This window comes from Mycobacterium sp. C31M, assembly GCF_053345865.1.
Window position 1 is genome coordinate 1 of sequence record NZ_JBKFAX010000009.1, and the last position, 225,825, is coordinate 225,825.

Here is a 225,825-nt window from a genome sequence, read left to right on the forward strand (position 1 = left end):
GGTTACACCGATGCCCCGACTCTGGCTCTGGGTTGCGGACCGGACAACCTGCTGGCCGAACTGGGCTGGACCACCAAGATCGACCCCACCACCGGCCGCACCCACTGGTACCCACCACCACTCATGGACACCGGACAAGACACCATCAACCACCACTTCCACCCCGAAGAACTCCTCGGGAAGTTCCCTGGCGGACACGATGACGCCAAAGAACCACCCGGACCGCCGAACGAATAGCGGTGGTCCGGGTGCACAATGACGCTCAATGGACGTCTTCTGGGATTGGATGTGGAGCAGACACGCCAACGTCCTGACTTGGTACATCCGGCCGCTGTGCCTGTTGCCGCTGGCCTGGTTCGCCTACCGGCGTAGCGGCTGGGGGATCGCGGCGGCGCTGGTCGCGCTGGAGGTGTCCAGCATGGCGTGGTTCCCCGCTCCGGCGGCCCGACCCGAAGGTGCTGGAGTTTCTGGCATTCGAGCAAGACTGGCTGAGCGGCGACTGGACAGCAGGCAAGGTGGTGATGACGCTGCTGGTGCCGTTGGCGCTGACCGCTTACTGTGCCGCCTTCTGGCACAGATCACTGGTGTGGGGACTGGTGGTGCTCAACGTAATGGCCTTCGCGAAGTTGGCCGGGGGCGTGCTCGCCGGATCGGGCACCTGCTGGGCGATGATCGTGCCCGCATTGGGGGGGCTGGTCATCGGCGATCTGGTGATCGTTGCGACGCTGCTCTGGAACCGGCGTCGAACTCGGCGATTTGTGGAGTCTTTGCCGGAATGAGTCCGGGAAAGACTCCCAAATCGCGGCGGATCAGCCCGCCTTGAGCCGGATCTTGAACCGCACGAGGGTCAGGTAAGCGACGCTCAGCCCGGCCAGCAGGGCCATGTCGAACCACCAAGCCGACGCGGTGTGCTCCCAGTGTGAGTCCTTCGGAGTCAACGGGCCGGGCACCAGGTGGGTCAGATCCACCGTCGAGGCCGAGGCCGCGAAACCCCAACGGGCGGGGGTGAACCAGGACAACTGGTCGAGCACCAGACGGTCGGTCACCGGGATCATGCCGCCGGAGAACACCAGCTGGCTCATCACCGCGACGACCAGCAGCGGCATGATCTGCTCACTGGACTTCGCAAGCGCCGACAGCAGCAGGCCCAGCATCGCCGAGGCAACCGTCGTCGCGGCCATCACCACGAACAACTCCGCCGTCGGCGGCAGGAAGGACACCGATCCCTGTGTCGGACCGCCCTTACCGAGCACCGCGATCGCCGTGACGATCGACGACTGGATGATCGCAAACACCGCGTAGATGCACACCTTGGCCATCAGATACGCCGTCGTCGACAGCCCGACGGCCTGTTCGCGGCGGAAGATGGCCCGCTCACCGATCAGGTCGCGCACCGTCAACGCGGTACCCATGAAGATGGCACCGACGTTGAGCAGCACCAGGATCTGGCCGGGCTCGTTGGGTGCGTCGCCCATCGGGTCGGGGATACCGAAGCCGACGGTGCCGGGCACCGACAGCGACAGCACACCCATGATGAACGGCAGCATCGCCAGGAAGGCGAAGTAGCCGCGATCGGAGACGATCAGTCGCATCTGCCGGCGCGCGATGGTGGAGAACTGCCTGCGCACACTGGTTTTCGCGGGCTTGCCCAGATCCCCGGGTTTCTCCGAGGCCTTGGCCTGCGGTGCGGGCCCGGTGCGGGCCAGGTAATTCTGATGCGAGGTGTCGGGATCGCCGGCGACCGAGGAGAAGATGTCGGCCCAGTTGGTGGTCCCCAGCTCGGGGCCGATCTGGCTCGGCGGACCGTAGAACGCGGTCTTGCCGCCCGGCGCCAGCAGCAGCACCTGATCGCACACGTCCAGGTAGGTCAGCGAGTGCGTCACCACCAGCACCACGCGGCCGGCATCGGCCAGCTGGCGCAACATCGTCATGACCTGACGGTCCAGCGCCGGGTCCAGACCCGAGGTGGGTTCGTCCAGGATCAGCAACGACGGGCCCGTGAGCAGCTCCAGGGCCACCGAGGCGCGTTTGCGCTGACCGCCGGAGAGCTTGTCGACCCGGGTCTCCAGGTGCTTGGTCATCTCGAGTTCCTCGAGCACCTGCATGACGACCCGCTCGCGGTCCTCTTTGGTGGTATCCGGCGGCAGCCGCAGTTCGGCGGCGTACATCAGCGCCTGCTTGACGGTCAGCTGACCGTGCACCACATCGTCCTGGGGCACCATGCCGATCCGGGAGCGCAGCGAGGCGTACTCGGCGTGGATGTCGTGACCCTCGAAGGTGACCGTGCCGCTGGTCGGGTGGGTCAGGCCGGCGACCTGCTTGGCGAAGGTGGACTTACCGGCACCGGACGGGCCGATGACCGCGGTCAGGGTGCCCGGCCGCGCGTCGATCGAGATGTTGTTGAGCAGCGTCTTGTTGCCCTCGATGGTCCATGTCAGGCCGCGGACCTCCAGACCACCGGTGCGGGTGGCGGCCTGGGTCTCCGAGCCGCGGACCAGGGTTCCGCCGGTGAACACCAGGTCGACGTTGCCGATGGTGACCACATCGCCCTCGCGCAGCACAGCGTCGTCGACTCGCTGGCCGTTGACGAAGGTGCCGTTGATGCTGCGGTTGTCGAGGATCTCGGTGCCGCCCGGCCCGGAGACCAGGGTGGCGTGATGACGCGAGGCCAGCACATCGGGGATGACGATGTCGTTGTCGGTGGCGCGACCGATCTTGATGCCGCCCGGCGGCACCTCCGCGGCCTTTCCGGGCCGCAGGATCTTGAGCATGCTCGTCGCCAGATTGTTCTCCGACGGACGGGACACCGCGGTCGGACCCATCTGGGTCTGCGCCGGGTCGGCAGGCGGGATGTAGGCCGGCTGCGAGCGCGACACCGGCTGCGGGGCGCTCTGGTAGGACTGCTGACCCGTCGGGTACGGCGGCTGACCGTACGGCTGGGTTCCGGTCGGGTAGTGCGGTTGCTGTTGCGGGCCGGACGGGTAGCGGGGCTGAGCCTGCGACGGACCGGTCGACCAGCCCGGCGGAGGAGGCGGAGCCTGCGGCGGTGCCGGCGGCTGGGTGGGCCAGGACGCACTCGGGCTGGGCCGCGGCGCGACCGGAACGGCCTGGGTCGGTGGTGGGGTGCCCACCGCGCCCTGGTGCCGACCGACCTCGAAGACCAGCTGCGGACCGTCCGGATTGCCGATGTTCAGGTGCTGGCCGTCGGCGATGTCCAGCGTCGGCATCCGTTGGCCGTTGACGTACATGCCGTTGAGGCTGCCGTTGTCGATGGCGATCCAGCGGCCCTGGTCGAAGCGCAGCACCAGGTGGGCGCGCGAGATCAACGGGTGGGCGATACGGACATCGGCACGCAGGTCGCGGCCGACGACGACGTCGTTACCTGCGGAGAAGGTGCGGGTCGATCCTTCGTACCGAACGGTCAGCGCGGGCGTTCCGGGGCGGCTCATCGCGTCCAACTGTATCGGGTGGCCGGTCAGGCCGGGATGTGCCACCTTGCGGTGTCAGTGATCTGTTGCAGCGCCGTGATCTGGCCGTCCCGGACAGAGATGACGTGGGCAAAGGCGGCGTGGACCGTCGATCGCTCATCGCGGGCGGTGCCCCGATAGGTCCCGAGCACCACGGCCACGTCGCCGTCGGGGCCTGCTGTCAGGAACTCCGACGGCACCACCTGCATCTCGTAGATCGCCGCGATCCGGGCCCACACGTCGAGGATCATCGCGTCACGCCCGCGGTGGGTACCACCCACATCGTGGGGCATCCCGGCACTCACCTCGCCCACGAAGTCGTCGGCGAGCAGTCCGGCGAGCGCCGCGCCGTCATTGTCGGCGAGTGCGCGGTAGAAGCGGTGGGCAACGGCGACAGGGTCCATGTATTAGAGATTAGTCTCTACTATAGGCTCGGGCAATGCCGCGGCCTGCTCGATACTCCGTCGATTCACTGCTGGACGCGGCGGCGGCACTGCTGGCTTCCGATGGCGCCGCGGCGGTCACGATGTCGGCCGTCGCCCGCGCCACCGGCGCGCCGAGTGGGTCCGTGTATCACCGGTTTCCGACGCGGGCCGCGCTGTGCGGCGCATTGTGGGTCCGCACCCAGGAGAGATTTCTCGCGGACTTGCTGCCGATCCTGACCGGGGATGCGGATCCGGCTCGCCGGTGTGTGGCCGGTGCGGTGCGCATCCTCGAGTGGTGTCGGCGGAACCCCATCGACGCGCAGGTCCTGTTGACCGGTCCGGCGGCCCTCGACATGGCGGATTGGCCCGAGTCATCGATGGTCCGACACACCAAGCTCCGGGACGGACTGCGTCAGGTGCTCGACGCCATCCCTGTGGACGCGGACCGGGTCCACGCCGCGCTGGTCGATGTACCCCACGCGATCGTCCGGCGGCATCTGATGGCCGGCCAGGTCATTCCCGACGGCGCCGACGCCATCGTTGCCGATTGCGCCCGCGCCCTCGTCGACGGCCGATCCTGAACGGTCAGATTGTCAGTACGTCCGGCGCGCCGGTGACCACGCAGTGGGTGTGGGAGTAGATGGTCGGCATGCACTTGTTGCAGTGCGTGCACAGCGACCGGACGCCCGCGTCGGCCTTGATCCGGTTGACCAGGTCGGGCTCGGCGAGCAGCGCGCGGCCCATCGCGACGAAATCGAAGCCCTCGGCCATCGCGGTGTCCATGGTCTCGCGGTTGGTGATCCCGCCCAGCAGGATCAGCGGCATCTGCAGCTCGGCACGGAACTGGCGGGCGTGGCGCAGCAGATAGGCCTCGCGGTAGGGGTACTCGCGCAGGAACTTCTTGCCGATCATCCGCATGCCCCAGCTGATCGGGGGTTTGAACGCACCGGCGAACTCCTTGAGCGGGGCATCCCCGTGGAACAGGTACATCGGGTTGACCAGGGAGCTACCCGCGGTCAGTTCGATCGCGTCCAGTCCGCCGTCTTCTTCGAGCCACTTGGCGGTCTGCAGGGATTCGTCGATCGGGATGCCGCCACGCACCCCGTCGGTCATGGTCAGTTTTGCGGTGACCGCGATCTGGCGGGCCCCATGGTTGTCGACGGCATCGCGCACCGCGCGCACCACCCCGCGGGCCACCTTGGCGCGGTTCTCCAGTGAGCCGCCGAATTCGTCGGTGCGCCGGTTGAGCATCGGGGACAGGAACGAGCTGGCCAGGTAGTTGTGGCCGAGGTGGACCTCGACGGCGTCGAAGCCGGCATCGATGGCCAGTCGGGCGGCGTTGGCGTGCGCGGCGATGACATCGCGGATGTCGTCCTTGGTGGCCTTGCGGGCGAAGCGCATCGACAGTGGGTTGAAGAACCGGATCGGCGCCAGCGCCGGTGCCTTGTTGGTACGGGCGTTGGCCACCGGTCCGGCATGGCCGATCTGGGCGCTGATCGCCGCACCCTCGCCGTGCACCGCGTCGGTGAGTCTGCGGAGCCCGGGGATGGCCTCCGGGCGCATCCAGATCTGCCAGCCGTCGGTGCGCCCGCCCGGCGCGACCGCGCAGTAGGCCACCGTCGTCATGCCGACCCCGCCGGCCGCGGGAAGCTGGTGGTACCTGATCAGATCATCGGTGACCAGCGCGTTCGGGCTGGCGGCCTCGAAGGTGGCGGCTTTGATGATGCGGTTACGCAGGGTCACCGGTCCGAGCTTGGCTTCGCCGAACACATCGGTGAACACTTTGGGCTGGGTGTTCATTCGGGTGAGCCTGCCACAATGTCTGTCGTGGCAGCGACGACATTGGACGGTAAGGCGACCCGCGACGAGATTCTCGAGGATCTCAAGGGCCGGGTGGCGAAACTGACGGCGGCGGGACGGACCCCCGGGCTGGGTACCATTCTGGTCGGCGACGATCCCGGATCGCAGGCCTATGTGCGCGGTAAGCACGCCGACTGCGCCAAGGTGGGCATCAACTCGATCCGCCGTGATCTGCCGGCCGATATCAGCCAGGCCACCCTGGACGAGACCATCGACGAGCTCAATGCCAACCCCGAGTGCACCGGGTACATCGTCCAGCTGCCGCTGCCCAAGCATCTGGACGAGAACGCGGCGCTGGAGCGCATCGACCCGGACAAGGACGCCGACGGTCTGCACCCGACCAACTTGGGCCGGCTGGTCTTAGGCAAGGAGGCCCCGCTGCCCTGCACCCCGCGCGGGATCGTGCACCTGTTGCGTCGCTTCGACGTCCCGATCGCCGGCGCGCACGTGGTGGTGATCGGCCGCGGTGTCACGGTGGGCCGGCCGCTCGGTCTGCTGCTCACTCGGCGTTCGGAGAACGCCACGGTGACGTTGTGCCACACCGGAACCCGTGATCTGCCGGAGCTGACGCGGCAGGCCGACATCATCGTCGCCGCAGTCGGTGTGCCGTACATGGTGACCGCGGACATGGTGAAACCCGGTGGCACCGTGGTCGATGTCGGTGTCAGCCGGGTGGAGGGCAGGCTGACCGGCGATGTGGCGCCCGACGTCTGGGATGTGGCCGGGCATGTGTCGCCGAACCCCGGTGGGGTGGGGCCGCTGACCCGGGCGTTTCTGCTGACGAATGTCGTGGAACGGGCGGAGCGTGACACCTAGAGAGTTCGCCCGCAAGATCTTTCACGGCCAGTGGCCGATCCTGGTGGTCGGGCTGATCTTCGTGGCGGCCTTCGGATTGGTGATCGCCGGTTACTGGCGCCGCGGCGCGTTGGTGATGGGAATCGCCGTCGGGGTGGCCGCCGCGCTGCGGTTGGCGCTGTCCGATGATCGGGCCGGGTTACTGGTGGTGCGCACGCGCGCAATCGATTTTGCGACGACGGCGAGTGTGAGCGCCGCGATGCTCTACATCGCGTGGACGATCGACCCGCTGGGGACCAGCTAGCTCCGGTCAGGCGTCGACGAGGGCGCGATCGTTGCCGGGGCCCGGGCGGCTGGTGCCGATCTGGGACACCGCTTCCGAAGCCTGCTCCGCGGTCAGCTGCCCGTTCTTGAACGCCAACCCGATCTCGGTGACCTCGACGATCTCGCCGATGCTCGTCAGCAACTTCTGGAAACGTGCGGCAATCATCGATTCACTCCTCTTTTTCACTAGGTGTCTGTAACCATTGAACCTCTTGACATGGTGTTTTTCTCCCTGGTGGGACGTTAAATTGGTCACCCGGCATGGCCGTGTGACCTACGTCGGCAAACTGGTCGACTGTGACCTGAATTGCACGGAGCTCAGGCGAGAGTGGCCCGGATGCCGACCGTGATGTACGGCAGTGCCAACCCGGAGCTGTTCACCAGTGCCGGGTGGGTGGCCAGCAATTCCCGTACGCGATCCAGCGTGCGGGTGCGCACCTCGGCCGGTGAGGTGATGCAGTAGCTGCGCGAGGCGACCAGATCGATCAGCGCCTGCGGGGTCAGATAACTGGTCCACTCGACGTGCTGGCGTTCGACATCGCCGAACGGCGCGGTCAGTTTCACCTCGTCGTTCAGCGGGTCGTGCTCGTGGCCGATGACGGCACCGAGATCCTTGACCCAGCCCAGTCTTTCGTCACGGGTGTTCCACACCAGCCCGAGTCGTCCGCCCGGGCGGAGCACCCGGGCGATCTCCTTGGCTGCTCGCTGCGGGTCGAACCAGTGCCAGGCCTGCGCCACCAGCACACAGTCGACGCTATCGTCGGGCAGTGGGATGTCCTCGGCGGTGCCCAGCAGCGCGGGCGTATCCGGCAGGGAGGATGACAGTACTTCCAGCATCTCCGGAATCGGGTCCACCGCAATGACATCCAGGCCGCGTTCGACCAATCGGACGGTCAGCTTGCCAGTGCCCGCACCCAGGTCGAGCACCGTGCTGGCTCCGGTGGGCAGCAGCCAGTTGATGGACTCCGGCGGGTAGGAGGGCCGCCCGCGCTCGTAGGCGGCCGCCTCCTCGCCGAACGACAGGGACCTCGGGTCTGTGCCGCTCACCGGTCCGCGATCTCCAGCGTCCGGCGGATCAGCGGATTGACCGCGTCGGTCTCGACCAGGAATCCGTCATGGCCGTATTCCGATTCGATGACCGCCAGTTCCGGGCAGCCGGGCAGCAGGTCGGCGAGTTCCTGTTGCTGGCGCAGTGGATACAGCCGGTCGGAGGTGATCCCGCCGACCACCACCGGCACCGGGCATCCGCGCAGCGCGGCCGCCACACCACCGCGACCGCGGCCGACATCGTGACTGCTCAACGCATCGGTCAGCGCGACATAGGTGCCCGCATCGAAGCGCGACACCAGCTTGCCGCCCTGGTGCTCGAGGTAGCTCTGCACGGCGTAGCGGCCACCGTTGGTGGGGTCCTCGTCGTCCTGGGCGTCGTTGGCGAACCGTGAATCCAGTTCTGCCTCACCGCGATAGGTCAGGTGTGCCACTCGGCGTGCGATCTCCAGGCCGGCCGCCGGGGAACGCCCGGTGCCGTAGTAGTCACCGTCCTGCCAGTCCGGGTCGGATTTGATCGCAGCCACCTGGGTGCTCTGGGTACCGATCTGGTCGGCGGTGGCGCGTGCGCCGACGGCCAGCACCAGGCCGGCTCGTACGGTGTCGGGATGCCCGACCAGCCATTCCAGCGCCCGGGCGCCACCCATCGAACCGCCGATCACCGCGGCGACGTTGCTGATGCCCAGCGCCGCCAGCGCGGCGAGATCCGCGTTCACCTGATCGCGGATGGTGATCGCCGGAAACCGTGAACCCCAGGGCTTTCCGTCGGGTGCCGGCGAACTCGGCCCGGTCGAACCGCGGCAACCACCGAGCGCGTTGGTGGCGATGGCGCACCAGCGGCCGGTGTCGATGGTCGCGCCGGGTCCGGCAACCCCGTCCCACCAGCCCGGTGTCGGATGGTCGGGTCCGGCGGGACCGGTGATGTGCGAGTCGCCGGTCAGCGCGTGCAGCACCATGACGACGTTGTCGCGTTCGGGGGACAGCTCGCCCCAACGCTGCACCGCGATGGACACGTTCTCCAGGACGACGCCGCTCTCCAGCGTCAGGGCGCCGATGTCGACGATCCCGATCTCGCCGTCAGCGGGCAGCGTCGAGGGCACATCGCTCAGTATGTCGAAAATGGTCACGTCGCCTCACACCGATGCGACGCTGTGTCCGGAGCCGGCGAAGACCCGTGCGGCGGCGAAACCCCGTTCCAGGTCGGCCAGGATGTCGTCGATGCCCTCGATACCGACGGCCAGGCGAACCAGGCCGGGGGTGACACCGGTGGTGAGCTGCTCCTCGGCCGTCAGCTGCTGATGGGTGGTCGAGGCAGGGTGGATCACCAGCGACCGCACATCACCGATGTTGGCGACGTGGCTGTGCAGGGTCAGCGCGTTGACGAAGGCCTTTCCGGCCTCGATGCCGCCGGCCAGTTCGAAGGCCAGCACCGCGCCGGTGCCCTTGGGCGCCAATTTGCGGCCCAACTCGTACCACGGTGAACTCGGCAGGCCTGCGTAGTTGACCGAGATGACCTCGTCTCGGGCCTCCAGGAACTCGGCGACGCGTTGTGCGTTGGCGACGTGCCGCTCCAGGCGCAGGCTGAGGGTTTCCAGGCCCTGCGCGATGAGGAAGGCGTTGAACGGTGCCGCCGCCGAGCCCAGGTCGCGCAGCAGTTGGACGCGGGCCTTCAGTGCGTAGGCGGGCGGGCCGAGCTCGGCGAACACCACGCCGTGGTAGCTCGGGTCGGGGGTGGTGAACCCGGGGTGGCGGCCCTGGGTCCAGTCGAAGGTTCCGCTGTCGACGATCACGCCGGCGATCGCGGAGCCGTGCCCGCCCAGGTATTTGGTCGCCGAGTGCACGACGATGTCGGCGCCGTGCGCGATCGGCTGGATCAGATACGGCGTGGCGATGGTGTTGTCCACGATCAGCGGGATGCCGTCGGCGTGCGCCACGGCCGCGACCGACGGAACGTCGAGCACGTCGATCTGCGGGTTGGAGATCGTCTCGGCGAAGAACGCCTTGGTGTTGGGTCGGATCGTCGCCCGCCAGGACTCCGGGTCGTCCGGGTTCTCGACGAAGGTGGTCTCGATGCCGAGCTTGGGCAGCGTGTAGTGCAGCAGGTTGTAGGTGCCGCCATACAGTCGAGGGCTGGACACGATGTGGTCCCCGGCGCCGGCCAGGTTCAGGATCGCGAACGTCTCGGCGGCCTGCCCCGAGGACAGGAACAACGCCGCGACACCGCCCTCAAGTGCGGCGATGCGCTGCTCGACGACATCGGTCGTGGGGTTCATGATCCGGGTGTAGATGTTGCCCGGCTCGGCCAGGCCGAACAGTGCCGCGGCGTGCTCGGTGTCGCGGAACGTGTACGACGTGGTCTGGTAGATCGGCAGTGCCCGCGCGTTGGTGGCGCTGTCGGGTGTCTGCCCGGCGTGGATCTGTTTGGTCTCGAACGACCAGTCTTCCTGTGGCGTGCTCATGGCGAACGACCCTCCATCTGTCTGGGGGTCCGATCAGACGGACCCGCGCTTGCCTTGCAGTCGCGTACGACTGCTCAACCTGGTCTTCACCCGGAGCACCCCACCGCGGTTGGAGGGTTGCCGGCCAGCAAGCCGGGGCTTGATGCTGGCGCTCATGACCGCCACAAAGCCTAGCTCACCTCATCGACCGAGTGCCACCTGGTTATCTGGGACAGGTAAAGACAAACCTACTGACCAGTAGTGAAGCTGACCCATCACGCGCACCTCGGCCCTTGTAGTGTTGCCGGTGAGGGCAGCCACCGACCGCCATCGATACGGTTGTGGATGTCCACTGGTGCGACCATTCGGCGCTGCCGGACACCCCCGGTAGGGCTGAATGTCGCTGCAACTGACCGACATTGAGGCCGGGAGAAGAAATTGAGCGCCGAGCAGCCGACCATCATCTATACGTTGACCGACGAGGCGCCGTTGCTGGCGACCTACGCCTTCCTTCCGATCCTTCGAACCTTCGCCGACGCCGCCGGGATCGACGTCAAGACGAGCGACATCTCGGTCGCCGCGCGCATCCTCGCCGAGTTCAGCGATCGCCTGACCGACGAGCAGAAGGTGCCCGACAATCTGTCCGACCTCGGCGAGCTGACCCAGGATCCGGGCGCCAACATCATCAAGCTGCCCAATATCAGCGCCTCGGTGCCGCAGCTACTGGCCGCCATCAAGGAGCTCAAGGAGAAGGGCTACGACCTGCCCGACTTCCCGGGCGACCCGAAGAACGACGAAGAAAAAGAGATCCGCCAGCGCTACGGGAAGTGCCTGGGCAGCGCGGTGAACCCGGTTCTGCGTGAGGGCAACTCGGACCGGCGTGCCCCCAACGCGGTCAAGGAGTATGCCCGCAAGCACCCGCACAGCATGGGCGTCTGGTCGCAGGCCTCGCGCACCCACGTGGCCACCATGAAAGGCGGCGACTTCTACCACGGTGAGAAGTCGCTGACGATCGACAAGGCGCGCACGGTGCGGATGGAACTGGTCACCGCCGCCGGTCCGACGATCGTGCTCAAGCCCGAGGTCAAGCTGGACGACGGCGATGTCATCGACAGCATGTACATGTCGAAGAAGGCGCTCATCGCGTTCTACGAGGAGCAGATCGAGGACGCCTACAAGACCGGCGTGATGTTCTCGCTGCACGTCAAGGCCACCATGATGAAGGTCAGCCACCCCATCGTTTTCGGGCACGCGGTCAAGGTCTTTTACAAGGACGCCTTCGCCAAGCACGAGAAGCTGTTCGACGAGCTGGGCGTCAACGTCAACAATGGCCTATCCGACCTGTACGACAAGATCGAGACGCTGCCGGCCTCGCAGCGCGAGGAGATCATCAACGATCTGCACGCCTGCCACGAGCACCGGCCGGAACTCGCGATGGTCGATTCCGCGAAGGGCATCTCCAACTTCCACTCGCCCAGCGATGTCATCGTCGACGCCTCGATGCCGGCCATGATCCGCCTCGGCGGCAAGATGTACGGTGCCGACGGCCGCACCAAGGACACCAAGGCCGTCAACCCGGAATCGACCTTCTCCCGGATGTACCAGGAGGTCATCAACTTCTGTAAGACCCATGGCAACTTCGACCCGACGACCATGGGCACCGTGCCCAACGTCGGGCTGATGGCACAGAAGGCCGAGGAGTACGGCAGCCACGACAAGACCTTCGAGATCCCCGAGGCCGGTTTCGCCCGGATTGTGGACAACGAATCCGGCGAGGTGCTGCTGAGCCAGAACGTCGAAGAGGGCGACATCTGGCGGATGCCGATCGTCAAGGACGCCCCGATCCGGGACTGGGTCAAGCTGGCCGTCACCCGGGCCCGGCTGTCCGGTATGCCGGTGGTGTTCTGGCTCGACGACGAACGTCCGCACGAGAACGAGTTGCGGGCCAAGGTCAAGACCTATCTGAAGGACCACGACACCGAGGGCCTGGAGATCACGATCCTGCCGCAGGTGTGGGCCATGCGGTACACGCTGGAGCGCGTCATCCGCGGCCAGGACACCATCGCCGCGACCGGCAACATCCTGCGCGACTACCTGACCGACCTGTTCCCGATTCTGGAGCTGGGTACCAGCGCCAAGATGCTCTCGGTCGTGCCGTTGATGGCCGGCGGCGGGCTGTACGAGACCGGCGCGGGTGGTTCGGCGCCCAAGCATGTCAGCCAGCTGGTCGAGGAGAACCACCTGCGCTGGGATTCCCTCGGTGAGTTCCTGGCCATCGGTGCCAGCCTGGAGGACCTGGGCAACAAGACCGACAACGCCAAGGCCAAGGTGCTGGCCGAGACGCTGGACACCGCGGTCGGAAAGCTGTTGGACGAGAACAAGTCTCCGTCGCGCAAGACCGGTGAGCTGGACAACCGCGGCAGCCAGTTCTACCTGTCGTTGTACTGGGCGCAGGCGCTGGCGGCGCAGAGCGAGGACAAGGAGTTGGCCGCGCACTTCGCGCCGCTGGCCAAGACGCTGGCCGAGAAGGAGAGCGCCATCGTCGGTGAGCTCAACGAGGTGCAGGGCGGCCACGTCGACATCGGTGGCTACTACTACCCGGACCCGGAGAAGACCGCCGCGGTGATGCGGCCGTCCAAGACGTTCAACGCGGTACTGGAGAGCGCGCGAAGCTGATTCTCGAAACTACGGTTTGTGGCGCTGATCGGCGTCGATCAGCGCCACAACCGTAGGCTCGGCGGGCTCAGAGCGCCGGTGCCCGACGCTCCGGTTCGGTGTGCTCGTCGACGAATCCGGCGATCAGTTCGGTGATCTGGCCGGGCGCCTCCAGCATCGGGATGTGCCCGAGGCCCGGTAGCCGGGTCACCTTCGCCTCGGTGGGCAGATGCTCGATGAAGTACTTCGTCCCGCGCGGACTGGGGAACACCCGGTCCTTCTCACACAGCACGAGATGTGTCGGTAGGTCGACGCTGGCGAGTTCCAGCAGGCCGGGCAGTCGCAGTGTCTTGATCAGCAGTTGGATATAGGCGGTGCAGTGCGTGGCATCGTCGACCAGGGCGACCAGGTCGGCGTGGGTGGGACCGTCGGCCGGCCCGCTGACCGGCAACGTGGCGATCCGTTTGCCGAACGGCAGATCCAGGATGCGCGGCCCGAGCAGTCGCGCGGCAACCAGTGCTGGGCCGCCTGCCAGGAATTTGAGCACCGTCTCGTACTTGGTGGGGGAGTGCTGGCCCCACCCGCCTGCCGGGGCGATCGCGGTCAGAGTGCGCGCCCGGCCGCGACGTTCCAGCTCGAAGGCCACCCAGCCGCCCAGCGAGTTGCCCACGATATGCGCTGTGTCCCAGCCGATCTGATCCATCCGGCGTTCGACATCGTCGACCAGTGCGGCGGTGTCGAGCAGCCAGGTGCCGGCCCGGGCGCCGCCGTGGTGGCCGACCATCGTCGGTGCGAGCACCTCGAAGCGCCCTTCCAAAGGGCCTGGGCCGGCGAGTTGATCGGCCACCGTGCGCCAGACGTTCTGTGAGCACAGGAACGGGTGCAGCAGCAGAATCGGCTCGCCCGATCCGCGGTGAATCGGTGCGCGTTGGTTCATAGCGCCCGACAGTATGGCGGTACCGGCGGTACCGCAAGATCCGGCGGGCAGGAGCGCAGCGACCGGGGGATGAGTAGACCTGTCGGGCATCTCGACTAAGGTCGGCGTCCGTGATCGTCACCACCGTCAACGCCAACGGCATCCGCGCCGCCGTCAAGCAGCGCTCGGAAACCAACCTGGGCCTGCTGCCCTGGCTCAAGGAGTCCACCGCCGACGTGATCTGTCTGCAGGAGACCCGTGCCGACGACGACCAGCTGGCCGACGCCCTGGCGCCGGCGCTGGCCGACGGTTGGCACCTGGCCTCGGCGCAGCCGCATGTGAAGGGCCGCAACGGGGTCGCCGTGCTGTCCCGCACGCCGTTCGACGAGGTCCGGATCGGCACCGGCGCCGAGGAATTCGCCACCCATGGCCGGTATATCGAGGTGGACACTGCCGGGGCGACCGTGGCCAGCGTCTACCTGCCCACCGGCGAGGCCGAGACCGACCGGCAACTGGAGAAGGAGCGGTTCATGTCCGCCGTCGAGGTGCGGATGGCGGATCTGCTGCTCGACGGCCGCGACGCCGTGCTGTGCGGGGACTGGAACATCGCGCATACCGAGAACGACATCAAGGCCTGGAAGGCCAACGTCAAGAAGGCGGGGTTCCTGCCGAGCGAGCGCCAGTGGCTGTCCGATCTGATGGCCACCGGCTGGGTTGACGTGGTGCGCCACCTGCATCCCGACGTGGCCGGGCCCTACAGCTGGTGGTCGTGGCGCGGTAAGGCTTTCGACAACGACGCCGGCTGGCGCATCGACTACCACCTGGCCAGCCCCCACTTGGCGAAGCGTGCGGTGTCCGCACGGGTGGAGCGGGCCGAGTTGTATGCGCTGCGCTGGTCCGATCACGCACCGGTGACCGTCGAGTTCTCCGCCTGAGTCCAGTCCGGGCGGCGGCCCAGATGTGCCAGTAGCCGATCGAAATCCGTTGTGCCGGAAGTAGTTACGACGTGCGCGAAGGGTGCGTCGGCCGTCTCGCGGATGCTGTCGTCGGGAATCGCCAGCACGATGGGCAGCGCCGCGGCCACGATCTCGTCGGCCGGCTGGAACGCCCACCCGAGGCTGACCGCGACATCCCAGCCGTGCACCACGTAGTCCACGAAGTGCATGGCCATCGCCACCGATCCGGGAACGACTGCGGCCGGCCCGAATTCGGGTAGGGCGCACGGTGCGTCGGCGATCCCGTCGGCGGCGAACGCGTCGAGTGCATCGCGGGCGGCGGCGCCGTAGGTCGCGACAGGGTCGGATCGCACTGCGGCGGCGACCGTCGCGGGATCCCAGATGTGGATATCGGCGCCGTTTCCGCGTGTGGCGGCGGCAAAGCCGTGGTGCTGGACGGTCATGTGGGCCAGCAGATCCGCCAGGGTCCAGTCGGCGCACGGGGTGGGGCGGTCGAGGGCGGCCGTGCGGACAGTGTCGACGACGGTGATCGAATGCAGGACGGCGGCGCGGTGCAGGGGAGCCAGATTATTAGTAAGCATGTGCATACGATATGTGTGAGCATATGATTGGGCAACGCTTAACATGTGCCGGTGCCACGACGCCGAGATCTGGCCGCCATGCTCGCCCCGTTACTGCGTGACCTGGCCGCCGCCGAAATGCCGGTGCTGGCCGCGCACGATCTGACGATGTGGGGTTATGTGGTGCTGTGCACGCTGGACGAGAATCCGGTGCGCACCCAGGCAGCCCTGGCCGAGGCCATCGGCGCCGACAAGACCCGCATCATCCGCACCCTCGACGAACTGCAGGTTCGGGGGCACATCGAACGCCGCGCCGACCCCGATGACCGCCGGGTGAGACTGTTGGCCATCACCGAGCGTGGACGCGAGGTCAAGGACGCCGCACAGGCCCAGATCCAGCGCGGCGAAGAACGCTGGCTCGGCACGCTCGGCGCCGAGGACCGTCGCGCATTCCTGCGTGCGCTCGACCTGCTGACCCACACCGAAACCGGATAGGCGAAAATCGAGGCATCATGAGCGCCCCCACCAAGAGCGTCGTCTTCTCCGGCGCGCAGCCCACCTCTGACTCCCTGCATCTCGGCAACGCCCTCGGTGCGGTGAACCAGTGGGTGAGCATGCAGCGCGATTACGACGCGTACTTCTGTGTCGTCGATCTGCACGCCATCACCGTCCCGCAGGATCCTGCCGTGCTGCGTAAGCGCACCCTGGTGACCGCCGCGCAGTACCTGGCGCTCGGCGTCGACCCGGCCCGGGCGACGGTGTTCGTGCAGAGCCATGTGCCCGCGCACACCCAACTGGCCTGGGTGCTGGGCTGTTTCGCGGGGTTCGGGCAGGCCTCGCGGATGACGCAGTTCAAGGACAAGTCGCAGAAGCAGGGCGCGGAGGCCACCACCGTCGGGCTGTTCACCTACCCGGTGCTGATGGCCGCCGACATCCTGCTCTATGACACCGATCTGGTACCGGTAGGCGAGGACCAGCGTCAACACCTCGAGCTGGCCCGCGACCTCGCCGAGCGCATCAACGCCCGGTTCCCGAAGACCTTCGTCGTCCCCGAGGCGACCATCCCCAAAGCCACCGCCAAGATCTTCGACCTGCAGGACCCGACGTCGAAGATGAGCAAGTCCGCGGCCACCGACAAGGGCCTGATCAGCCTGCTCGACGACCCGAAGAAGACGGCGAAGAAGATCCGCTCGGCGGTCACCGACAACGACGCCGAGGTCCGCTTCGACCCGGTGAACAAGCCGGGTGTGTCCAACCTGCTGACCATCCAGTCGGCGGTCACCGGCGCCGATATCGACACCCTGGTCGCCGGTTATGCCGGGCGGGGCTACGGCGATCTGAAGACCGAGACCGCCGACGCCGTCGTCGAGTTCGTCACCCCCATCAAGGCACGCGTCGACGAACTGCTCGACGACCCCGCCGAACTGCAGGCGGTGCTCGCCAAGGGTGCCGAGCGGGCCAATGGGGTGGCTTCAGCAACCGTGCAGCGGGTATATGACCGGATGGGATTTCTTGCTCCGACCACCTGACCCGAAGGGATGCCATGACTGAGGCCGACCCGGACAAACCCGGTGTAATGGACCGGTTGCGTAGCCGCTTCAAGTGGTTCAACCGCGTCATGTTGGCCCAGGAACGCTACAACGACTGCAAGGGCGACTTCTACGCCGCCGGCATCACCTACTTCACCATCTTCGCGCTGTTCCCGCTGCTGATGGTCGGCTTCTCGGTAGGCGGTTTCATCCTGGCGAATCAGCCCGAGCTGATGACCGAGGTCGAGGACAAGATCCGCTCGACGGTGTCCGGTGATCTCGGTTCGCAACTGGTGGAATTGATGGACTCGGCCATCGCCTCGCGCGGTACCGTCGGTGTGATCGGTCTGGCCACCGCCGCCTGGGCGGGCCTGGGTTGGATGAACAACCTGCGTGAGGCGCTCAGCCAGATGTGGGAGCAGCGGCACGAGCCGGCCGGCTTCGTCTCGACCAAGTTGTCGGACCTCGGTGCGCTGGTGTCGACGTTCGTGGCGCTGACGCTGACGATCGGCCTGACCGCGCTGAGCAAAGAGTCACCGATGACCACGGTGTTGGGCTGGCTCGGGCTGCGTGACGTGCCCGGGCTCGGCGTCGGGCTGCAGGTGGTGTCGTGGGTGGTGTCGATCCTGATCTCCTGGTTGTTCTTCACCTGGATCATCGCGCGGCTTCCGCGCGAATCGGTCAGCTTCCGCAGCTCGCTGCGGGCCGGGTTGATCGCGGCGATCGCGTTCGAGATCTTCAAGCAGGTGGCCTCGATCTACCTGCAGTCGGTGGTCACTGGACCGGCGGGCGCGACCTTCGGGCCGGTGCTGGGTCTGATGGTGTTCGCCTACATCACCTCGCGGCTGATCCTGTTCGCGACGGCCTGGGCAGCCACCGCCGCGGAGAACATGGCCGCGGTGCCGATCGACCCGCCGGAGCCGGTGCTGATCCGGCCCCGGGTCGAGATCCGCGAGGGTGTCGGATTGCCGGGCGCGGCAGCCGGTTTCGCAGCCGGCGCGCTCGGCGGGCTGGGGTTGGCCCGGCTGCTGCGCCGGGATCGTCAGTGACCGATCGACGCCTCCGGCGTCAGTGACCCGATCGACGCCTCCGGCGTCAGTGACCGATCAGCTTGAGGCCGACCACACACCCGATGATGCCGAAGATCAGCGCCACCTTGATCAATGTCGTACCCTCCGAACCGGTCAGCATCGCGTAGCCGACCGTGAGCGAGGCGCCGATGCCGACCCAGATGGCGTAACTGGTGCCGATCGGCAACGTCCGCATCGCGTAGGCCAGCCCGGCCATCGAGAGCACCAGTGCCACACCGAACACCGCCGACGGTGCAAGTTTGGAGAACCCCTCCGACTTGCCGAGTGCGGTCGCCCAGACCGCTTCCAGAACCCCGGAGATCACCAAGATCAACCAGGCCATGAGACACCTCCGCTGGCTGCCGTCTTGTCGCTGGCCGGGTACGGTGCCGTCTCGTCCGGTGTCACATGGTGACGTCTTCGACACCTAGCTTACTGGGGTAGCGTTCGGCCGGTGTCATTGGTCACCACGTGGTGCGAGTCGATGGGCTTACGCGCTCCGATAGTGAACGCGCCGATGGGCGGTGCGGCCGGCGGGCTGCTGGCCACGGCGGTCAGCGCGGCCGGCGGACTCGGCATGATCGGGATGGGCAGTGCCGGCACGGCTGACGCGCTGGCCGCCGAATTGCGGTTGGCGCAGGGCACGTTCGGGATCGGCCTGGTGCACTGGGTGATGACCGACCGGCCCGAGTTGCTCGACGTCGCACTGGACGCGCAACCGGCGCTGCTCTCGGTGAGTTTCGGATCGGATTTCGGGTGGGTGCAGCGCGCCCATGACGCCGGGGTGCTGGTGACCACACAGGTCGCCTCCGTCGACGCGGCATTGCGGGCCGTCGATGCCGGTGTGGACATCGTCGTGGCCCGCGGTGCCGAGGGCGGCGGTCACGGCGAACCCCTATTAGGCACTCTGCCGCTGCTGACCGGAGTGCTTGACGCCGTTGATGTTCCGGTGCTGGCCGCGGGTGGGATCAGCTCACCGCGCGGGCTGGCGGCGGTGCTGGCCGCGGGAGCGTCCGCGGCGTGGCTGGGGACGGTGTTCGCGACCTGCCCGCAGGCGCTGACGTCCGACGCGGCCCGTGCCGAGCTGCTGGCCGGCGCCGAGACCGAACTGACCTCGCGTTACGACCTGGAGGCCGGATACCGTTGGCCGACCGGCATTCCCGAGCGGGTGCTGCGCGGCTCACCGGTCAATGCCGGCCAAGGTGTCGGGCAGGTGCGCGAGTCGGTCGACGCGGGGGAGTTGGTGGCCGAGCTGTGCTCGGGTGCCGAAGAGCTGTTGAGTCGTCAGGCGCGCTGACGGTTCATCGAGCGGGCCACCATCATCAGTGCGAACACGATGATCGCGCCGACCAGTCCGACGCCGATACGCACCGGAAGCGCGTCGGCCGGCGGTAATGCGGTGGCGGCCACCGCGGTCGGGTCCGGTGCCGACTCGGGCTTCTGCGGAGCCACCGACGGATCGGGCTCGATCAGGGTGCCGACGTTGGTGCCCGGCGGCGTCGCGAAACCGTAGTCGAGCAGCCGGGCCGCCTGCTCCCACGGTGCGATCGGCACCCGGGTGCCCTTGAGCAGCACCGCGACCAGACGGCGGCCGTCACGTTCGGCGGCGCCGACGAAGGTCTGCCCGGCGTCATCGGTGTAACCGGTCTTACCGCCGAGTGCGCCGGGATAGTTGTGGAGCAGCTTGTTGTCGTTCTCCAGCTCGTAGGTCGGCCACGGATACTTCTCGCTACCAACGATTTTGGTGAACGTGTCGTTCTGCCAGGCGTAGCGGTAGAACAGTCCGACATCGTACGCCGAGGTGCTCATGCCCGGCCCGTCCAGGCCCGACGGGGTCGCCGCCCGGGTGTCGCGGGCGCCGAGCTTGCGGGCCAGTGCGTTGATCTTCTGCAGCGCAGTGTCCATCCCGCCCAACTGCATGGCCAGTGCATGCGCGGCATCGTTGCCGGACACCATCAACAGGCCGTGCAGCAGGTCGTTGATCGTGTAGCGCTCACCGATCTTCACCCCGACGCTGCTGCCCTCGGCGTGCTCGTCACCCTCGGTGCCGGTGACGGTGCGGTTGATGGGCAGTTCCTGGATGGACGCCATCGCGACGAGCACCTTGATGACACTGGCGGGCCGGTGCCGGCCGTGCGGGTCCTTGGCGGCGATGACCTCACCGGAATCGAGGTCGGCGATCAGCCAGGCCTCCGCCGAGACATCCCCGGGCACCGGCGCGGTGCCGGCCGCGGTGACGATGCCGCAGCCGCCGAGTTGATCGCCGCCCAGCGGTTTGGCGGGGATCGGCAGCGGCCCCGGCGTCGGGTCACCGGGCTTGGGCACCTCGGAGGCGTCCACGGCCGGAGGCGTCGTCTCGCGGTACGGGCACGGGTCCGGCGCTGGTTCGGCGCCCGCGATGGGGGCACCGACCAGGCCGGATCCGGTCAGCATCAGGGCCGCGGTGACCGCACAGGCCACTCGGCGCAACGAGAAGTGGGAAGCCATGATGAGTGCAGATTAGGAGACTGCAGCCCGATTTTCGGCTCGCCACGCTGTGGCTGGTGTGACTTATGTGAATGATGTGGTTTGACAGCAAACGACGGTGCAAGCAGATCGATATCCGGGGGCGGATATCGATCTGCTTGCACCGTCGAGGCAGATCAGTGACTACGGGCGACTCACATCCGGCGACCGGCCTCCGACAGCACGTTGTGCAGGATGTCGTAGATCGCGTCGAACTCGGCCTGCCCGCTGATCAGCGGGGGAGCCAACTGCACCACTGGGTCGCCACGGTCGTCGGCGCGGCAGTACAGGCCGGCCTCCCACAGCGCGGGTGTCAGGTACCCGCGCAGCAGCCGCTCGGACTCCTCGTCGTTGAACGTCTCCTTGGTGGCCTTGTCCTTGACCAACTCGATGCCGTAGAAGAAGCCCTCACCGCGGACGTCACCGACGATCGGCAGGTCGTAGAGCTTCTCCAGGGTCGACTTGAAGGCGGGCGCCATCGTCTTGACGTGGTCGTTGATGCCCTCGCGCTCGAAGATGTCCAGGTTGGCCAACGCGACCGCGGCCGACACCGGGTGCCCCCCGAAGGTGTAGCCGTGCCCGAACACGGTCTGGCCGTCGTCGAACGGCTCGAACAGCCGGTCGCTGGCGATCATTGCGCCCAACGGCGAGTAGCCCGAGGTCAAACCCTTTGCGCTGGTGATGATGTCGGGGACGTAACCGAAATCGTCGCAGGCGAACATCGAGCCGATCCGGCCGTATGCGCAAATCACCTCGTCGGAGACCAGCAGCACGTCGTACTCGTCGCAGATCTCGCGGACCCGCTCGAAGTATCCCGGCGGCGGCGGGAAGCAGCCGCCGGCGTTCTGCACCGGCTCCAGGAACACCGCGGCCACGGTGTCGGGGCCCTCGAATTCGATCGCCTCGGCGATCCGGTCCGCGCAGTAGCGGCCGAAGGCCTTCTCGTCGTGCGCGTAGGCCTCCGGCGCGCGGTAGAAGTTGGTGTTCGGTGCCCGGAAGCCACCCGGGGTCAGCGGTTCGAACGGTGCCTTGAACGCCGGGATGCCGGTGATGGCCAGTGCGCCCTGCGGGGTGCCGTGGTAGGCGATCGAACGCGAAACCACCTTGTGCTTACCGGGTTTGCCGGTGAGCTTGAAGAACTGCTTGGCCAGCTTCCAGGCCGACTCGACGGCCTCGCCGCCGCCGGTCGTGAAGAACACCCGATTCAGATCGCCGGGAGCGTAGTTGGCGACCCGCTCGGCCAGCTCGATCGCGGTGGGGGTGGCATAGGACCACAGCGGGAAGAAGGCCAGCTGCTCGGCCTGCTTGGCGGCGGCCTCGGCGAGTTCGGCGCGGCCATGGCCGACCTGGACCACGAACAGCCCGGACAGGCCGTCGATATAGCTGTTGCCCTGGTCGTCGAAGATCCGGGTGCCCTCGCCGCGGGTGATGATCGGCGGGGTGATTCCTGCGCCGTGGCGGGAGAAGTGTCCCCACAGGTGGCGGTTGGCCTTGGCGGCAAGGTCGCCAGAGGTGCTTGTACTTGTTTCGGTGATAGTCATCTAGTGCCCCAGTTGTATTGCTGTTTGACGAGTTTCAAATAGACCAACGTTTCGGTGGATATCACCCCTGGGACGGCACGGATCTTGGTGTTGAGCAGGTCGAGCAGGTCGCCGTCGTCCTCGCAGACGACCTCGACGATGGCGTCGAACGTGCCCGCGGTCAGAACGACATAGTCGACGGATTCGAGCTGGGCGAGTTTCTCGGCCACCTTGGTGGTGTCACCGGTGCAGCGGATGCCGATCATGGCCTGGCGGGCGAACCCGAGTTGCATCGGGTCGGTGACGGCGACGATCTGCATGACGCCGGCATCGACCATCCGCTGCACGCGCTGGCGCACCGCGGCCTCGGACAACCCGACCGCCTTGCCGATCCCGGCGTAGGACCGTCGGCCGTCCTGCTGCAGTTTCTCGATGATGGCCTTGGAGAGCTCGTCGAGCTGGAACGCGGCACCCGGGCGCGAATGATTGATTCGCAGTGACACAGCGGAGGCGCCGGGCTGGGAGTCCGGATTCGACATGCACACGATTGTGCACGGAATCCGTCGTTGTGGGCAACCATTTGTATGAAATCAGGCGTTCGTGATGCTGTGGATCGCCGGAATGCGTAGCCTGGACGACTGTGAGTTCTCAAAAACCGGCAATCGCCGGCAGTTGGATCAATGGTGCCCCAGTGACGACGGCAGGACCGGCTTTCGAGGTCATCAATCCCGCCACCGGCGGCGTTGCCGCGACATATGCGCTGGCCACCGTCGCCGATGTTGATGCCGCGGTGGCCGCCGCGCGTGCCGCGCAGCCCGCCTGGGCGGCCGCGCCGCCGGTGGAGCGCGCCGGCGTGCTGGCCAAACTGGCCGAGCTCATGGAGGCCGAGGCCGACACCTTCATCGCCGAGGAAGTGGCGCAGTGCGGCAAGCCGGTACGGCTGGCCACCGAGTTCGACGTGCCCGGCAGCATCGACAACATCGCCTTCTTCGCCGGAGCGGCCCGCCACCTGGAGGGCAAGGCGTCCGCCGAATACTCCGCGGACCACACGTCGGCCATCCGACGCGAGGCGGTCGGCATCGTCGCCACCATCACCCCGTGGAACTACCCGCTGCAGATGGCGGTGTGGAAGGTCATCCCGGCGTTGGCGGCCGGGTGCGCGGTGGTGATCAAGCCCGCCGAGATCACGCCGCTGACGACGTTGACGTTGGCCCGGATCGCCAAGCAGGCCGGCGTGCCCGACGGTGTGCTGAACGTGATCGGCGGTGCGGGTGCGGATGTCGGCACCGCGTTGGCCGGGCACCGTGACGTCGACGTCGTGACCTTCACCGGCTCGACCCCGGTGGGGCGCAAGGTGATGGCCGCGGCCGCCGTGCACGGCCACCGCACCCAGCTCGAACTCGGCGGCAAGGCACCGTTCGTGGTGTTCGACGACGCCGACCTGGACGCCGCCGTGTACGGGGCGGTCGCAGGGTCGCTCATCAACACGGGCCAGGACTGCACCGCGGCCACCCGGGCAATCGTTTCTACTGCTCTGTATGACGACTTCGTGGCCGGGGTCGGCGAGGTGATGAGCAAGATCGTCGTAGGCGACCCGCAGGACAAGGACACCGATCTGGGCCCGCTCATCTCGTTTGCGCACCGTGAGAAGGTCGCCGCGATGGTCTCCCGGGCGCCGGATCAGGGCGGCCGGATCGTCACCGGTGGCGTCGCGCCCGATCTGCCTGGAGCGTTCTACCGGCCGACGCTCATCGCCGATGTGTCGGAGTCCTCGGAGGTGTACCGCGACGAGATCTTCGGCCCGGTGCTGACGGTGCGGGCGTTCACCGATGACGACGACGCGCTACGCCAGGCCAACGACACCGACTACGGTCTGGCCGCCTCGGCGTGGACCCGGGATGTCTACCGGGCGCAGCGGGCGTCGCGGGAGATCCGGTCGGGCTGCGTGTGGATCAACGACCACATCCCGATCATCTCCGAGATGCCGCACGGTGGTGTCGGGGCATCCGGGTTCGGTAAGGACATGAGCCAGTACAGCTTTGAGGAGTACCTCACCATCAAGCACGTGATGAGCGATATCACCGGTGCCGCCGACAAGGAGTGGCACCGCACCATCTTCACCAAGCGGTAGCTGCGATCTGTGGAGTTGCCGTAGGAACCATTCCTACGGCAACTCCACAAATCGCTATTCGTCCTTGGGGATGACGATCACCGGCGCGTCGGTGCCGGCCAGGATGCGGGATGCGGTGGAGCCCAGGAAGATCCGCTTGGGTGCGGCAAACCGGCTGGAGCCGACGACCAGGATGTCGTCCTCGTCCCAGTTCAGCTTCTTCAACGCGGATTCCAGAGTCATCCCGTCGGCCACCAGCGACTCGATATCCGGTGAATCGGGCAGCGCATGGGCGGCCACACTCAGGTTCTGTTGTGCGGCGCTGACCTGCATGGCCCGCAGTTCCTTGAGATCCTCGGCCTCGGCCAGGTTTTCGGCGGATACCAGCGACACCATCCGGATCGGCAGGCTGGCGGCACTGGCCATGGTGATCGCGAACGGCAGCGGGTTGTCGTCACCGGCTCGGCTGGGCACGGCGGCGGTCACCGAGGCGATGGTCTCGGGCGCATCGTCGGCGTAGCCGCGCGGCGCGAGCGCCACCGGGATGGTCGAACTGTGCAGCAGCGCACTGGACACCGGGCCGATCACATGCCCACCGAAGAAGCCGTCCCGGGCACCGCCGACCACGATCAGGTCCGATTCGTGATCCTCGGCGAACTTCAACAGCTCCTCGGCAAACGACTCACCGACAAGGACACTGGCGCCGACGGACTTGGCGGTGCCGGTCAGCGTGGAGACCGCCTTGGCGATCCACTGCTTACCCTTCTCGATGAGCATCTCCTGGTACTGCGCACGACCGGGATGCCCGTCGGGCAGTTCCTCGCGGACCACCAACACCACGTCGACATCGGCATCGAAGGTGGCCGCCAGCGCGGCGGCCAGCGCGACGCCGTCGTCGCCGGTGGGAGTTGCCAGATAACCGACCGTCAGATGCATTGTGCTGCCTGCGCTTTCGTATCAGTACACATCGGGGACCTTGACCTCGGTATCGGCGTTGAGCGTCTCGCCGCGGAAGAATCGTTTGGTGCCGAAGGCGAAGCAGGCCAACATCAGCGGCACGCCGAGCACCAACATGCCGATGCCGAGCACGAACACACCGCCGATCGGGCCGAAGGCCGTGTAGCCGTAGTCGGGGGCGATCATGTCCTTGGCGCTGATGCCGAATGCGACGGCCATGAAGGTGCCGCCGAGCAGCGGGAAGATACCGCGGAAGAACAGGTTTCGCGCCGAGGTGAACAGCGTGCGGCGGAAGTACCAGACGCAGGCGAACGCGGTGATGCCGTAGTAGAAGGCGACCGCCAGGCCGAGTGAGGCGACCGAGTCGGCGAGGGCGTTCTCCGACAGGAACGTCAGCACCAGGTAGAAGAACAGGGCCATGGCGCCCATCACGATGGTGCCGAAGGCCGGCGTCATGTACTTGGGGTGCACGTTGGCGAACCGCTTGGGCAGCGCCTCGTAGACGGCCATCGACAGCGTGCCGCGCGCGGTGGGCAGGATGGTGGTCTGCGTCGAGGACAGGGCCGATACCGACACCGTGAGCAGCAGCAGCGACGCCAGGATGGGGCCGCCCACCGGTTCGCCCAGCACGGTCAGCACGTCATCGGTGTTGTTCGGGTTGTTCAGGCCGATGCCGACGACGCTGAACCCGGCGAACGACTGCACCGCATAGGCCACCAGCACGTAGGTGCACACCAGGATCAGCGTGGTGATGACGGCGGCGATCCCCGGGGTCTTGCCCGGATTCTTGGTCTCCTCGCCGACGGCCAGGCAGGCGTCCCAGCCCCAGTAGATGAAGACACACAGGATGATGGCCGCGGCGATCGAGGACATGTCCAACCCGGCCGGCCACAACCAGGACAGCTGGGGCGACACGGCCTGGGCGCCTGCGGTTCCGGAGAACACCCGCGTCAATGCCCAGATGCTTGCGATGATCAGCACGCTGAACTGGATGGCGATCAGGACATTCTGCATCCTCTCCGAGACGACCACACCGCGGGCACTGACGAGCGTCATGGCGACGATGAAGAACGAGCCCAGTGCCACCTTGGCGAACAGGTTCTCGGCCAGCGCGTCCTGCCCGAGAAACTTGAACAGGTAGATGGCCGCGATCTCGGCGACGTTGGCGAGCACGATGATCGCCGACACCGCCAGACCCCAGCCGCCTATCCAGCCGATCCACGGACCGAACGCTTTGGTGCCCCAGGTGAAGGTGGTCCCGCAGTCCGGGGTGTCGGCCGACAGCTCCTTGTAGGCGAAGGCCACCAGCAGCATGGGGATGAACGCCAGGACGAACATCGCCGGCGCCTTGTCGCCGACGTTGAGCACGACGTAACCCAGGGTGGCCGCCAGGCTGTAGGCCGGTGCGACCGCAGCCAGTCCGATGACCACATTCCCGACCAGGCCGAGCGCCCCCGCCTGCAGCCCCTTGTCGGTCGTCGCCGGGGCCGGTTGTTCCGCGATTGCCATGGGCAGGAATATACGGTTTTCGTCGTCTTGACGGATCGATACGACGAAAAGGTTTTCATTCGGGTAACAGGACAACGAAATCACTACATGCGGCAGCCTTCGCTGTCGGTCCTAGAATCGGCTCATGACGGTGAGCGCGTGGACCGACGAGTTCGAGGAACTGCGCCCGTACCTGCTGGCCGTCGGGTACCGACTCACCGGAACCTACGCCGACGCCGAGGACATCGTGCAGGATGCGTGGCTGCGGCGACACGGAACCGGCGAACAGATCGTCGACCTGCGGGCCTGGCTGACCACGGTGGTCAGCCGGCTGGGCCTGGACAAACTACGTTCAGCCGCTCACCGGCGGGAGACCTACGTCGGGGAGTGGCTGCCCGAACCGGTGGTGACCGGGCTGGCCGACGACGATCCGCTGGCCGCCGTGGTGGCGGCCGACGACGCCCGGTTCGCGGCCATGGTGGTGCTGGAGCGCCTCACCCCGGAGCAACGCGTCGCATTCGTGCTGCACGACGGTTTCGCGGTGCCGTTCGACGAGATCGCCGAGGTGCTCGGGATCAGTGCCGCGGCAGCCCGCCAGCACGCGTCGCGGGCCCGCCGCGCCGCCGCGTCCGCGCCACCCGCGGTGTCGGCCGACACCCATAACGAGGTGGCCGCTGCGCTGATGGCCGCGCTCGCGGCCGGTGACTTGGAGGCCGTGGTGGCACTGCTGCATCCCGACGTCACCTTCACCGGCGACTCCAACCGCCGCGCTCCTACGGCCGCCCGCGTCATCCACGGCCCGGACAAGGTGGCCCGTTTCCTGTTCGGCCTCGCCCAGCGATACGGGCCGAACTGGTTGGCCGGCAGTCAGCTGGTACTGATCAACGGTGAGCTCGGCACCTACACCCCGGGCGCCCCGGCCGGCGACGGCTACCCGGAACTGATGCCGCGGATCAGCGCGATGACCGTCACCGCCGGCTTGGTCAGTGCGGTGTGGGATATCGCCAACCCCGACAAGTTCACGGCGTCTCCGTTGTCGGATCAGCCCAAGGCACCCGACAGGCGTCCCCGGAGTTGAAGCCCTGCTCGGTGATGCCGAGCGCGGAGTACATCCGGGCCCGCATGTTCTCCACCCCGATCTGATAGGTCAGCTCGATGACACCGTCGTCGCCGAACCGCGCGCGCAGATCGGCGACCTGCTCGTCGGTGACGCTGTGCGGATCGGTGGTCATCGCGTCGGCGTAGCCGATGGCAGCGCGTTCGTCGGCGTCGAACAGCGGGGAGGTCGCGTAGTCGTCGATGTCTTTGAGCCGATCGACGTCCAGACCGTCCAGGCGCTGCAGCATCGAGCCGAAGTCCACACACCAGGAGCAGCCGATGGTGCGGGCGGTCCAGAAGACCGCGAGTTCGCGGACGCTGGCGGGCAGCTTCTTGGAGCCCGACTGCAGCAGCATCTCGTGCACGGCGTTGGCGGTCAGCAGCCGCGGGTGATGCGCGGCGACGGTGAACGGTTCGGGCACCTCGCCGAACTTGCGTTTGGCGAACCGGTACATGAGCCGGGTCAGCAGGCTCGCATCGGCGGGGGCCAGGGGAGAGATTCGTGTTGTCATATCTGTTGGACGAGGAAGCGCGGGAGAATGTGACAGCCGTTCTAGTTGGAACTCGCCACGGGCGGGTAAAGATGAGGCGTGAGTGGAATTCTGCCGAGCCGCGGCTCGGTCTTCGGTGCCCATCTGCGCTCGGCCGCCACCGTCTCGATACAGATCGTCGCGGTGGCCGCCGGGCTCTGGATCTTCTCCTGGGTGGTGGGCGAGGCGTGGGTGATCATCCTGCCCGTCGCGTTGGCGGTGGTGCTGTGCACCGTGCTGTGGCCGCCGGTGCGCTGGCTGCGCAGCAAGGGCATGCCGCCGGCCGCGGCCGCGCTGGAGATATTGCTGGTGGCGATCGGCGTCATCGCGGGTCTGATCGCAGCGGTCGCACCGGCGATTGTCGAGCAGTCCACCGAACTGGCCGAGCAGGCCACTGCGGGTGTGGTGCAGGTGCGCGACTGGCTCGGTGGCCCGCCGCTGAACATCGGTCAGGCACAACTCGATTCGGCCGTGACCGCGATCAACGACCAACTGAACACCAGCAGCGCGCAGATCGCGACCGGGGTGTTCACCGGCGTCGGTGCGGCGACGTCGGCGCTCATCACCGTGTTCACCACCGTCGTGGTGTTGTTCTTCCTGCTCAAGGACGGGCCGCGGTTCATTCCGTGGCTGCACCGCACCGTCGGGAAGCCGGCCGGGCCACATCTGGCCGAGGTCTTGGCGCGTATCTGGGCGACCCTGGGCGGGTTCATCCGCACCCAGGCGCTGGTGAGTTTCGTCGATGCGGTGCTGATCGGGATCGGGCTGGTGATCCTCGGGGTGCCGCTGGCCTACGCGCTGGCCATCATCACCTTCATCGGTGGCTTCGTGCCGATCGTCGGTGCGTTCGTCGCCGGTGGTCTGGCGGTGCTGATCGCGCTGGTGGCCAACGGGCCGATCAACGCGCTGCTGGTGCTGGCGGTCATCCTGGCGGTGCAGCAGTTGGAGGGCAATGTGCTGCAGCCGTGGCTGCAGTCCAAATCGATGAAGCTGCATGCGGTGATCGTGCTGCTCGCCGTGACACTGGGCGCCTCGACGTTCGGTGTGATCGGCGCGTTCCTCGCGGTGCCGGTCGCGGCCGCGGTGGCGGTGATCGTGCGCTACTACGACGAGCAGGTCGCCGAGCAGACGGGGGAGCGGCTGGCCGAACGCGAGCCGGAACCCGTTCCTGAGGCCGAATCTGACGAAGAGTCCAAACCCCAGAGCTGAAGCAGGGCCGAACGTTGGCTTGTGGGCTGAATCGAGGCGACTCTTGGTACAACCCAACGCTCGGCAAGAGCGGAACCGGATCACGCTGCGCTGCGTCTGAACCCACATGGTGTTCCTCGGCTCTGAGGCATTGGCCGCCGGCTCGGTGAACCGCTACCAGCTTCGAACTCACTTCGACCCGATCCACCGCGATGTCTACGCGCCGCGTGGTGCGGTGCTGACACCCGTCGACAGGCGAAGGCGGCCTGGTTGTGGTCGAGAAGGATCGGCATCTGCGCGGGCATGTCGGCAGCAGCGCTGCACGGCTCGAAGTGGATCTTGCGAGGCTTCCCGCCGAGCTCGATCAGCCGAGCCGGACTCACCCGTCAGGCATCGTCATTCACAGGCATCGTCCAGTTACGGCAGGTGCTGGAGCTGGCCGACCGCGGTGCGGAATCTCCCCAGGAGACGCGGCTGCGGCTGGTGTTGGCACAGGCCGGCATGCCGCCATCGCGCACCCAGATCGAGGTCTTCGACCACGGGATCCTCGTCGGACGACTCGATATGGGATGGCCGGAGTGGAAGGTCGGCGTGCAATACGACGGGGGCCAGCACTGGACCGATCCACGGCAGCGGACGTTGGATATCGACCAGGATGCGCGATATCGGGAACTCGGTTGGCGGCTCACCCGGGTGCGCGCCGATCTTGATACGGCCGGCGGGCCCGACGTGTTGCCCGATCTGAAGAAGGTGGCGAGATATCTCGACGATCTCGCCATCTAGTTCAGGCTCGGGAACTGTCACACCGATCGGCGACGGAAATAGGCCGCGATGAACGGGGCCATGGCCAGCACGACACACATCCGTACGATCTGGGCTGCCGCCACGAAGGTGACATCGGAGCCGGTCGAGGCCGCGGTGCCCATCACCGCGTAGATACCGCCCGGCGTCGTCGCCAGGTAGGCATCCAGTGGAGTGGCGTCGGTGGTGACCGCCAGCACCCAGCCCAGCCCGGCGCACGCCACCAGGGTCACGACGATGGTCAGCATCGCCACCGGAACCATCCGGCCGATCGATTTGAGGCTGGCCAATGTGAACTTCAGGCCGACCTGAACTCCGATCGCGAGATACCCCAGCCCGGCGATCACCATGGGTACCTGCGCCGTCGCGAAATACGGCACCAGCGTCAGCGGCGCCGCGAACAGCAAGGGCCCCAACAACGCCGGCGACGGCAGGTGCGCCAGCTTGCCCAGCACCAGCCCGCCGGCGACGGCCAGTGCGACGAACGGCAGATCCACCCGCCAGTCACCGGAGCCGCCGGTGAGATCGCCACCCTGATCCGAGGCGCCGAAGAACACCGTCACCACGACCGGCATGGTGAGCAACACGATCAACAAGCGCAGGTACTGAAGCACCGCGATCACCCGGGAATCGGCACCCAGGTCGTCGGCCATGGCGGTCAAACCGATTGCGCCACCGGCTATCGAGGAGAACACCGCGGTCGCCGGGGTCGCGCCCCGACGGATCAACAGGGTGCCGATCAGCACGCTGAGAATCAGGGTGAAGGCCGAGATGCCCAGCACGATGAACCAGCGCGCGCCCAGCCCGGCCAGCGTCCCCCATTCGATCGACGAACCGACGATCGTGCCCACCACGGCCTGCCCGCCCTGGAACCAGGAGCCGGGCAGCCGCAGCGGGGCACGAACGCGCGCCAGCGCGTAGATGAGCGCGCCGACCAACCCGCCGAACAGCAGCGGGGTGGGCAGCGCGATCAGGATGAAGCCGGCTGACACACCCGCCACGATGACGAGCAGCAGCAGCCAGCGGCCCACGGCGGACGCCATGGGCGCGGCTAACCGGCGACGGCGAAAAGGTCTTTCGCGCTGCCGATCTCATCCAGGCGCCAGGCCACATCCCACAGTCGGTCCGGGTCGTCCAGTCGACCGGCCAGCGTCACGACCTTGGTCCGCAACTCGTCATCGGTCATCGGAGCGGCCGTGCTGCCGGTGGCGTGCTCCACGGTGAGGTCGACGGTCCGGCCGTCGGTCAGGGTGGCGGTCATCCGGCAGGAATCGGCGGCCAATTCGGGGTTCGGGTGTACGGTGACCCGTCCGCGAACACCGGCGATCTCAGGATCCACCGCGGTGTCATCGCTGAACTCTGGCGGACCACCCGCACCGCGCACCAGCCCGACGGCAAAGCAGTGGTACACCGAGAACTTGCTGCGCAGCCCGTCCTCGGGTTCGGTGACGCCCATGACGTCGAGCACGCGCGGATGGACATGCAGGTCAACGGATTCCAGCTCGGCCGATGTGACTCCTGTGCCTCGCAGCCGGCGTCCGGCATCGATTACCGGATGGCTGACGATGCCGCAACTGTACGGCTTGAGGGCGTTGGATTCCACCAGCCAGCGGCAGCCGAGATCGGCCATCGGCGTCCAGTCCACCTCGGCGGCCATCAGCGCCGACATGCCGCGGCGCCCGGCCAGGGGCTCGACCGGACCGGTGAAACCCTGTTCGGCCAGCAGTGCGGCCTCCACACCGGTCGCCGCGGCCCGGCCAACCTGGAACGACTTGGTCATAGATCCCAGCTGTTCGGTGTGTCCAGCAGCCTGGGTCGCGGCGATCGCGATCGCGTTGGCGGTCTGGGCCGCATCGAGCCCCAACACCCGCGCCACCGCGCATGCCGCACCGACGGGACCGGTGGTGGCGGTAACGTGCCAGCCGCGGTCGAAGTGGCTGGGCCACAGGCTGTCTCCCAGCCGGCTCGCCACCTCGACACCGGCCACCACACCGGTCATCAGCGTCTCACCGTCGGCGCCGACGAGTTCGGCGGCGGCCAGTGCGGCGGGCACGATGGGCGCGCCCGGGTGCAGGATGCACGACAGGTAGGTGTCGTCGAAGTCCTCGGCGTGTGCGGTCAGCCCGTTGACCAGCGCAGCCCACGGCGCGGTCAGGGTCTCGGAGCGGCCGAGCACCTGCGCGCCGCCGTGTTGGCCCAGGTCGGCGGCGGCGGCCAGGACCGCCTCGGCGGCCGGGGCGTGCGCCGCTCCGACGGACAGCCCGATCACGTTGGCCGCGGTGCGCCGGGCGGCGACCCGGGCGGACTCCGGGACGTTGGACCAGTTCAATTCTGCGACAAAGGAACTGATCTTCTTGGTCAGGTCGGTGCTCATGCCTGGTTGCCTTTCGTGTCGGCGAGGGTGCGGAACCAGCCCTGGGCGCTGGGAACGGTGGCCACGCCGCGGGCGGCCTCGACGATCTCCTTCTCACGTCCGGGCAACGTGCGTTCCACCAGTGCGAGCACCTTGCGGTCGAGTTGATCGTCGGTCAGCGGCACCTCGAGGCTGCCGCGGGCATCACGCACGGTGACCTCCTCGGTGGCGCCGTCGGCGAGGGTTGCGGTGAGAAACGCTGTCGCCCTGGCCACGTCGGGATCAGGGTGCAGCGCCACCTTGGACCGCATCTGGACCAGCGGTGCCGAGCGCACGTTGGGGTCCTCGTACGATTTCAGATCGACCGGTCCCTGCAGCACACCGCTGGCGACCCCGTGGATGGTGGAGAACCGCGCCGCCAGCCCGTCGGACGGGTCGGGGTTACCGGTCAGCTCGACCACCAGCGGGTGGCAGCGCACGTCCACCCGCGTGACCTCGCGGCCACCGATCAGCTGGTGCAGTTCCTCGGCGGCCTCGATCGCCGGATGGCTGACGATGCCGCACGGATACGGCTTGTAGGTGTTGTCGAGCAGTTCCCAGCGTGTTCCCCAGTCGTCGAGCAGCTTGGACTCGTCGAGTTCTGGTGCCAGCACCCGGAAATAGCCGCGCGGGCCGTCCAGCGCAGTGGGGGAGGCGGTCAGGCCGTGTGCGGCGACGGTGGCCGCCACCAGTCCGTTGGCCGCCGCCTTGCCGGGGTGCAGCGGCTTGTTCATGGTGCCGAACCCCTCGCGGTGACCGATCGCCATGCTCGACGCCACACCGATGGCGCGGCCGGTGGTTTCGGCGTCCAGTCCCATCAACATGGCGGCGGCCATCGCCGCACCGATCGGGCCCACGGTGCCGGTGATGTGCCAGCCCGCGTCATAGTGCGACGGCGACATCGCGACCGCCACCCGCAGCTGCAGTTCGATGCCGACGGCGAAGGCGCGCAGCAATTCGTCGCCGGTGCGGTCGTGGCACCAACTGGCGCCGAGTGCGGCGCCCAGGGTGGCCGCGCCGGGGTGGACGACGGTGGCCAGATGCGTGTCGTCGAAATCGTCGAGATGCGCGGCAAATCCGGTGAGCAGTGCCGCCGATGGTGCATCGAAGGTATCCGAGCGGCCGGGAACGGGAACGTCTCCGGGCGCACCGGATCGGCGCATCCCCGCGGCCACGATGTCGGTCTCCGGGGTGGCGGCGGCACCGATGGTGGTGCCGACGACATTGAGCAGGCTGCGCACGGCTTCGGCCTGAACCTCGCCCTCGACCCGGTCGGCGACCGCCAGCGCCTGGGCGGCCAAATCGGTCAGATCGATCATCAAACGTCCTTTGCTGTCGGTGCGTTGTCGAAGAGTGCGGGCAGGTCTGCCCAGCGGGCGTTCAGTACGTCCTCGGCGCGGTCGCCCGCGCAGTTGCGTACCTTCTGCGCCAATTGATCTCGGGTCACCGGTCGCCCCGGTGCACCCGGCGGGATGTCGATCTCACCGGACCGGGTGGTGCCGTCGACGGTGGTCAGTTGCACCCGCACGGTGTCCTCCAGCAGGCCGTTGCCGCCGGGGGAGAGGTGGACCTGCACACTGCGGGTCAACCGGGCGACCTCGGGCCGGTGCACGGATTCGTCGGAGAAGCTGTCGAATCCGGCGAATCCGTCGGTGACACCCACGGCCAGCGCATGCTCCAGGCAGAACTTGGCCTCCAGCCCCGAGATGGGACGGTGATGCACCAGCGGTTGTACCGCGGACTCGGTGAGCCAGATGTCGATGCGCTCGACATCGGCGGAGGCCAGCCCGGCGGCGGTCTCGGCGGCGCAGGCGATGGGCCGTTGCAGCGCATAACAACACGGGTAGACCTTGACGGCGAGCCCACCGGGCACCATCTGGGCGTCCTCCAGCGCCAGATCGAAGGGCGGCTCGGACACCAGGTTCAGCCAGGCATCGATCACCCGCAGGTCCGCGCCCGCACCGGCGGCGGCCAGGGTGGCGGCGCGGATCCCTGCATCGACGGCCAGGCCCACCTGGATGGACTTGGCGTCACTGCCGAAGGCCCGTTGCACACCACCGGCGCTGGAGACCGCGAGGGCCATGGCGGTGGCCAGCCGGTCGGCGTCCAGTCCCATCGCGGTGCCCGCCACGGCGGCGGCCGCGACGGGGGCGGTGGTGGAGGTGGCATGCCAGCCCCGTGCGTAGTGCGACCAGCCGAGTGCGGTGCCCAGGCGGGCCATCACGCCGGCACCGGCCAGGTACGCCCGGGCATCACCGCCGGTCGCGGCGGCCGCCGGAACACACACCGTGCTGATGTGGGTGGTGGACGGCAGATGCAGGTCGTCATAGTCCACGACGTGTGCCTGGGCGGCCCAGCGGGCACCGGTGGGCAATCGGGCCACCAGTCTGGTCACCGGGTGATCGGCACCGGCGATCGCGACCGCCACGGTGTCGATCAATGCGGTCTGTGCCAGGTCGTGGTCGGCGGCTGTCGGCACCGCGTCGACGGCCCACTGCGCCAATGACACTGCGGCACTGTGCACGTCGGCCGACATCTCCAGGGTCATCGGCCGGCCCGCGCGTACACATCGGCGGACAGCATCGCGGTCACCTCGGTGATATCGGCACAGGTCTCCAGCGACCACAGGGTGTCCATCAGCCGGGCGGTGGCCTCGGCCCCCAACACCGGCTCCATCAGATCCACTGCCTTGGCGGTGATCTCGGCATCGCTCATCGGGTCGTCGACGGTGCCGCGAACGGCGCCGACGTAGCGCTGCCGGACCCGGCCGTCCTTGAGGGTGACGGTCACGTCGGCGGTACGCACACCGGCCTTGTCTGGGTCGGCGACGAGTTCGGTGACCGCACGCAGCGACGTGATCACCGGGTCGGACATCCGTGCGTCGTCGTGGGCCATGGCGAAGGTGAACGCACGATCCACCAGGGTGCCCGCCACCAGGTACTGGCAGCAGATATCGGGCATCGACCGGTTGTCCACCACGCGGCACAGGTCGTGCGGCAACACGATTCGGATGGCTGCCACCTCGGCCGGATCGATCGGTTCCTCTTCACTCAGCTCGAGCACGGCCTGGACTGCGGCCTGTGCCGGGGACCCGACCGCGAACTTCTTGATGTTGGTGTGCATGATCTCGTAGCGCTCACCCAGGCCGTCTGCCAGCTCGTCACGCCGGACATCGGTGGACAGCGCGTCCAGGAAGTTGGGTACCGCGCTGAACACGTCGGCCACGCCATCACAGCCCGACGCCACCATCGCCGCCGCCCGCACCCCGTTGGATGCGGGCATTCCCGCGAACACGAAGGCCTTCTCGACGTGATTGGGATCGCGAACCCAACTGGTCACACCCGCGGCGCTCTGCGCAGCGTACGACAGGGCGTGCCGTGCCTGTTCCTCGTCGAGGCCGTACAACACCGCAGCGCCGGCGGCGGCACCGAACAGGCCGCAGTAGGCGTGTGTGCTGCGGCCGCTGGATTCGGTGTTCAACACCGGCTTTCCGAGACCGAGTACGACCCGGGTCCCGACGTCGTACCCGGCGGCGACGGCCCGCAGGACCTGCTCACCGGTGCTGTGTTGCAGGTCGCCGACCGCCAGGACCGCAGGCACCACACCGCAGCCCGGATGACTGATGGACCGGGCGTGCGAGTCGTCGGTCTCGTCGGCGTGTGCCGACATCCCGTTGGCCAGTGCGGCGTTGACCGGGTCGGTCCGGCCGCCGCCGACGAGCACGCTGGCGCCGTCGGCGGCGGATCCCACATAGGCCAGACCGCGTTCTCCGGGCGGGAGTTTCGCACCCGACACCATCGCGGCGATGGTGTCGATGATGTGGTGTTTGGTCTTGTGGCTCACCTCCAGCGGCAGTGCCGTCCCCGCGGCGGAGCTCAGATGTTCGGCGAGCCGGCGCGTCTGCGCGCTGATCTCGGCAACCATGATGGTTCCTTTCTGCAAAAGTGTTGTGACGCAGGATCCTTGTGTCACATATAGGCGCCACCGTTGACGGACAGGACCTGCCCGGTGACATAACCGGCGTCCGGTCCGCAAAGGAATGACACGGCACCGGCGACGTCCTCGACGGTCCCGATCCGCCCGACCGGGTTACCCGACGTGCTGAGGTGCTGGTAATGCTGTTCGGCGACAACCGAATCGCCCAGACCAGGCCTGCGCTGGGTATCGATGTGCCCGGGCGAGATGGCATTCACCGTGACACCGGACCCATCCGCCTCGTGCGCACAGGCCTTGGTCAGACCGATGAGCCCGGACTTGGCCGATACCACCGGAGTTCGCCCCGAAGCCCCGGACTGCCCTGACATGCCCGCGACGTTGACGATGCGTCCCCAACCCCGATCCCGCATCCGCGGCAGTACCGCCCGGGTGGTGAGGAAGGCGCCGGTGAGAACGGTCGACAACACCGCGTCCCAGTTCTGCACCGTCATCGTCTCGATGGGCCCGTGTGCCCGGATACCGGCATTGTTGATCACGGCATCCACGCCGCCCCAGTTACTTTCGACCTCGGCGACCAGTCGGGAGACATCTGCTTCGGCGCCGATGTCGCCGGCGAACCAGCGGACCGACTCCGGCGCGTCCAGACTGTCGGCGGCTGCTGCCACCGCGTCGGCGTCACGCGCGGTGAGGCAGACGTTCCAGCCGTCGTGAAGTAGGCGGCGGGAGATGGCCAACCCGATATTGCGGCTGGCCCCCGTCACGATTGCGGCCCGCACCGGGCCTCCTCTCTAGTTGTGTTGGTCCACAGGTTCTTTGACGGCTTCGCGGTCACGGCGCTTGCTTCGGAGGTTGGAGAAGGCCATGAACGCCAGCGCCGCCACCAGCAGTGCCCACAGGATGTTGACCACCACGGAGCCGAAGAAGTAACCCGGGCCGTCGGCAAGCTGCAGGCTGCGCAGCAGATACTCCTCGGCCAGCGGCCCCAGGATGATCCCCAGAATGAGCGGGATCACCGGATAGCCGTTGAGCCGCAACAGCAGTCCCAGAACACCGAAGAACAGGGCCAGGCCGACATCGAAGATCGAGTTACGGATCGCGTAGACGCCGACCATCGACATGAACAGCACCGTCGGCACCAGGAAGGACAGCGGCACCTTGGTGACGGAGGCCAGCGGGCCGGCCAGCAGCACGCCCAGCGGCAGGATCAGGATGCTGGCCGCGATAAGGGCCAGCGCCACGGCATACACCTCACCGCTGTTCTCCTGCAGCACCCGCGGACCGGGCTGGATGCCCTGCAGGTAGAACGCTGCCAGCACGACGGCCATGGTCGCGCTGCCGGGTATGCCGAGGGTGAACGTGGGGATCAGGCTGGCGCTGGCGACGGCATTGTCACAGGCCTCCGAGGCGATGATGCCCTTGTGGCTGCCCTTGCCGAACTCCTCGGGAGTCTTGGAGCGGCGCTTCTCGAAGGAGTAGCTGATGAAGTTCGCCACGGCCGCACCGAGTCCCGGGATGATGCCGAGCACGATGCCGACGGTGCTGGCGCGTCCCACGGCGCCCGGTTGCTTCAGCGTCGCCTTGACACCGTCGATCGCATCGCGGGTCTCCTTGCGCAATCCACCGGAGGTGACGGTCTGTTCCTTCTGGCGCTGCGCCATCAACTTCGAGCCCACCAGCATCAGCATCTCGGTGATGGCGAAGACGCCGATGAGGGCGGCCAGGAACGGAACACCGTCATAGAGCTGCAATTCGCCGAAGGTGAACCGTGTTTCGGCGGTGGAGGGGCTGACCCCGACGACGGCGATGAGCAGGCCGAGCAGGCCCACCATCAGGCCCTTGCGGGCCGATCCGCCCATCAGCGAGGACGCCACCACCAGACCCAGCACGATGATGGCGAACATCTCTCGGGCACCGAATTTCAGGGACAGTGCGCCGAGCGGCTGCAGCAGGAAGAGCACCACGAAACCGCTGATCACCCCGCCCAGCACCGAGGCCATCCGGGCGATGCCGATGGCCAGGCCGGCCTGGCCCTTCTTGGCCAGCGGATAACCGTCCAGCGCCGTGACGGCAGACCCGGCCTCGCCGGGCACGTTGAACAGGATCGCGGGCACGGCGCCGCCGAATTGTGCTCCGGCGTAGATGCTCACGATGAGTACCAGGGAGTTCTCCAGCGGCAGCGTGATGGCGAACGGCAGCAGCAGTGCCGCGGTGTTGGAGGTACTCAGGCCAGGCAGGACCCCGACGATGAAACCGACGGAGACGCCGACGACGAGCCACATCAGCGGTGCCGGTTGCATGAGCAGCGACAGACCTGCGGTGATGTTGTCCAGCATCAGAAACCTCGGGCCAGTGGTAGGGGGACACCGATCAGCATCGAGAACAGCACGTACCCGATGGCGATGACGACGACGGGATAAACGATGAGCGGCAACGGCTTTCGGATACCCATGATCCACAGACCGCCGATCAGCATGATTGCGGCGGCCGGATAGAAGCCGATCGGGTTCACCAGCCAGACCGTGACCGCGACCAGGGCCGCGAAGGCCACCACACGCCAGGCGACCAGGCGTCCGTATTCGGCATCGGGCTCCTCGTCACCGGTGTGCTCACGCAGGTCGGCGACGATGTTCCAGAGTCCGACGGCGATCAACAGCGCGGCCAGTGCCCGGGGGTAGCCCTTGTCGGCAGGGTTGAGATCGACCGACAGCATCCAGGTCAGACCGCCGACCAGGACCGCGATCAGGCCGGGCGCTGCGACCAGGGCCTTGCCGGCCGCAGCGTTGGGCGCCTGGGGCGCCGCCGCGGGCTCAGCCGGCGAAGGCATTCGGGTTCGCCTGCAGGAGTTCTTCGATCTCGGTCTGCGACTGCTGCGCCAGATCCTCGAGTTCTTCCGGCGTCAGGTAGGACACCTTGGACTGCTCGCCCAGCTTCTCCAGTGTCGCGAGGTACTCCTCGTTCTCCAGGGAGGCCTTCAATCCGTCGACCAGAGCCTGGTAGCGCTCGGGGTTGTTGTCCCGGCATTCGGTGGAGGCGAACATCACGTAGTTGGAGGCATTGGCGGGCAGGTCGACGCCAAGGGCCTCGTTGATCGGTGGGGCGTCGTTGGTGACCTCGGGCCACTTGTTCTCGGGCTGACTCACGGCGATGACACGCGAATCATCGGCAATGGCAAGGCTGTTGAACACGCCGGCGTGGGTGGCGTCCACCTCACCGCTGATCAGGGCGGTACGGGACGGGCCGCCACCGTCGTAGCCGATGATGTTGAGGTCGATGTCGAGATCGCGCTCCATCTGCAGTAGCGCGATGTAGTTGTTGCTCTGCAGATCCGAGACGCTGATCTTGATCTGGCCGGGACGGGCCTTGGCGTCGTCGACGAATTCCTGCACGTTCTGCCACGGAGCGTCGTTGCGGACCCGGATCACACCGGGTTCGATGCTGATGCCGCCGATCGGCGCGAAACTGGCCAGGTCGTAGTCGACGTCCTGGGTCATGTACGAGAACATCAGGTGCGGGATGCCGTGCGTGACGATGCTGGAGCAGTCTGCGCCGTTGGTCAGCATGGTCTGGGCGCCGATCGCGTACCCACCACCTTCGCGGTTCTCGACGACGGCGGTGGTTCCCAGCTCCTTGGCGAAGACGGGCTCCAATTGCCGTGTGGTGGTGTCGAAACCGCCGCCGGGCGCGCTCGAGACGATCCAGCGGATCTGGGTGCCCGCGAAATCGGTGCCGGCCTCGTCCGAGGCGCATCCGGACAATGTGAGGGCGACGGTCGCGGCGCCGGCGAACATCATGCGGGTGGTGTGACGTGTCATGGGTTTTCCGATCGTCTGTGATCTGAGTCATTGATCAGCATATGGCCGTACATTTGTAAGTCAAGTCCTCTGGCGAGATTTACTTGATTTCGTAACACTGCTGGTCAGGGCCAATAAATTGGGCGACGCACAGCACTGTCGGAGGTCACCAATTGGTACGGCCATAGTGGCGGACATCGTCACGGTCGCACAGAACCCCGCGCGGGCGGATTCGTCCCGGAGATGATCCGTGGCGAATTTTTCCCGTAGGGCGGGATGGTTATCCGTATAGCGGGAAGACTATGCCCGCGTGGAGAGGTGTGTCAACCGTCACTGCATGCCGAGAGACGACTGATTTGCCGTGCCGGGCGGCAGAAAGCCCAACTCGGCCGAGATATCCGCGGCGGCCGCCAGGATGGTGGGCAGGGCGCGGTACATCCAGTCCTCGGTCACCCGGATGGCGGGCCCGGTGACGCTCATGGCCGCGATGACGGCTCCGGTGTAGTCCCACAGCGGCACCGCGATCGACCGGATCCCGGCCACCCGCTCCTCGAACGAGAAGGTGTAGCCCTTCTGTCGCACCAGTTCGATCTGCCGGATCAGCTCGTCGCGGGTCACCACGGTGCTGTCGGTGATGCTCTCGAACGGCCCACTGAGCACCGCGGCGATGGTCTGTTCGTCGGAATAGGCCAGCAACAGCCGGCTCGGAGCACCCTGGTGCAGCGGGATGGACTGTCCCCATTCGGTGTAGGTCCGTCGCAGCGGTTGGGTGCTCTCCACCTGGTCGATCACGAAGCGTCCGCCGCCCTTGACCACGTGCAGGCCGACAGTTTCTCCGGTGGCGTCGCGCAGCCGGGTCATCACCGGGCGGGCCACCGCGGTCAGGTTGCCGGTATCGCGAGCGGCCGCCGCAAGCTGCAGGATCCGCGGTCCCAGGGCGTAGTTGGGGCCGACCTTGGTCACGAGTCCGTGGGTGCTCAGTGCCGCCAACACCCGGTGGGCGGTACTGGTGCTCAGCCCGGTGGCCCGTGCGACGTCACTGACGCCCAACCGCAACTGACCGCGGGTGAAGACATCCAGCACGGCCACCGCACGGTCGACCGCGGCGATCCCGCTCTGCGGGGCGAACAGGGAATCGTTGGATTCGCCCTGGTTCTCGTCTGCGTCCGGCACCGGAGTCCCCTCGGTCACGTGCGCGCGCGGCGCAGGCTGGATCGGTAGCTGTAGAGCGAGTTCACGAACCTGGACACCGCGAGTTCCACTGCCTCCCCGCTGATCGTTCGGTACATCCGGTCGATGCGCAGCATCGGCTCGCCGGGTTCGCAGTCGGTCGCGGCCGCCACCCTGGCGTCGGCCGACGCGACCGTGATGGTCTGGTCGGCGCCACCGATCGGCTCCTCCAAGACCGGATCGAGCAGCCCGATGATGGTGCGCGCGCTGCGCGCACCCCGTTGCACCTCGGGTGCGTCGGCGATCAGCGCTCCGACTTCGGTCGGCAGGTAGACGTCGGTGACGCAGAACGGCACGCCCAGGTGCAGCCGGCGGAACGACACCGTGGTGACGGCGTCATGGGCCAGGCCTAGGCGGCCGGCAGCCTCGATGTCGATGCGGCGGGCCAGCGGAGTCAGCACTTCCATCTCGGTGTCCACCGACAGGCTCATGAGATCCTCTACCGTGCCGAAGCGACGCAGGTACTGCGAACCGCCGCCGGCGGCGAACGAGCCGCGTCCCGGGGTGCGGGTGACCAGACCGTCGGATACCAGCTCCTGGTAGGCCCGGCGCACGGTCTGGCGACTGACGCCGTGCTGTTCGGCCAGTTCGGCCTCGGTGGGCAGGCGAACTTCGGCATCACGGGAGCGCAGGATCGTCTGGCGCAGCGACTCGGCGATGCGCTGATACGCCGGTCCGGTGCTCTGCTCCACCGTCATGCGGCCTCCCTTCGCGTCGCGCCGATCCGCATATGTACGCAAACATGCCGCCAAATGTCAATGTGCGCGCCTCGGCGCGTCACACCCTGTTATGCCAGCCAGAGCGGCACTCGGCGGTGCGCTCGTCACCGCTCACGGTACCGGAGCCGGGGGCATGGGTGATGATTTGTGCGTACATTTGTGGCGGGTCGCCGCCCGGCTCAGCGCTCCGCGGTGGCCAGGATCCGCCGGGCGCGTTCGACGACGGGAAGATCGACCATCCGGCCGTCGAGCGCCACGGCCGAGCCGTCGGAGGACTCAGCGGCAGCGACCACCTCGGTGGCCCACACGATCTCGGAATCGGTGGGGGCCGCCGCCCGGTGCACCGCGGCCACCTGGGCCGGGTGGATGCACAGTTTGGCGGTCATGCCCAGGCTGCGGGCGTACCGGAAATCGTCGACCACCGGCTCGGGATCGGTGAAGGTGGTGGTCACGCCGTCGATCGGCGGGGCAAGCCCGGCGGCCGCCGACGCCAGCACCAACAGGCTGCGGTGCAGCAGCAGTGCGTCGCGGTTCTCCGGATCGACACCGAGTTCGTTGCCCAGGTCGATACTGCCGAACGCCACCCGGGCCACGCCCGGCGCCGCGCAGAGCGCCGCCGCCCCCGCGATCCCGGCCGCCGTCTCGATCAGCGGCACCACCGGTGCGCCCGGTGCCGCGGCGGTGATCCGCTCGATCTGCTCGGCCGTTTCCGACTTGGCCGGCATCACCGGTACCCGGTATTGCGCGATGAGCGCGAGATCGTCGTCATACCAGGGAGTCTGGGCGGCGTTGATCCGTACCATCGCGGTGTTGCCCGCGGCCAGCCAGGACGCGGTCTGCTCGCGGGCGGTGACCTTGTCGTCGGCGCAGACCGCATCCTCGAGGTCGATGATCACGATATCGGGCTGTGCGGCAACGGCTTTGTCGAACCGTCGCGGCCGATTACCTGGCACGAACAGCAGTGAGCGGGCGGTGCGGACGGTCATAGATAACCGGCCGTGGCGGTGGCGTGCACGGTGCCGGCACCGGAGATGACCGACAGTTCCGCGGTGTCGCCGCCGGCGGCCGGGGTGCCCTGCGCCCGGATCGGGTCGCCGACGAACACCGGCTTGGACAGCCGGAAATCGAAGGACTGCAACGGTCGATCACTTTGTGTGCGGGCGAGTTCGGACATGTACAGCGCCAGCAACGGACCGTGCACCACCAGGCCTGGAAAGCCTTCGACGGTAGTGGTGTACTGCTGGTCGTAATGGATGCGGTGCGCATTCGCGGTGAGCGCGCTGAACCGGAAGAGCAGGGCCGGATGGGTCTTCGGTTCGGAGACCCACGGCGTGCGGGGTGCCTCAAGTGGATCGTCGACCTTGACGAACGGGGTCGCCGCTCCGGAATCGCTGCGGTACACCAGGTCCTGTTCTTCGGTCATGTGCACCCGGTCGTCCTGGCTGAACTCGTTGCGCACCGTGACGAACAGCAGTTCGCCGGTCTTACCCTGCTTGACCTTGGTGGTCACCACCTCTGATCGGCGGGTGGCCGACTGCCCCAGCCGCATGGGCTCGTGGATCTGCAGCCGCGCGCCGGCGAACATCCGGCGGCGGTGGGGGATCGGTGGCAGGAAGTGCCCGTCGCGCGGATGCCCATCAGCACCGAGGTCCGCGGTGGGCGGGAACTCGGTGAAGTAGAACCAGTGCCACATCGGCGGCAGCGGATCACCATCGGCGACGGTGATGTCCAGGTCCAGTGTCACCGCGAACCGTGCGGCGATGTCGGCATCAACAACCTCCGTGCTGGACAGCGGGGTCGGATTCCAGTCCTGGATGTACCGGTCGAGGGACATCTCAGCTCCTGCTCTCGGTGGTGTGGCCGAGTTCGGCCAGGATCGCGGTGGTGTGCTCACCCAGCGCCGGTACCGGGTCCATCCGGGGCTCGACCCCGAGGTCCAGCGGCGGCAGCAGCGCCCGGACCGGTCCGTTCTCGGTGTCCACCGAACGCCACCGGTCCCGGGCCGCCAATACGGGATGCTCCAGGAACTCGCCGACCGTGTTCACCCCGGCGAAGGCGATGCGTGCCTGCGTGAGGCGGGTTTCCAGGTCCTGGCTCGACAAGGCGCCGAACACCTCGGTGATCACAGCGTTGACCTCTGCCCGATGTGCCACCCGCAGCGTGCTGGAGCCGAACCTGGGATCCGAGGCCACCTCGGGTCGCTGCAACACGGTGGTGCAGAAGCGTGACCACTCCGGCTCGTTCTGGATCGCGATCAGGATGGTGTGCCCGTCCCCGGCGTCGAACGGCCCGTAGGGCGCGATGGTGGCGTGCTGGGCGCCGAACCGGCCGGGTTGGCGACCAGCCCCGGCCGTGAAATGGGCGGGCTGGCCCACCCATTCGGCCAGTGCCTCGAACAGCGACACCTCGATGGTGGCTCCCTCACCGGTCATCGATCGACGGTACAACGCCGCCAGCACGCCGCTGAACGCGTACATCCCCGCCGCGACATCGGCGATCGAGACACCCACCTTGGCCACCTCGTCGGGCGTCCCGGTCAACGACACGAGTCCGGTCTCGCACTGCACCAGCAGGTCGTAGGCCTTGCGGTCGGCCCACGGCCCGGTACTACCCCAACCGGTGACCGAGACGACGATCTTGCCGGGATCGCGTTCCCGGACGGCCTCGGCCGACAATCCCAGGCGCGCGGCCGCACCGGGACCCAGGTTCTGTACGATGACATCGGCCCGGTCGGCCAGGTCATGCAGAATCTGGTGTCCCTGTTCGGATTTGACGTCGATGGCGATGGATTCCTTGGACCGGTTGAGCCACACGAAGTAGCTAGACGAGCCGTTCACCGCGTCGTCGTAGCCGCGGGCGAAGTCACCGGAGTCCGGTCGTTCCACCTTGATGACCCGGGCCCCCATGTCGGCGAGTTGGCGGGTGGCGAACGGTGCGGCCACCGCATGTTCCAGCGACAGGACCGTGATTCCCTGCAGCGGTAACCTGTCGGGCATCACTGGTCCAGCCCGCCCCGCTTCACGAGTTGCTTGGCGATGACGCCACGCTGGATCTCGTTGGTGCCCTCGCCGACGATCATCAGCGGCGCGTCCCGGAAGTACCGTTCGACGTCGTACTCGGTGGAGTAGCCGTAACCGCCGTGCACCCGCACCGCGTCCAGAGCCACCTCCATGCCGACCTCGGAGGCGAACAGCTTGGCCATCCCGGCCTCCATGTCTACCCGCGCACCGGAGTCGAATTTCTCTGCGGCACTGTTCAACAGCGCGCGCGCCGCCGACAGCTTGGTGCCCATATCGGCGAGCATGTTGCCGACCGACTGGTGCTGCCAGATGGGTTTGCCGAAACTCTCCCGTTCCTGCGCGTAATGCAGGGCGTCCTCGAAGGCGGCGCGGGCGACACCGGTGGCGCGGGCGGCGACCTGCAGCCTGCCCACCTCCAGGCCTTTCATCATCTGGGCGAAACCGCTGCCCTCGGCGGCACCCAGCAGGGCGTCTGCGGGTACCCGGCAATCGCTGAAGTTCAGCTCGCAGCTCTCCACACCCTTGTAGCCGAGCTTGGGTAGGTCCTTGGACACCGTGAATCCGGGCACCTTCTCCACCAACAGGATCGACACACCCTTGTGCGCGGGTTGCGCGGCCGGGTCGGTCTTGCACATCAGTGCCACCAGTCCGGCGCGACGCGCGTTGGTGATCCAAGTCTTGCTGCCGTTGATGAGGTAGCCGTCGGAATCCTTGCGGGCGACGGTCCGCATGGCCTGCAGGTCCGATCCACCGCCGGGTTCGGTGAGCGCCATGGTGGTGCGGAGTTCGCCGGTGGCCATCCGGGGGAGGTAGCGCTGCTTCTGTTTCTCGGTGCCGAACATGACGATCAGCTTGGACACCACGGTGTGCCCGCCCATGGCGCCGGCCAGGCTCATCCAGCCGCGCGCGAGTTCCTCGGTGACAGCGACGTAGCAGGGCATCGACACCTGGCCGAAGCCATAGGGTTCCGGGATCGCCAGCCCGAAGATCCCGATCTCCTTCATCATCTCGATGAGGTCCTCGGGATAGGTGTTGGCGTGCTCGAGATCGCGCACCACCGGCTTCACCTGCTTCTCGACGAATTCGCGAACCGTATCGACAAGGGCCTTCTCTTCTGCCGACAGCGCCAATGCCGCCACCTCCATTCTCAATAGAAAATATTCTATGGAGATAGCGGGTCGGTGGCAAGGGTGATCGCTCGGCCAAATGGATGCCGAAACAAAAAGGTGGCGAGATCCCCGCAGAGATCTCGCCACCTTTCAGGCTGAAGCGACAGGCTAGCGCGCAAACATCAAGGCGCGCTTGACCTCTTGGATCGCCTGGGTCACCTGGATACCGCGCGGGCAGGCCTCGGTGCAGTTGAACGTGGTGCGGCAGCGCCACACCCCGTCGACCTCGTTGAGGATGTCGAGGCGCTCGGCGGCGCCCTCGTCACGCGAATCGAAGATGAACCGGTGTGCGTTGACGATCGCCGCCGGGCCGAAGTACGAACCCTCGCTCCAGTACACCGGGCAGCTGGTGGTGCAGCAGGCGCACAGGATGCACTTGGTGGTGTCGTCGAAGCGCGCCCGGTCGGTCGCACTCTGGATGCGCTCCTTGGTGGGTGCGTTGCCGCTGGTGATCAGGAACGGCTTGACCGCACGGTAGGCGTCGAAGAACGGCTCCATGTTCACGATCAGATCCTTCTCCACGGGCAGCCCGCGGATCGGTTCGATCGTGATCGTCAGCTGCTTGGATGCCTTCTTGGGCAGCAGATCACGCATCAGCACCTTGCAGGCCAGCCGGTTCACCCCGTTGATGCGCATGGCATCGGAACCGCACACGCCGTGCGCGCAGGACCGCCGGAAGGTCAGGGTGCCGTCCAGATACCACTTCACGTAGTGCAGCAGGTTGAGCAGCCGGTCGCTCGGCAGGCACGGAACCCGGAAGCTCTGGTAGCCGGCATCGTCGGGGGCGTCCGGGTTGAACCGGGCGATCTTCAGGGTGACCATGACCGCTCCGTCGGGCACCGGCGGCAGCTCCGGGTCGCCGGTCTCTGGCTTTTCGAGAACAGAAGTCATCTTGTCTCCTCGCGCAAGCGCTCGTCAGAAGTCATGGCCTAGTACTTCCGTTCCATCGGCTCGTACCGGGTCTGGACCACGGGCTTGTAGTCCAACCGGATATCGCTCAGAAGATCGGTGCCCTCTTTGTAGGCCATCGTGTGGCGCATGTAGTTGGTGTCGTCGCGGTTGGGGTAGTCCTCGCGGGCGTGCCCGCCGCGGGATTCCTTGCGGTTCAGCGCGCCGACGACGGTGACCTCGGCCAGCTCCAGCAGGAAGCCCAGCTCGATGGCCTCCAGCAGATCGCTGTTGTAGCGCTTGCCCTTGTCGTGCACCGTGATTCGCGAGTACCGCTCCTTCAGTGCATGGATGTCGGTGAGCGCCTGCTTGAGCGTCTCCTCGGTGCGGAACACCGCGGCGTTGTTGTCCATCGACTGCTGCAGCGCGGTGCGGATGTCGGCGACGCGCTCGTTGCCGTGCTCGCCGAGGATGTCGCCGACCCACTCGACCACCATGTTCGCCGGGTTCTCCGGCAGGTCCACGTGGTTGTGGTTGTTGGCGTACTCCGCGGCGGCGATGCCGGCACGGCGGCCGAACACGTTGATGTCCAGCAGCGAGTTGGTGCCCAGCCGGTTGGAACCGTGCACCGACACACACGCGCATTCACCGGCGGCGTAGAGACCAGGGATGATGTTGTTGTTGTCGCGCAGCACCTGACCGTTGACGTTGGTCGGGATACCGCCCATGACGTAGTGGCAGGTCGGGTACACCGGTACCAATTCGGTCACCGGGTCCACACCCAGGTAGGTGCGGGCGAACTCGGTGATGTCGGGCAGCTTGGCCTCCAGGACATCCTCGCCGAGGTGACGCACGTCGATGTAGACGTAGTCCTTGTTCGGTCCGGCGCCTCGGCCTTCGAGGACCTCGAGCACCATCGAGCGGGCGACGATGTCACGCGGCGCGAGGTCGACGATGGTGGGGGCGTAGCGCTCCATGAAGCGCTCGCCGTCGGCGTTGAGCAGACGGCCGCCCTCACCGCGCACGGCCTCGGAGATCAGGATGCCCAGACCGGCCAGACCTGTCGGGTGGAACTGGTGGAACTCCATGTCTTCCAAGGGAAGTCCCTTGCGGAAGATGATGCCCAGGCCGTCACCGGTCAGGGTGTGCGCGTTGGAGGTGGTCTTGTACATCCGCCCCGAGCCTCCGGTGGCGAAGACGATCGCCTTGGCGTGGAACACGTGGATGTCACCGGTGGCCAGTTCGTAGGCCACCACACCGGTGGCCACGGGGCCGCCCGGAGTCTCGGTGAGCACCACGTCCAGGGCGTAGAACTCGTTGAAGAACTGGACATCGTGTTTGACGCAGTTTTGGTAGAGCGTCTGCAGGATCATGTGGCCGGTGCGGTCGGCGGCGTAGCAGGCCCGGCGCACGGGCGCCTTGCCGTGGTCACGGGTGTGTCCGCCGAAGCGGCGCTGGTCGATGCGGCCCTCGGGGGTGCGGTTGAACGGCATCCCCATCTTCTCGAGGTCATAGACCGCGTCGATGGCTTCCTTGCACATGATCTCGACGGCATCCTGGTCGGCGAGGTAGTCGCCACCCTTGACGGTGTCGAAGGTGTGCCATTCCCAGTTGTCGTCCTCGACGTTGGCCAGCGCGGCGCACATGCCGCCCTGGGCGGCGCCGGTGTGGCTACGGGTCGGGTAGAGCTTGGTCAGCACGGCTGTACGGGCCCGGGGGCCGGCCTCGACGGCTGCGCGCATGCCCGCGCCGCCGGCGCCGACGATGACGACGTCGTAACGGTGTTCCTGAATCATGGGGATTCCCTTAGATGTTCGCGTCGAAGGTGACCAGCACGTAGCTACCCAGCACCAGGGTGAAACCGGTGGCCAGCAGCAGCAGCGAGTTGAGCCAGAACTTGGTGGTGTTCTTGCGGGCGTAGTCGCCGATGATGGTCCGCATACCGTTGGCGCCGTGGATCATCGCCAGCCACAGCAGGGACATGTCCCAGATCTGCCAGAACGGCGACGCCCAGCGCTCGGCCACATAGTTGAAGTCGATGCGGTACACGCCGTCCTGCCACATCAGCATGATGAACAGGTGGCCCAGCGCCAGGAAGACCAGCGCGACACCGGAGAAGCGCATGAACAGCCAGGCGTACTTCTCGAAGTACGGGATACCGCGCGGCTTCCGCGGGGCGCGGGGATGGTCCAGGCTTGCGGGCCGGTCGTGTTCCTTCTCCTGCACCGGGGCGATGCGCCCGTCCTTGTGGTGCGGAGTCCAAGTTTCCCCCGCCGACCCACCCGCTGCCGCGCTCACAGGAAACGCTCCGCCATGTGCATACCGATCACTCCCAGGGACGGGATCATCACGGCCAGCCACACGCCGGCGATGACCCACAACATCTTGCGCTGATATTTGGGGCCCTTGGCCCAGAAGTCGATCAGGATGACCCGGATGCCGTTCAGTGCGTGATACAGCACCGCGGCGACCAAACCGACCTCCATCAGACCGACGATCGGCGTCTTGTAGGTCTCGATGACCGCGTTGTAGGCCTCGGGGCTGACCCGGACCAGGGCGGTGTCGAGCACGTGCACGATCAGGAAAAAGAAAATGGTGGCACCGGTGATCCGGTGTAACACCCAGCTCCACATACCTGGGTCGCCGCGGTACAACGTGCGGCGGCGCGCCGGTTTTGATCGCGGTGCCGGGATATCGGATTCCGCGGTCGTGGCTGTGCTCATTGAGTCCTCCAACGCCTTCGGTGGACGCTCGGGGACAAGGCTGATTTCGTCCCCAAACCTCGGGGCGACTCTAAACCCATTTGGGGTGCCCGAAGAACTAGCGTGGGGGCGAAAGCGATGCTATTACGACCAAGTTAGGGTTACCTATCTTGGTTCCGCGCTTCGGAAGTGGAGTTTTCGGAATGCATTCAGACGATGGCGAACGGGCGCGTAACGATGGCTGAAATCGATTGGAATCGCTTGCGGGACATGGCAATTGACGTTTCCCGACGGGCCTACGCACGGTATTCGGGTTTTCCGGTCGGGGCGGCCGCAATAGCCGACGATGACCGAATCATCCTTGGATGCAATGTGGAGAATGTCTCATATGGCCTAGGTCTCTGTGCCGAGTGCGCTGTGGTCTGCGCCCTGCATTCCAGCGGCGGCGGACGCCTGGTGGCGCTCAGTTGTGTCGCCGCCGACGGGGCCCCGCTGATGCCCTGCGGCCGGTGCCGGCAGGTGCTCTTCGAGCACGGCGGGCCGGACCTGCTGATCGACCACCCCGATGGGCCGAAAAGGCTCGCTGAGCTGCTGCCGGACGCATTCGGGCCGGCTGATCTGGAGCGGGCGTGATGAGCCCGAAGCCGAGCGGGAATTTCGACGCCCCCACCGTCATCCGGACCAAACGCAACGGCGGCGTCCTCTCCGATGCCGCCATCGACTGGGTGATCGACGGCTACACCCACGGCCGGGTCGCGCCCGAGCAGATGTCGGCGCTGCTGATGGCGATCTTCCTGCGCGGTATGACGCCGGCCGAGATCACCCGCTGGACCGTGGCCATGATCAACTCCGGCGACCGCTTCGACTTCACCGATCTCGGTGTTCGGCTGGTGGACAAACACTCCACCGGCGGAGTCGGCGACAAGATCACCATCCCCCTGGTACCGGTGGTACTGGCTTGTGGCGCAGCCGTTCCGCAGGCGGCCGGGCGCGGGCTCGGCCACACCGGTGGCACCCTGGACAAGCTGGAATCGATCGCGGGGTTCAGTGCCGAACTGTCCAAGGCGCAGATCCGCAGCCAGCTCGCCGATGTGGGGGCCGCCGTCTTCGCCGCCGGCGATCTGGCCCCGGCCGACCGTTTGATCTACGCACTGCGCGATGTCACGGCCACCACGGAATCGCTGCCGCTGATCGCAAGCTCGGTGATGAGCAAGAAACTGGCCGAGGGAGCCCGGTCACTGGTGCTCGACGTCAAGGTCGGCAAGGGCGCCTTCCTCAAGACCGAGGCCGAGTCGCGGGAGCTGGCCGCGACCATGGTGGCCCTCGGCAACAACTCCGGGGTGCCGACGCGGGCCCTGCTGACCGATATGAACCGGCCGCTGGGCCGGGCGGTCGGCAATGCCGTCGAGGTGGCCGAGTCACTGGAGGTGCTCGCCGGCGGCGGGCCCGCGGACGTCGTCGAGCTGACGCTGGCGCTGGCCACCGAGATGCTCGACGCTGCCGGGGTCGACGGTGTCGACCCGGCGCAGACCCTGGTCGACGGCACTGCCATGGACCGGTTCCGGGCGCTGGTCGCGGCCCAGGGTGGCGACCTGTCGGTGCCGCTACCGATCGGTGCGCACACCGAGACGGTGACCGCTGCAACCGGCGGCGTGATGGGCGATATCGACGCCATGTCGGTGGCGATGACGGCCTGGCGTCTCGGCGCGGGCCGGGCCGAGCCCGGGCATCCGGTGCAGTTCGGCGCCGGGGTGCACATCCACCGTCGGCCCGGCGAGCCCGTCGCCGCAGGGGAGACGGTGTTCACGCTCTACACCGACACCCCGGAGCGGCTGGCCCCGGCGTTGGCCGAACTCGAGGGTGGCTGGACCGTCGGGCCCGAAGCCCCGGATATCGGACCGTTGATCATTGACCGGATCGGTGGGTGACGGGCACACGAACAACCGGTGCCGTTGCGTGTATCACCGAGCGCACCACGCCGCGGGCGAGCAATATGGGTAGATGAACACGCAGCTGACTCTGGATCTCATCCGACGGGCCCCCAAGGCGCTGCTGCACGACCATCTCGACGGCGGTCTGCGACCGTCGACGGTGCTGGAGCTGGCCGGTGAGACCGGCTACGACGGGTTACCGGCCACCGATGTCGACGAACTCGCCACGTTCTTCCGAACCGCCGCGCACAGCGGCTCGCTGGTCCGCTATCTGGAGCCGTTCGCGCACACCGTCGGCGTCATGCAGACCGCCGACGCGCTACACCGGGTCGCCTACGAGGCTGTGATGGACCTCGCCGAGGACAACGTCGTTTACGCCGAGATCCGGTTCGCACCCGAACTGCACATCGACCGCGGGCTGTCCCTGGACGCGGTGGTCGACGCGGTGATGGCCGGCTTCGCCGAGGGCGAGAAGGCCGCCGCTTCGGCAGGCCGCGTCATCGTGGTGCGCTGTCTGGTGACCGCGATGCGACACGCCGCGCGGTCGCGCGAGATCGCCGAGCTGGCCATCCGTTTCCGCGACCGTGGGGTGGTCGGCTTCGACATCGCCGGGGCCGAGGCCGGGTATCCGCCCAGCCGGCACCTGGATGCCTTCGAGCACATGCGAAGCAACAACGCGCGCTTCACGATTCACGCCGGAGAGGCGTTCGGCCTGCCGTCCATCCACGAGGCGATCGCGTTCTGTGGCGCCGACCGGCTCGGCCACGGAGTGCGCATCGTCGATGACATCTCCGTGCTCGACGACGGCTCGGTCAGCCTGGGCCGGCTGGCTTCGATATTGCGCGACAAACGAATTCCGCTGGAACTGTGCCCGAGCTCGAATGTGCAGACCGGGGCGGTGGACAGCATCGCCGAGCACCCGTTCGCCCTGCTGGCCCGGGCCCGGTTCCGGGTGACCGTCAACACCGACAACCGGCTGATGAGCGACACCACCATGAGCCAGGAGATGCTGCGGTTGGTCGAGGCTTTCGGCTACGGCTGGAGCGACCTGGAGCGGTTCACCATCAACGCGATCAAGTCGTCGTTTTTGCCCTTCGACGAGCGACTGGCGCTCATCGACGGTGTGATCAAGCCGCGCTACGCGGTCTTGATCGGCTGAATCACTCGGTGCGCAGCCGGGATTCGACGAGGCGCTCCAGTTCTTCCCACTGCTCGGCAGCCTCGGCTGCCGAGCCCTTGGGCTTGGCCGCCTTGGGGTCGAGGACCTTGGCGACGAAGGATCCGAGCGGCTGGTCGGCCGCCAGTGCCTTCTCGACGCTCGGGTCCTCGGCGTAATCGCCGACATCGCGCAGGAATTCCAGTGCCAGATCCAGCTGATCGCGGTCGACGGCGTCGGTGCCGTCGGCGATGTCATCGGCCAGCCCGGAGAGCACATAGATGTTCTCGTCGGTGACCTCGACCCGCAGCGAGCCGTCGGTGGCGGCGGTCCGGATGATCTCGAAGGAGCTGAAACCGGACAGATCGCTCTCGTGCTCGTCGGCCAGGTAGCGGGCCAACGCGCGCTCGGAGCTGAACACGCTGATGCGGCCGTTGCGGCCCAGGAACCGCGGATCGTCGCCGATGTAGCAGCGCAGCGTGTACAGCGTGCCGCTGTTGGTCATGACCCGGATCGGGTCGATGCCGACCTGGGTCCAGAAGTCCTCATCGCTGCCGAGGACCTGCCGCTCGGCCTCGGCCTCCAGCGCGTCTTCCTCTTCCTCGGTGTCGACCTCGCCCTCGATCAGCACCTCGTCGTCGTCCTCCTCGGCGACGGCCAGGTCGTCCTCTTCGGGCGCGGGCTCGGCCAGTTCGGCCTCGGCCTTGGCCGACTCGGCCGCATCGACCTCCGGTGTGCTGACCAACCCGTCGATGGCGTCGATGACACCGTCCCAGGCGCGGCCGATCACGGTCTCGATCTCCGACCACCGCTTACGGCCGGTGCGGCCCTCGAACGCGTCGATACCGCCGCCCAGGGTGCCCAGCACCGGGTTGCCGTTGAAGAACTTGGTGATGGTCGGCAGCTCGCACACATTGCCGATGGCCGAGACGATGGCCAGCGCGCCGTGCAGCGATGCCACCGCATCCGCGGTCGGCTTCTCGGCCACCAGTTCCGGCACCCCGACCAGGTCGTGCTGCTGATCCTCGGCCGGATCGAACCGGTGCGCGTTGGCCGTGCGGGCCTTCTCCCACGCGGGGTGGTCGGTCAGGTCGTTGTCGTCGTTCGTGCGCACGAACGCCGCCAGATCAGCCGCCGACTCGAAGGCGAAGATGTCCTCGTCCTTGCCGAGGAAGGCCTCCCACTCGTCGCCGGCATCGCGCCAGCGCGGAGCCCACAGGGTGTACAGGTCGCCATTGGTCAGTCCGAGCCGGACCGGCACGATGTCAGCCGCCATGGCGCATAGCCTAACCACCCAGCCTGGTCACACTGCGTGCCCGGCCCCGTCGCTACCGGGTATGCCCGGATACGGCCTCGCGGACCGTGCCGTCGGCACGGGCGGCCAACGCCCACCGGATCCGATCGGCAAGGCGCGGGATGGTCACCGAGCCGAGTTCCGCCGGGTCGACGAAGAGCAACGCACGAACTTCGTGATCCGGTGCGCGTAGGCCCGGTTCGTCGACGTCGAGCACGCCACCGTCATAGACGAACATGACAGAGTCGCCGAGTTCACCACCGTCATTGTGATGGTCGACCACCAGCAGTCGTCCGATGCCGAGCGCGTGCCCGAGTTCCTCACGGCACTCCCGAATGCAGGCGAGTGGGGCGGTCTCGCCCGCCTCGACCGCCCCACCGGGAATCTCGAGGTAGTCACGGTAGGTGGTGTCGACCATGAGGACACGGCCATCGGCGTGGGTGATCAGTGCACCGGCACCCTGCCGAACGCGGGCCAGTCGTGCGTAGTAACCGTCGGAGGGCTCACCGGTCGGAGACATTCCTCGATGAGGGCCCACAGGTCAGGCGGTCGGTCGCCAGAATCCCTGGAACCCCTGGCCGGCGTTGGTGGTTCGGATCGGAGAGAGTTGCACCGGGTCGCCGGCCTCGATCATCGTCCCGTTGCCGACGATCATCGCGACGTGACCGTCCCAGACGGCCAGGTCGCCGGGGCGCAACGAGCCCGCGTCGACCGCCGCACCGATGTCCTGCTCCTGCGCCAACCGGGGGATGGTCAGCCCGGCCTCGCGATAGGCCCACTGGGTCAGGCCACTGCAGTCCAGGCCGACCCCGGCGGTGGTTCCGCCCCACTGGTAGGGCACGCCGAGCTGGGTGAGCGCGTGGCGTACCGCACCGGCGGCCACCGCGTTCGGTGCCATGACGGCGGTGCCGTCGGGCAGCCGCACCGCCTCGCCCGCGCCGAACTGGGCGGCGTCGGGTGACTCGACCTCGCGGTGGTGGGCGGCCAGGACGGCGTCGGGTTGCCCCGCCCCGCCTGCCGCGCCGAAGGACGACAAGCCGGCCGGTGCGGACAGTGGCGGTGCCACCGACGCCACCGAGGCCGCCGGTGCCGCAGTGCCGAGCTGCCCGCGCAGCCCGTCCACCAATCCTCTGGCGGTGCTCTGGGCGTGCTGCGCCTCCTCGGTCAGTGCCTGTGCGGCGTCCGGCTGCTCAGCCAGCGCCTCGGCGCGCGCCTCGAACTCGGCGATGAGCCGTTCCAACTCGGTGCGCACCCGGTCGACGTGTCCGGTTGCGGTGTCCACGGACTCGGTGAGGGCGGCGACGCAGTCGGCCAGCTCGCGCAGTGCCGCCGCGAGCAGCCGCAGCCGACCGATTGCCGCGGTGGCAGCCGCTCCGGTCCACGACTGAGGCAGTCGGTCGGCGATACCGGCGACCGCATCGGCGGCCTCGATGAGCCGGCCGTGCAGCGCGATCAGATCGGCGCCCGCCTGCCCACCGGGGCCGAGTTGGGCGAGCAGGTGGTGCAACGGCGCACTCAGGACGGTCGACACGGTTCTACCGACCGAGCGCGCTGATCGACTGCTGCTCGGCCTCGACGTACCCGGTCGCCGAGCGCGCGGCGGTGCCCGCCGCACCACGCAGGTCGGCAGCGATGAGCGCCGCGAACTGTGCGGACTCAGCCAACGCCGCGCGGACCGCGGCGATGAAGTCGGCTCCGACGGGACCCAACGCCGTCGCCCCGGCGTGTGCCGCCGACGGCAGCGCGGCGGCGATCGCATCCAGGGTGGCCGACAAGGTCCTCAGGTCGGCGCCGGCGGCCCCGATGGCCGCGGTATCAGCGAACATGTCGTTATGACGCGCGCGGCGGCCATTCGGTTCCACCCAATTTCTCCAGACCCGCCGCACCCCGCCGGCACGGCGCCGCTCGACTAGTCTCTGCGCACATGGATCACATCGACGTCCATGTTGTCGATCACCCGCTGGCCGCCGCCCGACTGACCGCGCTGCGCGATGAACGCACCGACAATGCCGCGTTCCGCGCCGCCCTGCGCGACCTCACCTTGATGCTGGTCTACGAGGCCACCCGCGATGCCGCCACCGAGTCGATTCCCGTGCGCACCCCGCTGACCGACACCACCGGCAGTCGGTTGGCGAACCCGCCGCTGCTGGTGCCGGTGCTGCGGGCCGGGCTCGGCATGGTCGACCAGGCCCACGCGCTCATCCCGGAGGCCCAGGTCGGATTCGTCGGCATCGCCCGTAATGAGGAGACCCACCAGCCGACCCCCTACCTCGCCTCGCTACCCGACGATCTCAGTGGCCGTGCGGTCTTCGTTCTCGACCCGATGCTGGCCACCGGCGGTTCGATGGCCCACACCCTGGGTCTGCTGCACGAGCGCAATGCCGACGACATAACCGCCATCTGTGTCGTCTGCGCACCGGAGGGCATTGCCGCGCTGGAGGCGGCCGCCCCGGGAATCCGGTTGATCACCGCGGCCCTCGATGACGGGCTCAACGAAATCGCCTACATCGTGCCGGGATTGGGCGATGCGGGGGACCGCCAGTTCGGTCCCAGATAGCAGTTCGGGCCGTCGGCGCGGGGTGCGCGCGACGGCCCGAAGTGGGGTTGGTCAGCAGTAGTAGTAATCGGTGGTGCCGTCGTAGGCGAGGTCCCAGCAGACATCGGCGTGGGCGGGTCCGGCCACACCGAGGGCCGTGGCGCCGAGGGCGGCGGCCAGAACGGTGGTGCCGGCGGCGGTGGCGATGAGGGTGCGAATGCGAGTGATCATCTGATTTCTCCTTGGTCGGTGGTGCCTGTTGTTGACCAAAGAGTCGCGCACGAGACTTGGAAAGTTCTTGGTACGGGCTACCAGCGCCGGGCGGCGGTGACGAGCCGATCCGTCAGCGACTGCGCAGCGGCGCGGGCGGTGTCCAGATCATCGGTGGGTGGGCGTCGAACTTCGATATAGGACTTCAGTTTCGGCTCGGTTCCCGACGGTCGTATCACCACCCGCAGACCGTCACCGGACAGGATCAGCGCATCGGTGCGGTGCTGACCCCGACGCCGGTCGAGATCCTCAACGGTGACCGGGATGCCGGCCAGTTCGGCGGGCGGATCGGCCCGCAGCCGCGACATCGCCGCGGCCGCGTCGTCGACCCGTCGTGATACCGCCGTCGTGAGGTGGACGCCGTGGCGGCGGGCCAACTCGTCCAGCGCGTCGAGCAGCGTACGGCCCTGCCGGCGCAATGCGGCCACCAGATCGCACACGAGCACCGCGGCGCTGATGCCGTCCTTGTCGCGCACCGCCGTCGGGTCGACGCAGTGCCCGATGGCCTCCTCGTAGGCGTATATCAGTTCGGCGCCGACCAGCCCCTCGCCGGCGCGGGCCAGCCATTTGAAACCGGTGAGGGTTTCCGCGTACCGAGCACCGTGATCCGCGGCGATGGCCGCCAGCATCCGGGAGGACACCACGGTGCTCGCCACCAGTGCCGGGGCCGGATCGGACTGGGTGGACAGCAGGTAATCGCCGAGCAGCCAACCGGTTTCGTCACCGGTCAGCATGCGCCAACGTTGTCTCCCCCCGTCGCTCCGCTCGCCCCGGTTGCTGGTCGGGACCCCGACCGCACACCGGTCAGCGTCGGGATCCAGGGCGATGGCCACTTCGGCATCGACGTCGATGGCCAGTGCCTGCAGCAGATCGGTGGCGCCGGGCTCCTCGGGATTCGGGAAGGCGACGGTGGGGAAGTCCGGGTCCGGTGCGAACTGCCCGTCCACGACGTGGACATCGTCGACACCGGCCAACGCCAGTGCATCCAAGGCGAATTCGCCGCCGACACCGTGTAGCGGTGTCAACGCCACGCGTACCGGACCGGTCGACCGGCGCACCGAGGCCGCCCGCTCCAGGTAGGCCTCGATGACCTCGGCGCCGGTCGGTTCGACTGGCACCCGGGCGATCTCGTCGGCATGCGGTGCCCTGGTGATGGCCGCCTCGATGTCACGGTCGGTCGGCGAGACGATCTGCAGGCCGCCGTCGCCGAAGACCTTGTAGCCGTTGTCGGCGGCCGGGTTGTGTGACGCGGTGATCTGCACTCCGGCTGCCGCGCCCAGTCGGCGCACCGCAAAGGCCACCACCGGTGTCGGTGCCGGGGTGAACAGAAAAGTGACCGGAAAACCTTCGGCGGCAAGCACTTCGGCCGCGGCCGCGGCGAACTGTTCGGAGCCGTGTCGGGCGTCGCGGCCGACCACCACCGCCGAGCCGCCCAGACAGCGTTCCTTGAGCACCTGCGCCAGTGCCCAGGTGGCGCGCAGCACCACGGCCAGGTTCATGCCATCGGGTCCGCCGCGCAGCGGGCCGCGCAACCCCGCCGTGCCGAAGGTCAGCGGGTGGGCGAACCGGCGGGCGAGTTCGGCGTCATCGCAGGCGGCCAGTTCGGTGGCGGTGGCCGGGTCCGGGTCATGCGCGATCCAGTCCTGTGCCGCAGTCATGTGCCGATTGTGCCTGCTTCGGCATCGGCGAGCTTGCGTAGCACCGGCGCCACCAGCATCAGCAGGTCGAACTCCAGGTCGGTGAGGTTCTCGCGCATCGAATCGTGCAACCAGCTGTCCCGCTCGGCCCGGTCCGCCGCGAGCAGGTCGACGCCGGCCTCGGTGAGCTCGACGAGCTGGCGGCGGCGGTCGGTGTCATCGGTGCGCCGCGACGCCAGCCCGGCGGCGACCAGACCGTTGATGCTGTCGGTCAGTGACTGCACCCGGACATGCATGCGGGTCGACAGTTCTGCGGGCGTGGCGGCGCCGGTCCGGGTCACCTCGGCCAACACCTGCATCTGGCTCAGCGTCAGCGCATGGTCGGGCCGGTGCCTGCGCAGCTGGCGTGCGACAGCCATCACCGACTCCCGCAGCTCGGTGGCCGCCGGGATGGAAGAGTGTGTCATATACCAAGTTATACCTTGCTAATTTGACGAATTGTTGCATGTTGATACGATTCATACACAAGTCAGAACTTGTTAATTGAGGGGGGTGGCATGCGGTCCGCGGTGAAGTGGGTGGTGCTGGTCGCGATCAGCGCAGCCGTCGCGGCCGGATTCACCGCCCTCGGCGTCCCGTCGGCCGCCCTGTTCGCTGCACTCGTCGTCGGCATCTGTCTGGCGCTGGCGTCGTTCGCCCCCGCCGGGGTGCCGCGTCCCGCCGGAATGGCCGCGCAGGGCATCCTCGGCGTCTACATCGGGACCATGGTGTCCCCGGATGCCGTCGGTGCCCTCGGACCGCACTGGTCGATCGTGGTGGCCGTGGCAGTGGGGACCCTGGTGCTCAGCGTGCTGGCCGGCGCACTGCTCGGCCTGCGGCGTGATGTCACCGCGCTGACCGGTTCACTGGCGCTGACCGCCGGCGGAGCGTCCGGGCTGGTGGCGATCGCCCGCGAACTCGGCGGTGACGAACGCATGGTGTCGGTGGTGCAGTATCTGCGGGTCGGCCTGGTGACGGCGTCCATGCCGATCGTGGTGACGTTGATCTTCCATGCCGACCGGTCGCATCCGGGATCGGCGATCAGTCAAACACCCACGGCGCCCTGGTATCTGAGCGTGGCGATCATGGTGGCGCTGATCATCGTCGGAACCCTGCTCGGCAAGCTGGTCAGGCTGCCCGGCGCAGGTTTGCTCGGTCCACTGGCGTGCACGGTCGTCCTCGAGCTCACCGGGCACTCGTCGGGTTTGAGCGTCCCGGTGGTGTTGGTCTGGGCCGGCTATCTGTTGATCGGTTGGCAGGCCGGCCTGGCGTTCACGCGTGATTCACTGCGCTCGGTCGGCCGTGCGCTGCCCGCGGCGCTGACATTGATCGTGGTGCTGACGGTGGCCACCGCCGGACTCGGGGTGCTGCTGTCACATGTCACCGGCCTGAGCCTGCTGGAGGGATACCTGGCCACCAGCCCGGGTGGCGTTTATGCGGTGCTGGCCACTGCCGTCGAAACCGGGGCCAATGTCACCTTCATCATCGCCGCCCAGGTGGTGCGAATCCTGTTGATGCTCTTTGCGGCACCCTTCCTGGCCAAGGCGATGGCCGCCCTGAGCAGGCGCCGGTCGGCGCGTCGGGCCGATCGCGCTGCACCGGCAGCGCCTGCCACCCGGTAGATGATCGGCTGGGCGGCAACATCATTGGCCTTGAAGTTGGCCAGCACGAACCGCCGGAAACCGGGGTGCAAAAGCAGTGCCGGTAGGAAGGTGCGCAAGGTCGGCCAACTCGCGTGGTTGACGATCCGGTAGTCGGCCGGCTCGCCGGGTAGCGGGCGCAGCAGCGTCGAGTTCGGCAGCGCGGTGTGGCGCTGGAACCAGCCCGCGGTGTACTCCCAGACGGCATGCACGGTCTCGGTGTCGGCGCAGTGAAAGTAGTTGAACAGGAACCAGTCGGCACTGCGGTGGTCGACATCGGCGATCCGGGCGGCGTTCTCGGCGGCGAGATCATAGGCGTGCTCCCCGAGGACGGCGGTCAGCGCACGGTAATTCGCATCTGCGCGCACCGCGTCCACGTCCCGGATATCCCGGGTGCGGATCAGCACCACGACGTCATGGCGGGCCGGTCGGAGGCCGGCCCGCGCCAGCAGTTCGGCCCCCTCGCCCGGTGGTCGCAGCGCCCCGCGGAATACCACGGCCTCGACCACATCGGTGCGGGCGCCCAGCGCGTCGCACAGTGCGACCGCACGTGCCATCGCCGTCCTGCGGCGTCGCGACGGTAGCGGGAACGGCCCTACCCAGCGGCCGATTTCGGCCGCGACGACCAGAAACCCGCCCGGATCGGTGGTGGTGAGACCGACCGGGGTGGCCAACATGTCGTTGATGACCTTCATCGTGTCTCCGGACGCCGGTCCAGGCCGGAGAGGCGGTACGCCAACACATTGCGCACCGCGGGCAGTCGGCCGGCGACCCGCATGACGGCATTACGCAACGGCCGGCGCCGGGCGGACAGGGTGGCCATCTCGGTGAGCCGACCGGCCAGGGCGACGACCCGTTCGGCGGTCCGGCGGCGATCGGTCGCGTAATCGTCGAGCAGTGCCGGGGATTCGCCGTGCAGTACCCGCGACAGCGTCTCGGCGGCGGCGACCGCATCTTCGATGCCCAGGTTCATTCCCTGTCCACCGGCGGGCGAGTGCACATGGGCAGCATCACCGGCCAGCAGCACCCGGCCCTGCCGGAAGGTGTCGGCGAGGCGGTGGTGCACCCGGAAGCGGGAACCCCACACCACCTCCTCGACGACGGCCGGTCGCGCCTGCGGTCCACGCGCGTCGAGCAGTGCCTGGACGAACGCGACGTCGGGTGCGGCGGGTGCGTCGTCGACCGTCGCCACGATGCGATACCGGTTATCGGGCAGCGGGGCGAGCACCACCAGGCCGGCGGGGGAGAAGTACAGGATCACCTCATCGGCGGGCACACCGCCGGACAGGCGCACATCGGCGAGCACGAACGACTCGCCATAGGTGCTGCCGGCGAACGCGATGTCCGCCTGGTCGCGGACGGTGCTGTGCAGCCCGTCGGCGCCCAGGATGTACTGCGCTGCGATCTCGCGGCCGTCCGAGCAGGTGGCGACGATTCCGTCGGCGTCTTCGGTGAGGCGGGTCAGGGTGACCGGCCGCAGGACCTGCCCGCCGAGGTTCTCCAGCCGCTTGAGTAGCAGCGCCTCGGTGTCGGCCTGCGAGATCATCAAGGTGTACGGGTACGGAGTCGGGAGCCCGCGGAACGGCACCTCGACCAGCACGGTGTCCCGGTCGCGGATGGTGAAGGCCGGTGTGTGCACGCCGCGGGCCACCAGATCCGGGGTGACGCCGAAGCGCTCGAGTAGTTCCAGGGTGCGGGCATGCACGACGGCGGCGCGGGAGGTGTTGGCACCTTCGGCCTGGCTGTCGATCACCGTCACCCGATGGCCGCGCTGGGTGAGCACGATGGCGGCGGTCAGCCCGATCGGGCCGGCCCCGACGATCAGGACTTCTGTCATGACTCCTCCTATGTCAACAAACGTTGGCCAACAACTGTTGACCAACGGTAGGCTCGCGCCTGCGTCGTTGTCAACGGTTGTTGGCCTACGATCGTTGGCATGAGGCGACCGGCATCGGAGACCAAGGCGGTGATCCTGGCCGCGGCCCGGCAGCGCTTCGCCGCCGACGGCTACGAACGGGCCACCATCCGTGCGATCGCGGCCGACGCGGGCATCGATCCGGCCATGGTGATGCGCTACTACGGCAGCAAGGAGGGGTTGTTCGCCGCTGCCGCGGAGTTCGACCTCGAACTGCCGGATCTGACGCAGGTCCCGATCGACGATCTCGGTGCCGCACTGGCCGCACACTTCGTTCAGCGGTGGGAGCGTGACGACGCGCTGCTCATCCTACTACGTGCCGGCGTCACCAATCCTGCTGTGGCAGAACGGATGCGGACGATCTTCGCCGCGCAGCTGGCCCCGGTGATCGGCAAGGCCATCGATGATCCCGCACAGGCGCCGACGCGCGCGAGCCTGGCTGCGTCGCAGGTGTTGGGGATGGCGCTGTGCCGCTACGTGCTGGCCTTCCCGCCGCTGCAGCAGATGACCGGCGAGGAGATCGTCGCGTGGATCGGCCCGACGCTGCAGCGGTACCTGGTCGACAGGTGAACCTAGAGCCGCGCGATCACCGCGGCCAACAGGGTGCCCATCCGGGTCGCCGACCGCCGACCGGCCTCCAGCACCTCTTCGTGGTTGAGCGGCTGCCCGGTCATCCCCGCCGCCAGATTGGTGACCAGCGAGATTCCCAGCACCGCCGCGCCGGCCGCACGGGCGGCGATCGTCTCGTGCACCGTCGACATGCCCACCAGGTCCGCGCCGAGGGTGCGCAGCATCCGGATCTCGGCCGGGGTCTCGTAGTGCGGGCCGGGCAGCCCGGCGTACACCCCCTCGGTCAGCCCCGGATCGATCTCGCGGGCGACGGCGCGCAGTGCGGGCGAGTACGCGTCCACCAGATCGACGAACTGCGCGCCGACCAGGGGCGAACGTGCGGTCAGATTCAGATGGTCGGCGATCAATACCGGCTGCCCGACGGACATGTCGGAGCGCACGCCACCGGCGGCATTGGTGAGGATGACGGTGTCGGCGCCGGCGGCGCAGGCCGTGCGCACCGGGTGCACCACGTGGCGCAGGTTGTGTCCCTCATAGGCATGGATCCGGCCGACCAGCACCAACACCCGGTGGGCGCCGATGACGATCGAGTGCACCCGCCCGCTGTGCCCGGCCGCGGTCGGTGGGGTGAAGCCGGGCAGATCGGCCATCGGAATCGACGCCGTGGGCTCGCCGAGGGCTTCCAGCGCCGGGGCCCAACCCGACCCCAGGACGACGGCGACATCGTGGGTGCGTTCGCCGGTGAGTTCGCTGATGGCGCGGGCGGCGTGGTCGGCGGCCGACTGAGGATCTGACACGAGTGAGATACTGCCAGGATGTCCACGGTCACCGCGTCGTCGAGCGTCGAGGACGCCGTCAACCGCCGCAGTGGCGATCTGATCGCGCTGTCGCACGATATCCACGCCGAGCCCGAGCTGGCGTTCGCCGAGCACCGCAGCTGCGCCAAGACCCGAGCGCTGGTCGCCGAGCGTGGCTTCGAGGTGCACGAGGCCCCCGGTGGGCTGGACACCGCCTTCCGGGCCGAGTTCGGCAGTGGGCCGCTGGTCATCGGCGTTTGCGCCGAGTATGACGCGCTGCCCGAGATCGGGCATGCCTGTGGGCACAACATCATCGCCGCGTCCGCGGTGGGCACCGCGCTGGCGCTGGCCGACGTCGCCGACGATCTCGGCCTGACCGTCGTGCTGATCGGCACCCCGGCCGAGGAGGCCGGCGGCGGAAAGGTCTTGCTGCTCAACGCCGGAACCTTCGACGACATCGCCGCGGCGGTGATGCTGCATCCCGGGCCCGCCGATATCGCGGCGGCCCGTTCGCTCGCGCTGACAGAGGTGGCCGTCAAGTACACCGGCCGCGAATCGCATGCCGCCGTCGCGCCGTATCTCGGGGTGAACGCCGCCGACGCGGTGACGGTGACGCAGGTGGCGATCGGTCTGCTGCGTCAGCAGTTGGCGCCGGGGCAGATGATGCACGGCATCGTCACCGACGGCGGGCAGGCCACCAACGTCATCCCGGCCCATGCCGAACTGCGCTACACCATGCGGGCCACCGAGATGGCCTCGCTGCGCAAGCTGGAGGAGAAGATGGCGGGCTGTTTCGCGGCCGGCGCGATGGCCACCGGGGCCACGCACACCGTCACCGAGACCGCGCCGCCCTATGACGCGCTGGCCCCGGACCCGTTCCTGTCCGAGGTGTTCCGCGCCGAGATGCGGCGCGCCGGCCGGCATCCGCTGCCCGTCGAGTTGGAGGCCGCTTTGCCGCTGGGTAGCACCGATATGGGCAACGTCACCCAGCTGCTGCCGGGCATCCACCCGGTTGTCGGCATCGATGCCGGCGGTGCGTCACTGCACCAGCCCGAGTTCGCCGCCGCGGCGGCCGGACCGAGCGCGGACAAGGCCGTCATCGAGGGCGCGATCATGTTGGCGCGCACGGTGGTTGCGCTCGCCGAGGACGCCGGCGAGCGGGATCGCGTGCTGGCCGCGCGGGATCGGCGGGTGTCATGAGCCTGCGCGCACATACCGAGGCCTGGCTGGCCGCCCACCACGGCGAGTTGGTGGCCTGGCGCCGGCACATCCACGCGCACCCCGAACTGAGCCGTCAGGAGTTCGCGACCACCGAGTTCATCGCCGCCCGGCTGGCCGAGGCCGGCCTGAACCCGAAGGTCCTGCCCGGCGGGACCGGACTGACCTGCGATTTCGGCCCGGAGGACCGGCCGCGGGTCGCGCTGCGGGCCGATATCGATGCGTTGCCGATGGCCGAGCGCACCGGGCTGCCGTTCGCCTCGACGGTGCCCGGGGTGGCGCACGCCTGCGGGCACGATGCGCACACCAGCGTGCTGCTGGGTGCGGCGTTGGCGCTGGCCTCGGCGCCCGAACTGCCGGTCGGGGTGCGGCTGATCTTCCAGCCCGCCGAGGAGCTGATGCCCGGCGGCGCGCTGGATGCGGTGGCAGCCGGGGCGGTGACCGGGCTATCCCGGATCTTCGCGCTGCACTGCGATCCGCGCTTGGAGGTCGGCAAGGTCGCGGTGCGACTCGGGCCCATCACCTCAGCCGCCGACTCGATCGAGATCACCCTGCACTCGCCGGGCGGGCACACCTCGCGGCCGCATCTGACCGGGGATCTGGTGTACGCGCTGGGGTCGCTGATCACCGGTGTGCCCGGCGTGTTGTCGCGACGCATCGATCCCCGCAAGAGCACGGTGATGGTGTGGGGGGCGGTCAACGCCGGTGTCGCCGCCAATGCGATCCCGCAGACCGGCACTCTGGCCGGCACCATCCGCACCGCAAGCCGGGAGACCTGGCTGACCTTGGAAGCACTTGTCCGCGAGGTGGTTTCGTCGATCCTGGCGCCGCTGTCGGTGGAGCACAGCGTCAACTACCGCCGCGGCGTGCCGCCGGTGGTCAACGAGGAACACTCCACCCGGATCTTCACCCACGCCATCGAGGCACTCGGCCCCGATGCGCTTGCCGACACCCATCAGTCCGGTGGTGGGGAGGACTTCTCCTGGTACCTGGAGGAGGTGCCCGGCGCGATGGCCCGGCTGGGGGTGTGGTCCGGGCAGGGACCACAACTGGATCTGCACCAGCCGACGTTCGACCTGGACGAGCGCGCGCTCGCGGTCGGCGTTCGGACGATGGTCAACCTGGTGGAGTTGTCTGCCTGAAACACCCCCCCTGCGAGCGACCGTGTCTGTACGCGGACACGCTGTCGTGAGTGACATTTTGCGGTCGCTCAGCAGAAACAATTCATGCACAGACGCGGGTTCATCCACATATCGCGTGATGGGCGTGGCGGTTGGCGGTCGGCGGGGATGAACATCTGATGCATGGGCGCAGAGCTTGATGACCTGTTCGAACGTCAAGGTGGTGTCGCCACCAGTGCGCAAGTCCTGGGTCTGCTGACCCGGCGCGGACTCCAGACGGCGCTCGACTACGGGTCGATCGAACGGTTGTGGCACGGGGTGTACTGCCGTGCCGATCCAGATCGCAACACGATGCTGCGAGGGCTCGACTTATCCTGCCAGACAATGGTTCCCAGCTGTCTCGGTACGGCAGCAGCGGCCTTCGGATTCGATACCGAGGAGCCGCCCGACCTACATGTGCTCAGCCCCGTGGGATCGCGGCTCCGATCCGCCGAGGGATTGGTGGTGCACCGGCGCGACGGCGCACCCTTGGTCGAGGTGGCCGGCCGGCCGGCGACAGCACCCGCGTGGACGGCGGTGGAAGTGGCTCGTTCGCTGCGCCGCGGACGTGCCCTGGCCACGCTGGACGCTGCGTTGCGCAGCGGGCACTGCAACCGCGACGGGTTGCACCGAGCGGCGATGGACCAGGCCTGCCGCCGCGGCATCGTGGCGGTGCGCGAACTGATCCTGCTGGCCGATCCGCGCGCCGAGTCGCCGATGGAGAGCGAGGCAAGGTTGGTCATGCACGATGGTGGTCTACCGACCCCGCATCTGCAGTACGAGATCGTGGACGGCAACGGCGATCTCAGGCGGTTCGACTTCGCATGGCCGGAGGTCGGGGTGGCCGCGGAGTACGAGGGCGTCGACTATCACAGCGGAGTCGACGCGATGCGTCGCGATCGGCGGAAGCTGGCGGCGGTTCAGGACGTCGGCTGGGTCTCTGTGCCGATCCTGTTCGAAGACATCCGGCACCATCCGCGGGAGTTCGTGGCCAGAATGGAGCGTCAGCTTCAGCGCAGAACTGCCATGCGAGCGACCGCATAGTGTCACCACGCGCGGCGTGTCGGCGTACAGACACGGTCGCTCGCGGGAAAGGAGAGTCAGGGGCCGACGTTGCGGGCCGGCCGGGTCCGGATGTCGTGCACATACGCCTCGGGTGCGCCGGCGATCTCGGCGGCATCGGCCATCACGCCGAGATAGCGCGCCGAGGGCAGGCCGCCCTCCCAGGCGTCGACCACATACAGCCAGGCCAGTGTCGGATCCATCTCGGTGTCCGAGGACAGCCGGTGCACCCGGCAGCGGATCTTCTTGTGGAAGCCCAGCTCGGAGCCCTCCCACTGATCCAGATTGGCCTCGTCCTCAGTGGTCACGTCGTAGAGCACGACGAACACCTTCGACGATGGGTCCTCGACCAGGGTGGCCAATGAGCCTTCCCAGCTGTAGTCCTCGCCGCCGAAGGTCAGGCGCCACCCGTGCAGCCAGCCGGTGCCGGCCATCGGTGAATGGGGCGCCCGCTGCAGCATCTGTTCCGGATGCATGTTCGATCCGTAAGCGGCATAGAGCGGCACGGCGCCAACTCTATGCGGTCCGGTGGGCAGGAGCGCAGCGACCCGGGAAATGTTCGAGTGGGCTGCAGCGCAGCGACCCGGGGGATTCATGCCGCGGCCCCCGGACGGCTTCAGTAGGTTATGTCCGTGCCTACCAGGATCGTGATCATCGGCGGAGGACCGGCCGGCTACGAAGCTGCCCTGGTGGCGGCGGCCAGGGGACCGGAGGTTGTCCAGGTCACCGTCGTGGACAGCGACGGCGTCGGCGGGGCGTGTGTGCTGTTCGACTGTGTGCCGTCCAAGACGTTCATCGCCTCGACCGGTGTGCGCACCGAGCTGCGCCGCGCCAACGGCCTGGGATTCGACATCGCCATCGACGACGCCAAGATCTCGCTGGGCCAGATTCACAATCGGGTCAAGACGCTGGCCCGGTCACAGTCCGCCGATATCGGCGCCCAGCTGCTGCGCGACGGCGTCAACGTCGTGCAGGGCCGCGGCGAACTGGTCGACGACGTGCCCGGAATGGCCGCCCACCGGATCAAGGTGACCACCCCGGACGGCAAGGTCGGCGTCCTGAAGGCCGATGTCGTACTCATCGCGACCGGGGCGACCCCCCGCGTGCTGCCCAACGCCGTCCCTGATGGCGAACGCATCCTGAACTGGCGTCAGCTCTACGACCTGACCGAGCTGCCCGAGCATCTGGTGATCGTCGGATCCGGTGTCACCGGCGCCGAGTTCTGCAGCGCCTACACCGAGCTCGGCGTCAAGGTGACGGTGGTGGCCAGCCGAGACCTGATCCTGCCGCACGAGGACGCCGACGCCGCGGCCGTGCTGGAGGAGGCGTTCGCCGAACGCGGGGTGGAGCTGGTGAAGAACGCCCGCGCCGACTCGGTGACCCGCACCGACCGCGGTATCAAGGTGTCCATCGCCGACGGCCGCACCGTCGAGGGCAGCCACGCCCTGATGACCGTCGGTTCGGTGCCCAACACCTCCGGGCTGGGGCTGGACCGCGTCGGCATCGAACTGGGCCCCGGCAACTACCTGAAGGTGGACCGTGTCTCGCGCACCACCGCCCCCGGGATCTATGCCGCGGGCGACTGCACCGGCCTGTTGCCGCTGGCCTCGGTGGCCGCCATGCAGGGCCGCATCGCGATGTACCACGCCCTGGGCGAGGGGGTGTCGCCGATCCGGCTGCGCACGGTGGCCTCGGCGACCTTCACCCGGCCCGAGATCGCCGCTGTCGGGGTGCCGCAGACCTCGATCGACAGCGGCGCGGTGCCCGCCCGCACCCTGATGCTGCCGCTGACCACCAACGCCCGGGCCAAGATGTCGCTGCTGCGACGCGGTTTCGTCAAGATCTTCTGCCGACCGGCCACCGGCGTGGTGATCGGCGGAGTTGTGGTGGCACCGATCGCCTCCGAGCTGATCCTGCCGATCGCGCTGGCGGTGCAGAACAACCTGACGGTCACCGATCTGGCGCAGACGCTGTCGGTGTACCCGTCGCTGTCGGGGTCCATCGTCGAGGCCGCCCGCCGCCTGATGGCCCACGACGATCTGGACTAGCCAACCTCGACTCAGGGCCAGGTTCGCCTGCCGACGGGCCACACCGGCCGGTCCCGCGACGTAGGCTCGGGTACGTGACTGACCCGATTTCAGGCAATGGTCAAGCTCAACTCGGACCGGCCCAGCGCGCGGCAGCCTGGCAACGCCTGGGCAGCGAGCAATTCGACGTGGTGGTGATCGGCGGCGGTGTCGTCGGTGTCGGCGCGGCGCTGGACGCCGCCACCCGCGGCCTCAAGGTGGCGTTGGTGGAGGCGCGGGACTTCGCCTCGGGTACGTCGAGTCGCAGCTCGAAGATGTTCCACGGCGGGTTGCGCTATCTGGAGCAACTGGAGTTCGGTCTGGTGCGGGAGGCCTTACACGAACGCGAGCTCTCCCTGACCACGCTGGCACCGCATCTGGTCAAGCCGCTGCCATTCCTGTTCCCGCTCACCAAACGATTGTGGGAACGGCCCTACATCGCGGCAGGTATCTTCCTCTACGACCAGCTCGGCGGCGCGAAATCCGTTCCGGCGCAGAAACATCTGCTCAAGGCGGGGGCGCTGCGGCTGGCACCCGGCCTGAAGCGCAGCTCGTTGATCGGTGGTATCCGCTATTTCGACACCGTCGTCGACGACGCCCGGCACACCATGACGGTTGCCCGCACGGCCGCGCATTACGGCGCGGTGGTGCGGACCTCGACGCAGGTGGTGGCGCTGTTGCGGGAGGGCGACCGGGTCACCGGCGTGCGGGTGCGCGACTCCGAGGACGGGTCGACCACCGAGGTCCGCGGCCACGTCGTCGTCAACGCCACCGGGGTGTGGACCGACGAGATCCAGGCATTGTCCAAGGAACGCGGGCGATTTCGGGTTCGCGCCTCCAAAGGGGTGCACATCGTGGTGCCGCGCGACCGCATCGTCAGCGAGGTGGCGATCATCCTGCGCACCGAGAAGTCGGTGCTGTTCGTGATCCCGTGGGGCACCCACTGGATCATCGGCACCACCGATACCGACTGGAATCTCGATTTGGCCCACCCGGCGGCCACCAAGGCCGATATCGACTACATCCTCGGCCACGTCAACTCGGTGCTGGCCACCCCGTTGACCCATGACGATATCGACGGGGTCTATGCGGGTCTGCGTCCGCTGTTGGCCGGGGAGAACGAATCCACCTCGAAGCTGTCGCGCGAGCACGCCGTCGCGGTGCCCTCGCCCGGACTGGTGGCGATCGCCGGCGGCAAGTACACCACATACCGCGTGATGGGTGCCGACGCCATCGATGCCGCAGCCGAATTCGTGCCGACCCGGGTCGCGCCGTCGATCACCGAGAAGGTGCCACTGGTCGGTGCCGACGGCTACTTCGCGCTGGTGAACCAGACCGAGCATGTCGGCACGCACTACGGGTTGCACCCCTACCGGGTGCGCCATCTGCTGGACCGGTACGGCTCGCTGATCGGTGAGGTGCTCTCGCTCGCCGACGACAAACCCGAACTGCTGGAACCGATCACGGATGCGCCGGTGTACCTGAAGGTCGAAGCGGTCTACGCCGCAGCCGCCGAGGGGGCGCTGCACCTGGAGGACATCCTGGCCCGGCGCATGCGCATCTCGATCGAGTACCCGCACCGCGGCGTGGACTGCGCCCGCGAGGTCGCCGAAACCGTTGCCCCCGTGCTCGGTTGGAGTGCCGATGATGTCGACCGTGAGGTCGCGACCTACCTGGCCAGGGTCGAGGCGGAGGTGCGCTCGCAGACCCAACCCGACGACGAATCCGCCGACGCGTTGCGGGCGGCAGCGCCGGAGGCCCGCGCCGAGATCCTGGAACCGGTGCCGCTGAATTGATTGTGCCCGACGGCCCACCCAGTCACGCCGGTATCGGCCCGTCCCGGGTGCGGGTGCACGGCGGTCGGTTGGTCGACGAGTTCGAGCGGCGGTGGGGCGCCGGCGCGAAAGTGATTGCCGGGGAGGTCTTTTCGGCCGACGGGGTGCCCTTCGACGAGACGTCGGTGCTGGCGGCCGGTGCTTATGTCTATCTGTACCGCGAGCTGCCCGACGAGGTCCCGGTGCCGTTCGAGATGCCGGTGCTGTACCGCGACGACGACCTGCTGGTCGTCGACAAGCCACATTTCCTGGCCACCATGCCGCGCGGCGGGCACGTCGTGCAGACGGCGCTGGTGCGGTTGCGCCGCGATCTCGGACTGCCCGAGCTGAGCCCGGCGCACCGACTGGATCGCCTCACTGCCGGGGTGCTGCTGTTCACCGTGCGTCGTGAGGTGCGCGGGGCGTACCAGACCCTGTTCGCCGACGGCCGGGTGCACAAGAGCTATCTGGCCCGCGCCGGCGGCACCCCGACCGTGCTGCTGCCCACGGTGTTGCGCAGTCGCATCACCAAGGTCCGCGGTCGGCTGCAGGCGTTCGAGGAGCCCGGCGAGCCCAATGCCGAGACATTCGTCGAGAGTCTGGGCGACGGGCTGTATCGGCTGACTCCGCGGACGGGGCGCACCCATCAGCTACGGGTGCATCTGGCCTCGATCGGTATCCCGATCGACGACGACCCGCTCTACCCGGATGTGCTGGATATCGCGCCCGGCGATTTCACCCGTCCGTTGCGCCTGCTGGCGCACCGCCTGGAGTTCGCCGACCCGGTCACCGGGGCGCAACGAAGCTTCGTCAGCGATCGCGACCTGCTCAGCCCACCCTGCGGGTGAACTGCGCGATACCGCCGTAATGCGCAAGGTCGTGCGTCTGGGCCAACGGATTCTCGTCGAATAGGTACTCGACATAGAGCTTGTCTATTTTCTGCGCGACATCGACGGGAATGTTTCCGATGACGGCTGCTTCCAATCCTTCGATATCAATCTTCAGGATGTCTATTTGCCCGTGCTTTTCGATGACATCACGCAGAATCTGCTGCGAATTGACGCATGTTACGGTCAGGGAATTGCCGAGTTCGGCATTCACCCCGCCGTACCGGCCGGTCTCCTCGAAACCGAACTCGACCTCGCCGTCGGCCGCACCGACTGCGACCTCCTGCAGGGTGTAGCGATCTTCGAACGGCTTCAGATTCTCGCGCAGGCGCGTCACGTTACGAGGCAGCGGCTCGAACAGATAGGTGTGCGCCTGCGGGGTGCGGGACAGAAAGTAGGCGGCTGAAATGCCGATATTGGACCCGAAGTCGACGATCACGCGGTCGGTGGCGTCGGCCGCGTAATCGGAGCGACAGAAAATCTCGTTGACCGTCAGCAAGTCGTGCGAAGAATAAAGGCGTAGAGCCACCCAGCCTTGCGGGGTCTTCACCCGGACCGTGCTCGGGTAGGTCCCGGAGCCGGTGACGTACTGCTTGAAGATCGCGACCGGATGTTCGTAGACCCGCAGCATGTTGCGTGCGGCGGTGTAGTTCCGGCGGTGCAGCACTGATCCGGCAATTTTGCCGACGCCGCGCCCAGCGATCTGCATTACACCTCCAGTGTGACGGGCCGACCTTTCGGAGTGGATGCCCGGTTCTGAATGAGATTAGTCGTCGGCACAGCTATTCACAGCCCAGGGCGGCCGGATTGTTGCGCTCGCGTCCAAACTTCGGCGGCGTCCGCCCAGACAGCGGCATGCCGCCGATCCGCGGTTCGCCGCATGTCAGCGTGGCGATCTGGTCTACTACCGGCGTGGATCGCAGCGCGTTTGACCAACTGTTCGACATGTCGGATCGCACCGTGATTGTGACCGGCGGCACGCGTGGCATCGGGTTGGCGCTGGCTGAGGGTTTTGTGCTGGCCGGCGCCCGGGTTGTGGTGGCCAGCCGCAAACCGGACGCCTGCACCGCCGCGGCCGAGCATCTGCGGGCACTCGGCGGTCAGGCCATCGGCGTGCCGGCACACATGGGTGACGTCGACGATCTGGGTGCGCTGGTGGCAGCCACCGTGGCCGAGTTCGACGGTGTCGACGTGGTGGTCAACAACGCCGCCAACGCGCTGGCCCAGCCGCTCGGGCAGATGACCCCGGCGGCCTGGGAGAAGTCCTATGCGGTCAACCTGCAGGGCCCGGTGTTCCTGGTGCAGCACGCGCTGCCGTATCTGCGGCAGAGCCCGTCGGCGGCGGTGCTGAACATGGTGTCGGTCGGTGCGTTCAACTTCGCCCCGTCGCTGTCGATCTACGCATCGGGCAAGGCGGCGCTGATGTCGATGACGCGGTCGATGGCCGCCGAGTTGGCCCCGGTGGGCATCCGGGTCAACGCGATCGCCCCCGGTCCCGTCGACACCGACATGATGCGCAACAACCCGCAGGAGGCGATCGAGGCGATGACGAAGGGGACGCTGATGAAGCGGCTGGCGTCACCGGACGAGATGGTCGGCGCGGCGCTGCTGCTGTGTTCGCCGGCCGGTAGTTACATGACCGGGCAGGTCGTCATCGTCGACGGTGGCGGAACGGCGCGCTAGGACTTGCGGCGATTACCGAACGCCTCGGCGAAGGCCCGCATATCGCCGCTGCTGCCGGCCAGGATCTGGCTCCGGTTCTCGACGTGCAGGGCGGTTTCCAGACAACCCGCGTCGAGGTTGGCCCACAACACCTGTTTGGTGGACTCCAGGCCGAACTTGCCGTAGCCGCAGAGTGTTTCGGCGACCTCGAGGGATTCGGCGAGAGCGTCCGGCGCCACGCGTGAGACCATCCCCAGGCGCAGGGCTTCGTCGGCCTCGACTGTCCGGGCGGTGAGGATCAGATCGAACGCCGGGCCGGCGCCGATGATCCGCGGCAGCGTGTAGCTCACCCCGATATCGCAACCACCGATGCCGAGCTTGATGAACTGGGTGCAGAACCGCGCGGTGTCCGCGGCCACCCGGATATCGGCGGCCATCGCCAGCGCGAAACCGCCACCGTAGGCCGCACCGTTGACCGCCGCGATGACCGGTTGGCGAAGCCGGTGCAGCTTGACCGTCAGCCCGGCGATGCGCTCCTGCCAGCGCATACCCGCGCGCGGTTTCTCCAGCCCGGCTGAGGCCGGTGGTGGGGTGCTGTCGGTGAGGTCCAGTCCGGCGCAGAAGCCACGCCCGGCGCCGGTGAGCACCACCACCCGGCAGGTGGCGTCCTCGGCGATCGCATCCAGGGTGTGGTGCAGGTCCTCGACCAGATCCGGAGAGAGCGCGTTGAGCTTGGCGGGCCGGCTGAGGGTTAGGACGGCGATCTCGGGGCGCGGGTGGGTCAGCTCCAGGTTCGGCATGCACCGACATTAGGCGCTGCCATCGTGCCAGCCCCGGACCCCGATGGTGATCATCGACATCTGTTTGACGGCGATCTGTTTGATCTCGTCGAGGGCGGTCTGGTCGGCGGCGTCCTCGGCGAGTTCGGCGATGGAGAACATGGAGTTGACGAACAGGGCGGCAAGGACGTTGAGATCCTCGCTGCTCCAGTTTGTCATCCCGGGAAAACGAGCGAGGTCGATCGCGAGTTCGGATGTGAGCAAACGGAGTTCGGTGCGGATGGCGTACCGCAGGACCGACACCCCGCTGGCGCGTTCGCGGGTGATGAAACGCCAGTGTTCGCGGCGCTCGCTGATGCTGGCGATCAGGATCTCGGCGGAGGAGTCGATGACGTGGTTCGGATCGAGCTTGCCGGCGCGGGCCCCGCGCAGCATGTCGCGCAGCGACCGGAAGGATTCGTCGATGAGGACCAGGCCGAGGGCCTCCATGGATTCGAAATGCCGGTAGAACGCGGCCGGGACGATGCCGGCCTCGCGGGTCACCTCGCGCAGGCTCAGCGCGGTGAAACTGTCCTGTTCCAGCAGATGCAGGGCGGCGGCGACGATCGCCCGACGGGTGACCTCCTTGCGTTCATCCCGCGAGAGCGTGTCCTTGCCGGATCGGCTCCGACTGGATCGCCCGGAGCGACCCGACCGGGACCTGGGTACGTCGCTTTCCACAACCAACGAGCCTACAACTGCCTCGGATAGCTGATTCCACATCGATCAGTCCTCAAACGTTCGTGATTTGGGAGTACATCTGTTCACTGTGTAATGGCCATCACAAGCTGCGGATATTGGTTGACGAGACCGCCGGTACTGTTTAACAGTGTACATATGTTCACCGAAACCAAGACGCGCTCCTGGCGGGACCGGGTGCTCCGGTCGCCGCTTCTGGAGTTGCTCACCGGACCACACGGTGTCGATCGTTACACCGAGATCGTCGACCCGGTCTGGATTCGCGGGCAGGCCCGCGCCCGGATCGTCGCCGTCCGTCGGCAGACGCCCCGCAGCGTCACGTTGACACTGCAGCCCAATGGTGTGTTCGCCGGATTTCAGGCCGGACAGCACATCAACCTGTCGGTCGAGATCGACGGCCGCCGCCGCACCCGCCCGTACTCGCCGGCCAGCGCCGAGGACAGTTCGCTGCTGGAACTGACCGTCGGATTGCACGACGGCGGTCTGGTCTCGACCTACCTCTACGAGAACGCCGAACCCGGCATGATCGTGGGACTCGACTCCGTCGGCGGCGACTTCTACATGCCTGCGCAGCGGCCCCGCCGGATCCTGTTCGTCTCCGGGGGCAGCGGTATCACCCCGGTGATGTCGATGGTGCGCACGCTCAAGGCGGAGCGATTCGACGGTCAGATCGCCTTCGTGCACTACGCGCGGTCGGCCGAGGAGGCCTGCTACCGCGACGAACTGGACACCATGGCGGGGGTACGGGTGCTGCACGGCTTCACCCGCGACGATGCCGGTTCCGATCTGGACGGCCACTTCGCGCCGCACCACCTGAACGCGGCCATGGCCGAGCCCGACGCGATCTTCGTGTGCGGACCGGCCGCCCTGGTCGACGCCGTGCGTGCCGTGCGCCCAGACGCTCTTTCCGAGAGCTTCGTGCCGCCGGCGTTCGCGGCTCCCGGCGAATCCAGTGGCGGCACGGTCAATTTCACCGGCAGTGGGGTGGCGGTCACCGACGACGGCCAGTCGCTGCTGGCCCAGGCCGAAGCCGCCGGGCTGAACCCCGAGAGCGGCTGCCGGATGGGTATCTGCTTCTCCTGCACCCGACCCAAGACCCGTGGCGCGGTGCGCAATCTACTCAACGGTGCGGTGTCCACCGACGACTGTGAAGACATCCGTATCTGCATCACCGCCCCCGTGGGTGATGTCGAAATCGACCTGTAGACAACGCGAAAGGACTCAAGCACATGACTGCCATGCTGGAACTGCCCGTTGCGACCCCGGCGGCCGAGAGCCGGAAGTACACCCTGACCCCTGAACAGTTCGAGGCCTTCGGCGCCGAACTCGACGCCATCCGCGAGCGTCAGCTGGCCGACCTCGGTGAGCGTGATGCCGAGTACATCCGCAAGATCATCAAATGGCAGCGCAGCCTCGAGGTCGGCGGCCGCGTACTGCTGTTCCTGCCGCCGGCCTGGCCGGTCGGCACCGCGATGCTCGGGCTGTCGAAGATCCTGGACAACATGGAGATCGGCCACAACGTCATGCACGGCCAGTACGACTGGATGGGCGACCCGGCGCTGCGCGGCCAGAACTTCGAATGGGATTCGGCGTGCCCGTCCAACCAGTGGCGGCACTCGCACAACTACATGCACCACACCTATACCAATATCGTCGATCTGGATCGCGATATCGGCTACGGCATCCTGCGGATGAGTGAGGATCAGAAATGGCACCCGTACTACCTGGGCAACCCGGTGTACGCGTTCCTGCTGATGGTGCTCTTCCAGTACGGTGTCGCGTTGCACGAACTGGAGACCGAACGCATCCGGTCTGGTGAGATCACGCTGCGGGACAAAAAGGAGATGCTCACCGAGATGTGGGCGAAGGTCCGCAAGCAAACCGTCAAGGACTATGTGGCGTTCCCGCTGCTGGCCGGACCGTTTGCGCCATTTGTGTTCGCGGGCAACATGACCGCCAACCTGATGCGCAACGTGTGGTCGTACACGATCATCTTCTGCGGGCACTTCCCGGAGGGCACCCATGAGTTCACGGTCGAGGAGACCCGCGACGAGACCCGCGGCCAGTGGTACTACCGCCAGCTGTTGGGTTCGGCGAACCTGTCCGGTGGCAAGTGGTTCCACATCTTCAGTGGCAACCTGTCCTTCCAGATCGAGCATCACCTGTTCCCGGACATCCCGGCGCACCGGTACTCGGAGATCTCCGGTGAGGTCAAGGAGATCTGCCGGCGCTACGGCCTGCCGTACAACAGCGGCCCGATCCACAAGCAGTTCTTCTCGGTGATCAAGAAGATCTGCCGGCTGGCACTGCCCAACCGCACCCCGGCCGGCTGACGTAGCTCTTGTCGACCGGCCACCGCCGTGGTGGGGTGTGCCACATGCGTGTGGCAATGATGGCGACGATGTTGGCGGCGGATGCACTGGGAGGTGCGGGACTGGCCTGGGCCGAACCGGCCGTGCCCAGCGCGGGTGAGTTGACCTCGCAGCTACAAGCCATCCTCAATACCGGGGCCCCGGCCGCCGACCGCGCCGCGCTGCTCGACGGCGGGGCGGCCGCGCTGCCCACCGCCGACAACATCGCCAACCGGCTCAACGCCTACGGCGGGCTGCTGTCCTGGCAGGTGCAGAACCCCGTCCTGGTCGGCAATCAGCTGGATGCCCAACTGGCCGTGACGGTCCCGGTGTTCGGGACCCGCACCCACAACATCTACTGGGTGGACCAGGGCGGCACCTGGAAGCTGTCCAACCCGTCGGCCTGTGTCATCGCCCGCGATGCTGCCGGAGTCGACTGCACGGTCTGATCACCGCTGACAGGTGGGGCACCAGAAGCGGATCCGGTCGCCGGCGTCATCGCGTTTGATGGTGGTGCCACAGCGCCGGCACGGCTGGCCGCCACGACCGTATACCCACACCTGCTGGCCGCGTCGGGTGTTGCCGGTGGTGGTGCGGTTGGCGCGGGACCGGTTGAGCCACAACATGTCCCGAGCGCGTTGTACCGCGCGTAGCGGATCGGGCAGATCGCCGACGGAGGAGTCGGGCAACCGGCCGAGCACAAAACAGAGTTCGTTGGCGTAGACGTTGCCCACGCCGGCCATCACCCGCTGATCGAGTAGTGCGTCGGCGAACTGCCGGTCCGGGTCGGCAATCAGATTGGCCCGTGCCACCTGTGGATCCCAGTCTGCCCCCAGCAGATCCGGCCCCAGATGTGCGACGACGTCCTGATCCGTTGCGCGCTCGAGCACCTCCAGGATGCCGAGATCGATTCCGCTGGCGATGGTGTCGGCGGTCCCCAGTACGATGCGGATCTTGTGCTGTGGCGCCCGGGTAGCTCCGATATTCCAGCTACCGTCCATTTTGAGATGCGAGTGGATGCTTGCTGTACCGACACGTATGAACAAATGCTTTCCGCGGCTGGCAACCTCGTCGACCGTCTGCCCGGTCAGATCCACCGTCGCGAATTTCGGCACCCGGATATCGCAGCGGGTCAGGGTCTGCCCGGTCAGCGCCTCCCGCAGTTTGGCGGCGGTGCGATAGACGGTGTCACCCTCGGGCATGACTCCATTGAACCTTGCAGTGCCGAGGCGAACCCGCTCAGCGCAGCCGCAGCCCGCGTGGGGTCTTCGCGAAACCGGCGCTGACCAGTGCCTCGGCCACCCCGGCTCGCACCTGGTCGCCGGCAGCCTCCAGCACGCTGACTCCGTTGATCTTCTCGACCAACAGTGCCGGGACCCGACGGGCGCTGACCAGCCCGGCGAGCGCGACGGCGGCGGCGTGCTGGGGTTCCGGATCGTCGGTGAAGCTCAGTAGGGTCCGGCCGCCGCGTTCCAGGAACCAGACCAGTGCACCGTCGACGAGCACCACCAGCGCGCCCGCCTTGCGCCCCGGCCGGTGGGTCATCTCGGGGTCATCGGGCCAGGGCAGCGCCACACCGTACGGGTTGGCGGGATCGGTGGCCGCCAGCGCGATGGCGTGCAGGTCGGGACTGCGCGGGTCGACACCGTCGAGATAACTGCGCAGCCGGTCGACCGTCGCCGCGGCCGCGAACTGGGCCCCGCCGAGCGACTCGACAAAATAGCCGCGCTGGCAGCGGCCGGCGTCCTCGAACGCGGTCAGCACCTTGTACAACATGGCGAACCCGCCGGGCACACCGTCCGCCGCCCCACGGGTCAGCACCCCGTACCGATTGAGCAGCAGCTCGGCCTGGAAATGCGCGCGCACCGTGGAATCCGGTGTGGCCGTGGGTAATGCCGACCAGCGGCCGGCCACCGTCGGGTCGGCACGTTGCTGACCCTGGGCCAGGCTGTAGCGGCTCAACCGCGGTGGCCGTTGCCGTTGCCGGTGCGCGGGCGCACCGCCGCGCCGCGGGCCGGATAGCACGGCGCGCACCGGCGCGAACGTGTCACCGGTGACCCAGCCGGCCCAGATCAGATCCCACAGCGCCGATTTCAACCCTTCGGTCGAGGTACCGTCACCGAGCTGCCGGAAGAAGTACGCCCCGCCGTGCCCGAGGGACTCCATGATGTCGCGATGCGTGTCGGTGAAATCGATCTCGGCCGGCGCGGCCAGTGTCAGCGCGGCGGTGTCACTGGGATGGAAGGTGATCCACCCGTCACTGCCGCCGATCTGTCCGGTACCCGACCAGGTGACCTCACCGGAGGCGAGCAGTTCGTCGAGCATGGCGGGCTGATAGTCGGCGACCCGCTGCCCGAACACCAGCGATTCGACCGCCGAGGCCGGCAGCGGGTGCCCGGCCAGCTGCTCGATCACCCCGGCCAGCCCGTCCACCCCGCGTACCTGCTCGGTCCCGAGGTGCTGCCAGGCCGGCAGGAAGCGACCGTAGGCCGCCGTGCTGACCGGCTCCACCGCCGCGCGCAACGCGGCCAGCGACCGGCGCCGCAGGATCTTGAGAACGGTCGCGTCGCACCATTGTTCACCGGCCGCCGACGCCGCGGTGAACTCGCCGCGGATCAGGCGACCGTCGGCCGCCAACCGGCCCAGCACATCGGAGGTCACCCGCACACCCAACCCGAACCGGGCGGCCGCCTCGTCGGTACCGAACGGGCCGTGAGTGCGCGCGTACCGGCCGAGCAGATCGGCCAACGGGTCATTGATCGACCCGGTCAGGCTGGTCGGCACCCATACCGGCACCGCGATCCCGACCCCGTCACGCAGCAGCCCGACATCCTCGACGGCCACCCACCAGCTCTGACCGGCGAACGACACCGTCAGCGCCCGACGTGCCTCGCGCAACCCCTCCAACCAGCCGCCGACATCGGATGTGGTTGCGCGGTCTGCGATCTCCACTTCGGTGAGCGGACCCAGCAGCCGCAGCAGGTCGGCGACCCCTTCGGCGTCGCGGGCCGCCCGGTCGGGGTCCAGATGTTGCAGCTGACGGGCGGTGGCGGTCACCACGTCGGGGTCGAGCAGGTCCTGCAGTTCGACGCGGCCCAGCAGCTCGGCCAGCAGCACGGTGTCCAATGACAGTGCGGCGGCGCGTCGTTCGGCCAGTGGGCTGTCGCCCTCGTACATGAACGCGCCGACGTAGCCGAACAGCGCGGCGGCCGCGAACGGGGAGGGGGTGGCGGTCTCGACCTCCAGGAGCCGGATACGGCGTTGCGCCACCCGGCCCATCAGCTCGGTCAGGGCGGGCACGTCGTAGACGTCCTGGAGGCATTCCCGGACGGCCTCCAGCACGATCGGGAACTCCGGGTACTTGCGCGCCACATCGAGCAGCTGAGACGCGCGTTGACGTTGATGCCACAGCGGGGATCGTTTACCGGGGTGGCGGCGTGGCAGCAGCAGTGCCCGCGCCGCGCACTCGCGGAATCGGCTCGCGAACAGCGCCGATCCGCCGACCTCGGCGGTGATGACGGCCTCCAGCTCGTCGGCCTCGAAGACGAACAGATCCGCCCCCGGCGGATCGTCACCACCGTCGGGTAGCCGCACGATGATGCCGTCGTCGGAGGCGGTCGGCTTCTCGTCGATCCCATAACGTTCGCGTAGTCGTCGTCCGACGGCCAGCGCCAGCGGGCCGTGCACCCGCAATCCATAGGGGGAGTGCAGGATCACCCGCCAGTCGCCGAGCTCGTCGTGGAAACGCTCCACCACCAGGGTGGAGTCACTGGGGACCGCACCGGTGGCCTGACGCTGTTCGTCGATCAGCTGCCACAGGTTGTCGGTGGCGTAGTCGTCGAAACCGACATCGTGGCAGCGCAGGCGGAACTCCTCGCTGCCCAGTCCGGCGAGCTCGCCGGTGAACGCACCGACCGCCGCGCCGAGCTCGGCGGGCCGGCCGACACTGTCGCCGCGCCAGAACGGCAGCCGGGCGGGCAGCCCCGGTGCCGGGATGACCAGCACCCGGTCATGGGTGATCTCGGTGATCCGCCAACTGGTCGCGCCGAGTGAGATGACGTCACCGGGCCGCGACTCGTAGACCATCTCCTCGTCCAGTTCACCTACCCGTGACGGCTTCTCGTCCTCTGAGGCCAGGTACACCGTGAACATGCCACGGTCGGGGATGGCGCCGCCGGAGGTGACCGCGAGCCGTTGGGCGCCCGGCCGCGCGGTCAGCGCACCGGCATCACGGTCGTAGACCAGTCGAGGGCGCAACTCGGCGAATTCGGTGGACGGGTATTTGCCCGACAGCAGATCCAACGTCGCCTCGAAGGCGGTGCGCGGCAACGTCGCGAACGGGGCGCTGCGGCGCACCGTGTCGAACCAGGCGTCGGCGTCCAGCGGTTCCAGCGCGGCGGCGGCCACCGTGTGCTGAGCCAGCACATCGAGGGGGTTTGCCGGTACCCGCATGGTCTCGATCTGCCCGGCGCGCATGCGTTGCACCGTGACGGCGCAGTCGATCAGATCGGTGCGGTGCTTGGGGAACAGCACCCCCTGCGAAATCTCACCCACCTGGTGTCCGGCCCGCCCTACCCGCTGCAGACCGCTGGCCACCGATGGCGGCGCCGACACCTGGATGACCAGATCGACGGCACCCATGTCGATACCGAGTTCCAGACTGGAGGTGGCGACGACGGCTTTGAGTCGGCCGCTCTTGAGATCGTCCTCGACCAGCGCACGTTGTTCCTTGCTGACCGATCCGTGGTGGGCCTTGGCCAACTCGGTCGGCGCGCCGAAGCTCTGCCCGCTGGCCATCACATGCGCGGGCGCCCCGGCGGCCACCTTGCTGTTGGCCGATCCGGGAAGTTCGACACCACTGCGTTCAGCGTGAATCTCGTTGATACGGGACGTGAGTCGCTCGGCGAGCCGGCGTGAATTGGCGAACACGATGGAGGACTGGTGTGTCTCGATCAGGTCGACGATGCGCTCCTCGACATCGGGCCAGATGGAGCCCTCGGCGAGGTTCGTCATATCCGGTACCGGCACCTGGACCTGTAGCTCGAAGGTCTTGTCCGCCGGCGGGGCCACGATGGTGGCGGCGCCACCGGTGAGGAAACGGGCCACCTCCTCGGCGGGTTGCACCGTCGCCGACAACCCGATCCGCTGGGCCGGCCGGTCCAGCAACGCGTCCAGTCGTTCCAGTGAAACAGCAAGGTGTGCACCACGTTTGGTGGCGGCCACCGCATGCACTTCGTCGACGATGACGGTCCGAACCTGGGTCAGGGTGTCCCGGGCCGCCGAGGTCAACATGAGGAACAGCGACTCGGGTGTCGTGATGAGGATGTCCGGCGGCCGGGTGATCAGGTCGCGACGCGCTTTGGCGGTGGTGTCCCCGGAGCGTACCCCGACCGTGATGGCCGGTGCCGGGACACCTTCGCGTTCGGCCACCCGGGTCAGGCCGGTCAGCGGAGTGCGCAGGTTGCGTTCGACATCGACGGCCAGTGCCTTCAGCGGCGAGACGTAGAGCACCCGGGTGCCCGGCTGCTCCGAAGGCGACCGGGCCAGGTCGTCGATGGCCCACAGGAACGCCGCCAGCGTCTTGCCGGAACCGGTGGGCGCCACCACCAGCGTGTCGCTGCCGTCGGCGATGGCCGCCCACGCCTGCGTCTGGGCGGCGGTGGGCGCCGGGAAGGTCGCGCCGAACCAGTCCCGGGTCAGCGAACTGAACCGGGCCAACGGATCGTCTACGGCCACGCGTACATAGTGCCCCCACCCACCGACAAGTGAGCGTTCGCGGTGCTTACGTCAGCGTAAAAGTCGTGTACAGCGTGGGTATCCGGATTTATGATCTTGAGTGCGTGCGGCCGCTGCTTCGGGCCCGCGTGGCACCGGTCGCGGGGCGTCGGGGCCGGTTCACCGTGGCGCTTTCACGGTGTGGCAGAGGAGTGGCCTGATGAAGGTGTGCAAGGTTCTTGTCGTTCCCGGTCTCGTGGTCGCCGGTCTCACCATCTCGCCGGACCTGCCCGATGCGCGCGCCGACTGCACCAGTACGGGTGGTACGACGATCTGCTCGCAGGGTGATGTCCGCGGCTCGAACACCGGCGACGGTCCCAGCGGATCGTCGGGGCCGTACTCGCCCTACCCGTGCGAGGACAACTGGTACCTGTGCGACGACTACTACTGGGGTATCGACGTGGACCTGAACCCGGATATCGGCGGGCCGGGCGGTCCCGGGAGGCCCGATATCGGCCGACCGGGGGCGGGCAGGCCCAATCCCGGGGGTGGACGCGGCGGTGGTCGGCGATGAGCGAACAGAAATCAACCGAGGAGAACGACATGCTGTGGAACGGGATCTCACTGCGGCGGGCCACCGTCGTGGCGTTCGGGGCGCTGGCCGTGCTGCTCGCGTCGCCGGCGGTGCTGTTTTCGCCGGCTCCGCCGGCGGCAGCCGAACCTGCGGCCCCGCTGCCGCCGAACTGCACCGCCGCGGACCTGACCGGCATCCTGGCCGGAGTCTCGGCCGCCACATCGGCCTATCTGTTCACACATCCGCCGGTGAACGACTTCCTCACCTCGCTGCACGACAGGACACAGGAGGAGCGCCGGGCGACGATGGAGGAGTTCATGGTCGCCAACCCACAGGTACGTGACGAATTGCGGGCAATCCGACAGCCCGCCAAGGATTTCCGGGCGCGTTGCGGCGGCTAGCGCCGCGCCGGGGACACCGTGTCGGCCAGTGGTGCCGGGATCCCCGGTACCCGGCCGACCGCGTCGAGCAGGCTGTGCGCACACGAGTCGGCGATGAATCCGGCGTCCAGCGCCGGATCCAACACACGCTGGCGGCACAGCTCGAAGGTGAATGCCAGCCAGCCGTACACCGTCACGCGTAACTCCCGGGCCGTCGCCGGTTGCAGTGTTTGCCCGGCCGCTGTGTGCACGGCGTCGATGATGCGGTCGGCCTGCTTGTCGTTGGCGATCTGATCGATCCCGCGCAGCACCGGATCGGCCCGGCCCATACCCATGTAGGCCGCCCAGGCGCCGTGCGGATGTTCCTCGTCGTAGCGCAGATAGGCCAGCACGCCGGCGCGGATCTGGTCGAACAGGCTCTGCTCGGGATCCAGCGGGGCGTTGGTCGCCTCGAACAATCGTTCTCCCTCGGCGTGCACGACGGCGGCGAAGAACGCCCGCTTGTCCGGGAAGTAGTGATACATCAACGCCCGCGAGATACCGGCCCGCTCGGCGATCTCATCGATGCGGACCTCGTCGTACGGGCGTTGGCCGAACACCTCGGCGCCGAGCGTCAGCAGTTCGGTGCGACGGTCATCGGGGGAGAGGCGGCGCCGGGATTCGCCCATGGACGCAGCGTAATGGGCATGTGTGCAACGACGGCGCGGGGGTCAGGAGGCGACGTGAAACGCCTTGACCACCTTCGTCGGGGCCAGCCGCACGACCAGCTCTCCGGGTACCCCGTTGCGCCGGCCGTACTCGTCCGCGCGATCAACACCCATGTAGCGGCCGCCGGCCCGGGTGGCCACCGAACGCACCTCGTCGAGGTCGTCCGACACGCTGACCGTGCCCTGGATCTGAACGAACGAGAACGGCGGGTGTGGATCGTCGACACACATCACCACACGCGGGTCGCGGGCAAAGGCCCGGGCCTTCGCCGAGCCGGAATCGGTGTTGAACACCAGGTCATTTCCGTCGACGACGAACCACACGGGGGCGATCAGCGGTCGGCCGTCGGCGGCGAGGTAGCCCAGCATGCCGGTGCGGGTTCCGGTCATCAGGAACTCCACGACGTCCTCGTCCAATGTCGACATCTGTTGCGCCCCTTCGTTGTGAATGCTGTTGTCCAGCAGAGTATTTGACCACTATCAGGTGATCGACCACATCTCCAACACCGCACGCAGCGTCGCCACCAGAGCAAGCGGTTGATCGACCATCGGATGATGCCCGGCGGCGGCCAGTTCGATGAACGGCCCGCGCAGTTGCAGCACCGACTCGATCCGTTCCGCCATTTCGGGGGCGACGATCCCGTGCTCGCACCGCACGTAGCAGGTGCGAGCGCGCATGCTCGCGAACATCTCTTCCATCGGCTCCTCCTCGGTGGGGCCGAAATCGCGTTCGGGGAGTGCGAAAACGCGCGGGTCGAACTTCCAGAACCACCGCCCGCCGTCCTGGCGCACCGACTCGGCGGCGATGTGGTCCAGCACGTACGGCAGCGTGTCGGGTTGGGCCGGCACCACCCGGAACCGGGAGACGATTTCCTGCTCGCTGCGGTATCCGGCGGGTCTGTGCCCCCGATTGTGCATGCGTCCGCCCTCGGGGGCGCGATCGCGCACGGGCGAGTCGATGACGACATTGCCTTCGATATCGGCGCCGTATCGCAGAGCGGTCGTGGAGGCGACCCAGCCGCCCATGCTGTGCCCCACCAGGATCGGTCGGGCGCCGGCGTCGTGTGCGGTCCCCACCGCCAGCACCTCACGCGCCCAGGTGCGCAGCGAATACTCATCGCGCTGCCCGCTGTCTCCGTGCCCACTGAGATCAGGGGCGACGACGTGGTGGCGCCGCGACAGCAACGGCCCGATGTGATCCCACCATCCGGAATGTGCGCCGCCACCATGGATCAACACCAATGTCGGCGACGACGGGTCACCCCAGGAGCGGTAGTGCACGGAACAGTCGTCGACGACGATCGAGGAGCGGGTCGCGGCGGTGGACAGTGCCTCGGTGAACCAGCGCGGTGTACCAGGCGCCTCCACGTCGATATCGGCCGCGGCGGCGGCCCCGGCTCGTCGTATCCATTCCCGCGGTCCCATCTTCGGATGGTACGACGACGCGTGGCTCAGTGACGTCCGCCCGCGTCTCAGCTGCGCAGGGCGCGCTGATACCGCCGCATCCCGGCGATCCAGCGGTCGTAGTCGGCGCCCTTGCCGCGGTACATGTCCAGCACACCCGGATGCGGTAGCACCATGAACCGGTCGGCCAGGATCCCGTCCAGTGTCGCGGCCGCCACGTCCTGCGCCGAGAGCACCTCGCCGGCGGTGGTGATGGAGGCCGCCGCCACCCGGGCGGTGGCGTCGGTGGACTCGGTGATGGCATCCAGCAACGGGGTGGCCACTCCCATCGGGCAGACGCAGCTGACCCCGATCCCGTTGTCGCCGTGTGTGATCGCCAGCCACTCGGCGAAGCCGACGGCGGCATGCTTGGTGACCGCGTAGCCGGCGGCGCCGACCTGGGTGAGCAGTCCGGCCGCGCTCGCGACGCTGACGAAGTAGCCGCTGCCACGCTCGATCCACTCCGGTAGCAGGGCGTCGGCGGCCCGGATGTGACCGCGTAGGTTCACCTCGAGGATGCGGTCCCAGTCGGCGTCGGTGCCTAGCTCAGGCGCGCCGATGATGCCGGCATTGGCGACGTAGATGTCGACGGCGCCGAACGTGGTCTTGGCTGTATCCAGCAAGTTCGCGATACCGGCGACCGAGGAGGCGTCTGCCCCGACCCCGACGCCGTGGTCGCCGATGTCCGCCGCGGTCTGTGCGGCCGCATCGGCGTCGATATCCCCGGCCACCACCGAGGCGCCGGCGGCGGCGAACGCGTGCGCCAGCGCGCGGCCGATCCCCGAACCCGCACCGGTGATGACGACAACCCTGCCCTCGATCTGCATGGTTCGTGTCTACCAAGTGCTCAGCGAACCTGTTCGCGCAACTCCCGTTTGAGCACCTTGCCGTAGCTGTTCTTGGGCAGTTCGTCGATGTAGAAGTACCGTTTGGGCCGCTTGAACCGCGCGATGCGGTCCAGCAGGTGGGTGTCCAGGTCGCCCTCGCTCGCCGTGCCCACGATGAACGCGACGACGATCTCACCCCATTCCGGGTCCGGGGCGCCGACCACACAGGCCTCGTCGACACCCGGGTGCTCGATCAGTACCTCTTCCACCTCGCGCGGGTAGATGTTGCTGCCGCCGCTGATCACCACATCCTTGGAGCGGTCGCGCAGGGTCAGATACCCGTGCGCGTCGAACGACCCCATATCGCCGGTGTGCAGCCAGCCCCCGGCCAGCGTGGCCGCGGTTGCCGCCGGGTTGTTCCAGTAGCCCGACATGACGACGTCACCCCGGCAGACGATCTCACCGACCTCCCCGATTCCGACGGGCTTTCCGTCGGAATCGAGTACCGTGACCTCGATACCGGAACGTGGGTAACCGACCGAGCCCAGCACCTCGTCGCCGGCATCGCGGTGATCGGCCTTACGCAGGCCGGTGATGGTCATCGGAGCCTCACCCTGCCCGTAGAGCTGTACGAAGACCTGGCCGTAGGCGGCGATGGCCTTCTTCAGGCTGTCGACGTACATCGGGCCGCCGCCGTACACGATGGTCCGCAGGTTCGTCGGCCGTCGCCGGCCGGTCGCGACGAGGCGGCCCACCATGGTCGGCGCCAGGAAGCAACTGCTGCCGGGATGATGGTCGCACAGGTCAAGGAACTCGTCGGGCTCGAAGCCCGTTGACTCGGGGATCACCTGCCGGGCACCGCGCAGCACATACGGCGCGATGTACAGACCGGATCCGTGGGACATCGGCGCCCCGTGCAGCAGGCTGGAATCCTGGTCCGGAGAATCGAAATCGGCCAGATGCGACACCGTCATCGCCATCAGGTTGCGATGGCTGAGCATCGCGCCCTTCGACCGTCCGGTGGTGCCGCTGGTGTAGAACAGCCAGGCCAGCGCGCCCGGGTCGGTATCGGCCGGTGCTGCCGGAGCACATTCCAGCCGGGCGGTGTAGGCGGGCGACTCGACATCCTCGATGGGCACGCCTGCGACGCCGGTGAGCCCGGTGGCGATCTTCGGGGAGGCGAAAACCACTGCGGCGCCCGAATCGTCGAGGATCTGCGCCATCTCGCGGGGGTGCAGTTTGAAGTTGATGGGAACGACGGCGCACCCGGCGGCCCAGGCCGCGAACATCAGCTCGATGATCTCGGGGCGGTTCTCGGAGGCAATGGCGATGCGTGCACCCGTATCGCGGTCCGATAGCGAGGCTGCCAGTCTCAGTGCCCGGTCGCGTAATTCGGACCAGGTGTGCAATTGCTCGGTGCCGCGGTACACCCCGCCGCGATCGCCGAACCGGGTCGCCGCCTGATCCAGTACCGCGAACAGATTCACTTGGCCACCCAGTCGGAGGTCAGCGCGAACTCCGACAGGTACTTGGTGGAGCTCCAGCCGCCATCCACCACGATGGTCTGCCCGTTGATGAAGGCCCCACCGGGAGAACACAGGAAGGCCACCGTCGCGGCGATATCGTCGACCGTGCCGAGTCGGGTGTGCGGGGTCATCTCGGTCTGCATCTTGCGGAACCCCGGGTCGTTGAGACGCTGCTCCACCATCGGCGTCAAGGTCACACCCGGTGCCACGGCGTTACACCGGATGCCCTGGGCGCCGTACTGACACGCGATGTGACCGGTCAGTGCCGTCAGACCGCCCTTGGCCGCCGAGTATGCTCCGCCGCGCAGGCCGCCGACCACCGCGAAGGTGGAGGTGACGTTGATGATCGCCGAGCCGGACCGCATGTGCGGGATGACGTCACGGGCCAGCCGGAACGGTGCCCGGAGCATCAATCCGAGGAAGTAGTCCAGGGATTCGTCATCGGTCTCGTGCAGTGGCTTCGGGCTACCGACGCCGGCATTGTTGATCAGGAAGTCGATATGCCCCCACCGGGACACTGCCTCCTGCACGATCCGGGCGGGGCCGTCGTCGGCGGTCAGATCGACGGCGAGTGTCGCCACCCGTTCCGGATCGCCGATGGCGCGCTCCAGATCGGCCAACCGATCGGCGTCCCGGCCCGCCCCGAGAACCGCCATGCCGGCGGCGGAAAGCGTGGTGGCACAACCGAATCCGATCCCGCTGCTGGCCCCCGTCACGATCGCTACCTGCATGTCAGTGCGGCTCCTTCGTCAGTGTTGCGCGGATCCGGTGTTTGAGGACCTTGCCCGCGTCGTTCTTGGGTAGCGCCTCCCACAAGGCGACCTGCTCGGGGGCCTTGAACTTGGCCAGACCGTGTGCAGCAAGCAATGTCCGCAGGTCCTCGACACCCGGGGTCGTGCCGGCGGCGGGAACGATGACGGCGCAGGCCCGTTCACCGGTGCGCGGATCGGGGACGCCGACGACGGCGACCTCGGTGATCGCCGGGTGGCCGATCAGGACGTCCTCGACCTCCTTGGGGGAGATGTTCTCGCCGTTGCGGATGATGAGGTCCTTCGCGCGGCCGGTGACCACCAGATAGCCGTCTGCGGTCAGGTATCCGAGATCGCCGGTGCGGAAGTAGCCGTCCGCGTCGAAGGTGTCCGTGGCATCCTCGGCATGCAGGTAGCCGGTGAGCATCTGCGGGCCGCGCACCCGGATCTCACCGTCCACCACGGTGATGTCGGCGGCGCCGGCCCGGCCGTCACTCTCGGCCGCACGGGTGGGATCGTCGGGGGAGCCGACCGTGGAGACGGGGACCTCGGTGGACCCGTATACCCGGGTGACGATCGCCTTGTCGAAAAACCCCGCAGCGCGACTGATCAGTGATGGCGGCACCGACGCGCCACCGCAGATGAACACCTTCAGATCTGGCAGTCGGTTGTCGGCCCGTTCGGCGGCGGCGAGCAGTCCCTCCAGAAACGGTGTCGCGCCGGCCATGTGGGTGCAGCGGTGACGGCGCATGAGCGTTACCGCGTCATCGGGGTCCCAGGCTTGCATCAGCACGGCCGTCGACCCGAGCAGCAGGGGGCACTCGAAGGCGTAGATGGACCCTCCGATGTGGGCGATCGGCGACGGGACCAGGAAGGTGTCGCCCGGGTCGATGCGCCAGTGCTCGCCGAGCTGACGGATCAGGGCGTGCAGTGAAGCATGGCTGTGCAGAACGCCTTTGGGGCGTCCGGTGGTGCCGGAGGTGTACATCAGCATGTGCACCGCGTCCGGCTGGCTGGCATTCGGCACCACGGGGTGCGCGGTGAGCAGCTCGACGAACGGCGTGTGCCCGGCACCGCGGATCACCACGACCTCGGGCGGGTCGGCCAGGTCGGCGGTGACCCGGGACAGCATGTCGGCGTAGTCGTGACCGCGGAAGGATTGTGGGATGAAGATCATCCGGACGTCGGCGTCGGTGAGGATGAACCGTAACTCGCTGTCCCGCAACGACGGCAGGATCGGATTGACCACCATGCCCGCCCACGTCGCCGCCAGGTACACGACGGCGGCCTCATGCCAGTTGGGCAGCATGAACGACACCACACTGCCGGCGGGCATCCGCTGCGCCATCGCGCCGGCCAAGGCCGTGGCCTGCCCGTGCAGGGTCGCGACGTCCAGCGCCACATCGCCATCGACGATCAGGATGCGGTGCGGCGTCGTCTCGGCTGCCTCGGCGAGCGTTGTGGCGAGCGTGCTCACTTGTCGCCCTTGACCCGCCGCATGGTCATCGAGTGTCGATAGTGCTGCGCGGGATGGGTGTTGACGGTGACCTGGGCGACTTCACCGTCGGAGGTGGTGTACGTGCGCTGCAGCTGCAGGGCAGGTGTTCCGGCGACGATCTGCAGCAGGGCGGCGAGATCGATGTCCACAGGAACTGCCGAGATCTCTTGGTGCACTTCGACGATACTGACACCGTAGAGATCCTCGATGAGCGGGAAGATCGGCCCGGAATGGCGCTGCAGTAGCCGGCCCACCGCGGTGAAAGCCCGGTTGATGTAGTACTCGGTGCGGCAGATCGGGACATGCGCATCGGCATCCTGCCGGTACCCGCGCACCGCGAGCCACTGTTCGCCGACGGTCAGCCCGGTGCGCTCGGCGAGTTCCGCATCGATGGTGACCATGGTGTTGGATTCGATCTCGAACCGGGCGCCGGCGGCGAAGGCGAGCAGATCGTTGATGGACATCACGTCCTGGGCATAGGAACTCGACGCCGGCCGCGGGACCACCAGCGTGCCGGTGCGGGGCCGCGACGACACCAGATTGTCATCGCGGAGTCTGCGTAGCGCCTCCCGGACGGTGTACCTGCTGACCGAAAAGCGGTCGCACAATTCGTGTTCGGTCGGCAACTGGGACCCGACCGGGTACACGCCGTCGACGATCTCCTTGCGCAGCGTTCGCGCCACCTGCAGGTAGCGGTGCTCTGTCGTTTCAGCAGTCACGGATCGGTGTCACCTTCTTCGCAGCGCATACACGCTGCCCTCACCGTCGGCCGAAATATAAAGCGTGCCATGTGTATCGGCCGTGATGCCGGCCAGCGGGCCCTGCGGTCCGGAGAACGGCGGCATCCCGCGCAGCGGTTTGGGGGTGACCCCGGGCGGTGCGCCGACGGGCAGGCCGGCGGCGATGGTCTGACGGTTCCCGGTGCCCAGGTCCACCGCCACGACGGCCTTGGTTCCGGCGTCCACGATGTAGAGCACATTGCCACGCACCAGAAGTCCCTGCGGGGTGACGAGATCGTCGACCACGGTCTCGATGCCGGAATCGGTGATCCGCACTACCGCTGCGGCGACCGAGACCAGCACGCCACCATCGGCGTCGAGGGCGACCCCGACCGGTATGTCCAGACCGGCGGCCAGGGTCTCGGGCCCGGTCTCGCGGATGGCGAGCACCCGCCCGGTGCCCTGCTCGGCGACCACCGGGGTACCGTCGCGCAGCAGGGTGATGCCGTACAGCTGATCCAGACCGTCTGCCAGGTAATCGGTCTCGTTGGCGGCGGGTCGGTAGCGGGCAACCTGACCACCCGAGGTCGTCACCGCGAACTCGCCAGGACCGGCCGGGGTCAGGCCGCGCACGAACCCCGGATAGCCGGGGCTGAACAACATGCCGACGGTCTGCAGCGCGCCGTCGTCGGCGAGACGGTACAGATAGGTGCCGTCGGCGATATAGACCATCCCGTCGGCGCCGACGGCGATGTCCAGCGGCCAGTTGAGGCCGCCCGGCAGCAGCGCCCGGGTGTCCCCGCCCGACAGGATCTCGGTGATCGACCCGGTGAAGTTGGAGACGAACAGCCTGCCGTCGACGAAGGCGCAGTTGTCCAGACCCGGTGTCAGGGTTGCCAGCACGGTCTTGGTGCCGGTTCGTGGATCGATGCGCAGCACCTGTCCGCTGGCCACCTGGGTGGACACGAGGGTGCCGTCGGCATCGAACTTCACCGAATCGGGCACCCCGAGATCGGTCGCGACCACCTCGGGCTCGCCACCAGCCGGATCGACGCGCCAGATCTGATTGGCATTCATCACGGGGAAATAGAGCAGTCCGTCGGGGCCGAACTCCATGGCGTTGGGGGAGGGCAGTTCGTCCAGGATCAGCCGCGGCTGCCCGCCGGTGAGATCCAGTTCGAACAGGCGGCCACTGTCGCGGCACTCGTTGACGAACAGCCGCCCCTGATGAACGGTGATGCCGTTGGCCGAGGGCAGGTCATCGCGCAGCACCCGGGTGGTCCCGGCCGGCTCGCGGACGCTGACCCGGCCGTCCATCACCTCGGTGGCGATGAGGGTGCCGTCCGGCCCGAAGGCGATGTCGTCCGGGGCGATGATGTCGCCGCCCTTGGGGCTGACGGTTTCTATTGCGCCGGTGTTCACATCCAGCGCGCTGATCTGGCTGCCGGTCACCTGCGCGATGTACAACCTGCCGTCCGGGCCGGTGCGCAGCCCGTTTGCCCCGAACAGCCGACTGGGGGCGGTGAGCCGGTTCAGTTCCCAGCCGGCGGCGGCCTCCGGGGATGACGCGACCGGGTACCGGCCTGCCTGCAGCAGAGTCATGTGCGCGACGTTAGCAAGCCAAAACTAGTCCAGACAATAGCGGCAGGATGGTGATGTTCCGGTCTTGACGCATGCATAACCGCTGCGGAATAGTATTCTTCAATTAGTAGAGCGCCATATGTTGTACGGACAAATAGCTGAACGACGAGGGTGCGGCGCAGCCCGGGAAAGCGAGTCATGGGCAATCTCCTGACGCTGGACGGACGCATCGTCGTGGTGTCCGGCGCGGGTGGCGGCGGGATCGGTACCACCGTGACGAGGCTGGCCGCCGAGGCCGGCGCCACGGTGATCGCGGTCAGCCGGGGCAAGGACAATCTCGACACCCATATCGGTCCGCTCGTCGATGCCGGGCTGCCCGTATTGCCGGTCGTCGCCGATGCCGCCACCGACGAGGGCATCAACACGGTGCTTGCCGCGGCGCGGGCTGCCGACGGTGTGCTCTACGGGTTGGTCAACATCGCCGGCGGTGCGGCCCCGGGTACCTGGATGCCGGCCACCCGGGTGTCACGCGCGGATTGGCGGGAGTTGTTCGCGGCCAATCTCGAAACCATGTTCTTCATGAGCCAGGCGGTCGCCGCCGAGATCCGCGACCAGGGAAACCCCGGCTCGATCGTGTCGGTGTCTTCGATCAGCGGGATGAACACAGCGCCGTATCACGTGGCGTACGGGACGGCCAAGGCCGCCATCGTGGCGGCCACCCGCACCCTGGCGGTGGAACTCGCCGAGGCGGGTATCCGCGTCAACGCCGTGGCCCCCGGCGTGACCGAAACCGCGGCGTCGGCGATGTACGTCGACGAGGACCCCGAGCGTGACCGCACCGCAATCGCCATGGGGCGCCGCGGAACTCCGCAGGAGCAGGCTGGCGCCATTCTGTTCCTGCTGTCCGATCTGGCCGGTTATGTCACGGGCCAGACGTTGCTCGTCGATGGCGGGCTCGATCTGAAGTGGACCCACCTCGGCGCCGACAACACGTCGTTGTTCCTGAAAGACGAGGACTTCCGCGAAGCGATCAGGAGGATCTAGATGACCCACACCGAATCTGACCTCGACGCCACGATCGAGATCGACGCCGAACCCGACGAGTCGACCGGCGAGATCGCCGAGGACCTGTCCCAGGCGACGACCATTCCGGTCGACGCCTACATCTCCCCGGAATATGCGCGCGCCGAACGCGACAAGCTGTGGCGCAGAGTCTGGCAGCAGGTCGGCCGGGTCGAGGAGATACCCGAGGTCGGCAACTACCTCACCTACGACATCCTCGACGACTCGATCATCGTGGTGCGCACCGGTCCTGGCGAGTCGGATTTCGCCGCGCATCACAACGTCTGCATGCACCGCGGCCGCAAGCTCATCGACAACCCCGACGGCGCCAAGAACGCCGTCGGGCGGGCCCGTAAGTCCTTTGTCTGCGGGTTCCACGGCTGGACCTATGACCTGACCGGCGCCTGCACCCACATCCGCGAACAGGACGACTGGCAGGGCAAGCTCAACAAGTCCAACACCCATCTGGCTCCGGTGCAGGTGGACACCTGGGGCGGTTGGCTTTTCATCAACATGGACCCCCATTGCGAATCGCTGGTCGATTTCCTCTATCCGGCATCGAAGATCCTGGACCCGTTCGGGTTGGAGAACATGCGCTACAAGTGGCGCAAATGGCTGTACTTCGACTGCAATTGGAAGGTCGCGATGGAGGCCTTCAACGAGACCTACCACGTGTTCACCACCCACCCCGAGTTCAATCGGTTCGGTGAGTTCAAGGGTTGGGCCAAGGCGCAGGGCAGGCACAGCAACATCGGCTACGACGCCCCCAAGGGCCTGGACGAGACGAAATCCAAGATTCGGCTCGGCACCGGCGATCCGCGGATCTCGACCGCCGAGATGCAGGTCTACACCATGGAAGAGACCAACGCGACGACCACCAAGACGTTGGTGGAGGCCGCCAAGCGGCTCGTCGACGAACTGCCCGAAGGCACCCCGGCCGATCAGGTGCTGGCACACTGGCTGGCCTCGGCGCGGCGCGACGACGAGGCACGCGGTGTCATCTGGCCGACCATCCCACCCGACATCCTCGGCCAGAGCGGTACCGCCTGGCAGATCTTCCCGAATTTCCAGGTGGGTCAAGGACTGACGAGCGCGCTGTGTTACTCGGCGCGGCCCGATCCGAGCTATGACCCGAACAAGTGCATCTTCGAGGTCGCCGTGTTCGAGCTGTACCCGAAGGGCGGCGAACCGGCGACGGAATGGGCCTACACACCCAAAGACTCGCCGAACTGGCTCTCGGTGTTGCCCCAGGACTTCTCCAACATGGCTGCCGTGCAACAGGGCATGAAATCGGCCGGATTCCCCGGCACGATGCCCAACCCGTACCGCGAGCGCAGCACCGTCAACCTGCACTACCAGTTGTCCAAATACATGGACGGCGTCGGAGAACCCCAAGACATCTAGGCGATTTGCGCACATCCTGTAACGCCCACCGTTGCCAGATGTGCACAAATCCCGAGTAAGGAGACGATTGTGAAAGTCAATCTGGGTACCGGTGCGCAGAACTCGCACGACTGGGATCGGGTCATGGCGGGCGATTTCAGCACCCCGCCGGCGACCCCGGACTACAAGTGCGTGCAGGCCGCGCTGGCGCTCGGTGACCTGGCCGAACCGCTCGGGTTCGACGGCATCTGGTTCCCGGAGCATCAGGGCACGCCATATGGCATGACACCCAACCCGATTCAGGCGCTCACCTACTTCGCGGCCCGCACCGAGCGGGTCAGCCTGGGTACCTTCGTCGCGGTGGCGCCATGGTGGAACCCGGTCCGGCTGGCACACCAGATCGCCTATCTCGACATCGTCTCCAACGGCCGCTACAACACCATCGGTATCGGTCGCGGGGTGTCCAAGAGCGAGTTCGACGCCGTCGGTGTCCCCCGAGAGCAGAGTAGGCAGCGATTCAACGAGACCCTGGACATCCTCGAACTCGCGTTCAGCGGTGAGCGATTCAGCTACGACGGGGAGATCTTCAGCTTCCCGGAGATGTCGCTGCGGCCCGAACCGATCAGCAAGGACCTGTTCTCCCGCATCTACAGTTCGTCCTCGACGGCCGAGTCCCTGGAAATCCTGTCCCGGCGCGGCATGGTGCCGCTGTTCGTCGGTAACAAGCCCATCTGGGACGCCGGCGAGGAGGTGCGCAAGGTCAACACCTTCCGTGCCGAGGAAGGGTTCGAGCCCTGTCAACCGAAGAATGTGATGTTCATGTACTGCACGGCCAAGGAAGACGAGAAGCTGGCCGCGCTCGCCGAGGAATGGATCTGGACGGCCAACCGGGATGTGAACGTGCACTACGGTTTCGCCGACTCGTCGAACTTCCGGGGTGTCAAGGGTTATGAGGCGTACGCGGCCCGCGAGGCGACCGCCACGGCAGTGCTCGCGTCGCAGGTCGGCGATCAGAAGAAGGGTGGCCCGCCCGGATACCACGCGTCCAACCTGCTGATCGGCACACCGGAGGTGGTGTTCGAGAAGCTCAAGGCCGCCCAGGAGGCATGCTCGTTCTCCGAGGTCACCATCGTCCCGCAGTTCGGCACCATGCCGTACGAGGACGCCTTCGAAAGCACCAGGTTGTTCGCCCAGGAGGTGCTGCCCGCGGTGCACGAGATGGCCGCCCCGCTGCATCCCGCCGCGCTGCCGGAGAACGCTCTCGCATGACAACCCCCTGCGGTCCGACGGACACCCCGTCCGATATCGATATTCCCGCGATCCGGGAGAAGTATGCCGCCGAGCGGGCCAAACGCCTGCGGCCCGAGGGCGGTGACCAATACCAGGAACTGAACGGTGATTACGCGTCGTTCTTCGAGGTCGACCCGTACACACCGGTGACCGAACGGGACCCGATCACCGAGGATGCTGATGTCGTGATCCTCGGCGGCGGATTCGCCGGGCTGCTGGCCGGGGCGTACCTGAAGAAGGCCGGGGTCGAGGGCATCCGCGTCATCGAGATGGCCGGCGATTTCGGCGGGGTCTGGTACTGGAACCGGTTCCCGGGCATCCAGTGCGACAACGATGCCTACTGCTACATCCCGCTGCTCGAAGAGCTCGGCTTCATGCCGAGCAAGAAGTTCGCCGACGGCGCCGAGATCTTCGGCCACTGCCGCAACATCGGCAAGCATTTCGGCCTGTACGACGGTGCGCTGTTCTCCACGCAGGTACGCGAGCTGCGCTGGGAGGACGGACCGCAACGTTGGCAGATCAGCACCAATCGCGGCGACGACATCCGGGCCCGGTTCGTGGTGATGGCGCAGGGTTCCTACAACGTCCCGAAGTTGCCCGGCATCCCGGGGATCAAGGACTTCTCCGGGCACGTGTTCCATTCGGCACGTTGGGATTACGACTACACCGGCGGTGACGCCGACGGCGGTCTGGACAAGCTGGCCGACAAGCGCGTCGCGCTGGTCGGGACCGGCGCCACCGGCATCCAGCTGGTTCCGCATCTCGGTCGGGATGCCGAGCAGCTGTTCGTCTTCCAGCGGACACCGTCCTCGGTGGATGCGCGTTCCAACACCCCCACCGACCCGGAATGGGCGGCATCGCTGCAACCCGGTTGGCAGGAGGAGCGCAAGCGCAACTTCCACAATTGGTCGCCGTTCGTCGGCGTGGTGTTCGGCGAACCGGATCTGGTGTGCGACTTCTGGACCGAGCTGGGACGCAACCTGACCGCCCGCGTCGCCGGCAGCCCGGATCCCACCGCGGTGACCATCGAACAGATCATGGCCTTCCGGGAAGAGGAAGACTTCAAGATCATGGAGCGGCTGCGCCGGCGCATCGGCGAGATCGTGGACGATCCCGACACCGCCGAGGCGCTGAAGCCCTACTACCGCTTCATGTGCAAACGACCCACCTCCAGCGAGCAATACCTCGATACGTTCAACCGGCCCAATGTGACCCTGGTCGACGTGTCGGCATCCAAAGGGGTGGAACGGCTCACCGAGAAGGGCATCGTCGCCGACGGCGTCGAGTACGAAGTCGACTGCGTCATCTTCGCGAGCGGTTTCGAGATCTCCACCGAGATCAGCCGCCGGTTCGCCATCGAGCGCATCATCGGCCGAGACGGGTTGTCGCTGTTCGACCACTGGCGCGACGACTACCAGACGTTGCACGGGATGACGAGTCGAGGTTTCCCGAACCAGTTCTTCATGGGTTTCATCCAGGGTGGCGTGTCGGCCAATACGACGGCGATGTTCGAGCAGCAGGCCCGTCACATCGCCTACATCATCGCGGAGGCGCAGCGTTGCGGTAGCACCACGGTGGAGCCCAGCCAGGACGGTCAGGATGCCTGGGTGGCCACCGTGCGGGAGCTGTCCATCGACAATTCCGCATTCGAACTATCCTGCACACCCGGTTATTACAACAACGAGGGCCGGGGTGCGGCCGTGCGCAACGGAGCGTTCCTGGGCGATTTCTACTCGCCGGGCTTCTACGCCTTCGACGAGCTGATCGCGCAGTGGCGAGAGGCCGGCGATCTGGCGGGGTTGGAACTCAGGTGAGTCTGCGGTTCGATGATCGGGTCGCCGTCGTAACCGGCGGTGGCCGCGGTCTGGGCCGTGCATACGCACTGCTGCTGGCTTCGTTGGGGGCCAAGGTCGTGGTCAACGATCTCGGTGGCAGCCTGACCGGGGAAGGCGCCGACGGCGGTCCGGCACAGCAGGTGGTCGATGAGATCCGTTCCGCCGGGGGACAAGCCGTGGCCAACACCGACTCGGTGGCCACCGCGGCCGGCGGTGAGGCGATCGTCTCCTCGGCGTTGGACAGTTTCGGTCGCCTCGACATCCTGATCCACAACGCAGGCAACGTCCGTCGCGGGTCGCTGACGGAGATGACCTACGAGGATTTCGACTCCGTGCTCGATGTGCACCTGCGTGGGGCGTTCCATGTGGTGCGGCCGGCCTTTCCGGTCATGTCCGCCGCCGGCTACGGCCGTATCGTGTTGACGTCGTCGATCGGGGGACTGTACGGCAACCATGAGGTCGCCAACTATGCGGCCGCAAAGTCCGGCATCATCGGGCTGACGAACGTGGTCGGCCTGGAGGGGGCCGCGCACGGGGTGCTGTGCAACGCGATCGTGCCCGGCGCCGTGACGCGGATGGCCGAGGGGCTCGACACATCGGCCTATCCGCCGATGGATCCCGACCTCGTCGCACCGACCGTCGGCTGGCTGTCACACGAAACCTGTTCGGTGACGGGGGAATTGTTCGTGGCCATCGCGGGTCGAGTCGCGCGGGCGTTCATCGCCGAAACGCCGGGGGTGTACCGGCCGTCATGGACCGTCGAGGATGTCGCCGAGAACATCGAAGCCATCCGCGATGACACCGCACCGCTGGTGTTCCCGCCGGTGCCCGATGGTCACACCGATCACATCCGGTATTCCTTTGGAGCTGCCCATGTCTGAGGGTCCGCTGGCCGGTATCCGTGTCATCGATGTCACCGCGGTGGTGATGGGGCCGTACTGCACCCAGATCATGGCCGATATGGGCGCCGACGTCATCAAGATCGAGCCGCCCGAAGGCGACATCACCCGCAATGTCGCCGTGGGGCCGTCGCCCGGGATGAACGGCGTCTTCGTCAACGTCAACCGGGGAAAGCGCAGTGTGGTACTGGATCTGCGCTCCGAGCAGGGGGCGGCGGCGCTGCGCGCGCTGATCGTGACGGCCGATGTGTTCATCCACTCCATGCGGGCGAAGGCGATCACGAAGCTGGGGTTCGACTACGACTCGGTGGCCGCGCTGAACCCCGGCATCGTCTACACCAACTGCTACGGATACAGCCGCCGCGGGCCGGATGCCGACCGTCCGGCCTACGACGACACCATCCAGGCCGAGTGCGGGCTGCCGGCAGTGCAGCGCCAACTCACCGGCGACGCGACGTATGTGGCCACCATCATGGCCGACAAGGTCACCGGGTTGACCGCGCTGTACGCGACGATGATGGCGCTGTTCCACCGCGAACGCACCGGCGAGGGGCAGGAGGTCGAGGTCAGTATGTTCGAGACCATGGCATCCTTCATGCTGGTCGAACATGCCAACGGCGCCATGTTCGACCCTCCGCTCGGGCCTGCGGTGTATCCGCGCACCGTGGCGCCCAACCGGCGGCCCTATGCCACCAAGGACGGTCACGTCGCCGCGCTGATCTACAACGACAAGCACTGGAACGCCTTCATCAACGCGGTGCGGCCGGTCTGGGACTCGCCGGAGTATGCGACGCTTGCCTCACGCGCCAAGCAGATCGACCGGGTTTATGGCCTGGTGGCGCAGACGATGTTGGAGCGCACCACCGCCGAGTGGCTGGCGCTGTTCGCGGAGTTGGAGATTCCGGCGACACCGATCAACACGCTGGATACGTTGTTCGACTCGCCGCAGTTGAACGCCGGTGGGTTCTTCGAGACGGTCGATACTCCCGACGGTCCGGTGCGATTTCCGGGGGTGCCGACGTGGTTCTCGCGCACGCCGGGGCACGTTCGCGGGCCGGCCCCGGTTCTGGGTGCCGATACCGAGGCGGTGCTGGGAGAGTTGCAGGCGCTGCCGCGGCCGTAGGACCTAGACGGTCTTGGCCAACCGGTCGGCGAGGATCGACGCGAACCGTGCCGGATCGTCGAGGGATCCACCCTCGGCGAGAAGGGCTGTGCCGTAGAGCAATTCGGCGGTATCGCCCAGGCTGTCCGACGAGTTCGCGAGTGCCTCACGCATTCCGGTCACCAGGGCGTGGTCCGGATTGAGCTCCAGGATGCGCTTGCCGACGGGCACGTCCTGGCCCGAGGCGCGGTACATGCGGGCCAATTGCGGGGTGATGCCGAAGGTATCGGTGATCAGGCAGGCCGGCGACGAGGTCAACCGGGTCGACAGCCGCACCTCTTTGACGTGTTCGTCGAGCGTCTCCTGCAGCCACGCGAGCAGGTCGGCGAAATCACCTGCCTCTGGCTTGTCGTCATCGCCGGCGCCCAGGTCGACCTCACCCTTGGCGACCGACTGCAGCGCCTTGCCCTCGAACTCCGGCACCGACTCGACCCACACCTCGTCGACCGGGTCGGTGAGCAGCAACACCTCGTAGCCCTTGGCCTTGAACGCCTCCAGATGCGGTGAGCGCTCGAGCAACTGGCGCGATTCGCCGGTGGCGTAGAAGATCTGCTCCTGATCCTCTTTCATCCGGCCGATGTAATCCTTGAGCGTCGTGGGCGCCTCACCACTGAAGGTGGACGCGAACGAGGACAGGCTCAGCAGGGTGTCGCGGTTGTCGGTATCGGAGAGCAGGCCCTCCTTGAACGCCCGGCCGAACTGCGTCCAGAAGGTCGTGTAGTCCTCCGGGCGATTGACCTGGAGGTCTTTGATCGACGACAGCACCTTCTTGGTGAGGCTGCGCCGGATCACCTTGATCTGCCGGTCCTGCTGCAGGATCTCGCGAGAAACATTGAGCGACATGTCCTGTGCGTCGACGACACCCTTGACGAACCGCAGATACTCGGGCATCAGATCGTCACAGTCGCCCATGATGAAGACGCGCTTGACGTACAGCTGCACACCGGTGTGTCCGTCACGGTTGAACAGGTCGAACGGCGCCTGCGACGGGATGAACAGCAGCGCCTGATACTCGAAGGTGCCTTCTGCCTTCATCGCGATGACCTCGAGCGGTTCGTCCCAGGCATGCGCGATGTGCTTGTAGAACTCGCTGTACTCCTCGTCGGAGACTTCACTGCGGGACTTGGCCCACAACGCAACCCGCGAGTTCAGCGTCTCGGTCTCGACGGTGACGGTCGGTTCCACATCCTCCTCGGCATCGTGCGGCACCGGGACGGTCTTCTCGACCTCCATCCGGATGGGCCAGGAGATGAAGTCCGAGTACTTCTTGACCAGCTGCCTGATCTTCCACGGCGCGGTGTAGTCGTGCAGCTCGTCGTCGGCGTCCTCGGGCTTGAGGTGCAGTGTCACCGAGGTGCCCTGCGGGGCACCCTCCACCGCGGCGATGGTGTAGGTGCCGTCCCCGCTGGACTGCCACCGGGTGGCGGTGCCCTCGCCGGCCTTGCGGGTCAGCAGATCGACGTTGTCGGCGACCATGAAGGTGGAGTAGAACCCGACGCCGAACTGCCCGATCAGCTGCTCGGTATCGGAGCCCTTGTCCGCGTCGCGCAGCTTCTGGCGCAGCTCGGCGGTGCCGGACTTGGCCAGTGTGCCGATCAGCTCCACCACCTCGTCGCGGGACATGCCGATGCCGTTGTCCCGGATGGTCAGGGTCCGCGCGGTGGCGTCGACGTCGATGTCGATGTGCAGGTCCGAGGTGTCGACGTCGAGGTCCTTGTCCTGATAGGACGCCAGCCGCAACTTGTCCAGCGCGTCGGACGCATTGGACACCAACTCCCGTAGGAACGAGTCCTTGTTGGAGTAGATGGAATGCACCATCAGCTGCAGCAGCTGACGGGCCTCGGCCTGGAATTCGCGCTGTTCGACCTGCTCAGTCACATCGCGGATACTACCGACCCGGCTCAGCCGAACTGCACCCCCTGCGCCAGCGGCAACTCCGAGGAGTAGTTGACGGTGTTGGTGGCGCGGCGCATATAGGCCTTCCACGAGTCCGAGCCGGATTCGCGGCCGCCGCCGGTCTCCTTCTCACCGCCGAACGCACCGCCGATCTCGGCGCCCGAGGTGCCGATGTTCACGTTGGCGATGCCGCAATCCGAACCGTCGGCGGCCATGAAACGCTCCGCCTCGCGGATGTCGGTGGTGAAGATGGCCGATGAGAGCCCCTGCGGGACGGCATTGTTCAGGGCGATGGCCTCGCCGAGGTCGTCATAGGTGAGCACGTAGAGGATCGGGGCGAACGTCTCGTCGTGCACCACCGCCGTCTGCGCAGGCATCCGCACGACGGCGGGCCGCACATAGAACGAGCCGTCTCCGAGTTTGACATGATCCCCGCCGATCACCTCACCGCCGTCGGTGGCGGCCTGTTCCAGCGCGCCGACCATGTCCCGGTAGGACCGCTCGTGGATCAGCGGCCCGACCAGTGTGCCCGGCGCCGACGGATCGCCGACCGGCAGGCTGCGGTAGGCGGTGACGATCCGCTCGACCAGGGTGTCGGCCACCGAGCGGTGCGCGATGACCCGGCGCAGGGTGGTGCAGCGCTGACCGGCGGTGCCGGCCGCCGAGAAGACGATGCCGCGCACGGCCAGATCCAGATCGGCCGACGGGGTGACGATCGCGGCATTGTTCCCCCCGAGCTCCAGGAGCACCTTGCCGAACCGGGCGGCCACCCGGGGCCCGACCTCGCGGCCCATCCGCACCGAACCGGTGGCCGACACCAGCGCAACCCGCGGATCGTCGACGAGCTGTTCGCCGATCTTGCGGCCACCCTGGATCAGGCCGGCGATACCCGCCGGCGCGCCCACGTCCGCTGCGGCCCGCTCGATCAGCGCCTGGCAGGCGATCGCGGTGAGCGGGGTCAACTCGGACGGTTTCCACACCACCGTGTCGCCGCACACCAGCGCGACGGCGGTGTTCCAGGCCCAGACCGCCACCGGGAAGTTGAACGCGGTGATGACACCGACTATCCCGAGCGGATGCCAGGTCTCCATGAGCCGGTGGCCGGGCCGCTCGGAGGCGATGGTCTTGCCGTAGAGCTGTCGCGACAGCCCGACGGCGAACTGGCAGATGTCGATCATCTCCTGCACCTCGCCGAGCGCCTCGGAGGTGATCTTGCCCGCCTCGACGGTGACCAGGGTGGCCAACTCGGCCTTGTGCTCGGTGAGCAGTTCGCCGAGCCGGGCCACCAGCGCGCCGCGCACCGGGGCCGGTGTGGTGCGCCAGTCTGCGAATGCCGTTGCCGCGGTGGTGATGACGGCTTCGGCCTCGGCCGTGGTGGTCTCGGGGATCGAGAACAGCACCTGCCCGTTGATCGGGCTGCCGGCGGGCAGGCCGGGTGCGCCGGGTTCGCCGAGCGCGGCGGTGCAGCCGAGGGCTTGGAGCGCGGCGCGCACCTGGGCGCGCAGAGCGTCCGCGGTGGGCAGGGCGGATTTCACGGCGGTGGTCATGAACACGCGACTTTCTCGTAGAGCTCGTACGGATCGTGGATGTGGTGGCCGATCGCCTCGGCCATCCACTGCTGGGTGTACTGCGAATCGTCGGGGACGTCGGCGGCGGTGGCGTCGCCGTCGAGGTTGGATCGGAAGATGCCGGCCGCCGAGGCCGGCAGGAAGTCTTCGTAGACAACGGGTCTGGCCGGATCGCCGGCATGATAGTAGGCCAGTCCCTGCGCCGCCATCTGGGCATCGGTGCCGGGGAAGTACTCATGCCAGACCGCGGCGGGATCATCCTGTGCCATGGCGGCGTCGTAGCGGGCCCGACCGAGCGGTGTCAGCGCGACACCGCGCTGTTCGACCTCGCCGAAACGCACCCGCAATGTCCCGTCGGACACCGTGCCGTCGACATCGCGGAAGCGACGCGGTTCGGCCAGTGCACGGAATGACGTCTGCCGTAACAGAACCCGCGGACCGCCGACATCGGGCGGGCCCTGGATGTCGTCGATCATGGTGATACCCCGCTCGGTCATGGTGCGGTGCAGCAACTCGATATCGAGCACCCGCGGGGTGAGGTGGTTGATGTGGGTGGTGCCCACCCCGGCGATATCGGCGGCGACCGCCGACACCGCGGACAGCTCGTCGTACCAGCCACGGTCGATCGGCTCGCGGGACAGCGCGAACGAGGACACCGCCGCGGTCAGGAACTCGTCGGCCTCACCGACGGGGCACCCGCCGGCGGCGGCGATGCGGCGGGCCGTGGCGATCAGCGCAGGGTCGAACAGTCGGCGCCGTGCCAGGAAGGCCTCCACCCGGGTGCGCAACTCGGGGTGGAAGAACCGGGTGTCCGCGGTGGCCAGCATGGAGGTGAACACCCGGAACGGATTGCGGGCCAGCTCGTCCGGGTCGACCGGGCGGAATGCGGTGGACACCACCGGCACCGGGGAGGCGGCCTCGCGCAGATCGTAGAACCCGACCGGATACATGCCGAACGCCGAGAACAGATCGGCGACATCGGTCAGTTCGGCGGCCGTGCCGACGCGGATGGCGCCGTGCCGCTCCGCGGTGACCCGATCCAGCGAGCCGAGTCGCGCCGCCGCCGGGTGTCGGTAGACGTAGTCGCGGTTCACCGACGCGCTGACGTCGACCAGGGTGTGGTAGGCGGGTACCTCGGCGCCGTACATGCGTGACAGTGCCGCGGCGAATTGTGCGCGCAGCTGCCAGGTTTCAACGGTGCTCATCGCGGGCCCGGACCTGTTGCGTACAGTTCGGCCATGACCGATATCGACCATCTCGACGAGATCGACCGACTGCTGGTACGCGAGCTCGTCGCCGACGGACGCGCGACGCTGGCGCATCTGGCGGCCGCGGCGGGGTTGTCGGTATCGGCGGTGCAGTCGCGGGTGCGCAGGCTGGAGTCGCGCGAGGTGATCCTGGGATACACCGCGCGGGTCAATCCGGAGACCGTCGGCCGCATGTTGTCGGCGTTCGTCGCCATCACCCCTCTCGATCCCTCTCAACCCGATGATGCCCCCTCCCGGCTGCGCCATATCGACGAGATCGAGTCGTGCCACTCGGTGGCCGGTGAGGAGAGCTATGTGCTCCTGGTGCGTGTCGCTTCGGCGCGAGCACTGGAGGACCTGCTGCAGAGGATCCGGACGGCCGCCAACGTTCGCACTCGAAGCACCATCATCCTACAGACTTTTTACGATAGTCGCGTATATCTACCGGAATAGTTCCTGCATCGAGATGAAAAGACCGTAAAGATTGCGTTAGGATGGTGGCATGACCGCTGTCCTGTCTTCCACTGCCTCCGCCGACCGCGCCGTGAGTGCCGACCACGTACACGATGTGCTGAGCGCCAACCTGCTGGCCGACGGCATGGATCTGGTGCTCGACCTGGATGCCTCGCGCGGCTCGGTACTCGTCGACGCCCGCGACGGCAGGCGTTACCTCGACATGTTCACGTTCTTCGCCTCGTCGGCGCTGGGCATGAACCATCCGGCGCTCGCCGACGATGCGGCATTCCGCGCCGAACTGGCGCAGGCCGCGGTCAACAAGCCCAGTAACTCCGATGTCTATTCGGTGCCGATGGCGCGCTTCGTCCAGGCGTTCGCCCGGGTGCTCGGCGACCCTGCACTACCTCATCTCTTCTTCGTCGACGGTGGCGCGCTGGCGGTGGAGAACGCGCTCAAGGTGGCCTTCGACTGGAAGAGTCGACACAACGAGGCACACGGCCGCGACCCGGAGCTGGGAACCCGGGTGTTGCACCTGCGTGGCGCCTTCCACGGCCGCAGCGGCTACACGCTGTCGCTGACCAATACCGATCCGAACAAGGTCGCACGCTTCCCCAAGTTCGACTGGCCGCGTATCGACGCGCCGTATGTGCGCCCCGGCGCGGATATCGAGGCGCTGGAGGCCGAATCGCTGCGCCAGGCCCGCGCCGCGTTCGAGGCTCATCCGCACGACATCGCCTGCTTCATCGCCGAGCCCATCCAGGGCGAGGGTGGCGATCGGCATATCCGGCCGCAGTTCTTCGCCGCGATGCGGGCGTTGTGTGATGAGTTCGACGCGCTGCTGATCTTCGACGAGGTGCAGACGGGCTGCGGTATCACCGGAACCGCCTGGGCCTACCAGCAATTGGGCGTGCTGCCCGACGTGCTGGCTTTCGGCAAGAAGACCCAGGTGTGCGGCGTGATGGCCGGTGGCCGCGTCGACGAGGTCGCCGAGAACGTGTTCGCCGTCAGCTCCCGGATCAACTCGACCTGGGGTGGCAACCTCACCGATATGGTGCGCGCGCGGCGCATCCTGGAGGTCGTGGAGGCTGACGGTCTGATCGACCATGCCGCGACGGCCGGCCGTCATCTGCTCGGCCGGTTGCATTGGTTGGCAACCGAGTTCCCTGGCCGGGTGCTCGACCCGCGTGGTCGCGGGCTGATGTGCGCATTCAGCTTGCCCTCGGCGGCCGAGCGTGACGAGCTGATCCGGCGGCTGTGGGAACGCAACGTCATCATGTTGGCCAGCGGCCCGGATTCGGTACGGTTCCGGCCGGCGTTGACGGTGTCACATGCCGAACTCGACGCCGCGGTGGATGCCGTGCGCGATGTGCTCGTTGTTATGTGAGCCGACCGGTCCGTTCGCGGATATAGGTCTTCAGGCGCGGTAGCTCGCTGCCGCTGATCAGCGTGCAGCCATGACGCTCGGCCAATTTGACTGCGGCAGGCGTGAACTCGTTGTTGGTGACGACCATGGTCTGGGTGCAGTCCTGCATGGCGGCGCCGGCCACCACCTCCTGCACGGCGCCGGCGCCGACCGGCCGGGATACCCGCTTGCACTGGATGGCGAGCCGATCCGGGCGGCGGCCGACGATCAGATCGACACCCCAGTCCCCGGTCACCGATGTCATGATCACCGAGGTGCCGCACGACCGGGCCACCCGCGCAACGTAATCCTCGAACTCGGTGCCCGACATCGCATCGATGGGCTGCTCACGGGGCGCGGGTGTGCGCAGGCCTGACAGGAAATGGGGTACCGCCGCGACCACCAGTGGGGCGAGCATGCCGGCGGCCACCGTCCCGGCGCCGCCGGCGCCCGCAACCCACGCCACCCCGGCCGCGGCGACACCGACGGCGACGAACATCTTGATGCGCACGACGGCATGGTACGAGCCGATCCCGACATGCAACCGGAGGGTTGCAATAATCCGGCGAGTATGCAACTCTGAAGTTGCATATAAAACCGACAGTCAGGATGGCTCATGAGCACTCTGGAAATCACCCGCAGCATCGACATCGCGGCACCACCGGTCAAGGTGTGGGCCGCGCTCACCGAGAAGGATCTGATCGCACAATGGTTCGGCGACAGCGCCGAATTCGATCCCGTGGTCGGCGGCACCGGATTCTTCGGCTGGTCCGACCACGGCCGCTTCCGGGTGGTGGTCGAGCAGATCGAGGCACCCACCCTGCTGGTCTACCGGTGGGCGAACGAGGCCGATGCCGACCCGGGGCCCGACAACTCGACGGTCGTGCGCTTCGAGTTGGCGCCGATCCCGGGTGGGACCCGACTCTCCCTGCTGGAGACCGGATTCGAGGCGCTGAAGAACCCGGAATCCGCGCATGCCGACAACACCGGCGGCTGGCAGGCCGAGCTCGACGAACTGGTCGAACTCCTCGGGGTGTCGGTGTGAGCTCCGGGCCACCGGTCGTACTGGCGGTGCTCGCGGACGAAACCCGCTGGCGCATACTGACCGAACTCGGATCGGCAGACCTCTCGGCGAGCGCATTGGCCACCCGGTTGCCGGTCAGCAGACAGGCGATCGCCAAACATCTGGCGGTGCTCGCCGAGGCGGGACTGGTGGAGGCGGTGCCCGTCGGCCGGGAGATCCGCTACCGGGCGCTGGGGGCCGAATTGAGCGCGCTCGGTGCCCGACTGTCCGAAATCGGTCAGCAATGGGATCGTCGCCTTTTGGCTATCAAGCGCATCGCCGAAGGTCTGGAATAGCGTGCATAATCCGTCATGAGATGACCGATGACGCGCGCGACCAGCAACCGACCGGCGAGCCCCTGCTCGCCGGCGGGGCGCTGGCCCACGTGGGGTGGTTCCGTTTCCACTTCGCCGACGAACGGTGGGAATGGTCACCTCAGGTGGAACGGATGCACGGCTACGAACCGGGTACCGCGCATCCGACCACCGAGCTGGTGCTCGCCCACAAGCACCCCGACGATTACGGTCAGGTCGCCGCGACGCTCGACGAAGTACGGCGCACTGCAGCGGCTTTCAGCACCCGACACCGGATCATCGACACCCACGGCGACACCCACGAAGTCGTGGTGGTCGCAGATCAACTCTTCGACGAGGACGGCGGCACCGTCATCGGCACCCACGGGTTCTACGTCGATGTGACGCCGTCGACGCAGGCCGAGCAGCGCAGCCAGCAGGCCCGGGTGAGCGTGGCCGTCGCCGAGATCGCCGAGGCCCGCAGCGGAATCGAGCAGGCCAAGGGCATGCTGATGCTCATCTACCGGATCAACGCGGACTCCGCCTTCGAGTTGCTCAAATGGCGCTCACAGGAGACCAATACGAAACTCAAAGCCCTCACCGAGCGGCTCGCCAGGGACTTCCTGGAGCTCGAATACCAGGAACTGCTGCCGCACCGCAGCGTGTACGACCGGCTGCTGCTGACCGCGCACCTGCGGGTCGGCGACTGACGTTTACCAGCCGTGGCACGAGGGAATCCCAGCCGGCATGAGGACATGCGGCCGCACCGCGTGGCAGGTGACGTGACGAGATGTCACCTGACCGCCCTGGACTCAGACCCGACGATCCCGAGGTGCGATCGGCGGCTCGTTTCGCCCTGATCGCGGGTGTCCTCGGCGTCGCCTTCCTGGTCCTTGCCGCCGTCCTGGTACGTAGCTGCGATGAGGCCGTCGTCGATACCGCAGCCTGTGGCAGACCCGAACGCCTGGTGCTGGCACTCGGTGCGCCCATCCTGCTGTTCGTCGCCGGGGTGCGGGCCTTCGTCCGGACCTACCGGCTGTGGCAGGTCCGTCAGACGTGGTGGGCCTGGCAGGGGGCCGGGTGGTTTCTGATGCTGCTCATGCTCGTGGTGCTCACCATGGGTCTGCCGACACTGGGCGGATTCGGCTCGTGAGCGGCCGGGCAGTTCTACTGTAGGATCTACGCCCCGGTAACGGGGCAGGAGGATTGAGGAGGGTCACCATGAAAGGTCCCAAAGATCCTGTCGATCACACCCGTACGACGCGCACCCACGCCGGCGAGTCGATGAAAGACAACGTGATCATGCCCGCACTCGTCGTCATCGCGGTGGCGCTGGTGCTCTTCGTGGGCTGCCTGGCGGCGTTCGCCACCCGGCACCACGATGTCGGTCTGACACTGGGCTCACTGTCGGCGGCAGGTTTTGTCGTCGGCGCCCTGTGGATGTCCGTCGAGCATCATCGGGTCCGCCGTATCGAGGAGCGCTGGTACGCGGCCCACCCGGAGGCCACCCGGCAACGCCCGGCCAGCTGAACCGGGATCCGCGAAGCGGCCGATCGGTCCGCTTCGCGGTGAAGCACGCCCACACAGCCCAAAGTTGCTCGCCCCAGAGACGCACAGGTTTGACGGGAACGTCAGCCGGGTACCCGCAGCCAGCGACAACGCAAGCAATGGAGGCTCGGATGGGACGCGGACTCATCGGCACCGTGGTGCTGATCTGGTTGTTGATCGGGGTGTTCGCGGCTTGGCAGCGCGATTACTTCACCGGCGGGGAAACCAACTGTGCGACAGCGGGCACGATAGCGCTGACGGTGGTGGCCGGACCGCTCAATTACGCGGGGGTCAATCCCGTGGTCGCCGATTGCAAACTGCCGCAGCCGAGTTCGATGCATACATGGGAAGTGAGGGTGTCGTGATAGTTCTGGGAGCAATACTGCTGATCCTGGGGTTCGTGTTGGACGTCTACCTGCTCTGGGTGGTCGGCGTGATCCTGCTGGTGGCCGGTGCGGTGTTCTGGCTGCTCGGTGCGGTCGGGCGGCCGGTGGCCGGTAGGCGAGCCTGGTACTAGGAATACGCAGGTCCCACGTGGACCGCTTGGAGAGCGACCGACGTTGGAACGAAGACGCCCGCAACGAGACGAGCGTGCAAAGGCTGGACCGTAACTGGTCCAGCCTTTTGCAGGAATTACGGGTGGTACAGACCGGCGTCCAGCTGCTCACCGGGCTGCTGCTCACCCTGCCGTTCCACGACGGTTTCGAGGATCTGCGCGGTGAGCTGCGCATCGTCTACCTGTGCACGGTGTCGTGTTCTATCGCCGCGACGGTGCTGCTGATCGCGCCGATCGGGATTCACCGGTTGATGTTCCGCCGGCACCGCCTCGACATCGTCGTCCACACCGCGCATCAGCTGGCCTATGCCGGCATCCTGATGCTGGCGCTGACGCTAACCGGCGTGATGGTGTTGATCTTCGGTGCCGTGATCAGTGTGCCCGTGGGTGTGATCGCGGGCCTGGTGACGGCGCTGGGCATCATCGTGTTCTGGGTGGCGCTGCCACTGTGGTTGCGTATGCGGGCCGGGTCGTCGGAACCGCTGCCCGATGACGAGCCGGATGGCGCACACACCCCATCGCGCGATTGAGCGGCGATCGTCTCGGGTATGCCGAGCCGCATGACACGCTTTGGATACACCCTGATGACGGAACAGGCCGGACCGAAAGACCTTGTCGAGCATGCCGTCTTGGCGGAACAGGCCGGTTTCGACTTCGAGGTGTGCAGTGACCATTTCACCCCGTGGCTGACCAGCCAGGGGCACGCGCCCAACGCGTGGGCCGTGCTGGGCGCGGTGGCACATGCGACCACACGCGTGGGCCTGCACTCGTTCGTCACCTGTCCGACGATGCGATATCACCCCGCGGTGGTGGCCCAGCAGGCCGCGACGGTGCAGATCCTGGCCGACGGCAGGTTCACCCTCGGGCTCGGCAGCGGTGAGAACCTCAACGAACACGTGATCGGGGCCGGGTGGCCTGCTGCCGCGCGACGCCTGGACATGCTGGCCGAGGCGATCAAGGTGATCCGCGAACTGCTCGGTGGCGAACTGGTGGACCACCGCGGTGAGTTCTTCGCCGTCGAGTCCGCCCGAATCTGGGACGTTCCCGAGGACCCGGTCGGTATCGGCGTATCGATCACCGGAGACCGAACAGTGGAGAAGCTGGCCGTGCTGGCCGATCATCTGATCAATACGGCGCCCGATCGCGATGTCGTCGGCAAGTGGAACAGCACACGTCAGCCCGTGGGACTCCCGGACGGCCGCGTGATCGGGCAACTTCCGGTCTGCTGGGATCCGGACCGCGACAAGGCGATTGCCCGGGCACACGACCAGTTTCGATGGTTCGCCGGGGGTTGGGGAGTGAATGCCGATCTGCCGACACCGGCCGGGTTCGCCGCGGCCAGCCAGTTCGTGCGTCCCGAGGATGTGGCGTCGGCGATCTCGTGCGGGCCGGACCTCGACGCCATCGTCGAGGCGGTGCGCGGCTATCACGACGCCGGTTACACCGATGTGGCGCTCATCCAGGTCGGCGGCGACACCCAGCAGCAGTTCCTCGCCGAAGCGGCCGAACCGCTGCTGGCCGCGTTGCGCGCGGAATTCGGCTGACCGTCAGCCCAGCAGTGAACTCTCGCCATCGGCCCAGCACTTCATCATGTGCTCGGCCAGGCGGTCCTCGACGATATCGCGCGCCCGTACCCCGAACACGATGTCATTGTTGAGATCGGGATCGGCGCGCAGCAGGTCGCCGACCACATCGTTGACCACCACCTGCTCGTGTACCGCGTCGGCCTCGACGTGCTCGCGGTAGAACAGCTGACACGGCTCCGGCGCGCCGAGTCGCTGCAGGGCCTGCACCAGCCGTCGTGACCCCGGCGGTGAGGTGATCTCGGTGGCGGCGAAATGCCCGACCGCGGCACCGCGCAGATCGCGGTGCAGCCCGAACATCGACGAGATGTTCACCACGGCAAGCGATTCGGCGGGAACGGCGTCGAGATAGCTCAGGTAGCCAGCGTCCAGCCCCGCGGCCGTCATCAGCTCGGCGAATAGCTGCTGGTGCATGTGGGTCGCCCGCCCGGCGCCGTATTCGTCGTATTGCACCGCCACGTAGGCGGCCTTGGCCGCCCCGGTCAGCCGGGGGATCACCCATGACTGCGGGTCGGCCTCCTTGAGGTGATACAGCGACCGGTGCACGAAGTATTCGCGCAGCTGCTCCCAGGTGCCGACGCTGCGTAGAAAATGGGATGGCCCGCCGTCGGGGGAGTGGTGTACCGGATCGTCGGGCGGCTCACCGGCCAGCCGTCGCATCTCGGCCTGTGCGGACACCCCGTCGATATCACCCACGCAGCGGCGCAGGTACTCCAAAAAGTGGCGCTCCAGTCGCAGCCGCAACCCGATCAGATCGACATCCCACTCCCAGTCCGCCGCGACGTCGGCAAAACCCCGGTATGACAGCTCGTAGGCCACATACAGCGCAAGCTGCAGATCCCGTCCCATCGGGTCGGTGCCGTCGGGCCGCAACCGGGTCAGATCCTGAACCCGACCGGACAGCTGCGCGATCAACGCGCCGGACAGCGGTCCGGCCGGTTGGGGAAGCGGTGCGGTGAGCATGTGATCAGACCTTGCTGCGCACCCGCCGCCACCCGGATGCCACCTGATCGCCGCCCTGCTCGATCGCGGTCTCGGCCAGCTCGGCCCCGCGGCGGCGTGCCTCGGCGGCGATCGGGGCGCTGCGCTCGGCGGCTCGCTCCAGAGCGGTCGCGCTGCGGTCACGTGCGGTCTCGGCGAGCTCCACCCCGCGATCCAGTGCGGTCTCGGCGAGTTCGGCTCCCCGTTTACGGGCCTTGCGGGCAATCGGTGCGCTCTTCTCGGCGCCCTTGTACAGGGCGGCGGCGCTGCGGTCATAGGCGATGGCCAGATTGTCGGCGGCGGACTCCAGCGCGGAGGCGGCCAACGGCGTACCCCGCTCGATGGCGGCGTCGGCGAGTTCACGCCCGCGTTCCACCCCGACGTGCACGCCGTGGCCCAGTCGCTCGGCGAACTCGGACTCCAGCACGCTGTCATGTGAGGAGGGCAGCGCATCCGAGACGGCTTGCACGACCTTGCGGCCGGCGCGGCGGCCCCGCCACCCCAGCGAGGGCTTGCCCGCGGTGTCGGCGGACGCGAGGACCAGGCCGCCGATCAGGCTGAGATCGGTGAGGAAGGCGCGCCGCTTCTCGGCCTTGGCGATCGGATCGGTCTCATCCCAGAACATGTGTTTGCCCAGGTTGGCCGGAATGACCGTGGCGGCGAGCAAGCCGGCGGCGACCCGCGGAACCCTCCCGGTGGCCAGCAACAATCCACCACCGATCTGCACCGCGGCGTTGATGCGGGCGACGGTGACTGCGTTGTCGGGGACCTTGTCGGCGACCGGCCCCGGCAGCGATTGCAAGCCGTCCAGGGTCGGCTGCACGACCTCGGCTGCGGGTTTCACATCACGGAGGGCCTCGACGCCCTGTCCGATGAAGGCGGCCGACAACAATGGGCGGGCGATTCTGCGTACCAACATGACCCGGGTGTTCCCACCCGGGCGGGAAAACAAACACAGTGGTTCCGGTCACGATCTGGTTTCGGAATGCCTAAGGCGCGCAACAGGAACGGCCCACCGGCTCAGGTTTGGTGTGCCATGCCGCCGGGGTAACGACAGCCGCATGCGATATCTAAGCCATCATCGGGCCGAGCATGATGAACGCCGCGGCGTAGATGCCGATGGCGATCAGCACGGCCATGGCCAGAATCACCGCGATGGTGATCAGGACGCCGCGAAGCGTGTGGTTGCTCATCCTTCGGGGTTACCCGTTGCGCGTCGCGGTGACACAGCGCAGGTGCGGGGTGGTTCCGTTGGTTAGCGACCGGGGCACGTGGGGTAACCTCCGAGCGGACATGCCGGGAGGTCAGATGGTGCAGCAGGAAGCGGACGCGCATGCGGCCGACGGTGATCGCTCGGTAGAGATCCGGGTCGCCGCCACGTTGGAGAATCTCGCGGTGCTGCGGGTTCTGATCGCCGCAGCGGCCACCTTCGAGGACCTGGACTTCGATGCCGTCTCCGATCTGCGGCTGGCGGTCGACGAGGCGTGTACCCGCCTGGTGAAGGCCGCCGTGCCCGGTTCCGCCCTCATCATCAGCATCAAGCCGACCGACGACGCCGTCGTCATCCAGGCGTCGGCCACCTGTCGCAGCGACGAGGACGCCATAGTCGCGCCCGGCAGCTTCAGCTGGCATGTGCTCAGCTCGCTGACCGACGAGGTCAGCACCTTCGCCGACGGCCAGCACGCCGACTCCGGCCGGGTATTCGGCATCTCACTCACTGCAAGGCGAGCGAGTCTGTTGCAGTGAACTCGGAATACGCCGACGTCATCGAGATGTTTCGCGTACTCGGCGAACTGCCCGATGGCTCGGCAGAACACGAGCGGCAGCGCGAACGGATCGTGACGCGCTGCCTGCCGCTGGCCGATCACATCGCGCGCCGCTTCGAGGGCCGTGGCGAGGCCCGCGACGACCTGGTCCAGGTGGCCCGGGTGGGTCTGGTCAATGCCGTCAACCGGTTCGACGTGGACGCCGGTTCGGATTTCGCGTCGTATGCGGTGCCGACCATCATGGGCGAGGTCCGCCGACACTTCCGCGACAACGGCTGGTCGGTCAAGGTGCCGCGCCGGCTCAAGGAACTTCACCTGCGTCTCGGTGCGGCCACCGCGGAGATGTCACAGCGGCTGGGCCGCGCACCGACGCCGTCGGAGCTGGCCGCCGAACTGGACATGGACCGCCAGGAAGTCGTCGAGGGCCTGATCGCGGGCAGCTCCTACAACACGCTGTCCATCGACAGCGGCGGATCTGGTGACGACGAGGCGCCGGCGATCGCCGACACGCTGGGATCGCCGGACACCGCGTTGGATCAGATCGAGAATCGTGAGGCACTGCGGCCGCTGCTGGGCAAGTTGCCCGAACGGGAACGCACCGTGCTGGTGCTGCGGTTCTTCGAATCGATGACACAGTCGCAGATCGCCGAACGGGTCGGCATATCGCAGATGCACGTGTCGCGGCTGTTGGCCCGGTCGCTAGCGAAGCTGCGCGACGAGTTGCAGTAGCCGCGGTGGCTGGCCGTGCACCCGGGCCAGCGCATCAGCCAGCTGATCGCCGGCGGGCAACACCCCGTCCGGATCGCAGATCTGCAGCATCCGGCGGACCGCGGCACTCGGTATCAGCGCCCAGCGGGCGTCCCGGCCCGCGGCGGTGACGCTGACCGTATGAAGCATCGAAAATGCCTCGGTGGCAAAGAATTCCACGTCGGTGAGGTCGAGGACCAGTTGTTCGGTGTGGGCCAGGTGCAGCTGCGCGTAACTGCTGAACCGGCGGGCGTTGGCGGCGTCGACATCACCGGCCACCGATACCACCGTCACCGAGGGCGGAATCCGCCGGACGGTGAAGGTGGCGGTCCCGCGCCGGGGCCGCGGAGACGATGGCGCGCGCGCTGCAGTATCCGTTGTGGCCATAGGAGGCTCCGTCAGTGGATTGCGTGACCGGGCACGTACTGAATCTGCGTCCGACCCTACGCCAGAATCCGCAGGTAGAAACTGTCCGGCCGGTTAACAGTGTGTCAACGCGGGCGGTCACACTGGTGGCATGGTATCGACCCGATCGCAACAGGCGGTGACCGGTGTGGTGTTGGCCGCCGGCGCGGGAACCCGATTCGGGATGCCGAAAGTGCTTGCTGGCGACGGTGATTGGCTGATTCGTGCAGTTGCGGCGCTGGACCGGGGCGGCTGCGGCGAGGTGCTGGTGGTACTGGGCGCGGCCGACGCGCCGGTACCGGCACCCGCCCGCGCGGTCCGTGCCGTGGACTGGGCCGACGGGTTGTCAGCATCGCTGCGGGCCGGGCTGGCCGCGGTGTCTGTGACAGCCGAGTACGTCGCGGTGATGACGGTCGACACCCCGGATATCGGAGCCGACGTGGTGTCGCGGGTGCTGGCTGCGGCACGGATGTCGGCATCGGGACTGGCGCGGGCCGTCTTCGCGGGCCGGCCGGGGCATCCGGTGGCGCTCGCGCGCCGGCACTGGCCCGCGCTGATCGAGCAGTTGCACGGCGACACCGGGGCCGGGCCGTTCCTGCGGGCCCACACCGACGTCGTCGAGGTCGAATGCGGGGATCTGGCCACCGGCCGCGATATGGATGTGCCTCAGCGGAAGGTATAGCCGCCGTCGGGGTAGAGGGTCGACCCGGTGGTGATCCGGCTGGTCAACAGATAGCCGACGGTGTGGGCGATCTCGTCCTCGGTGGCGAGTCGGCCGATGGTCGATGCGGCGCGGTACCCGTCGAACGCCGCGTCGCGGACCTCGGCCGTGCGGGTCGCCCACAGGTGTCCGTCCACCGTGCCGGGTGCGATCGCAGTCACCGTGACCGGTGCGAGTTCCAGCGCCAGCCCGCGGGCCAGGCCTTCGATGGCCGCATTTGCCGCGGCATAGGCCGGCGCGATACCCGCCGGTCGCGCCCCGGCGGCCCCGGACATCAGCACGATCGCGGCGTCGGCGCCCAGTTTCGGCAGCGCCGCGCGGGTGACGCGGTACTGACCCCAGAATTTGGAGTCGAACGCGGTGGCGGCCTCGGCGACGCTGAGATCGCGCATCGGCCCGGTGCGGTAGTCGGCGGCGGTGGTGAACAGTCCGTGCACGATGTCGACGGTGTCGAAGAACCTGTCGATCGACTCCTGGTCGCCGGTGTCCACCCGGTGCCAGCGCGCCGCCGGGCCCAGGCTCTCGGCGGCCGCGGTCAGGCGCTGTTCGTTGCGACCGCCCAGCACGACGGTGCCGCCGCCGGCGGTCACCAGTCGGGCGGTGGCCAGCCCGATCCCGCTGCCACCGCCCACCAGGACGACGGTGCGGTCGGCGAACGTCTGATCAGGCATGCCATGACGGTACGGCCGCCGACCGCGCAGTCATCCCGGCTGCGATGTCAAAGGTGTTCGGTGCCAGCCGATTCCGGATGAATCACGGTGCGTGGAACTCAGGTGTGCACTTCCAGGCCCAGCGCCGCGGCGGCATAACGCCGCACGGTGTCCTCGGAGATGGCGGCGACATCCTCGAACCCGGGCCGTGCCCGGCTCGTCATGTTTCCGGACACCGGGTCCAGCGCGATCTCGGCGAGCATCTCACCGGTGGTCGGCTCGCAGACGGCCCAGGTGTAGCGGGTGTCGTCGGCCCAGCCGTCGGCGGCGTCGTGGACGTAGTCGAGGTCGTCCTCACCCATTTCGGTCAGCGCCGGCCGGTCGTCGACGCGGTCATCGCAGCGCAGTCCGCGCAGATACCACTGACCGTTGTTGATCTCGACGGGTTCCATGTTGACCTCCCCGGAAAGCCGAATGGCCACTTATTGCACAGGATTCGCGAGAATCCGTGCCATAAGTGGCCACTGGGCGGATTGACTAGTCCTTGATCTCGGCGATCACGGTGCCCTGGGTGATGGCCGCGCCGGCCTCCACGGCCAGGCCGGTGATGGTGCCATCCTTGTGCGCGGTGACCGGGTTCTCCATCTTCATGGCCTCCAGCACCACGACCAGGTCGCCGGCGGCGACCTGCTGGCCCTCCTCGACGGCGACCTTCACCACGGTGCCCTGCATGGGCGCGGTGACCGAGTCGCCCGAGGCGGCCGCACCGCCGCCGGCGCCGCGCTTGCGGGACTTGGGCTTCTTGCGCAGTGCCGCACCCGCACCGGCACCGCCGCCACCACCGAGGGCCAGGTCACCGGGCAGCGAGACCTCCAGGCGCTTACCGCCGACCTCGACGACGACCTTCTGCCGGGGCAGGTTGTCCTCGTCATCGATGGGCTCACCACCGGTGAAGGGTTCGACGGTGTTGTCCCATTCGGTTTCGATCCAGCGGGTGTGTACGTCGAACTTCTCGCCGTCGCCGATGAAGGCGGGGTCGGCGGTGACGGCGCGGTGGAACGGGATGACCGTCGCCAGACCTTCGACGTTGAATTCGGCAAGGGCGCGGCGCGAGCGGGCCAGGGCCTCTTCGCGGGTGGCGCCGGTGACGATCAGCTTGGCCAGCATCGAGTCGAACTGTCCGCCGATGACCGAGCCGCTCTCGACACCGGAGTCCATTCGCACACCGGGGCCGGTGGGCGGCTCGAACGTGGTGACCGGGCCCGGCGCGGGCAGGAAGCCGCGGCCGGCGTCCTCGCCGTTGATGCGGAACTCGAAGGAGTGGCCGCGCGGGGTGGGGTCCTCGGTGATGTCGAGGGCCTCGCCGTTGGCGATCTTGAACTGCTGCAGCACCAGGTCGATGCCCGAGGTTTCCTCGGTGACGGGGTGTTCGACCTGCAGGCGGGTGTTGACCTCCAGGAAGGAGATCAGGCCGTCCTGGCCGACCAGGTATTCCACGGTGCCGGCACCGTAGTAGCCGGCTTCCTTGCAGATGCGCTTGGCGGACTCGTGGATCTCCTTGCGCTGCGCGTCGGTGAGGAACGGTGCGGGGGCTTCCTCGACGAGCTTCTGGAAGCGGCGCTGCAGCGAGCAGTCGCGGGTGCCTGCGACGACGACGTTGCCGTGGGTGTCGGCGATGACCTGGGCCTCGACGTGGCGGGGCTTGTCCAGGTAGCGCTCGACGAAGCACTCGCCGCGGCCGAAGGCCGACACGGCCTCACGGGTGGCCGAGTCGAACAGTTCGGGGATCTCTTCCATGGTGCGGGCGACCTTCATGCCGCGCCCGCCACCGCCGAAGGCGGCCTTGATGGCGATCGGCAGGCCGTGCTCCTTGGCGAAGGCCAGGATCTCGTCGGCGTCCTTGACCGGGTCCGGGGTGCCCGGCACCAGCGGTGCCTGGGCGCGCGCGGCGATGTGGCGGGCGGTGACCTTGTCACCGAGGTCGCGGATGGACTGCGGGCTGGGGCCGATCCAGATCAGCCCGGCGTCCAGTACGGCCTGGGCGAAATCGCCGTTCTCCGAGAGGAAGCCGTAGCCGGGGTGGATGGCGTTGGCGCCGGACTTCTCGGCGGCCTCGAGGATCTTCTCGAAGACCAGGTAGGACTCCGCGGAGGTCTGGCCGCCCAGGGCGAACGCCTCGTCGGCCAGGCGCACGTGCGGGGCGTCGGCGTCCGGTTCGGCGTAGACGGCCACGCTGGCCAGCCCGGCATCTTTCGCGGCCCGGATCACCCGGACGGCGATCTCCCCGCGGTTGGCGACAAGCACCTTGGAGATTTTCGAGCTGGCGTGACTGGGCACTGCGCCTCCTGGTGGCAGGTATCTCTAAGAAACGTCTTTAAGAATGTATCGGGCGAAGTTTATGTGTCCAATTCCGGGGTGGCGAGTCGGCCCCCTTAATTTTCGGCGAGTTACCGTCAACCTTCCGGTAAGGTGGCTTTGTTACTCGTCAGTATGTTTGACGTGGGCATCGCTGCGCTGCGATAACACCGCCTGAAACACTGCGGCGGCGCCCCGTTCGGGGCGCCGCCGCAGTTGACAGCTGTCGAGAACCGGTTCACCCGAACAGTGTCGGGATGCCCTTCATCGACGGAGGCGGTTCGACACCGAGCGCGTTGGCCAACAGCGACGGTGCGACGTCGAGGACGTCGACCTCCTTGCGTGACGGATCCGCGGTGATACCGGCGCCCGCGGCCAGCAGGATGCCCTCCGGGATGTGATAGCCGGTGTTGACCCCGCCGATACGCGAATGCACGCTCAGGCCCAGTTCGGTTGCCGGCACGGTCTTCTCGGCGACCGCGCCGAACGGGTGGATGGCCACCGTCGTGGTGTCCTCGCCCGGGACGGTGTAGTCGATACCGAAGGTGACGGTCTTGCCTTCCACCCGCAGCCGCGCGAACAACCGCTCGGCCCCGTTCACCAGGACCGACTCCAGCGGGGCCACCGCCTCGGCGGCGTCGGTCTCGGACTCGAAGACCAACGAGAGCATCGGGTACATGGCCAGCGCGACGTCGGCGGGCTTGAGGCCCAGTTGGGCGATCAATTTGGTGTGGTCGTCCAGGACGAAGCGGCCGCCGTCGAGCTTGGGCACCGCGACCGGGCCCTGGCCCATGCTCGCCGAGAGCACCAGCATCGACTCCGGATGCTTGGCCAGGTACTTGCGGATGCGCCCGATGTGGCGGTCGGTGATGTCCATGGCGGCCACGATGAAGCTGCCGTACACCTCGTCGGCGTCGTACTCGAACTTCTCGGTGTAGCCCGGCATCCCGTCACCCCAGAACCGGTGCATCATGCCTGCGACGTGATTGGTGAAGAACACCGACAGCCGCGGCTGCACCTTGCGGTGCTGGCGCCAGTACAGGTCGAAGCTCAGCGGAGCCTGCATCGCCGACCGGAATGCCTTGTAGCGCGGGTCGATTCGCTCCTTGACCAGGTGGGTGGCCAACGTCGCGGTGGTACGCGGGGTCAGCCCCTGGCGGACCAGGTCGACCGCAGTACCGGCCAGTGCCTTCGGGTTCAGCGCCGAGTCGGGGGAGAAGCCGTTCTCACCGGTCATCGCGAGGTTGAAGGCCTGAAAGCTCTCCAGCGCCGGAGGATAGGTCTTGGCATCGGAGGCGAAGGTGTCCGGGACATAGAAGCCGCCGTGCTTGAACGGCCGGGCCGGCCAGCTCTGCATCGGACCGAACAGGCCCACCGACAGGCCGGCGCGTTCGGCGACATCCCAGATCGGGTCACCACGGAAGGTCGACGGATCCTGGCCCAGGTCGAACGAGTTGTGTTCGTAGCTGGAGGTGTGCAGCGTCGGCCAGGTGCGCCAGGGCTGCAGGCCCTGCAGTTCCTCGCGGTCCTCGTGCACGGTGGTCAGTGACTGGCCGTCCCGCAGCAGGTCGGCGAGGTTGGACTCGGGACGGTGCTTGACGTAGATGTCCACGACGTCCCATGGGACTTCGTTGAGCTCGTAGAGGATGACGTCCCTGGCTTGCCGATTCATCGGGCCGGGCCCCTTTCTGGTCCTTCGTTTGCTGCCCCCGCGGTCGAGAACGCCGTGACACGCAGCGACGAGTGTCGGGCCAGCTAGCTGGCTGGGTAGCTTGCTTGGGCCATTCTGGCACGGATCGGGAGAAGTGTCCGTGGCCGACAATATTGACGGAAGCGACAGTGGTGATGTCGGCCACATGCCCGGCAGGGCCGGAACTACGAGCTGCGCAGCCGCCGCTTGATCCGCGTCAGCATCGCCGACATACCGCGCAACCGCAGCGGGCTGATCAGTGCCGCCAGCCCCAGCTCGGAGTAGAAGTCATCCGGGACCGCCAGGATGTCGTCGGCGGATTGACCGTCCAGGCCGGCGGCCAGGATCGAGGCGAAACCGCGGGTGGTCGGGGCCTCGGCCGGTGCGCTGAAGTACAGCCGGACATGCGTGCGGTCGCTGGCGTCGACGTCGAGGAACAGCGGCGACTGGCACTCGGGGACCGGCTCCATCGCGGCTTCCTCTAAGTGGCCGGGCAGCGCGGGCAGTTCGTTGGCGAACTCCAGCAGCAGCTGCAGTTTGTCCTGGCCCTGCATGTCCCGGAAATCGGAGACGACCTCGGCCAGGGCGGCCGGCATGCTCATCGTCGGCTCACGGCGCGTCGCCGGGCTCTTCCCCGACGGCGACGGGCACCCGCACGGCGTTACCCCATTCGGTCCAGGAGCCATCGTAGTTGCGTACGCCCTCGCGGCCCAGCAGGTGGGTCAACACGAACCAGGTGTGGCTGCTGCGCTCGCCGATGCGGCAATAGACGATGGTCTTCGGGTCGGTGTCGCCGTCATCGAGGAAGCCGTACAGCTCGTCGAGTTCGGCGCGGCTGCGGAACTGGCCGTTGTCCCGGGCCGCCTTGGCCCACGGGATCGACACCGCGGTCGGGATGTGCCCGCCGCGCAGCGCGCCCTCTTCCGGATAGTCCGGCATGTGGGTGCGCTCGCCGGTGTACTCCTGCGGGGACCGCACATCGATCAGCGGCTGGGTGCCCAGCACGTCGAGCACATCGGAGCGGAACGCGCGGATGGCGGCGTCGTTGCGCTCCACCACCGGGTAACCCGTGCTCGGCTTGCCCGGCACGTCCAGGGTGGTGTCGCGGCCGTTGCTCACCCACAGATCGCGGCCGCCGTCGAGCAGCCGCACGTCGGGGTGGCCGAAGAGGGTGAACACCCACAGTGCGTAGGCGGCCCACCAGTTGCTCTTGTCGCCGTAGATGACGACGGTGTCGTCGCGCGAGATGCCCTTGCGGTCCATCAATTCGGCGAACTGGGCGCCGTCGATGTAGTCGCGCACGGCCGGGTCGTTGAGGTCGGTGTGCCAGTCGATCTTCACCGCACCGGGGATGTGCCCGGTGTCGTAGAGCAGGACGTCCTCGTCGGACTCCACGATGGCCAACCCGGCGCGGCCCAGATTGGCCGACAGCCAATCCGCGGTGACCAGTCGTTCGGGGTGCGCGTAAGCGGCGAGGGCGGGATCAGGATCGGCAGGCAGCGGCACACCATGAGCCTACTCATGCCGGGTGCGCCGCGCGCTCACGACCGGCGATGGTTCAGGCAGTCGGCCGCGGGCGCCAGGGTGGCGCGCATGTTGCGCCGCATCATCTCGCATGCGGCATCGGCGAGTCCGGCGTCGATATGGGCGACGGCGTCGCGTGCCACCACCACCTCGTAGTGCCGCACATAGGCGTCCAGCGCGGTGTAGAGCACACACTGTTCGGTGACCTGGCCGGTCAGTATCACCCGGTGGGTGCCCAGCCGTTCCAGCAGGTGGTCCAGCGCGGTGGCATAGAACGCGCTGTGCCGAACCTTGTTGAGCCGCAGGCATTCCGCGGTGGGCAGGATGGGTTCGACCAGTTCGGGGTGTGCGCCGTGGCGGGCGTCGTCGACGATGTCGTCCCACACCGCGGTGAAGTCGCCGTAGTTGTCGTTGACATAGATGACCACCGCATCGTCGCATCGGGCCCGGTGGATCAGGTCGGCCAGCGGATCGATCACCGCGGCGGCACTGGCAGCGAGCTGCTCGGCATCGGGGTGGCGGTAGTTGTTCATCATGTCGATGACCAGAACGGCGGTGTCAGCCATGGCGGTGGACTACCCGGCGCCGGTGGTTTCGACGCGTGTGGTCCGGGCACTCCTTGGCCATGACCGATCCCGAGGATGTGCTTCGGCCCAGTGAGGCGACCGACCCCGACGAACTCAACGATGACGGCAACGACCAGGTGGTGGACGCACCCGAGGACTGGCAGGGCGCCGACAAATTCGGGATGACCGAACGCGAAGCGGCCGAGGGTGAGTCGTTGGACGACAAACTCGCCGCCGAGGAACCCGATATCGGCTAGCCGCCGTCGGCCTGCCACAGTGCCGCGACCGAGATGTCGAGCTCGGCCAGCAGGGTGCGCAGCAGCGGCAGGCTGATGCCGATCACGTTGGACGGGTCACCCTCGATCCGATCGATGAACCAGCCGCCCAACCCGTCGAGGGTGAAGGCGCCTGCGACGTGGATCGGCTCGCCGGTATCGATGTAGGCGCTCAGTTCGGTTTCGGTGGGGGAACCGAAATGCACCGCGGTGGAACCGGTTTCGGCGGCCGTGTCGGTGATGATGCCGTCGCGCAGCCGCAGCAGTGCATGCCCGCTCAACAGGTGCCCCGTACGTCCGGCCATCGCCGCCCACTGCGCCCGGGCGGCCGCCGCCGATCCGGGCTTGCCGCACAGCGTGCCGTCGAGATAGAGCATCGAGTCGCAACCCAGCACCACACAGTCGGCGGAGATGTCGTCGGCCAGTTGCGCGGCGACGCTGAGCGCCTTGGCGTTGGCCAGCTTGGCCACCACCGCCTCCGGCGGTGTGCCGGGATCCAGCGATGCGATCAGCGCATGCTCGTCGACATCGGAGACCGCGACCAGCGGATCGATGCCGGCCTGGCGGAGCACGCCCAGTCGGCCGGGCGAGGCCGAACCGAGGACCAGCCGGATCAACTGGGCCTGATGTTCTTCGCGTAAGCGCTCATCAGCGCCGCATGTGGGTGCGCTCCAGCAGCGTCACCCGCTGCCAGGCGTGGCTCTGGTAGCGCAGCTTGTCCACCGGATGACCCCACAGGTTGAGCTCTTGCGGGCCCGGCTCACCCGGGCCGGTGCCACCGGCAGCGGCCAGCACCGCGACCAGCGCCGCCAACTCCTCGGCCGACGGATTGCCCTTGACCACCCGGAACTCCGGCACCGGTGGCGCGGGGTTGTCGATGGTCAGGTCACGCGGGTCGCTGACTTCGACGATGTCGACGTTCTGGCTCATGGATGTCCTTGTCGGAGTTGAAGTCGGCCGATCAGAGCGGGATGTTGCCGTGCTTCTTGGGCGGCACCTGGCTGATCTTGCGCTCCAGCAGACGCAGCGAGGTGGCCACGTACCCGCGGGTGTGCGAGGGCGGGATGACCGCGTCGACATAACCGCGCTCAGCGGCGATGTACGGGTTCACCAGGGTGTCCTCGTAGGACTGCTGCAGCTCCAGGCGCAGCGCGTCGACGTCCTCGCCCTCGGCGGCGGCCTTCTTGAGGTCCTGGCGGTAGACGAAGCCCACCGCGCCGGAGGCACCCATCACGGCGATCTGGGCCGTCGGCCAGGCCACGACCACGTCGGCGCCCATGTCCTTGGAACCCATCACGCAGTACGCGCCGCCGTAGGACTTTCGGGTGATGACGGTGATCTTGGGCACGGTGGCCTCGCCGTAGGCGTACAGCAGCTTGGCGCCGCGGCGGATGATGCCGTTGTACTCCTGGCCGGTGCCCGGCAGGAAGCCCGGCACGTCGACCAGCAGCACGATCGGGATGTTGAAGCAGTCGCAGGTGCGGATGAACCGCGCGGCCTTCTCCGAGGCGTTGATGTCCAGGCAGCCGGCGAACTGGGTGGGCTGGTTGGCCACGATGCCGACGGTGCGCCCGTCGACCCGGCCGAAGCCGACGATGATGTTCTGCGCGTAACCGGCCTGCACCTCGAGGAACTCGTCGTCGTCGAGGATGCGCGAGATGACCTCGTGCATGTCATACGGCTGGTTCGGCGAGTCCGGGATCAGGGTGTCGAGCTCGATGTCCTCGCCGGTGAGGTTGTCCTCGATGGCGCCCGGGTGCGGCGGCGCCGGGTAGCGCGGCGGATCGGCGTAGTTGTTGACCGGAAGGTAGCTCAGCAGGTCCCGGACGTAGTCCAGGGCGTCCTGCTCGCCGGAGGCGACGTAGTGCACGGTGCCGGACTTGGCCATGTGGGTCTGGGCGCCGCCCAGCTCCTCCATGGTGACGTCCTCGCCGGTGACGGTCTTGATGACGTCGGGACCGGTGATGAACATCTGGCTGGTCTGGTCGACCATGATGACGAAGTCGGTCAGCGCGGGGGAGTAGACGTGCCCACCGGCGGCCGCGCCCATGATCAGCGAGATCTGCGGGATGACGCCTGAGGCCTTGATGTTGTTGTGGAAGATCCGGCTGTACAGGCCGAGCGAGACCACACCCTCCTGGATGCGGGCGCCGGCGCCGTCGTTGATGCCGATCAGCGGGCGGCCGGTCTTGATGGCCAGCTCCTGGACCTTGACGATCTTCTCGCCGTAGACCTCGCCGAGGCTGCCGCCGAACACGGTGGCGTCCTGGCTGAAGATGCAGACCTCGCGGCCGTCGATGGTGCCGTAGCCGGTCACCACGCCGTCGCCGAGCGGCCGGTTCTTTTCCAGGCCGAAGTTGGTGCTGCGGTGCCGGGCCAGCGCGTCGAGCTCGACGAAGGAGCCCTCGTCCAACAGCGCGTAGATGCGCTCGCGGGCGGTCAGCTTGCCCTTGGCATGCACCTTCTCGACCGCGGCCTCACCGACCGGGTGCAGCGCCTCTTCGGCGCGCTTGCGAAGGTCGGCCAGCTTGCCGGCCGTGGTGTGGATGTCTACTACGTGCTCTGCCGCCGGCTCGATAGTGCTCGTCATGGGTAGCGATGCTAGCCGCACTTCTAAGAACTGCATAAGAGAGGTGCGAGTTATGTCACTGCGTGTCGATTCCCGGCCAAGCTGTGGGGCGTGCCGGACCGTGACTCGATGCGCCAGCTGCTGCTCGATCGACGCGGCGACGACCGGCCGGGCCTGCGGTCCCGTGACCGCGACTGGACCTGGGATGACGTCGTCGACGAATCGGCCGCCCGGGGGCGGTCACGCTGGCACCCGATGTGCCACCGGGCGCACTGGGCCGCCCGGTGCACGACGGGGTGGCCATCGTGGACCCGGTCTCGCTGGCCGACTGTGCGCCCGCGGTGCTGGACCGCAACGGGCGGGTGCTCAACCCCGACGCTGCGGTCGGCGAGATCGTCGACAAGTACGGCACCCGCTCACCGTCGAGCATGTGCTGCGCCGTCACCCGGCGGTGATCGCGGCGGCCGCCTTCGCGGTGCCCGACCCCTCGACGTTCGACGCGCAGGCCTTCGCCGACTATCTGGGCGACCAGCCCGACCTGGGCACCAAATCGGCGCCCAGGCTGCTGCGGGTGTCGCTCCGGCTGCCGGTCACCTGGTCGAACAAGGTGGTCAAACATCAACTGCAGGAACAATGTTGGCGCACCGATGAAGTGGTGTACCGGTGGGTCGGACGGGGGCCCATTCGCTTCGAGGTGATGACTGCGGCCGACCGGGACGCCCTGGAGGCCGAGTTCGCCGCACACGGTCGGCAGCGGCACACCTGAGCGCTCACGTCATCTTGCGCAGCACCACCGAGAAACTGGCCAGGGCGGGCACCGGGTGCCGGCGCAGGAACCGGCTCTTCGCGTTCTCCAGCGCCTGCAGCGGCGGGATCACCGAGTAGTAGGCGTGACCGAAGCTGGAGCGCCACTGCTCCACCCCGGAAGCCGAAATCCTCGAACTTGTTGATGGCGCGCCCGCGTCGGTCCGGTGGTCCCGCGGTAGTAGGCCGGAAACTTCTGCAGGTTGGGCTGGTCGAGCCGGCCCGGCTGCACCTTGTCCAGGATGCGCCGCGCTGCGCGCTCCGGGATCAACTTGTTGACCGTAGCTGCCCTCCTCGTCGGTGATCGGTCGGCGCAGATCGGCCACCCTGGTCTGGACCGCCACGGCGGCCTTGCTGAGCTCCAGCGGTGAGATGTCCACGACGACACGGTGATCGGCGAAACCCCACCGTTGCGCATCGCCGACCACCGGATTGGCGCCCCCGCCGAGTTCGGCGACCGCATGCACACCCTCGCGCCTGGCCAGGTCGGCCACCGAGTCGTCATAGGCCTGCCAGAGTTCGGCGAAGTCCCGGTACTCGATGTCCTCGGCATGGTCGAACAGGTATGTCTGAGCCATCGGCTTGCACCCGCAAAGTCGTGTCGGAAATCCGGACGTTACCCAACGGCGAGACGAGTGTGGGCGTTGTGAAAATAGCTGTGGATAACTTCGGCTAAATGCATGATCTTGCCGAGGTGATGCTTATGCGCGCTACGCGAGCGTAAATTCCCGGATATGGCCAGGAACCGCGGTTGGATTGCAAATTCAATGACATTTGCTGATCCGGGAAGGGTGGCCGTCCGGCCGTCGCGGGCTGGGGCAATCTGGCCACACCGCCGCACGGCGCGTGTTACCCACGGGTGTGACCTTCGCATGGGATGAGACCGTCGACGTGCTGGTGGCCGGATCCGGTGCCGGTGGGGCCACCGGGGCGTATACCGCAGCGCGCGAGGGGCTTTCGGTGCTCATGGTCGAGGGGTCCGACAAGTACGGCGGCACCACCGCGTACTCCGGGGGCGGCGGGATGTGGTTCCCGTGCAATCAGTTCCTGCGCCGCGCCGGTGTCGACGACACCGTCGAGGACGCGCTGCAGTACTACCGCGCCGTGGTGGGGGAGCGCACCCCGGTGGCCCTGCAGGAGGCCTACGTCCGCGGCGGCGCACCGCTCGTCGAGTATCTGGAAGCCGATGAACTGCTGCGTTTCTCGCTGTTGCCGTGGCCGGACTACTTCGGTGCGGCGCCCAAGGCGCGTGCCGACGGGATGCGACACATCGCGGCCAAACCGCTGAAGGTCGCCGCCGCGCCGGAACTGCGGGAGGCGGTGCGTGGCCCGCTGGATGCCGACCGGCGGGGCGCCGCGGCGCCCGCGGACTACTTCGTCGGTGGTCGGGCGCTGATCGCGCGGCTGCTCGCGGCGACGCTGCGCCACTCGCGGGCATCGACGCAGCGCAACACCGCCCTGACCGAGTTGGTGCTCGCCGACGGTGTGGTCACCGGGGCGATGGTGGAACAGAACGGGCGGCGCCGCGCCATCCGGGCCACCCGCGGTGTGCTGCTGGCCGCCGGCGGCTTCGAACGCAACGACACCATGCGGGCCCGCTACGGCGTCCCCGGTGACGTGCGAGACACCATGGGGCCGTGGGCAAACCGTGGTCAGGCGCACCTGGCCGGTATCGCCGTCGGCGCCGACACCGACCTGATGGATCAAGCCTGGTGGTCACCGGGTCTGACCCACCCCGACGGCGCCTCGGCGTTCGCGCTGTGGTTCACCGGCGGCATCTTCGTCGACGACACGGGCAGGCGCTTCGTCAACGAATCGGCCGCCTATGACCGACTCGGCCGCGTGGTGCTGGACGCCATGGCCGCCGGGACCGTCACGCTGCCGTACTGGATGGTCTACGACGACCGCGAGGGCATAGTCCCGCCGGTCAAGGCCACCAACGTCTCGATGGCCGCCACCGAGGAGTACCTTGATGCCGGATTGTGGCGAACCGCAGACACATTGGACGATCTCGCCGTCGCCATCGGTGTACCGCCGGACAACCTGACCGAGACGGTGCGCCGGTACAACGGGTTCGTCGCCGCCGGTCACGACGACGATTTCGGTCGCGGCGACGAGCCCTACGACCGGGCCTTCTCCGGCGGCGCCTCGCCGCTGGTGCCGATCGAACGTGGACCGTTCCATGCCGCCGCGTTCGGTGTGTCCGACCTGGGCACCAAGGGTGGGTTGCGCACGGACACCGCAGGGCGGGTGCTCGATACCGCCGGCGCGGTGATACCCGGCCTGTACGCCGCGGGTAACACCATGGCCGCGCCGAGTGGCACCGTCTATCCCGGTGGCGGCAATCCGATCGGGACGAGCATGGTGTTCGGTCATCTGGCAGTGCGCGACATGTGCGGTAAACGGTGACCGGCGCACGTCTCGAGGCGTTTGCCGGGATGGCGGCGTGCGCTGGCGGGTGTCGAGTCGGCGTGGTGAACTAGGTCAGCTAACGTCACGGGAACACCCCGGCGTCAAATGGAAGGGCCGAAGAGGTTGATCCTGCAGGACGGCACTCGTGTGTGTGTGCTGCGTTTGCTGTCGGCAATTGACGTCGCTGGTAGTTTCGAGGGCGGTGCCGGCCATCGGCCGGGCCGCCGTCCGGCGGCGGCATTCTCAGGAGGGATCGTTGGTGCCTGACGACCAACCGGCCGAGGTCGGCGTGCACACCCGCCGCTACGACGGTGTCAACGGCCCGCGGGTGGCGATCGCCCACGACTACCTGACCCAGCGCGGCGGCGCCGAGAAGGTGGTGCTCTCGATGAGCAAGGCCTTCCCCGACGCACCCATCTACACCCTGCTCTACGACCCTGAGGGTACCTACCCGGAGTTCGCTGACCGCGATGTGCGGGTGTCCCCGCTGAATCGGGTCCCGCTGCTGCGCAAGCATCACCGGGTGGCGCTGCCGGTGCTGCCACTGGCCGCCGGGGCGATGTTCGTCGACGCCGACGTGGTGGTGACCAGTAGCAGCGGCTGGGCCCACGGATTCCGGACCGGCGGCGCCAAATTGGTGCACTGCCACACCCCGGCGCACTGGCTCTACGCGTTGGACCACTACCTCAAGCCCGGTGGTGACAAATTCAAACGGGCGGCGTTGAAGGTCGGCTCGCCGGCCCTGAAATCCTGGGACCGCCGCGCGGCCGGCACCGTGGACCGCTACCTGGCGGTGTCCACGGCCATCAAGGACCGCATCCGCAGCGCGTACGGGATCGATGCCGGGGTGCTGCCGTCACCGATCGCGCTCAAACCGCATACCGCCACCGAACCCGTGCCCGCGGTGGCCGACTGGCTCACTGATGGCGGACAACCGTTCTACCTGTGTGTCTCCCGGCTGATGGCCTACAAGAACGTCGACGCCGTGGTCGGGGCCTTCGCCCGCAGCGGCCGGCGCCTGGTGGTCGTCGGGCACGGTCCGGAGGCGGCCCGGCTGGAGCGGATGAAGACCCCGAACGTGGCGCTGCTGTCGGCGCTGACCGACGGTCAGATGGCCTGGCTGTACCAGTCCTGCCGGGCGCTGATCGCGGCCAGCTATGAGGATTTCGGGCTGACACCCATCGAGGCCGCGGTCTCCGGACGGCCCAGTGTGGTGCTGCGCTGGGGCGGATTCCTGGACACCGTCATCGAGGGCAGCACCGGAATGTTCTTCGACCGGCCCGAGGCGGCGTCCATTGCCGAGGCGCTGAACCGGTTCGAGGCCTGCGAGTTCGATCCGGACAAACTGCGCGCCCACGCCGAACGGTTCACCGAGGCGCGGTACGCCCAGTCGCTGTACGCGGCGGTCGACGAACTGGTCGGCGGCCTGGCACCGCAGGCATCACAATCCTGACCCGGACCGGGCAACACCCCAGTTCGGCTAGCTATGGTGGACGCGAATTCGCAAAGGAGCACAAACCCATGACCGGAGTACCCGCGTCGGCTGACCCGGCGGACGTCGCCCGCAAACAGGCCGCCGCCCCCGCGCTGCACATGCCGCCGCCCCCGGAATGGATTCTCGACGAGAACAACCGGGTCATCGACTACAAGATGCAGGGCATGACCCGCGGTCGCAAGATCCGCAACCGGCTGGGTGAACTCTTCTTCAACAGCTTCGTGACCTTCATCCCGTCGCACACCATCCGTCAGGGATACCTGCGGCTGATGGGCGCCCGGATCGGCCAGCGCACCTCGATCCTGCGTGGCACCACCGTGCTGGACATCGAATTCCTCACCGTCGGAGACGGTGTGGCGATCGGGTTCCGGTGCCTGCTCGACTCGCGCGCGGGGCTCTACATCGGCAACAACGTCACCATCGCCAGCGATGTGCACTTCATCGGCGGCGGTCACGACATCAACCACCCCGACTTCCTGCCGATCCCCATCCCGACCGTCGTCCAGGACTACGTGTGGATCGCCAGCCGCGCCATGGTGCTGCCGTCGCTGATCGGCCGCGGTGCCGTGGTGGCCGCGCACGCCGTGGTCAACAAGGACGTCGCCGATCTCGACATCGTCGGCGGTGTGCCGGCCAAGGTGATCGGTAAGCGGCCGGCAGATTCGCTGGGCTACACCAACAATCACCGCCCGCTGTTCTACTGATGACGGCTGCGCTGGCCGACTGCCGGCTCGTCTTCGTGGCGCCGGACGAGGGACAGACCGCTGTCGGCGACTACGCACAGGACCTGGTCGCCGAACTGCGCCCGTACTTCGGTGAGATCGTCGAGCACCGGACAGCCGGACCGGGCGCGGACACGTGGGCCGACCTGCGCAGGCACCGCGCGCAGGTGTGCCGACTGGTGGCCCAGGGCCCGCCCGGTAAGACCCTGGTGCACGCCGAGCTGTCCACCGGTGTGCTGCCGACCTTCTGGTCGATCGCCGGGCTCAAGGGAGTTCCGGTCACCTCGACGATCCACGACCCGCCGCAGGGACTGTGGTTCCTGGCCCGCACCAAGCGGATCGCGTCGTCGCGGTTGCTGACCCACGGCATCCACTACCCGCTGCGCCCACTGTCGCGGGCCATCGAGGGCCGCGTACACGGTGAGCGCACTCTGATCGCGCTCACCGAGACCGGCCGGCAGTCCATCGAACGCACCTACCCGCGCACCACCACTTACTGTGTGCCGCACCTGGTCCGGGAACGGACCGCGATCGCGCCGGCCCAGGACCGGCCGAAGGCGGTCGGGTTCTTCGGATTCGTCTATCGCGGCAAGGGTTTCGAGCAGATCGCGCGGATCCGTGAGCTGCTGCCCGCCGACATCACCATCCGGGTGGCCGGCCGCGGTACCGAGGCGCTGCCCGCGGCCGAGGGTATCGAGATCCTCGGTGGGGTGGACGGCGCCGAGGAGGACGCCTTCTTCGAATCGGTGCGCGCCATCGTCGTGCCCTACGGCAAGCGGCATTTCTACGCCGAGACCTACCCGGCCTCCGGGGTGGTCGCGCATGCCATGGCCTACAGCACGCCGGTGGTGTGCACCGGCTACGGCTCACTGGCCGAACTCGGCACCGCCGACGGGGTACTCAACGTGTCGCCGCGCGGCGACGGCGAGGACGCGGTGGCCGCCGGTCTGGCCGATGGCATCGCCACCCTGCTCGACGACCCGGTCCGGCTGACCGAGTTGGGCCGCAATGCCGACCGCACCCGGCAGCAACGTTCGCCGGCCGCGACCGCGGCGGCGTTCGCCGAGATCTGGTCGCGGGTGCTGGCCGGGCAGACCGAGAGCGCCTGAGCAACATGGCCGATCCGACCGGGCCGGATACCGCTGCGCCCACCACTTCGCATCACCTGATGCGGACGCTGTGGGCGGTGTTCTGGCTCTACGGCGGTCGCGGGGTCGGGCTGCTGTGGACGGCCCTGCTGATCGCCTACCTGGGCATCGCCGACTACGGCCAGTACGGCATGGCGTACGCAGTTTTCTCGTGTATCGGTCCGCCGCTGGACAATCCGTTTGCGGTGCGGGCGGTGCGCGAATCCGAGGAACGCTTCCTGGCCGAACGCACCTCGCGGTATCTGCTGGGCCTGGCCCTGATGGTGGTCGGTGTCGCGCTGGTCGAGGTGAGCTACATCGCCTGGTTCGGGCTGTTCGTCGCCGGTGGCGAGATCATCATGAAGACCTACCAGAGTCACTGGGCCCGGGACGGGCAGCCGCAACGGGTGGCCCAGTTGGACACCATCCGGCAGGTGGTCAGCGTCGCCCTGGCCGGCAGTTACCTATTAGTGGCCGAGCAGCCGAACCTGCAGGTCGCCAGCATGTGGCTGGTGTCGCCGTACGTCGTGGCCGCGATCGTGGTCGGCTTAATCGTGGTGCGGCACCGGCCCGGGATGCCCGGCCCGCCGAAGCTCATCGCCATCCTGATCGGCGAGATGCTGGGGCTGGCGGCCTACCTGCAGGGTGATGTGCTGCTGCTGGGGTGGCTCACCGACGACACCACGGTCGGTTACTACGCGCTGACCGTCACCGTGACCATCGCGATCGTCGCCGTCGGGCAGTCGTTCGGGATGTCTTACAACCGGTCGATGCGTGAGGGTGACGGCGCGCTGGATGCCGGCCCGCCGCTGCGCAGCACGCTGATCCTCGGGGTGCTGGCCTGGCTGCTGGTGTTGATTGTCGGGGTGGTCATGCTGTTCACCCCGGCACCTCAGGAACTGGCCGTCGCGATGATCATCATGAGCCTGTTCTGCGGCATGCGCACCGTCACCTCGGTGTTCCAGGCGGTGCTGTACCTGCAGCGCCGCGACACCACCCGGCTGGTCGCCAACATCAGTCTGCTGCCGGTCAAACTCGGGTTGGTGGCGCTGCTGGCCGTGGCAGGCGCGGTCGGCGCGGCCATCGCGACGGTGATCGCCGACGCGCTGCTGCTCGGCATCTATGCCTTCATCCTCTACCGCAAACCCCGCAGGGTGCCAGACTTCAAGGCAGAAACGTGACACGAGCAAAGTTTCTGTTGTCAAAGGATCCGGTTGCCGAGCACGGCGGTGATGTGGAGTTGTCCCGGCTGGTGATGACACTGGCGGCGGAGAGCTGCGAGGTGTCCGCGATCTGCCTGAGCCACCAGCGGCCGGGCACCGTCGAAACCGACCTGGTCGCGGGCGGGATGCCGCTGCAGCGGATCGCGAAATCGGGTGTGCAGCCGGTGCGGCTGCTCACCGACACGGTGCGCACCGGCCGCAGCCTGGCGCACGCCCGCTTCGACAACGACGAGCTGGTGGCGGCCATCACGGTGGCGGATGCCGATGTCTTCGTCGCCGAGCACAGCTACATGGCCGAATCCTTCCTGCGCAGCACGCAGGTCGGGTGGGCCCGGCTGGTGGTCAACACCCACGTCAGCGAGTCGCTGGTGTGGAAGGCGACCCGCGGCGTGCTGGGCAGGCTGCAGGTGGGCCGGCTGGTCCGCGATGAGCTGCGCGTCGCCCGTGCCGCCGCAGCCGTCGGCACCTACGACGCCTCCGAAGCCGAGTTCTACCGCGCCAACGGGGTGGCAGCGGCACGCTGGCTGGATCTGACCCTGCCGCCGGCGGCCCAGGTGCCGGTCGCCGACACGCCGCGCCGGCTGGTGCTGATGGGCACCCGGGACTGGCCACCCAACCAGGAGGCGTTCCTGACCGCGCTGCGGCTGTGGCCGCGCATCGCCGCCGGGATCGACGGGGCCGAGCTGTGCATCATCGGGGCCAAGAACGCCAAGGCCGCCGACCCGGTGTATCCGGGCGGGGTACGCGATCTGGGATTCGTCGACGACCTGGCAGGGTTCCTGGCCACCTGCCGGGCCATGATCGCCCCGATCAGCACCGGCGGGGGAGTGCGGGTCAAGATCTTGGACGCCGCCCGGATGGGACTGCCGGTGGTGGGCACCACCGCCGCGATCGGATCGCTGGGCGACCTGCTGGAGCTCGACACCCATGATCACGATGACGAGTTCGTCGCCGCGTGTCGGCGCTACCTGCTCGATATCGGGCAGGCGAGCGCGGCCGGGGACCGACTCTATGAGCTCAACCGGCAGTATTGGGAGCAGCGCCGCCCGCACCGCGCCGTGGCGGCCCTGCTGACCTAGCGGCCCGCGGGTGCCGGCACCGGCGGTTCCTGATACTTTCGGGCTTCCAGGGTGCGCGCCTCCAGCTCGTCGTCCGCCTTGGCCTCGCGGCGCAACTGGTCGGCGTAGGCCAGGAAAACCAGGAAAAACGTGTACAGAAACACGATCTGCGAGATGACCACCACGGGGTGGTCGAGATTGAGCGCCACGAACGAGAATCCGATGAATACGCCGCCATATAGCGCCCGCGGTAGCGAATTTGCTCGTAGCAGTCGGTAACCAATTACGCAACCGATCGCGACGACAGCCAGGAACGCAAGACCGACGAAGATCCCGCCTCGGTGGATCGCGATCAACGGCGCGTTCGACACGAAATTCTCCAGGAAGGCGTAGGTGCCGTCCTTGAACTCGCGCTGCGACCAACCCCAGCCGAACAGCCAGTGACCGTCCATCCGTCCGGGGAACTCGCGGATCGAGTCCATCCGGTCGGTGGCCCCGGAATCGTTCTGACTCAGCGTGCCCAACAGCCGGGTGCGCACCGACGGCACCATGAACGCGGAGATGACGGCCAGCGTGAGGGTGCCGATCATCAACTGACGGTCGCGTGAGCGCATCGGGTGGAAGATGAACACCAGAACCACGCCGACCAGCAGGCTGACGATGGCGGATCGGCTGAGCGTCAACGCAATTGCCGCACCGAGGATGCCGGCAAGTACGACACGGCGCCAACCGGTGAACAGGATCATCGCGATGACGAACGAGATGACCAGGCCGATACCGGCGGCGTTGGGGTCCAGCCACAGCCCGCCGAGCCGGCTGAACGCCTGACTGTCGGCGGCCACCGCGAATCGACCTTCGCCGCGAAGGTCCGCCGTGCCGCCGGTGAAGAAGAACCGCTCGGTGTTGGCGACCGCGTAGCCGAAGATCCGGAACGGTTGCAGCAGAATCTGATTGGACCCCATCATGATCGAGGCGATACCGAACAGCGCGTTGAAACTCGCGGCGTACACGAACACCCGGCCGAACTTGGCCAGGTGTTCGGCGGGCAGCGCCAGGATGGCGAAGAACGCGCCCGTCGCGATGGCCCACTTGGTGTAGTCCAGGATGTTCACGATCGAACTGAAGGTCACCACCATCGAGACACCCGAGATGATCACCAGCACCGCAACGGCCTTGGCCAAGGTGCTGCCCAGCACCGGGAACCGTTTGGCGGCATTGGGATGCACCAGCGCGGCGACGATCGCGCCACCGGCGAACGGCAGATACAGCGGCAGGTGTACACCGGGGAAGTAGCCGAAAGGCAGTGTGCCGATCGCGACCGCCATGCCCCAATAGAGCCACAGCGGGTGCCGCAGGCCGATGTAGACGCCGACCGACAGCGCGATCAGCGCGGCCAGGCCCATCATCCCCGGCTTGCCCGCCAGCGTGACGGCGGTGGCCACCAGCACCGTGAACACCACGATCCCGGCGCCGATGAGCAGCCCACTACGCGACGGCGCGCCGAGTTTCATTGCGGACTCGTCTTCATTGCGGAATGATCCTCACGGCTTTACTGCACCGTTGTTGCATTCAACTATCCTTGCATCGGTTTCGCTGGCGCCGCTACCTAGGGTGTCACCCGCAAACTGTGCGGCTGCCGTTGTTGACGCTATCGTTGCATTGTCGTGGCGATCCAGAAGCGAATGGAGTGCTCCCTTGGCCGTCGGTGATTACCTGCGTATTTTTCGCCGGTTCTGGTGGGTGGTTCTTCTGGCAACGCTGATCGGCGTTGCTGTCGGATATGCCACTTCCTTTATGTCGACGACGCAGTACTCCTCGACGACCCGGCTGTTCGTCACCACCCAGAGTGGCACCTCGGTGGGTGACGCGTACCAGAACAACCTGTTCTCCCAGGAGCGGGTGTTCTCCTACGCCGGCCTGGCGACCAGCGATCAGGTGGCCGCGCGCGCCATCGCCCAGCTGAAGGCGCCGATCTCGGTCGACGAACTGCGCGCCAAGATCACCGCGGTGCCGATGCCGCAGACGGTGCTGCTCGACATCACCGCCACCGATCCGGATCCGGCCGCCGCGCAGCGTTATGCGAACGCCATCGCCGATCAGTTGGTCAACGTCACCGCCGAGCTGGAGACCTCACGCCGCGGTGGCGAGGCCGCCGCGGCCGCCGTGCTGGTCGACGACGCGAGTTACGGCACCCGGGTCGAGTCCATGGGCCTGCCGATCCGGATGGCCGCCGGCGGTGTCGCAGGCCTGGTGATCGGTGTGTTGCTGGCCATTGCGCTGGGCATCTCGGACACCAAGGTGCGCCGCAGCGAGCGCGTCGAGGATGTCACCGGTGTCCCGCTGCTGGGCACTCTCGTCGCCGGCAAGGATCGCGCCGGGCTGCTGGACATCGACGCCGGCGGCCTGGCCGTCGAGCGGGTCCGCGAGCTGCGTACCAATGTGCAGTTCGCCCGCAACGCGCACGGTCAGCATCCCCGGGTGATCGCCGTGACCAGCCCGTCGGCCCAGGACGGTCGCTCCATCACCGCCATCGATCTGGCCACGGCCTTCGCCGAGGCCGGCCACTCGGTGGTCCTGGTCGACGGCGACCTGGTCAAGCCCGACCTGCCCGAGCTGCTCGAACTCGACCGCGAGGCCGTCAACCGGGCAGGTACCAAGGGGTTCACCACCCTGCTGGCCGGTCAGCACGATCTGTCCGAATCGCTGCTGGAGGTGCCCGGCACGCGTGTCGCGCTGCTGCCGGCCGGACCGGTGCCCTCGGTGCGCCGCGACCTGTGGGGTGACCAGCGCACCTCGCGCGTGCTGGAACTGCTGCGTGGCCATTTCGAGTACGTCATCATCGACACCCCGCCGCTGACCAAGTTCGCCGACGGCACCGTGCCCGCCACCCTCGGTGACGGTGCGCTGGTGCTCGGCCGGATCGGGCACACCAAGGCCTCCGCGCTGCGCAAGAGCATCACGGTGCTGCAGACCGCGCACGCCACCGTGCTCGGTGTGGTGGCGACCTGCGAACCCGGACACCGCCGCGAGACGGCGTCCGACGGTCGGCACAGTGCACGCACCCAGAGCGCACCCGCGGTGGCCGACGATGACACCGCCGCCGAGACACAGACCTCGTCATCCGCCAAGAGGTAGGTGTGACGCCGAGTCTGATGCGTGGCGCCGCGGCGCTCTTCGCGGCCTTCGTATCCGGAACGGTGCTGGTGTCGTGTGCGCCCGCCGAGCCACCGCCGCCACCGGAGGCCTCGGCGCTGCCGACCATCAAGGAATTCAACCCGCCGTTCGACGGGAAGCCGCGGCTGCCACCGCCGGATATGACCGATGACGGTCCGGGCTCGTTGATCTCGGTGCAGCCGATGGCGGGTAGCGAGATGCTCGACCAGGACGACGCGACCTACATGCGCATCGTCTACCGGTCCACCTCCGGCGTCGACGGTGAACCCACCGAGGTGTCCGGTGCGGTGGCGATCCCACCCGGTGACCCGCCCAAGGGTGGCTGGCCGATCCTGGCCTTCGGCCAGGGCACCAAGGGTGTGCTGAACAAGTGCGCCAGCAGCCTGTACGGCAGCCTGCCGCTGAACGCCTGGACCATGTCGGTGTTCGTGCGGTCGGGTTTCCTGGTCACCGTCTCGGATTTCCAGGGCGCCGGGGTCGAGGGCTACCAGCATCCGTTCCTGGATGCGAAGACCTACGGCTACAACGTCATCGACTCGGTGCGCGCCGCACAACGGGTCGGTGTCGAGACCACCGACGACTGGCTGGCCTACGGTCACTCCGCCGGCGGCCTGGCGGTCTGGGCGGCCGCCGAGCAGGCACCCACCTACGGGCAGGGCATGAACCTGCTGGGCACCGTGTCGATGGCGCCCGCCGCCGATATGTCCGGCCTGGCCGATGCCGCGTGGAACGAGACGCTGACCCCGGACCAGCGGATCACCCTGGTGTTCGCACTGCAGTCGCTGAAATGGTTCAACCCCGAGATGAACCTGGACAACTACCGGCGCGGCGTCACCGCGGAGAACTGGGATGCGCTGCTGGACTGCATTCCGCCGAACTTCGACGACATCGCCCGGGTCCGTGCGCTGATGACCAACGAGGATCTCAAACCGGCCACCTATGAGGACATGGTGTGGCTGCGTGAACGCCTCGCCGAGATCGCCGTCCCGCAGGCGCCCAACACGACGCCGATGGTGGTCGGCTACGGCACCCAGGACATGCTCGTCAACCAGGCCTGGTTCGAACAGGCGCTGGACCGCGCCTGTGCGATGGGCAGCTACATCCAGATCGAGAAGGGGATCGGCAAGGGCCACGCCGATCTGGACAGCGGTTTCACGATCGGCTGGCTGATGGACCGCCTCGATGGGGTGGAGCCACCGCCGAATGACTGTGTGGGCCGAAATTGAGGGCGCCGGTTGATGTTCCGCGGGTCCGCGACTATCTGACGATCCTGGCCAAGGGGTGGGCCATCATCCTGCTGGCCACTCTGCTGGCCCCGGGCGCGGCCTACCTGGTGCAGAAACTCACCTGGGAACGCAGCTACACCGCCTCGGCGCTGCTGTTTGCGTCGGTGGCCGGTGACCCGGGCACCTACTCCGCCTACGCCGGCGGTCTGGGCGCCAACAGCCGGATGACCACCTACTCCGCACTGGCCCAGTCCCGGGTGATCAGTCAGCGTGCCATCGACGAGGCGGGCCTGCCGATGACCGCCGAGCAGCTGGCCGCCGACACGTCGGCGACCTGGGAGCCATACGGCATCAACAGGTTCGGCAGGCCCAGCTCGGTGCTGCTGCGGGTGACGGTGGCCGGCGCCGACGCCGACACCACGGTCAAGGCGGTCAACGCGTTGGCGCGCAACCTGATGCAGCTGTCGGGAGAGCTGGAGTGGATCCAGGCCGAACCCACCGACGCTATCCAGTACACCGGCCCGGTCGCCGAGCTGATCCCCGTCGATGCGGCGACGACCGCCCATGCGGTGGAACCCGATGTGACGAACACGCTGATCGTGGCCGCCGGGGTCGGCTTCGCGCTCAGCACCGTGCTGGTACTGGCATTCGGTATCGCCCGCGACAACGTGCTGACCCGCGGCCAGTTGGTCGACGTCGTCAACGTCACGATGTCCGGAAAACCCTAGGAGCCCCGTGATCTCGCAGAAGAAGATGCTGGCGGGTGGAATGCTGGCGGTGGCCCTGGTGGCCGCCGGCTGCGCTCAGCCCGAGCCGGCGCCGCCCACACCGACGGTGACCGAGATCGGTTTGCCCGCCGATTTCTCGGCGACCGGGCCTGGTGCCCTGCTCAGTGCCGCCAAGCTGCCGACCGTCGACCGCCGACTGCTGCGCATCACCTCGATCGCCGCCCGCATCACCTACAACTCGACCTCCGGCGTCGACGGCAGCCCGCAGGTGGTGTCGGGCAGTGTGTTCGCACCGGACGGGACCCCGCCCGAGGGCGGCTGGCCGGCGATCGTGTGGGGCCACGGCACCACCGGTGTGCTCGCCGAATGCGGACCGTCGCTGTCGCCGACGCTGCTGGGTTCCACCGACGCGATCCGCGCGCTGGTCACCCTCGGATACGTGATGGTGGTCCCGGACTACCAGGGACTGGGCAACACCAACAGCTATCACCCGTATCTGGATGCCACCACCGCCGGCTACAACATGGTCGACGCGGCCAGCGCCGCGAAACGTCTGGTGCCCGACATTTCCGATCGCTGGGTCGCCTTCGGGGTGTCCCAGGGCGGGCAGGCATCCTGGGCGGCCAACGAGGTCTTCAACACCTACGGCGCGCGTGACACCCGACTGCTCGGGTCTGTGAGTGTGTCACCGGCCGCCGATATCACCGGGCTGGCCGATATGGCCGCCGAGGGCACACTGTCCCCGCAGCAGCGAATCGCCATGGTGCTGATCCTGTCGTCCCTGCAGAACGCCCACCCCGACCTCGATCTGGACGACTACCGGCGCGGTCTGGTGGCGCAGAACTGGAAGCTGCTGGCGGGCTGTTCGGTCGATGCGGCCGAGGAACGGCTGGCGGTGGCGGAGAAGATCCCGCCGGAGGATCTGCGCCCGTCGAGCCCCGAGGCGGTCGACAAGTTGCGCGGCTATCTGCAGCAGATGAGCGGGCTGCCCAAGGCGCCGGCTGCCGCCCCGATGTTCGTGGTCCACGGTGACGCCGACGACGTGGTGCCGGTGGCCTGGACCACCGAGGCGGTGCGAAGAGCCTGCGATATGGGCGACACCGTGGCATCGTTCATCGCTGGTGGTCGCGGACACGGTGATTTCGATCCGATCGTCGCGCTGGACTGGATCATCAAACGGTTCGCCGACGCACCCGCCGACAACACCTGCACGATGGAGGGCGGCCCGTCGATCCTCAAGGGTGTCTAGCGCTTCCGACGTAACCAGCCCGACCGGAGAACGCCCATGACAGATACGAACGCAGCCCGCGGGGAGGCCGCCCGAAAAGATACGGCACCACTGGAACCGGTCATCGAGTCGCAGGTGGTGGCCAGCTCGCCGACCCAGGCCCGGATCATCGGGCTCGACGGCATCCGTGGACTGGGTTGCCTGGCGGTGGTGGCCGGCCATGTCGCACTGAGCTATTCGCCGGTCACCCACGACAAGGCGTTTCTGGGCGTGCTCGGGCTCGCGCTGATCCTGTTCTTCGTGCTCAGCGGCTTCCTATTGTTCCTGCCCTACATCCGGCGGCTGACCAGGGACCGGTCCAAGGCCGCGCTGCCCGACACCAAGCAGTACGTGCTGCATCGGATCTTCCGGGTGTTCCCCGGCTACCTGGTCATCTTCCTGATCTGCAACTACCTGCTGCAGGTCGCGTATGTGGAGAATTCGGCGATCCAGCCGCACGGCACCGATCAGGGCACCGGGATGATCACCGATCCGTGGGAACTGCTGGCCAACCTGACGCTGACCCAGACCTACATCCCGGATTACGTGCAGACCGGGATCAGCCCGTCCTGGTCGCTGACGCTGGAGATCGCGTTCTACGCATCGCTGCCGCTGCTGGGCATGCTGCTGTTCCGCCTGCGGCGCAGTACCGATGTCAAACCGCTGCTGCTGGCCTGCCTGGCGCCGGCGATCCTGCTGTTCATCGGCATCGTCGGCAGGCTGTTCGCGCCGCTGGTGTTCGAGGCGAGTGGCGCGGACACCGTCATGATGCAGAACTGGGGGCCGACCTGGGCCGCGGTGTTCATGCGCAGCTTCGTCACCAATGCCGATCTGTTCGCGTACGGCATGATCGCCGCGATCATCTTCGTGGCCATCGAACAGGGCGTCATCTCCGCCCCGGCGGCCAAGCGGATCTACCTGCTGTGCTTCCCGCTGCTGCTGGTGTCTTTCACGGGTGCGCTCGTGCTGGCTGTGAAGGGCACCGTATTCGCCACCGCCGGAATCGGTTTCGTGTCCGCCGTGTTCATCGCGATCGTTGTGTTCCCGCTGGCGCGCGGCAGGGATTCGCGGCTGGCCCGCTACCTGGACGCCAAACCGTTCTACTTTGTCGGCCTGATCTCGCTGTCGGTGTACCTGTGGCACTACCCGGTGTTGTTGCTGCTGGGCCGTTACGACCTGGCCGCCGGTGACACCTGGGGCGGAATGTTCCGTAACGTTGCTGTCGTGGCTGCCGTGACGATCGTCCTGTCGACGATCACCTATTACACCGTCGAACGTCCCGGGCTGGATCTAGTCAAGCGGTTCCGGAAGCGTTGATGCGCCGCGTTCTCCTGGTGGCCGGCGGTGTCCTGGCCGTGGTGATCGTGGTGGCCGGTGCGTTGCTTGCCCTTTCGCCGCAGGCGCGCCAGAAGGTCGGGTTGTCCGACCCGCAGGCGCCCGCAGCACCCGAGCCCATTGCCGGTGCCGACCTGTCGGGCACCGGTCCCGGTTCACTGGTGAGCGCGATGACGATGCCCGAGTTCAGCCGTACCCCGCAGGGCTCGGCGATGAACGCGGCGCGCGTCGTGTACCGGTCCACCGATGGTGACACCGGGCAGCCGACCGAGGTGTCCGGATCGGTGTTCACCCCGCAGGGCAGCCCGCCGGCCGGCGGTTGGCCGGTGGTGGCGTTCGGGCACGGCACGGTGGGGATCGACGAACCGTGCGCGCCCTCGCTGTCGGCCACGCTGCTCGGGATGACCGAGTGGGTGGTCAAGCTGACCGATCTGGGCTTCGCGGTCGCGTTCGCCGACTTCCAGGGACTCGGCGCCCCGGGTGTGCATCCCTATCTGGACTCGCGGACCGCCGCGGTGAACATGATCGACTCGGTGCGGGCGCTGCAGCACACCTATCCCGACGTCTCGGACCGCTGGGCCGCTCTGGGCGGGTCGCAGGGTGGTGGCGCGGTATGGGCAGTGGGCGAGCAGGCCGGCACCTACGCCCCCGAGCTGCTGCCCCGCGGTGTGCTGGCGCTGGCGCCGGTGGCCGATGTGGCGGGCCTGGTGGACAAGGCCGTCAATGCCACGCTGACCAACGAGCAGGGTGCGGCACTGGTGCTGATCATCGAGTCGCTGGCCCGGCTGCACCCGGACGTGAACCGCGACGACTACCGGCACGGTATCGCCGCCGAACGCTGGGACACCCTGATCGCCTGCTCCGGTGCGGCGGTGCACGACCGTGAGGACATCATCGAGAAGCTGCAGCCCGGTGATCTGGCGCCGACCACGCCGGAGGCGGCCGATCGGCTGCGCGGATATCTGCGTGCCTGGGCACTGCCGCAGCAGCCGCTGGCGGCGCCGATGTCGGTGGTCTACGGCGGTGAGGACGAATACATCGACCCGGACTGGACCACCAACGCCATCGCCGGTGCCTGCGCCATGGGCGGCACCGTGGTCTGGGATTTCCAGCCCGACAAGGGGCACGGGGACCTGGATGTCGCGGCACAGCTGGGTTGGTTGACCGAGCGGCTGCAGGGGTTGCCCGCGACCAGCGAGTGCGGACAGTAGCCGCGTTGTCGGAGGCGGCCGCGGTGTGCCCGCCACATTTCGGTGGGATCGCCCGTGCGGATGCCCGCCGCCAGTGACCCGTTACGGTAGGGCGCCCCGTCGACCGATCCGATGTTTGGATCGGCTCCGAATGGGGCACCAGAACGCCGTTGTTGTTGACTGTGAAACTAATCACCTGAGTGAATGTCTTGTTGTCCGAGGTTGGCTGGCTACGTTGCCGGCGACCGCTCGGCTGCGGCTAAGCGGGAAAACCGGGCACTTTGCGTCCGATCGAATTTCCAGCAATGCTATCTCGGGTCGTCATGCGGCAAAACGCCGATCGGGCTGTCGATGTAACGCTGTGGCTACCTGAACGAAAAGACAAGAGTGCATCTGATTAACAAGGGTGGATTATGCTATCTACCTGGAGAAATAGTCGCCGACGTCAGTTTTGGTCGGGACGCACGGTCGAGGGGGGTGGGCAAATCGTCGTCGGAGCGGCGAGCGAATTTGCGCCCGCGTCAGCCAATGGGTGGATATTTGGCCCAAAATGTTGCATGTATCAGGAAACAAAGCGATAGTCTTAGGCAGCATGCAGTGACCGGTGCAGCAAACGAAGGTGGACGAGCACGTGACGTTGGTGAGTGAGACGGAAGCGCCGATCGCCCTGGCGAGCCCGGCGCCCGCTCGGGACCACGATGGGTTGCTCTGGCAGAAGCGCTACGGTCGCGCGCTGCTGGTCACCGACATCGTGGTGGTGGGGGCGGCCATGGCCGTCGCGCAGATGGTCCGACTCGGCCGGCCGGTCACCGACTTCGACCCGCTGACCAAGTACTTCGGTCTGCTGTCGGTCATCTTCGGTTTGATCTGGCTCGGTTTGCTGGCGGCCTATCGCACCCGATCCCCGCGGATCGTCGGTGCCGGCATGGAGGAGTACCGCCGGGTGCTGTCGGCGACCCTGTCGACCATCAGCGTCGTCGCGGTCACCCTGATGATCTTCCGGCCCGAGTACGCCCGCGGCTATCTGGCCCTGGCCTTCCCGCTGGGTCTGGTCTTCCTCGTCATCGGCCGCAGCGCCTGCCGCAAGGTGCTGGCCTGGTACCGCAAGCGGGGCAAGTGCGTCACCTCGGTGGTCGCGGTCGGAAACGCCGCTGCGGTGCGCAGCCTGGTGCAGTCCCTGGAACGGTCCTGGGGTTACGGCTACTCGGTGGTCGGTGTCTGCCTGACCGGTCGGGTCGGCGGTGGCACCCTCGATGTGCCCGGTGTCGGGCCGCTGCCCATCCTCGGCGACGAGCACCAGGTCGAAGACGCCATCGCCAAGGTCAACGCCGACACCGTCGCGTTGACCACCACCGAACACCTCGGCCCCGACGGGGTGCGTGAGCTGTCCTGGGATCTGGACCGCCTCGGTGTCGACCTGGTCGTCTCCCCGGGTATGGTCGACGTCGCCGGCCCGCGCCTGACGATGCGCCCGGTTGCCGGACTGCCGCTCATCCACGTCGAGAAGCCGCAGTACAGCGGCACCAAGAAAGTGCAGAAGCGAGCCTTCGACATCTTCGTGTCGGTCAGCGTCCTGTTCGCCGCGTTCCCGCTGCTGCTGGTGAGCGCCATCGCGATCAAACTGACCAGCCGTGGACCCATCTTCTACATGTCCGAGCGGATCGGTCTGGACGGCAAGCCGTTCCAGATGATCAAGCTGCGCACCATGGTCGTGGACGCCGACAAGATGGTCGCCAGCTTGGCCGATATGAACGAGATGGACGGCGGTGTGCTGTTCAAGATCCGCCGCGACCCCCGCGTCACCACCGTCGGCCGCATCCTGCGTCGGTACAGCATCGACGAGCTGCCCCAGTTCATCAACGTCCTGAAGAAGGAGATGAGCGTCGTGGGGCCGCGGCCGCCGCTGCCGTGCGAGGCGGATGCCTACACCGACCAGGTCCGCCGCCGGCTGCTGGTGCTGCCGGGCATCACCGGTCTGTGGCAGGTCAGCGGACGGGCCGACCTGTCCTGGGACGACTCGGTGCGGCTGGACCTGTCCTACGTCGAAAACTGGTCCATCAGCAGTGATCTGCTGATCGCGATCAAGACGGTGCGCACCGTCCTCGGTGGTACCGGCGCTTACTAGCGGAGCCAGATCCGCAGCGGTGCTCCGGTAACGTGGAGACCGTGCCGTCCCAGGTCAGTGCCCGCCGACCGCGCCGGCTCCTCGGAATTCTCGCCGTCATCATCGCGCTCGTCGCGCAGATCGCCGTCTACGCCGCGCTGCTGCCGTTCGCGCTGCCCGTCGGGCTCACGGTCGTCAACACCTTCCCGTCCTCGGGTGGGCTGCCGGTACCCGTCGCGACCGCTGATCTGACCGAGGCCGGACCGGGGTCGTTGGTCTCGGCGACGACCATGCCCGGGGTGACCCGCCGGATCGAGGCCCGCAACCTGCGGGCCGCCCGGGTGCTCTACCGGTCCACCAACGGTGACACCGGGCAACCCACCGTCGTGTCCGGTTCGGTGTTCACCCCGCTGGCGGATCCGCCGCCGGGTGGCTGGCGGGTGGTCGCGATCGGACACGGCACCGTCGGCATCGACGGGCCGTGCGCACCGTCGCTGTCGGACACCATGCTCGGCGCGCTGGCGTTTGTCACCCCCTTCATCGACCGCGGTTACGCGGTCGCGGTGCCCGACTACCAAGGCCTGGGCGCCAAGGGGCTTCACCCCTATCTTGATGCCAGGACCGCCGGCCTGAACATGATCGACAGTGTGCGCGCACTGCGGCGCACCTTCGGTGATGTCTCGGGCACCTGGATGGCGTTCGGCCATTCGCAGGGTGGAGCGGCCACCTGGGCCGCCGACGAGCAGGCCTCGGTGTATTCACCGGAACTACAATTGCTCGGCGCGGTGGCCGCCGCGCCGGCCGCCGATGTCAGCGGATTCGTCGACAAGTCCTTGGCCGGCCGGCTGACCACCGACCAGATGCTGGCACTGCCGGTGATCGTCGAATCGCTGGCGCGTCTGCACCCCGATCTGAACCGCGACGACTACCGGGCCGGGGCGGCCGCCGAACACTGGTCGGTGCTGACGGCCTGTCAGGCGCCGCAGATCTACCAACGCGGTGCGGCCGCAGAACATCTCAAGCCCGCCGACGTCGCACCGCAGAACACCGCGGCAGCCGACCGGTTACGGTCGCTGCTGCAGGCTTGGGCGCTGCCGCAACGGGCGCTGTCGGCACCGATGTCGGTCTGGTACGGCGGCGCCGATACCCTGGTCGACGCCGAGTGGACCGCCGCCGCGATCGAACGGGCCTGCGCCCTTGGTGGCACCGTCACGGTGCAGTACGAGCCGGACAAAGGACATGCGGAGGTCGACCTGGTGAGCCAGTTGAACTGGATGGCAACCCGATTCGCGGATCAGCCGGTGCGCAATGACTGCTGAGCGGCCGCCGCTGGACCTCGAGGTGCTGCGCGCCGGACTGAGCGAGCCGTGGCACCGGCTCGACATCGTCGAGCAGACCGGATCCACCAATGCCGACCTGATCGCCCGATCCGCCGATGAGCAGATCGCCGGTGCGGTGCTGCTCGCCGAACACCAGGCCGCCGGTCGCGGACGCGGCGGACGGACCTGGGAGGCGGTGCCGCGCGGGCTCGTCATCGTGTCGGTCGGGATCTCTGCGGCCGGTGTCGACGAGCGGCAGTGGGGCCTGCTGCCGCTGCTGGCCGGTGTCGCGGTCGTCGACACCCTGGCCGCCGGCGGCGTCACCGCGGGACTGAAGTGGCCCAACGACGTCCAGGTCGAAGGCGCCAAGATCGCCGGGATCCTGGCCGAGGTGGCCTCCCCGAAACCGGTCGTGGTGCTCGGCATCGGCCTGAACGTGGCCGTCACGCCCGACGAACTCGGCCAGACCGGGGCCACCTCGCTGCAGATCCTGGGCGCCACCACCGACCGCACCGAGGTGACGCGAAACCTGTTGGACCAGTTGGGCTCGCGTATCCGCGCCTGGCAGGCGGGAGAGAGTGCCGCGCTGCTGGCCGACTACCGCGCCCGGTCGGCCACCCTGGGCCGGTCGGTGCGTGCCCTGCTGCCCGGTGGTCGGGAACTGGCCGGCACTGCGTCGGCCATCGATGAGCAGGGCAGACTCTGTATCGACACCGGTGCGGGCACCGAAGTGGTGGCCGCCGCCGACATTGTGCATTTACGGCCGCTGTCAGGGCAGGTATTTGAGTAGAGTCCACCGTTGTGGGCTACCCGGAAAACGTCCTGGCCAGGGACGAACATGTCGTGTTGCATCGACACCCGCATTGGAAGCGACTGCTGGGGCCGGTGCTGGTGCTGCTGCTGGCCAGTGCGGCGGCCGCGTTCGGCGCCGGCTGGGTCAATCAGACCGACTGGGACGACAACGCCAAGCGGATCATCTTCGGCGTCATCGCCGCGATCTGGCTGGTACTGGTCGGCTGGCTCACGGTGTGGCCGTTCCTGACCTGGTGGACAACACATTTTGTGATCACCGACCGGCGGGTGATGTTCCGCCACGGCCTGCTGACCCGCAGCGGCATCGACATCCCGCTGGCCCGGATCAACAGCGTCGAGTTCAAGCACGGCATCCTGGACCGGGTGCTGCGCACCGGCACGCTGATCATCGAATCGGCGTCACAGGATCCGCTGGAGTTCTACGACATTCCGCGAGTCGAGCAGGTGCACTCCCTGCTCTATCACGAAGTCTTCGACACCCTCGATTCCGAGGAATCGCCCAGCTGATCCGGCCCGCGCCGGCTGTGTAGCGGGGTCACCGTGCCGTTCTGGGCGTGCCCGACGCTGCGGCCGAGATGGCCGCCTCCGGCGGCGGGCCCATCTTGGCCCATATGCTCGTGGTGGTCCTCGAACGCCTCGGCGATACCGCCGGCGGTCAACGTGGACTCCAGTGCCTTCTCCGGGTTGCGGGCGAATTCGTCGGGGAAGACCCACCGGCGGAACGCCCAGAACCGGAACGCCATCTGCATCAGGTTGCCGATGATGTAGGCCGAGATGAAGTCCGCGATGTTCTCCACCGTCAGCGACACCTCGGGCACCCGCAGGCCCAGCACATAACTGGAGAAGTACAGCGGAGCCATGGCCAGCAGCACCCCGACACCGCTCACCCCGAAGAACAGCAGCGCCTCGTGGTGGCGTTCGCGGCCGCCGCGGTCCTTGAAGCTCCACTCCCGGTTCAGGATGTAGGAGGCGATGACGGCGACGATGCCCGCGATGATCTTGGCCGTCACCGGCTTGGGCTCCAGCACCGTCAACTTGAGGGTGTAGAAGATCGCCGAGTCGATGATGAACGTCGTCGCGCCGACCAGCGCGAACTTGATGAGCTCATGGTGCCGCTCGGCGAAGGGCCGGATCGGGCGGGGGAGCCGCGCAATCGTGGCATCAGCGAAGGACACGAAGATGCAGTCTACGTAAACCGCCAGCCCAACGTGAACCTGTGCAGGTCACCGCCGGTGCCGGTGGTTCGCGTGGCGGGTACGTCGGACATGACAACATATGTGCCGTGCCCCGAACGCCCAGTGCCTCCCGCGCGCCCACTGTCGTGATGATCGGCGGGGGCCAGCTCGCCAGAATGACCCACCAGGCCGCCATCGCGCTGGGGCAGACCCTGCGGGTGCTGGCCGCCGGCCCGGATGATCCCGCCGCCCAGGTCACCCCCGATGTGGTGATCGGCGCCCACACCGATCTGGACGCGCTGCGTCGGGCCGCCCAGGGTGTCGCGGCGCTGACCTTCGACCACGAGCATGTCCCGACCGAACACCTGGAGACGCTGGTCGCCGAGGGCGTGACGGTCGCGCCGCCGCCGCAGGCGCTCATCCACGCCCAGGACAAGCTGATCATGCGACGTCGGCTGGAGGCGCTCGGTGCGCCGATCCCGGCCTATACCGCGGTGCGCAGCATCGACGATGTCGACGCCTTCGCCCAGCGGACCGGGTCGGCGGTGGTGATCAAGACCGTCCGCGGCGGGTACGACGGCCGCGGTGTGGTGCTCGCCCGCGACCTGGACCATGCCCGGCAGACCGTCGCCGACTATCTGGCCGACGGTGTCGAGATCATGCTGGAGGAGCGGGTGACCTGGCGTCGCGAGCTCTCGGCGCTGGTGGCGCGCTCACCCTTCGGCCAGGGTGCGGCGTGGCCGGTGGTGCAGACGGTGCAGCGTGACGGAATCTGTGTGGAGGTCATCGCTCCGGCCCCCGATCTGCCCGCCGAGGTCGCGGCGAGTGCGGAGGCGCTGGGCCTGCGGTTGGCCGCCGAGCTCGGGGTGGTCGGTGTGCTGGCCGTCGAACTGTTCGAGACGGAGACCGGCAAGATCCTCGTCAACGAGCTGGCGATGCGCCCGCACAACTCGGGGCACTGGACCATGGACGGTGCGCGCACCAGCCAGTTCGAACAACACCTGCGCGCGGTGCTGGACTACCCGCTCGGGGACACCTCGGCGCTGGCCCCGGTGACGGTGATGGGCAATGTGCTGGGTGCCGCGCAGGCGCCGGAGATGTCGATGGACGAGCGGGTGCACCACCTGGCCGGGCGGATGCCCGATGCCAAGGTGCACCTGTACGGCAAGGGCGAGCGCCCGGGGCGCAAGATCGGGCACGTCAATATCGTGGGAGCGCCCGACGGGTCTCCTGATGACGCGGAATATGTTGCGGCACTGCGGGAACGGGCGCAGCGGGGGGCGCACTGGCTGTCGCATGCACAGTGGACCGACGGATGGGATGGACATTCATGACGACGAAGGCGATCCCGCGTGTCGGGGTCATCATGGGCAGTGACAGCGACTGGACGGTGATGGAGGCCGCCGTCGAGGCGTTGGCCGAATTCGACATCCCGTTCGAGATCGGTGTCGTCTCCGCGCACCGCACCCCGGCCCGGATGCTGGATTACGCCCAGCAGGCTGCCGGACGCGGTATCGAGGTCATCATCGCCGGGGCCGGTGGTGCGGCGCATCTGCCGGGCATGGTGGCCGCGGCCACGCCGCTGCCGGTGATCGGGGTGCCGGTCCCACTGGCCCGCCTGGACGGGATGGACTCACTGCTGTCGATCGTGCAGATGCCGGCCGGTGTCCCGGTGGCGACGGTGTCGATCGGCGGGGCCCGCAACGCCGGACTGCTGGCGGTGCGCATCCTCGGTGCCGGCGACCCCGCGTTGCGGGCGCGCATCGAGGCGTTCCAGGCCGATTTGGAGGCGATGGTGCTGGCCAAGGATTCCGCATTGCGGGACAGCTTGCTCGGTGATTGAGTGAATCGCGATTAACCGGCATATAGTTACCGGTGAGTAGCGAGGAGATCCAAGATGGTTGACAACCCGTCATTCGACCTGTTCCAGCTGTCCGACGAGCACAATGAGCTGCGCACCGTGCTGCGCTCGCTGTGTGAGAAGGAGATCGAGCCGTATGCCGCCGAGGTGGATGCGCAGGCGCGCTACACCGATGAGGCTCTTGCCGCACTGGACGGCTCTGGCTTCTCCGCCGTCTACATCCCCGAGGAGTACGGCGGCCAGGGTGCGGACGCGGTTGCGGCGTGCATCGTCATCGAAGAGGTCGCGCGGGTGTGCGCTTCGTCCTCGCTGATCCCGATCTGCAACAAGCTGGGCACCACCGGCCTGCTGATGCGCGGTTCCGAGGAGCTCAAGCACAAGGTGCTGCCCTCGATCGCCGCCGGTGAGGCCACCGCGTCGTATGCGCTGAGCGAGCGCGAGGCCGGCAGCGATGCCGGGGCGATGCGTACCCGGGCCGTCGCCGACGGCGACGACTGGATCCTCAACGGCACCAAGTGCTGGATCTCCAACGGCGGCAAGTCCACCTGGTACACCGTCATGGCGGTCACCGACCCGGACAAGGGTGCCAACGGCATCTCGGCGTTCATCGTGCACAAGGACGACGAGGGCTTCTCCGCAGGTCCGAAGGAACACAAGATGGGCATCAAGGGATCGCCCACCACCGAGCTGTACTTCGAGAACTGCCGCATCCCGGGGGACCGGATCATCGGCGAGCCCGGCACCGGGTTCAAGACCGCGTTGGCCACCCTGGACCACACCCGGCCGACCATCGGTGCGCAGGCCGTCGGTATCGCCCAGGGTGCGCTGGACGCGTCGATCGCCTACACCAAGGAACGTAAGCAGTTCGGCAAGTCGATCGCCGACTTCCAGAACACCCAGTTCATGCTGGCCGACATGGCGATGAAGATCGAGGCCGCCCGGCTGATGGTCTACACCGCCGCCGCCCGCGCGGAGCGGATGGAACCCAACCTGCAGTTCCTGGCGTCGGCCTCGAAGTGTTTCGCCTCCGATGTCGCGATGGAGGTGACCACCAACGCCGTGCAGCTGTTCGGTGGTTACGGCTACACCGTCGACTTCCCGGTCGAGCGGTTCATGCGTGATGCCAAGATCACCCAGATCTACGAGGGCACCAACCAGATCCAGCGTGTGGTGATGAGTCGCCAGCTGCTCCGCTGACTTTCCCCGCGAGGCGGGGGCACCTCCCGCTCGCGGGGGAATGCGAATGGTCGCAATTCCGTGGGGAATTGCGACCATTCGCGTCTGTTCGGCGTTCTACTTGAAGCGCTTGGCGACCTTCTGATACGTGCTGCGCAGCGCCTTGCTGCGGCGCGCGATGTGCACCGGATGCTTGGGTACCGGCACCAGCACACTGACCGGGTGCCCGACGAAGGTTGACTCGAACACCGCGGTCATGGTCTTACCGGCATAGGCGGCGTCGAGCACCCTGCGGTAACGGGCGGCGTATTCGGGCTGGGTGAACAGCACCTTGTTGTAGCCGATGTAGAACGGCACCAGCGCGCCGCCCTGCTCCAGATAGTGCACGGTGCCCACGCAGACGCCGGGCCACTGCTGGTTGAAGACATCGTCGGCGATCACGACGCCACCGTCGACCAGGCTCTTCTCGGACAGTCGCATATCGCTGAGGACGGTCTCCTGGGTATGTCCGCCGTCGACGGAGAACAGTCGCACCCCGGACATCTCGGGGATGTCGCCGGGCACGATCTGGGTCGAGTCACCCTGGTGGATGATCAGACCGTCCCGGTTGGCCCATTTGTCGAGGTGCTCCAGGAAGCGGTCGCGGTCGCCCTTACCCGATTGGTCGATATTGGCTTCCTGGTCCTCGAACAGGTCGATCGCAATGGCCGCTTCGCCCGGCTGCTGCAGCAGTTTCATCGCGATGAACAACTGTCCGTGGTGTACGCCGATCTCGGCGATCGGACCATTGATACCGGAGGCGCGCTGATGTTCGTCGACGGCGTGTAGCAACCCGATCGCCGACGACTCCGTATAGCCCTGCACACCTCGATGGCCGATATGGCGATACGCAGCGAACTTCATGGCGATGCTTTCCACTTGTCACAGGCTACTCATCCTGTCACAAGGTTCTCATCGCAGGCGCAAATGGCCTACTTTGAGTTTTGATATTGACGGCCAGGATATTTCATTCCTGAGTCGGCCGGAATATTCAGCCGCGGGTGACCTTCTCCATTTCACGGCGCCGGTCCAAACGTGTTGGATCCGGATGTGTCACCTGTACCAGCGACGCACCCGCCGCGAATACCGCCAGCAGATGCTCGATGAGCTCATCCGGGGTGTCCCACGTGGCGCTCGACAGCACCCGATCCTGCTCGGTGAGCCCCTGCGCCTGCCCCGCGGAGACGGCCGCGGCCACCACCTCGTCGGCGCCACGGCCGGCCAGCGCCGGCCCCGGTGCCCGCTCCGGCACGATCTGGTCGCCGTGCACCCGAACCGACGTGGCGTAATCGGTCACCCCGATCGGCAGATCGGGCACCGGCTTGCCGAACGGATCCAGCGACAGCGCCACGACCTCGCCGATTCCGACCGCGGCGTCGGCCTCGTCCAACCGGTCCGCGGTGCACATCGCCACATCCGCCTGGCCGGCCAGCACCGCCTCCGCGCCGATCCACCAGATACCGAGCAGCACCGCCGCGGTCTGCCAGTGCGCCGGCAGCAGCACCGCCACCCGGCTGCCCGGTCCCGCGCCGAGTTCGTCACGCAGCAGATTGGCCGTCTTGGCCGCCCAGTTGGCCAGCGTCACCGCCGACAGTTCGATGCGTTCGCCGGTGGCATCGTCGTAGTAGGTGATCCGCGGGCCGACCGGATCGCGCTTGAGCAGCGGATCCAGCAGTGCAGCGCTGACCGTCACGCCGGCGCTCACCTCAGTTCACGCACTGCGGGTCATCGGAACCGGCGGTGATGATCGGCGACGGCGGCGGGGGCGCGGTCTCGCCGGCGGACACCAGATCCTCGCCCTCGTAACCCTGATACCAATCCGTCGACGCCGGATCCGCCGACGCGGTGGTGGTGCCCTCCAGGCCGGAGCCGGGACCGGCGTAGTCGTCGGACAGCACCACCTGGACGGTGCCCGGTGCCATCGCCGGGTCCTCGACGACCATCAGATTGCCGAGCTGCTTGGCGACCGCCTGGGTGCCCAGGTCGTCGACGCTGGGGCCGCGGACCTGGCTGTTGGCCACCCGCTCGCCCTCGTGGTTGCCGACCGCCCCCGCGGTGAACCCGCCACCGGTCAGCACCTCGGAGACCGCCGAGGCCAGCCCGTTGACATCGGTGTCGTTGACGACGTCGACGGTGGTCTTGTCCGGTGAGTAGGCGACCTTCTCGGTATTGCCCTCGGCTTGCTCGTTGAGCAGGCTGTCCACCCACTCCTTCACCTGGTCCTGGTCGATGCGTACGACGCTCTGCATGCCGTCATCGCTCCACCCGTCCTCGCGCAGGATCGGAATGGTGGCGAACGCCACCGAGCCGGCGGCGATCTCCTGGAGTTGGGTGATGAAATCCATGATGTTCCAGCCGTCGGAGAGCACCACCGAGCGCTGGACCGCGGTCTGCAGCCGGTTCAGGGTGGCCGGGCTGGACAGCGTCTTGCCCGAGATCACCTCGTGGGCCAGCGACGCCATCACCGACTGCTGGCGGGTCACCCGGTCCAGGTCACCGCGCGGCAGGTCGTGACGTTGCCGGACGAAGCTCAAAGCCCTTGGGCCGTCCAGCTTCTGCCAGCCGGCCGGGAAGTCGGCGCCGGAAAGAGGTTCGTAGACAGGGTTTTTCAGGCAGACGTTGACACCGCCGAGGGCATCGGTGATCAGGCTGAAGCCCAGCAGGCCGATCTCGGCGTAGTGGTCGACGGTGACACCGGTCAGATACGCGACGGTCTCGATCAGTGCCTCGCGGCCCGCCTCGATACCTTTCTTCTCACCCTGGACCGGGTCCATGCCCTGAACCTCGATGAGGTCCTTCATGGTGGCGAGCTTGGCATCGCCGTAGACCCCGTTGATCTTCATCTTGCCCTGGTTGTCGGGCAGTTCGACGTAGGTGTCGCGCGGGATGGAGATGGCGGTGGCCGACTTCCCGTTGTTCGGGATGCGCACCAGGATGATGGTGTCGGTGTTGGTGGCCACATCGTCACCGACGCGCAGCGACGCCAATTCTTCGGGGGACAACGGGTTTCCGTGCGCATCGGTGCGGCTGTCGACGCCGACCAGCAGGATGTCGATCGCGCCGTCTTCACCGCCGCCGCCCAGGGCCGCCGAATTGACGTGGTGGATGCCGTCCTCGAACGAACGGATCGTGCTCCACGCCACGCCGGTGGACACCACCACCGCGACCGCGGCAATGACGCCGACCGTCCTGGTCAGCCGATTCTGCATCAGCCCAGGCTACTGTCCGGGGCTGCGATGTCCGCCCAAGCGCTCCGGCGTGCCAAGTCTTCGCGTGCGCGGATTGCCGGTAACGAGAACCGTTCAGCGAACGAAAGACGGAGCATCCGCCGGGTCTGACGGTGGGCCTCGAATCCCCGCGTGCGCAGGGCGTTCGAACGATGAGTGCACGAAAGGTCCGGTAAATTGGCGGTTATGCGGAAAACTCTGGGCAGGAAGCTGGGCCGCGCCGCGGTACTGGTTGCGTTGGTCACGTCGATGACCACGGTCGCACCGGCCCCCGCGTATGCGGTGACCGCGCCGGCCGACGGCTACGGGTTCGCCCAGGGCTACACCTGGGCGACGGGCAATCCGGGTGATTCGGCACGCGAGATCGCCGCGGTCGCCAAGACCGGAGCGTCCTGGGTGCGCCTGCCGCTGGACTGGGGCATCGTCGGCATCGGCCCGGGTGAATACAACTGGGGCTACTTCGACAGCCTGGTCAACGCCGCGAGCGCCAATGGCCTGCGCGTCCTCGGCCTGATCTCCAACACCCCGTTCTGGGCCCGGACCGAGGGGGCGCAGCTGCTGTTCCCGTCCTCGCCGCCCAAGAACTACGGCGACTTCGGCGCCTTCGCCGCCGCCGCGGCCAGCCGCTACGCCGGCAGGATCAATGCCTGGGAGGTCTGGAACGAGCCGAACCTCCCGCTGTTCATGGGCTTCGCCGACAACAAGGCCGTCCGCTACACCCAGATGCTCAAGGCCGCCTATCCGGCGATCAAGGGTGCCAACCCGGGTGCCACGGTCGTCGCCGCCGGGCTCAGCCCGCTGAACGGCCCCGACTCACCTCCGGGATTCCTGCAGCAGATGTACGCCGCGGGCGCCAAGGGTTCGTTCGATGCGGCCGCCGCACACCCGTACGTGTTCCCGGGTGGCCTGGCCGCCGACAGCAACAACGGCTGGTCCGATGTGCTGCGCATGCACGATGTGATGGTCGCCAACGGGGACGGTGGCAAGAAGATCTGGTTGACCGAGATGGGTGCCTCCACCTCCGACATCCCCGGCGACGGGGTGAGCCAGCAGGAGCAGGCCAAGCAGATCGTGGACGTGCTGGGTGCGGCGGCCGCCGTCGGCTGGGCCGGGCCTGCGTTCATCCACGCGGTGCGTGACCTGGACTCCAACAACCGCAATGACCGTGAGGCCAACTACGGCGCACTGCTCACCTCGGACTGGCAGCCCAAGGTCGCCGCCGGAGTGCTCGCCGGATAGCTCGGATGCCTGCCCGGATCGTCATCACCGGTGCGGGCGGGCAGGTCGGCCGGTTCCTGGCCGGCGAGCTGACCGCCCGCGGACGTGACTTCATCGCCTGTTCGTCGGCGCAGTGGGATATCGCCGCCGCTGACGCCGGCCGCGGGATCGTCGGCGCCGGTGACATCGTCGTCAACTGTGCGGCGCTGACGGCGGTCGACATCGCGGAGGCCGACGAGCCGCGGGCGTTCGCGGTCAACGCCGACGGCGCCGGCAACGTCGCCCGGACCTGTGCCGATGCGGGTGCCCGGCTGATCCACGTCTCCACCGACTATGTGTTCAGCGGTCGGTTTGACGGCACACCCCGGCCGTACGAGGTGGACGACGCGCCTGCTCCGCTCAGCGTGTACGGGCGCAGCAAGCTGGCGGGGGAGCGCGCGGTGCATGCGCTGCTGCCGTCGGCGCATGTGGTGCGCACGGCCTGGGTCTACACCGGCACGGGTGCGGATTTTGTCGGCACCATGCGCCGGCTGGCCGCCGAGCGGGACACTATCGACGTCGTCGCCGACCAGACCGGCTCGCCGACGTATGTGGCCGATCTGGTGGCCGCGCTGCTCGCCATCGCCGACGATCCGGTGCCCGCACCGGTGCTGCACGTCGCCAACACCGGGCCGGCCAGCCGTTATGAACTGGCCCGCGCGGTGTTCGCCGGGATCGACGCCGACCCGCAGCGCGTCCGGCCGGTGAGCACCGACGCGCACCCGCGGCCGGCGCCGCGACCGGTCTACTCCGCGCTGTCGACGGCGCGCTATGACGCTGCCCACAGCCCGATGCGGTCTTGGCAGGATGGCCTGGGTGCCGCCTTGACGGCACTGCGTGCATGACGGTTATCTACGTCGGTGGGCGACGAACTGGCTGGGCGCGGTGACTGACGAACTCAAGGTTGTGACCGTGACCTACTCACCGGGCCCGCATCTGGACCGCTTCCTGGCCTCGCTCGCGCACGCCACTGACCGGCCCGTCACGGTGATCATGGCCGACAACGGCTCCACCGACGGAGCGCCGGAGGAAGCCGAGCAGCGCTATCGGAATGCGGTCCTGCTGCGCACCGGGGGCAACCTCGGCTACGGCACCGCGGTCAACCGGGCCGTGCAGAAGTACGTCACCGACGGTGAATGGTTCATCGTCGCCAACCCCGACGTGCAATGGGGGCCGGGCAGCATCGACGAGTTGCTGGCGGCCGCCGAACGCTGGCCGACCGCGGGCTCGCTGGGGCCGTTGATCCGCGATCCCGATGGCACGGTGTATCCGTCGGCGCGCCACCAGCCCAGCCTGATCCGCGGCGGCATGCATGCGGTGGTGGGCCCGGTGTGGAAATCGAATCCGTGGACGGCGGCCTACCGGCAGGAGCGGCTGGAACCCAGCGAGCGTCCGGTGGGTTGGTTATCGGGTGCATGTCTGTTGTTGCGCCGCAGCGCTTTTGAACACATCGACGGTTTCGATGAGCGGTACTTCATGTACATGGAGGATGTCGATCTGGGGGACAGGCTGTCCCGCGGGGGCTGGCAGAACGTCTATGTGCCGACCGCCGAGATCCTGCACGACAAGGGACATTCCACCGGTCGCGATCCGGCGAAGAACCTGGCGGCACACCATCGCAGCACCTACACTTTCCTCGCTGACCGGCATTCGCAGTGGTGGCAGGCGCCGCTGAGGTGGTCGATCGCCGGCGCGCTGGCAACCCGTGCCGGTGTGGTGGTCCGGAACTCTCGACGTAAGCAGGCGAAAGGACGGCACTGAGCAATGGTCAATCCCGCAGAGGTCGATGCCGTCATCCTGGTCGGTGGCCAGGGCACCCGGCTGCGTCCGCTGACGTTGTCCGCACCGAAACCGATGTTGCCGACCGCGGGTCTGCCGTTCCTGACGCACCTGTTGTCGCGTATCGAGGCCTCGGGGATCCGGCACGTGGTGCTCGGCACCTCCTACAAGGCCGAGGTGTTCGAAGCCGCCTTCGGTGACGGGTCGAAGCTGGGCCTGGAGATCGACTACGTGGTCGAGGAGGAGGCGCTGGGCACCGGTGGCGGTATCGCCAACGTGGCCGACAAGCTGCGCCATGACACCACACTGGTGTTCAACGGCGATGTGCTCTCCGGTGCCGATCTGGGGGCACTGCTGAACTGCCACTCGCAGCATCAGGCCGATGTGACGCTGCACCTGGTCCGGGTCAGCGATCCGCGGGCGTTCGGTTGTGTGCCCACCGACGAGAACCAGCGGGTGACGGCCTTCCTGGAGAAGACCCAGGACCCGCCGACCGATCAGATCAACGCGGGTTGTTATGTGTTCCAGCGCTCGGTCATCGACGAGATCCCGAAGGGGCGGGCGCTGTCGGTGGAGCGCGAGGTGTTTCCGAACCTGCTGGCCGAGGACCGCAAGGTGTGCGGCTATGTCGACGCCACCTACTGGCGCGATATGGGGACCCCCGACGATTTTGTGCGCGGCTCAGCCGATTTGGTGCGCGGTATCGCACCCTCGCCTGCGCTGCAGCATCAGCGCGGTGAGTTCCTGATCCACGACGGTGCGGCCGTGTCGCCGGGGGCACTGCTGCTCGGTGGCACCGTGATCGGCCGCGGTGCCGAGATCGGCGCCGGCGCACGCCTGGACGGTGCGGTCATCTTCGACGGGGTACGCGTCGAGGCCGGCGCTGTGATCGAGCGGTCCATCATCGGCTTCGGTGCCCGGATCGGTCCGCGGGCGTTGATCCGGGACGGGGTGATCGGTGACGGCGCCGATATCGGGGCGCGCTGCGAACTGCTGCGCGGTGCCCGGGTATGGCCGGGTGTGACGATCCCCGACGGCGGTATCCGCTACTCCACCGACGTCTGAGCGATCCGGGCCCGCGCAGCGACGGCCAGTGCGTCCAGCGACGGGTCGCCGGGTGGCATCGCGTCGAGGCGCCACCAGCGCAGGTCCAATGACTCGTCGCTGCGCACGATCTCGGCGCCGGCCGGTGCCCGCACCACGAACTGCAGATCCAGATGCCGGGTGGGCACACCCAGCGAGCAGGTGAGCGGGTGCACATGGACCGCCACGAGGTCGGGATCGATGTGCAGGCCCGCGATACCGGATTCCTCCTGCGCCTCGCGCAGCGCGGCGGCCAGGATATCGGAATCGCCGTCCTCACAATGCCCGCCGAGCTGTAACCACCGACCGACCCGCGGGTGCAGGGTCAGTAGCGCCCGCGTCCCGGTGTCGTCGAGCACCAGTGCCGAGGCGGTGATGTGACCCGGTTCGCAGGCGCGCCGGCAGGCGTCGGGGCGGGCCAGCACGAAGGCCAGCACCGCATGCCGCAGCGCGTCCTGGTCGGGATCGGCTGTCTGCCAGCGCGTCAGCGTGTCGACGACCGAACTGTGCAGGGTCACCGGAGGTGCAACAGTCCGTCGGTGGGCACCGGATCGCGGACACCGGCCGGCTCGGCCGGGTAGCCGATCGCGATGGCGCCCAACGGTTCCCAGTCGGCGGGGATGTCGAGTTCGGTGCGCACGATACCGGCGGCGAAGATGGTGGAGCCGATCCAGCAGCTGCCGACCTCGCGGACGGCCAAGGCCACCAGCAGCCCCTGCACGGCCGCACCGGCCGCAACGGTGAACATGGTGTGCTCGGCGGCGGTGCGGGCCGCATCCGGATAGCTGTGCGCGCCATCGGGAACCATGAACGGGATGACGAGTTCGGGCGCGTCGTAGAGGATCTGGCCGCGCCCGACACGTTTGGTGACCTGCTCGGGTGTGCGCCCGTCGCCGGCCAGATCGGCTTCCCATTGTGCCTTCATGGCATCGAGGAGTCGGCTGCGGTTGGCCGGGTCGCGCACCCAGACGAATCGCACCGGGCGGGTGTGGTGCGGGGCGGGTGCGGTGAGGGCCTCGGCGACGGCCTCTTCGATCAGCTCGGCGGGCACCTGCGTGGCGTCGAAGCGGCGCACCGACCGGCGCAGCAGCTGGGCCTGGCGGCGGCCCAGATCGATGGCCTCGGCGGTGCCGAGCCAGAACAGGTCCTCATCGCCGGCCCGCACCAGGGTGTGGCCGTTGGAGCCATCGTCGTGCAGCCTCAGCCCGCGCACCACCGCCACCGGGATGCCGGTCAGCTTGCCCTTGACCAGATCGGCTGCGGCGGCGAGCTCGTCGGCGACGGCGATCTCGGTGACGATGAGTTCGTTGCCGTGCACATCCTGGGCGCCGGCGTAACCGTGCAGCACGGTCAGGCCGGCCGCACCGATGGCGACATCGGTCTGTCCGTTGCGCCAGGCCCGTCCCATCGTGTCGGTGACCACGATGCCGACCCGCACCCCGAGGCGTGCCGCCAGCGTGGCGCGCAGGGCCGCGGCGCTGCCATCCGGATCGACCGGCAGCAGCGCGAGTTCGGCGGCGTCGACGTTGGATCCGTCCACGCCCGCGGCCGCCTGGACGAGGCCGATGGCGTTCTCGGTGATCAGCGTGCGGCCCTTGCGGGCAACCACCCGGACGGCTTCGTCGTCGATGAGTCTGCGACGCAGGGCATCCCGAAGCTCAGGGTCGGTGGGGGCGGCGACGATGCGGCCTTCGGTCTTGGACAGCACCTTGCTGGTGATGACCACCACATCGTCATCACGCAACCAGTCGGCCGCCGCGGCGATGGCCGCACCGACATCGTCGCCGGGGCGGAACTCGGGCAGGCCGGTGACCGGAATGACTTCCAGTGCCGCCGAACTGCCATGCTCGGTCACAGCTGCAGTCCCGCCAATTGCAGACCGGCGCGCACCATCTCCGCGGTGACCGCCGGGTCGGTCATCAGCAGCGGGGCCTGGGCCACGGTGAGGCCCTCGATCTCCGCGGTGTCACCCTCGTGCACCAACCAGCCGTCCAGGATGCCGGTGCCGCTGCGCGCGCCGAAGTGCCGACCGACGGCCTCCGACGAGGATTCGACGCCGATCACCGCGAGGCATTCGTCGGCCATACCGCGCAACGGCTTTCCGGCGACGATCGGCGAGTAGCCGATGACCGGTGCCGCGGTGGAACGCAGAGCGCCGCGGATGCCGCCGACGGTGAGGATCGTGCCGATGCTGACAACCGGGTTGGACGGTGCGATCAAAACCACATCGGCACCATTGATCGCTTCCGTCACACCCGGTGCGGCAGTGGCCTTGTCGGATCCGACGAAGGCGAAGCTGTGCGTCTCGACTCGCGCGCGGTAGCGGACCCACCACTCCTGGAAGTGGATGGCCTTACGGTCACCGTCGGCTGGATCGGTGATCACGACATGGGTCTCGCTGCGGTCGTCGGTGGCCGGCAGCAAACTTGCGCCCGGTTTCCAGCGGTCACACAATGCCTCGGTGACCTGCGACAGCGGGTACCCGGCCCGCAGCATCTGGGTACGCACCAGATGGGTGGCCAGATCGCGGTCACCCAGGCCGAACCAGTCGGGTTGCACGCCGTAGGCGGCGAGTTCCTCCTTGGCGTGCCAGGTTTCGCCGCGGTGACCCCAGCCACGCTCGGGATCGATACCGCCGCCGAGGGTGTACATGCAGGTATCGAGGTCCGGGCAGATGCGTACGCCGAACATCCAGGCGTCATCGCCGACGTTGACGACAGCTGTCAATTCGTGTTCGCCGGCGCCGTCGTGTTGGATGGAGGAGTCGGCAAACTGGCCCAGGCGCAGAAGATGCTGGACTCCCAGCAGGAATCGGGCGCCACCCACGCCGCCGACCAGAACGGTGACCTTCACGCTCTCAGACCCTAGGCCCTGCACCACTCTTCGTCGTCGCCGCCCGGGTGTGGCGAACACGCCGGAGCGCGGACACGCCGGATCTATGTCACGAGATGGTATGAAAAACGGCCATTCCGCTTGACCGTGACAGCTAACGCGTGTCTAATCACATCAGTGTCATTTCAGGTTCGCCCGCCGGTTTCGGTGGCGCAGACCGGGATTCGATCATTTGTTCGAATGGGGATGGCCGGACATCACAATAGTGATAGCTGGGGTAGTGCTGGAGGGGTTGAGTTTTCGTGATCCAGCAGGGGCTCCACCCGAGGGAACAACCAATAGGTGAGGAGGCGGAACATGTCTTTTGAGCAGGTCGATCTCGACCGCGTGCTCCGGTTCGACAACCGGATGCTCGGTTCAGTGGGCAGTGCACCGCACACCACTACCGGTCCGGAATCGAACGAAGTGATCGCACGTCCGCAGTTGAGTCTGGTGCCGGACCGTATCGACGGTGCCGCGGTGCCCGCAGACGACGACGATGATCAGTGGCAGGAGCGCGGACTGTGCGCGCAAACCGATCCCGAGGCGTTCTTCCCCGAGAAGGGCGGCTCGACCCGCGAGGCCAAGCGCATCTGCCAGGGGTGCGAGGTGCGCGACCGCTGCCTGGAGTACGCCCTGGCCAACGATGAGCGCTTCGGCATCTGGGGTGGGCTGTCCGAGCGGGAACGCCGGCGCCTCAAGCGCGGCATCATCTGACGCCTGCGCGTCAGTCGGTCTCAATCCTCGCTGAGTGGCGCGTCGATGACATCCGGGTCGACACCCAGATAGGTGGCCACCTGGGCCACCAGCACCTCATGCAACAGCTCGGCGAGTTCGTCGGTGTCCTTTGCCCGACGCTCGATGGGCTTGCGGAACAACACAATTCGTGCCCTGGTGGAGTTTCCGCGAACGTCCACGCCGGCCGGTATCAAGCGCGCCAACGCGATCGGTCCGTCCGCGACCACCTCCGGTGGCCACTGCACACTGTCCGGATCCTTGGGCGCGATGCGCGGAATCTCATCGACGGCGACGTCCAGGGTCGACACCCGACTGTGCCACCGTCGCTCGATCGGCTCGTAGGCCTCCAGCACCGCCATGTCGAAACGCTCGCCGCGACTGCGCCAACCCGGCACCGTCTGCGGCAACAACGGGCCACGCATTCCGCGTCCGCGGCGGGATCCCCGATGGTTGCGCTGCGCCACGGGACAGATGGTAACGGTTCTCAGATCGACCGGTAACGGTTGGAGATCGGCCCACCGCCACGCGCGTGTCCGGACGCCCGAGACGGTGCCGCACGATAATCTTCCCTGCGTGAACGTTCCCCGTCGCTGCTGCAGGCCAGGTTGCCCGCACTACGCCGTGGCGACGCTGACCTTCGTCTACTCGGACTCGACAGCGGTCGTCGGACCGCTGGCCACCGTCTCCGAGCCGCATTCCTGGGACCTGTGCGTCGTACATGCCGGGCGGATCACCGCCCCGCGGGGGTGGGAGTTGGTGCGCCACGCCGGCCCACTGCCCGCCCACCCCGATGACGACGATCTGGTCGCCCTCGCCGACGCCGTCCGCGAGGGTCGCGAGGGCCTCCCGTCCACGGTCAACGGCGTCACCGCCGGATTCTCCGACCCCGGTACCGGGCTGCCCGGCGGCTCGCTGATGGCGCCCCCGGTCCGCAGGCCCGAGCCCAACGGTCGCCGGCGGGGTCATCTGCGGGTGCTGCCGGATCCACCGGAGACCTCGTCCGAATAACGTGGGCCGAACGGCGAAGCACAAATCCTCTTCCGGCTCCTGACGGGACCTGCGGCGGCGGCGGTGGCTAGCTACTAGGCTGGCTCGCAGAGCAGTACCCCCGAATCCCCGTCGCAACAGAGAGCGAGGAGAGCCATGTCTCGGCCCGCTGAGGCTGTCCACGCTGTCATCAAGGCCTACGACGTGCGGGGTCTGGTCGGAGAGCAGATCGACGACGCCTTCGTCCGCGATGTGGGCGGCGCATTCGCCCGGTTGGTCCGCGACGAGGGCGCCGGCACCGTCGACACCGTCGTGATCGGCCACGATATGCGGGCCAGCTCACCGGCCCTGTCGAATGCGTTCGCCGAAGGGGTCATCGCGCAGGGCCTCGATGTGGTGCGCATCGGGCTGGCGTCCACCGACCAGCTGTACTTCGCCTCCGGTCTGCTGGACTGTCCCGGCGCCATGTTCACCGCCAGCCACAACCCGGCCGCCTACAACGGCATCAAGCTGTGCCGGGCCGGGGCCAAACCGGTCGGTCGCGAAACCGGACTGGCGACGGTCGCTACGGAGGTGATCAACGGCGTCCCGGCATACGACGGTGCCGCCGGCACGATCACCGACCGGGATGTGCTCGCCGAGTACGGCGAATTCCTGCGCTCCCTGGTCGACCTCGCGGCCATGCGGCCGTTGCGGGTCGCCGTCGACGCCGGCAACGGGATGGGCGGGCACACCACCCCGGCGGTGCTCGAGGCCATACCGGGCATCACCATCCTGCCGCTGTACTTCGAGCTCGACGGGACGTTCCCCAACCACGAGGCCAACCCGCTGGACCCGGCCAACCTGGTCGATCTGCAGAAGCATGTGCTCGACACAGGAGCCGATATCGGCCTGGCCTTCGATGGTGACGCCGACCGCTGCTTCGTCGTCGACGAGAAAGGCCTGGCCGTGTCACCGTCCGCGGTGACCGCTCTGGTGGCCGGCCGCGAGCTGGGCCGAGAGATCGGTGCGACGGTGATCCACAACCTGATCACCTCGCGTGCGGTGCCGGAGTTGATCACCGAACGGGGCGGCACCGCGGTGCGCTCGCGCGTCGGGCACTCCTACATCAAGGCGTTGATGGCTGACACCGGGGCGATCTTCGGCGGCGAACATTCGGCGCACTATTACTTCCGCGATTTCTGGGGTGCGGACTCCGGCATGCTGGCCGCGCTGCACGTGCTGGCGGCACTCGGCGAGCAGGCACGTCCGCTGTCCGAACTGATGGCCGACTACCAGCGCTACGAGGCATCCGGCGAGATCAACTTCACCGTCACCGATGCGCCGGCGACCGTCGACGCGGTGCTCAGCACCTTCGGCAGTCGTATCCAGTCGCTGGATCACCTCGACGGTGTGACGGTCGACCTCGGGGACGGCGCCTGGTTCAACCTGCGCACCTCCAACACCGAACCGCTGCTGCGGCTCAACGTCGAGGCCCGCACCAGCGAGGAGGTCGCCGCGGTGGTCGACGAGGTGGCCGGCGTGATCGCCACGCTCATCGAGGCGGCGAGCGAGCCGGCACCATGACCGCCCGGGCCGCCACCATCGACCTCGACGATGTCGAGGGTCTGCTGGCTGCCGACCGGGACGGGTTGTTACGGGCGGCGGCGATGGCCGGCGCCCAGGTACGGGCGACAGCCGCCGCCGTCGACGAGGGCGCGCTGGATTCGGTACGCGCCGGCGGGGTTCCGCGCACGCTGATCTGGGTGGCCGATTCGGGTCCGGCCCGCTCGGCCGGTTCGATGCTGGCCGGTGCACTGGGCGGTGCCACCGGGGTACCGATCGTGGTGACCGCCGAGGTGCCACCGTGGACCGGCGCGCTCGACGTGGTGGTGGTGGCCGGCGCCGACGCGGGGGATCCGGTGCTGGTGTCGGCCGCGGCGACCGGGGTGCGCCGGGGTGCGCGGGTCGTCGTGGTGGCACCACACGAGGGGCCGCTGCGCGAGGTGACGGCGGGTCGCGCGGCGGTGCTGGCACCGCGGCTTCCGGTGCCCGAGGAGTTCGGCCTGACCCGATACCTGGCCGCCGGGGTGGCCATCCTGGCGGTGCTCGACCCCGGTCTGCGGGTCGATATCGGCGCACTCGCCGACGAACTGGACGCCGAGGCGCTGCGCAACAGCGCCACCCGCGAGCTGTTCACCAACCCGGCAAAGACACTGGCCGAGCGGCTGGCCGGCCGCGAGGTGGTGCTGGCCGGGGATACCGCGGCGACGCTCGCGCTGGCGCAGCACAGCGCGGCGGTGTTGCTGCGGGTGGCGCGGCAGGTGGTGGCCGCGGTGGGGCTGACCGATGCCCTCGGCGCACTGAGTCAGATCAACGCCGTCCCGGTGGACTACGAGACGGCGCTGTTCCACGACGAGGAACTCGACGGTCCGCTGCCTGCGCGGGTACGGACCGTGGTGCTGACCTCCGATGAACAGCGGCCCGTGGTGGTGGCCCGCACCGAGGGTTTCGCCGATCTGGACGTGGTCAGTGCCGATGACGTGCCCGATATTGCCACCCCGGTGACCGGCAGCCGCCCCGAGCAGCAGCTGGCCACCGTGGCGGTGCGGTTGGAGATGACTGCCGTGTACCTGCGACTGGTGCGAGGTTGACAGCGTGAACCTGCTCCGTGGAGCCATCCGTAAATACGCGTGGGGGTCACGCACCGCGATCGCCGAGTTCACCGGAAGGCCCAGTCCCACTGCGAATCCCGAGGCCGAGCTGTGGTTGGGTGCGCATCCCGGTGATCCGGCCCATCTGGCCACCGACACCGGTGAGCACTCACTGCTGGACGTGATCGGCGCCGATCCCGACGGTCAACTCGGCGGTGCGACGCGCGCCCGGTTCGGTGACAGTCTGCCGTTCCTGGCCAAGGTGCTCGCGGCCGACGAACCGCTGTCGCTGCAGGCTCACCCCAGCGCGCAGCAGGCCGTGCAGGGGTTCGAGTTGGAGAACCACCTCGGTATCCCGGTCACGGCGCCTACGCGTAACTATCGCGACCGCAGCCACAAGCCGGAGATCATCATCGCGCTCGGCCCCTTCGACGCGCTGGCCGGGTTCCGGCCCGCGGCGCGCAGCGCGGAATTCATGCGGGCGCTGGCGGTCTCGGACCTGGACCCGTTCATCACACTGCTCAAGGACCAGTCCGACGCCGACGGTCTGCGTGCACTGTTCACCACCTGGATCACCTTCCCGCAGCCCGATCTGGACGTGCTGGTGCCCGCGGTGCTCGACGGCGCGATCAATTACATCCGGTCCGGCGAAACGGCTTTCGAGGCCGAGGCGAAGACCGTCCTGGAATTGGGGGAGCGCTACCCCGGGGACGCCGGGGTGCTGGCGGCGATGCTGCTCAACCGCATCACCTTGGCGCCGGGCGAGGCGATCTACCTGCCGGCCGGGAACCTGCACGCCTACCTGCACGGGGTCGGCTTCGAAGTGATGGCCAACTCCGACAACGTGTTACGCGGTGGGTTGACCCCCAAGCACGTCGACGTGCCCGAGTTGCTGCGGGTGCTGGATTTCACGCCCACCGACGATGCACCGATCCTGCCGCGGGTCCTCCGCGGTGGGGCCGAGCTCGTCTACGACACCCCGGCCCCGGAGTTCGCGGTGTCGGTGCTGCAGGTGACCGGCGATCAGGTCGGTCATGAGATCGATGCGCCGGCCGAACACGACGGTCCGCAGATCCTGCTGGCCATCGAGGGCACGGTGACGGTGCATTCCAAGACCGACGTGGTGACGCTGACCCGCGGTGAATCGGCCTGGGTCGCCGCCGATGACGGCCCGGTGCGGCTGGTGGCCGCCGAACCCGCCCGGGTGTTCCGGGTGACCGTCGGTATCTGACGGGCTTCTTGCGCCGCCGATGCGCTGGGACGGGCATCACGCGCAATTGCGTGTGCGCAGCCGTGCGCCCCTTGCTTCCCGCTGGGGGCCGTACCTGCCCGTGGACGGGGCCTGCGTACGTGAGTTCAGTCGAAGCCGAGGTCGGGGCGATTCGGCGGAAGTGACGTAGGCCGCGCGACGCGCGGGACGTACGTGGGTTCAGTCAAAGCTGGGGTCAGCGCGATTCGGCGGATATGAGGGCGACCCGGCACGACGTGCGCGTTTTACAAAGCATCACTATTTGTCTAGACGTGCGACAAACAAACGCCTATAGTCAACGTCAATGGTGATGGCTCTCACATGGAGGTGTGGCTCATGACATCGCAGATCGACCATCAGGTGCCGGACTCGCCGGCGGCCGAATGGCAGGACCGCAAGCGCCATCTCTGGCTCATGGGGCTGATCGCCCCGACGGCGCTGTTCGTGATGCTGCCGCTGGTGTGGTGTTTCAACAACCTCGGCTGGCACATCGCCGCGCAGATCCCGTTCTGGATCGGCCCGCTGCTGGTCTACGTGCTGCTGCCGATCCTGGACCGGTTCTTCGGTCCGGACGGGCAGAACCCGCCCGACGAGGTGATGGAACGGTTGGAGAACGACAAGTACTACCGGTACTGCACTTACGCCTACATCCCGTGCCAGTACGCCAGCGTCATCCTCGGCGCGTACCTGTTCACCGCGTCGGATCTGAGTTGGCTCGGGTTCGACGGTGGCCTGGGCTGGCCGGCCAAGATCGGTCTGGCGTTGTCGGTGGGTGTGCTCGGCGGCGTCGGGATCAACACCGCCCACGAGATGGGCCACAAGAAGGACTCGCTGGAGCGCTGGCTGTCCAAGATAACCCTCGCCCAGACCTGGTACGGCCACTTCTACATCGAGCACAACCGCGGCCACCACGTGCGCGTCGCCACGCCGGAGGACCCGGCCTCGGCACGCTTCGGCGAGACGTTCTGGGAATTCCTGCCGCGCAGTGTCTGGGGCAGCTTGAAATCATCCTGGGAGCTGGAGGCCAAGCGGTTGGAGCGGGCCGGAAAGTCCAAGTGGCACTGGTCAAATGACGTGCTCAACGCCTGGGCCATGTCGGTGGTGTTCTGGGGCGCGCTCACGGCGATCTTCGGACTCGGCGTGCTGCCCTACGTGCTGATCTCGGCGATCTACGGGTTCACCCTGTTGGAGACCGTCAACTATCTGGAGCACTACGGCCTGCTACGACAGAAGCTCGAGTCCGGTCGCTATGAGCGCTGCGCCCCGGTGCACAGCTGGAACTCCGACCACATCGTCACCAACCTGTTCCTGTATCACCTGCAGCGGCACAGCGATCACCACGCCAACCCGACCCGTCGCTACCAGACGCTGCGCAGCATGGACGGTGCACCGAACCTGCCCAGTGGGTACGCCTCGATGATCGGCCTGACCTACTTCCCGCCGCTGTGGCGAAAAGTGATGGACCACCGCGTGATCGAGCATTACGAGGGGGACATCACCCGCGCCAACATCCACCCGCGGATGCGTGACAAGGTGCTGGCGCGCTACGGGGCCACGCGGTGACCGCCTACCGTTGCCCGGGCTGCGAATACGTCTACGACGAGGCCAAAGGCGCACCGCGCGAAGGATTTCCGGCCGGAACGTCATGGGATGAGATTCCCGAGGACTGGTGCTGCCCGGACTGCGCGGTACGCGAGAAGCTCGACTTCGAACCGATAGGAGCCCCGCTGTGAGCGACTACAAACTCTTCGTCTGTGTGCAGTGCGGGTTCGAGTACGACGAGGCCAAAGGGTGGCCGGAGGACGGCATTGCCCCCGGCACCCGCTGGGCCGATATCCCCGAGGACTGGAGTTGCCCGGACTGCGGTGCCGCCAAGTCCGACTTCGACATGGTCGAAATCGCCCGAGGGTGAATACCGTCACGCCGGCGCGCGCGGCCGCCGCAGGTCGGCATCGGAGTTATAGGGTCGCGTCTATGAACGCACCCCGGCCCGGCGCCCAGCGGGTGCCCTATGCCGAGGCCTCGCGGGTGCTGCTGCGCGACTCGATCCTCGACGGGATGCGCGAGATGCTGCTGGAGTCCGACTGGTCCTCGATCACCCTGACCGATGTGGCCCGCGCCGCCGGAATCAGTCGCCAGACCATCTACAACGAATTCGGTTCGCGGCAGGGCCTTGCGCAGGGGTATGCCCTGCGACTGGCCGACCGTCTGGTCGATGCCGTCGACGCCGCCATCACCAACAATGTCGGGCAGGTGTATGAGGCGTTCCTGGAGGGGTTCCGGGCCTTTTTCGCCGAGTCCGCCTCGGATCCGCTGGTCATCTCCCTGCTCAACGGCGAGGCCAAACCGGATCTGCTGCAGATCATCACCACCGACAGCGGCCCGATCATCAGCCGCTGCTCGCAGCGACTGACCATCACGTTCCAGAACAGCTGGATCAAGGCCACCGACGAGGACGCCGGGGTGCTGGCGCGGGCCATCGTGCGGCTGGCCATGAGTTATGTCTCCATGCCGCCGGAGGCCGATCACGATGTGGCCCGCGACCTGGCCCGGCTGATGTCCCCGTTCGCCGAGCGCTACGGCGTCATCGAACCGTAGGGCGCAGCATGGCCGCCACCATCAGGGCGGCCCCCACCCCGGTCAGCGCGCCGCCGAGGACGTCGGACACCCAGTGCGCGTGCAGATAGGTGCGACTGAACGCCATCAGCAGCACCCACAGCGCCCCGGCCACCACCACCGCCGCGCGTCGTACCAGCAGCATGGCGGCCACCGCCAACGTGGCGGCGTTGGCAACATGACCGGACGGAAACGAACCGAAATCGGTCAGCACGATGATCTCGTCGGGCCGGGGCCGGCCGAACAGATGCTTGAGCACCTGCACACACACGACGCTGAACGTGCCTGCGGCCATCAGATAGCCCGCGTCACGGCGTCGACCGGCCGCCAGCAGTGCCGCCGCGCACACCACCACCATGACGATGCCGCCGATGAAACCACCGCTGACATCGGTCGTCGCGGCGAGCACATCGAGCCACCGGCCGGCGACATGCTCGGCCAGGTATCGGTTCCACGCGGTATCACCGGCCAGCGGATGGTTACCGCGTGCGCTGATCGCCCAACCGAGGATGACGGCGCAGGTCAGCAGGGTGGTACCGAGGGCGAGGGTGCGTCGATCGGGGCGGTCCATGGCGGTGCCGGAAAACCCTGCCTGTCGTGGGGGACGAGGTCGGTGAACGTGACCTTGGGCTACCGTATAGGGCGATACCCCGTAGCTGGCAGAGCAACTTCCCCGACGGTGGAGCGCCTGTCCCGCGAGCCCGCAGGCTACGGGTTTCGGCATGACCTGCGCCGCAACTGCGCAGGCGTGCCTTCAGTGATGATGAACGACTGACTACAAAGGGGCTCTGTTTCATGACTCTGACCGCCGATGTCCGCAACGGCATCGATTACAAGGTCGCCGACCTCTCGCTGGCCGATTTCGGTCGCAAGGAGATCCGTCTCGCCGAGCACGAGATGCCCGGCCTGATGGAGCTTCGCCGTGAGTACCACGACGTGCAGCCGCTCAAGGGCGCGCGAATCTCCGGCTCGCTGCACATGACCGTGCAGACCGCTGTGCTGATCGAGACCCTGACGGCGCTCGGCGCCGAGGTCCGCTGGGCGTCCTGCAACATCTTCTCCACCCAGGACCACGCCGCCGCCGCGATCGTCGTCGGCCCCAACGGCACCGAGGAGGAGCCCAAGGGCACCCCGGTCTTCGCCTGGAAGGGCGAGACGCTGGAGGAGTACTGGTGGGCCGCCGAACAGATGCTGACCTGGCCGGGTGAGCCGGCCAACATGATCCTCGACGACGGTGGCGACGCCACCATGCTCGTGCTGCGCGGTGCGCAGTGGGAGAAGGCCGGCGTCGTGCCGCCCGCCGAGGAGAACGACTCGGCCGAGTGGAAGGTGTTCCTGGAGCTCGTCCGCAAGGGCTACGAGCAGAGCAAGGACAAGTGGACCAAGATCGCCGAGTCGGTCCAGGGTGTCACCGAGGAGACCACCACCGGCGTGCTGCGCCTGTATCAGTTCGCCGCTGCCGGTGAGCTGGCCTTCCCGGCCATCAACGTCAACGACTCGGTCACCAAGAGCAAGTTCGACAACAAGTACGGCACCCGGCACTCGCTGGTCGACGGCATCAACCGCGGCACCGACGCCCTCATCGGCGGCAAGAAGGTGCTGATCTGCGGCTACGGCGATGTGGGCAAGGGCTGCGCCGAGTCGCTGGCCGGCCAGGGTGCCCGTGTCCAGGTCACCGAGATCGACCCGATCAACGCGCTGCAGGCGCTGATGGACGGCTATGACGTGGTGACCGTCGAGCAGGCTATCGGCGATGCCGACATCGTCATCACCTCGACCGGCAACAAGGACATCATCACCCTCGATCACATGCGGGCGATGAAGGATCACTCGATCCTGGGCAACATCGGCCACTTCGACAACGAGATCGACATGGCCGCTCTGGAGCGCTCCGGTGCGGTACGCCTCAACATCAAGCCGCAGGTCGACGAGTGGACCTTCGGTGACTCGGGCAAGGCGATCATCGTGCTGTCCGAGGGTCGACTGCTCAACCTGGGCAACGCGACCGGCCACCCGTCGTTCGTGATGAGCAACAGCTTCTCCAACCAGGTCATCGCGCAGATCGAGCTGTGGACCAAGAACGACGAGTACGACAACGAGGTCTACCGCCTGGCCAAGCACCTCGACGAGAAGGTCGCCAAGATCCACGTCGAGGCCCTCGGTGGCACGCTGACCAAGCTGTCCAAGGATCAGGCCGAGTACATCGGCGTCGACGTCGAAGGTCCGTACAAGCCGGAGCACTACCGCTACTGAGCCGGTGCGCTTCACCCATATCGCTACAACAGTCGCCGCGACGGCCCTCTGCGCCGTCGCGGCGACTGGCTGTTCGGGGGGTGCACAGGAACCCGAGGCACCGCCCGCGCTCGAGGTTCGTCACGACGTCGCCGGGCTGACGGCGACCATTCCGGCGATCGGTATCCCGCAATCCGTCGTCTGGGTGCAGGCCGCGGACCCGTCCGGGGCGCGCTGGACCGATGCCGTCGTCCGGTTGGCCCCGGTCATCGTCGATGCCCTTGTCGCCCAGTTCACCCCCACCGAGAGCGGACGTGTGCCGCACGTCGCCGCGGAACTGCAACCCGAGGTGCCGATCGGGCCGTTCCTGTCCGGCGAACTTCTTGATGCCGGATTCTCGACCGATGTCACCAGTACTTATGCGTTCCTGGACCGCGGCAGTGCCACGCTCGTCCTGCAGGCCACCAGCGTCGACTGATCCGCGCCGGCTTGACACCGGGGTAACTGGTGTATGGTCGCCGAGTCGGGTGTGGCGCGGTGCCGGCAAATTCCGAAGCGGAGCATTACAACTCGGCGCCTGAACGATACGTGATGAATCCGTAGCCATTCGGCTACCCGTTTGTTACTGTCCGGTAGTGATTCGGGCCGGGGCGCTGTGTGTCGTGATGTCTTTCGGATTCGTCATCAGTTGTCTCGCAACTGGTTTGGTGCATGCCGACGACTGGTATCCGTACTACAACGAGGACGAGTACACCGAGTTCTACACACCACCGAATCCGTTGCCTGAGGTTCCGCCGGGGGAGTTGGTGCGCTCCGAACCGTCCCGATTGGTGATCGAGCCCTCCGGTCAGGTCGGCCGGATCAACGCCACCGGCACCCGCGTCATGTACCGCAGCACCGATGGCCGCGGGAATCCGAATGTGGTGACCGGTACCTACTTCGAGCCGTTCAACGCTTGGCCGGGGCAGGGGCCGCGGCCACTGATCGTGTTCGGTCCCGGCACTCAGGGTCAGGGTGATCAGTGCGCACCGTCGCGCCAGTTCAACCAGGGCATCCACTGGTCGCCGTACCTGGACATCATGGTCAACTACGAATCCGGGTTCGTGAACACCATGGTCAACCGTGGGTTCGCGGTCGTGATGACCGATTACGAGGGTCTGGGCACCATCGGTGTCACGCACACCTACGTCAACCGGCTCTCCCAGGGGCACGCCATGCTCGACGCGGCGCGGGCGGCCCGCAAACTGCCCGGCACTTCGCTGACACCCGATGGGCCGGTGGCGTTCTGGGGCTATTCGCAGGGCGGCGGGGCGTCGGCCTCGGCCGCCGAACTGGCCGACGCCTACGCGCCGGAACTCGACATCGTCGGCACCTACGCCGGCGCGCCGCCGGCCGATCTGGTCGACCTGATCCCGTACGCCGACGGCAGCGCGCTGGTCGGGGTGATCGGCTACGCGCTCAACAGCGTCATGCAGTCCTACCCGGAGGCCGCACCAAAGATCCGTGCGCTGCTCACCCCGCGCGGCATGGACTTCGTCGACAAGACCCGTGATCAGTGTGTCGGTGAGTCGGTCACCAAGTTCATGTTCCGGCACCTGCAGCCCTACTTCAATCATCCGATCCCGGAGTTGTTGACCGACCCGCAGTTCCGGGGCATCTTCGACCTGCAGAAGCTCGGCACGCTGAAACCCAATGCGCCCGTGCTGCTCAACAGCAACCGTTACGACCCGTTGGTGCCGTACGCGCCGGTGGTGCAATTGGGCAAGGACTGGTGTGCCAAGGGCAGCGATGTCGAGTTCCGGACCAACGAAGGCCCGCCGATCTTCAACAAGCTGGTGATCAACCATGCGCTGCCGATGGCGGTGGACGGCGAACCGGCCCTGCAGTGGATCGCCGACCGGTTCAACGGCCTGCCGACGCACCCGAACTGCGGCCGGTACTGACACCGGCGATTGGTGTGCTGACCGATCTTCCGGGTGAACTACGGTAAACCCGGGAGGGGGAACAGCATTGACAACGCCGTCCGATGACATCGCGGCCCGGGGATCGTACGCCCTGGCGCTGTACGAGCAGGGCCGTGCCGCCGAGGCGTTGACCTTCGCCTGGCAGACGGCCGGCGCGCATCCCGATTCGCCCCTGGCGCAATACACCTACGCCAGTCTGTTACGCGAATCCGGTCGCGAACGCGAGGCGCTGCCGGTCATCGACGCCGCGCTGCGGCTGCACCCGGGATCGGCGGACGGCTGGGTGCTGCGCGGCGATCTGCAGCAGGTGCTGGCCGGAGTCCGTGCCGCCGAGCCGGATTACCTGCGGGCCCTGCAGATCAATCCGAACCACGGTTTGGCCACCCACAATCTGGCGGTCAGCAGGCTGCGCTGGGGCACCAACACCGCGGCGCTGCGTGGCCTGACGCGGTCGGTACAACTCGATCCGGCGCTGGGGTCGACGGCGCTGGGCAACATCGTGCTGGCACTGACCCGCGTGCTGCGCCTGGCCACGGCGGCGGTGGTGTTCCCGGCGGTTGCCCTGATCGTCATGGCCGCGCTGCGCGAGAATGGGCAATCCACGTATACGGCAAGGGTTTTCGCGGTGGTGCTGACGGTGCCGCTGATCGTCGCGCTGATCTGGGTGGCGCGCGAGGTCCGGGCGTCTTGGCTGCGTGCGGTACTGCGGCACAAGCCGGTCCTCGGGCTGCGGCTGGGGTTCGTGTCTTTCGCGGTTCTGCTCGCGTCGGTCGCCGCCGCGGTGGGACCGGCGGTCGCAGTCGCCGGTCCGCTGCTGCTGTTGGGCCTGGTGACCTTGACCGTGCTCGGCTGGGTGTTCGGCGGATAGCGCGTCGGCTACGCTCGCCGCGTGCTCATCGTGATCGAGGGCCTCGACGGGGCCGGTAAGCGGACACTGACCGAAGGACTGCGCGCCGCGTTCGAGGCCGACGGCAAAACGGTGACGACGCTGGCGTTCCCCCGCTACGGTGCGTCGGTGCATGCGGACCTGGTCGCCGAGGCGCTGCACGGTGGGCACGGCGATCTGGCCGACTCGGTGTATGCGATGGCGACGCTGTTCGCCTTGGACCGGGCCGGTGCCGCCGCGGATATCGAACGCCTGACCGGAACCCGCGATGTGGTGATCCTGGACCGTTACGTCGCCTCCAACGCGGCCTACAGTGCGGCCCGGCTGGGTCAGGACATCGACGGTGACGTCGTGCGCTGGGTGTACGAGCTGGAGTTCGACCGATTCGGCTTGCCCAGGCCGGATTACCAACTGCTGCTCAATGTCTCGGTGGAGCTTGCCGATCAACGCGCCCGCTCACGGGCCGTTCAGGAGGCCGGCCGGGCGCGCGACGCCTACGAGCGTGACCGCGGGCTGCAGGAGCGGACCGCCGATGCGTACGCCGCACTGGCCGCGGCGAACTGGGCCGGCGAGTGGGTCGTGGTGGGCCCGGATGCCGACCCGACACAGCTCACCCGGGGTATGGGGTCGCGCTAGAACGCCCGGTCGGTCCGGCCGCCAGCCACGCCTGCACCAGGTCGTCGGCAGCGTCCGCAGGTGCGCGCAGCGATGTCAGCGTGGGATGTCCCGCGGCGAGCAGCGCGCTGTCGGTGCCCTCTTCGCGCGGATCGGCCACCTCCACCTCGGCCAGTCGCAGACCGCCGTCGCCGATCTCGTCCACGCGTGTCCGGACGGTGCCGCCGCGGGCCAGTCGGGCATGGCGCAACGGTGCGACCTCGTCTACCGGACGGTCGGGGACGTTGAGAGACAGCACGGTGCCGGCGGGCGCCTCACCGAGCAGTTGCAACGCTGGCCCCACCAACCCGGCCGCGGTGGTCCAATGGCGCTCGCCGGTGGGGTGCAGCGCGACATCGAGCGATACCGCCAGGGCGCGGATATCGTTGATCTGCGCAGTGAGCGCGGCACCCACCGTGCCCGAATGCAGCACCGCCCGACCGATGTTCGCGCCGTGGTTGATCCCGGACAGCACCACATGGGGCAGCGGGTCGAGCCAGCCGCCCAACGCGGCGGCCACGATATGCCCGGGCTGCGCGTGCACGGCCCAGGCCGGTACACGGTCGAGGCCGGGCAGCGTGCGCGGCTCGATGACGGTACGACCGTCGCGGCGCACTGCGCTCAGGGCGGCACTGGCACCGCTGGCCTGTTCGGCCGGGGCGGCGACGATCACCTCGAACCCGGCCGCGCACGCCGCCGCGGCGAGGGCGCGCAGTCCGGGGGAGTCGATCCCGTCGTCATTGGTCACCAGGGCGCGTGGCATCCGTTGTCCCTCCGTCATTTTCGTGGTAGGTCATTTCCACGCCTTCAACTCGACCCGTTCGGCCAGTGTCTGCACCGCCCTCGCGCCGCCGGTGCCCAGCCCGTGCCGCACCACGTTGAGGGCGCCGCACGCCGCGCCGATCTGCAGCGCCCGGCGTGGGGTGTCGCCGGCGGCCAGCGCGGCGACCATCCCGGCCGTCATGGAGTCCCCGGCGCCGGCCGGATCGGCCGGTTCCAGGCTCGGCATACAGATTTCGAGAACGTCGTCCTCGAGCAGGGCCAGCGCGGGCGCCGACCCGGAGCGCGACACCACGACGGTATCGGCACCCTCCTCGCGCAGTGTGTGCATGGCTTTCACCAGATCGCCGGCATCGTCGGAGGGTGCCCGCCCGTCGTCGAGCAGTTCTTCGTGGCTGACCTTGATCAGCTGCGGGCTGCCGGCCAGCACCGCTTCGAGTCGTTCCCCGGACAAGTCGGCTGCCACGTTGCACCCGTTGGCGCCCAGATCCGAGGACAGTCGCCGGTACAGATCGGCGGGCAGCGCCCGGTCCTCCTGCGGGCCGGACAGCAGGATCCGACCGTGGGTCAGTCCCTCGGTCAGCGTGAGCTCGTAGAGCGCGTCCAACTCGTGGCGATCCAGCGCGTTGCCGGCGGCCTCGGCGAGGATGTCGCGCTCGCCCTTGCGACGGTCGTGTACATAGGCGCCGTTGCGCGAACTGACCGGCACGGTCTTCACCTCGATACCGGCGGCGGGCAGCAGGTGGCTCAGGACGTCACCGGTCTCGCCGCCGACCGCGCAGCACAGCACCACCGGCACCCCGAGCGAGGACAGCATCCGGGACTGCCAGACGCCCTGGCCGCCGGCGTGGACGTGAACGTCGTCCTCACCGGCGCGGTCTTCGACGGTGACCGTCAACACCGGTAGCGGGGCGAAGATGACGACGGTGTCGGGGGAGCCCGCGGAGGGGTTGGCCTTCTTGGTCATGGAAGACGGTGTACCCATTCGCGGGCGGCCCGATGCCGACGCCGAGATCTCCCGCGCGATCCTCGAACCGATCCGCTGACCAACAGGGACGACTCCGCGTGGCACCCGGGTTTTATCGCCCTGTGGTGACACCATGGTCACCATGAGGCAACGGATCCTGGTCGTCGACGACGACCCGTCACTGGCCGAGATGCTCACCATCGTGCTTCGCAACGAGGGTTTTGACACCGCCGTCATCGGTGACGGCAGCCAGGCGCTCACCGCCGTGCGTGAGCTGCGCCCCGATCTGGTCCTGCTCGATCTCATGCTGCCCGGCATGAACGGGATCGACGTGTGCCGGGTGCTGCGGTCGGACTCGGGCGTGCCGATCGTCATGCTGACCGCCAAGACCGACACCGTCGACGTGGTGCTGGGCCTGGAGTCCGGCGCCGACGACTACGTGATGAAGCCGTTCAAGCCCAAGGAACTGGTGGCGCGGGTGCGCGCCCGGCTGCGTCGCAACGATGACGAGCCGGCCGAGATGCTGTCCATCCACGACATCGACATCGACGTGCCCGCCCACAAGGTCACCCGGCACGGTGAGCAGATCTCGTTGACGCCGTTGGAGTTCGACCTGTTGGTGGCGCTGGCCCGGAAACCTCGGCAGGTGTTTACTCGTGATGTGCTGCTCGAACAGGTGTGGGGCTACCGGCATCCCGCCGACACCCGTTTGGTGAACGTGCACGTCCAGCGGTTGCGGGCCAAGGTGGAGACCGACCCGGAGAACCCGCAGGTGGTGTTGACCGTTCGAGGAGTGGGATACAAGGCCGGACCGCCGTGATCGGTCGGCTCGCCGTCGTCGTGACCGGACCGCTGGCCGCCCCGCTCGGGGGACGGCAGCACCCGTGATCTTCGGCTCCAAACAGCGGGCCCGCGGCCGCTTCCGCGGCCCGTCCCCGTTGCTGCGCTGGCTGGGTGCGCTCGGTCGCGCCATCAGCTTCGCCTGGCGTCGTTCACTACAGCTGCGAGTGGTCTCGCTGACCCTGGGTCTGTCGCTGGCCGTCATCATGGTGCTCGGTTTCGTGCTGACCAGCCAGATCACCGACCGGATCCTAGAGGTGAAGGTCCGCGCCGCCACCGAGGAGATCGAGCGTGCCCGCGACACCGTCAGCGGCATCGTCGGTGGCGAGGAGACCCGCTCGCTGGACAGCAGCCTGCAATTGGCCCGCAACACCCTGATCGACCGCAAGGCCGACGCGGGCCCCGGCTTGGCCGGCGCTTACGACGCGGTGCTGGTGGTCCCCGGCGACGGGCCGCGCGCGGCCACCGCCGCCGGGCCCGTGCAGCAGATTCCCGAGGCGCTGCGCGATTTCGTCAAGGCCGGTCAGGTCAGCTACCAGTACGCCACGGTGCACACCGACGGGTTTTCCGGGCCCGCGCTGATCGTGGGCAGCCCCAGCGGATCATCCCGTTCGGCGGTCACCAATCTTGAGCTCTACCTGATCTTCCCGCTGAGCAACGAGGAATCCACCATCGCGTTGGTGCGCGGCACCATGGCCACCGGTGGCATCGTGCTGCTCGGTCTGCTCGCTGCCATCGCCCTGTTGGTCGCCCGTCAGATCGTGCTGCCGGTGCGGTCGGCCTCGCGGATCGCCGAACGGTTCGCCGAGGGGCATCTGACCGAACGGATGCCGGTCCGTGGTGAGGACGACATGGCCCGGCTGGCCGTGTCGTTCAACGATATGGCCGAGAGTCTGTCCCGGCAGATCACCCAGCTCGAAGAGTTCGGAAACCTGCAGCGCCGCTTCACCTCCGACGTCAGCCACGAATTGCGCACCCCGCTGACCACGGTGCGGATGGCCGCCGACCTGATCCACGACCATGCCGAGGATCTGGACCCGGCGCTGCGCCGCTCGACCGAACTGATGGTCAACGAGCTCGATCGTTTCGAGACCCTGCTGGCCGATCTGCTGGAGATCTCCCGGCACGACGCCGGTGTCGCCGAACTGGCCGTCGAGGCCGTCGATCTGCGCGCGACGGTGCAGAGCGCCCTGGACAACGTCGGGCATCTGGCGGCCGACGCCGCGGTGCAACTCGACGTCGACCTGCCGACCGAGGGTGTCATCGCCGAGGTCGATCCGCGCCGCGTGGAACGCATCCTGCGCAATCTGATCGCCAATGCCATCGACCATGCCGAGCGCAAACCCGTGGAGATCCGGATGGCCGCCGACGAGGACACCGTCGCGGTCACCGTCCGCGATCACGGGGTGGGTCTGCGTCCGGGCGAGGAGAAGCTGGTGTTCAGCCGGTTCTGGCGCTCGGACCCGTCGCGCGTCCGACGCTCCGGCGGTACCGGGCTGGGGCTGGCCATCAGCATCGAGGACGCTCGGCTGCACCAGGGCCGCTTGGAGGCCTGGGGTGAACCGGGCAAGGGTGCGTGTTTCCGGCTGACGCTGCCGCTGATACGCGGGCACAAGGTGACCACGAGTCCGCTGCCGCTGAAACCGATCCCCGCTCCCGCTGGGCGCCGCGACCGGGAATCGGAGGGCGTATGAGACGCGTCCTTGCTGCACTGTGCATCGCGTTGACGGCGGTGCTGGTGTTGGCCGGTTGTGCCGGGGTTCCCACCTCGTCGGCCCCGCAGGCGATCGGCACCGTGGATCGGCCCGCACCGCCGAGTCTGCCGACGCCGACGCCCGGGATGGAACCCGATATCCTGCTGCGCGAATTCCTCAAGGCCACCGCCGATCCTGCCAACCGGCATCTGGCAGCCCGGCAGTTCCTCACCGAATCCGCTTCGCGCAGTTGGGATGACGCGGGTAGCGCTCTGCTGATCGACCGGGTGGTGTTCACCGAGACCCGTCGACCTGACCGGGTGACGGTCAGCATGCAGGCCGACATCCTGGGCTCGCTGTCCGATGTCGGGGTGTTCGAGACCGCCGAGGGCGCGCTACCGGATCCGGGCCCGATCGAACTGATCAACACCTCCGGTGGATGGCGTATCGACAAGTTGCCCAACGGGGTCTTCCTGGACTGGCAGCAGTTCCAGCAGACCTACCGACGGCACACGCTGTATTTCACCGATCCGACCGGCAACACCGTGGTGCCCGATCCGCGTTATGTCGCGGTCGCCGATTCCGATCAGCTGGCCACCGAGTTGATGTCCAAGCTCATCACCGGGCCGCGTCCGGAGATGGCGCACACCGTCCGCAACCTGCTTGCCGCGCCGATGCGGCTGCGCGGGCCGGTGACGCGCGCCGACGGCAGTAAGACCGGGATCGGCCGCGGCTACGGCGGTGCGCGCATCGACCTGGAGAACCTGTCCACCACCGACCCGCACACCCGACAACTGCTTGCCGCACAGATCATCTGGACGCTGGCGCGCGCCGGGATCAACGGCCCGTATGTCATCAACGCCGACGGCGCGGCCCTGGACGACCGATTCGCCGAGGGCTGGGACACCGCCGATGTGGCGGCCAGCGATCCGGGCGCGGCCGACGGCGCAGGCGCCGGACTGCACGCCCTGGTCCGAGGCTCACTGGTCTACCTCGACGGACAGCGCGCGCCGCGGGTACCCGGCCCATTCGGGCAACTGCCCGATCAGGAGTCGGCGGCGCTTTCACGCACCGGGCAGGAGGTCGCCTCGGTGGTGGTCTTGCGTCGCGACGCCCCCGATATGGCTTCCTCGCTATGGATCGGACCCCTCGGCGGCGAGGCTGCCCAGGCGTTGGACGGACGGTCGCTGACCAGGCCGAGTTGGTCACTGGACGAGGCGATCTGGATCGTCGTCGACGGTGTCAACGTGGTACGCGTGCTGCAGGAAGCCGCATCCGGTCAACCCGCCCGTATCCCGGTCGACTCGACCGCGGTCACCACCAAGTACCCCGGCGCCATCGCCGAACTCCAGCTGTCCCGCGACGGCACCCGCGCCGCCATGGTGATCAACGGTCAGGTGATCCTGGCCGGGGTCGAGCAAACTCCGGGCGGCGGGTACGCGTTGACCTATCCTCGCCGGCTCGGTTTCGGTCTGCGCGACACGGCCGTGTCGCTGTCCTGGCGGACCGGCGACGATATCGTCGTCACCCGCACCAACGCCGCCAACCCGGTGTCCTATGTAAACCTCGACGGCGTGAATTCCGATGGGCCCAACGGCAATCTGGCCGTGCCGATGTCGGTGGTCGCGGCCAACCCGTCGACCGTGTACGTCGCCGACCGGCGCGGAATCCTGCAACTGTCCGGTTCGGCCGCCGACAACGACCTCACCTGGTCGGAGGTCCAGCCGCTGATGATCGCCGGCGCGGTCCCCGTACTGCCGGGCTAGTGCCCTGAGTCGCCGATCTCCCGCCCGTAGCCGTGTTGGCCACCAACGGAATTCGCGACAGGCCAGCGGCTCAGGACACCGTGGGCCCGCGTATCACTATGGAGTTTTCAAGGTGCCGTTGAGCTTTGGGTTATGCGGCAGTCGGTAGGTCTGTCATGGTGCGTCTGGCGTGGGATCGCAGATGATCGGGTTCGGGTCCTGTCGGGTCGTAGGGTGGGATGAACCAGGGGTGCCGATCGCGGCCGAGGTAGATCTGCCAGCCGCTGTGGTGGATCAGGGTGTGGTGCACCCGGCACAACAACACCCCGCCGTCCAGACAGGTCGTCCCGCCTTCACTCCACGGGACGATGTGGTGGGCATCGCACCACGACACCGGCCGACCACACCCGGGAAAAGCACACCCACCGTCGCGGATCCCCAACGCCTTCCGGATATGTGGCGGGAACAACCTTTCGCTGCGTCCTACGTCCAGCGGGACGCCGCTGTGGTCGACGAGCACCGTGCTCAGGGTGCTGTCACACGCAATCAGATCCGCGGTGGCCGCGCTGACCGGGCCGGTGAACCCGAGCGTGTCCACGGCGTCGTCTCCGAGCCGATTCGGCCGGATCAATGTGACGTGCGGCAGCACCCCACCGGACATCGGCCGATCCGAGTGCGACAGATAGGTCCGCAGGATCTGCCCGAACGCATCGGCACGCCGCCGCCCCGGTGGCCGCGGGTCCGGGGAGCCGTCCGGCAGCGGGACGGGTCGGGTCAACGGATCCGACGCCGCCATGAACTCTTCTAGGGTCAGCGCATCCAGATCCATGGTCACCGTCGAGCGGCCGTCGCCGCTCTTCACCACCGTCATGTCGTTGAGGTCGGCATCCTCGGCCACCGGCACCGCCCGATCCCCGGAAGGCTGTTTGACTGCCCGGTCGATGGCAATCGCGCGCGCCTTGTCCCTCACCTCCGCCAGGGTCGTCTTGACCATCAACTTCCTCACCACGCCCGCCCGATCCTCCGCAGACAACGCGACCCGACTGTGCACATGCGCGACCCCGAGCCCGACCGCATCGGCGAACTCGATCCCGACCCCGCCCAGCCGTTGCGCCCGCGTCAACGCCGGTAGATCCGGTACCGCACGCCCCACCCGTATAGCTCGTTGCGCGGCACCGGGTGCCATCCCGATCGACGTGAGCAGATCAGCACCGGATTTCAAACGCTTACGGGCCGGCACCCCCAACCGCTCGGCCGCGGCCACTGCGGACGCGATCACGAAGTCGAACAGATTGCGTCCGGTCACCGCGGCCACCAGCACCGACAACAACGACTGCTCATCCACCAGCCGCGGACACTCCAACAGATGGAACACCGTCCGCCCCAGATCATCGTCCGGAACAGCGGACGGTGTCAGGTCGTCGATCAACGCATTCAGAAAAGACTCCAGACAAGCGGCGTCCATCGCGGGACCCACCTTTCCCACCAGGCCATCACAGCCCGATCCAGACAGCACAGCCCAACCAGCCCCGAAGGGTACGGTCGAACCTTGTCGACGACCACGTCGCCGGCGCGTGCTCACCGAAGCGGGAGCAACAGCAATTCGAACTTGTGTTCGAAGCTACGCTTGAACGTCCATCCTGGCAAGGGAAATGCTTAAGAATATTCTGAGCGTTTCGATGGTCAGCGAACACCGAAGCGAAACCCGCGCACCAGGGTCGTGACCCCGCGCGCGGGTCGCCCGGGGGTCCGAGATTGAAGAACACATGTGATTGGCTTGGCCGATGCACCCATGGACCGAACGACGTGTCGCCACGAACGGGGTCACGCTGCGGGTGCTCGAAGCGGGTGAGCCGGGGGCGCCGGTCGTCGTGCTGGCACACGGCTTCCCCGAATTGGGCTATTCGTGGCGGCACCAGATTCCGGTGCTCGCCGAGGCCGGCTATCACGTCGTCGCGCCCGATCGGCGCGGCTACGGCGGCTCGTCCCGACCGTCGGCGATCGAGGACTACGACATCACCAAGCTCACGGGAGACATCGCCGGCCTGCTCGACGCGGTCGGCGCGAGCCGCGCAGTAACGTTGGGACATGACTGGGGATCGGTGGTGGCCACGAGCTTTGCGCTGCTGTACCCGGACCGCGTCTCCGGCTGCGTGAGCCTCAGCGTGCCGCCGGCGCCACGCACACCCGCGCCGCCGACCGAGATGTGGCGCAACGCCTTTGGCGACAACTTCTCTACCTGCAGTACTTCCAGGAGCCGGGCCCGGCCGATGCCGAACTCGACGGTGGCCCCGCACGCACCCTTCGCCGGTTGTTCGGCGGGATGAAGTCGGTCGCCGGCGAGAACATCTTCCTGCAGATGGCGACGCCGGGGCCGGTGGGTTTCATCGACCGGCTGCCGGAGCCGGACGGCAGGCCCGCGTGGTTGTCCCAGGAGGCCGAGGACCGGTATGTCGCCGAGTTCACCGCGGGCGGTTTCACCGGACCGCTGAATTGGTACCGCAACTTCGATCGCAACTGGGAGCTGACGGCCGCCACACCGGCGGCGACCATCGCGGTGCCGACACTGTTCATCGGCGGCGCCGACGATCCCGCGCTGGCGCTCTCACCGCGGGATCGGGTGCGCGACTTGGTGTCCGGGCCGTACCGGGAGGTGTTGATCGACGATGCCGGACATTGGGTGCAGCAGGAGAAGCCGGCCGAGGTCAACGCCGCTCTGACCGAATTCCTGGGAGAACTGAAAGCACAGAAGAACTAACCCCGCTGCGCCGCCCGCTGCTGCGCGACGAACCGGATCGACATGCGCTGCAACAACCCCGGCGCAAACCGGGCGAATCGCCACGCCGTGCGGGCTTGCCGTGGCCACACCAATAACGCCTTGTTGCGTTCGATGGCGCGCAGGGTATCGGCGGCCAGCTCGTCGGCGGAGGCGAACGTCGTGTTGCGCTGGCCCATCCGGTAGAAGTCGCGGCCGACGAACCCACCGACGGACCCCTTGTCCAAAATCGGGGTCTCGACGGCGGTGGGGCAGATCGCCAGCACCCCGACCCCGCGACCGGCGGCCTCCGACCGCAGCGCCAGCGACAGCCCGACGACGGCGTGCTTGGTCATCACATAACTGGTGATCTGGCCTGCCGCGGCCAGGCCTGCCATGGACGCGGTGTTCACGATGTGCCCGTGCCCCTGACGGACCATCAACGGGTAGGCAGCCGCCACCCCGTGCACGACACCTCGGATGTTGATGTCGATGATCGAGTTCCACTGATCCAGGGTCAGCAGTTCGGTGTCCCCACCCCAGGTGATGCCGGCGTTGTTCACCATCAGATCCAGCCGCCCGGCGCGGGCCACCACGTCATCGACACAGGTCTGCACCGCCGCGGCGTCGGTGACATCGAGCCGGGCCCACCGCGCACCGAGCGGTTCGGCGGTGCTCCGCGCCGCGGCCTCGTCGATATCGGTGCACACCACCTCGGCACCGGCGGCGGCCAGTGCCCGGCACAGCGCCGCCCCGATACCCGACCCGGCGCCGGTGACGATCGCATGCTTGCTCGTGAACATGTCGAAAGCCTAACGGTAATGGCAACAGTCCAGGGCGGTGTCGGACCCCGCGCCGACACTGGCCGCATGCTGCTGGATCTGATGCTGCCCGTCGAATGCGGCGGCTGCGGCGCCCCGTCGACACGGTGGTGTCCCACCTGCGACGTCGAACTACGGGTCCGTGCCACCGCGCCGCGGGTGGTGACCCCGCGGCTGGATCCCGGCGTGCCGGTGCTGTCCCTGGGCCGCTACGCCGCCGGCCGACGGCTCGCGATCATCGCGATGAAGGAGCGCGGGCGCACCGACCTGAGCGCGCCGCTGGGTGCGGCACTCGGTATCGGCCTGGACCGCCTGCTGACCTGGGGCCTGGTCGACACACCGCTGACGGTGGTGCCGGCCCCGACCCGGCGGCTGGCCGCCCGCCGGCGCGGTGGTGATCCGGTGACCCGGATGGCGACGCGGGCGGCGGCGGACCTACCCGACGTCACGGTGGTGCGGGCGCTGCGGCTGACCGGCTTCGCCCGCGACTCGGTGGGGCTGTCCAGTGCCGACCGGCAACACAATCTGGCGGGCCGGGTCCGGGTGACACGCCCGGTCGACGGGGCCGTCATCGTCGTCGACGACATCGTCACCACCGGGGCCACGGCCCGGGAATCGGTGCGTGCCCTGCAAACAGCCGGAGTGGCTGTGCAGGCAGTTCTGACGCTCGCCGATGCGTGACCGGGGCGCGGTGCTGTTGCACTGAGATGAAGAACTAAAAACAGGTCTGCGAAATTGGTGGCACATATGGGTGAACTCCGACTACCGTCGGTGCCAACAACCCGTGAATGCTTCACGGCGGCACCCGCAAGTTGGGCGCCCGTGCGGCACCGGGACTGCCCGAGTGCGGTAGGAGGTGAGAACTCGACACCTGACGCCGGCGGGCGCGCGGCATCCACACTCCCCGTCGGTGTATTTGTGACGATCCGGCACGCGAAGTGCGTGCGACTGCCGACAGAAACGAGTTGTCAAGCATGTCAACGAATTCCGTGGAAACTGACCGCTCCACCATGGTCATCGACGACCTGGACGAGGCCCCTGATGCGCCGGCGATGAATGCCGATGTCGTCGTCAAGGGTCGCAACGTCGAGGTACCCGAGCACTTCCGCATCTATGTCGCGGAGAAGCTGGCTCGACTCGAACGATTCGACAAGACCATCTATCTGTTCGATGTGGAACTCGACCACGAACGCAACCGACGTCAACGCAAGAACTGTCAGCACGTCGAGATCACTGTCCGCGGACGCGGCCCGGTCGTGCGCGGCGAAGCCTGCGCCGACAGCTTCTACGCCGCGCTCGAATCGGCGGTAAGCAAACTCGAAGCCCGGCTGCGCCGCACCAAGGATCGCCGCAAGATCCACTACGGCGACAAGACGCCGGTGTCATTGCACGAGGCCACCGCGGTTCTCCCGCCCGAGGAACGGCCGTCCCAGCCGGATCCGTTCTCGATCGACCCCGCCGATTTCCACGAGCCGGGGCGAATCGTGCGAACAAAGGACCACGAGGCCACCCCGATGAGCGTCGACGACGCGCTCTACGAGATGGAACTCGTCGGGCACGATTTCTTCCTCTTCCACGACAAGGAGTCGGACCGGCCGACGGTGGTCTACCGCCGTCACGCCTACGACTACGGACTGATCCGGCTGGCCTAGCCGGCCGTCCAGCACGAGCCCCCGGCACTCGTTGCCGGGGGCTCGTCGCATTGTCAGGGCACTTTCAGCGGTCCGGGCAGGGCGGTCGCCTACGATGGATTGGGTCAATCGCTGACGACATTCATCAACCCACAGGGGAAATAGCGTGCTCGATAAGTTGCTCCGTCTCGGTGAAGGCCGCATGGTCAAGCGCCTCAAAAAGGTCGCCGACTACGTGGACTCCCTGTCCGACGACGTCGAGAAGCTGTCAGACGCCGAGCTCCGCGCCAAGACCGACGAGTTCCGCAAGCGTCTCGACGGCGGCGAGGACGTCGACGACCTGCTGCCCGAGGCGTTTGCGGTCGCCCGTGAAGCCGCCTGGCGGGTGCTCGGCCAGCGACCGTTCCTGGTCCAGCTGATGGGCGGCGCGGCGCTGCACTTCGGCAACGTCGCCGAGATGAAGACCGGTGAGGGCAAGACCCTGACCGGTGTCATGCCCGCCTACCTGAACGCGCTGACGGGCAACGGCGCGCACATCGTCACCGTCAACGACTACCTGGCCAAACGCGACAGCGAGCAGATGGGCCGTATCCACCGGTTCCTGGGGCTCGACGTCGGGGTCATCCTGTCCGGCCTGACCCCGGATCAGCGGCGCGCCGCGTACGCGGCCGATATCACCTACGGCACCAACAACGAGTTCGGCTTCGACTACCTGCGCGACAACATGGCCCACTCCGTGGACGACATGGTGCAGCGCGGACACAACTTCGCCATCGTCGATGAGGTCGACTCGATCCTGATCGACGAGGCCCGTACCCCGCTGATCATCTCCGGTCCGGCCGACGGCGCATCGAACTGGTACGCCGAGTTCGCCCGGCTGGCCCCGCTGATGGAGAAGGACACCCACTACGAGGTCGACCTGCGCAAGCGCACCATCGGTGTGCACGAGCTCGGTGTCGAGTTCGTCGAGGACCAGCTCGGCATCGAGAACCTCTACGAGTCCACCAACTCGCCGCTGATCAGCCACCTGAACAACGCCATCAAGGCCAAGGAACTGTTCCTGCGCGACAAGGACTACATCGTCCGCAACGGTGAGGTCATCATCGTCGACGAGTTCACCGGACGAGTGCTGGTGGGTCGGCGCTACAACGAGGGCATGCACCAGGCCATCGAGGCCAAGGAACGCGTCGAGATCAAAAACGAGAACCAGACGCTGGCCACCATCACGCTGCAGAACTACTTCCGGCTCTACAAGAAGCTGTCCGGCATGACCGGTACGGCCCAGACCGAGGCCTCCGAACTGCACGAGATCTACAAGCTCGGTGTGGTGTCGATTCCCACCAACCGCCCGATGATCCGCGAGGACTCCTCGGACCTGATCTACAAGACCGAGGAAGCCAAGTACATCGCCGTCGTCGACGATGTGGTTGAGCGCTACGAGAAGGGCCAGCCGGTACTGATCGGCACCACCTCGGTGGAGCGCTCGGAGTACCTGTCGCGCCAGTTCACCAAGCGCAAGGTGCCGCACAACGTCCTCAACGCCAAGTACCACGAGTCCGAGGCGAACATCATCGCCGAGGCCGGGCGGCGTGGCGCCATCACCGTCGCCACCAACATGGCCGGCCGCGGTACCGACATCGTGCTCGGCGGCAACGTGGAGTTCCTGGCCGACAAGCGGCTCAAGGATCAGGGCCTCGATCCGGTGACCACTCCGGAGGACTACGAGGCGGCCTGGGAGCCGACCGTCACGAAGATCAAGGAAGAGGCCAAGGGCGAGGCCGACGAGGTTCGCGCCGCCGGTGGCCTGTACGTGCTGGGCACCGAGCGGCACGAGTCCCGTCGTATCGACAACCAGTTGCGCGGTCGTTCCGGCCGCCAGGGCGACCCGGGCGAGTCCCGGTTCTACTTGTCGCTCGGTGACGAGTTGATGCGACGCTTCAACGGCGCGACGCTGGAGACCCTGCTGACCCGGCTGAATCTGCCCGAGGATGTGCCGATCGAGGCCAAGATGGTCACCCGCGCCATCAAGAGCGCGCAGACCCAGGTCGAGCAGCAGAACTTCGAGGTCCGCAAGAACGTCCTCAAGTACGACGAGGTGATGAACCGGCAGCGCACGGTCGTCTACGACGAGCGCCGGATGATCCTGGAGGGCGAGAACCTGCAGCAGCAGGCGCACGACATGATGGTCGACGTCATCACCGCCTACGTGAACGGCGCCACCGCCGAGGGCTACTCCGAGGACTGGGACCTGGAGAAGCTGTGGGAGGCGCTCAAGGCGCTGTACCCGGTGAGCATCGACCACCATGACCTGCTGGACTCAGACGCCGTCGGTGAACCGGGCGAGCTGACCCGCGAGGAACTGCTCGACGCCCTGGTCGCCGACGCCGAAAAGGCCTACGCCACCCGCGAGGCGCAGATCGACGCCATCGGTGGCGAGGGTGCGATGCGTCAGCTGGAACGCAACGTCCTGCTCAACGTGATCGACCGCAAGTGGCGCGAGCACCTCTACGAGATGGACTACCTCAAGGAGGGCATCGGCCTGCGTGCCATGGCGCAGCGCGATCCGCTGGTCGAGTACCAGCGCGAGGGCTACGACATGTTCGTCGCCATGCTCGACGGCCTGAAGGAGGAGTCCGTCGGATTCCTGTTCAACGTCGCCGTCGAGGCCGCCCCGCCGACCGCGCCGACCGTCACGCCGATGTCGCAGGGACTTGCCGACTTCGCCGCTGCGGCGGCCGAGCAGGCTGCCACCCAGGGACAGGGCCAGGTCGCCACCAAGGAGCGCCCGGCGGGTGTGCAAGCCAAGGGGATCGGTGACGGCGGTGCGCCGCCGCTGACCTACTCCGGCCCAGCCGAGGACGGCTCGACCGAGGTCAAGCGCTCCGGCGGGACGACCACTGCGACCGGCGGCGGGACGCGCAAGGAACGCCGCGAGGCCGCCCGCCGCAGCAAGAAGCGCTAACCGCTCTGCAGCGCTAACCGAGCTGCAGCGCCACCATCTGCCAGCGTCCGGACACGATCTCGACGCGGGCGGCGATGGCGCGTACCCGTGACCCGCGGGTGTAGGTGGCGAACACCTCGGCCGCGGTGACCGGCTGCTCGGCCCCGATGATGATGCTGCGCAACCGGATTCGCCGTAGCACAGCGGTGCCGCCTACCTGCGGTGTGCGCGACAGCGACTGCGCGGTGTCGATCAGGCTGGGGGCGAGCATCCCGCGCAACTGACCGGCCGGGCGACGCCGGTCCACCACCTCGAGCACCCGGCGCAACGCGGTATCGGCGAACACCGCCGCCGCGGTCGGGGCGGGCATCTCACCGGCGATCGCGGGCGGGCGCAGCTGTCGCGGTGTGCGCCGGCGCGGGGCGGCCGTCGGCGGATGGTGCACGCTCCCCGACGGTGGTGGCTCGCAGTCGATCACCGGCGAGGTGAGCAGCGGATGCGGTCGATGGTGCGGGGTGGACTTCACGGGCTCTCCAGCGGGCAGGGTCGGACAGGGCGGCTGCTGGAGAGGCACAGGCATATTGATGATGGCACGGCCGCGTGGGGGTCCCGCGCACCGAAAGTGTCGGCGGATCCACAGCCACCTGTGATGCGCGGGCCACACTCCGACGGCTACGGTGGCGTTGACAACAGCGGTGCGGCGAGGGTTAAGGGGGGCGGCGTCGCGATGGTGACCAGGTTGTCGGCATCGGACGCAGCGTTCTATCACCTGGAGAACAGCGCGACGCCGATGTACGTCGGATCGTTGTCGATCGTGCGCAAACCGCGCGGTGGGCTGAGCTACGAGTCGGTGCTGGCCACCGTCGAACAGCGGTTGCCCCAGATTCCGCGGTACCGGCAGAAGGTGCGCGAGGTGATCCTCGGGCTGGCCCGCCCGGTCTGGATCGACGACGCAGACTTCGACATCACCTATCACGTGCGACGTTCAGCGCTGCCGTCCCCGGGCAGCGACACCCAGCTGCACGACCTGATCGCCCGGATCGGGTCCCGGCCGCTGGACAAGTCCCGCCCGCTGTGGGAGATGTACATCATCGAGGGTCTGACCCGGAACCGGATCGCCATCTACACCAAGTCCCATCAGGCGCTGGTCAACGGGATGTCGGCGCTGGAGATCGGGCACGTCATCGCTGACCGCACCCAGAAGGCCCCGGAATTCGGTGAGGACATCTGGATCCCGGCCCGCGAACCGAGCGCGCAGCGACTGCTGGCGGGCGCTGTCGGAGAGTGGATCACCCGGCCCACCGCGCAGGCCGCCGCGGTGCGGTCCTCGATGGCCGAACTGATAACCAACGCCGGCGCGCTGGTCGACGCCGGCCGCCGGGTCGCCGATGTGGCCCGCACGGTGGCCCGCGGGACCGCGCCGAGCAGCCCGCTGAACACCACGGTGTCGCGTAGCCGTCGGCTCACCGTGGCGGCACACAAGCTGGAGGATTACCGCGCGCTGCGGGCGCGCTACGAATGTGACGTCAACGACGTGGTGTTGGCGGTGGTCGCCGGCGCGCTACGCAACTGGCTGCTGTCCCGTGGTGAACCGGTGACCGCGACGTCGACGGTGCGTGCCATGGCCCCCAACTCGGTGTATCCGGATGCCGAGATCGACTCCGTCGGCCCCGGTCAGGCCATCAGCGAGGTGTCGCCGTTCCTGGTGGACCTGCCGGTCGGTGAGGGCAACGCGGTGGTGCGGCTGTCCCAGATCGCGCATGCCACCGAATCGCATTCCACCGCCGCCAGTCTGGTCGACGCCCGCACCATCGTGACGCTGTCCGGCTTCGCCCCGCCCACCCTGCACGCCATGGGCATCCGGGTCGCCACCAGTTTCTCGGCCCGTCAGTTCAATTTGCTGATCACCAATGTGCCGGGCGCCCAGAAACAGATGTACATCGCCGGCGCCAAACTGCTGGAGACCTACGCGGCACCGCCGCTGCTCGCCAACCAGGTCCTGGCCATCGCCGTGACCTCGTACAACGGCATGTTGTACTTCGGCATCAACGCCGATCGGGACGCTATGAGTGATGTCGAGGTGCTGCCGACGCTGCTGCGCGAATCACTCGAGGAATTGCTCGACGCCACCCGGTAGAAATTTGACGTGGTTGCCCGAAGGGGAGTCTGATGGATCAACCATGCCTGATACCGATAGTGAAAATACGAAACTAGACAAGTTGCACGCAATACCGCATCCGGTGCTCGACGTCCCGATCGACGAGGATGCCCTGACCGACCGACGCCGTATCGATCTGGTGGTTTTCGGTGTCACCGCCGCCATCGCGATCGGGTTTCTGATCTGGGGTTTCGTCAATACCGCGTCGCTCGCGGCGGCCTCCGGGGATGCGCTGGGCTGGGTGTTGACCAATGCCGGCTGGCTGTTCACCCTGACCGCCTCGGGATTCGTGATCTTCGTGCTGTGGATCGCGATGGGCCGGTTCGGCAACATCCCGCTCGGCCGCGATGACGAGGAACCCGAATTCCGCACGGTGTCCTGGGTGGCCATGATGTTCAGCGCCGGAATGGGTATCGGCCTGATGTTCTTCGGGGTGGCCGAGCCGCTGTCACATCTGGTGACACCGCCGCCGGGCACCGGTGCGGAGGGCAACCCGGAGGCCATTCAGAACGCGATGGCCACGACGCTGTTCCACTGGACCTTGCACCCGTGGGCCATCTACGCGGTCGTCGGCCTGGCCATCGCCTACGGGGTCTACCGCAAGGGTCGCTTCCAGCTGATCAGCGCGGCATTCGAACCGTTGATCGGTGCGCGCGCCAACGGCGGTCTCGGCAAGGTCATCGACATGCTGGCGATCTTCGCCACCCTTTTCGGGTCGGCCGCCTCACTCGGCTTGGGCGCCTTGCAGATTCGCAGCGGTCTGGAGATCGTGGCCGGCATCGGGGCCACGGGTAACGCCATCCTGATCGGCATCATCGCCCTGCTGACATGTGCCTTCGTGCTGTCGGCGGTGTCCGGGGTGGCCCGCGGTATCCAGTGGCTGTCCAATATCAACATGGTGCTGGCGCTTACGCTCGCGCTGTTCGTCTTCATCGTCGGACCCACCATCTTCATCCTGAATCTCATCCCGACCTCGATCGGCAGCTACTTCCAGGACCTGGCCATGATGGCCGCGCGCACCGGTGCCGAGGGTGCCGAGACCGACGCCTGGCTGGGTTCGTGGACGGTCTTCTACTGGGCGTGGTGGATTTCCTGGACCCCGTTCGTCGGGATGTTCATCGCGCGGATCTCCCGTGGACGCACCATCCGGCAGTTCGTCACCGGAGTGCTGCTGGTGCCCAGTCTGGTGTCGCTGGTCTGGTTCGCCATCTTCGGCGGTGCGGCGATCGACGCCCAGCTCGGCGGCACCGATCTGGCCGGGGAAGGCTCCCAGGAGGCGCAGCTGTTCGGGCTGTTGGCCGAGTACCCGATCGCGACCGTCTCCAGCATCGTGGTGATGGTGCTGGTCGCCATCTTCTTCGTCTCCGGCGCCGACGCGGCGTCCATCGTGATGGGCTCGCTGTCCGAGCGTGGCACCATCGAGCCCAGTCGCAAGACCGTCATCTTCTGGGGTGTGGCCACCGGTGCGGTGGCGGCCGTGATGTTGCTCGCCGGCGGCTCGGATGCGTTGACCGGGCTGCAGTCGATCACCATCATCGCGGCGCTGCCGTTTGTCGTGGTGATGATCGGGCTGGCGGTCGCGCTGGTGAAGGATCTGCAACAGGACCCGTTGATGGTGCGCCGGCAGTACGCGGTGGAGGCTGTGCATTCGGCGGTGATCGCGGGTGTGACCCAGCACGGTGACGACTTCGTGCTCGCGGTGCAGAAGGATCCCGAAGCCGAGCGCTAGTCTCGCCTGGTGCGTGTCTACATTCCGGCGACGCTGGAGATGCTGGGTCAGTTGGTAGCCGACCGGCTGATCCATGCCCGCAGCGGCACGGCGTTCGCGGTGACCCCGGCGCTGCGTGAGTCCTACTCCGAGGGTGACGAGGACGAGCTCTCGGAGGTGGCCCTGCGTGATGCCGCGCTGGCGTCGCTGAGGTTGCTGTCGGGCGAACAGGCGACAACCACCGCAGACAATTTGCCGCCGCGGCGGGCCGTTCTGGTCGCCGAGGTGAAGGGTGCGACGGTCCGGTCCGATCTGGACGACGCCGTCGTCCGGTTGGCCGGGCCCGTCGCTTTCGACGACATCATCGCAGCGTATGTGGACAATGCGGCCGCCGAGCAGGCGGTGCGCACCGCGGTCGAGGTGATCGACGAGGCCGACCTGGGTGACGAGGATGCCGAGCTGGCGGTCGGCGATGCCCAGGATCACGACCTGGCCTGGTACGCCCCGCAGGAGTTGCCATTCCTGCTCGATCTGTTGTGACGCAGATCGCTTTCGCCGCCGCCGGAAAATGTGTACGGCGGCGTAACTTACGGTACCGTAGGTTAGCGCGGACGTGAGGAGCACAGGGGCAGTGGCTAAGAGTCAGATCAAGGTGTCGGCCAAAGTGGCCGACACGGTGCGCCCGACGGTCGCCGGCGCCGAACGTCAGCGTGGCTGGCATGCGCTGCGGACCATCGCCGGTCGGATCACCACGCCACTGCTGCCCGACGACTACCTGAAGCTGGCCAACCCGCTGTGGTCGGCCCGTGAGTTGCGCGGCCGGGTGGTGGAGGTCCGTCGGGAGACGGTCGATTCGGCGACGCTGGTCATCAAACCGGGCTGGGGATTCGCCTTCGATTACGAACCCGGTCAGTACGTCGGCATCGGACTGCTGGTCGACGGCCGCTGGCGGTGGCGCTCGTACTCGCTGACCTCGACCCCGGTCCGCAGCGGGCAGGACAAGCGTGGCGCGCGCACCATCACCATCACCGTGAAGGCGATGCCCGAGGGTTTCCTGTCGACGCACCTGGTCGGCGGTGTGGAGCCGGGCACGATCGTGCGGCTGGCCGCACCGCAGGGCAACTTCGTGATGCCCGATCCGGCGCCCGCCTCGGTGCTGTTCCTCACCGCAGGCTCGGGGATCACCCCGGTGATGTCCATGCTGCGCACCCTGCAGCGCCATGACCAGATCACCGACATCGTGCATGTTCACTCGGCCCCGACCGCCGACGATGTCATGTTCGGCGCCGAGCTCACCGCGCTGCACGAGGCGCATCCGGGTTACCGGATGGAACTGCGCACCACCCGCACCCAGGGCAGGTTGGACTTGTCCCGGCTGGCCGAGGTGGTGCCCGACTGGCAGGACCGGCAGGCCTGGGCCTGTGGTCCGGAGGCCATGCTCAACGACGCCGAGCGGGTGTGGGCCGAGGCCGGGATCGCCGGGCACCTGCACCTGGAGCGGTTCGCCGTCAGCAAGGCGGCGCCGCACGGTACTGGCGGCACCATCACCTTCGAGCGCAGCGGCAAGAGTGTGACCGCCGATGCCGCGACCCCGGTGATGGAAGCGGGCGAGAATGCCGGCATCCAGATGCCGTTCGGCTGCCGGATGGGCATCTGCCAGTCCTGCGTCGTCGGCCTGGTCTCCGGCCATGTCCGCGATCTGCGGACCGGGGTCGAGCATGAGCCGGGCTCGCGGGTGCAGACCTGCGTCTCCGCAGCTTCTGGCGACTGTGTAGTGGACGCCTAGCTTTTACTGACAAGTAACCTACGGTGCCGTAGGTTACGCTACCGTAGTGGACGGAAGGAGGACCGAACGAATATGGCTGTTACCGACGTACCGGAATTTGCACATCTGACCGAGGCGGATATCGAAAGCCTGGGCGCAGAGCTCGATGCGATCCGACAGGACATCGAGGACTCGCGGGGGGCGAACGACGCGCGCTATATCCGACGGACCATCGCCTTCCAGCGGGCGCTGGAACTCACCGGCCGAGCGCTGCTCGCCGGCAGCTCCAAGCGTGCCTTCTGGTGGGCGGGAGCCTCGACACTGGGTGTGGCCAAGATCGTCGAGAACATGGAGATCGGCCACAACGTCATGCACGGCCAGTGGGACTGGATGAACGATCCCGAGATTCACTCCTCGACATGGGAGTGGGACATGGGCGGCGCATCCAAGCACTGGCGCTTCACCCATAACTTCATGCATCACAAGTACACCAACATCCTGGGCATGGACGACGATGTGGGCTACGGCCTGATCCGTGTCACCCGCGATGCGCGGTGGAAGCCGATGAACGTCTTCAACATCGTGTTCAACACAGCGCTGATGACGCTGTTCGAATGGGGAGTCGGCTTGCAGCACTTGGAGATCGGCAAGATCTTCAAGGGCCGCGACGACCGCGACGCGACGATCGTCCGGATGAAGGAGTTCGGCGTCAAGGCCGCACACCAGATCGGCAAGGACTACGTGATGTGGCCGGCGCTGACCTCGCTGTCGCCGGGGGCGTCCTTCAAATCCACCGCACGGGCGAACTTCCTGGCGAACATCATCCGCAACGTGTGGGCCAACGCGGTCATCTTCTGCGGCCATTTCCCGGACGGGGCCGAGAAGTTCACCAAGACCGACATGGTCGGCGAGAGCCGTGGCCAGTGGTACCTGCGCCAGATGCTGGGCAGTGCCAACTTCGAGAACGGCCCGGTGCTGCGCTTCATGAGCGGAAACCTGTGCCACCAGATCGAGCACCACCTGTTCCCGGACCTGCCCAGCAACCGGTACTACGACATCTCGATCAAGGTGCGGGCGCTGTGCGAGAAGTACGACCTGCCCTACACCACCGGGCCTTTCCTGGTGCAGTACGGCAAGTCGTGGCGCACCATCGCCAAGCTGTCCCTGCCGGACAAGTTCCTCAAGGACACCCGGGACAACGCGCCGGAGACCCGCAGCGAGCGGATGTTCGACGAGTTGGACGGTTTCGGCGGCACCGACCCCGCCACCGGGAAGCGTCGCGGTTTGAAGACCGCGATCGCCACCGTGCGCGGTGGCTGGCGCAAGCAGAAGGCCGCCGCTTAGCCTTACTGCCGAATGCGCCTCACAGCACCTGCTGTGGGGCGCATTCTGCGTCAGTAGCTCGGCTCGTTGAGGATCACCAGCAGTCGCCGCGCCGCGGCCACCCGTGCCGCGGCCGGGCCGGTCAGGGTGTCCAGCGCACACTCGGGGTCTGCGGGCGGGCCCAGGTGTCCGCACCCGCGCGGGCAATCATCCACGGCGGCAGCAAGATCCGAGAAGGCCTGCACCACATCGTCGGGTTGCACATGGGCCAACCCGAACGAGCGCACCCCCGGGGTGTCGATCACCCAGCCCGCGCCGGCCAACGGCAGGGCCACCGACTGGGTCGACGTGTGCCGGCCCTTGCCTACGCCCGTCACCGAACCGGTGGCCCGGTCCGCTTCGGGCACAAGGCGATTCACCAGTGTCGACTTCCCGACCCCGGAATGCCCGAGCAGCACCGTCACCTTCCCGGTCAGCTGGTCGGCCACCTGGTCGAGCGGATCATTGCGGCCGGCGGTCAGCACGGTCAGGTCCAGATCGGCGAACTGCGCGGCGAACGGCGCGGCATCGGCGAGATCCGATTTGGTCAGACACAGGATGGGGGACAGCCCACCGGTGTAGGCGGCGATCAGGGCACGCTCGACGAAGCCGGTGCGCGGCGGAGGGTCGGCCAGGGCCACCACGACCATCAGCTGATCGGCATTGGCCACCACCACCCGCTCGGTGGGATCGGTGTCATCGGCGGTACGCCGCAACACCGTTCGCCGATCGGCGCGCCGCACGATGCGGGCCAGCGTGTCGGGCCGACCGGACACGTCACCGACGATGCCGACCTCGTCGCCGACGACGATCGGGGTGCGGCCCAGCTCCCGGGCGCGCATCGCCGTGACATTGCGGTCCGGGTCGCCACCCAGCGCGCAACCCCAGCGGCCACGGTCGACGGTGACGACCATCGCGTCCTCGGCGTCGGCGTGTTCGGGGCGGTTCTTGGTGCGCGGCCTCGAGCCCTTGCCTGGGCGCACCCGGACATCGGACTCGTCGTACTCGCGCGATCTCACATCGCGACCAGCATGTCGGCCCACATGCCCGGGAAGTCCGGCAGCGTCTTCGATGTCGTCGCGATGTCCTGCACTTCGACCCCGGGCACCCGCAGCCCGACAATCGCGCCGGCGGTGGCCATCCGGTGATCGGCGTAGGACTGCCACACCCCGCCGTGCAGCGGCACCGCGGTGATCCGCAGCCCGTCGGGCGTCTCGACGCAGTCGCCGCCGAGGTTGGTGATCTCGGTGCGCAGCGCGGCCAGCCGGTCGGTCTCGTGCCCGCGTAGGTGGGCGATACCGCGCAGCACCGATACCGAACCCGGAACCGCCAAGGTCGCCAGCGCGGCCACGGCCGGCGCCAGCTCGCCGATATCGTGCAGGTCGATGTCGATACCGCCGAAGCCCTCGGCGCCGCGGACCTCCAGGTAGGAATCATGCTGCACCGCAGTGACATCGAGCCGTGACAGCAGGTCGAGGATCGCCCCGGACGGCTGGATACTGTCCGCCGGCCAGCGGCTGATGCGCACGGTGCCGGCGGTCACCGCGGCGGCGGCCAGGAAAGGCACCGAGTTGGACAGGTCGGGTTCGATATCCCAGTGCCGGGCGGCGACCGCTCCGGGGGCGATCTGCCACCGGTTGGGCACGCTGTCATCCACGGTGACACCGGCGCTGCGCAGCATCGACACCGTCATCGAGACGTGCGGGGCCGAGGGCACCGACTCGCCGGTGTGCACCACGGTCAGCCCCTCGCCGAAGGTGGTCCCGGCCAGTAGCAGCCCGGACACAAACTGGGAGGATGCCGAAGCGTCGATGTGCACCTCGCCGCCCTTCACCGCACCCCGGCCGTGCACCCGGAACGGCAGCCCGTCACCTTCGATGTCCACGCCGAGGCCGCGCAGCGCATCCAGCAGCGGCGCGATCGGGCGGGCCCGGGCTTGCTCGTCACCGTCGAAGGTCACGGTCTCGGTGCTCAGCGCGGCGACCGCAGGCAGGAACCGCAGCACGGTGCCGGCCAGCCCGCAGTCGATGCGGCTGTCGGCCGCCGGTCCGACCGCCCCGCTCACGGTCAGCTCGGTGCCGTCGCCGGCCACCGTCACCCCGAGCTCGCGGACCGCGCCGATCATCAGGTCGGTATCGCGGCTGCGCAGCGCACCGCTGACGGTCGAGGTGCCCTGAGCAGTTCCCAGTGCGGCCAGTACCAACGCCCGGTTGGTCAGCGATTTCGACCCCGGTACATCCACGGTCGCGTTCACGGGGGTGGTCGTCGTCGGTGCCGGCCAGTTGCTCACGGCCTCTATCCTGCCTGGTATGTGTGGGCGATTTGCGGTGACCACCGACCCGGCGTTGTTGGCGGAGAAGATCAAGGCGCTCGACGAGACGGTCGATGCGTCCGAGAAGGGGACCCCCGACACGGCGCCGAACTCCGCCGCCAACTACAACGTGGCGCCCACCACGACCATCTCCACCGTGGTCAAACGCCATGGTGAGCCCGATGACGAGTCGACCCGACGCGTCCGCTCCATGCGCTGGGGTCTGATCCCGCCGTGGGCCAAGGCCGGCGAGGACGGTGCTCCCGACACCAAGAAGGGCCCGCTGCTGATCAACGCCCGGTCCGAGACGCTGACCACCTCACCGGCGTTTCGGGGTTCGGCCAAGAACAAGCGCTGCCTGGTGCCGATGGACGGCTGGTACGAATGGAAGCCGGGTGTCGCCGAGGGGGCCAAGAAGCCCGCCAAGACGCCGTACTACATGTACGCCGCCGACGGTGAACCGCTGTTCATGGCAGGGTTGTGGTCTGTATGGCGTGCCCCAGAGAGTTCAGGCGCGGACAAGGACAACCCGCCCCTGCTGAGCTGCACCATCATCACCACCGACTCGGCCGCCCAGCTGGCCGATGTCCACGACCGGATGCCGCTGACCATCAGCGCCGCCGACTGGGATCGCTGGCTGGACCCGGACGCCCCGATCGACGAGGGCCTGTTGCGCGGGCACGGCGACCTGGACCGGATCGAGATCCGTGAGGTGTCGCGGCTGGTGAACAGCGTGCGCAACAACGGCCCCGAGCTCATCGAGGCCGTGGCGCACGAGGAGGGCCTGTTTTGACGCTGGGCCCGGTCGTGCTCGACGCCTTGGGAAATGATCTGCGGGTAGCTGGCTACACCGTCGACGGAGTAGCCGCACTGCTGGGACCCGACGCCAACGACGCCCTCGCCCGCGGGGTGTGGTGGCCGGCATTGCGCGCGACGGGCCAGGACGCGTTGTCCACTCTGGTGCGGCTGTTCCTGCTCGGCACGGACGAATCCCGGGAGAACCTGGTGCGGGCGTTGCCGTCGGTGCCGGTGGACGCCCTGCTGGCCGGCGGGGTGCTGGAGGCCGCGGGCACCGCGGTACGCGCGGCACTGGACATCCGCCCGCACAGCGACGGTGCCCACGATTTTCTGGTGGTCTCCGATCAGGATGCCGCGCTGCGCAGCGGGCCGCTGCGGCGCGACCACGTGCTCGGCATCGGCGGGGCGTCCATGTCGTTGGCCCGCGCGGTGCCCCGCACACCGGTGGGGCGGGCACTGGATCTGGGCACCGGTTGCGGTATCCAGGCCCTGCACCTGGATGGGCACTGCGAGCAGATCGTGGCCACCGACACCAACGAGCGGGCGTTGACGTTGGCCGCGGCGACCGCGCGACTCAACGGCATGGACTGGGATCTGCGGGGCGGCAGCCTTTTCGAACCGGTGGCCGGTGAGCGGTTCGACCTCATCGTGTCCAACCCGCCGTTCGTGGTCGGCGCCGGTGGCACCGACTATATCTACCGCGATTCCGGGCTGGCCGGAGATACGCTGTGCCGCAATCTGATCGAACAGTTACCCGATCATCTGGAACCCGGTGGCAGCGCCCAGGTGATGGCCAATTGGATTGTCCGCGGCGATGACTGGCGCGACCGGGTGGCCGGCTGGCTGGCAGGCACCGACCTGCACGCCTGGGTGGTACAGCGCGAACTCGCCGACCCGGTCAGCTATGTGTCGCTGTGGTTGGCCGACGCCGGCGAGACGCCGGATGCCGCGGCACGTCGCGGCGGGGACTGGCTGGACTGGTTCGCCGCCGAGGGCATCACCGGCATCGGGATGGGACTGATCTCGCTGCGCCGCCCCCGCAACGGCGAAACCGCCGAGCAGATCCTGGAAGAGATCACCGGTGCAGACGAAGCCGTCACCGGCGAGGAGGTGGAGGCGTTCTTCGCCCGTCGGGCCTACCTGAGCGACACCCCCGACGACACCTTGCTGGCCTCCCGGCTGTCGACGGCACCGGTTCTGCTGGAACAACATTCGCTGCCCGGACCGGACGGCTGGCAGCAGATCGGTGCGGCAGTGCGCCGACCGGGCGGGCCGGGCGCGGTCATCGGCGTGGACGAGGTGTTCACCGCGCTGCTCGCCGGATGCCGTGGCGAGGTGCCGCTGGGCACGCTCATCGACCTGCTGGCCGCCCACCACGGGGTGGACGCCGACAGTCTGGCCGCCGCCGCGCTCCCCGAGGTGCGGGCGGCGATCGGGCGCGGAATCCTCTATCAGGCCGGGTGACGCAGCGCGGCCACCACGGCATACGACGCGTCGAAGCTGACCGTGCCGTCGGCGGTCACATGGCCGGCCAGCGCGGCGCTGAAGGCCTCGGCCAACTGGATCCGGGTCGGCTCGTCGACGCGGCCGAGGATGTCCACGTGCATCGGCGATTCCGTGGTGACGAACAGCACGGCGTCCTCCAGCGAGCCGAAGGCCCAGCGGTGCGCGTCGTTCTCGATGAAGATCTCGCCGAAGTCCTCGGCCAGCCGGGTGGTGATGACATCCGGTTCGCCCCACTGGTCGGGGCTGTATTCCCCGGCCGGCCGCGGCCCCAACACTTCCAGGATCGGGTCGTAGAACGGATTTTCGACATCGCGCACCCAGGTCGAGAAGCCGAACACCCCGCCCGGCTTGAGTACCCGGGCGACCTCGGCGACCAGCGCGACAGGTTCCACGAAGATGGTTCCCATATTGGACACCACGGCATCGAACTCGGCGTCGGGTAGTCCGGTCGCCGCGGCATCGGCGTCCAGCCACCGCACTGCGTCACCGCCCGGTTTGTCCGCGGCGATGGCCAGCAGCTCCGGTGTCAGGTCCACACCGGTCACCCGGGCCCCGGTCGCGGCGGCGCTCAGCGCGGCCGAACCGGTACCGCAGGCCAGGTCGAGCACCGCGGCGCCGGCCAGCGGATGCAGCCGGCCGACGGTGTCGACGACGCGTGCGGAGATCGGGGAGATTTGTTGCGCGACGGCCTCATACCGTCCGGCAGACCACAGGGACACATCGCCACCCTAACGATTGCCGCGAGTGACCGTGTCGGTACAGCGCCACGCCGTCGCCGATGACACTCGGCGGTCGCTCGGCGTCGCGCTCAGTTCAGCAGGTCCAGCACGGCCGGGGTCACCTCGTCGACGTCGGCGGCGAAATCGTCGTGCTTGTCGACATAACGCGCGACGAATGGGCACACCGGCACGATGCGGAGCCCGGCTCCCGACGTCTCGGTCAGGGCCGCGCGAATCAGCTTGGAGGCCAGCCCCTTACCGCCGAACTTGTCACCGATCTCGGTGTGGTGGAAGATCCGCTGCCCGGCGTGGTCTCGGTATTCGGCGAAACCCGCCAACTCGTCACCTTCGCAGATCTCGAACCGGTTCAGCGCGGGGGCGTGGCGTACGGCGTCCATGACTCCACTATGCAGTCAGGCCAGGATGTCGGCGGTCACCGCGGCGGTCAGGCGCACCAGATCCGCCGGGACCAGCGCCACATCCCAGCCGCGTTTCCCGGCGCTGCACAGCACCCGGTCCCAGGCCAGCGCGGAGGCGTCCACCACCGTCGGCAGCGCCTTGCGCTGGCCCAGCGGGGAGATACCGCCGAGCACGTAACCGGTGGAGCGCTCGGCGGCGGCCCGGTCGGCCATCGTCGCCTTGGCGACACCGAGGGCCGCCGCGGCGGCCTTGAGCGACAGTTTCGCGGGCACCGGCAGCACCGCCACAGCCAGCCCGTGCGGCACCGCGAGCACCAGGGTCTTGAAGATCTGCTCGGCGACCAGACCGTGCGCATCGGCCAGCGCGGCGACGGCCTCGTCACCGAAGGACTCGGCCCGCGGGTCGTGGTGATAACGCAGGATCTCGTGTTCGGCGCCGTCGGCGACGAGGGTGGCGATGGCCGGGGTGGCTGCACGTGGCACCGGCCCAGACTAGTGCGGGAATTTCGCGGGCCGGACCTGTCGTTGTTGCAGGCACGACGGCCCAGACCGGGGCTTGTCGGTCATTGCCTTTAGGATCGTCAGATAGGGGATTTTGGTGCCAACGGCCTGCCTGGAACGTCCGGTGCTCACACTGGAGTGGTTCGGTGGTGCCGCGACAGAAGGGACGGTGTCTCCCGCAATGACCGATATCGACGAACTGGCTCCCGCGCCGGCCGAAGAGACCGACGCCGAGCTGACCGCACGCTTCGAGCGTGACGCCATCCCGCTGCTCGACCAGCTCTACGGTGGCGCGCTGCGGATGACCCGCAATCCCGCCGATGCCGAGGACCTGCTGCAGGAGACCATGGTCAAGGCCTACGCCGGGTTCCGCTCGTTCCGGGCCGGGACCAACCTCAAGGCGTGGCTGTACCGCATCCTGACCAACACCTACATCAACAGCTACCGCAAGAAGCAGCGGCAGCCGGCCGAGTACCCGACCGACGAGATCACCGACTGGCAGCTGGCGTCCAACGCCGAGCATTCGTCGACCGGTCTGCGGTCTGCCGAGGTCGAGGCGCTGGAGGCACTTCCGGACACCGAGATCAAGGCGGCCCTGCAGGCGCTGCCCGAGGAGTTCCGGATGGCCGTCTACTACGCCGATGTCGAGGGGTTCCCGTACAAGGAGATCGCCGAGATCATGGACACGCCGATCGGCACGGTGATGTCGCGTCTGCACCGCGGCAGGAAACAATTGCGTGAGTTGTTGTCCGACGTGGCCAGGGATCGCGGATTCCTGCGAGGTCAGCAGCTGGATGAGCCCGAGGAGGTGTCGTCGTGACCGACGGCCGTGACCCGAATCTCGATGACGAGCGTTGGACCCCGCCGGTCGGGCCGATCGACCCCGACCATCCCGAGTGTGCGGCCGTCATCGCCGAGGTGTGGACTCTGCTGGACAGCGAGTGCACCGCCGAGACCCGCGACAGGCTCCAGCACCATCTCGACGAGTGCCCCGCCTGTTTGCAGCACTACGGCATCGAAGAGCGCGTCAAGACGCTCATCGCCACCAAATGCAGTGGTGAGAAGGCCCCCGAAGGGTTGCGCGCCCGGCTGCGGCTGGAGATCAGCAAGACCACCATCATCCGGGGCTGAATTCGCGGCACCACCGCGGTGGCTGAACGCGCCGCAGACCCCGAACGACAACCGCCCGGGCTCTCTGGTGAGAGCGCGGGCGGTTTGTTACGTAGAAGGCGTGTCAGGCGTTGGGACGACGGCCGTGGTTGGCCTTCGAGTGCTTACGATCGCGCTTCTTGCGGCCACGCTTGGCCATGGTGAACCTCCGAGTCAGATGAATGCTTTGACTACCAGTGTCTCATGCCGCGGGGACTGCTTTTTCCAGCTGGGTGTGCGATGGGGTGGACTGCATTGTGGTTCGATATAGGCCGGTAGCCAGACAGTGAGTGGGGTGAAGATGGCCGAGGATGTTCGCGCCGAGATCGTGGCCAGCGTGCTGGAGGTCGTGGTCCGTAAGGGTGACCAGATCGGTGCGGGCGACACCGTCGTGCTGCTGGAGTCCATGAAGATGGAGATCCCGGTGCTGGCCGAGGTCGCCGGCACCGTCACCGAGGTGAGCGTCGCGGTGGGTGACGTCATCCAGGCCGGTGACCTCATCGCGGTGATCAGCTAACCGGTACCGACCCATGTCGACCCTCGGCGACCTGCTTGCCGAGCACACCGTGCTGCCCGGCAATGCCGTCGACCATCTGCACGCCGTGGTGGGGGAGTGGCAGCTGCTGGCCGATCTGTCGTTCGCCGACTACCTGATGTGGGTGCAAAGCGACGACGACGTGCTGGTGTGTGTGGCCCAGGTACGGCCCAACACTGCCCCGACGGTGCTGCTCAGCGATGCGGTGGGCACGCTCTCCAATGCCGCCGAGATGCCGGTGGTGGGCGTGGCCTTCGCCTCCGGTGCGATCGGGCGGGAAAGCGATGCCGGCCGGGCCGGGTCCGGGGACGCACTGTGGCTCAACGTCGAGGCGGTGCCGGTCCGGCATTCCGACCGGGTGGTCGCGGTGCTCACCCACCAGACCGCGCTGGCGGACCGTCGCAAGTCCAGCCCGCTGGAGCGCGCCTACATCGACTGCGCGCGCGATCTGTTGCGGATGCTCAGCGAGGGCACCTTCCCCAATGTGGGTGACGCCGCGATGTCGCGGTCCAGCCCGCGGGTGGGGGACGGTTTCATCCGGCTCGACGTGTCCGGTGACGTCACCTTCGCCAGCCCCAACGCGCTGTCGGCGTATCACCGGATGGGGCTGAATGCCGAGCTGGAGGGTCACAACCTGATCGGGGTCACCCGGCCGTTGATGTCGGATCCGTTCGAGGCCCAGGAGCTGGCCAACCATCTGCGTATCTCGGTGGCCGGCGGCGCCAGCACCCGGATGGAACTCGACGCCGGTGGCGCGGCCGTGCTGCTGCGCACCATTCCGCTGCTCACCAGTGGGGAGCCGGCCGGTGCGGCGGTGCTCATCCGCGATGTCACCGAGATCAAGCGCCGCGACCGCGCCCTGCTGTCCAAGGACGCGACCATCCGCGAGATCCACCACCGGGTGAAGAACAACCTGCAGACCGTCGCCGCACTGCTGCGGTTGCAGGCCCGACGCACCAACAATGCCGAGGGACGGGAGGCCCTCATCGAGTCGGTGCGGCGGGTGTCGTCGATCGCCCTGGTGCACGACGCGTTGTCGATGTCGGTCGACGAGGAGGTCAATCTCGACGAGGTCGTCGACCGGATCGTGCCGATCATGAACGATGTCGCCTCGGTGGACACCCCGATCCGGATCACCCGCCAGGGTGACCTCGGCGTGCTCGACGCCGACCGCGCGACCGCGCTGATCATGGTGATCACCGAACTGGTCCAGAACGCGTTGGAGCACGCCTTCGACGGCGATGTGTCCAAGGGTTCGGTCACCATCCGCGCCGAACGGTCGGCACGCTGGCTCGACGTGGTGGTCCACGACGACGGCCGCGGCTTGCCCGAGGGTTTCAGTCTGGAGAAGTCCGACCGGCTCGGCCTGCAGATCGTGCGCACCCTGGTGTCGGCCGAACTCGACGGCTCACTGGGGATGCACGATGTCGCCACCGGCGGCACCGATGTGGTGCTGCGGGTGCCGATCGGTCGTCACCGCCGGATGCCGATCTGAGCCCATCTTTGGGTTCAAATGTGATGTGGCGCACAGTAACTGGCTCTTCAAAGACTGCGGCCCCGACATTGCTGTCGGGGCCGCAGTCTTCGAGTCGGTGGTGACTAGACGCTGCTGCGGGCCTTCGTCCGCGCGTTGCGCCGCTTGAGCGCGCGACGCTCGTCCTCGCTCATGCCGCCCCACACGCCGGCATCCTGGCCCGACTCCAGCGCCCAGCTCAGGCACTCGGTGGTCACCGGGCAACGGTTGCAGACGAGCTTCGCATCAGCGATCTGGGCGAGGGCCGGGCCACTGTTCCCCACGGGGAAGAACAGTTCCGGATCCTCGTCGCGACAGACCGCCTTGTGACGCCAATCCATAGCTTCCAACTCCTAGTCAGGTCTTAGCCCGTGCGCCACAAAGACGCCCTAGCTATTGTTCTTCGGCTGTTAACGCGCGCACACAAATGTTTCTGCGCTGTTGCATACGATGCTTTCACAGGCTGAACAGATGTCAATAGAACTGCGTTAACACGTGGGCAATGTCACTGCGCTACCGGGTTACCGGTCCACTCACCCGTTTGTACTACACTCAGATCCACTTGCGCTCTAAATTTCTTGCTCTCACAGCAAGCTCGCAGGTCAAGCCCTTCTCAAGCCTGTTTAACGGCCGGTGCGACCACGCCGATCGCATCCGGAACCGAGGCAAAAGTCATCGTCTGACGCAAACCGATGTAATCCCCGTCGATCTGGCACGCCACCGGTGTGTCGCTGCTCACCCGCAGCCACGGCAGGTCGTCTTCGCGGATCAGATGGCGCGCGGTGATGTCCGGTTTGGCCGACATCATCCGCCGGACCAGACCGAGATTGGCCCACACGTTCATGCTCGTGATGGCGAACACCCCGAGCCCGGTGTCGAAGGTGGTGTCCGGGTTGGTCCACACCGGCCGGGTGTTGGCGTAGGTCCACGGGCTGGAGTTGGAGACGAACGCGAAGTGCACCCCCGGCACCGGTTCGCGGCCCGGCAGTTCGACGGTCAGCTGCGGTTCCCGTCGGGCGCTGGACAGCATCTCGCGGATGGCGACCCGGATGTAGCGCGATGCGGTCACCTTGCGGCCCTTGGCCCGTTGGGCCTCCACCGCCGCCACCACGTCCCCGTCGACACCCATGCCTGCGGTGAACACTCCCCAGCGTTCCCCGCAGTTCATCAGCCCGATCCGTCGCCACGGGGTCCCGCGGCGGTGCTCGCCGAGCAGGTCGACGACCTGGTTGGTGGCCTCGATGGGATCGGGGCTGATGCCGAGCGAACGGGCGAACACGTTGGCCGACCCGCCGGGCACCACGCCCACGGCAGGGGTGTGGGACGACCCTTCTGCCAGCACCCCGTTGACCACCTCGTTCACCGTGCCGTCGCCGCCGTGCACGATCAGCACATCGGTCCCGTCGCGGGCGGCCTGGGCACCGATCTCGATGGCATGGCCGCGGTGGTCGGTGTGCACCACGGTCAGCTCGACCTGGCTCTCCAGCGCGTGGGCCAGCAGATCACGGCCCGCCGGGGTCGTCGAGGTCGCGTTCGGGTTGACGATCAGGACGGCACGCACGGGGTATCAGCCTAACCGCGAATCGGGGCGCGGCGCACCGAGTGTCGAAACCCCGGGTGACCGGACGGGTTCGTGACGATGATCACTCGATGAACAGTTGAGCCGTCGATGTCGTTGGTGCGCAAGTCTATTCAGACCGCAGCGTTGGCCAGCAGCGGTGGGCACGCACCGTGGAGGTCAGTGGCCAGCTCGAAATGCCAGGTCTCGTTGGCGTAGATCTGGCACAGCCCGAACCGCGGGCCGTTGGCGGTCATCCACTGCGCCGCACCCGCACCGCCGATGTCGACGGCCGCGCCGACCACATGGCGGGAATGTTCCGGCAGCTGGACGTACTGGCGGGCGGCCGCGAAACTGCCGTAGGTCAGGATCGCGTCCTCCAACAACTGACGCTGGAACTCCGGTGTGCGCCAGCCCGAGGTGACGGTGACCTCGACACCCTCGGTGGCGGCCGCCGTCGTGGCGTTCTGCAGCGCGTGCAGTAGCGCCGGATCCAGCCGGCCGATCTCGGGATCGGCCACGTCGAAGGCGGTGCGCGCCTGCGTCGGCTGCTCGGCGGGCTCGGCGTGCGCGACGGGTGCGGTCAGGGCGGCCACCAGGGCCAGCGCGCTCGCCGTCAACACCATCCGCATCGGCCCAGTCTAAGGGTCGATATCACCGTCGAGGTAACGCCATGCGCCATCGGAGGTCCGGGTGAACCGGCTGCGCTCGTGCAGGATGTGGCGCCGCCCGTGCTGCTGATATTGCGCGCGGAACTCGACGATGCCCGCGTCGTCATCCTCGCCGCCGGCCTCGGTGTCCACGATCTGCAACCGGCGCCAGGTGACGGTGTCGTCGAGATCGAGCCGACGCGGCCGGGTTTCGGGATGCCACGACCGCAACAGGTACTCGGTGTTCCCCGCTGCGAAGGCGCTGAACCGCGACCGCATCAGCGCCAAACAGCTCGGCGCCGCCACGGTGCCGTCGTGCAGTGGGCCGCAGCACGTGCGGTAGGTCTGCCCGGATCCGCACGGGCAGTTCGCTTTATCCGACATGATCGGCGATCACCTCCACCAGGGATTGCACATCGGTGCGCTCCGGCGACCACGTCAGCGCGATCTTCGCTGACGCCCAGGTGCTTTCGTCGATCGGGATCAGTTTGAACTCGGGCGGGGAGAAGATCCGGCCGATCGCCGAGGCCGGCGCGTAGGTCACCAGCGCCACCAGGTGCCGGTTGAACACCGCGGTGGCCATCGCCAGTTCGCCGCCCAGATCGTTGGTGGTGCGCACGATTCGGGTGATGCCGCGGATGTTCAGGTTGCGGGTCAGTTCGGCGAGCACCACCGGGTTGGGCCGGGCGAAGTCGATGACCACATCACGGTCGCGCAGCGCCTCGATTGACACGCGCTCGGCGGCGGCCAGCGGGTCGTCGTGGCGGACGGCGATCGCCCCCGGGTAGCTGGCCACGACCCGGTAGGGGAGGCGCCGGTCGGCCGACGGCAGGTGGATCAGGCCGATGTCGAGTTGGCCGGCAACGATTTTTGCGGTCACCTCCGCCGCCGACCCCGGCAGGCTGAACTCGGTGGCGGTGGGCAGTGCGGCGACCGCCGTCTCCAACCGGGCCAGGAAGTCCGACGGGGCGTAGGCCGTCGCACCCACCCGAACGGGATTGGCGGCCTTGGTCACCCGAGCGGCCGTCGCCTTGAGGTCCTCGACCCGGCGCAGGATGTCGCGGGCCGGGTCCAGCAGTTCGGTACCCAACGCGGTGAGCCGCACCCGGTGGTAGTCCCGGTCGAACAGCGCGCCGCCCAGTTCGGCCTCCAGCAGCTTGATCTGTTTGCTCAGCGGCGGCGGGGTGATCATCAGCCGTTCGGCGGCCCGTTTGAAGTGCAGCTCCTCGGCGACCGCGACGAAGTAGCGCAGCCTGGTGATGTCGACGTGCATGCGGTGGCTCTCCGACGGTGGGTGGAGCCTGTGATCCTATTCAGTTGCGACGCGCCTGCCGGAACGGGATGTCCCGATCGACCTCGGGCTCCTTGGGCAACCCCAGCACCCGTTCGCCGATGATGTTGCGCTGGATCTGGTCGGTGCCACCGCCGATCGAGGTGAAGAACGCATTCAGGGTCAGGAAGTTGACGTCATCGGCCTCGGGATTGTCGGGTCCGGCCAGCAGTGCCCGGGCGCCCAGGATGTCGGTTTTCAGCCGCGCCTCGGCGTGCAGGATGCCCGACATGGCCAGCTTGCCCAGCGACATCACCGGACTGGAGGTGCCCTGCTTGGCCTCCGCCTTGGCGCGGGCGTTGTTGAGACCGTTGAGCTCCCGCAGGGCCAGTACATCGGCCAGCGCGCGACGCATCGCCGCATCGTCGAGTCGTCCGTGGTCACGGGCGAGATCGACCAGGATGTTGGCCTTCGAACTGTTGCGCCCGGACCGTCCGGCCGATCCCATCAGCGACCGCTCGTAGGCCAGCGCAGTCTGCAGCACCCGCCAGCCGTTGCCGACACCGCCGACGACATACGCATCGGGGACCCGGGCATCGGTGATGAACACCTCGTTGAAATGCGATTCGCCGGTGATCTGGGTCAGCGGCCGCACGTCGATCCCGGGCTGGCGCATCGGCACGATGAAGAAGGTGATGCCCTGATGCTTGGGCACGTCCCAGTCGGTGCGGGCGATCAGCAGGGCGTACTCGGAGGTCTGCGCACCCGAGGTCCAGACCTTCTGCCCGTTGATCACCCAGTCGTCGCCGTCGCCGTGTTGATCCCCCGGTCGCTTCGCTCCTGCCCGCCGTACGGCCGAGGTCCGGACCCCGGCCAGGTCCGAGCCCGCGCCCGGCTCGCTGTAAAGCAGGCAGGTGCGCACCTTCTCGGTCAGGAAGTCGTGCAGCAGATCGGCTTTGAGTGTCTCGGTGCCGAACTTCAGCGCGGTGTTGGCGGGGATGCTGAACTTGTCCTGGCAGGCCCCCGGGGCGCGGACGGCCCGGAACTCCTCGGCGATGATCTTGGCCAGCGCATTGGGGTAGCCGCGGCCGTACCACTGCGCGGGGTAGGTCGGCGCCCCGTAGCCGGCGGCGACCACCGTCTCCAACCAGGAGATGCGCTCCGGCGAGCTGACCCACGGGTCATCGGATTTGGGAAGTGTTGTCCCAGACCAGTTCTGCGCCAACCAGTCGCGGACCTCGGCGCGCAGTTCCTCCGGCGTGGGTTGCTCGGTCACCTCAGGCTCCCTTCGAGATCAGGTAGCGCTCGCGATGCTGATCGGACGAGCCGAACAGTGCCAGGCCGGTGCGGGCCCGTCGCACGAACAGATGTGCCGGATGCTCCCAGGTGAAGCCGATGCCGCCGTGCATCTGGACGGCGGCCATGGCGGTGCGCACGTAGGCCTCGGCGCAGGCGAACCCGGCCAATGCAACGGCACCGCTGCGGTTTTCGGCGTTCTCGAACTCGGCGGCCGCATGCTGGGCTGCCGAGGTCGCCGACTCGACGTCGATCAGCACGTCGGCGGCCATGTGTTTGAGGGCCTGGAAACTGCCGATCGGGCGGCCGAACTGGATGCGGGTCTTCAGGTAGTCGACGGTCATGTCGAAGATGCGCCGTGCGCCGCCGGCCTGCTCACCGGCCAGCGCGATGACCGCCAGATCGAGGGCCTGCTGCACCGCCGGCCAGCCGGCGTCGCCGAGCCGGCGCGCCGGGGTGGCGGTGAAGGTGTAGGTGGACAACCGCACGGTGGGGTCGAAGACGTCGGCGGGCGTCCGGTCGAATCCGGGTGCGTCCCGCGCGACCTCGTAGATGCCTAGATCGGTCCCGGTGCGCGCGACGACCAGGATGACATCGCTGATCTGGCCGGACAGCACGTAGTGGGCGGTGCCGGTGAGCGTCCCGTCTGCCTCGGCACGCACGTCGACACTCTCGGCGGTCCAGGTGCCGGTGGGACCGGTGACCGCGACCGTCCCGATCGAGGTGCCCTCGGCCAGGCCGGGCAGCAGGCGTTGCCGGTCGGCGTCGGTACCCGCGGCCCGGATGAGGCCCACGGCCAGCACCGCGCTGGCCAGCCACGGGCCGGGTAGCAGCGCGGCGCCGATCTCCTCGGCGACGGCCTCCAGCTCGGGGGCGCCCAGGCCGACGCCGCCGTACTCGGCGTCCACGAGCAGCCCTGTCACCCCCTGGGCGGCCAGCGCTGCCCACAGATCGCGGTCGTACCCGTCATCGCCGGCCATCACGCGCCGCACATCGGTCTCGGTGCAGCGGTCGGCCAGCAGGTCGCGGACGGCGGACCGGAATTCGGCCCGCTCGGCGGTGCTGATCGTCACCCGTCCATGCAACGTGGTGATCGCCGCGATGTCCATCATCGTTCGGCACACCGATACGTTTCCGATCGCGACACGGGCGGGTGCGCGCAGCGGCGACGCGTCGGTACCGTACAGGCGTGACCGATCGCCGATTGCTGCTCCTGAACGGGCCGAACCTGAACATGCTGGGCACCCGGCAGCCGGAGATCTACGGTGCCACCACGCTCGCCCAGGTCGAGCAGCAGGTGACCGAGGCCGCCGCCGGGCTCGGTTTCGAGGTGCGCGCGCTGCAGAGCAATCACGAGGGCGACCTGATCGACGCCATCCACATCGCCCGCGAGGACTGTGCCGGCATCATCATCAATCCCGGCGCCTACAGCCACACCTCGGTGGCCATCCCGGATGCGCTGATCGCCGCCGAGCTGCCGGTCGCCGAGGTGCACCTGAGCAATATCCACCGCCGAGAGCAGTTCCGGCACCACTCGTATGTCTCGGCGGTCGCTGAGGTGGTGATCGCCGGCGCCGGGCCGCAGGGCTATCTGTTCGCCGTGCAGTATCTGGCCGGCCGGGTGTCGTGACCCAACCGCCGATCGTCAGGTACGCGGGCTTCCTGGTCGCGGCCGAGGGTATCGCCGCCCTCGTCATGGCCGCGGTATTGCTGATCCGCGCCGTCGGTGGCGCCGATCAACACATCGTCAACGGGTGGGGCACCGCGATCTGGTTCATCCTGATCGGCGCTGGTGTCGTCACCGGCGGTTGGGCGTTGATCACCGGCCGGCGATGGGGACGCGGTATCGCGGTGCCGACCAATCTGCTGCTGCTGCCGGTGGCCTGGTATGTCATCACCAGCCACCACGCCGTCTACGGCATCCTGGTCGGGCTGCTGGCGCTGGCCACGCTGGGCATGTTGTTCAGCCCGTCGTCGGTGCAGTGGATGGCCGGCCGGGATTAGATTTCGGCGGCGAGCCGCCAATCAGGCCTCGCCGGCCAGCGCGTCCAGTTCGGGTCCGGACACCCGGTAGGTGGTCCACTCGTTCTGCGGCTTCCCGCCGACGGCGTCGTACAGCGCGATGGCGTTGACGTTCCAGTTCAACACCGCCCAGGACAGCCGGGTGTAACCGTGCGTGCGGCATTCGGAGGCCAGCGTGGCGAGCAGCTTGCGGGCCAGCCCGCGGCGGCGGAACGCCGGGCGCACGAACAGGTCCTCCAGGTAGATCCCGGACACCCCGTCCCAGGTGGAGAAGTTCAGGAACCACACCGCGGTAGCGGCGGCCTGACCGTCGATCTCCACGATATGGGCATAGGCGGTCGGTCGGTCACCGAACAGCGCTGTGTGCAGCGAGGATTCGGTGACGACGCATTCGTCGGCGGCCTTCTCGAACTCGGCCAGCTCGCGGATCATCGCGACGATCTCGGCCTCGTCGCCGGCACGGGCCGGCCGGATCAACTGTGTCATGCGCGGTCCGCTTCGCTTCTCGCTGCCGTCATGTGGTGCTGGCCCCCAGTCCTGTCAGGATCGTCCGGAATTTGGTGGTGGTCTCGTCGACCTCGTCATCGGGATCGGATTCGGCGACGATCCCGCCGCCGGCATGTGCCAGCGCGGTACGCCCGTCGGCCGAGAGCACCGCGCAGCGGATGGACACCACCCAGCGCCCGTCGCCGTTGGCGTCGCACCAGCCGACCGCGCCGGCGTAGAAACCGCGGTCACCCTCGAGCTCGGTGATCAGTTCGGCGGCCAGATCGGTCGGCACGCCGCCGACGGCGGGGGTGGGGTGCAGCGCGAGCGCCAGATCCAGCGCGGTGGTCTGCGGACTGCGTAGCCGGGCCCGGATCGGGGTGCTCAGATGCCACAACGCGTCGGTGCCGTGCAGCTGCGGCTCGGCGGCGATCTGCAGGTCCACACACAGCGGTTCCAGCGCCGCGCGCATCGTGTCGACCACCAGGGCATGTTCGTGGCGGTTCTTGCCCGACGCTGCCAGTGCTGCGGCCTGGGCGGCATCGGCCGCCGGGTCGGCCGATCGGGGTGCCGAGCCGGCGAACGGCTGACAGATCACGGTGTCACCGGTGCGGGCGACCAGCAGTTCGGGGCTGGCCCCCACCAGCACCCCGTCGGTGCCGGCCGGGGACAGCTCGGCCAGATACACCGTGGCCGACGGGTCGGCCGCGGCCAGCCGGGTCAGCACCGAGCGGGCGTCCCACGGGTGATCGGCGGTCAGCCGCAGGGCCCGGGCCAGCACCACCTTCTGCAGCGGTGACTGCGGTTCGCGCAGCCTGCGCACCGCTTCGGCGACCCGGGCGCGGTGCTCGCCACCGGGCGGCAGGGTGTCGCGTGAGCGCACAACGGGCGCGGGCGTGTCGGGCCAGGCCGGCAGCACACCGGCGGCGTGCACGGCCGTCGGGCTGTGCAGGGCGGCCGGGCCGGACAAGTCAAAAGGTAAAGCGCCCACGATGATCGGAACGGTGCCGGCCCGCAGTGCGGACTGCGCCGCGGCGATCTCGTCGAACCCGTCCGCCACACCATCGGCCAACACCGTGCCCGACGGCCCGGACAGCACGAACGACGGTGTCACGACGACGGCGGCAGGCACGGGTTGGGGTGTCCGGTCAGCCCGAGCGCGCTGATCTGCCGGATGCCCTTCTCGAAACCGCACACCGCGATCGAGGCGGCCGCCATCGAGAACCGGACCCCCTCCGACACCGGCAGTTCGACCCAGCGGCTCAGCAATGACCGGGAGAAGTGGCCGTGTCCGACGAACACCACGTCCCGGGTTTCCATATGGGCCAACGCCACCGTGATGGCCCGGTCGGCACGCTCGGTGACCTGGGCCGCCGTCTCACCACCCGGGCACGGATGGGTCCACACCGTCCAGCCCGGCACGGTCTCCCGGATCTGTGGGGTGGTCAGACCCTCGTAGTCGCCGTAATCCCACTCGGCCAAATCGGGGCACACCTCGGTGACGCTCAGCCCGGCCAGTTCGGCGGTCTCCAGGGCGCGCCGACGCGGGCTGCTGATCACCACCGGGTCATGCAGCTGCAGCTCGCCGAGCGCCGCGGCGGCCAGCCGGGCCTGATCGCGGCCGATATCGAGGAGTTCCAGGTCGGTGCGCCCGGTGTGGCGGCCGCTGCGCGACCACTCCGTTTCCCCGTGCCTCAGCAGTAACAACCGATGCTGGTGGACGCTCACCGTCGCGATTCTGCCGCACGTGCCCGTCATCTGTTGCATCCGCGTGCTTGGATGGAGGTGTGACGCGGGTATTAGCGGTCGCCAATCAAAAGGGTGGGGTAGCCAAGACGACGACGGTGGCGTCGTTGGGTGCGGCGATGGTGGAAAAGGGCCGACGGGTGCTGCTCGTCGACCTGGACCCGCAGGGCTGTCTGACGTTCTCGTTGGGGCAGGACCCCGACAAGCTGGCGGTCTCGGTGCACGAGGTACTGCTCGGCGACGTGGAACCGGGCGCCGCGCTGATCGAGACGGCTGAGGGGATGACTCTGCTGCCGGCGAATATCGATCTGGCCGGTGCCGAGGCGATGCTGCTGATGCGGGCCGGCCGCGAGTACGCGCTCAAGCGGGCGCTGACCAAGGTCGCCCACGATTTCGATGTCGTTGTCATCGACTGCCCGCCGTCGCTGGGGGTGCTGACGCTCAACGGGTTGACCGCGGCCGATGAGGTGATCGTGCCGCTGCAGTGCGAGACCCTGGCGCATCGTGGGGTCGGGCAGTTCCTGCGCACCATCAACGATGTCCAGCAGATCACCAACCCCGAGCTCAGCCTGCTCGGTGCGCTGCCGACGCTGTACGACTCGCGGACCACCCACAGCCGCGATGTGCTGCTCGACGTCGCCGATCGCTACAACCTGCCGGTGCTGGCGCCGCCGATCCCGCGCACCGTGCGGTTCGCCGAGGCCAGCGCGTCCGGGTCATCGGTGCTCGCGGGCCGGAAGAACAAGGGCGCCAACGCCTATCGTGAGCTCGCCGAATCTCTGCTCAAGCACTGGAAATCGGGAAAGGCGCTGGCGACGTTCACGCCCGAGGTCGTCTGAACAGGCGACCGGTGTGTCGGTCCCAGACTCGGAACCCCGTCAGGGCGCTGCCAGCGCCGCCACGATGTCACCGCGCTGCTCGATGAGCGTCGACCCGGCGACCGTCGGGACCACGGCAGCCTCACCGGGTTCCCGGGCCAGCTCGATATGTTTTATGCCGGTACCGGTTTCGGCGTTGAACACGTCATAACCGTCGGTCACCGGAACCAGTAGCTGCCCGGCCATCACGGTGCCCGGCCCGACCGGCGCGCCCTCGGCGGCGGGGGAGACGGTGTACTTGTACTTCAACCCGTCGGCCTCGAACACCAGCAGCGAATCCCCGGTCCACCAGGTGATCAGATCGCCGGCCCGCGACATCGTCGCGTTCGGCGACGGGGCGGCATCCAGCAGCGTGCTGGCCGTGACGGTCCCGGTGTCGTCGACGATGTTCACCACCGGTTTCGGGGCGGGCAGGTACACCGCGGTGGTCGTGTCGGACACCACGATCACCCGGGCATCCTCGGTGTCCACCGAAACCCCGGGCTGCTGTTCGTATTTGACCTCGGGGACGTCCTCCTCATCGGAGACCCGCAACAGCGTCAGTCGCAGCTCGGTCTGCTGCGGGCAGGACTCCAGGATCGACACCGCGGCCGAACTGGCCTGCGCCGAGAGCAGCCGGCACAGCGGATCCACCGGCACATCCGGTTTCACCCGAGCATCCAAGGCGCCCCAGCTGAGCATCCGCACCATGTCCGAACGCCACAGCTCCAGTCGGCTGTCGCCATAGGACAGCACCACCGTGCCGTCGGTGGACAGTTTCACCTCGGCATCGGCGTAGGCGGTGCGGGCAGGGCCACGCTTGCCGGTGCCGGCGTCGATGGTGCTGACCTGACCGCAGCCACGGGAATCCGGGTACACCGCGACCGCGTACTGGTAGGCCGAGGTCACCCCGCACAGCTCCCGATCACGCTCATAGCGCCACAGCTCGGACCCCGAAGCCGGGTCGCGGCCGATCACCGCACGGCCGTCGCCGGTCACCAGAGCGCCCGAAACGACAAGGGGCTGAGTGGTTTTTGCGCTCGGCTCCGACCACACCTGGTTCAGCCGATCCGGCACCTCGGTGGCCGGGGTCAGGCTGGGTACGGTCTGCGCGGCTGGGCGGCTGATCGTCGCCCGGGCGTCACTGGTCCACCACAGCAGCGCGGCGACCACGACCACCACCGCCGCGATGGCGCCGGCCGCGATCAGATCGCCACGGGTGCGGCGCTCCGGATGCGGCGGGCAGGAGCGCAGCGACCCGGGGATTTTTGGTGTCACTCAGCCGCGGCGGGCGTGCTGGCCTTGCGCGGGCGGCGGCGACGGCGCCGCTTGGCAGGGGCGGCCTCGCCACCGTCGGCGTCGGCACCGGAATCCTCGGTCGCCGCCTCCGCCGGTGCCGCATCGGTGCCCTCGACATGGCCGGTGGCGGACTGGCCGCCGCGGGTGCGCCGACGGTTGCGGGTGCGGGCGGGCCGTTCGGTGCGCTCGGCGCGTTCGCCCTCGGTGCGCTTCTTGGGCGCCCGCGGTGCGGCCACCGAACCGGTGACACCGGTCGGGATGTTCAGCTCTTCGTACAGATGCGGTGAGCTGGAATAGGTTTCGGCCGGTTCCGGGGTGTCCAGCCCGAGCGCCTTGTCTATCATCGACCAGCGCGACAGCTCGTCCCAGTCGACCAGGGTGACCGCGATACCGGTCTTGCCTGCGCGGCCGGTGCGCCCGATCCGGTGCACGTAGGACTGCTCGTCCTCGGGGATCTGGTAGTTGATGACGTGGGTGATGTCGTCGATGTCGATACCACGCGCGGCCACGTCGGTCGCGACCAGCACGTCGACATCACCGGTGCGGAACGCCTTGAGCGCCTTCTCGCGGGCGATCTGACCCAGGTCACCGTGCACGGCGCCGACCTTGAATCCGCGCTCGGCCAGCTCATCGGCCACCTTCTGGGCGGTGCGCTTGGTGCGGGTGAAGATCATCGTCGCGCCGCGGGCCTCGGCCTGCAGGATGCGGCTGACCATCTCGATCTTGTCCAGCGCGTGGGCCCGGTAGATGAACTGCTCGGTGGTGTCGTGGGTCTGCGAGGACTGTGCGGACTCCGCCCGGATGTGGGTCGGCTGGTTCATGAAGGTGCGGGCCAGCGTGATGATCGGGTCCGGCATGGTCGCCGAGAACAGCATGGCCTGCCGGTTGTCCGGGGTGAGCTTGAGGATGCGCTCGATATCGGGCAGGAAGCCCAGGTCCAACATCTCGTCGGCCTCGTCGAGCACCAGCACGCTCAGCCCGCCGAGCTGCAGGTGGCCCTGCTGGGCCAGGTCGAGCAGCCGGCCCGGGGTGCCGACCACGACGTCGACGCCCTTCTGCAGGGCCTCGATCTGCGGCTCATAGGGGCGGCCGCCGTAGATGGCGGTCACCGTGAACTTGCGGTCCCCGGCCATCAGGTTCTGGCTGGCGCCGTTGAGGTCGTCGAAGACCTGCAGACACAGTTCGCGGGTGGGCACCACGACCAGGGCGCGCGGGGCGCCGGTCAGCGGGCGGGTCTCGTCGGTGGAGATCCGGTGCAGCAGCGGTACGCCGAAGGCCAGCGTCTTGCCCATACCGGTGCGGGCCTGGCCGATCAGGTCGTCGCCGGCCAGGGCGAGCGGCAGGGTCAGTTCCTGGATGGCGAACGGGTGTTCCTTGCCGCTGTCGGACAGTGCGCGGACGATCTCGTCGCGCACGCCCAGGTCGGCGAAGGTGGTGGTCGGTTTGCTGGTGAGTGCAGTCATAGTGTGTTCCGGCGGCTGGGGGCCGCCGACAGCCTTTCGCTTGTCAATCCTCGTCGCGTCCACGCGCGCACGACGATGACGAGTAAAAGGCGGAATATCCCCAGTTGGGCGGGCTATACCGCTCCGTCGGGCCCTGCCTTTGGTGGCGGGCCGAACCACGTGCACGCACATTTCTCCGGTGGCGAGCGGCATCCGGGAGTCCCGGCGAAGTCGCCACCGAGAACCCATGATAGCTGGTCACGCCGCTGAACCCGGCATTACGCAGGTTTGGCGGGTGTATTCGGTGGGCATGTACCCGTCTCGTGACCCCGCATGCAGTGATCTCGGGGGCCGGGATCGCCGGACCCGCACTGGCCCATCAGCTCACCGCGCACGGCTGGCGGACCACCGTCATCGAACGGTTTCCCGCCCGTCGGGAAGAGGGCCAGAACGTGGACATCCGCGGCGCCGCCCGCGAGGTGGTGCGTCGCATGGGCGTCGAGCCCGATGTTCGGGCGGCCGGCACCGGCGAGGTCGGCACCCGCTTCGTCACCGCCGATGGGGAGCCGGCGGCATCGTTCCCGGTGGGCGAACCCGGTGGCCCCGACGGGCCGACCGCGGACCTGGAGATCCTGCGCGGCGAGCTGTCGCGCATCCTCGTCGAACACTCCCCGTCCACCGACTACCGCTTCGGCACCGAGATCGCCGATGTCGTCGACGACGCCGACCGGGTCGCCATCACGCTGACCGACGGGTCGGTGCTGGAGTCCGATGTGCTGGTCATCGCCGAGGGGCTGCGCTCGCGGTCGCGTCGATTCGTCACCGATGTCCAGGTCGGCGAGCTCGGCATGTACTTCGCCTACGCCACCATCACCCGCCGTGACGGCGACGACCGGTGGTGGAACTGGCAGCACGCCACCAACCGGCGCTCGGTGCACCTGCGGCCCGACAACCTGGGCACCTGCCGCGCCATCCTGACCTTCATGTCCGATGTCCGGGGATTCGAGGATCTCGACCGCGCGGGTCAGCTCACCATCTTGCGCCGCACCTTCGCCGATGTCGGCGGTGCTGCCGGCCGCATCCTCGACGAGATCGACCGCGGTGCCCCGATGTACTTCTCCGCGGTCGGTCAGGTGGCCGCGCCGGTGTGGAGCACGGGGAGGGTGGCACTGCTCGGTGACGCCGCCTTCTGCAACGCCACCTTCGGCGGTGCCGGCACCAGCCTGGCGCTCATCGGCGGTTACGTGCTGGCCGGCGAGCTCGGCGCGGGTGGGGACGTCCGGTCCGCGCTGGCCGCCTACCGCGCGGTCATGCAACCGTTTGTCGACACCGCCCCCGAGGTCCGCGAATCGGTGCTGCGGCTGGCCAACCCGCGCACCCGGCTCGGTATCCGCTTGTTGCACGCCGGCGCCGGGTTGTCGGCCGGACCTGTCGGACGCGCTGTCGACGCGCTCGTCGGCGACCGCATCTCCGGTATCGCCGGTGCCGACCTGCGGCTGCCGGAGTACCCGTGCGCGCAGCCGTCGGTGAGGTGAGGCAGGGCGTTTAAGGTTGGTCCATGACCTCGACGCCGTCCGAAACCGGGCCCGCACGCGTGGCCGTGGATCACCCGGGCATCACCGAGCTGTTCGCGCTGCTGGCCTACGGCGAGGTTGCCGCATTCTATCGGCTGACCGAGGAGGCGCGGATGGCGCCGAACCTGGCGGGCCGGATCAACATGGCCAGCATGGCTGCCGCCGAGATGCGCCATTACGAGCTGCTGCACGACGCGTTGTCGGCGCGCGGGGTGGACACCGTGCCGGCGATGACGAAATACGCACCGGCCCTTGAGAACTACCACCGGCTGACCACGCCGAGCACCTGGCTGGAGGCCTTGGTCAAGACCTATATCGGCGATGCGCTGGCGGCCGATTTCTACCTGCAGATCTCCGATGCGTTGCCGCCCGAGGCTGCCGGGGTGGTCCGCTCGGTGCTCTCGGAGACCGGGCACTCGCAGTTCGTGGTGGCCGAGGTGCGTGCGGCGGTGACCGCCAGCGACCGGCAGCGTCACCGGCTGGCGCTGTGGTCGCGGCGCCTGCTCGGCGAGGCCATCACCCAGGCCCAGTTCGTCCTGGCCGACCGCGACGACCTCGTCGATCTGGTGGTCAGCAGCAGCGAGGGCCTGGCCCAGCTGTCCGAGTTCTTCGACACGCTGCAGGCCACCCACATCAGCCGCATGCAGGAACTCGGCCTGGCCTGATCGCTACCGGGTGCAGGTCGCGATCATCGAGTTGTTGGCCTGTACGGCCAGCGCGGTGCCGTTGCCGTCCAGGATGGCGCAGTTGAGCTGACCGCCGACGCTGGTCGCCGTGACCGAGGACAGCGTCACGCCGGGATTCAGTGTCACCGTCTTGACCCATGGCAGTGCGACGTTCACATCGGTCTGCAGAGCGCCCTGCTGGTCGGTGTAGATGATGGTCACCAGGTCGATCAGTTGGCGGTTACCGGTTACCCGATAGGTGACGGTCTGCGCGGCGGCCGCCGGGTCCATCGCCGCCGGTGGTGCCGGCGCGGCGGGCACCGGGACCTGGGCGGGGGCGGGCACCTCGGCGGTGGGCGTCACCTCGGGTGTCACGGTTGCCGACGGGGTCGGGGTGACGGTGGTGACCCGCTCGGGGGCCATACCGGGCAGGTCGGCGGCGGGTGCGGTCGGCGTGGCGGTGACGGCATCGTCGGCCGGTGCTGCCGAGGTGGTCGCGGCGGTGACGGTGCCGCTGTCGCCGCCTCCGAGGATGACGCCGGTGCAGATCACCGCGACCATCAGGATGACGCCCGCGACGCCTGCCACCCAGATCCAGCGCCGGTCCAACTGCTCGTGATAGTCGTGCGGGTACTCGTAGTCCGCCGCGTAGTCCGCCGCGTAGTCGGCTTCGTAGTCGGCTTCGTCGGCGGCCGCGTAACGACGCTGCCGGTCGGTGGGGTAGTCGGAGCCGTACCGCGGGTCGTAGCCGGCGCCATGGTCGGTGTCGTCGTCCGACCGGTAGCCGTCGCGGGTAGTCGAATATGACGAATACTGCCTGCTCATAACGTAATTCCCAGATCGCTCGGTGCCTTTGACTCGATGCTAATGGGGCAAAAGTTACAGATGATGTTGACGCGCTCTCGGTCAGGTCACGGTCCGGACTCGGTCTGGTTCACCCGCTTCGCTCACGGCGCAACGACCAGAGCGCGCCTCCCTGCTGCAGGTGCGGCAGTGTCCACTAGCCTGATTGCACGCACCGCCAACCAACCGAAAGGGCCCAGCGTGGACATCAAGATCGGGGTCGCCGACAGCCCGCGAGAGCTGGTCATCAGCAGCGCGCAGTCACCCGACGAGGCGGAGAAGGCGATCGTCGACGCCTTGGGACAGGGTTCGTCCGTGCTGTCGCTGACCGACGAGAAGGGCCGCCGTTATCTGGTGCAGTCCGCCAAGATCACCTATGTGGAGATCGGCCCCACCGACGGGCGCAAGGTCGGGTTCGGCACCGTCGGCGCCGAGGTCGTCAAGGACTAGGACCGGGTGAGCGGCACGTGTGACAGTCCGCCCCAGGCGAACTGCACCGTGCCCTCCACGGCCGCCTCCTTCGAGATGGGGCGGTCGTTGTCCAGCCAGTAGCGCGCACAGTCGACACTGGTGGACACCAGGCCCACCGCGATCATCCGGGCGCGGTGGGCCTCCAGTCCGGAGTCCCGGCTGATCAGGTCGAACACCGCGTCGGTGCACGATTCGGTGGCCACCTTCACCTGCGCCGCGACCTGCGGTTCGGTGACATAGTCGTTCTCGAAGATCAGCCGGTACCCCTGGCTGTCGTGCTCGACGAACTCGAAGAAGGCCTGCACTGCCGCGCGCAACCGCTGCCGGTTGTCGGTGGTGGTGCGCAGCGCCTGGCGCACACCGGACACCAGATTGTCGACGTGCCGTTGCAACACCGCGAGGTACAGCTCAAGTTTCGACGAGAAATGTTGGTACAGAACGGGTTTACTGACACCCGCGCGGTCGGCGATTTCGTCCATGCCGGCCGCGTGGTAACCGCGGTCGACGAACACCTCGCTGGCGGCGATGAGCAGTTGGCCGCGGCGCTCATCGCGGGGCAGTCGATTGCCGCGCCGGGTGGTGCCGGTGCCCGCCTTGGCGCCCCGCGCTCCGGCGGCGTTGGCGAGATCGCTCATCACGTCCTCAATCTCTAAAACAGCGTGCTCGTGGGCGCCACACTGGGCCCTTTCGCAGGAATCGGTCACCTGCCGATCGCCACGACATTACTACCGCACACAGATGGAGGTGTCGCCGTCGGCACACGTGTCGGTGGCGCGCCGGAACGGTATGCGTGCTCCGTTGTGCCATTCTGGTGCGGTGACCTATGACCCGGGCCGCCGCGGGGGCAACCGTGGGCCCGACGGGCTGGGGGTACCACCCAATCGCGGCGGCGAACGCAGCAACCAGGGAAACCGTTCCGGTGCCGAGCGTGCCCAGCGCCGCCGGCCCACCCATGTGAACCAGGGCCAGCCCCGCCGCGAGCCCGACGAGGGCCAACTGCGCACCGACCCGGAGATGGCGCCCGCCACCCGCAACCAGTGGCGCGAGCCGCTGCGCGCCCAGCGTGACCCGCTGGCCGACGAGGGACGCGCCCGGTCCAACCGCGACGAGCACCAGCAGTTCCGCAAGCAGAGCTGGCTCGGCCGGTTCATCTCGACCTACGGCTGGCGGGCCTACGCGCTGCCGATCCTGGCGGCGGTCACCGTCGTCGTCATCTATCAGACGGTGACCGGCACGCCGACGCCCGCGCCGGTCAATGCCGAGGGGCCGGTCCAGGCCCCGGTCGAATCGCCCAGCACCGAGATCGTCGGCGCCCCGCCCAAGGGCCTGACCCAGTACGACGCCAACCTGCCGGCCGGCATCCTGCCCGGTGGCGGCCCGTTCACCGAGGCCGGCGCCAAGACCTGGCACATCGTGCCGGGCACCAGCCCCAAGGTCGGCCAGGGCGCCGAGCGCACCTTCACCTACACCGTCGAGGTCGAGGACGGTCTGGACACCGCCAGCTTCGGTGGTGACGAGGGCTTCGCCCGGATGGTCAGCGAGACCCTGGCGAATCCGAAGAGCTGGACGCACAACCCGCAGTTCGCCTTTCTGCGTGTCGACAACGACAGTGAGGGACCGCCCGACTTCCGGGTGTCGCTGACCTCACCGCTGACCATCCGCGAGGGCTGTGGCTACGACATCCCGCTGGAGGCGTCCTGCTACAACCCGGCCTACCTGGGCGACCAGGCCCGGGTGTTCATCAACGAGGCCCGTTGGGTCCGCGGGGCCACCTCGTTCCAGGGT

The 225,825-nt window shown here is 67.7% G+C and carries 225 protein-coding genes, 5 pseudogenes and 2 riboswitches (1 of these 232 only partly in view); of the genes and pseudogenes, 117 read left to right on the top strand and 113 right to left on the bottom strand.

Features of this window, described 5'->3' with window-relative positions:
• A pseudogene (locus tag ACLBYA_RS14765) lies at nt 1-237 on the top strand (hypothetical protein); the annotation flags it as partial.
• 218 nt (nt 238-455) lie between these two features.
• Nucleotides 456-779 (top strand): hypothetical protein, encoded by a 324-nt coding sequence (locus tag ACLBYA_RS14770; protein WP_447710169.1) that lies wholly within the window; start codon nt 456-458, stop codon nt 777-779.
• Between the two features lie 30 nt (nt 780-809).
• Here the strand turns inward: ACLBYA_RS14770 and ACLBYA_RS14775 are convergent, their stop codons facing one another.
• Entirely contained in the window at nt 810-3,449 is a 2,640-nt protein-coding gene (locus tag ACLBYA_RS14775; RefSeq protein ID WP_447710170.1) for an FHA domain-containing protein, read from the bottom strand.
• A 26-nt stretch (nt 3,450-3,475) separates the two neighbouring features.
• Nucleotides 3,476-3,871 carry a nuclear transport factor 2 family protein gene (locus ACLBYA_RS14780; protein WP_447710171.1) on the bottom strand — a complete coding sequence of 132 codons (396 nt, stop codon included), beginning with the start codon at nt 3,869-3,871 and terminating at the stop codon, nt 3,476-3,478.
• Nucleotides 3,872-3,906: 35 nt separating this feature from the next.
• On the opposite strand from ACLBYA_RS14780, the gene ACLBYA_RS14785 reads away from it, so the two are divergent.
• Entirely contained in the window at nt 3,907-4,473 is a 567-nt protein-coding gene (locus ACLBYA_RS14785) for a TetR/AcrR family transcriptional regulator (protein WP_447710172.1), read from the top strand.
• Nucleotides 4,474-4,477: 4 nt separating this feature from the next.
• On the opposite strand, the gene ACLBYA_RS14790 is transcribed toward ACLBYA_RS14785, so the two are convergent.
• On the bottom strand, nt 4,478-5,692 hold the full coding sequence (locus ACLBYA_RS14790; RefSeq protein WP_447710173.1) for an NADH:flavin oxidoreductase: 1,215 nt from the start codon (nt 5,690-5,692) through the stop codon (nt 4,478-4,480).
• A 27-nt stretch (nt 5,693-5,719) separates the two neighbouring features.
• Between ACLBYA_RS14790 and ACLBYA_RS14795 the strand changes: the two genes are divergently transcribed.
• Both ACLBYA_RS14795 and ACLBYA_RS14800 read left to right on the top strand, forming a co-directional pair.
• Nucleotides 5,720-6,568 (top strand): bifunctional methylenetetrahydrofolate dehydrogenase/methenyltetrahydrofolate cyclohydrolase, encoded by an 849-nt coding sequence (locus ACLBYA_RS14795; protein WP_447710397.1) that lies wholly within the window; start codon nt 5,720-5,722, stop codon nt 6,566-6,568.
• Nucleotides 6,558-6,851 carry a DUF3017 domain-containing protein gene (locus tag ACLBYA_RS14800; RefSeq protein WP_447710174.1) on the top strand — a complete coding sequence of 98 codons (294 nt, stop codon included), beginning with the start codon at nt 6,558-6,560 and terminating at the stop codon, nt 6,849-6,851. Before ACLBYA_RS14795 ends, ACLBYA_RS14800 begins: the two co-directional genes overlap by 11 nt.
• Nucleotides 6,852-6,857: 6 nt before the next feature.
• Here ACLBYA_RS14800 and ACLBYA_RS14805 read toward each other — a convergent pair whose 3' ends face one another.
• The 4 genes from ACLBYA_RS14805 to ACLBYA_RS14820 all read right to left on the bottom strand — a co-directional run bounded on the left by ACLBYA_RS14805 (nt 6,858) and on the right by ACLBYA_RS14820 (nt 10,377).
• Entirely contained in the window at nt 6,858-7,037 is a 180-nt protein-coding gene (locus tag ACLBYA_RS14805) for a hypothetical protein (protein ID WP_447710175.1), read from the bottom strand.
• A gap of 152 nt (nt 7,038-7,189) precedes the next feature.
• Nucleotides 7,190-7,918, bottom strand: coding sequence for a class I SAM-dependent methyltransferase (locus ACLBYA_RS14810; RefSeq protein WP_447710176.1), 729 nt, complete (start codon nt 7,916-7,918; stop codon nt 7,190-7,192).
• On the bottom strand, nt 7,915-9,039 hold the full coding sequence (metX, locus tag ACLBYA_RS14815) for a homoserine O-acetyltransferase MetX (RefSeq protein WP_447710398.1): 1,125 nt from the start codon (nt 9,037-9,039) through the stop codon (nt 7,915-7,917). The genes ACLBYA_RS14810 and metX overlap by 4 nt, the downstream gene beginning before the upstream one ends.
• 12 nt (nt 9,040-9,051) lie before the next feature.
• Nucleotides 9,052-10,377 (bottom strand): bifunctional o-acetylhomoserine/o-acetylserine sulfhydrylase, encoded by a 1,326-nt coding sequence (locus tag ACLBYA_RS14820; RefSeq protein WP_447710177.1) that lies wholly within the window; start codon nt 10,375-10,377, stop codon nt 9,052-9,054.
• A gap of 40 nt (nt 10,378-10,417) precedes the next feature.
• Nucleotides 10,418-10,537: riboswitch (SAM riboswitch) on the bottom strand.
• Between the two features lie 257 nt (nt 10,538-10,794).
• On the opposite strand from ACLBYA_RS14820, the gene ACLBYA_RS14825 reads away from it, so the two are divergent.
• Complete coding sequence (locus ACLBYA_RS14825; protein WP_447710178.1) at nt 10,795-13,032, top strand: NADP-dependent isocitrate dehydrogenase; 2,238 nt, start codon at nt 10,795-10,797, stop codon at nt 13,030-13,032.
• A 67-nt stretch (nt 13,033-13,099) separates the two neighbouring features.
• On the opposite strand, the gene ACLBYA_RS14830 is transcribed toward ACLBYA_RS14825, so the two are convergent.
• Entirely contained in the window at nt 13,100-13,948 is an 849-nt protein-coding gene (locus ACLBYA_RS14830; RefSeq protein WP_447710179.1) for an alpha/beta fold hydrolase, read from the bottom strand.
• Between the two features lie 110 nt (nt 13,949-14,058).
• Here ACLBYA_RS14830 and ACLBYA_RS14835 point away from each other — a divergent pair, with 110 nt between their 5' ends.
• A complete protein-coding gene (locus ACLBYA_RS14835; protein WP_447710180.1) occupies nt 14,059-14,862 on the top strand; it encodes an exodeoxyribonuclease III in 804 nt (267 codons plus the stop codon).
• Here the strand turns inward: ACLBYA_RS14835 and ACLBYA_RS14840 are convergent.
• Nucleotides 14,829-15,470 (bottom strand): TIGR03086 family metal-binding protein, encoded by a 642-nt coding sequence (locus tag ACLBYA_RS14840; protein ID WP_447710181.1) that lies wholly within the window; start codon nt 15,468-15,470, stop codon nt 14,829-14,831. The two genes, ACLBYA_RS14835 and ACLBYA_RS14840, sit on opposite strands and share 34 nt — an antisense overlap.
• A gap of 72 nt (nt 15,471-15,542) precedes the next feature.
• On the opposite strand from ACLBYA_RS14840, the gene ACLBYA_RS14845 reads away from it, so the two are divergent.
• Genes ACLBYA_RS14845 through yhjD form a run of 3 tightly spaced genes read left to right on the top strand, consistent with a single transcriptional unit; the run spans nt 15,543 to nt 18,021 of the window.
• Nucleotides 15,543-15,938: a MarR family winged helix-turn-helix transcriptional regulator gene (locus ACLBYA_RS14845; RefSeq protein ID WP_447710399.1), complete on the top strand. Its 396-nt coding sequence runs from the start codon at nt 15,543-15,545 to the stop codon at nt 15,936-15,938.
• Nucleotides 15,939-15,955: 17 nt separating this feature from the next.
• Nucleotides 15,956-16,972 carry a tryptophan--tRNA ligase gene (gene trpS / locus ACLBYA_RS14850; protein WP_447710182.1) on the top strand — a complete coding sequence of 339 codons (1,017 nt, stop codon included), beginning with the start codon at nt 15,956-15,958 and terminating at the stop codon, nt 16,970-16,972.
• A 14-nt stretch (nt 16,973-16,986) separates the two neighbouring features.
• Nucleotides 16,987-18,021, top strand: coding sequence for an inner membrane protein YhjD (gene yhjD / locus ACLBYA_RS14855; RefSeq protein ID WP_447710183.1), 1,035 nt, complete (start codon nt 16,987-16,989; stop codon nt 18,019-18,021).
• 46 nt (nt 18,022-18,067) lie between these two features.
• Here yhjD and ACLBYA_RS14860 read toward each other — a convergent pair whose 3' ends face one another.
• Nucleotides 18,068-18,385 (bottom strand): DMT family transporter, encoded by a 318-nt coding sequence (locus ACLBYA_RS14860; RefSeq protein WP_447710184.1) that lies wholly within the window; start codon nt 18,383-18,385, stop codon nt 18,068-18,070.
• Nucleotides 18,386-18,396: 11 nt separating this feature from the next.
• A riboswitch (guanidine-III (ykkC-III) riboswitch) is annotated at nt 18,397-18,463 on the bottom strand.
• Nucleotides 18,464-18,526: 63 nt separating this feature from the next.
• On the opposite strand from ACLBYA_RS14860, the gene ACLBYA_RS14865 reads away from it, so the two are divergent.
• A complete protein-coding gene (locus ACLBYA_RS14865; protein WP_447710400.1) occupies nt 18,527-19,339 on the top strand; it encodes a nitronate monooxygenase in 813 nt (270 codons plus the stop codon).
• On the opposite strand, the gene ACLBYA_RS14870 is transcribed toward ACLBYA_RS14865, so the two are convergent.
• The 3 genes from ACLBYA_RS14870 to ACLBYA_RS14880 form a co-directional block, all read right to left on the bottom strand.
• Entirely contained in the window at nt 19,327-20,529 is a 1,203-nt protein-coding gene (locus ACLBYA_RS14870; protein ID WP_447710185.1) for a serine hydrolase, read from the bottom strand. The genes ACLBYA_RS14865 and ACLBYA_RS14870 overlap by 13 nt on opposite strands.
• Nucleotides 20,530-20,702: 173 nt before the next feature.
• On the bottom strand, nt 20,703-22,088 hold the full coding sequence (locus ACLBYA_RS14875; RefSeq protein WP_447710186.1) for an aspartate aminotransferase family protein: 1,386 nt from the start codon (nt 22,086-22,088) through the stop codon (nt 20,703-20,705).
• Nucleotides 22,085-22,606, bottom strand: coding sequence for an Lrp/AsnC family transcriptional regulator (locus ACLBYA_RS14880; protein WP_447710187.1), 522 nt, complete (start codon nt 22,604-22,606; stop codon nt 22,085-22,087). Before ACLBYA_RS14880 ends, ACLBYA_RS14875 begins: the two co-directional genes overlap by 4 nt.
• A 101-nt stretch (nt 22,607-22,707) precedes the next feature.
• Between ACLBYA_RS14880 and ACLBYA_RS14885 the strand changes: the two genes are divergently transcribed.
• On the top strand, nt 22,708-24,198 hold the full coding sequence (locus ACLBYA_RS14885) for a gamma-aminobutyraldehyde dehydrogenase (RefSeq protein WP_447710188.1): 1,491 nt from the start codon (nt 22,708-22,710) through the stop codon (nt 24,196-24,198).
• Between the two features lie 54 nt (nt 24,199-24,252).
• Here the strand turns inward: ACLBYA_RS14885 and ACLBYA_RS14890 are convergent, their stop codons facing one another.
• Both ACLBYA_RS14890 and ACLBYA_RS14895 read right to left on the bottom strand, forming a co-directional pair.
• Nucleotides 24,253-25,113 carry a universal stress protein gene (locus ACLBYA_RS14890; protein ID WP_447710189.1) on the bottom strand — a complete coding sequence of 287 codons (861 nt, stop codon included), beginning with the start codon at nt 25,111-25,113 and terminating at the stop codon, nt 24,253-24,255.
• Between the two features lie 21 nt (nt 25,114-25,134).
• The gene (locus ACLBYA_RS14895; protein ID WP_447710190.1) at nt 25,135-26,643 is read right to left on the bottom strand and encodes an APC family permease; all 1,509 of its coding nucleotides are present in this window, start codon (nt 26,641-26,643) and stop codon (nt 25,135-25,137) included.
• Nucleotides 26,644-26,767: 124 nt separating this feature from the next.
• On the opposite strand from ACLBYA_RS14895, the gene sigJ reads away from it, so the two are divergent.
• Complete coding sequence (gene sigJ, locus ACLBYA_RS14900; RefSeq protein WP_447710191.1) at nt 26,768-27,700, top strand: RNA polymerase sigma factor SigJ; 933 nt, start codon at nt 26,768-26,770, stop codon at nt 27,698-27,700.
• Here the strand turns inward: sigJ and ACLBYA_RS14905 are convergent.
• Nucleotides 27,642-28,247: pseudogene (locus ACLBYA_RS14905) on the bottom strand (carboxymuconolactone decarboxylase family protein); the annotation flags it as partial. The gene sigJ and the pseudogene ACLBYA_RS14905 overlap by 59 nt on opposite strands.
• Nucleotides 28,248-28,310: 63 nt before the next feature.
• Here ACLBYA_RS14905 and ACLBYA_RS14910 point away from each other — a divergent pair.
• Both ACLBYA_RS14910 and ACLBYA_RS14915 read left to right on the top strand, forming a co-directional pair.
• Nucleotides 28,311-29,459, top strand: a complete 1,149-nt coding sequence (locus ACLBYA_RS14910; protein ID WP_447710192.1) for an AI-2E family transporter — start codon at nt 28,311-28,313, stop codon at nt 29,457-29,459.
• A 282-nt stretch (nt 29,460-29,741) separates the two neighbouring features.
• Nucleotides 29,742-30,221, top strand: a complete 480-nt coding sequence (locus ACLBYA_RS14915) for a hypothetical protein (protein ID WP_447710193.1) — start codon at nt 29,742-29,744, stop codon at nt 30,219-30,221.
• Nucleotides 30,222-30,238: 17 nt separating this feature from the next.
• Here ACLBYA_RS14915 and ACLBYA_RS14920 read toward each other — a convergent pair whose 3' ends face one another.
• The 19 genes from ACLBYA_RS14920 to sdhC all read right to left on the bottom strand — a co-directional run bounded on the left by ACLBYA_RS14920 (nt 30,239) and on the right by sdhC (nt 50,107).
• Nucleotides 30,239-31,282: an AbrB family transcriptional regulator gene (locus ACLBYA_RS14920; RefSeq protein ID WP_447710194.1), complete on the bottom strand. Its 1,044-nt coding sequence runs from the start codon at nt 31,280-31,282 to the stop codon at nt 30,239-30,241.
• An 8-nt stretch (nt 31,283-31,290) separates the two neighbouring features.
• The gene (locus ACLBYA_RS14925) at nt 31,291-32,613 is read right to left on the bottom strand and encodes an MmgE/PrpD family protein (RefSeq protein WP_447710195.1); all 1,323 of its coding nucleotides are present in this window, start codon (nt 32,611-32,613) and stop codon (nt 31,291-31,293) included.
• Entirely contained in the window at nt 32,610-33,950 is a 1,341-nt protein-coding gene (locus ACLBYA_RS14930) for an MmgE/PrpD family protein (RefSeq protein WP_447710196.1), read from the bottom strand. Before ACLBYA_RS14930 ends, ACLBYA_RS14925 begins: the two co-directional genes overlap by 4 nt.
• A complete protein-coding gene (locus tag ACLBYA_RS14935; RefSeq protein ID WP_447710197.1) occupies nt 33,950-35,179 on the bottom strand; it encodes an MmgE/PrpD family protein in 1,230 nt (409 codons plus the stop codon). Before ACLBYA_RS14935 ends, ACLBYA_RS14930 begins: the two co-directional genes overlap by 1 nt.
• Nucleotides 35,176-36,555: an MmgE/PrpD family protein gene (locus tag ACLBYA_RS14940; RefSeq protein WP_447710198.1), complete on the bottom strand. Its 1,380-nt coding sequence runs from the start codon at nt 36,553-36,555 to the stop codon at nt 35,176-35,178. The genes ACLBYA_RS14935 and ACLBYA_RS14940 overlap by 4 nt, the downstream gene beginning before the upstream one ends.
• A 44-nt stretch (nt 36,556-36,599) precedes the next feature.
• The gene (locus ACLBYA_RS14945) at nt 36,600-37,343 is read right to left on the bottom strand and encodes an SDR family NAD(P)-dependent oxidoreductase (protein WP_447710199.1); all 744 of its coding nucleotides are present in this window, start codon (nt 37,341-37,343) and stop codon (nt 36,600-36,602) included.
• Between the two features lie 12 nt (nt 37,344-37,355).
• A complete protein-coding gene (locus ACLBYA_RS14950; protein ID WP_447710200.1) occupies nt 37,356-38,900 on the bottom strand; it encodes a tripartite tricarboxylate transporter permease in 1,545 nt (514 codons plus the stop codon).
• Nucleotides 38,900-39,391, bottom strand: a complete 492-nt coding sequence (locus ACLBYA_RS14955; protein WP_447710201.1) for a tripartite tricarboxylate transporter TctB family protein — start codon at nt 39,389-39,391, stop codon at nt 38,900-38,902. Before ACLBYA_RS14955 ends, ACLBYA_RS14950 begins: the two co-directional genes overlap by 1 nt.
• Complete coding sequence (locus tag ACLBYA_RS14960; protein WP_447710202.1) at nt 39,375-40,379, bottom strand: Bug family tripartite tricarboxylate transporter substrate binding protein; 1,005 nt, start codon at nt 40,377-40,379, stop codon at nt 39,375-39,377. Before ACLBYA_RS14960 ends, ACLBYA_RS14955 begins: the two co-directional genes overlap by 17 nt.
• A gap of 309 nt (nt 40,380-40,688) precedes the next feature.
• Nucleotides 40,689-41,531: an IclR family transcriptional regulator gene (locus tag ACLBYA_RS14965; RefSeq protein WP_447710203.1), complete on the bottom strand. Its 843-nt coding sequence runs from the start codon at nt 41,529-41,531 to the stop codon at nt 40,689-40,691.
• Nucleotides 41,532-41,545: 14 nt separating this feature from the next.
• Nucleotides 41,546-42,286, bottom strand: a complete 741-nt coding sequence (locus ACLBYA_RS14970) for a GntR family transcriptional regulator (RefSeq protein ID WP_447710204.1) — start codon at nt 42,284-42,286, stop codon at nt 41,546-41,548.
• A 200-nt stretch (nt 42,287-42,486) separates the two neighbouring features.
• Nucleotides 42,487-43,293, bottom strand: a complete 807-nt coding sequence (locus ACLBYA_RS14975) for an HpcH/HpaI aldolase/citrate lyase family protein (protein ID WP_447710205.1) — start codon at nt 43,291-43,293, stop codon at nt 42,487-42,489.
• Nucleotides 43,290-44,141 (bottom strand): FAS1-like dehydratase domain-containing protein, encoded by an 852-nt coding sequence (locus tag ACLBYA_RS14980; protein ID WP_447710206.1) that lies wholly within the window; start codon nt 44,139-44,141, stop codon nt 43,290-43,292. The genes ACLBYA_RS14975 and ACLBYA_RS14980 overlap by 4 nt, the downstream gene beginning before the upstream one ends.
• A 1-nt stretch (nt 44,142) precedes the next feature.
• Nucleotides 44,143-45,303, bottom strand: coding sequence for a CaiB/BaiF CoA transferase family protein (locus ACLBYA_RS14985; RefSeq protein WP_447710207.1), 1,161 nt, complete (start codon nt 45,301-45,303; stop codon nt 44,143-44,145).
• Nucleotides 45,303-46,472: an acyl-CoA dehydrogenase family protein gene (locus ACLBYA_RS14990; RefSeq protein ID WP_447710401.1), complete on the bottom strand. Its 1,170-nt coding sequence runs from the start codon at nt 46,470-46,472 to the stop codon at nt 45,303-45,305. The genes ACLBYA_RS14985 and ACLBYA_RS14990 overlap by 1 nt, the downstream gene beginning before the upstream one ends.
• A gap of 132 nt (nt 46,473-46,604) precedes the next feature.
• Nucleotides 46,605-47,387 carry a succinate dehydrogenase iron-sulfur subunit gene (locus tag ACLBYA_RS14995; RefSeq protein WP_447710208.1) on the bottom strand — a complete coding sequence of 261 codons (783 nt, stop codon included), beginning with the start codon at nt 47,385-47,387 and terminating at the stop codon, nt 46,605-46,607.
• A gap of 38 nt (nt 47,388-47,425) precedes the next feature.
• Entirely contained in the window at nt 47,426-49,180 is a 1,755-nt protein-coding gene (gene sdhA / locus ACLBYA_RS15000; protein WP_447710209.1) for a succinate dehydrogenase flavoprotein subunit, read from the bottom strand.
• Nucleotides 49,181-49,190: 10 nt separating this feature from the next.
• The gene (locus tag ACLBYA_RS15005) at nt 49,191-49,682 is read right to left on the bottom strand and encodes a succinate dehydrogenase hydrophobic membrane anchor subunit (protein ID WP_447710210.1); all 492 of its coding nucleotides are present in this window, start codon (nt 49,680-49,682) and stop codon (nt 49,191-49,193) included.
• On the bottom strand, nt 49,679-50,107 hold the full coding sequence (sdhC, locus tag ACLBYA_RS15010) for a succinate dehydrogenase, cytochrome b556 subunit (protein WP_447710211.1): 429 nt from the start codon (nt 50,105-50,107) through the stop codon (nt 49,679-49,681). Before sdhC ends, ACLBYA_RS15005 begins: the two co-directional genes overlap by 4 nt.
• Before the next feature lie 216 nt (nt 50,108-50,323).
• Here sdhC and ACLBYA_RS15015 point away from each other — a divergent pair, with 216 nt between their 5' ends.
• From ACLBYA_RS15015 to ACLBYA_RS15025, 3 genes are all read left to right on the top strand, one after another.
• Entirely contained in the window at nt 50,324-50,719 is a 396-nt protein-coding gene (locus ACLBYA_RS15015) for a cytidine deaminase (RefSeq protein ID WP_447710402.1), read from the top strand.
• Complete coding sequence (locus ACLBYA_RS15020; RefSeq protein ID WP_447710212.1) at nt 50,719-52,014, top strand: thymidine phosphorylase; 1,296 nt, start codon at nt 50,719-50,721, stop codon at nt 52,012-52,014. Before ACLBYA_RS15015 ends, ACLBYA_RS15020 begins: the two co-directional genes overlap by 1 nt.
• Before the next feature lie 73 nt (nt 52,015-52,087).
• Nucleotides 52,088-53,176, top strand: coding sequence for an adenosine deaminase (locus tag ACLBYA_RS15025; RefSeq protein ID WP_447710213.1), 1,089 nt, complete (start codon nt 52,088-52,090; stop codon nt 53,174-53,176).
• Nucleotide 53,177: 1 nt separating this feature from the next.
• Here the strand turns inward: ACLBYA_RS15025 and satS are convergent, their stop codons facing one another.
• The 4 genes from satS to ACLBYA_RS15045 are packed head-to-tail and all read right to left on the bottom strand — an operon-like array spanning nt 53,178 to nt 56,293.
• A complete protein-coding gene (gene satS, locus ACLBYA_RS15030) occupies nt 53,178-54,449 on the bottom strand; it encodes a protein export chaperone SatS (protein ID WP_447710214.1) in 1,272 nt (423 codons plus the stop codon).
• 52 nt (nt 54,450-54,501) lie between these two features.
• Nucleotides 54,502-54,987 (bottom strand): NUDIX domain-containing protein, encoded by a 486-nt coding sequence (locus tag ACLBYA_RS15035; protein WP_447710215.1) that lies wholly within the window; start codon nt 54,985-54,987, stop codon nt 54,502-54,504.
• 21 nt (nt 54,988-55,008) lie between these two features.
• A complete protein-coding gene (locus tag ACLBYA_RS15040) occupies nt 55,009-55,998 on the bottom strand; it encodes a C40 family peptidase (RefSeq protein WP_447710216.1) in 990 nt (329 codons plus the stop codon).
• 4 nt (nt 55,999-56,002) lie between these two features.
• Nucleotides 56,003-56,293 (bottom strand): hypothetical protein, encoded by a 291-nt coding sequence (locus tag ACLBYA_RS15045; protein ID WP_447710217.1) that lies wholly within the window; start codon nt 56,291-56,293, stop codon nt 56,003-56,005.
• A 107-nt stretch (nt 56,294-56,400) separates the two neighbouring features.
• Here ACLBYA_RS15045 and upp point away from each other — a divergent pair, with 107 nt between their 5' ends.
• The gene (gene upp / locus ACLBYA_RS15050) at nt 56,401-57,024 is read left to right on the top strand and encodes a uracil phosphoribosyltransferase (protein ID WP_447710403.1); all 624 of its coding nucleotides are present in this window, start codon (nt 56,401-56,403) and stop codon (nt 57,022-57,024) included.
• 51 nt (nt 57,025-57,075) lie between these two features.
• On the opposite strand, the gene ACLBYA_RS15055 is transcribed toward upp, so the two are convergent.
• The 3 genes from ACLBYA_RS15055 to ACLBYA_RS15065 all read right to left on the bottom strand — a co-directional run bounded on the left by ACLBYA_RS15055 (nt 57,076) and on the right by ACLBYA_RS15065 (nt 59,377).
• Complete coding sequence (locus ACLBYA_RS15055) at nt 57,076-57,234, bottom strand: hypothetical protein (RefSeq protein ID WP_447710218.1); 159 nt, start codon at nt 57,232-57,234, stop codon at nt 57,076-57,078.
• A gap of 77 nt (nt 57,235-57,311) precedes the next feature.
• Nucleotides 57,312-58,931 carry a phospho-sugar mutase gene (locus ACLBYA_RS15060; protein ID WP_447710219.1) on the bottom strand — a complete coding sequence of 540 codons (1,620 nt, stop codon included), beginning with the start codon at nt 58,929-58,931 and terminating at the stop codon, nt 57,312-57,314.
• Nucleotides 58,928-59,377, bottom strand: coding sequence for a MarR family winged helix-turn-helix transcriptional regulator (locus ACLBYA_RS15065; RefSeq protein WP_447710220.1), 450 nt, complete (start codon nt 59,375-59,377; stop codon nt 58,928-58,930). Before ACLBYA_RS15065 ends, ACLBYA_RS15060 begins: the two co-directional genes overlap by 4 nt.
• Nucleotides 59,378-59,467: 90 nt before the next feature.
• Here ACLBYA_RS15065 and ACLBYA_RS15070 point away from each other — a divergent pair, with 90 nt between their 5' ends.
• On the top strand, nt 59,468-60,571 hold the full coding sequence (locus tag ACLBYA_RS15070) for an AbrB family transcriptional regulator (RefSeq protein WP_447710221.1): 1,104 nt from the start codon (nt 59,468-59,470) through the stop codon (nt 60,569-60,571).
• Nucleotides 60,572-61,280: 709 nt separating this feature from the next.
• Here the strand turns inward: ACLBYA_RS15070 and ACLBYA_RS15075 are convergent.
• Nucleotides 61,281-62,426, bottom strand: a complete 1,146-nt coding sequence (locus tag ACLBYA_RS15075) for an FAD-dependent oxidoreductase (protein WP_447710222.1) — start codon at nt 62,424-62,426, stop codon at nt 61,281-61,283.
• A gap of 99 nt (nt 62,427-62,525) precedes the next feature.
• Here ACLBYA_RS15075 and ACLBYA_RS15080 point away from each other — a divergent pair, with 99 nt between their 5' ends.
• Nucleotides 62,526-63,074: a TetR/AcrR family transcriptional regulator gene (locus ACLBYA_RS15080; protein WP_447710223.1), complete on the top strand. Its 549-nt coding sequence runs from the start codon at nt 62,526-62,528 to the stop codon at nt 63,072-63,074.
• Between the two features lie 2 nt (nt 63,075-63,076).
• Here ACLBYA_RS15080 and ACLBYA_RS15085 read toward each other — a convergent pair whose 3' ends face one another.
• The gene (locus ACLBYA_RS15085; protein WP_447710224.1) at nt 63,077-63,871 is read right to left on the bottom strand and encodes a purine-nucleoside phosphorylase; all 795 of its coding nucleotides are present in this window, start codon (nt 63,869-63,871) and stop codon (nt 63,077-63,079) included.
• Nucleotides 63,872-63,889: 18 nt separating this feature from the next.
• Between ACLBYA_RS15085 and ACLBYA_RS15090 the strand changes: the two genes are divergently transcribed.
• The 3 genes from ACLBYA_RS15090 (at nt 63,890) to ACLBYA_RS15100 (ending at nt 67,293) form a co-directional block, all read left to right on the top strand.
• The gene (locus ACLBYA_RS15090) at nt 63,890-65,071 is read left to right on the top strand and encodes a M20 family metallopeptidase (protein ID WP_447710225.1); all 1,182 of its coding nucleotides are present in this window, start codon (nt 63,890-63,892) and stop codon (nt 65,069-65,071) included.
• The gene (locus ACLBYA_RS15095) at nt 65,068-66,231 is read left to right on the top strand and encodes an amidohydrolase (protein ID WP_447710226.1); all 1,164 of its coding nucleotides are present in this window, start codon (nt 65,068-65,070) and stop codon (nt 66,229-66,231) included. The genes ACLBYA_RS15090 and ACLBYA_RS15095 overlap by 4 nt, the downstream gene beginning before the upstream one ends.
• A gap of 162 nt (nt 66,232-66,393) precedes the next feature.
• A complete protein-coding gene (locus tag ACLBYA_RS15100; RefSeq protein WP_447710227.1) occupies nt 66,394-67,293 on the top strand; it encodes a hypothetical protein in 900 nt (299 codons plus the stop codon).
• 56 nt (nt 67,294-67,349) lie between these two features.
• Here ACLBYA_RS15100 and ACLBYA_RS15105 read toward each other — a convergent pair whose 3' ends face one another.
• Nucleotides 67,350-67,817: a gamma-glutamylcyclotransferase gene (locus ACLBYA_RS15105; protein ID WP_447710228.1), complete on the bottom strand. Its 468-nt coding sequence runs from the start codon at nt 67,815-67,817 to the stop codon at nt 67,350-67,352.
• Nucleotides 67,818-67,943: 126 nt separating this feature from the next.
• On the opposite strand from ACLBYA_RS15105, the gene ACLBYA_RS15110 reads away from it, so the two are divergent.
• The 3 genes from ACLBYA_RS15110 to ACLBYA_RS15120 all read left to right on the top strand — a co-directional run bounded on the left by ACLBYA_RS15110 (nt 67,944) and on the right by ACLBYA_RS15120 (nt 72,039).
• Nucleotides 67,944-69,359, top strand: coding sequence for an NAD(P)H-quinone dehydrogenase (locus ACLBYA_RS15110; protein WP_447710229.1), 1,416 nt, complete (start codon nt 67,944-67,946; stop codon nt 69,357-69,359).
• A gap of 74 nt (nt 69,360-69,433) precedes the next feature.
• Complete coding sequence (locus ACLBYA_RS15115) at nt 69,434-71,173, top strand: glycerol-3-phosphate dehydrogenase/oxidase (protein WP_447710230.1); 1,740 nt, start codon at nt 69,434-69,436, stop codon at nt 71,171-71,173.
• 2 nt (nt 71,174-71,175) lie between these two features.
• Nucleotides 71,176-72,039, top strand: a complete 864-nt coding sequence (locus ACLBYA_RS15120; protein ID WP_447710231.1) for a pseudouridine synthase — start codon at nt 71,176-71,178, stop codon at nt 72,037-72,039.
• On the opposite strand, the gene ACLBYA_RS15125 is transcribed toward ACLBYA_RS15120, so the two are convergent.
• Complete coding sequence (locus ACLBYA_RS15125; protein ID WP_447710232.1) at nt 72,020-72,787, bottom strand: FkbM family methyltransferase; 768 nt, start codon at nt 72,785-72,787, stop codon at nt 72,020-72,022. The two genes, ACLBYA_RS15120 and ACLBYA_RS15125, sit on opposite strands and share 20 nt — an antisense overlap.
• A 203-nt stretch (nt 72,788-72,990) precedes the next feature.
• Here ACLBYA_RS15125 and ACLBYA_RS15130 point away from each other — a divergent pair, with 203 nt between their 5' ends.
• On the top strand, nt 72,991-73,761 hold the full coding sequence (locus tag ACLBYA_RS15130; RefSeq protein ID WP_447710233.1) for an SDR family NAD(P)-dependent oxidoreductase: 771 nt from the start codon (nt 72,991-72,993) through the stop codon (nt 73,759-73,761).
• Here the strand turns inward: ACLBYA_RS15130 and ACLBYA_RS15135 are convergent.
• Together ACLBYA_RS15135 and ACLBYA_RS15140 are read right to left on the bottom strand one after the other, a co-directional pair.
• Entirely contained in the window at nt 73,758-74,540 is a 783-nt protein-coding gene (locus ACLBYA_RS15135) for an enoyl-CoA hydratase/isomerase family protein (protein ID WP_447710234.1), read from the bottom strand. The genes ACLBYA_RS15130 and ACLBYA_RS15135 overlap by 4 nt on opposite strands.
• A 9-nt stretch (nt 74,541-74,549) precedes the next feature.
• The gene (locus tag ACLBYA_RS15140) at nt 74,550-75,281 is read right to left on the bottom strand and encodes a TetR family transcriptional regulator (RefSeq protein ID WP_447710235.1); all 732 of its coding nucleotides are present in this window, start codon (nt 75,279-75,281) and stop codon (nt 74,550-74,552) included.
• 114 nt (nt 75,282-75,395) lie between these two features.
• On the opposite strand from ACLBYA_RS15140, the gene ACLBYA_RS15145 reads away from it, so the two are divergent.
• The 3 genes from ACLBYA_RS15145 to ACLBYA_RS15155 are packed head-to-tail and all read left to right on the top strand — an operon-like array spanning nt 75,396 to nt 78,057.
• Complete coding sequence (locus ACLBYA_RS15145; protein WP_447710236.1) at nt 75,396-76,463, top strand: ferredoxin reductase; 1,068 nt, start codon at nt 75,396-75,398, stop codon at nt 76,461-76,463.
• Nucleotides 76,464-76,486: 23 nt separating this feature from the next.
• Nucleotides 76,487-77,590, top strand: coding sequence for a fatty acid desaturase family protein (locus ACLBYA_RS15150; RefSeq protein WP_447710237.1), 1,104 nt, complete (start codon nt 76,487-76,489; stop codon nt 77,588-77,590).
• 44 nt (nt 77,591-77,634) lie between these two features.
• Entirely contained in the window at nt 77,635-78,057 is a 423-nt protein-coding gene (locus ACLBYA_RS15155; protein ID WP_447710238.1) for a hypothetical protein, read from the top strand.
• On the opposite strand, the gene nei2 is transcribed toward ACLBYA_RS15155, so the two are convergent.
• Nucleotides 78,058-78,810 carry an endonuclease VIII Nei2 gene (nei2, locus tag ACLBYA_RS15160; RefSeq protein ID WP_447710239.1) on the bottom strand — a complete coding sequence of 251 codons (753 nt, stop codon included), beginning with the start codon at nt 78,808-78,810 and terminating at the stop codon, nt 78,058-78,060.
• Between the two features lie 37 nt (nt 78,811-78,847).
• A complete protein-coding gene (locus tag ACLBYA_RS15165; protein ID WP_447710240.1) occupies nt 78,848-83,344 on the bottom strand; it encodes an ATP-dependent helicase in 4,497 nt (1,498 codons plus the stop codon).
• A gap of 199 nt (nt 83,345-83,543) precedes the next feature.
• Here ACLBYA_RS15165 and ACLBYA_RS15170 point away from each other — a divergent pair, with 199 nt between their 5' ends.
• Both ACLBYA_RS15170 and ACLBYA_RS15175 read left to right on the top strand, forming a co-directional pair.
• Entirely contained in the window at nt 83,544-83,897 is a 354-nt protein-coding gene (locus ACLBYA_RS15170; protein ID WP_447710241.1) for a hypothetical protein, read from the top strand.
• Nucleotides 83,894-84,298 (top strand): heme-binding protein, encoded by a 405-nt coding sequence (locus tag ACLBYA_RS15175; protein WP_447710242.1) that lies wholly within the window; start codon nt 83,894-83,896, stop codon nt 84,296-84,298. The genes ACLBYA_RS15170 and ACLBYA_RS15175 overlap by 4 nt, the downstream gene beginning before the upstream one ends.
• Here ACLBYA_RS15175 and ACLBYA_RS15180 read toward each other — a convergent pair.
• Genes ACLBYA_RS15180 through ACLBYA_RS15220 form a run of 9 tightly spaced genes read right to left on the bottom strand, consistent with a single transcriptional unit; the run spans nt 84,295 to nt 93,348 of the window.
• A complete protein-coding gene (locus ACLBYA_RS15180; RefSeq protein WP_447710243.1) occupies nt 84,295-84,945 on the bottom strand; it encodes a TetR/AcrR family transcriptional regulator in 651 nt (216 codons plus the stop codon). The genes ACLBYA_RS15175 and ACLBYA_RS15180 overlap by 4 nt on opposite strands.
• 42 nt (nt 84,946-84,987) lie before the next feature.
• A complete protein-coding gene (locus tag ACLBYA_RS15185) occupies nt 84,988-85,410 on the bottom strand; it encodes a PPOX class F420-dependent oxidoreductase (protein ID WP_447710244.1) in 423 nt (140 codons plus the stop codon).
• A gap of 54 nt (nt 85,411-85,464) precedes the next feature.
• On the bottom strand, nt 85,465-86,409 hold the full coding sequence (locus ACLBYA_RS15190) for an alpha/beta fold hydrolase (protein WP_447710245.1): 945 nt from the start codon (nt 86,407-86,409) through the stop codon (nt 85,465-85,467).
• Between the two features lie 47 nt (nt 86,410-86,456).
• Nucleotides 86,457-87,254, bottom strand: coding sequence for an SDR family oxidoreductase (locus tag ACLBYA_RS15195; protein ID WP_447710246.1), 798 nt, complete (start codon nt 87,252-87,254; stop codon nt 86,457-86,459).
• 20 nt (nt 87,255-87,274) lie between these two features.
• The gene (locus tag ACLBYA_RS15200) at nt 87,275-88,741 is read right to left on the bottom strand and encodes an AMP-binding protein (RefSeq protein WP_447710247.1); all 1,467 of its coding nucleotides are present in this window, start codon (nt 88,739-88,741) and stop codon (nt 87,275-87,277) included.
• Nucleotides 88,738-89,511, bottom strand: a complete 774-nt coding sequence (locus ACLBYA_RS15205) for an SDR family NAD(P)-dependent oxidoreductase (RefSeq protein ID WP_447710248.1) — start codon at nt 89,509-89,511, stop codon at nt 88,738-88,740. The genes ACLBYA_RS15200 and ACLBYA_RS15205 overlap by 4 nt, the downstream gene beginning before the upstream one ends.
• Nucleotide 89,512: 1 nt before the next feature.
• Complete coding sequence (locus tag ACLBYA_RS15210; protein WP_447710249.1) at nt 89,513-91,006, bottom strand: AMP-binding protein; 1,494 nt, start codon at nt 91,004-91,006, stop codon at nt 89,513-89,515.
• Entirely contained in the window at nt 91,003-91,746 is a 744-nt protein-coding gene (locus ACLBYA_RS15215) for a GntR family transcriptional regulator (RefSeq protein WP_447710250.1), read from the bottom strand. Before ACLBYA_RS15215 ends, ACLBYA_RS15210 begins: the two co-directional genes overlap by 4 nt.
• A 9-nt stretch (nt 91,747-91,755) precedes the next feature.
• Nucleotides 91,756-93,348, bottom strand: a complete 1,593-nt coding sequence (locus ACLBYA_RS15220; RefSeq protein ID WP_447710251.1) for an SMP-30/gluconolactonase/LRE family protein — start codon at nt 93,346-93,348, stop codon at nt 91,756-91,758.
• A 177-nt stretch (nt 93,349-93,525) separates the two neighbouring features.
• On the opposite strand from ACLBYA_RS15220, the gene ACLBYA_RS15225 reads away from it, so the two are divergent.
• The 6 genes from ACLBYA_RS15225 (at nt 93,526) to ACLBYA_RS15250 (ending at nt 100,919) form a co-directional block, all read left to right on the top strand.
• Nucleotides 93,526-94,371 (top strand): SDR family NAD(P)-dependent oxidoreductase, encoded by an 846-nt coding sequence (locus ACLBYA_RS15225; RefSeq protein WP_447710252.1) that lies wholly within the window; start codon nt 93,526-93,528, stop codon nt 94,369-94,371.
• Nucleotides 94,372-95,793 (top strand): aromatic ring-hydroxylating oxygenase subunit alpha, encoded by a 1,422-nt coding sequence (locus tag ACLBYA_RS15230; protein ID WP_447710253.1) that lies wholly within the window; start codon nt 94,372-94,374, stop codon nt 95,791-95,793.
• 69 nt (nt 95,794-95,862) lie between these two features.
• Entirely contained in the window at nt 95,863-97,041 is a 1,179-nt protein-coding gene (locus ACLBYA_RS15235; protein WP_447710254.1) for an LLM class flavin-dependent oxidoreductase, read from the top strand.
• Complete coding sequence (locus ACLBYA_RS15240) at nt 97,038-98,876, top strand: flavin-containing monooxygenase (protein ID WP_447710255.1); 1,839 nt, start codon at nt 97,038-97,040, stop codon at nt 98,874-98,876. Before ACLBYA_RS15235 ends, ACLBYA_RS15240 begins: the two co-directional genes overlap by 4 nt.
• On the top strand, nt 98,873-99,778 hold the full coding sequence (locus ACLBYA_RS15245) for an SDR family NAD(P)-dependent oxidoreductase (RefSeq protein WP_447710256.1): 906 nt from the start codon (nt 98,873-98,875) through the stop codon (nt 99,776-99,778). The genes ACLBYA_RS15240 and ACLBYA_RS15245 overlap by 4 nt, the downstream gene beginning before the upstream one ends.
• A complete protein-coding gene (locus ACLBYA_RS15250; protein ID WP_447710257.1) occupies nt 99,771-100,919 on the top strand; it encodes a CaiB/BaiF CoA transferase family protein in 1,149 nt (382 codons plus the stop codon). The genes ACLBYA_RS15245 and ACLBYA_RS15250 overlap by 8 nt, the downstream gene beginning before the upstream one ends.
• A 3-nt stretch (nt 100,920-100,922) precedes the next feature.
• Here the strand turns inward: ACLBYA_RS15250 and htpG are convergent, their stop codons facing one another.
• The 3 genes from htpG to hglS are packed head-to-tail and all read right to left on the bottom strand — an operon-like array spanning nt 100,923 to nt 105,627.
• Complete coding sequence (gene htpG, locus ACLBYA_RS15255) at nt 100,923-102,836, bottom strand: molecular chaperone HtpG (RefSeq protein ID WP_447710258.1); 1,914 nt, start codon at nt 102,834-102,836, stop codon at nt 100,923-100,925.
• A gap of 23 nt (nt 102,837-102,859) precedes the next feature.
• Nucleotides 102,860-104,401 (bottom strand): L-piperidine-6-carboxylate dehydrogenase, encoded by a 1,542-nt coding sequence (gene amaB, locus ACLBYA_RS15260; protein ID WP_447710259.1) that lies wholly within the window; start codon nt 104,399-104,401, stop codon nt 102,860-102,862.
• On the bottom strand, nt 104,398-105,627 hold the full coding sequence (gene hglS / locus ACLBYA_RS15265) for a 2-oxoadipate dioxygenase/decarboxylase (protein ID WP_447710260.1): 1,230 nt from the start codon (nt 105,625-105,627) through the stop codon (nt 104,398-104,400). Before hglS ends, amaB begins: the two co-directional genes overlap by 4 nt.
• Nucleotides 105,628-105,660: 33 nt before the next feature.
• Here hglS and ACLBYA_RS15270 point away from each other — a divergent pair, with 33 nt between their 5' ends.
• Nucleotides 105,661-106,122, top strand: coding sequence for an Lrp/AsnC family transcriptional regulator (locus ACLBYA_RS15270; protein WP_447710261.1), 462 nt, complete (start codon nt 105,661-105,663; stop codon nt 106,120-106,122).
• Between the two features lie 49 nt (nt 106,123-106,171).
• Nucleotides 106,172-107,509: an L-lysine 6-transaminase gene (gene lat / locus ACLBYA_RS15275; RefSeq protein WP_447710262.1), complete on the top strand. Its 1,338-nt coding sequence runs from the start codon at nt 106,172-106,174 to the stop codon at nt 107,507-107,509.
• Here lat and ACLBYA_RS15280 read toward each other — a convergent pair.
• On the bottom strand, nt 107,502-108,038 hold the full coding sequence (locus tag ACLBYA_RS15280; protein ID WP_447710263.1) for a restriction endonuclease: 537 nt from the start codon (nt 108,036-108,038) through the stop codon (nt 107,502-107,504). The two genes, lat and ACLBYA_RS15280, sit on opposite strands and share 8 nt — an antisense overlap.
• A 105-nt stretch (nt 108,039-108,143) precedes the next feature.
• On the opposite strand from ACLBYA_RS15280, the gene ACLBYA_RS15285 reads away from it, so the two are divergent.
• The 9 genes from ACLBYA_RS15285 to ACLBYA_RS15325 all read left to right on the top strand — a co-directional run bounded on the left by ACLBYA_RS15285 (nt 108,144) and on the right by ACLBYA_RS15325 (nt 112,531).
• Nucleotides 108,144-108,572: an SRPBCC domain-containing protein gene (locus tag ACLBYA_RS15285; RefSeq protein WP_447710264.1), complete on the top strand. Its 429-nt coding sequence runs from the start codon at nt 108,144-108,146 to the stop codon at nt 108,570-108,572.
• Nucleotides 108,569-108,886 carry an ArsR/SmtB family transcription factor gene (locus ACLBYA_RS15290; protein WP_447710265.1) on the top strand — a complete coding sequence of 106 codons (318 nt, stop codon included), beginning with the start codon at nt 108,569-108,571 and terminating at the stop codon, nt 108,884-108,886. The genes ACLBYA_RS15285 and ACLBYA_RS15290 overlap by 4 nt, the downstream gene beginning before the upstream one ends.
• Before the next feature lie 20 nt (nt 108,887-108,906).
• Nucleotides 108,907-109,593 (top strand): PAS and ANTAR domain-containing protein, encoded by a 687-nt coding sequence (locus ACLBYA_RS15295; protein ID WP_447710266.1) that lies wholly within the window; start codon nt 108,907-108,909, stop codon nt 109,591-109,593.
• 80 nt (nt 109,594-109,673) lie between these two features.
• Nucleotides 109,674-110,036 (top strand): hypothetical protein, encoded by a 363-nt coding sequence (locus ACLBYA_RS15300; protein WP_447710267.1) that lies wholly within the window; start codon nt 109,674-109,676, stop codon nt 110,034-110,036.
• Nucleotides 110,037-110,104: 68 nt separating this feature from the next.
• Nucleotides 110,105-110,413 (top strand): protein UsfY, encoded by a 309-nt coding sequence (gene usfY, locus ACLBYA_RS15305; RefSeq protein WP_447710268.1) that lies wholly within the window; start codon nt 110,105-110,107, stop codon nt 110,411-110,413.
• A 137-nt stretch (nt 110,414-110,550) separates the two neighbouring features.
• Nucleotides 110,551-110,796, top strand: a complete 246-nt coding sequence (locus ACLBYA_RS15310; protein ID WP_447710269.1) for a hypothetical protein — start codon at nt 110,551-110,553, stop codon at nt 110,794-110,796.
• Nucleotides 110,793-110,948 (top strand): DUF6131 family protein, encoded by a 156-nt coding sequence (locus tag ACLBYA_RS15315; RefSeq protein WP_447710270.1) that lies wholly within the window; start codon nt 110,793-110,795, stop codon nt 110,946-110,948. The genes ACLBYA_RS15310 and ACLBYA_RS15315 overlap by 4 nt, the downstream gene beginning before the upstream one ends.
• Nucleotides 110,949-110,965: 17 nt before the next feature.
• On the top strand, nt 110,966-111,517 hold the full coding sequence (locus tag ACLBYA_RS15320) for a DUF6328 family protein (RefSeq protein WP_447710271.1): 552 nt from the start codon (nt 110,966-110,968) through the stop codon (nt 111,515-111,517).
• Nucleotides 111,518-111,547: 30 nt separating this feature from the next.
• Entirely contained in the window at nt 111,548-112,531 is a 984-nt protein-coding gene (locus tag ACLBYA_RS15325) for a TIGR03557 family F420-dependent LLM class oxidoreductase (RefSeq protein ID WP_447710272.1), read from the top strand.
• Between the two features lie 3 nt (nt 112,532-112,534).
• Here the strand turns inward: ACLBYA_RS15325 and ACLBYA_RS15330 are convergent, their stop codons facing one another.
• The 3 genes from ACLBYA_RS15330 to ACLBYA_RS15340 all read right to left on the bottom strand — a co-directional run bounded on the left by ACLBYA_RS15330 (nt 112,535) and on the right by ACLBYA_RS15340 (nt 114,744).
• Complete coding sequence (locus ACLBYA_RS15330; RefSeq protein ID WP_447710273.1) at nt 112,535-113,533, bottom strand: iron-containing redox enzyme family protein; 999 nt, start codon at nt 113,531-113,533, stop codon at nt 112,535-112,537.
• A 4-nt stretch (nt 113,534-113,537) separates the two neighbouring features.
• Complete coding sequence (locus ACLBYA_RS15335; protein ID WP_447710274.1) at nt 113,538-114,470, bottom strand: DoxX family protein; 933 nt, start codon at nt 114,468-114,470, stop codon at nt 113,538-113,540.
• Nucleotides 114,471-114,621: 151 nt separating this feature from the next.
• Nucleotides 114,622-114,744: a hypothetical protein gene (locus ACLBYA_RS15340; protein WP_447710275.1), complete on the bottom strand. Its 123-nt coding sequence runs from the start codon at nt 114,742-114,744 to the stop codon at nt 114,622-114,624.
• 115 nt (nt 114,745-114,859) lie between these two features.
• Between ACLBYA_RS15340 and ACLBYA_RS15345 the strand changes: the two genes are divergently transcribed.
• Together ACLBYA_RS15345 and ACLBYA_RS15350 are read left to right on the top strand one after the other, a co-directional pair.
• A complete protein-coding gene (locus ACLBYA_RS15345; RefSeq protein WP_447710276.1) occupies nt 114,860-115,297 on the top strand; it encodes an ATP-binding protein in 438 nt (145 codons plus the stop codon).
• A gap of 26 nt (nt 115,298-115,323) precedes the next feature.
• A complete protein-coding gene (locus ACLBYA_RS15350) occupies nt 115,324-116,046 on the top strand; it encodes an RNA polymerase sigma factor SigF (RefSeq protein ID WP_447710404.1) in 723 nt (240 codons plus the stop codon).
• On the opposite strand, the gene ACLBYA_RS15355 is transcribed toward ACLBYA_RS15350, so the two are convergent.
• Nucleotides 116,017-116,451: an STAS domain-containing protein gene (locus ACLBYA_RS15355; RefSeq protein WP_447710277.1), complete on the bottom strand. Its 435-nt coding sequence runs from the start codon at nt 116,449-116,451 to the stop codon at nt 116,017-116,019. The two genes, ACLBYA_RS15350 and ACLBYA_RS15355, sit on opposite strands and share 30 nt — an antisense overlap.
• A gap of 130 nt (nt 116,452-116,581) precedes the next feature.
• On the opposite strand from ACLBYA_RS15355, the gene ACLBYA_RS15360 reads away from it, so the two are divergent.
• Nucleotides 116,582-117,151, top strand: a complete 570-nt coding sequence (locus tag ACLBYA_RS15360; protein ID WP_447710278.1) for a nucleotidyltransferase family protein — start codon at nt 116,582-116,584, stop codon at nt 117,149-117,151.
• On the opposite strand, the gene ACLBYA_RS15365 is transcribed toward ACLBYA_RS15360, so the two are convergent.
• The 7 genes from ACLBYA_RS15365 to ACLBYA_RS15395 all read right to left on the bottom strand — a co-directional run bounded on the left by ACLBYA_RS15365 (nt 117,136) and on the right by ACLBYA_RS15395 (nt 123,975).
• Complete coding sequence (locus tag ACLBYA_RS15365; RefSeq protein WP_447710279.1) at nt 117,136-117,861, bottom strand: SDR family oxidoreductase; 726 nt, start codon at nt 117,859-117,861, stop codon at nt 117,136-117,138. The genes ACLBYA_RS15360 and ACLBYA_RS15365 overlap by 16 nt on opposite strands.
• A gap of 98 nt (nt 117,862-117,959) precedes the next feature.
• On the bottom strand, nt 117,960-118,292 hold the full coding sequence (locus ACLBYA_RS15370; RefSeq protein WP_447710280.1) for a hypothetical protein: 333 nt from the start codon (nt 118,290-118,292) through the stop codon (nt 117,960-117,962).
• Nucleotides 118,293-118,377: 85 nt separating this feature from the next.
• Nucleotides 118,378-120,177, bottom strand: a complete 1,800-nt coding sequence (locus ACLBYA_RS15375; protein ID WP_447710281.1) for an acetyl/propionyl/methylcrotonyl-CoA carboxylase subunit alpha — start codon at nt 120,175-120,177, stop codon at nt 118,378-118,380.
• A gap of 256 nt (nt 120,178-120,433) precedes the next feature.
• The gene (locus ACLBYA_RS15380) at nt 120,434-121,867 is read right to left on the bottom strand and encodes a hypothetical protein (protein ID WP_447710282.1); all 1,434 of its coding nucleotides are present in this window, start codon (nt 121,865-121,867) and stop codon (nt 120,434-120,436) included.
• Between the two features lie 203 nt (nt 121,868-122,070).
• The gene (locus tag ACLBYA_RS15385) at nt 122,071-122,487 is read right to left on the bottom strand and encodes a SufE family protein (protein ID WP_447710283.1); all 417 of its coding nucleotides are present in this window, start codon (nt 122,485-122,487) and stop codon (nt 122,071-122,073) included.
• 7 nt (nt 122,488-122,494) lie between these two features.
• The gene (locus tag ACLBYA_RS15390; protein WP_447710284.1) at nt 122,495-123,391 is read right to left on the bottom strand and encodes a sulfurtransferase; all 897 of its coding nucleotides are present in this window, start codon (nt 123,389-123,391) and stop codon (nt 122,495-122,497) included.
• A gap of 35 nt (nt 123,392-123,426) precedes the next feature.
• On the bottom strand, nt 123,427-123,975 hold the full coding sequence (locus ACLBYA_RS15395; protein WP_447710285.1) for a cysteine hydrolase family protein: 549 nt from the start codon (nt 123,973-123,975) through the stop codon (nt 123,427-123,429).
• 59 nt (nt 123,976-124,034) lie between these two features.
• On the opposite strand from ACLBYA_RS15395, the pseudogene ACLBYA_RS15400 reads away from it, so the two are divergent.
• Nucleotides 124,035-124,226 (top strand): annotated as a pseudogene (locus ACLBYA_RS15400) (hypothetical protein); the annotation flags it as partial.
• A gap of 2 nt (nt 124,227-124,228) precedes the next feature.
• Here ACLBYA_RS15400 and ACLBYA_RS15405 read toward each other — a convergent pair.
• From ACLBYA_RS15405 to ACLBYA_RS15415, 3 genes are read right to left on the bottom strand one after another with little or no spacing between them, the layout of a single operon-like run.
• Nucleotides 124,229-124,867 (bottom strand): Maf family protein, encoded by a 639-nt coding sequence (locus ACLBYA_RS15405; RefSeq protein WP_447710286.1) that lies wholly within the window; start codon nt 124,865-124,867, stop codon nt 124,229-124,231.
• Between the two features lie 31 nt (nt 124,868-124,898).
• Nucleotides 124,899-125,180, bottom strand: coding sequence for an acyl-CoA carboxylase epsilon subunit (locus ACLBYA_RS15410; RefSeq protein WP_447710287.1), 282 nt, complete (start codon nt 125,178-125,180; stop codon nt 124,899-124,901).
• A gap of 31 nt (nt 125,181-125,211) precedes the next feature.
• Entirely contained in the window at nt 125,212-126,840 is a 1,629-nt protein-coding gene (locus ACLBYA_RS15415) for an acyl-CoA carboxylase subunit beta (protein WP_447710288.1), read from the bottom strand.
• Between the two features lie 212 nt (nt 126,841-127,052).
• Between ACLBYA_RS15415 and ACLBYA_RS15420 the strand changes: the two are divergent.
• Nucleotides 127,053-127,585, top strand: a pseudogene (locus ACLBYA_RS15420) (acyl-CoA synthetase); the annotation flags it as partial.
• Nucleotides 127,586-127,589: 4 nt separating this feature from the next.
• Here the strand turns inward: ACLBYA_RS15420 and ACLBYA_RS15425 are convergent.
• Nucleotides 127,590-128,201: a class I SAM-dependent methyltransferase gene (locus ACLBYA_RS15425; RefSeq protein ID WP_447710289.1), complete on the bottom strand. Its 612-nt coding sequence runs from the start codon at nt 128,199-128,201 to the stop codon at nt 127,590-127,592.
• 283 nt (nt 128,202-128,484) lie between these two features.
• Between ACLBYA_RS15425 and ACLBYA_RS15430 the strand changes: the two genes are divergently transcribed.
• From ACLBYA_RS15430 to ACLBYA_RS15455, 6 genes are all read left to right on the top strand, one after another.
• Complete coding sequence (locus tag ACLBYA_RS15430; protein WP_447710290.1) at nt 128,485-130,032, top strand: FAD-binding protein; 1,548 nt, start codon at nt 128,485-128,487, stop codon at nt 130,030-130,032.
• A gap of 262 nt (nt 130,033-130,294) precedes the next feature.
• Nucleotides 130,295-131,488 (top strand): glycosyltransferase, encoded by a 1,194-nt coding sequence (locus tag ACLBYA_RS15435; RefSeq protein ID WP_447710291.1) that lies wholly within the window; start codon nt 130,295-130,297, stop codon nt 131,486-131,488.
• 68 nt (nt 131,489-131,556) lie between these two features.
• The gene (locus ACLBYA_RS15440; RefSeq protein ID WP_447710292.1) at nt 131,557-132,234 is read left to right on the top strand and encodes an acyltransferase; all 678 of its coding nucleotides are present in this window, start codon (nt 131,557-131,559) and stop codon (nt 132,232-132,234) included.
• Nucleotides 132,234-133,361, top strand: a complete 1,128-nt coding sequence (locus ACLBYA_RS15445; protein ID WP_447710293.1) for a glycosyltransferase — start codon at nt 132,234-132,236, stop codon at nt 133,359-133,361. Before ACLBYA_RS15440 ends, ACLBYA_RS15445 begins: the two co-directional genes overlap by 1 nt.
• A gap of 5 nt (nt 133,362-133,366) precedes the next feature.
• A complete protein-coding gene (locus tag ACLBYA_RS15450) occupies nt 133,367-134,560 on the top strand; it encodes a lipopolysaccharide biosynthesis protein (protein WP_447710294.1) in 1,194 nt (397 codons plus the stop codon).
• Entirely contained in the window at nt 134,557-135,681 is a 1,125-nt protein-coding gene (locus ACLBYA_RS15455; protein WP_447710295.1) for a glycosyltransferase family 4 protein, read from the top strand. Before ACLBYA_RS15450 ends, ACLBYA_RS15455 begins: the two co-directional genes overlap by 4 nt.
• Here the strand turns inward: ACLBYA_RS15455 and ACLBYA_RS15460 are convergent.
• Nucleotides 135,678-137,171, bottom strand: coding sequence for an O-antigen ligase family protein (locus ACLBYA_RS15460; protein ID WP_447710296.1), 1,494 nt, complete (start codon nt 137,169-137,171; stop codon nt 135,678-135,680). The genes ACLBYA_RS15455 and ACLBYA_RS15460 overlap by 4 nt on opposite strands.
• Between ACLBYA_RS15460 and ACLBYA_RS15465 the strand changes: the two genes are divergently transcribed.
• The 10 genes from ACLBYA_RS15465 (at nt 137,134) to ACLBYA_RS15510 (ending at nt 149,323) form a co-directional block, all read left to right on the top strand.
• Complete coding sequence (locus ACLBYA_RS15465; RefSeq protein WP_447710297.1) at nt 137,134-138,795, top strand: P-loop NTPase; 1,662 nt, start codon at nt 137,134-137,136, stop codon at nt 138,793-138,795. The genes ACLBYA_RS15460 and ACLBYA_RS15465 overlap by 38 nt on opposite strands.
• 2 nt (nt 138,796-138,797) lie before the next feature.
• Nucleotides 138,798-140,060, top strand: coding sequence for a lipase family protein (locus ACLBYA_RS15470; RefSeq protein WP_447710298.1), 1,263 nt, complete (start codon nt 138,798-138,800; stop codon nt 140,058-140,060).
• Nucleotides 140,057-140,788, top strand: coding sequence for a YveK family protein (locus ACLBYA_RS15475; RefSeq protein ID WP_447710299.1), 732 nt, complete (start codon nt 140,057-140,059; stop codon nt 140,786-140,788). The genes ACLBYA_RS15470 and ACLBYA_RS15475 overlap by 4 nt, the downstream gene beginning before the upstream one ends.
• Before the next feature lie 7 nt (nt 140,789-140,795).
• Nucleotides 140,796-142,037 (top strand): alpha/beta hydrolase family protein, encoded by a 1,242-nt coding sequence (locus tag ACLBYA_RS15480; protein ID WP_447710300.1) that lies wholly within the window; start codon nt 140,796-140,798, stop codon nt 142,035-142,037.
• A 36-nt stretch (nt 142,038-142,073) separates the two neighbouring features.
• Nucleotides 142,074-143,372, top strand: coding sequence for an acyltransferase family protein (locus ACLBYA_RS15485; protein WP_447710301.1), 1,299 nt, complete (start codon nt 142,074-142,076; stop codon nt 143,370-143,372).
• Nucleotides 143,372-144,601, top strand: a complete 1,230-nt coding sequence (locus tag ACLBYA_RS15490; RefSeq protein ID WP_447710302.1) for an alpha/beta hydrolase — start codon at nt 143,372-143,374, stop codon at nt 144,599-144,601. Before ACLBYA_RS15485 ends, ACLBYA_RS15490 begins: the two co-directional genes overlap by 1 nt.
• A gap of 610 nt (nt 144,602-145,211) precedes the next feature.
• Nucleotides 145,212-146,705: a sugar transferase gene (locus ACLBYA_RS15495; protein WP_447710405.1), complete on the top strand. Its 1,494-nt coding sequence runs from the start codon at nt 145,212-145,214 to the stop codon at nt 146,703-146,705.
• Nucleotides 146,706-146,746: 41 nt separating this feature from the next.
• A complete protein-coding gene (locus ACLBYA_RS15500) occupies nt 146,747-148,003 on the top strand; it encodes a lipase family protein (protein WP_447710303.1) in 1,257 nt (418 codons plus the stop codon).
• Complete coding sequence (locus ACLBYA_RS15505) at nt 147,993-148,793, top strand: biotin--[acetyl-CoA-carboxylase] ligase (RefSeq protein ID WP_447710304.1); 801 nt, start codon at nt 147,993-147,995, stop codon at nt 148,791-148,793. The genes ACLBYA_RS15500 and ACLBYA_RS15505 overlap by 11 nt, the downstream gene beginning before the upstream one ends.
• A gap of 11 nt (nt 148,794-148,804) precedes the next feature.
• Nucleotides 148,805-149,323 carry a PH domain-containing protein gene (locus ACLBYA_RS15510; RefSeq protein ID WP_447710305.1) on the top strand — a complete coding sequence of 173 codons (519 nt, stop codon included), beginning with the start codon at nt 148,805-148,807 and terminating at the stop codon, nt 149,321-149,323.
• Here the strand turns inward: ACLBYA_RS15510 and ACLBYA_RS15515 are convergent.
• Complete coding sequence (locus tag ACLBYA_RS15515; protein ID WP_447710306.1) at nt 149,278-149,991, bottom strand: GtrA family protein; 714 nt, start codon at nt 149,989-149,991, stop codon at nt 149,278-149,280. The genes ACLBYA_RS15510 and ACLBYA_RS15515 overlap by 46 nt on opposite strands.
• A gap of 98 nt (nt 149,992-150,089) precedes the next feature.
• Here ACLBYA_RS15515 and ACLBYA_RS15520 point away from each other — a divergent pair, with 98 nt between their 5' ends.
• Genes ACLBYA_RS15520 through ACLBYA_RS15530 form a run of 3 tightly spaced genes read left to right on the top strand, consistent with a single transcriptional unit; the run spans nt 150,090 to nt 153,049 of the window.
• Nucleotides 150,090-151,325, top strand: coding sequence for a 5-(carboxyamino)imidazole ribonucleotide synthase (locus ACLBYA_RS15520; RefSeq protein WP_447710406.1), 1,236 nt, complete (start codon nt 150,090-150,092; stop codon nt 151,323-151,325).
• Nucleotides 151,322-151,834 (top strand): 5-(carboxyamino)imidazole ribonucleotide mutase, encoded by a 513-nt coding sequence (purE, locus tag ACLBYA_RS15525; protein ID WP_447710307.1) that lies wholly within the window; start codon nt 151,322-151,324, stop codon nt 151,832-151,834. The genes ACLBYA_RS15520 and purE overlap by 4 nt, the downstream gene beginning before the upstream one ends.
• A gap of 54 nt (nt 151,835-151,888) precedes the next feature.
• Nucleotides 151,889-153,049: an acyl-CoA dehydrogenase gene (locus ACLBYA_RS15530; protein WP_447710308.1), complete on the top strand. Its 1,161-nt coding sequence runs from the start codon at nt 151,889-151,891 to the stop codon at nt 153,047-153,049.
• Between the two features lie 96 nt (nt 153,050-153,145).
• Here ACLBYA_RS15530 and ACLBYA_RS15535 read toward each other — a convergent pair whose 3' ends face one another.
• From ACLBYA_RS15535 to ACLBYA_RS15545, 3 genes are all read right to left on the bottom strand, one after another.
• Complete coding sequence (locus tag ACLBYA_RS15535; RefSeq protein WP_447710309.1) at nt 153,146-153,946, bottom strand: class I SAM-dependent methyltransferase; 801 nt, start codon at nt 153,944-153,946, stop codon at nt 153,146-153,148.
• Nucleotides 153,947-154,058: 112 nt separating this feature from the next.
• Nucleotides 154,059-154,760 carry a TIGR03089 family protein gene (locus ACLBYA_RS15540; RefSeq protein ID WP_447710310.1) on the bottom strand — a complete coding sequence of 234 codons (702 nt, stop codon included), beginning with the start codon at nt 154,758-154,760 and terminating at the stop codon, nt 154,059-154,061.
• Nucleotides 154,761-154,773: 13 nt separating this feature from the next.
• On the bottom strand, nt 154,774-156,276 hold the full coding sequence (locus tag ACLBYA_RS15545) for an LCP family protein (RefSeq protein ID WP_447710311.1): 1,503 nt from the start codon (nt 156,274-156,276) through the stop codon (nt 154,774-154,776).
• A 204-nt stretch (nt 156,277-156,480) separates the two neighbouring features.
• Between ACLBYA_RS15545 and ACLBYA_RS15550 the strand changes: the two genes are divergently transcribed.
• The 4 genes from ACLBYA_RS15550 to ACLBYA_RS15565 are packed head-to-tail and all read left to right on the top strand — an operon-like array spanning nt 156,481 to nt 160,395.
• Nucleotides 156,481-157,533, top strand: coding sequence for a hypothetical protein (locus ACLBYA_RS15550; protein ID WP_447710312.1), 1,053 nt, complete (start codon nt 156,481-156,483; stop codon nt 157,531-157,533).
• Nucleotides 157,534-157,538: 5 nt separating this feature from the next.
• Nucleotides 157,539-158,396, top strand: coding sequence for a dTDP-4-dehydrorhamnose reductase (gene rfbD, locus ACLBYA_RS15555; RefSeq protein ID WP_447710313.1), 858 nt, complete (start codon nt 157,539-157,541; stop codon nt 158,394-158,396).
• 40 nt (nt 158,397-158,436) lie between these two features.
• Nucleotides 158,437-159,312, top strand: coding sequence for a glycosyltransferase family 2 protein (locus ACLBYA_RS15560; RefSeq protein ID WP_447710314.1), 876 nt, complete (start codon nt 158,437-158,439; stop codon nt 159,310-159,312).
• A gap of 3 nt (nt 159,313-159,315) precedes the next feature.
• Complete coding sequence (locus ACLBYA_RS15565; RefSeq protein WP_447710315.1) at nt 159,316-160,395, top strand: sugar phosphate nucleotidyltransferase; 1,080 nt, start codon at nt 159,316-159,318, stop codon at nt 160,393-160,395.
• On the opposite strand, the gene ACLBYA_RS15570 is transcribed toward ACLBYA_RS15565, so the two are convergent.
• Genes ACLBYA_RS15570 through cofD form a run of 3 tightly spaced genes read right to left on the bottom strand, consistent with a single transcriptional unit; the run spans nt 160,377 to nt 163,266 of the window.
• On the bottom strand, nt 160,377-160,931 hold the full coding sequence (locus ACLBYA_RS15570; RefSeq protein WP_447710316.1) for an NUDIX hydrolase: 555 nt from the start codon (nt 160,929-160,931) through the stop codon (nt 160,377-160,379). The genes ACLBYA_RS15565 and ACLBYA_RS15570 overlap by 19 nt on opposite strands.
• A complete protein-coding gene (locus ACLBYA_RS15575; RefSeq protein ID WP_447710317.1) occupies nt 160,928-162,268 on the bottom strand; it encodes a coenzyme F420-0:L-glutamate ligase in 1,341 nt (446 codons plus the stop codon). Before ACLBYA_RS15575 ends, ACLBYA_RS15570 begins: the two co-directional genes overlap by 4 nt.
• Nucleotides 162,265-163,266 carry a 2-phospho-L-lactate transferase gene (cofD, locus tag ACLBYA_RS15580; protein ID WP_447710318.1) on the bottom strand — a complete coding sequence of 334 codons (1,002 nt, stop codon included), beginning with the start codon at nt 163,264-163,266 and terminating at the stop codon, nt 162,265-162,267. The genes ACLBYA_RS15575 and cofD overlap by 4 nt, the downstream gene beginning before the upstream one ends.
• A gap of 468 nt (nt 163,267-163,734) precedes the next feature.
• Here cofD and ACLBYA_RS15585 point away from each other — a divergent pair, with 468 nt between their 5' ends.
• Complete coding sequence (locus ACLBYA_RS15585; RefSeq protein ID WP_447710407.1) at nt 163,735-164,001, top strand: WhiB family transcriptional regulator; 267 nt, start codon at nt 163,735-163,737, stop codon at nt 163,999-164,001.
• A gap of 20 nt (nt 164,002-164,021) precedes the next feature.
• Here ACLBYA_RS15585 and ACLBYA_RS15590 read toward each other — a convergent pair whose 3' ends face one another.
• The gene (locus tag ACLBYA_RS15590; RefSeq protein ID WP_447710408.1) at nt 164,022-164,444 is read right to left on the bottom strand and encodes a metallopeptidase family protein; all 423 of its coding nucleotides are present in this window, start codon (nt 164,442-164,444) and stop codon (nt 164,022-164,024) included.
• Between the two features lie 151 nt (nt 164,445-164,595).
• Here ACLBYA_RS15590 and ACLBYA_RS15595 point away from each other — a divergent pair, with 151 nt between their 5' ends.
• The 8 genes from ACLBYA_RS15595 to alkX all read left to right on the top strand — a co-directional run bounded on the left by ACLBYA_RS15595 (nt 164,596) and on the right by alkX (nt 171,489).
• Nucleotides 164,596-165,030, top strand: a complete 435-nt coding sequence (locus ACLBYA_RS15595; protein ID WP_447710319.1) for a DUF3499 domain-containing protein — start codon at nt 164,596-164,598, stop codon at nt 165,028-165,030.
• Between the two features lie 135 nt (nt 165,031-165,165).
• Entirely contained in the window at nt 165,166-166,575 is a 1,410-nt protein-coding gene (locus ACLBYA_RS15600; protein ID WP_447710320.1) for a phosphomannomutase/phosphoglucomutase, read from the top strand.
• Nucleotides 166,572-167,642: a TobH protein gene (locus tag ACLBYA_RS15605; protein ID WP_447710321.1), complete on the top strand. Its 1,071-nt coding sequence runs from the start codon at nt 166,572-166,574 to the stop codon at nt 167,640-167,642. Before ACLBYA_RS15600 ends, ACLBYA_RS15605 begins: the two co-directional genes overlap by 4 nt.
• Nucleotides 167,643-167,646: 4 nt before the next feature.
• Nucleotides 167,647-168,873 (top strand): mannose-6-phosphate isomerase, class I, encoded by a 1,227-nt coding sequence (gene manA / locus ACLBYA_RS15610; RefSeq protein ID WP_447710322.1) that lies wholly within the window; start codon nt 167,647-167,649, stop codon nt 168,871-168,873.
• A gap of 354 nt (nt 168,874-169,227) precedes the next feature.
• Nucleotides 169,228-170,454 (top strand): alkane 1-monooxygenase, encoded by a 1,227-nt coding sequence (locus tag ACLBYA_RS15615; protein ID WP_447710323.1) that lies wholly within the window; start codon nt 169,228-169,230, stop codon nt 170,452-170,454.
• Complete coding sequence (locus ACLBYA_RS15620) at nt 170,451-170,624, top strand: rubredoxin (protein ID WP_447710324.1); 174 nt, start codon at nt 170,451-170,453, stop codon at nt 170,622-170,624. Before ACLBYA_RS15615 ends, ACLBYA_RS15620 begins: the two co-directional genes overlap by 4 nt.
• A complete protein-coding gene (locus tag ACLBYA_RS15625; RefSeq protein ID WP_447710325.1) occupies nt 170,621-170,803 on the top strand; it encodes a rubredoxin in 183 nt (60 codons plus the stop codon). The genes ACLBYA_RS15620 and ACLBYA_RS15625 overlap by 4 nt, the downstream gene beginning before the upstream one ends.
• A 62-nt stretch (nt 170,804-170,865) precedes the next feature.
• Entirely contained in the window at nt 170,866-171,489 is a 624-nt protein-coding gene (alkX, locus tag ACLBYA_RS15630) for a TetR family transcriptional regulator AlkX (protein ID WP_447710326.1), read from the top strand.
• Here alkX and ACLBYA_RS15635 read toward each other — a convergent pair.
• Nucleotides 171,476-172,078, bottom strand: a complete 603-nt coding sequence (locus ACLBYA_RS15635; RefSeq protein WP_447710327.1) for a phosphatase PAP2 family protein — start codon at nt 172,076-172,078, stop codon at nt 171,476-171,478. The genes alkX and ACLBYA_RS15635 overlap by 14 nt on opposite strands.
• A gap of 224 nt (nt 172,079-172,302) precedes the next feature.
• Between ACLBYA_RS15635 and ahcY the strand changes: the two genes are divergently transcribed.
• From ahcY to ACLBYA_RS15660, 5 genes are all read left to right on the top strand, one after another.
• Entirely contained in the window at nt 172,303-173,760 is a 1,458-nt protein-coding gene (gene ahcY, locus ACLBYA_RS15640) for an adenosylhomocysteinase (protein WP_447710328.1), read from the top strand.
• Nucleotides 173,761-173,764: 4 nt separating this feature from the next.
• Entirely contained in the window at nt 173,765-174,217 is a 453-nt protein-coding gene (locus ACLBYA_RS15645) for a hypothetical protein (protein ID WP_447710329.1), read from the top strand.
• 187 nt (nt 174,218-174,404) lie between these two features.
• Nucleotides 174,405-175,682 carry a lipase family protein gene (locus ACLBYA_RS15650; RefSeq protein ID WP_447710409.1) on the top strand — a complete coding sequence of 426 codons (1,278 nt, stop codon included), beginning with the start codon at nt 174,405-174,407 and terminating at the stop codon, nt 175,680-175,682.
• 67 nt (nt 175,683-175,749) lie between these two features.
• Nucleotides 175,750-176,571: a tetratricopeptide repeat protein gene (locus tag ACLBYA_RS15655; RefSeq protein ID WP_447710330.1), complete on the top strand. Its 822-nt coding sequence runs from the start codon at nt 175,750-175,752 to the stop codon at nt 176,569-176,571.
• Between the two features lie 21 nt (nt 176,572-176,592).
• Entirely contained in the window at nt 176,593-177,225 is a 633-nt protein-coding gene (locus ACLBYA_RS15660; protein WP_447710331.1) for a dTMP kinase, read from the top strand.
• On the opposite strand, the gene surE is transcribed toward ACLBYA_RS15660, so the two are convergent.
• Both surE and ACLBYA_RS15670 read right to left on the bottom strand, forming a co-directional pair.
• A complete protein-coding gene (surE, locus tag ACLBYA_RS15665; RefSeq protein WP_447710332.1) occupies nt 177,200-178,006 on the bottom strand; it encodes a 5'/3'-nucleotidase SurE in 807 nt (268 codons plus the stop codon). The two genes, ACLBYA_RS15660 and surE, sit on opposite strands and share 26 nt — an antisense overlap.
• Nucleotides 178,007-178,036: 30 nt before the next feature.
• Complete coding sequence (locus ACLBYA_RS15670; RefSeq protein WP_447710333.1) at nt 178,037-178,990, bottom strand: 1-phosphofructokinase family hexose kinase; 954 nt, start codon at nt 178,988-178,990, stop codon at nt 178,037-178,039.
• Between the two features lie 133 nt (nt 178,991-179,123).
• Here ACLBYA_RS15670 and mtrA point away from each other — a divergent pair, with 133 nt between their 5' ends.
• The 3 genes from mtrA to lpqB all read left to right on the top strand — a co-directional run bounded on the left by mtrA (nt 179,124) and on the right by lpqB (nt 183,290).
• Nucleotides 179,124-179,810, top strand: coding sequence for a two-component system response regulator MtrA (mtrA, locus tag ACLBYA_RS15675; protein WP_447710334.1), 687 nt, complete (start codon nt 179,124-179,126; stop codon nt 179,808-179,810).
• A gap of 64 nt (nt 179,811-179,874) precedes the next feature.
• Nucleotides 179,875-181,524 (top strand): MtrAB system histidine kinase MtrB, encoded by a 1,650-nt coding sequence (gene mtrB, locus ACLBYA_RS15680; protein WP_447710335.1) that lies wholly within the window; start codon nt 179,875-179,877, stop codon nt 181,522-181,524.
• The gene (lpqB, locus tag ACLBYA_RS15685; protein WP_447710336.1) at nt 181,521-183,290 is read left to right on the top strand and encodes an MtrAB system accessory lipoprotein LpqB; all 1,770 of its coding nucleotides are present in this window, start codon (nt 181,521-181,523) and stop codon (nt 183,288-183,290) included. The genes mtrB and lpqB overlap by 4 nt, the downstream gene beginning before the upstream one ends.
• A 130-nt stretch (nt 183,291-183,420) precedes the next feature.
• On the opposite strand, the gene ACLBYA_RS15690 is transcribed toward lpqB, so the two are convergent.
• The gene (locus tag ACLBYA_RS15690; protein ID WP_447710337.1) at nt 183,421-184,734 is read right to left on the bottom strand and encodes a DUF222 domain-containing protein; all 1,314 of its coding nucleotides are present in this window, start codon (nt 184,732-184,734) and stop codon (nt 183,421-183,423) included.
• Nucleotides 184,735-185,053: 319 nt separating this feature from the next.
• Here ACLBYA_RS15690 and ACLBYA_RS15695 point away from each other — a divergent pair.
• Nucleotides 185,054-186,027 (top strand): annotated as a pseudogene (locus ACLBYA_RS15695) (alpha/beta fold hydrolase).
• Here the strand turns inward: ACLBYA_RS15695 and ACLBYA_RS15700 are convergent.
• Nucleotides 186,024-186,827, bottom strand: coding sequence for an SDR family NAD(P)-dependent oxidoreductase (locus ACLBYA_RS15700; RefSeq protein ID WP_447710338.1), 804 nt, complete (start codon nt 186,825-186,827; stop codon nt 186,024-186,026). The pseudogene ACLBYA_RS15695 and the gene ACLBYA_RS15700 sit on opposite strands and share 4 nt — an antisense overlap.
• 69 nt (nt 186,828-186,896) lie before the next feature.
• Here ACLBYA_RS15700 and ACLBYA_RS15705 point away from each other — a divergent pair, with 69 nt between their 5' ends.
• The 3 genes from ACLBYA_RS15705 (at nt 186,897) to secA (ending at nt 191,438) form a co-directional block, all read left to right on the top strand.
• Entirely contained in the window at nt 186,897-187,526 is a 630-nt protein-coding gene (locus tag ACLBYA_RS15705) for a ComF family protein (protein ID WP_447710410.1), read from the top strand.
• 329 nt (nt 187,527-187,855) lie between these two features.
• Entirely contained in the window at nt 187,856-188,497 is a 642-nt protein-coding gene (gene hpf / locus ACLBYA_RS15710) for a ribosome hibernation-promoting factor, HPF/YfiA family (RefSeq protein ID WP_447710411.1), read from the top strand.
• Between the two features lie 145 nt (nt 188,498-188,642).
• Nucleotides 188,643-191,438 (top strand): preprotein translocase subunit SecA, encoded by a 2,796-nt coding sequence (gene secA, locus ACLBYA_RS15715; RefSeq protein WP_447710339.1) that lies wholly within the window; start codon nt 188,643-188,645, stop codon nt 191,436-191,438.
• 13 nt (nt 191,439-191,451) lie between these two features.
• On the opposite strand, the gene ACLBYA_RS15720 is transcribed toward secA, so the two are convergent.
• On the bottom strand, nt 191,452-191,943 hold the full coding sequence (locus tag ACLBYA_RS15720) for an Rv3235 family protein (RefSeq protein WP_447710340.1): 492 nt from the start codon (nt 191,941-191,943) through the stop codon (nt 191,452-191,454).
• Nucleotides 191,944-192,144: 201 nt separating this feature from the next.
• Here ACLBYA_RS15720 and ACLBYA_RS15725 point away from each other — a divergent pair, with 201 nt between their 5' ends.
• The 5 genes from ACLBYA_RS15725 (at nt 192,145) to ACLBYA_RS15745 (ending at nt 198,392) form a co-directional block, all read left to right on the top strand.
• The gene (locus ACLBYA_RS15725; RefSeq protein ID WP_447710341.1) at nt 192,145-193,554 is read left to right on the top strand and encodes a WS/DGAT/MGAT family O-acyltransferase; all 1,410 of its coding nucleotides are present in this window, start codon (nt 192,145-192,147) and stop codon (nt 193,552-193,554) included.
• A 43-nt stretch (nt 193,555-193,597) separates the two neighbouring features.
• A complete protein-coding gene (locus ACLBYA_RS15730; RefSeq protein WP_447710342.1) occupies nt 193,598-195,304 on the top strand; it encodes a BCCT family transporter in 1,707 nt (568 codons plus the stop codon).
• A gap of 6 nt (nt 195,305-195,310) precedes the next feature.
• Nucleotides 195,311-195,823: a DUF6912 family protein gene (locus ACLBYA_RS15735; protein WP_447710412.1), complete on the top strand. Its 513-nt coding sequence runs from the start codon at nt 195,311-195,313 to the stop codon at nt 195,821-195,823.
• Nucleotides 195,824-195,914: 91 nt separating this feature from the next.
• Nucleotides 195,915-197,069 carry a ferredoxin reductase gene (locus ACLBYA_RS15740; protein ID WP_447710343.1) on the top strand — a complete coding sequence of 385 codons (1,155 nt, stop codon included), beginning with the start codon at nt 195,915-195,917 and terminating at the stop codon, nt 197,067-197,069.
• A 72-nt stretch (nt 197,070-197,141) separates the two neighbouring features.
• The gene (locus ACLBYA_RS15745) at nt 197,142-198,392 is read left to right on the top strand and encodes a fatty acid desaturase family protein (protein WP_447710344.1); all 1,251 of its coding nucleotides are present in this window, start codon (nt 197,142-197,144) and stop codon (nt 198,390-198,392) included.
• 50 nt (nt 198,393-198,442) lie between these two features.
• Here the strand turns inward: ACLBYA_RS15745 and rsgA are convergent, their stop codons facing one another.
• Together rsgA and aroA are read right to left on the bottom strand one after the other, a co-directional pair.
• Nucleotides 198,443-199,429, bottom strand: coding sequence for a ribosome small subunit-dependent GTPase A (gene rsgA / locus ACLBYA_RS15750; protein ID WP_447710345.1), 987 nt, complete (start codon nt 199,427-199,429; stop codon nt 198,443-198,445).
• Nucleotides 199,426-200,709 (bottom strand): 3-phosphoshikimate 1-carboxyvinyltransferase, encoded by a 1,284-nt coding sequence (gene aroA / locus ACLBYA_RS15755; RefSeq protein ID WP_447710413.1) that lies wholly within the window; start codon nt 200,707-200,709, stop codon nt 199,426-199,428. The genes rsgA and aroA overlap by 4 nt, the downstream gene beginning before the upstream one ends.
• 10 nt (nt 200,710-200,719) lie before the next feature.
• Between aroA and ACLBYA_RS15760 the strand changes: the two genes are divergently transcribed.
• Together ACLBYA_RS15760 and ACLBYA_RS15765 are read left to right on the top strand one after the other, a co-directional pair.
• Nucleotides 200,720-201,514, top strand: a complete 795-nt coding sequence (locus ACLBYA_RS15760; protein ID WP_447710346.1) for an SOS response-associated peptidase — start codon at nt 200,720-200,722, stop codon at nt 201,512-201,514.
• Nucleotides 201,511-202,983, top strand: a complete 1,473-nt coding sequence (locus ACLBYA_RS15765) for a DUF7059 domain-containing protein (RefSeq protein WP_447710347.1) — start codon at nt 201,511-201,513, stop codon at nt 202,981-202,983. Before ACLBYA_RS15760 ends, ACLBYA_RS15765 begins: the two co-directional genes overlap by 4 nt.
• Here ACLBYA_RS15765 and ACLBYA_RS15770 read toward each other — a convergent pair.
• The 3 genes from ACLBYA_RS15770 to ACLBYA_RS15780 form a co-directional block, all read right to left on the bottom strand.
• Nucleotides 202,971-203,744: a class I SAM-dependent methyltransferase gene (locus ACLBYA_RS15770; RefSeq protein WP_447710348.1), complete on the bottom strand. Its 774-nt coding sequence runs from the start codon at nt 203,742-203,744 to the stop codon at nt 202,971-202,973. The two genes, ACLBYA_RS15765 and ACLBYA_RS15770, sit on opposite strands and share 13 nt — an antisense overlap.
• An 89-nt stretch (nt 203,745-203,833) precedes the next feature.
• Nucleotides 203,834-204,142 (bottom strand): GNAT family N-acetyltransferase, encoded by a 309-nt coding sequence (locus tag ACLBYA_RS15775; protein ID WP_447710349.1) that lies wholly within the window; start codon nt 204,140-204,142, stop codon nt 203,834-203,836.
• A gap of 15 nt (nt 204,143-204,157) precedes the next feature.
• Complete coding sequence (locus tag ACLBYA_RS15780) at nt 204,158-204,646, bottom strand: YbaK/EbsC family protein (RefSeq protein WP_447710350.1); 489 nt, start codon at nt 204,644-204,646, stop codon at nt 204,158-204,160.
• 199 nt (nt 204,647-204,845) lie between these two features.
• On the opposite strand from ACLBYA_RS15780, the gene ACLBYA_RS15785 reads away from it, so the two are divergent.
• Together ACLBYA_RS15785 and rsrA are read left to right on the top strand one after the other, a co-directional pair.
• Complete coding sequence (locus ACLBYA_RS15785; RefSeq protein ID WP_447710414.1) at nt 204,846-205,484, top strand: sigma-70 family RNA polymerase sigma factor; 639 nt, start codon at nt 204,846-204,848, stop codon at nt 205,482-205,484.
• Nucleotides 205,481-205,795 (top strand): mycothiol system anti-sigma-R factor, encoded by a 315-nt coding sequence (rsrA, locus tag ACLBYA_RS15790; protein WP_447710351.1) that lies wholly within the window; start codon nt 205,481-205,483, stop codon nt 205,793-205,795. The genes ACLBYA_RS15785 and rsrA overlap by 4 nt, the downstream gene beginning before the upstream one ends.
• Nucleotides 205,796-205,898: 103 nt before the next feature.
• Here rsrA and ACLBYA_RS15795 read toward each other — a convergent pair whose 3' ends face one another.
• A complete protein-coding gene (locus tag ACLBYA_RS15795; RefSeq protein ID WP_085976028.1) occupies nt 205,899-205,973 on the bottom strand; it encodes a 50S ribosomal protein bL37 in 75 nt (24 codons plus the stop codon).
• 141 nt (nt 205,974-206,114) lie between these two features.
• On the opposite strand from ACLBYA_RS15795, the gene ACLBYA_RS15800 reads away from it, so the two are divergent.
• A complete protein-coding gene (locus tag ACLBYA_RS15800) occupies nt 206,115-206,330 on the top strand; it encodes a biotin/lipoyl-binding carrier protein (RefSeq protein WP_447710415.1) in 216 nt (71 codons plus the stop codon).
• Nucleotides 206,331-206,343: 13 nt separating this feature from the next.
• A complete protein-coding gene (locus tag ACLBYA_RS15805) occupies nt 206,344-207,843 on the top strand; it encodes a sensor histidine kinase (RefSeq protein WP_447710352.1) in 1,500 nt (499 codons plus the stop codon).
• A 104-nt stretch (nt 207,844-207,947) separates the two neighbouring features.
• Here the strand turns inward: ACLBYA_RS15805 and whiB1 are convergent, their stop codons facing one another.
• The 7 genes from whiB1 to ACLBYA_RS15840 form a co-directional block, all read right to left on the bottom strand.
• Nucleotides 207,948-208,202, bottom strand: coding sequence for a transcriptional regulator WhiB1 (whiB1, locus tag ACLBYA_RS15810; protein WP_019514677.1), 255 nt, complete (start codon nt 208,200-208,202; stop codon nt 207,948-207,950).
• A 272-nt stretch (nt 208,203-208,474) separates the two neighbouring features.
• Complete coding sequence (locus ACLBYA_RS15815) at nt 208,475-209,422, bottom strand: diacylglycerol/lipid kinase family protein (protein WP_447710353.1); 948 nt, start codon at nt 209,420-209,422, stop codon at nt 208,475-208,477.
• A 131-nt stretch (nt 209,423-209,553) separates the two neighbouring features.
• Nucleotides 209,554-210,051: a M15 family metallopeptidase gene (locus ACLBYA_RS15820; RefSeq protein WP_447710354.1), complete on the bottom strand. Its 498-nt coding sequence runs from the start codon at nt 210,049-210,051 to the stop codon at nt 209,554-209,556.
• Between the two features lie 9 nt (nt 210,052-210,060).
• A complete protein-coding gene (locus ACLBYA_RS15825) occupies nt 210,061-210,453 on the bottom strand; it encodes a YchJ family protein (protein WP_447710355.1) in 393 nt (130 codons plus the stop codon).
• A complete protein-coding gene (locus ACLBYA_RS15830; RefSeq protein ID WP_447710356.1) occupies nt 210,443-211,342 on the bottom strand; it encodes a LysR family transcriptional regulator in 900 nt (299 codons plus the stop codon). The genes ACLBYA_RS15825 and ACLBYA_RS15830 overlap by 11 nt, the downstream gene beginning before the upstream one ends.
• 40 nt (nt 211,343-211,382) lie before the next feature.
• A complete protein-coding gene (locus ACLBYA_RS15835; protein WP_447710357.1) occupies nt 211,383-212,615 on the bottom strand; it encodes an acyl-CoA dehydrogenase family protein in 1,233 nt (410 codons plus the stop codon).
• A 1-nt stretch (nt 212,616) separates the two neighbouring features.
• On the bottom strand, nt 212,617-213,708 hold the full coding sequence (locus ACLBYA_RS15840) for an acyl-CoA dehydrogenase family protein (RefSeq protein WP_447710416.1): 1,092 nt from the start codon (nt 213,706-213,708) through the stop codon (nt 212,617-212,619).
• Between the two features lie 116 nt (nt 213,709-213,824).
• On the opposite strand from ACLBYA_RS15840, the gene aroQ reads away from it, so the two are divergent.
• On the top strand, nt 213,825-214,265 hold the full coding sequence (gene aroQ, locus ACLBYA_RS15845) for a type II 3-dehydroquinate dehydratase (RefSeq protein ID WP_447710358.1): 441 nt from the start codon (nt 213,825-213,827) through the stop codon (nt 214,263-214,265).
• A complete protein-coding gene (locus ACLBYA_RS15850) occupies nt 214,262-214,639 on the top strand; it encodes a hypothetical protein (protein WP_447710359.1) in 378 nt (125 codons plus the stop codon). The genes aroQ and ACLBYA_RS15850 overlap by 4 nt, the downstream gene beginning before the upstream one ends.
• Before the next feature lie 21 nt (nt 214,640-214,660).
• On the opposite strand, the gene ACLBYA_RS15855 is transcribed toward ACLBYA_RS15850, so the two are convergent.
• From ACLBYA_RS15855 to ACLBYA_RS15865, 3 genes are read right to left on the bottom strand one after another with little or no spacing between them, the layout of a single operon-like run.
• The gene (locus ACLBYA_RS15855) at nt 214,661-215,143 is read right to left on the bottom strand and encodes an N-acetyltransferase family protein (protein ID WP_447710360.1); all 483 of its coding nucleotides are present in this window, start codon (nt 215,141-215,143) and stop codon (nt 214,661-214,663) included.
• A gap of 28 nt (nt 215,144-215,171) precedes the next feature.
• The gene (locus ACLBYA_RS15860) at nt 215,172-216,275 is read right to left on the bottom strand and encodes an isochorismate synthase (protein ID WP_447710361.1); all 1,104 of its coding nucleotides are present in this window, start codon (nt 216,273-216,275) and stop codon (nt 215,172-215,174) included.
• Nucleotides 216,254-216,871, bottom strand: a complete 618-nt coding sequence (locus ACLBYA_RS15865) for an acid phosphatase (protein ID WP_447710362.1) — start codon at nt 216,869-216,871, stop codon at nt 216,254-216,256. Before ACLBYA_RS15865 ends, ACLBYA_RS15860 begins: the two co-directional genes overlap by 22 nt.
• A 59-nt stretch (nt 216,872-216,930) precedes the next feature.
• Here ACLBYA_RS15865 and ACLBYA_RS15870 point away from each other — a divergent pair, with 59 nt between their 5' ends.
• Nucleotides 216,931-217,728 (top strand): ParA family protein, encoded by a 798-nt coding sequence (locus tag ACLBYA_RS15870; protein WP_447710363.1) that lies wholly within the window; start codon nt 216,931-216,933, stop codon nt 217,726-217,728.
• A 39-nt stretch (nt 217,729-217,767) separates the two neighbouring features.
• Here ACLBYA_RS15870 and ACLBYA_RS15875 read toward each other — a convergent pair whose 3' ends face one another.
• Entirely contained in the window at nt 217,768-219,024 is a 1,257-nt protein-coding gene (locus ACLBYA_RS15875; RefSeq protein WP_447710364.1) for an Rv3212 family protein, read from the bottom strand.
• The gene (locus ACLBYA_RS15880) at nt 219,021-220,508 is read right to left on the bottom strand and encodes a DEAD/DEAH box helicase (RefSeq protein WP_447710365.1); all 1,488 of its coding nucleotides are present in this window, start codon (nt 220,506-220,508) and stop codon (nt 219,021-219,023) included. Before ACLBYA_RS15880 ends, ACLBYA_RS15875 begins: the two co-directional genes overlap by 4 nt.
• A 302-nt stretch (nt 220,509-220,810) precedes the next feature.
• Here ACLBYA_RS15880 and ACLBYA_RS15885 point away from each other — a divergent pair, with 302 nt between their 5' ends.
• Complete coding sequence (locus tag ACLBYA_RS15885; RefSeq protein ID WP_447710366.1) at nt 220,811-222,022, top strand: FAD-dependent monooxygenase; 1,212 nt, start codon at nt 220,811-220,813, stop codon at nt 222,020-222,022.
• Nucleotides 222,023-222,045: 23 nt separating this feature from the next.
• Nucleotides 222,046-222,726 carry a ferritin-like fold-containing protein gene (locus tag ACLBYA_RS15890; RefSeq protein WP_447710367.1) on the top strand — a complete coding sequence of 227 codons (681 nt, stop codon included), beginning with the start codon at nt 222,046-222,048 and terminating at the stop codon, nt 222,724-222,726.
• A 3-nt stretch (nt 222,727-222,729) separates the two neighbouring features.
• Here the strand turns inward: ACLBYA_RS15890 and ACLBYA_RS15895 are convergent, their stop codons facing one another.
• Nucleotides 222,730-223,551, bottom strand: a complete 822-nt coding sequence (locus ACLBYA_RS15895) for a hypothetical protein (RefSeq protein WP_447710368.1) — start codon at nt 223,549-223,551, stop codon at nt 222,730-222,732.
• A 219-nt stretch (nt 223,552-223,770) separates the two neighbouring features.
• Here ACLBYA_RS15895 and ACLBYA_RS15900 point away from each other — a divergent pair, with 219 nt between their 5' ends.
• Nucleotides 223,771-224,019, top strand: a complete 249-nt coding sequence (locus ACLBYA_RS15900) for a DUF3107 domain-containing protein (protein ID WP_447710369.1) — start codon at nt 223,771-223,773, stop codon at nt 224,017-224,019.
• Here the strand turns inward: ACLBYA_RS15900 and ACLBYA_RS15905 are convergent.
• Nucleotides 224,016-224,675: a TetR/AcrR family transcriptional regulator gene (locus ACLBYA_RS15905; RefSeq protein WP_447710370.1), complete on the bottom strand. Its 660-nt coding sequence runs from the start codon at nt 224,673-224,675 to the stop codon at nt 224,016-224,018. The two genes, ACLBYA_RS15900 and ACLBYA_RS15905, sit on opposite strands and share 4 nt — an antisense overlap.
• Nucleotides 224,676-225,054: 379 nt before the next feature.
• Between ACLBYA_RS15905 and ACLBYA_RS15910 the strand changes: the two genes are divergently transcribed.
• A protein-coding gene (locus ACLBYA_RS15910; protein WP_447710417.1) for a DUF3152 domain-containing protein crosses the window boundary here: on the top strand, nt 225,055-225,825 show its 5' portion. Its footprint extends 222 nt past the window's final position; only the first 771 of its 993 coding nucleotides appear in the window; its start codon is at nt 225,055-225,057; its stop codon lies beyond the right edge, outside the window.

Bases quoted from the DNA above. Each gene is read 5' to 3' on its own strand.
- ACLBYA_RS15195 (WP_447710246.1), bottom strand. From the start codon at position 87,254: ATGCAGATCGAGGGCAGGGTTGTCGTCATCACCGGTGCGGGTTCGGGG.
- ACLBYA_RS15615 (WP_447710323.1), top strand. From the start codon at position 169,228: ATGACATCGCAGATCGACCATCAGGTGCCGGACTCGCCGGCGGCCGAA.
- ACLBYA_RS14775 (WP_447710170.1), bottom strand. From the start codon at position 3,449: ATGAGCCGCCCCGGAACGCCCGCGCTGACCGTTCGGTACGAAGGATCG.
- ACLBYA_RS14960 (WP_447710202.1), bottom strand. From the start codon at position 40,379: ATGACACGTCACACCACCCGCATGATGTTCGCCGGCGCCGCGACCGTC.
- hglS (WP_447710260.1), bottom strand. From the start codon at position 105,627: ATGAGCACCGTTGAAACCTGGCAGCTGCGCGCACAATTCGCCGCGGCA.
- ACLBYA_RS14935 (WP_447710197.1), bottom strand. From the start codon at position 35,179: ATGACCCTGGAGATGTCGGCCGACGTGCACAGTGCCGCAGTGTCATTG.
- alkX (WP_447710326.1), top strand. From the start codon at position 170,866: ATGAACGCACCCCGGCCCGGCGCCCAGCGGGTGCCCTATGCCGAGGCC.
- sigJ (WP_447710191.1), top strand. From the start codon at position 26,768: ATGACGGTGAGCGCGTGGACCGACGAGTTCGAGGAACTGCGCCCGTAC.
- ACLBYA_RS15805 (WP_447710352.1), top strand. From the start codon at position 206,344: ATGTCGACCCTCGGCGACCTGCTTGCCGAGCACACCGTGCTGCCCGGC.
- ACLBYA_RS15135 (WP_447710234.1), bottom strand. From the start codon at position 74,540: ATGCCGAACCTGGAGCTGACCCACCCGCGCCCCGAGATCGCCGTCCTA.
- ACLBYA_RS15350 (WP_447710404.1), top strand. From the start codon at position 115,324: ATGTTTCGCGTACTCGGCGAACTGCCCGATGGCTCGGCAGAACACGAG.
- ACLBYA_RS15905 (WP_447710370.1), bottom strand. From the start codon at position 224,675: ATGAGCGATCTCGCCAACGCCGCCGGAGCGCGGGGCGCCAAGGCGGGC.
- ACLBYA_RS15600 (WP_447710320.1), top strand. From the start codon at position 165,166: ATGTCTCGGCCCGCTGAGGCTGTCCACGCTGTCATCAAGGCCTACGAC.
- ACLBYA_RS15745 (WP_447710344.1), top strand. From the start codon at position 197,142: ATGGCTGTTACCGACGTACCGGAATTTGCACATCTGACCGAGGCGGAT.
- ACLBYA_RS15825 (WP_447710355.1), bottom strand. From the start codon at position 210,453: ATGTCGGATAAAGCGAACTGCCCGTGCGGATCCGGGCAGACCTACCGC.
- ACLBYA_RS15175 (WP_447710242.1), top strand. From the start codon at position 83,894: ATGAGCGAACAGAAATCAACCGAGGAGAACGACATGCTGTGGAACGGG.
- ACLBYA_RS15055 (WP_447710218.1), bottom strand. From the start codon at position 57,234: ATGATCACTCGCATTCGCACCCTCATCGCCACCGCCGCCGGCACCACC.
- ACLBYA_RS15725 (WP_447710341.1), top strand. From the start codon at position 192,145: ATGGTGACCAGGTTGTCGGCATCGGACGCAGCGTTCTATCACCTGGAG.
- ACLBYA_RS15690 (WP_447710337.1), bottom strand. From the start codon at position 184,734: ATGGACGCCGCTTGTCTGGAGTCTTTTCTGAATGCGTTGATCGACGAC.
- ACLBYA_RS15385 (WP_447710283.1), bottom strand. From the start codon at position 122,487: ATGAGCATGCCGGCCGCCCTGGCCGAGGTCGTCTCCGATTTCCGGGAC.
- ACLBYA_RS14895 (WP_447710190.1), bottom strand. From the start codon at position 26,643: ATGGCAATCGCGGAACAACCGGCCCCGGCGACGACCGACAAGGGGCTG.
- ACLBYA_RS15820 (WP_447710354.1), bottom strand. From the start codon at position 210,051: ATGCGGATGGTGTTGACGGCGAGCGCGCTGGCCCTGGTGGCCGCCCTG.
- ACLBYA_RS15460 (WP_447710296.1), bottom strand. From the start codon at position 137,171: ATGAAACTCGGCGCGCCGTCGCGTAGTGGGCTGCTCATCGGCGCCGGG.
- ACLBYA_RS15670 (WP_447710333.1), bottom strand. From the start codon at position 178,990: ATGACCAAGAAGGCCAACCCCTCCGCGGGCTCCCCCGACACCGTCGTC.
- ACLBYA_RS14845 (WP_447710399.1), top strand. From the start codon at position 15,543: ATGCTCGCCCCGTTACTGCGTGACCTGGCCGCCGCCGAAATGCCGGTG.
- ACLBYA_RS15545 (WP_447710311.1), bottom strand. From the start codon at position 156,276: ATGCAGAATCGGCTGACCAGGACGGTCGGCGTCATTGCCGCGGTCGCG.
- satS (WP_447710214.1), bottom strand. From the start codon at position 54,449: ATGGCGGCTGACATCGTGCCGGTCCGGCTCGGACTGACCAATGGCGAC.
- ACLBYA_RS14780 (WP_447710171.1), bottom strand. From the start codon at position 3,871: ATGGACCCTGTCGCCGTTGCCCACCGCTTCTACCGCGCACTCGCCGAC.
- ACLBYA_RS15335 (WP_447710274.1), bottom strand. From the start codon at position 114,470: ATGTTGGTACGCAGAATCGCCCGCCCATTGTTGTCGGCCGCCTTCATC.
- ACLBYA_RS15355 (WP_447710277.1), bottom strand. From the start codon at position 116,451: ATGGCCACAACGGATACTGCAGCGCGCGCGCCATCGTCTCCGCGGCCC.
- ACLBYA_RS15340 (WP_447710275.1), bottom strand. From the start codon at position 114,744: ATGAGCAACCACACGCTTCGCGGCGTCCTGATCACCATCGCGGTGATT.
- ACLBYA_RS15155 (WP_447710238.1), top strand. From the start codon at position 77,635: ATGCGTGTGGCAATGATGGCGACGATGTTGGCGGCGGATGCACTGGGA.
- ACLBYA_RS14995 (WP_447710208.1), bottom strand. From the start codon at position 47,387: ATGACTTCTGTTCTCGAAAAGCCAGAGACCGGCGACCCGGAGCTGCCG.
- ACLBYA_RS15035 (WP_447710215.1), bottom strand. From the start codon at position 54,987: ATGTCTCCGACCGGTGAGCCCTCCGACGGTTACTACGCACGACTGGCC.
- ACLBYA_RS14870 (WP_447710185.1), bottom strand. From the start codon at position 20,529: ATGGCTTCCCACTTCTCGTTGCGCCGAGTGGCCTGTGCGGTCACCGCG.
- ACLBYA_RS15410 (WP_447710287.1), bottom strand. From the start codon at position 125,180: ATGAGCCAGAACGTCGACATCGTCGAAGTCAGCGACCCGCGTGACCTG.
- yhjD (WP_447710183.1), top strand. From the start codon at position 16,987: ATGACTGAGGCCGACCCGGACAAACCCGGTGTAATGGACCGGTTGCGT.
- ACLBYA_RS15180 (WP_447710243.1), bottom strand. From the start codon at position 84,945: ATGGGCGAATCCCGGCGCCGCCTCTCCCCCGATGACCGTCGCACCGAA.
- ACLBYA_RS15185 (WP_447710244.1), bottom strand. From the start codon at position 85,410: ATGTCGACATTGGACGAGGACGTCGTGGAGTTCCTGATGACCGGAACC.
- ACLBYA_RS15635 (WP_447710327.1), bottom strand. From the start codon at position 172,078: ATGGACCGCCCCGATCGACGCACCCTCGCCCTCGGTACCACCCTGCTG.
- sdhA (WP_447710209.1), bottom strand. From the start codon at position 49,180: ATGATTCAGGAACACCGTTACGACGTCGTCATCGTCGGCGCCGGCGGC.
- purE (WP_447710307.1), top strand. From the start codon at position 151,322: ATGACGACGAAGGCGATCCCGCGTGTCGGGGTCATCATGGGCAGTGAC.
- ACLBYA_RS15345 (WP_447710276.1), top strand. From the start codon at position 114,860: ATGGTGCAGCAGGAAGCGGACGCGCATGCGGCCGACGGTGATCGCTCG.
- ACLBYA_RS15020 (WP_447710212.1), top strand. From the start codon at position 50,719: ATGAGCCCGAAGCCGAGCGGGAATTTCGACGCCCCCACCGTCATCCGG.
- ACLBYA_RS14865 (WP_447710400.1), top strand. From the start codon at position 18,527: ATGGGCTTACGCGCTCCGATAGTGAACGCGCCGATGGGCGGTGCGGCC.
- ACLBYA_RS15450 (WP_447710294.1), top strand. From the start codon at position 133,367: ATGGCCGATCCGACCGGGCCGGATACCGCTGCGCCCACCACTTCGCAT.
- ACLBYA_RS14990 (WP_447710401.1), bottom strand. From the start codon at position 46,472: ATGGAGGTGGCGGCATTGGCGCTGTCGGCAGAAGAGAAGGCCCTTGTC.
- whiB1 (WP_019514677.1), bottom strand. From the start codon at position 208,202: ATGGATTGGCGTCACAAGGCGGTCTGTCGCGACGAGGATCCGGAACTG.
- ACLBYA_RS14950 (WP_447710200.1), bottom strand. From the start codon at position 38,900: ATGCTGGACAACATCACCGCAGGTCTGTCGCTGCTCATGCAACCGGCA.
- ACLBYA_RS15295 (WP_447710266.1), top strand. From the start codon at position 108,907: ATGACCGATGACGCGCGCGACCAGCAACCGACCGGCGAGCCCCTGCTC.
- ACLBYA_RS15465 (WP_447710297.1), top strand. From the start codon at position 137,134: ATGAGCAGCCCACTACGCGACGGCGCGCCGAGTTTCATTGCGGACTCG.
- ACLBYA_RS15080 (WP_447710223.1), top strand. From the start codon at position 62,526: ATGAGGCGACCGGCATCGGAGACCAAGGCGGTGATCCTGGCCGCGGCC.
- ACLBYA_RS15785 (WP_447710414.1), top strand. From the start codon at position 204,846: ATGACCGATATCGACGAACTGGCTCCCGCGCCGGCCGAAGAGACCGAC.
- ACLBYA_RS14880 (WP_447710187.1), bottom strand. From the start codon at position 22,606: ATGTCGAATCCGGACTCCCAGCCCGGCGCCTCCGCTGTGTCACTGCGA.
- ACLBYA_RS15300 (WP_447710267.1), top strand. From the start codon at position 109,674: ATGTCACCTGACCGCCCTGGACTCAGACCCGACGATCCCGAGGTGCGA.
- ACLBYA_RS15775 (WP_447710349.1), bottom strand. From the start codon at position 204,142: ATGGACGCCGTACGCCACGCCCCCGCGCTGAACCGGTTCGAGATCTGC.
- ACLBYA_RS14940 (WP_447710198.1), bottom strand. From the start codon at position 36,555: ATGGTTGCCGAGATCAGCGCGCAGACGCGCCGGCTCGCCGAACATCTG.
- ACLBYA_RS15440 (WP_447710292.1), top strand. From the start codon at position 131,557: ATGACCGGAGTACCCGCGTCGGCTGACCCGGCGGACGTCGCCCGCAAA.
- ACLBYA_RS15285 (WP_447710264.1), top strand. From the start codon at position 108,144: ATGAGCACTCTGGAAATCACCCGCAGCATCGACATCGCGGCACCACCG.
- ACLBYA_RS14925 (WP_447710195.1), bottom strand. From the start codon at position 32,613: ATGAGCACCGACCTGACCAAGAAGATCAGTTCCTTTGTCGCAGAATTG.
- ACLBYA_RS15060 (WP_447710219.1), bottom strand. From the start codon at position 58,931: ATGACTGCGGCACAGGACTGGATCGCGCATGACCCGGACCCGGCCACC.
- rfbD (WP_447710313.1), top strand. From the start codon at position 157,539: ATGCCTGCCCGGATCGTCATCACCGGTGCGGGCGGGCAGGTCGGCCGG.
- ACLBYA_RS15100 (WP_447710227.1), top strand. From the start codon at position 66,394: ATGGGCGCAGAGCTTGATGACCTGTTCGAACGTCAAGGTGGTGTCGCC.
- ACLBYA_RS15895 (WP_447710368.1), bottom strand. From the start codon at position 223,551: ATGAGCAGGCAGTATTCGTCATATTCGACTACCCGCGACGGCTACCGG.
- ACLBYA_RS15730 (WP_447710342.1), top strand. From the start codon at position 193,598: ATGCCTGATACCGATAGTGAAAATACGAAACTAGACAAGTTGCACGCA.
- ACLBYA_RS14915 (WP_447710193.1), top strand. From the start codon at position 29,742: ATGTCGGCAGCAGCGCTGCACGGCTCGAAGTGGATCTTGCGAGGCTTC.
- ACLBYA_RS14785 (WP_447710172.1), top strand. From the start codon at position 3,907: ATGCCGCGGCCTGCTCGATACTCCGTCGATTCACTGCTGGACGCGGCG.
- ACLBYA_RS14980 (WP_447710206.1), bottom strand. From the start codon at position 44,141: ATGTCCCTCGACCGGTACATCCAGGACTGGAATCCGACCCCGCTGTCC.
- ACLBYA_RS14860 (WP_447710184.1), bottom strand. From the start codon at position 18,385: ATGGCCTGGTTGATCTTGGTGATCTCCGGGGTTCTGGAAGCGGTCTGG.
- ACLBYA_RS14875 (WP_447710186.1), bottom strand. From the start codon at position 22,088: ATGACTATCACCGAAACAAGTACAAGCACCTCTGGCGACCTTGCCGCC.
- lpqB (WP_447710336.1), top strand. From the start codon at position 181,521: ATGAGACGCGTCCTTGCTGCACTGTGCATCGCGTTGACGGCGGTGCTG.
- ACLBYA_RS15070 (WP_447710221.1), top strand. From the start codon at position 59,468: ATGCGGTCCGCGGTGAAGTGGGTGGTGCTGGTCGCGATCAGCGCAGCC.
- ACLBYA_RS14790 (WP_447710173.1), bottom strand. From the start codon at position 5,692: ATGAACACCCAGCCCAAAGTGTTCACCGATGTGTTCGGCGAAGCCAAG.
- ACLBYA_RS15230 (WP_447710253.1), top strand. From the start codon at position 94,372: ATGACCCACACCGAATCTGACCTCGACGCCACGATCGAGATCGACGCC.
- ACLBYA_RS15330 (WP_447710273.1), bottom strand. From the start codon at position 113,533: ATGCTCACCGCACCGCTTCCCCAACCGGCCGGACCGCTGTCCGGCGCG.
- lat (WP_447710262.1), top strand. From the start codon at position 106,172: ATGACCGCTGTCCTGTCTTCCACTGCCTCCGCCGACCGCGCCGTGAGT.
- ACLBYA_RS15565 (WP_447710315.1), top strand. From the start codon at position 159,316: ATGGTCAATCCCGCAGAGGTCGATGCCGTCATCCTGGTCGGTGGCCAG.
- ACLBYA_RS15095 (WP_447710226.1), top strand. From the start codon at position 65,068: ATGAGCCTGCGCGCACATACCGAGGCCTGGCTGGCCGCCCACCACGGC.
- ACLBYA_RS15485 (WP_447710301.1), top strand. From the start codon at position 142,074: ATGACAGATACGAACGCAGCCCGCGGGGAGGCCGCCCGAAAAGATACG.
- ACLBYA_RS14985 (WP_447710207.1), bottom strand. From the start codon at position 45,303: ATGCCCGACAGGTTACCGCTGCAGGGAATCACGGTCCTGTCGCTGGAA.
- ACLBYA_RS15150 (WP_447710237.1), top strand. From the start codon at position 76,487: ATGACTGCCATGCTGGAACTGCCCGTTGCGACCCCGGCGGCCGAGAGC.
- ACLBYA_RS15395 (WP_447710285.1), bottom strand. From the start codon at position 123,975: ATGGCTGACACCGCCGTTCTGGTCATCGACATGATGAACAACTACCGC.
- ACLBYA_RS15530 (WP_447710308.1), top strand. From the start codon at position 151,889: ATGGTTGACAACCCGTCATTCGACCTGTTCCAGCTGTCCGACGAGCAC.
- ACLBYA_RS15325 (WP_447710272.1), top strand. From the start codon at position 111,548: ATGACACGCTTTGGATACACCCTGATGACGGAACAGGCCGGACCGAAA.
- ACLBYA_RS15240 (WP_447710255.1), top strand. From the start codon at position 97,038: ATGACAACCCCCTGCGGTCCGACGGACACCCCGTCCGATATCGATATT.
- ACLBYA_RS15890 (WP_447710367.1), top strand. From the start codon at position 222,046: ATGACCTCGACGCCGTCCGAAACCGGGCCCGCACGCGTGGCCGTGGAT.
- ACLBYA_RS15445 (WP_447710293.1), top strand. From the start codon at position 132,234: ATGACGGCTGCGCTGGCCGACTGCCGGCTCGTCTTCGTGGCGCCGGAC.
- ACLBYA_RS14830 (WP_447710179.1), bottom strand. From the start codon at position 13,948: ATGAACCAACGCGCACCGATTCACCGCGGATCGGGCGAGCCGATTCTG.
- ACLBYA_RS15365 (WP_447710279.1), bottom strand. From the start codon at position 117,861: ATGCCTGATCAGACGTTCGCCGACCGCACCGTCGTCCTGGTGGGCGGT.
- ACLBYA_RS15310 (WP_447710269.1), top strand. From the start codon at position 110,551: ATGGAGGCTCGGATGGGACGCGGACTCATCGGCACCGTGGTGCTGATC.
- ACLBYA_RS15855 (WP_447710360.1), bottom strand. From the start codon at position 215,143: ATGACACAGTTGATCCGGCCGGCCCGTGCCGGCGACGAGGCCGAGATC.
- ACLBYA_RS15830 (WP_447710356.1), bottom strand. From the start codon at position 211,342: ATGCACGTCGACATCACCAGGCTGCGCTACTTCGTCGCGGTCGCCGAG.
- ACLBYA_RS15650 (WP_447710409.1), top strand. From the start codon at position 174,405: ATGTCTTTCGGATTCGTCATCAGTTGTCTCGCAACTGGTTTGGTGCAT.
- ACLBYA_RS15605 (WP_447710321.1), top strand. From the start codon at position 166,572: ATGACCGCCCGGGCCGCCACCATCGACCTCGACGATGTCGAGGGTCTG.
- ACLBYA_RS15065 (WP_447710220.1), bottom strand. From the start codon at position 59,377: ATGACACACTCTTCCATCCCGGCGGCCACCGAGCTGCGGGAGTCGGTG.
- ACLBYA_RS15075 (WP_447710222.1), bottom strand. From the start codon at position 62,426: ATGACAGAAGTCCTGATCGTCGGGGCCGGCCCGATCGGGCTGACCGCC.
- ACLBYA_RS14975 (WP_447710205.1), bottom strand. From the start codon at position 43,293: ATGACCGTCCGCACCGCCCGCTCACTGCTGTTCGTGCCAGGTAATCGG.
- surE (WP_447710332.1), bottom strand. From the start codon at position 178,006: ATGCCACGCGCCCTGGTGACCAATGACGACGGGATCGACTCCCCCGGA.
- ACLBYA_RS15015 (WP_447710402.1), top strand. From the start codon at position 50,324: ATGGCTGAAATCGATTGGAATCGCTTGCGGGACATGGCAATTGACGTT.
- ACLBYA_RS15505 (WP_447710304.1), top strand. From the start codon at position 147,993: ATGACTGCTGAGCGGCCGCCGCTGGACCTCGAGGTGCTGCGCGCCGGA.
- ACLBYA_RS15490 (WP_447710302.1), top strand. From the start codon at position 143,372: ATGCGCCGCGTTCTCCTGGTGGCCGGCGGTGTCCTGGCCGTGGTGATC.
- ACLBYA_RS15125 (WP_447710232.1), bottom strand. From the start codon at position 72,787: ATGCAGATCGCTGGGCGCGGCGTCGGCAAAATTGCCGGATCAGTGCTG.
- amaB (WP_447710259.1), bottom strand. From the start codon at position 104,401: ATGACCACCGCCGTGAAATCCGCCCTGCCCACCGCGGACGCTCTGCGC.
- ACLBYA_RS15415 (WP_447710288.1), bottom strand. From the start codon at position 126,840: ATGACGAGCACTATCGAGCCGGCGGCAGAGCACGTAGTAGACATCCAC.
- ACLBYA_RS15550 (WP_447710312.1), top strand. From the start codon at position 156,481: ATGCGGAAAACTCTGGGCAGGAAGCTGGGCCGCGCCGCGGTACTGGTT.
- ACLBYA_RS15025 (WP_447710213.1), top strand. From the start codon at position 52,088: ATGAACACGCAGCTGACTCTGGATCTCATCCGACGGGCCCCCAAGGCG.
- ACLBYA_RS15700 (WP_447710338.1), bottom strand. From the start codon at position 186,827: ATGTTCACGAGCAAGCATGCGATCGTCACCGGCGCCGGGTCGGGTATC.
- ACLBYA_RS15225 (WP_447710252.1), top strand. From the start codon at position 93,526: ATGGGCAATCTCCTGACGCTGGACGGACGCATCGTCGTGGTGTCCGGC.
- ACLBYA_RS14920 (WP_447710194.1), bottom strand. From the start codon at position 31,282: ATGGCGTCCGCCGTGGGCCGCTGGCTGCTGCTGCTCGTCATCGTGGCG.
- ACLBYA_RS15880 (WP_447710365.1), bottom strand. From the start codon at position 220,508: ATGACTGCACTCACCAGCAAACCGACCACCACCTTCGCCGACCTGGGC.
- trpS (WP_447710182.1), top strand. From the start codon at position 15,956: ATGAGCGCCCCCACCAAGAGCGTCGTCTTCTCCGGCGCGCAGCCCACC.
- ACLBYA_RS15380 (WP_447710282.1), bottom strand. From the start codon at position 121,867: ATGAATCGGCAAGCCAGGGACGTCATCCTCTACGAGCTCAACGAAGTC.
- ACLBYA_RS14890 (WP_447710189.1), bottom strand. From the start codon at position 25,113: ATGCATCTGACGGTCGGTTATCTGGCAACTCCCACCGGCGACGACGGC.
- ACLBYA_RS15590 (WP_447710408.1), bottom strand. From the start codon at position 164,444: ATGCGTGGCCCGTTGTTGCCGCAGACGGTGCCGGGTTGGCGCAGTCGC.
- nei2 (WP_447710239.1), bottom strand. From the start codon at position 78,810: ATGCCCGAGGGTGACACCGTCTATCGCACCGCCGCCAAACTGCGGGAG.
- ACLBYA_RS14970 (WP_447710204.1), bottom strand. From the start codon at position 42,286: ATGACGGTGGAGCAGAGCACCGGACCGGCGTATCAGCGCATCGCCGAG.
- ACLBYA_RS15370 (WP_447710280.1), bottom strand. From the start codon at position 118,292: ATGGAACCCGTCGAGATCAACAACGGTCAGTGGTATCTGCGCGGACTG.
- ACLBYA_RS15800 (WP_447710415.1), top strand. From the start codon at position 206,115: ATGGCCGAGGATGTTCGCGCCGAGATCGTGGCCAGCGTGCTGGAGGTC.
- ACLBYA_RS14820 (WP_447710177.1), bottom strand. From the start codon at position 10,377: ATGAGCACGCCACAGGAAGACTGGTCGTTCGAGACCAAACAGATCCAC.
- ACLBYA_RS15090 (WP_447710225.1), top strand. From the start codon at position 63,890: ATGTCCACGGTCACCGCGTCGTCGAGCGTCGAGGACGCCGTCAACCGC.
- mtrA (WP_447710334.1), top strand. From the start codon at position 179,124: ATGGTCACCATGAGGCAACGGATCCTGGTCGTCGACGACGACCCGTCA.
- ACLBYA_RS15190 (WP_447710245.1), bottom strand. From the start codon at position 86,409: ATGGGACCGCGGGAATGGATACGACGAGCCGGGGCCGCCGCCGCGGCC.
- ACLBYA_RS15140 (WP_447710235.1), bottom strand. From the start codon at position 75,281: ATGTGGAATCAGCTATCCGAGGCAGTTGTAGGCTCGTTGGTTGTGGAA.
- ACLBYA_RS15250 (WP_447710257.1), top strand. From the start codon at position 99,771: ATGTCTGAGGGTCCGCTGGCCGGTATCCGTGTCATCGATGTCACCGCG.
- ACLBYA_RS15220 (WP_447710251.1), bottom strand. From the start codon at position 93,348: ATGACTCTGCTGCAGGCAGGCCGGTACCCGGTCGCGTCATCCCCGGAG.
- ACLBYA_RS15425 (WP_447710289.1), bottom strand. From the start codon at position 128,201: ATGGCTCAGACATACCTGTTCGACCATGCCGAGGACATCGAGTACCGG.
- ACLBYA_RS15360 (WP_447710278.1), top strand. From the start codon at position 116,582: ATGGTATCGACCCGATCGCAACAGGCGGTGACCGGTGTGGTGTTGGCC.
- ACLBYA_RS15760 (WP_447710346.1), top strand. From the start codon at position 200,720: ATGTGTGGGCGATTTGCGGTGACCACCGACCCGGCGTTGTTGGCGGAG.
- sdhC (WP_447710211.1), bottom strand. From the start codon at position 50,107: ATGAGCACAGCCACGACCGCGGAATCCGATATCCCGGCACCGCGATCA.
- ACLBYA_RS14955 (WP_447710201.1), bottom strand. From the start codon at position 39,391: ATGCCTTCGCCGGCTGAGCCCGCGGCGGCGCCCCAGGCGCCCAACGCT.
- ACLBYA_RS15170 (WP_447710241.1), top strand. From the start codon at position 83,544: ATGAAGGTGTGCAAGGTTCTTGTCGTTCCCGGTCTCGTGGTCGCCGGT.
- ACLBYA_RS14805 (WP_447710175.1), bottom strand. From the start codon at position 7,037: ATGATTGCCGCACGTTTCCAGAAGTTGCTGACGAGCATCGGCGAGATC.
- hpf (WP_447710411.1), top strand. From the start codon at position 187,856: ATGGTCATCGACGACCTGGACGAGGCCCCTGATGCGCCGGCGATGAAT.
- ACLBYA_RS14840 (WP_447710181.1), bottom strand. From the start codon at position 15,470: ATGCACATGCTTACTAATAATCTGGCTCCCCTGCACCGCGCCGCCGTC.
- ahcY (WP_447710328.1), top strand. From the start codon at position 172,303: ATGACTCTGACCGCCGATGTCCGCAACGGCATCGATTACAAGGTCGCC.
- ACLBYA_RS15270 (WP_447710261.1), top strand. From the start codon at position 105,661: ATGACCGATATCGACCATCTCGACGAGATCGACCGACTGCTGGTACGC.
- ACLBYA_RS15145 (WP_447710236.1), top strand. From the start codon at position 75,396: ATGTTCACCGAAACCAAGACGCGCTCCTGGCGGGACCGGGTGCTCCGG.
- ACLBYA_RS15045 (WP_447710217.1), bottom strand. From the start codon at position 56,293: ATGTTCGCTGATACCGCGGCCATCGGGGCCGCCGGCGCCGACCTGAGG.
- ACLBYA_RS15205 (WP_447710248.1), bottom strand. From the start codon at position 89,511: ATGCAGGTAGCGATCGTGACGGGGGCCAGCAGCGGGATCGGATTCGGT.
- ACLBYA_RS14930 (WP_447710196.1), bottom strand. From the start codon at position 33,950: ATGATCGATCTGACCGATTTGGCCGCCCAGGCGCTGGCGGTCGCCGAC.
- usfY (WP_447710268.1), top strand. From the start codon at position 110,105: ATGAAAGGTCCCAAAGATCCTGTCGATCACACCCGTACGACGCGCACC.